159 protein-coding genes and 3 pseudogenes (1 of these 162 running past the window's edge) are annotated in these 168,938 nt (G+C 65.5%); 93 read left to right on the plus strand and 69 right to left on the minus strand.

Annotated elements, in window-relative coordinates:
- A protein-coding gene (gene thpD / locus C6W88_RS05685; protein WP_231498541.1) for an ectoine hydroxylase crosses the window boundary here: on the minus strand, window positions 1-435 show its 5' end (the start). Its footprint begins 513 nt before the window's first position; 435 of the gene's 948 nt are visible here — the first part of the coding sequence; the start codon lies at window positions 433-435; its stop codon lies beyond the left edge, outside the window.
- A 466-nt stretch (window positions 436-901) separates the two neighbouring features.
- Here thpD and C6W88_RS22035 point away from each other — a divergent pair, with 466 nt between their 5' ends.
- The 3 genes from C6W88_RS22035 to C6W88_RS05700 all read left to right on the plus strand — a co-directional run bounded on the left by C6W88_RS22035 (window position 902) and on the right by C6W88_RS05700 (window position 3,397).
- Window positions 902-1,216: a DUF3008 family protein gene (locus tag C6W88_RS22035; RefSeq protein ID WP_308812438.1), complete on the plus strand. Its 315-nt coding sequence runs from the start codon at window positions 902-904 to the stop codon at window positions 1,214-1,216.
- Window positions 1,217-1,325: 109 nt separating this feature from the next.
- Entirely contained in the window at window positions 1,326-2,000 is a 675-nt protein-coding gene (locus C6W88_RS05695; RefSeq protein WP_108131824.1) for a response regulator, read from the plus strand.
- Window positions 2,000-3,397: an ATP-binding protein gene (locus C6W88_RS05700; protein WP_308812439.1), complete on the plus strand. Its 1,398-nt coding sequence runs from the start codon at window positions 2,000-2,002 to the stop codon at window positions 3,395-3,397. The genes C6W88_RS05695 and C6W88_RS05700 overlap by 1 nt, the downstream gene beginning before the upstream one ends.
- A 42-nt stretch (window positions 3,398-3,439) precedes the next feature.
- Here the strand turns inward: C6W88_RS05700 and C6W88_RS05705 are convergent, their stop codons facing one another.
- Window positions 3,440-3,952 carry an HPP family protein gene (locus C6W88_RS05705; protein WP_249742746.1) on the minus strand — a complete coding sequence of 171 codons (513 nt, stop codon included), beginning with the start codon at window positions 3,950-3,952 and terminating at the stop codon, window positions 3,440-3,442.
- A 750-nt stretch (window positions 3,953-4,702) separates the two neighbouring features.
- Here C6W88_RS05705 and C6W88_RS05710 point away from each other — a divergent pair.
- The 6 genes from C6W88_RS05710 to C6W88_RS05735 all read left to right on the plus strand — a co-directional run bounded on the left by C6W88_RS05710 (window position 4,703) and on the right by C6W88_RS05735 (window position 12,273).
- A complete protein-coding gene (locus C6W88_RS05710; protein ID WP_108131826.1) occupies window positions 4,703-7,222 on the plus strand; it encodes a bifunctional diguanylate cyclase/phosphodiesterase in 2,520 nt (839 codons plus the stop codon).
- 155 nt (window positions 7,223-7,377) lie between these two features.
- Window positions 7,378-7,824, plus strand: a complete 447-nt coding sequence (mntR, locus tag C6W88_RS05715) for a manganese-binding transcriptional regulator MntR (RefSeq protein ID WP_108131827.1) — start codon at window positions 7,378-7,380, stop codon at window positions 7,822-7,824.
- A gap of 262 nt (window positions 7,825-8,086) precedes the next feature.
- On the plus strand, window positions 8,087-9,094 hold the full coding sequence (locus C6W88_RS05720) for a metal ABC transporter solute-binding protein, Zn/Mn family (protein WP_108131828.1): 1,008 nt from the start codon (window positions 8,087-8,089) through the stop codon (window positions 9,092-9,094).
- A 55-nt stretch (window positions 9,095-9,149) separates the two neighbouring features.
- The gene (locus C6W88_RS05725; RefSeq protein ID WP_108131829.1) at window positions 9,150-9,986 is read left to right on the plus strand and encodes a metal ABC transporter ATP-binding protein; all 837 of its coding nucleotides are present in this window, start codon (window positions 9,150-9,152) and stop codon (window positions 9,984-9,986) included.
- On the plus strand, window positions 9,983-11,131 hold the full coding sequence (locus C6W88_RS05730; RefSeq protein ID WP_045993171.1) for a metal ABC transporter permease: 1,149 nt from the start codon (window positions 9,983-9,985) through the stop codon (window positions 11,129-11,131). The genes C6W88_RS05725 and C6W88_RS05730 overlap by 4 nt, the downstream gene beginning before the upstream one ends.
- The gene (locus tag C6W88_RS05735) at window positions 11,128-12,273 is read left to right on the plus strand and encodes a metal ABC transporter permease (protein ID WP_045993170.1); all 1,146 of its coding nucleotides are present in this window, start codon (window positions 11,128-11,130) and stop codon (window positions 12,271-12,273) included. The genes C6W88_RS05730 and C6W88_RS05735 overlap by 4 nt, the downstream gene beginning before the upstream one ends.
- Before the next feature lie 148 nt (window positions 12,274-12,421).
- Here C6W88_RS05735 and C6W88_RS05740 read toward each other — a convergent pair whose 3' ends face one another.
- Window positions 12,422-13,210: a transporter substrate-binding domain-containing protein gene (locus tag C6W88_RS05740; protein WP_108131830.1), complete on the minus strand. Its 789-nt coding sequence runs from the start codon at window positions 13,208-13,210 to the stop codon at window positions 12,422-12,424.
- A 137-nt stretch (window positions 13,211-13,347) separates the two neighbouring features.
- Between C6W88_RS05740 and C6W88_RS05745 the strand changes: the two genes are divergently transcribed.
- The 5 genes from C6W88_RS05745 to C6W88_RS05765 all read left to right on the plus strand — a co-directional run bounded on the left by C6W88_RS05745 (window position 13,348) and on the right by C6W88_RS05765 (window position 18,236).
- Window positions 13,348-14,286, plus strand: a complete 939-nt coding sequence (locus C6W88_RS05745) for a LysR family transcriptional regulator (RefSeq protein WP_045993168.1) — start codon at window positions 13,348-13,350, stop codon at window positions 14,284-14,286.
- Between the two features lie 117 nt (window positions 14,287-14,403).
- Complete coding sequence (dctP, locus tag C6W88_RS05750) at window positions 14,404-15,438, plus strand: TRAP transporter substrate-binding protein DctP (protein WP_108131831.1); 1,035 nt, start codon at window positions 14,404-14,406, stop codon at window positions 15,436-15,438.
- 236 nt (window positions 15,439-15,674) lie between these two features.
- A complete protein-coding gene (locus tag C6W88_RS05755; protein WP_231498542.1) occupies window positions 15,675-16,178 on the plus strand; it encodes a TRAP transporter small permease in 504 nt (167 codons plus the stop codon).
- Entirely contained in the window at window positions 16,175-17,452 is a 1,278-nt protein-coding gene (locus C6W88_RS05760) for a TRAP transporter large permease (protein ID WP_108131832.1), read from the plus strand. The genes C6W88_RS05755 and C6W88_RS05760 overlap by 4 nt, the downstream gene beginning before the upstream one ends.
- Window positions 17,453-17,459: 7 nt before the next feature.
- Window positions 17,460-18,236, plus strand: coding sequence for a M15 family metallopeptidase (locus C6W88_RS05765; protein ID WP_181248649.1), 777 nt, complete (start codon window positions 17,460-17,462; stop codon window positions 18,234-18,236).
- A 26-nt stretch (window positions 18,237-18,262) separates the two neighbouring features.
- On the opposite strand, the gene C6W88_RS05770 is transcribed toward C6W88_RS05765, so the two are convergent.
- The 5 genes from C6W88_RS05770 to C6W88_RS05790 all read right to left on the minus strand — a co-directional run bounded on the left by C6W88_RS05770 (window position 18,263) and on the right by C6W88_RS05790 (window position 25,322).
- Window positions 18,263-18,622 carry an XRE family transcriptional regulator gene (locus C6W88_RS05770; RefSeq protein WP_108131833.1) on the minus strand — a complete coding sequence of 120 codons (360 nt, stop codon included), beginning with the start codon at window positions 18,620-18,622 and terminating at the stop codon, window positions 18,263-18,265.
- Between the two features lie 241 nt (window positions 18,623-18,863).
- Window positions 18,864-19,742: a DUF7281 domain-containing protein gene (locus C6W88_RS05775; protein WP_146164637.1), complete on the minus strand. Its 879-nt coding sequence runs from the start codon at window positions 19,740-19,742 to the stop codon at window positions 18,864-18,866.
- A 17-nt stretch (window positions 19,743-19,759) separates the two neighbouring features.
- The gene (locus C6W88_RS05780) at window positions 19,760-21,013 is read right to left on the minus strand and encodes a hypothetical protein (RefSeq protein ID WP_108131835.1); all 1,254 of its coding nucleotides are present in this window, start codon (window positions 21,011-21,013) and stop codon (window positions 19,760-19,762) included.
- On the minus strand, window positions 21,010-21,636 hold the full coding sequence (locus tag C6W88_RS05785) for a condensin complex protein MksE (RefSeq protein ID WP_045993163.1): 627 nt from the start codon (window positions 21,634-21,636) through the stop codon (window positions 21,010-21,012). Before C6W88_RS05785 ends, C6W88_RS05780 begins: the two co-directional genes overlap by 4 nt.
- Window positions 21,633-25,322: an ATP-binding protein gene (locus C6W88_RS05790; protein WP_108131836.1), complete on the minus strand. Its 3,690-nt coding sequence runs from the start codon at window positions 25,320-25,322 to the stop codon at window positions 21,633-21,635. The genes C6W88_RS05785 and C6W88_RS05790 overlap by 4 nt, the downstream gene beginning before the upstream one ends.
- A gap of 209 nt (window positions 25,323-25,531) precedes the next feature.
- On the opposite strand from C6W88_RS05790, the gene C6W88_RS05795 reads away from it, so the two are divergent.
- Window positions 25,532-26,161 (plus strand): hypothetical protein, encoded by a 630-nt coding sequence (locus tag C6W88_RS05795; RefSeq protein ID WP_071211124.1) that lies wholly within the window; start codon window positions 25,532-25,534, stop codon window positions 26,159-26,161.
- 36 nt (window positions 26,162-26,197) lie between these two features.
- On the opposite strand, the gene C6W88_RS05800 is transcribed toward C6W88_RS05795, so the two are convergent.
- The 10 genes from C6W88_RS05800 to C6W88_RS05845 all read right to left on the minus strand — a co-directional run bounded on the left by C6W88_RS05800 (window position 26,198) and on the right by C6W88_RS05845 (window position 41,295).
- A complete protein-coding gene (locus tag C6W88_RS05800; protein ID WP_108131837.1) occupies window positions 26,198-28,027 on the minus strand; it encodes a TRAP transporter permease in 1,830 nt (609 codons plus the stop codon).
- A 74-nt stretch (window positions 28,028-28,101) separates the two neighbouring features.
- Window positions 28,102-29,076: a TAXI family TRAP transporter solute-binding subunit gene (locus tag C6W88_RS05805; protein ID WP_108131838.1), complete on the minus strand. Its 975-nt coding sequence runs from the start codon at window positions 29,074-29,076 to the stop codon at window positions 28,102-28,104.
- Window positions 29,077-29,315: 239 nt separating this feature from the next.
- Window positions 29,316-30,320: a Gfo/Idh/MocA family oxidoreductase gene (locus tag C6W88_RS05810; protein WP_045993160.1), complete on the minus strand. Its 1,005-nt coding sequence runs from the start codon at window positions 30,318-30,320 to the stop codon at window positions 29,316-29,318.
- Between the two features lie 187 nt (window positions 30,321-30,507).
- Window positions 30,508-32,238 carry a purine-cytosine permease family protein gene (locus tag C6W88_RS05815; RefSeq protein WP_108131839.1) on the minus strand — a complete coding sequence of 577 codons (1,731 nt, stop codon included), beginning with the start codon at window positions 32,236-32,238 and terminating at the stop codon, window positions 30,508-30,510.
- Between the two features lie 490 nt (window positions 32,239-32,728).
- Window positions 32,729-34,231, minus strand: a complete 1,503-nt coding sequence (locus C6W88_RS05820) for a CoA-acylating methylmalonate-semialdehyde dehydrogenase (protein WP_108131840.1) — start codon at window positions 34,229-34,231, stop codon at window positions 32,729-32,731.
- A 64-nt stretch (window positions 34,232-34,295) separates the two neighbouring features.
- Complete coding sequence (gene iolE / locus C6W88_RS05825) at window positions 34,296-35,195, minus strand: myo-inosose-2 dehydratase (RefSeq protein ID WP_045993157.1); 900 nt, start codon at window positions 35,193-35,195, stop codon at window positions 34,296-34,298.
- Window positions 35,196-35,272: 77 nt separating this feature from the next.
- Window positions 35,273-37,135, minus strand: a complete 1,863-nt coding sequence (gene iolD / locus C6W88_RS05830) for a 3D-(3,5/4)-trihydroxycyclohexane-1,2-dione acylhydrolase (decyclizing) (protein ID WP_108131841.1) — start codon at window positions 37,133-37,135, stop codon at window positions 35,273-35,275.
- Window positions 37,136-37,244: 109 nt separating this feature from the next.
- Complete coding sequence (locus C6W88_RS05835) at window positions 37,245-39,161, minus strand: bifunctional 5-dehydro-2-deoxygluconokinase/5-dehydro-2-deoxyphosphogluconate aldolase (RefSeq protein ID WP_108131842.1); 1,917 nt, start codon at window positions 39,159-39,161, stop codon at window positions 37,245-37,247.
- Window positions 39,162-39,421: 260 nt separating this feature from the next.
- Entirely contained in the window at window positions 39,422-40,330 is a 909-nt protein-coding gene (locus tag C6W88_RS05840; RefSeq protein WP_108131843.1) for a sugar phosphate isomerase/epimerase family protein, read from the minus strand.
- Window positions 40,331-40,461: 131 nt separating this feature from the next.
- Entirely contained in the window at window positions 40,462-41,295 is an 834-nt protein-coding gene (locus C6W88_RS05845; protein WP_108131844.1) for a TIM barrel protein, read from the minus strand.
- 404 nt (window positions 41,296-41,699) lie between these two features.
- Between C6W88_RS05845 and C6W88_RS05850 the strand changes: the two genes are divergently transcribed.
- On the plus strand, window positions 41,700-42,563 hold the full coding sequence (locus tag C6W88_RS05850; protein WP_045993152.1) for a MurR/RpiR family transcriptional regulator: 864 nt from the start codon (window positions 41,700-41,702) through the stop codon (window positions 42,561-42,563).
- An 85-nt stretch (window positions 42,564-42,648) separates the two neighbouring features.
- Window positions 42,649-43,455, plus strand: coding sequence for a 5-deoxy-glucuronate isomerase (iolB, locus tag C6W88_RS05855; RefSeq protein ID WP_045993151.1), 807 nt, complete (start codon window positions 42,649-42,651; stop codon window positions 43,453-43,455).
- A 194-nt stretch (window positions 43,456-43,649) separates the two neighbouring features.
- Here the strand turns inward: iolB and C6W88_RS05860 are convergent, their stop codons facing one another.
- Entirely contained in the window at window positions 43,650-44,591 is a 942-nt protein-coding gene (locus tag C6W88_RS05860; RefSeq protein ID WP_108131845.1) for a sugar phosphate isomerase/epimerase family protein, read from the minus strand.
- A gap of 206 nt (window positions 44,592-44,797) precedes the next feature.
- Between C6W88_RS05860 and C6W88_RS05865 the strand changes: the two genes are divergently transcribed.
- Window positions 44,798-45,826 carry a LacI family DNA-binding transcriptional regulator gene (locus C6W88_RS05865; protein ID WP_045993149.1) on the plus strand — a complete coding sequence of 343 codons (1,029 nt, stop codon included), beginning with the start codon at window positions 44,798-44,800 and terminating at the stop codon, window positions 45,824-45,826.
- A gap of 24 nt (window positions 45,827-45,850) precedes the next feature.
- Here C6W88_RS05865 and iolG read toward each other — a convergent pair whose 3' ends face one another.
- A complete protein-coding gene (gene iolG / locus C6W88_RS05870; RefSeq protein ID WP_108131846.1) occupies window positions 45,851-46,837 on the minus strand; it encodes an inositol 2-dehydrogenase in 987 nt (328 codons plus the stop codon).
- 309 nt (window positions 46,838-47,146) lie between these two features.
- Between iolG and C6W88_RS05875 the strand changes: the two genes are divergently transcribed.
- The 8 genes from C6W88_RS05875 to C6W88_RS05910 all read left to right on the plus strand — a co-directional run bounded on the left by C6W88_RS05875 (window position 47,147) and on the right by C6W88_RS05910 (window position 55,589).
- On the plus strand, window positions 47,147-48,262 hold the full coding sequence (locus C6W88_RS05875) for an ABC transporter permease (protein WP_045993147.1): 1,116 nt from the start codon (window positions 47,147-47,149) through the stop codon (window positions 48,260-48,262).
- Window positions 48,262-49,086 carry an ATP-binding cassette domain-containing protein gene (locus C6W88_RS05880; protein WP_108131847.1) on the plus strand — a complete coding sequence of 275 codons (825 nt, stop codon included), beginning with the start codon at window positions 48,262-48,264 and terminating at the stop codon, window positions 49,084-49,086. The genes C6W88_RS05875 and C6W88_RS05880 overlap by 1 nt, the downstream gene beginning before the upstream one ends.
- Before the next feature lie 15 nt (window positions 49,087-49,101).
- Complete coding sequence (locus tag C6W88_RS05885) at window positions 49,102-49,932, plus strand: SDR family oxidoreductase (RefSeq protein ID WP_045993145.1); 831 nt, start codon at window positions 49,102-49,104, stop codon at window positions 49,930-49,932.
- 12 nt (window positions 49,933-49,944) lie between these two features.
- The gene (locus C6W88_RS05890) at window positions 49,945-51,096 is read left to right on the plus strand and encodes a phytanoyl-CoA dioxygenase family protein (protein ID WP_108131848.1); all 1,152 of its coding nucleotides are present in this window, start codon (window positions 49,945-49,947) and stop codon (window positions 51,094-51,096) included.
- Window positions 51,097-51,164: 68 nt separating this feature from the next.
- Complete coding sequence (locus C6W88_RS05895; protein WP_052704377.1) at window positions 51,165-52,169, plus strand: sugar ABC transporter substrate-binding protein; 1,005 nt, start codon at window positions 51,165-51,167, stop codon at window positions 52,167-52,169.
- A gap of 130 nt (window positions 52,170-52,299) precedes the next feature.
- On the plus strand, window positions 52,300-53,268 hold the full coding sequence (locus C6W88_RS05900) for a sugar phosphate isomerase/epimerase family protein (protein ID WP_108131849.1): 969 nt from the start codon (window positions 52,300-52,302) through the stop codon (window positions 53,266-53,268).
- A gap of 84 nt (window positions 53,269-53,352) precedes the next feature.
- Window positions 53,353-54,564, plus strand: coding sequence for a Gfo/Idh/MocA family protein (locus tag C6W88_RS05905; RefSeq protein WP_108131850.1), 1,212 nt, complete (start codon window positions 53,353-53,355; stop codon window positions 54,562-54,564).
- Between the two features lie 17 nt (window positions 54,565-54,581).
- A complete protein-coding gene (locus tag C6W88_RS05910; RefSeq protein ID WP_108131851.1) occupies window positions 54,582-55,589 on the plus strand; it encodes a Gfo/Idh/MocA family protein in 1,008 nt (335 codons plus the stop codon).
- A 113-nt stretch (window positions 55,590-55,702) separates the two neighbouring features.
- Here the strand turns inward: C6W88_RS05910 and C6W88_RS05915 are convergent, their stop codons facing one another.
- The 6 genes from C6W88_RS05915 to C6W88_RS05940 all read right to left on the minus strand — a co-directional run bounded on the left by C6W88_RS05915 (window position 55,703) and on the right by C6W88_RS05940 (window position 62,048).
- Window positions 55,703-56,491 (minus strand): hypothetical protein, encoded by a 789-nt coding sequence (locus C6W88_RS05915; protein ID WP_108131852.1) that lies wholly within the window; start codon window positions 56,489-56,491, stop codon window positions 55,703-55,705.
- Window positions 56,492-56,512: 21 nt separating this feature from the next.
- Window positions 56,513-57,253: an SDR family NAD(P)-dependent oxidoreductase gene (locus C6W88_RS05920; RefSeq protein WP_045993139.1), complete on the minus strand. Its 741-nt coding sequence runs from the start codon at window positions 57,251-57,253 to the stop codon at window positions 56,513-56,515.
- Between the two features lie 100 nt (window positions 57,254-57,353).
- Window positions 57,354-58,142: an SDR family NAD(P)-dependent oxidoreductase gene (locus C6W88_RS05925; protein ID WP_045993138.1), complete on the minus strand. Its 789-nt coding sequence runs from the start codon at window positions 58,140-58,142 to the stop codon at window positions 57,354-57,356.
- Window positions 58,139-59,497 (minus strand): MFS transporter, encoded by a 1,359-nt coding sequence (locus tag C6W88_RS05930; RefSeq protein WP_108131853.1) that lies wholly within the window; start codon window positions 59,495-59,497, stop codon window positions 58,139-58,141. Before C6W88_RS05930 ends, C6W88_RS05925 begins: the two co-directional genes overlap by 4 nt.
- Window positions 59,498-59,559: 62 nt before the next feature.
- Window positions 59,560-60,441, minus strand: a complete 882-nt coding sequence (locus tag C6W88_RS05935) for a polysaccharide deacetylase family protein (protein ID WP_045993136.1) — start codon at window positions 60,439-60,441, stop codon at window positions 59,560-59,562.
- Window positions 60,442-61,010: 569 nt separating this feature from the next.
- Entirely contained in the window at window positions 61,011-62,048 is a 1,038-nt protein-coding gene (locus C6W88_RS05940; RefSeq protein WP_197037078.1) for a GntR family transcriptional regulator, read from the minus strand.
- A 360-nt stretch (window positions 62,049-62,408) separates the two neighbouring features.
- Here C6W88_RS05940 and C6W88_RS05945 point away from each other — a divergent pair, with 360 nt between their 5' ends.
- From C6W88_RS05945 to C6W88_RS05965, 5 genes are read left to right on the plus strand one after another with little or no spacing between them, the layout of a single operon-like run.
- Complete coding sequence (locus tag C6W88_RS05945) at window positions 62,409-63,929, plus strand: NCS1 family transporter (protein ID WP_231498543.1); 1,521 nt, start codon at window positions 62,409-62,411, stop codon at window positions 63,927-63,929.
- 55 nt (window positions 63,930-63,984) lie between these two features.
- A complete protein-coding gene (locus C6W88_RS05950) occupies window positions 63,985-65,364 on the plus strand; it encodes an amidase family protein (protein WP_108131855.1) in 1,380 nt (459 codons plus the stop codon).
- A gap of 41 nt (window positions 65,365-65,405) precedes the next feature.
- Window positions 65,406-65,708 carry a hypothetical protein gene (locus C6W88_RS05955; RefSeq protein ID WP_045993133.1) on the plus strand — a complete coding sequence of 101 codons (303 nt, stop codon included), beginning with the start codon at window positions 65,406-65,408 and terminating at the stop codon, window positions 65,706-65,708.
- 29 nt (window positions 65,709-65,737) lie between these two features.
- Window positions 65,738-66,778 (plus strand): CobW family GTP-binding protein, encoded by a 1,041-nt coding sequence (locus C6W88_RS05960; protein WP_045993132.1) that lies wholly within the window; start codon window positions 65,738-65,740, stop codon window positions 66,776-66,778.
- Window positions 66,771-67,985, plus strand: a complete 1,215-nt coding sequence (locus C6W88_RS05965) for an ABC transporter substrate-binding protein (RefSeq protein ID WP_108131856.1) — start codon at window positions 66,771-66,773, stop codon at window positions 67,983-67,985. Before C6W88_RS05960 ends, C6W88_RS05965 begins: the two co-directional genes overlap by 8 nt.
- Before the next feature lie 68 nt (window positions 67,986-68,053).
- Here the strand turns inward: C6W88_RS05965 and C6W88_RS05970 are convergent, their stop codons facing one another.
- Window positions 68,054-68,797 carry a sulfite exporter TauE/SafE family protein gene (locus C6W88_RS05970; protein ID WP_108131857.1) on the minus strand — a complete coding sequence of 248 codons (744 nt, stop codon included), beginning with the start codon at window positions 68,795-68,797 and terminating at the stop codon, window positions 68,054-68,056.
- A gap of 134 nt (window positions 68,798-68,931) precedes the next feature.
- Window positions 68,932-69,933: a type I glyceraldehyde-3-phosphate dehydrogenase gene (gene gap, locus C6W88_RS05975; RefSeq protein WP_045993129.1), complete on the minus strand. Its 1,002-nt coding sequence runs from the start codon at window positions 69,931-69,933 to the stop codon at window positions 68,932-68,934.
- Window positions 69,934-70,293: 360 nt separating this feature from the next.
- Here gap and C6W88_RS05980 point away from each other — a divergent pair, with 360 nt between their 5' ends.
- Window positions 70,294-70,770, plus strand: coding sequence for a methylglyoxal synthase (locus tag C6W88_RS05980; RefSeq protein ID WP_108131858.1), 477 nt, complete (start codon window positions 70,294-70,296; stop codon window positions 70,768-70,770).
- Between the two features lie 20 nt (window positions 70,771-70,790).
- Window positions 70,791-72,461, plus strand: a complete 1,671-nt coding sequence (pgi, locus tag C6W88_RS05985; RefSeq protein WP_045993127.1) for a glucose-6-phosphate isomerase — start codon at window positions 70,791-70,793, stop codon at window positions 72,459-72,461.
- Window positions 72,462-72,761: 300 nt separating this feature from the next.
- Here the strand turns inward: pgi and C6W88_RS05990 are convergent, their stop codons facing one another.
- Together C6W88_RS05990 and C6W88_RS05995 are read right to left on the minus strand one after the other, a co-directional pair.
- A complete protein-coding gene (locus C6W88_RS05990; protein ID WP_108131859.1) occupies window positions 72,762-73,181 on the minus strand; it encodes a fluoride efflux transporter FluC in 420 nt (139 codons plus the stop codon).
- A gap of 22 nt (window positions 73,182-73,203) precedes the next feature.
- A complete protein-coding gene (locus C6W88_RS05995) occupies window positions 73,204-73,572 on the minus strand; it encodes a fluoride efflux transporter FluC (RefSeq protein ID WP_108131860.1) in 369 nt (122 codons plus the stop codon).
- 422 nt (window positions 73,573-73,994) lie between these two features.
- On the opposite strand from C6W88_RS05995, the gene ybiO reads away from it, so the two are divergent.
- Window positions 73,995-76,370 carry a mechanosensitive channel protein gene (gene ybiO, locus C6W88_RS06000; RefSeq protein WP_045993124.1) on the plus strand — a complete coding sequence of 792 codons (2,376 nt, stop codon included), beginning with the start codon at window positions 73,995-73,997 and terminating at the stop codon, window positions 76,368-76,370.
- 311 nt (window positions 76,371-76,681) lie between these two features.
- On the opposite strand, the gene C6W88_RS06005 is transcribed toward ybiO, so the two are convergent.
- Genes C6W88_RS06005 through hemC form a run of 4 tightly spaced genes read right to left on the minus strand, consistent with a single transcriptional unit; the run spans window position 76,682 to window position 81,207 of the window.
- On the minus strand, window positions 76,682-77,908 hold the full coding sequence (locus C6W88_RS06005) for a heme biosynthesis HemY N-terminal domain-containing protein (protein WP_045993949.1): 1,227 nt from the start codon (window positions 77,906-77,908) through the stop codon (window positions 76,682-76,684).
- Window positions 77,905-79,485 carry a uroporphyrinogen-III C-methyltransferase gene (locus tag C6W88_RS06010; RefSeq protein WP_108131861.1) on the minus strand — a complete coding sequence of 527 codons (1,581 nt, stop codon included), beginning with the start codon at window positions 79,483-79,485 and terminating at the stop codon, window positions 77,905-77,907. The genes C6W88_RS06005 and C6W88_RS06010 overlap by 4 nt, the downstream gene beginning before the upstream one ends.
- Window positions 79,486-79,510: 25 nt before the next feature.
- Entirely contained in the window at window positions 79,511-80,275 is a 765-nt protein-coding gene (locus C6W88_RS06015; RefSeq protein ID WP_045993947.1) for a uroporphyrinogen-III synthase, read from the minus strand.
- Window positions 80,275-81,207, minus strand: coding sequence for a hydroxymethylbilane synthase (hemC, locus tag C6W88_RS06020; RefSeq protein ID WP_045993946.1), 933 nt, complete (start codon window positions 81,205-81,207; stop codon window positions 80,275-80,277). Before hemC ends, C6W88_RS06015 begins: the two co-directional genes overlap by 1 nt.
- 330 nt (window positions 81,208-81,537) lie before the next feature.
- Here hemC and argH point away from each other — a divergent pair, with 330 nt between their 5' ends.
- The 8 genes and pseudogenes from argH to C6W88_RS06060 all read left to right on the plus strand — a co-directional run bounded on the left by argH (window position 81,538) and on the right by C6W88_RS06060 (window position 89,035).
- Window positions 81,538-82,953 carry an argininosuccinate lyase gene (gene argH, locus C6W88_RS06025; protein ID WP_108131863.1) on the plus strand — a complete coding sequence of 472 codons (1,416 nt, stop codon included), beginning with the start codon at window positions 81,538-81,540 and terminating at the stop codon, window positions 82,951-82,953.
- Window positions 82,950-83,084, plus strand: a pseudogene (lptM, locus tag C6W88_RS22055) (LPS translocon maturation chaperone LptM); the annotation flags it as partial. The gene argH and the pseudogene lptM, both read left to right, overlap by 4 nt.
- Before the next feature lie 92 nt (window positions 83,085-83,176).
- Window positions 83,177-84,484 carry a diaminopimelate decarboxylase gene (gene lysA / locus C6W88_RS06035; RefSeq protein WP_108131864.1) on the plus strand — a complete coding sequence of 436 codons (1,308 nt, stop codon included), beginning with the start codon at window positions 83,177-83,179 and terminating at the stop codon, window positions 84,482-84,484.
- Window positions 84,484-85,317 carry a diaminopimelate epimerase gene (dapF, locus tag C6W88_RS06040; RefSeq protein WP_045993942.1) on the plus strand — a complete coding sequence of 278 codons (834 nt, stop codon included), beginning with the start codon at window positions 84,484-84,486 and terminating at the stop codon, window positions 85,315-85,317. Before lysA ends, dapF begins: the two co-directional genes overlap by 1 nt.
- A gap of 115 nt (window positions 85,318-85,432) precedes the next feature.
- On the plus strand, window positions 85,433-86,152 hold the full coding sequence (locus tag C6W88_RS06045; RefSeq protein WP_045993941.1) for a DUF484 family protein: 720 nt from the start codon (window positions 85,433-85,435) through the stop codon (window positions 86,150-86,152).
- Window positions 86,145-87,125, plus strand: a complete 981-nt coding sequence (locus C6W88_RS06050; RefSeq protein ID WP_108131911.1) for a tyrosine recombinase XerC — start codon at window positions 86,145-86,147, stop codon at window positions 87,123-87,125. Before C6W88_RS06045 ends, C6W88_RS06050 begins: the two co-directional genes overlap by 8 nt.
- Window positions 87,122-87,880 (plus strand): HAD family hydrolase, encoded by a 759-nt coding sequence (locus C6W88_RS06055; protein WP_231498545.1) that lies wholly within the window; start codon window positions 87,122-87,124, stop codon window positions 87,878-87,880. Before C6W88_RS06050 ends, C6W88_RS06055 begins: the two co-directional genes overlap by 4 nt.
- A 75-nt stretch (window positions 87,881-87,955) precedes the next feature.
- Entirely contained in the window at window positions 87,956-89,035 is a 1,080-nt protein-coding gene (locus tag C6W88_RS06060) for a fimbrial protein (protein WP_108195020.1), read from the plus strand.
- A gap of 40 nt (window positions 89,036-89,075) precedes the next feature.
- On the opposite strand, the gene yihA is transcribed toward C6W88_RS06060, so the two are convergent.
- Window positions 89,076-89,684 (minus strand): ribosome biogenesis GTP-binding protein YihA/YsxC, encoded by a 609-nt coding sequence (gene yihA, locus C6W88_RS06065; protein ID WP_108131866.1) that lies wholly within the window; start codon window positions 89,682-89,684, stop codon window positions 89,076-89,078.
- 232 nt (window positions 89,685-89,916) lie between these two features.
- Here yihA and C6W88_RS06070 point away from each other — a divergent pair, with 232 nt between their 5' ends.
- The 6 genes from C6W88_RS06070 (at window position 89,917) to C6W88_RS06095 (ending at window position 95,785) form a co-directional block, all read left to right on the plus strand.
- Complete coding sequence (locus tag C6W88_RS06070) at window positions 89,917-90,537, plus strand: c-type cytochrome (protein ID WP_045993937.1); 621 nt, start codon at window positions 89,917-89,919, stop codon at window positions 90,535-90,537.
- Between the two features lie 202 nt (window positions 90,538-90,739).
- The gene (locus C6W88_RS06075) at window positions 90,740-91,381 is read left to right on the plus strand and encodes a thiol:disulfide interchange protein DsbA/DsbL (RefSeq protein WP_045993936.1); all 642 of its coding nucleotides are present in this window, start codon (window positions 90,740-90,742) and stop codon (window positions 91,379-91,381) included.
- Window positions 91,378-92,202 carry an endonuclease/exonuclease/phosphatase family protein gene (locus tag C6W88_RS06080; protein WP_108131867.1) on the plus strand — a complete coding sequence of 275 codons (825 nt, stop codon included), beginning with the start codon at window positions 91,378-91,380 and terminating at the stop codon, window positions 92,200-92,202. Before C6W88_RS06075 ends, C6W88_RS06080 begins: the two co-directional genes overlap by 4 nt.
- 328 nt (window positions 92,203-92,530) lie before the next feature.
- Window positions 92,531-93,091 (plus strand): TRAP transporter small permease subunit, encoded by a 561-nt coding sequence (locus C6W88_RS06085; RefSeq protein ID WP_108131868.1) that lies wholly within the window; start codon window positions 92,531-92,533, stop codon window positions 93,089-93,091.
- The gene (locus C6W88_RS06090; protein ID WP_108131869.1) at window positions 93,092-94,495 is read left to right on the plus strand and encodes a TRAP transporter large permease; all 1,404 of its coding nucleotides are present in this window, start codon (window positions 93,092-93,094) and stop codon (window positions 94,493-94,495) included.
- 186 nt (window positions 94,496-94,681) lie between these two features.
- Window positions 94,682-95,785, plus strand: coding sequence for a TRAP transporter substrate-binding protein (locus C6W88_RS06095; protein ID WP_045993932.1), 1,104 nt, complete (start codon window positions 94,682-94,684; stop codon window positions 95,783-95,785).
- Between the two features lie 138 nt (window positions 95,786-95,923).
- Here the strand turns inward: C6W88_RS06095 and C6W88_RS06100 are convergent, their stop codons facing one another.
- Window positions 95,924-96,349 carry a YqaA family protein gene (locus C6W88_RS06100; protein ID WP_045993931.1) on the minus strand — a complete coding sequence of 142 codons (426 nt, stop codon included), beginning with the start codon at window positions 96,347-96,349 and terminating at the stop codon, window positions 95,924-95,926.
- 74 nt (window positions 96,350-96,423) lie between these two features.
- Here C6W88_RS06100 and thiD point away from each other — a divergent pair, with 74 nt between their 5' ends.
- The 5 genes from thiD (at window position 96,424) to C6W88_RS06125 (ending at window position 101,200) form a co-directional block, all read left to right on the plus strand.
- Window positions 96,424-97,254: a bifunctional hydroxymethylpyrimidine kinase/phosphomethylpyrimidine kinase gene (gene thiD, locus C6W88_RS06105; RefSeq protein ID WP_108131870.1), complete on the plus strand. Its 831-nt coding sequence runs from the start codon at window positions 96,424-96,426 to the stop codon at window positions 97,252-97,254.
- 181 nt (window positions 97,255-97,435) lie between these two features.
- A complete protein-coding gene (locus C6W88_RS06110; protein WP_045993929.1) occupies window positions 97,436-98,281 on the plus strand; it encodes a universal stress protein in 846 nt (281 codons plus the stop codon).
- 86 nt (window positions 98,282-98,367) lie between these two features.
- The gene (locus C6W88_RS06115) at window positions 98,368-98,979 is read left to right on the plus strand and encodes a chalcone isomerase family protein (RefSeq protein ID WP_231498546.1); all 612 of its coding nucleotides are present in this window, start codon (window positions 98,368-98,370) and stop codon (window positions 98,977-98,979) included.
- A gap of 80 nt (window positions 98,980-99,059) precedes the next feature.
- Complete coding sequence (gene dtd, locus C6W88_RS06120; protein ID WP_045993928.1) at window positions 99,060-99,497, plus strand: D-aminoacyl-tRNA deacylase; 438 nt, start codon at window positions 99,060-99,062, stop codon at window positions 99,495-99,497.
- 290 nt (window positions 99,498-99,787) lie between these two features.
- Window positions 99,788-101,200: a uracil-xanthine permease family protein gene (locus C6W88_RS06125; protein WP_108131871.1), complete on the plus strand. Its 1,413-nt coding sequence runs from the start codon at window positions 99,788-99,790 to the stop codon at window positions 101,198-101,200.
- Window positions 101,201-101,273: 73 nt separating this feature from the next.
- Here C6W88_RS06125 and C6W88_RS06130 read toward each other — a convergent pair whose 3' ends face one another.
- On the minus strand, window positions 101,274-103,220 hold the full coding sequence (locus tag C6W88_RS06130) for an ATP-binding cassette domain-containing protein (protein ID WP_108131872.1): 1,947 nt from the start codon (window positions 103,218-103,220) through the stop codon (window positions 101,274-101,276).
- A gap of 71 nt (window positions 103,221-103,291) precedes the next feature.
- Between C6W88_RS06130 and C6W88_RS06135 the strand changes: the two genes are divergently transcribed.
- The 7 genes from C6W88_RS06135 to C6W88_RS06165 all read left to right on the plus strand — a co-directional run bounded on the left by C6W88_RS06135 (window position 103,292) and on the right by C6W88_RS06165 (window position 109,540).
- A complete protein-coding gene (locus C6W88_RS06135; RefSeq protein WP_045993926.1) occupies window positions 103,292-103,819 on the plus strand; it encodes a TIGR02444 family protein in 528 nt (175 codons plus the stop codon).
- Between the two features lie 158 nt (window positions 103,820-103,977).
- Entirely contained in the window at window positions 103,978-105,000 is a 1,023-nt protein-coding gene (locus tag C6W88_RS06140) for a TRAP transporter substrate-binding protein (protein WP_108131873.1), read from the plus strand.
- A gap of 217 nt (window positions 105,001-105,217) precedes the next feature.
- Window positions 105,218-105,796, plus strand: coding sequence for a TRAP transporter small permease (locus C6W88_RS06145; protein WP_045993924.1), 579 nt, complete (start codon window positions 105,218-105,220; stop codon window positions 105,794-105,796).
- A 34-nt stretch (window positions 105,797-105,830) separates the two neighbouring features.
- A complete protein-coding gene (locus C6W88_RS06150; RefSeq protein ID WP_045993923.1) occupies window positions 105,831-107,114 on the plus strand; it encodes a TRAP transporter large permease in 1,284 nt (427 codons plus the stop codon).
- A 45-nt stretch (window positions 107,115-107,159) separates the two neighbouring features.
- Window positions 107,160-107,603: a universal stress protein gene (locus tag C6W88_RS06155; protein ID WP_045993922.1), complete on the plus strand. Its 444-nt coding sequence runs from the start codon at window positions 107,160-107,162 to the stop codon at window positions 107,601-107,603.
- Window positions 107,604-107,772: 169 nt separating this feature from the next.
- A complete protein-coding gene (locus C6W88_RS06160; RefSeq protein ID WP_045993921.1) occupies window positions 107,773-108,489 on the plus strand; it encodes an FKBP-type peptidyl-prolyl cis-trans isomerase in 717 nt (238 codons plus the stop codon).
- Window positions 108,490-108,493: 4 nt separating this feature from the next.
- Window positions 108,494-109,540 carry an alpha/beta hydrolase family protein gene (locus C6W88_RS06165; protein WP_108131874.1) on the plus strand — a complete coding sequence of 349 codons (1,047 nt, stop codon included), beginning with the start codon at window positions 108,494-108,496 and terminating at the stop codon, window positions 109,538-109,540.
- A 109-nt stretch (window positions 109,541-109,649) separates the two neighbouring features.
- Here C6W88_RS06165 and C6W88_RS06170 read toward each other — a convergent pair whose 3' ends face one another.
- Together C6W88_RS06170 and C6W88_RS06175 are read right to left on the minus strand one after the other, a co-directional pair.
- On the minus strand, window positions 109,650-110,276 hold the full coding sequence (locus C6W88_RS06170; protein ID WP_231498547.1) for an SCO family protein: 627 nt from the start codon (window positions 110,274-110,276) through the stop codon (window positions 109,650-109,652).
- Window positions 110,273-110,713, minus strand: a complete 441-nt coding sequence (locus C6W88_RS06175; RefSeq protein WP_375038223.1) for a hypothetical protein — start codon at window positions 110,711-110,713, stop codon at window positions 110,273-110,275. Before C6W88_RS06175 ends, C6W88_RS06170 begins: the two co-directional genes overlap by 4 nt.
- 238 nt (window positions 110,714-110,951) lie before the next feature.
- Here C6W88_RS06175 and C6W88_RS06180 point away from each other — a divergent pair, with 238 nt between their 5' ends.
- Window positions 110,952-111,863 carry an AEC family transporter gene (locus C6W88_RS06180; RefSeq protein ID WP_108131876.1) on the plus strand — a complete coding sequence of 304 codons (912 nt, stop codon included), beginning with the start codon at window positions 110,952-110,954 and terminating at the stop codon, window positions 111,861-111,863.
- A 667-nt stretch (window positions 111,864-112,530) separates the two neighbouring features.
- Here the strand turns inward: C6W88_RS06180 and C6W88_RS06185 are convergent.
- Window positions 112,531-113,460 carry a LysR family transcriptional regulator gene (locus C6W88_RS06185; protein ID WP_045993916.1) on the minus strand — a complete coding sequence of 310 codons (930 nt, stop codon included), beginning with the start codon at window positions 113,458-113,460 and terminating at the stop codon, window positions 112,531-112,533.
- A 246-nt stretch (window positions 113,461-113,706) separates the two neighbouring features.
- Between C6W88_RS06185 and C6W88_RS06190 the strand changes: the two are divergent.
- Window positions 113,707-114,576, plus strand: a pseudogene (locus tag C6W88_RS06190) (DMT family transporter); the annotation flags it as partial.
- 58 nt (window positions 114,577-114,634) lie between these two features.
- On the opposite strand, the gene trmB reads toward C6W88_RS06190, so the two are convergent.
- The 3 genes from trmB to thiS all read right to left on the minus strand — a co-directional run bounded on the left by trmB (window position 114,635) and on the right by thiS (window position 116,548).
- A complete protein-coding gene (trmB, locus tag C6W88_RS06195; protein ID WP_045993958.1) occupies window positions 114,635-115,381 on the minus strand; it encodes a tRNA (guanosine(46)-N7)-methyltransferase TrmB in 747 nt (248 codons plus the stop codon).
- An 85-nt stretch (window positions 115,382-115,466) separates the two neighbouring features.
- Window positions 115,467-116,261 (minus strand): thiazole synthase, encoded by a 795-nt coding sequence (locus C6W88_RS06200; protein WP_045993915.1) that lies wholly within the window; start codon window positions 116,259-116,261, stop codon window positions 115,467-115,469.
- An 86-nt stretch (window positions 116,262-116,347) separates the two neighbouring features.
- Window positions 116,348-116,548 (minus strand): sulfur carrier protein ThiS, encoded by a 201-nt coding sequence (gene thiS / locus C6W88_RS06205; RefSeq protein ID WP_181248714.1) that lies wholly within the window; start codon window positions 116,546-116,548, stop codon window positions 116,348-116,350.
- Between the two features lie 106 nt (window positions 116,549-116,654).
- Here thiS and C6W88_RS06210 point away from each other — a divergent pair, with 106 nt between their 5' ends.
- Window positions 116,655-117,047, plus strand: a complete 393-nt coding sequence (locus C6W88_RS06210; protein WP_108131877.1) for a DUF423 domain-containing protein — start codon at window positions 116,655-116,657, stop codon at window positions 117,045-117,047.
- Window positions 117,048-117,056: 9 nt separating this feature from the next.
- Here C6W88_RS06210 and C6W88_RS06215 read toward each other — a convergent pair whose 3' ends face one another.
- Together C6W88_RS06215 and C6W88_RS06220 are read right to left on the minus strand one after the other, a co-directional pair.
- Window positions 117,057-117,470 carry a PaaI family thioesterase gene (locus tag C6W88_RS06215; protein ID WP_045993913.1) on the minus strand — a complete coding sequence of 138 codons (414 nt, stop codon included), beginning with the start codon at window positions 117,468-117,470 and terminating at the stop codon, window positions 117,057-117,059.
- Window positions 117,471-117,670: 200 nt separating this feature from the next.
- Window positions 117,671-119,857 carry a malate synthase G gene (locus C6W88_RS06220; RefSeq protein WP_108131878.1) on the minus strand — a complete coding sequence of 729 codons (2,187 nt, stop codon included), beginning with the start codon at window positions 119,855-119,857 and terminating at the stop codon, window positions 117,671-117,673.
- A gap of 473 nt (window positions 119,858-120,330) precedes the next feature.
- On the opposite strand from C6W88_RS06220, the gene C6W88_RS06225 reads away from it, so the two are divergent.
- Both C6W88_RS06225 and C6W88_RS06230 read left to right on the plus strand, forming a co-directional pair.
- Complete coding sequence (locus C6W88_RS06225; protein ID WP_052704447.1) at window positions 120,331-121,353, plus strand: alpha/beta hydrolase; 1,023 nt, start codon at window positions 120,331-120,333, stop codon at window positions 121,351-121,353.
- The gene (locus tag C6W88_RS06230) at window positions 121,338-121,874 is read left to right on the plus strand and encodes a hypothetical protein (RefSeq protein ID WP_231498548.1); all 537 of its coding nucleotides are present in this window, start codon (window positions 121,338-121,340) and stop codon (window positions 121,872-121,874) included. The genes C6W88_RS06225 and C6W88_RS06230 overlap by 16 nt, the downstream gene beginning before the upstream one ends.
- A 108-nt stretch (window positions 121,875-121,982) precedes the next feature.
- Here C6W88_RS06230 and C6W88_RS06235 read toward each other — a convergent pair whose 3' ends face one another.
- Window positions 121,983-123,488, minus strand: coding sequence for a YifB family Mg chelatase-like AAA ATPase (locus C6W88_RS06235; RefSeq protein ID WP_108131879.1), 1,506 nt, complete (start codon window positions 123,486-123,488; stop codon window positions 121,983-121,985).
- A gap of 119 nt (window positions 123,489-123,607) precedes the next feature.
- Complete coding sequence (locus tag C6W88_RS06240; protein WP_045993910.1) at window positions 123,608-123,988, minus strand: accessory factor UbiK family protein; 381 nt, start codon at window positions 123,986-123,988, stop codon at window positions 123,608-123,610.
- A 398-nt stretch (window positions 123,989-124,386) separates the two neighbouring features.
- Here C6W88_RS06240 and C6W88_RS06245 point away from each other — a divergent pair, with 398 nt between their 5' ends.
- The 3 genes from C6W88_RS06245 (at window position 124,387) to glnK (ending at window position 126,554) form a co-directional block, all read left to right on the plus strand.
- Window positions 124,387-124,725 (plus strand): P-II family nitrogen regulator, encoded by a 339-nt coding sequence (locus tag C6W88_RS06245; protein ID WP_045993909.1) that lies wholly within the window; start codon window positions 124,387-124,389, stop codon window positions 124,723-124,725.
- Window positions 124,726-124,774: 49 nt separating this feature from the next.
- Window positions 124,775-126,025: an ammonium transporter AmtB gene (locus C6W88_RS06250; protein ID WP_108131880.1), complete on the plus strand. Its 1,251-nt coding sequence runs from the start codon at window positions 124,775-124,777 to the stop codon at window positions 126,023-126,025.
- 190 nt (window positions 126,026-126,215) lie between these two features.
- Window positions 126,216-126,554 carry a P-II family nitrogen regulator gene (gene glnK, locus C6W88_RS06255; protein ID WP_045993907.1) on the plus strand — a complete coding sequence of 113 codons (339 nt, stop codon included), beginning with the start codon at window positions 126,216-126,218 and terminating at the stop codon, window positions 126,552-126,554.
- Window positions 126,555-126,779: 225 nt separating this feature from the next.
- Here the strand turns inward: glnK and C6W88_RS06260 are convergent, their stop codons facing one another.
- Window positions 126,780-126,995, minus strand: coding sequence for a DUF3820 family protein (locus C6W88_RS06260; protein WP_045993906.1), 216 nt, complete (start codon window positions 126,993-126,995; stop codon window positions 126,780-126,782).
- A 155-nt stretch (window positions 126,996-127,150) separates the two neighbouring features.
- On the opposite strand from C6W88_RS06260, the gene C6W88_RS06265 reads away from it, so the two are divergent.
- Window positions 127,151-127,786 carry an SDR family oxidoreductase gene (locus C6W88_RS06265; RefSeq protein WP_045993905.1) on the plus strand — a complete coding sequence of 212 codons (636 nt, stop codon included), beginning with the start codon at window positions 127,151-127,153 and terminating at the stop codon, window positions 127,784-127,786.
- 102 nt (window positions 127,787-127,888) lie between these two features.
- Here C6W88_RS06265 and C6W88_RS06270 read toward each other — a convergent pair whose 3' ends face one another.
- Window positions 127,889-128,665, minus strand: coding sequence for a ferredoxin--NADP reductase (locus C6W88_RS06270; RefSeq protein ID WP_045993904.1), 777 nt, complete (start codon window positions 128,663-128,665; stop codon window positions 127,889-127,891).
- 187 nt (window positions 128,666-128,852) lie between these two features.
- Here C6W88_RS06270 and C6W88_RS06275 point away from each other — a divergent pair, with 187 nt between their 5' ends.
- On the plus strand, window positions 128,853-129,779 hold the full coding sequence (locus C6W88_RS06275) for a LysR family transcriptional regulator (protein WP_045993903.1): 927 nt from the start codon (window positions 128,853-128,855) through the stop codon (window positions 129,777-129,779).
- Window positions 129,780-129,837: 58 nt separating this feature from the next.
- Here the strand turns inward: C6W88_RS06275 and C6W88_RS06280 are convergent, their stop codons facing one another.
- On the minus strand, window positions 129,838-130,269 hold the full coding sequence (locus C6W88_RS06280) for a host attachment protein (protein WP_045993902.1): 432 nt from the start codon (window positions 130,267-130,269) through the stop codon (window positions 129,838-129,840).
- Window positions 130,270-130,559: 290 nt separating this feature from the next.
- On the opposite strand from C6W88_RS06280, the gene C6W88_RS06285 reads away from it, so the two are divergent.
- Entirely contained in the window at window positions 130,560-131,078 is a 519-nt protein-coding gene (locus tag C6W88_RS06285) for a hypothetical protein (RefSeq protein ID WP_045993901.1), read from the plus strand.
- 165 nt (window positions 131,079-131,243) lie between these two features.
- Here C6W88_RS06285 and C6W88_RS06290 read toward each other — a convergent pair whose 3' ends face one another.
- Both C6W88_RS06290 and hemE read right to left on the minus strand, forming a co-directional pair.
- Window positions 131,244-131,633, minus strand: a complete 390-nt coding sequence (locus C6W88_RS06290) for a VanZ family protein (RefSeq protein WP_108131881.1) — start codon at window positions 131,631-131,633, stop codon at window positions 131,244-131,246.
- The gene (hemE, locus tag C6W88_RS06295; protein ID WP_108131917.1) at window positions 131,611-132,687 is read right to left on the minus strand and encodes a uroporphyrinogen decarboxylase; all 1,077 of its coding nucleotides are present in this window, start codon (window positions 132,685-132,687) and stop codon (window positions 131,611-131,613) included. Before hemE ends, C6W88_RS06290 begins: the two co-directional genes overlap by 23 nt.
- Before the next feature lie 171 nt (window positions 132,688-132,858).
- On the opposite strand from hemE, the gene ribA reads away from it, so the two are divergent.
- The 5 genes from ribA to C6W88_RS06320 all read left to right on the plus strand — a co-directional run bounded on the left by ribA (window position 132,859) and on the right by C6W88_RS06320 (window position 135,435).
- A complete protein-coding gene (gene ribA / locus C6W88_RS06300) occupies window positions 132,859-133,494 on the plus strand; it encodes a GTP cyclohydrolase II (RefSeq protein ID WP_045993900.1) in 636 nt (211 codons plus the stop codon).
- Window positions 133,495-133,578: 84 nt separating this feature from the next.
- Window positions 133,579-133,863 carry a hypothetical protein gene (locus C6W88_RS06305; protein WP_045993899.1) on the plus strand — a complete coding sequence of 95 codons (285 nt, stop codon included), beginning with the start codon at window positions 133,579-133,581 and terminating at the stop codon, window positions 133,861-133,863.
- Between the two features lie 174 nt (window positions 133,864-134,037).
- Window positions 134,038-134,355: a hypothetical protein gene (locus C6W88_RS06310; RefSeq protein WP_108131882.1), complete on the plus strand. Its 318-nt coding sequence runs from the start codon at window positions 134,038-134,040 to the stop codon at window positions 134,353-134,355.
- A 282-nt stretch (window positions 134,356-134,637) separates the two neighbouring features.
- Window positions 134,638-134,934, plus strand: a complete 297-nt coding sequence (locus tag C6W88_RS06315; protein WP_108131883.1) for a hypothetical protein — start codon at window positions 134,638-134,640, stop codon at window positions 134,932-134,934.
- A gap of 204 nt (window positions 134,935-135,138) precedes the next feature.
- A complete protein-coding gene (locus C6W88_RS06320) occupies window positions 135,139-135,435 on the plus strand; it encodes a hypothetical protein (protein WP_045993896.1) in 297 nt (98 codons plus the stop codon).
- A 209-nt stretch (window positions 135,436-135,644) separates the two neighbouring features.
- On the opposite strand, the gene C6W88_RS06325 is transcribed toward C6W88_RS06320, so the two are convergent.
- Window positions 135,645-137,195 (minus strand): Na+/H+ antiporter NhaC family protein, encoded by a 1,551-nt coding sequence (locus C6W88_RS06325; protein ID WP_108131884.1) that lies wholly within the window; start codon window positions 137,193-137,195, stop codon window positions 135,645-135,647.
- Between the two features lie 418 nt (window positions 137,196-137,613).
- A complete protein-coding gene (djlA, locus tag C6W88_RS06330; RefSeq protein ID WP_108131885.1) occupies window positions 137,614-138,393 on the minus strand; it encodes a co-chaperone DjlA in 780 nt (259 codons plus the stop codon).
- A gap of 228 nt (window positions 138,394-138,621) precedes the next feature.
- On the opposite strand from djlA, the gene C6W88_RS06335 reads away from it, so the two are divergent.
- On the plus strand, window positions 138,622-138,804 hold the full coding sequence (locus C6W88_RS06335) for a hypothetical protein (RefSeq protein ID WP_108131886.1): 183 nt from the start codon (window positions 138,622-138,624) through the stop codon (window positions 138,802-138,804).
- Window positions 138,805-138,893: 89 nt separating this feature from the next.
- Here C6W88_RS06335 and dxs read toward each other — a convergent pair whose 3' ends face one another.
- From dxs to C6W88_RS06350, 3 genes are read right to left on the minus strand one after another with little or no spacing between them, the layout of a single operon-like run.
- Window positions 138,894-140,807, minus strand: a complete 1,914-nt coding sequence (dxs, locus tag C6W88_RS06340; protein ID WP_108131887.1) for a 1-deoxy-D-xylulose-5-phosphate synthase — start codon at window positions 140,805-140,807, stop codon at window positions 138,894-138,896.
- Between the two features lie 16 nt (window positions 140,808-140,823).
- Window positions 140,824-141,693: a (2E,6E)-farnesyl diphosphate synthase gene (gene ispA / locus C6W88_RS06345; protein ID WP_045993952.1), complete on the minus strand. Its 870-nt coding sequence runs from the start codon at window positions 141,691-141,693 to the stop codon at window positions 140,824-140,826.
- A gap of 4 nt (window positions 141,694-141,697) precedes the next feature.
- A complete protein-coding gene (locus C6W88_RS06350; protein ID WP_045993891.1) occupies window positions 141,698-141,976 on the minus strand; it encodes an exodeoxyribonuclease VII small subunit in 279 nt (92 codons plus the stop codon).
- Between the two features lie 338 nt (window positions 141,977-142,314).
- Here C6W88_RS06350 and serA point away from each other — a divergent pair, with 338 nt between their 5' ends.
- From serA to C6W88_RS06370, 4 genes are all read left to right on the plus strand, one after another.
- Complete coding sequence (gene serA / locus C6W88_RS06355; protein WP_045993890.1) at window positions 142,315-143,565, plus strand: phosphoglycerate dehydrogenase; 1,251 nt, start codon at window positions 142,315-142,317, stop codon at window positions 143,563-143,565.
- A 242-nt stretch (window positions 143,566-143,807) separates the two neighbouring features.
- Complete coding sequence (locus tag C6W88_RS06360) at window positions 143,808-144,710, plus strand: DMT family transporter (protein ID WP_108131888.1); 903 nt, start codon at window positions 143,808-143,810, stop codon at window positions 144,708-144,710.
- 282 nt (window positions 144,711-144,992) lie between these two features.
- Window positions 144,993-146,348, plus strand: coding sequence for an 8-oxoguanine deaminase (locus C6W88_RS06365; RefSeq protein WP_108131889.1), 1,356 nt, complete (start codon window positions 144,993-144,995; stop codon window positions 146,346-146,348).
- A gap of 259 nt (window positions 146,349-146,607) precedes the next feature.
- Window positions 146,608-147,957: a uracil-xanthine permease family protein gene (locus C6W88_RS06370; protein WP_108131890.1), complete on the plus strand. Its 1,350-nt coding sequence runs from the start codon at window positions 146,608-146,610 to the stop codon at window positions 147,955-147,957.
- 96 nt (window positions 147,958-148,053) lie between these two features.
- Here the strand turns inward: C6W88_RS06370 and C6W88_RS06375 are convergent, their stop codons facing one another.
- Window positions 148,054-148,617, minus strand: a complete 564-nt coding sequence (locus C6W88_RS06375; RefSeq protein ID WP_181248712.1) for a GNAT family N-acetyltransferase — start codon at window positions 148,615-148,617, stop codon at window positions 148,054-148,056.
- Window positions 148,618-148,849: 232 nt separating this feature from the next.
- Between C6W88_RS06375 and C6W88_RS06380 the strand changes: the two genes are divergently transcribed.
- The 5 genes from C6W88_RS06380 (at window position 148,850) to C6W88_RS22060 (ending at window position 151,549) form a co-directional block, all read left to right on the plus strand.
- The gene (locus tag C6W88_RS06380; RefSeq protein ID WP_045993886.1) at window positions 148,850-149,659 is read left to right on the plus strand and encodes an enoyl-CoA hydratase; all 810 of its coding nucleotides are present in this window, start codon (window positions 148,850-148,852) and stop codon (window positions 149,657-149,659) included.
- 123 nt (window positions 149,660-149,782) lie between these two features.
- Window positions 149,783-150,619 (plus strand): IclR family transcriptional regulator, encoded by an 837-nt coding sequence (locus C6W88_RS06385; protein ID WP_108131892.1) that lies wholly within the window; start codon window positions 149,783-149,785, stop codon window positions 150,617-150,619.
- 36 nt (window positions 150,620-150,655) lie between these two features.
- On the plus strand, window positions 150,656-151,030 hold the full coding sequence (locus C6W88_RS06390) for a Rieske (2Fe-2S) protein (RefSeq protein ID WP_108131893.1): 375 nt from the start codon (window positions 150,656-150,658) through the stop codon (window positions 151,028-151,030).
- 89 nt (window positions 151,031-151,119) lie between these two features.
- Window positions 151,120-151,317 carry a BrnT family toxin gene (locus tag C6W88_RS22040; protein WP_375038537.1) on the plus strand — a complete coding sequence of 66 codons (198 nt, stop codon included), beginning with the start codon at window positions 151,120-151,122 and terminating at the stop codon, window positions 151,315-151,317.
- Between the two features lie 124 nt (window positions 151,318-151,441).
- Entirely contained in the window at window positions 151,442-151,549 is a 108-nt protein-coding gene (locus C6W88_RS22060; protein ID WP_375038531.1) for a hypothetical protein, read from the plus strand.
- Here C6W88_RS22060 and C6W88_RS06405 read toward each other — a convergent pair.
- Together C6W88_RS06405 and C6W88_RS06410 are read right to left on the minus strand one after the other, a co-directional pair.
- A complete protein-coding gene (locus C6W88_RS06405; RefSeq protein WP_108131894.1) occupies window positions 151,546-152,133 on the minus strand; it encodes a MarR family winged helix-turn-helix transcriptional regulator in 588 nt (195 codons plus the stop codon). The genes C6W88_RS22060 and C6W88_RS06405 overlap by 4 nt on opposite strands.
- A 111-nt stretch (window positions 152,134-152,244) precedes the next feature.
- Window positions 152,245-153,444: a GGDEF domain-containing protein gene (locus C6W88_RS06410; RefSeq protein WP_108131895.1), complete on the minus strand. Its 1,200-nt coding sequence runs from the start codon at window positions 153,442-153,444 to the stop codon at window positions 152,245-152,247.
- 700 nt (window positions 153,445-154,144) lie between these two features.
- On the opposite strand from C6W88_RS06410, the gene hmgA reads away from it, so the two are divergent.
- The 4 genes from hmgA (at window position 154,145) to C6W88_RS06430 (ending at window position 158,660) form a co-directional block, all read left to right on the plus strand.
- Entirely contained in the window at window positions 154,145-155,464 is a 1,320-nt protein-coding gene (gene hmgA, locus C6W88_RS06415; protein WP_108131896.1) for a homogentisate 1,2-dioxygenase, read from the plus strand.
- Between the two features lie 33 nt (window positions 155,465-155,497).
- The gene (locus C6W88_RS06420) at window positions 155,498-156,520 is read left to right on the plus strand and encodes a fumarylacetoacetate hydrolase family protein (RefSeq protein ID WP_045993881.1); all 1,023 of its coding nucleotides are present in this window, start codon (window positions 155,498-155,500) and stop codon (window positions 156,518-156,520) included.
- 145 nt (window positions 156,521-156,665) lie between these two features.
- Complete coding sequence (gene maiA, locus C6W88_RS06425) at window positions 156,666-157,301, plus strand: maleylacetoacetate isomerase (protein WP_045993880.1); 636 nt, start codon at window positions 156,666-156,668, stop codon at window positions 157,299-157,301.
- Between the two features lie 150 nt (window positions 157,302-157,451).
- A complete protein-coding gene (locus tag C6W88_RS06430; protein ID WP_108131897.1) occupies window positions 157,452-158,660 on the plus strand; it encodes a multidrug effflux MFS transporter in 1,209 nt (402 codons plus the stop codon).
- A gap of 88 nt (window positions 158,661-158,748) precedes the next feature.
- Here C6W88_RS06430 and C6W88_RS06435 read toward each other — a convergent pair whose 3' ends face one another.
- Window positions 158,749-159,153, minus strand: a complete 405-nt coding sequence (locus tag C6W88_RS06435; protein ID WP_108131898.1) for a hypothetical protein — start codon at window positions 159,151-159,153, stop codon at window positions 158,749-158,751.
- 78 nt (window positions 159,154-159,231) lie between these two features.
- Entirely contained in the window at window positions 159,232-160,128 is an 897-nt protein-coding gene (locus C6W88_RS06440; RefSeq protein WP_181248713.1) for a PhzF family protein, read from the minus strand.
- Between the two features lie 273 nt (window positions 160,129-160,401).
- On the opposite strand from C6W88_RS06440, the gene pyrB reads away from it, so the two are divergent.
- The gene (gene pyrB, locus C6W88_RS06445) at window positions 160,402-161,430 is read left to right on the plus strand and encodes an aspartate carbamoyltransferase (RefSeq protein ID WP_108131899.1); all 1,029 of its coding nucleotides are present in this window, start codon (window positions 160,402-160,404) and stop codon (window positions 161,428-161,430) included.
- A gap of 43 nt (window positions 161,431-161,473) precedes the next feature.
- On the opposite strand, the gene C6W88_RS06450 is transcribed toward pyrB, so the two are convergent.
- Window positions 161,474-162,280 (minus strand): helix-turn-helix transcriptional regulator, encoded by an 807-nt coding sequence (locus C6W88_RS06450; RefSeq protein WP_108131900.1) that lies wholly within the window; start codon window positions 162,278-162,280, stop codon window positions 161,474-161,476.
- A gap of 116 nt (window positions 162,281-162,396) precedes the next feature.
- On the opposite strand from C6W88_RS06450, the gene C6W88_RS06455 reads away from it, so the two are divergent.
- Window positions 162,397-163,209, plus strand: coding sequence for a carbon-nitrogen hydrolase family protein (locus C6W88_RS06455; protein WP_045993850.1), 813 nt, complete (start codon window positions 162,397-162,399; stop codon window positions 163,207-163,209).
- Window positions 163,210-163,306: 97 nt separating this feature from the next.
- Window positions 163,307-164,629, plus strand: coding sequence for an APC family permease (locus tag C6W88_RS06460; protein ID WP_108131901.1), 1,323 nt, complete (start codon window positions 163,307-163,309; stop codon window positions 164,627-164,629).
- A gap of 92 nt (window positions 164,630-164,721) precedes the next feature.
- Here the strand turns inward: C6W88_RS06460 and ruvX are convergent, their stop codons facing one another.
- From ruvX to C6W88_RS21615, 6 genes and pseudogenes are all read right to left on the minus strand, one after another.
- Window positions 164,722-165,177, minus strand: coding sequence for a Holliday junction resolvase RuvX (ruvX, locus tag C6W88_RS06465; RefSeq protein WP_045993848.1), 456 nt, complete (start codon window positions 165,175-165,177; stop codon window positions 164,722-164,724).
- Entirely contained in the window at window positions 165,177-165,734 is a 558-nt protein-coding gene (locus C6W88_RS06470; protein ID WP_045993847.1) for a YqgE/AlgH family protein, read from the minus strand. Before C6W88_RS06470 ends, ruvX begins: the two co-directional genes overlap by 1 nt.
- 151 nt (window positions 165,735-165,885) lie before the next feature.
- A complete protein-coding gene (gene gshB, locus C6W88_RS06475; protein ID WP_108131902.1) occupies window positions 165,886-166,851 on the minus strand; it encodes a glutathione synthase in 966 nt (321 codons plus the stop codon).
- A gap of 119 nt (window positions 166,852-166,970) precedes the next feature.
- On the minus strand, window positions 166,971-167,642 hold the full coding sequence (locus C6W88_RS06480) for a CvfB family protein (protein WP_231498552.1): 672 nt from the start codon (window positions 167,640-167,642) through the stop codon (window positions 166,971-166,973).
- Window positions 167,643-168,023: 381 nt separating this feature from the next.
- On the minus strand, window positions 168,024-168,368 hold the full coding sequence (locus tag C6W88_RS06485; RefSeq protein ID WP_083970522.1) for a hypothetical protein: 345 nt from the start codon (window positions 168,366-168,368) through the stop codon (window positions 168,024-168,026).
- A gap of 146 nt (window positions 168,369-168,514) precedes the next feature.
- A pseudogene (locus C6W88_RS21615) lies at window positions 168,515-168,938 on the minus strand (aldehyde dehydrogenase (NADP(+))); the annotation flags it as partial.

Consider the following 168,938-nt stretch of genomic DNA (forward strand, 5'->3'; position numbering starts at 1 on the left):
CTTGTAGTTGATACGAGACTGATGAATGTAGACGTCGCTACCGAGTATCTGCTGCACCATGGCCAATAGCCTCGGGTCCCGTGTCAGACGGCTGAAACGATCCGAGACCTGATGTATGCCGAAGATTGACCGGATCTCCTGTTTTCCGGGCTCCAGCACCGTCCCTTCGGACAATTTGAGGTCTTCGTCCTCTTCGTACTCCCGCAATTCCTGGATAAAGGCATCCATCTCTTCCTTGTCGAAGAAGTTCTCGAAAGAGAGAAAGCCTTTTCTATCAAACTCATCAAGCTCTTCTTCGCTGAGGGGGCCATTCGCTCGCTGCTGTTCATCGCAATGAACGACCGGGTCGATGCGCTCGAACATGCCCAGCTTGCGCTCCAGGCGTGTCGGAAAAAGATCCTGTGTATCTCGCATGGTGGCTTGCTCCCTTGTCATGGCAGAATCGCTGAACGAAAGACGAAGACGCTATGCCTGGCCGAGTCACCAATGAACCGTCGCGGACAAGACTCGATGGGCGCTTTATGTCAAAGCTGTTGCAATAGCGTCTGAACAACGTCAATTCGAAAGTCATCAAGGTAATCCTTTACGTCGCCATCAGACGCTGCCAGAGCAGGACGCTGTTTCGTACTTATTATTGAAAAGAGTTGTAACGCCGTGTGACTTCACTTCTTCACATTACTTCGAATCTCGACGGTCAGATTCGGCGGCGGCCAAGGTAGCACCGCTATGCCCAGGCAAAAGCGCAAAAACCTCCAGCGAAAGGATACCTCCACGAAAGAACACAGGCCGACACACTCCCTGGCGAACGTCGCTCTTCCTTCCATGTGATTTCGCCCACTCGCCTCTGGATACGTTTCGGTATTCAGGCAACTGGCGTTGAAGACGTTCATGGCAAGTGATTATGCTGGGACTGATCCGGGTCGAACCTGGCGGAGTCTGGCTTTTCGTCGTTGGATCTGTAGAGCCTGCCAGGCAGCAAACTATTTACGCCGGTACGACAATCTTCTTTCCCTTCAAGGAGGTAACCATGCCAGCGAAATCGAAAGCCCAGCAGATGGCGGCAGGAGCGGCCCTCGCTGCCAAGCGCGGAGAACAGAAGGTGAGCGAACTCGACGGTGCCGCCCGGTCGATGTACGACTCGATGAGCGAAGACGAACTGGAAAAGATGGCGTCGACCGAGCGTACCGGCAAGCCCAGGCACGATTCGCAGTCCTAGCCAGAGAACAGCGTCGGATCAAGGCTCCCGTCGATGCTTAAGCGTAGATTAAGGTTTTGCGCCCCATACTGCCTGAGAGACAGTTGGGTAGATCGACGGAGAAGACGCCATGCGGGCACTACTGGTGGAGGATGACCCTCTGTTGGGGGACGGTATCAAGGTCGCACTTGAACGAGAGGGCTATGCAGTCGACTGGTTCACCTGCGGCAAGCCGGCTCTCGAGGCTCTGGCCCTGGAGGCGTTCTCGGTGGTGATCCTCGACCTTGGCCTGCCCGACTGCGATGGACTGGAAATCCTGAGACGCCTGCGCCAGCAAACTGCCCTGCCGGTCCTGATCCTGACCGCCCGTGACGCCGTGGAAGAACGTATCCAGGGCTTGGACGCCGGGGCAGACGACTATGTACTGAAACCCTTTGACCTCCAGGAACTGCTGGCGCGCCTGCGCGTGGTGATTCGACGAGCGGCCGGTCGCGCCAGTTCCACCATCGACGTCGGCACGCTGTGCATCGATGAGGCTCGCCATTGTGTCGACTGGGAGGGACGCGGTATCGCCCTGAGTCGTCGCGAGTTCGCCCTGCTGATCGAGCTCGCCCGTCATCCCGGCCAGGTACTGTCGCGTCCCCGCCTGGAGAGCCTGCTTTACGGCTGGGGCGAAGAACTCGAGTCCAATGCGCTGGAAGTTCACGTTCATCATCTTCGCAAGAAGCTGCACAAGGAGATGATCACCACGGTGCGTGGCATCGGCTATCGCCTCAATACCGACTTCCTGGCCATCACCCCGTGATGTCGATCCATCGCTATCTTTTCCGCACCCTGGCTCTATCCCTGGCCATGGTGGCGCTATTGTCGGTGGTGGCCGCCTGGCTGATCTCGCAAAACGAGCTGGAGGAGATCCTCGATGCCCAGCTCGCCTTCACCGGCAGGGGGCTGATGAGCATGCTCCCCGAGGCACCCGAGACAGACGACTATCAACGTCTGGCCCGATGGATGGACCAGCGCAAGGCCAGCGCCCACCTGTACACCGACAGCGGCACGTCCGATGACCTGCCGGTGGCACCCGGCCAGACCTATCACCACGAAGAGCGCAAGATGGGCTTCGGACTGTGGACCGAGACCGGCCAGCCGGTGGTGATTGGCCCTGGATGGCAAGGCGTCGATCGCCAGCCCCAGATGCCGCCACCTGGTGAGCAGGGTTTCGAGTGGCGATCGCTGGGAGAGTCTCGCTGGCGAGTCTTTGCCCTGCATGACCCGGGTCGTGGTCTGTGGCTACAGATCGGTATCGAGCGGGACTTCTTCCTCGACATCATCGAGCGCATCGCACTCAATCACCTCTGGCCCATGCTACTGCTGATGCCGCTGTGCCTGTTGCTGGTGCTGCGCCATATCCGGCGCGGCTTGCGCCCCATCGAGCGACTATCGCAGCAGGTGGAGCATCGCGATTCCGCCGACCTCAGCCGCATAGCACTGGACGTACCGACGGAACTGGCTGGCCTCAGAGGGTCGCTCAATGACTTTATCGGGCGACTCAAGGCGACCCTGGAAAAGGAGAGACGTTTTACCGCCGATGCCGCCCACGAGCTGCGCACTCCGCTGGCGGCCCTCAAGATCCACCTGGACAACGCCCTGGCGGGCGAAGGCGACGCCCTGCCCAAGGCTCGTCAGGGGGTCGAACGACTCCAGCGCGTGGTAGAGCAGCTTCTGGTACTCGCACGGGTCGATCGCCACACCGCCGCTGCACCGGAAAGCGTAGACCTGCGCTCCCTGCTGCTGGACCTCGCGGCCGAGCTCTGGCCGCTGGCCGACGCCCGTAGCCAGCAACTCCGCCTGGAAGACGTCGACCCGACCACGGTCATGGGTAATGCCACGGAGCTCGGCATCATGATCCGCAATCTGCTGGACAACGCGCTGCGCTACACACCAGACGGTGGCACCATCGAAGCCATCCTTCACGAAGAGCCCCAGGGTGTGCGTCTAAGCATCCTCGATAGCGGCCCCGGCATTCCCGCTACGCACCTGGAGCGAGTCACCGAGCGCTTCCATCGCGCCAGCGACGCCACCACCACCGGTAGCGGTCTGGGCCTTTCCATCGTGCTTGCCCTGGCTCATCAGCAGGACGTCGAAGTCAGCCTGAACAACCGTGAGTCAGCAGGGTTTGACGCCACACTGCGCTGGCGACGCTGACATGCCACCCGGCCGTGCAGCACGCCGTCACGCATCGTCACCTCACCACCAATGGCGTGGGTATCGACGATGCCGGGCCAGATTGTTGATCAGGGTAGCGATCACCAACAGCAGCAGGCACCCCGCCGCCACCGGTACCAGCGCGTATCCCCACCCCAACGCGTGCAGCTCCGGTGAGCCAATGACCGCGATCAAGGCCGTTGCGCCGCCTGGGGGGTGCAGGGTGTGGGTCAACTGCATCACCAGAATCGAACTGGAGACCGCGACCGCGGCAGCCAGCCAGTCATCCCCCAGCCATAGCCAGCAGAGCACGCCGACCAGAGCTGACAGGACATTGCCGCCCAGAACATTACGGGGCTGCGCCAGAGGGCTGTCAGGGGTGGAATACAACAGCACAGAAGTCGCACCGAAGGAGCCGATCATCAACAGTGCCTGAGTCGATAGCCATTCGTGGCTCAACCAGCCGACGCCGGCCATGCCGACAAAGGCGCCAACCCACGACCACAAGGCATCCTTCCAGCACAGTTGCCCACGCTCAGCGTTCCCACCTTTCATCTTGCCCAGATACGTTTTCACCACCCGCCACCCCGGTTGTCCTGCCGACTCATTCAAAAGGGCCGCATACTCTTGCAAAGGTGACATCCCGAGGGAAATAGCCTTTTGGCATGCATCTATAGCAAAAGCGATAGTGTCAGGCAGCTCCCCGCCAACCTGGTCAGGCTGCGAATTGGCCTCGGGATGCTGGCTCGAGGCCTCTCCCGGACGACACCGCCGTCGAGGTTTCGCCGGTCTTGCAATGTATCCTTGTGGACGGCTTTCGCCCGGAAATTGTCGGTGGGTAGCGCCTGCGCCAAGCGACGGCTCGGCATAGGCATCGTTGGCGCACCCCATTGCCCGGTGAGGTCTGCACCGCACACGCCAGACAGCAGTAAAACAAGGTCGACGACCCGAGGCCGCACATATAGATGTTGACCAAAATCTTTGCCCGAATCGGCAACCAGGGTCGACTCGACTAAAGACAGCCGCACGCTTCGGCGCCGTCTCAGCGGCTGGCATCGCCTGCTTACGGTTAAATTTTTCTCCCGAGACAGACGCCGGCATTTACACTTTTTTCACCGCCAGGACAACAATATAGCGCCCTGTATCACGCAAGCATTGACCGACAATTCTATACTCAAACGCGGATCCATCACGCTGGCGTGGCGGCCCTTCAGCCCGGCAGGAGCCTTTGCTCTACGCGCCAGGTCATGCTAATCAATGAAGAGGTTGTCTTAAGGCCTTACTACAAGGGACCCACCCCGACCCATGCCGCCCATCTTTATTACCTACCCGCAGGTCGCCCAGGCCATACAGGGAGTACACACGCCCTGGCTCGTCGTCCTGTCGTGTCTGGTGGCACTGGTATCGGTGTATTCGGCCATGGCCGTCGGCGAACGCGTTCACTCTGCGCGATGGCAACATCGACGCAGGGCCTGGTGGCTGGCCGGTGGCACCATGATGGGGCTCGGCATCTGGAGCATGCACTTCACCGGCATGCTCGCCTATCGTCTGCCCTTTCCCGCCCATCATGGTCTGTGGCTGACCCTGGCTTCATTGCTGCCGGCGGTGGTCGCCGGCCTGATCGCCGTGGCGGCGATGGCTCGCAGGGGACTGTCCACCACGCGCAAGATCATCGCGGGATGCCTGCTGGGGCTGGGCATCGCCACCATGCACTACACCGGCATGGCAGCCATGGAGGCGCCTGCCAGCATGCGCTTCGCTCCCATTCCCTTGCTGCTGTCACTGGTGATCTCGCTGCCCTTTGGTATCGCCAGCATCTACAGCTTCCATGCGTCCAGACACTTGCCCCGCGTGCAGGGCATTCGCCTGGGCAGCCTGCTGGCAGCAGTATTCGCCGCCCTGGCCATCTGCAGCATGCACTATTCGGCCATGATGGCGGTGTACTTTCTGCCGGACCCAGGCTGGCAGGCGACAACACCAATGGCCCATCACGGCTCGCTACTGGCCACCGCCGTCGCCGTGCTGTCATTTCTGTTTGCGGTGGCCACCCTGATCACGGTGCTTGTCGACAGGCGGCTACAGGACAGCGCCATGCGCATGCAGGTCTCACGCCGCCAGTTGGTGGATGTCATCGAATCGATGCACGATGGCGTCGTACTGCTGGATCAGCGTGCCCGCATGATCATGTGCAACCACGCCTTCGAGACCCTGACCGGTGTGCCCCATACCGACCTCCAGGGCCACTCGATGCTCAAGCTCAATACCCTGCTGCGGCTCGATCAGCATCGCAGCCAGGTACTGCGCTCGCTGCGAGAAAATGGCGCCTGGATCGGCGATGTCGAGGTCCGACACCGCCAAGGTCGCCGCTTCCCTGCGCGCCTGAGCATCAATCGTGTACGCGCCGATGAAGACGGTAGCGGGCATTTTGTCGCCACCCTCAGCGATACCTCCGCCCACCATGACGCCCAGCAGCATATCCGTTACCAGGCCTATCACGACGGCCTGACCACCTTGCCCAATCGCAGCTCGCTGCAGGAACGCATCCACGCCCTGCAACTGGCCAGCGACATCAGTGGCCGGCACATCATGTTGCTGCTGGTGGATATCGACAACTTCAAGGGCATCAACGATGCCCTCGGTCAGGCCACCGGGGATCGCCTGCTCAAGGCGCTGGCGGCCCGTCTCAGGCCCTGGGCCAGGCAAGCCAACGATCTGGCGCGGCTGAGCAGCAATGAATTTGCGCTGCTCTACGACGGTCTCTCGGTCTCCCCGGAGAATGCCATGGGGCAGGCCAGGGAAAAGGCGCGCAGCGTACTGGAATCCTTGAACGGCGACTATTCGCTGGCCGGCGAGCGCCACAGCTGCCGCGTCAGCGGCGGCTACCTGTTGTTTCGTGGCGGTGACCTCGGCGTCAGCGAACTGCTCAAGCGCGCTGGCCTGGCCCTGCTCGAGAGCAAGAGCGAGGCCGCCCAGCGTCCTTGCGCCTTTGAAGCCAGCATGGTCGAGCGCCTGAATGCTCGACTCAGGCTCGAGCGACAGCTCAAGGACGCGGTCGTCGGCGAGCAATTGCGCCAGTACCTGCAGCCTCAGGTCGATCACCAGGGCACGATTACCGGCGCAGAGGTACTGCTGCGCTGGGAGCATCCGGAGCTGGGGCTGGTCTCGCCGAGTGCCTTCATCAGCCTGGCCGAGGACACCGGCCAGATCATCGAACTGGGCAACTGGGTGCTGCGCAAGACCTGTGAGCTGCTGGCCGACTGGCAACACGACCCCCACAGAAGCGCCTGGACCCTGTCGGTCAACGTCAGCGCCCGGGAATTCCAGCGCGCCGACTTCGTCACCGGCGTGGAGAGGGCCCTGACGGATACCGGGGCGCCTGCAAGCCAGCTGACCCTGGAGCTCACCGAGTCCTTGATGCTGGGTGAGGCCTATCCGGTCATCGATACCCTGACCCACCTGCGCACCCTCGGGGTGCGCTTCGCCATCGATGACTTCGGTACCGGCTATTCCTCTCTGGCCTACCTCAAGCGCCTCCCGCTGGACAGCCTGAAGATCGATGTGGCCTTCGTCCGCGATCTGACCGATGACCCCACTGCGGCTCCCATCGCCCAGACCATCATCGCCCTCGCCCAGACCCTGCAACTCGGTGTCATCGCCGAGGGTGTCGAAACCGTGGAGCAGCAAAAGCGGCTGCTGGAGCTGGGCTGTCGTTCATTCCAGGGTTATCTGTACTCGAAGCCCCTTCCCCTCCATCAATTCCTGGCCCTGTCGTCGCGCCGCCGACTGCCGGTAGGTGGATCGGCGATGCCACTGCTTCAGGGCTGACGATTTCTCTGACATGGGCATATGCGAGAAGGTCTCGACTCGGGTACGCCTCTTCCCGCGGAACACCTCTACGTGAGGTATCACCTTTGCTGAACTTGCATTACCGCCACCAATTGGCAAGATGGACACCCTGACCCGAGGCGACTCCATCCCCCATGAACGACCCCCTCAACCACGACGAACGCGCATCGCTGATTTCCCCGGAAAGCCACGTCGAGGGGTTTCGCAAGGCACGAGACGCACGCCGCACCGAACTGATCGAAGACTACGTCGAGCTGATCTCGGATCTGATCACCGACGGCGGTGAAGCGCGCCAGACCGATATCGCCCGCCGCCTGGGCGTCGCCCAGCCCACCGTCGCCAAGATGCTAAAGCGTCTCGATGACGAGGGTCTGATCATCAAGCGCCCCTATCGTGGCATCTTCCTGACCGACAAGGGCAAGGCCCTGGCCGATGCCAGCCGCGAACGACACCAGATCGTCGAAGCCTTCCTGATCAAGCTGGGCATCAATCCCGAAACCGCGCGGGTCGACGCCGAAGGCATCGAGCACCATGTCAGCGCCGAGACCCTGGCCGCCTTCGAACGCTTTCTGAAAGGCTGACGCCATCGCCGGGGCTTATCCGGCTCCGTGCCCCCCTCTGCCAACACTATGCCAGCCCTCTGCCAGCCCCGGTCCACCTCCAGGCGACAGGGCCTGCCGGTGCGCTCCAACGCGCGAATAGCCTGACTCGATCACCTCGATTAGCGCTCTACGCTTGACGCGAGGGGCCTTAGGCGCCAAAACTTAGCCACGTCTATAAATGATAGCCAAATAGCACTTCGGTGCTGCTTGCGCGTCGTTCTTGCCCCGAGGAGCCCTGTTCATGCGTCGTTCAGCCCCGGCTTCGGCCCTGCTGACCCTGGCCTCGCTGGCCGCTCTGACCACCCCCCAGGTTCACGCCCAATCCGACGCCGCAAAGACACAGGCACCGCTGGATGTGGTCGTCACTGTCGGCATGCTCGGTGATCTGGTCGAGCAGGTGGGCGGCGACTGCGTCGCGGTCAACACCATGATGGGGCCGGGGATCGATCCCCACCTGTACCAGGCCAGCGCCCGTGACGTGCACGATCTCGATCAGGCCGAGCTGATCCTTTACAGCGGCTTTTCACTGGAGGGCCAGCTCGGCAAGGTGTTCGATCGATTTTCCCGGATCAAGCCCACCGCTGCGGTAAGTGAGCAGGCCGTCGGCGACGACCAACTTATCCACACCCAGGACGCCTATGGCGTCGACCCCCACCTGTGGATGGATGCAGGACTCTGGGCCCGGAACGTTCCGGTCATCGCTGAACTGCTGGCAGAGCAGCGTCCGCACTGTGCCGAGGCCATGCAGCAGCGCGCCGAGGCCTACCAGGCGTCACTGGCCGAACTCGATGACTGGATTCAGGCCAGCATCGACAGCGTCCCCGCCGAGCAGCGCATCCTGGTGACCGCCCACGACGCCTTCGGCTACTACGGACGCGCCTACAGCATCGAGGTGGCCGGCATCCAGGGGCTATCCACCGCCACCGAGACCGGCGTGGCCGATATTCGCCGCATGGCCGAGCTGGTGGTCGAGCGTGGCGTTCCCGCCATGTTCGTCGAGAGCACCATCAATCCGCGCACCGTCCAGGCGGTGATCGACGCCGCCGCCGATCAGGACCACCGGGTCGAGATCGGCGGGCAGCTCTATTCCGACGCCATGGGCGCCAAGGGCACCCTGGAGGGCACCTACATCGGCATGCTCAAGAGCAACACCGAGCATATCGTCAGCGCCCTGGGCGGTCAGCCCGCCCCCTTGCCCGAGGCCCTCGCGGCGCAGATCGCCTCCGCCAGCCAGGACGCCGACCAGTGAACACCACCACCCCGCAGCGCTTGAACGCCACCGCGAGGTCGACAGGAGCCACACCATGAGCGAGCAGCTCCACGAACCCGACCTGGCCCTCCACGTGGAGGACCTGACGGTCAGCTACCATGGCAAGCCGGTGCTGTGGGACATCGATTTCGACGTACCGCCCGGTGTCATGGCCGCCATCGTCGGCCCCAACGGCGCCGGCAAGAGCACCTTGATCAAGAGCATCCTCGGCCTGGTGCCCAGCGTCGCCGGCCACGTCACCCTGCATGGACGCCCCTACCGCCAGGCGCGGCGGCGGGTCGGCTACGTGCCCCAGCGCTCCACGGTGGACTGGGATTTCCCCACCACCGCACAGGACGTGGTTGGCATGGGCCTCTACGGCCGGCTGGGCTGGCTCAGGCGTCCCGGTCGCCGCGAGCGACACGAGGCCATGCAGGCGCTGGAGATGGTCGGCATGGACGGCTTTGCCGATCGCCAGATCAGCCAGTTGTCCGGCGGCCAGCAGCAGCGGGTGTTCCTGGCCCGGGCGCTGGTCCAGAAGGCCGACGTCTACTTCCTCGATGAGCCCATGGCAGGCGTCGACGCCACCACCGAACGCGCCATCGTCGACATCCTGCGCAGGCTGCGGGACCAGGGCAAGACGGTGATCGTGGTCCACCACGACCTGCAGACGGTGCGCAGCTACTTCGACTGGATGCTGATGCTCAACGTGCGAGTGATCGCCCAGGGGCCGGTCAACGACGTCTATACCGCCGACAACCTGCGCCGCGCCTACGGCGGCCAGATCGCCCTGCTCGACGATGTCACCGGCGTCATTCCCGCCGAGCGCGAGCTCGCCGGCCAGCGACCCGAGACGCGCACGCAGGAAAGTCGTGAAGAGGTGCCGAGATGAGCCTGAACGCCCTGCTCGGCGACTACACCCTGCAGAACGTGGTGATGGGCGCGGCGATGCTGGGTCTGGTCAGCGGCGTGCTCGGCTGTTTCGCGGTGCTGCGCAAGCAGAGCCTGCTCGGCGATACCCTGTCCCACGCGGCGCTACCCGGTGTCTGCCTGGGCTTCATCATCGCCGGGGGGCGCGAGATGGGCAGCATCCTTGCCGGCGCGCTGTTCACAGGCTCCTTGGCGGCGCTGGTGATGCTGCTGCTGACCCGCATGAGCCGGCTCAAGACCGACGCCGCCCTTGGCATCTCGCTCAGCGTGTTCTTCGCCATAGGGGTGGTGCTGTTGACCTATATCCAGGGCACCGGCAACGCCTCCCAGGGGGGGCTCGACGCCTTCCTGTTCGGCCAGGCCGCCGCCACCCTGCGCAGCGACCTGTGGATCATGGCCGGCGTCAGCGGCGTGGCTCTGGTGCTGGTCGGCGGGCTGTGGAAGGAATTCAAGCTGGTGTCCTTCGACGCCGAATTCGCTGCCACCCAGGGCCTGCCGGTCACACTGCTCGAGGCCTTGATGACAGTGATGATCGCCCTGGCCGTGGTGGTCGGCCTGCAGATGGTCGGCGTGGTGCTAATGGCTGCCATGGTCATCGCCCCGGCGGTGGCGGCGCGTCAGTGGGCCAACAAACTGGAGACCATGGTCATGCTGTCGGCGCTGTTCGGTATCGTCGGTGGCGTCACCGGCGCCTTGATCAGTGCCCTCGGTCCGGGGCTCGCCACCGGGCCGCTGATCATCCTGAGCCTGTCCAGCGTGGTGCTGGTATCGCTGCTGTTTGCGCCTCACCGGGGCTTTGTGTGGGAAATCCTCAAGCTTCAGCGTGATCGGCGCCAGCTACGTCACCAGAGGGTGCTCACCACCCTCTACCAGCTCGCCAGCCACCACGCCGATCGCCAGTATCGCTCCGAGAAACGCATGGTGGACGCCTACCTGGGCACCGACAGCCGGCGCGCGCTGGAGCGCTTGACCGCCCGTGGCCTGATCACCCAGCAGACCCCGCCGTCCCACGAACCCGGTGACCACAAGCGCTGGGTACTGACGCCGGAAGGCTGTCGCGAGGCCGAACGCATCCTCGATGACCTGGGCCGGGGAGGCCGCGCATGATGGCATCGCTGTTCAACAATATTCCGCTGATGATCATGCTGGTCGGCGCCCTCGTCGGCATCGCCTCCAGCCTGGTCGGGACCTTTCTGGTACTGCGCGGCACCAGCATGCTGTCCGACGCCATCGGACACTCCATCGTCTTCGGCATCGTGGTGGTGTGGTTGCTGACCCACCAGGCCAGCGGCCCGCTGCAGATCATCGGTGCGGCGCTCACCGGCATCTTCACGGTGTTTCTTACCGAGCTGCTGGTGTCGACCCAGAAGGTCAAGAAGGACGCCGCCATCGGTCTGGTGTTCCCGGTGCTGTTTTCCCTCGGGGTCCTGCTGATCAACCTCTACGCCAGCGACGTGCACATCGATGCCCACACCGTGCTGCTCGGCGAGATCGGCTTCGTGTGGCTCGACACCCTGCCTATCGGCGGTGTCGAGGTGCCCCGGGCGCTGGTCTCCATGGGGGCCATGACGGCGCTGAACCTGGCCTTCGTGGCGGCCTTCTACAAGGAGCTGAAGCTCGCCACCTTCGACAGCGCCCTGGCCAAGGCGCTGGGCTTCGCTCCTACCGCGCTGTTCTATGCGCTGCTGCTGTTGACCAGCGGCACCGCGGTGGCCGCCTTCGACGCTGTGGGCGCGGTGCTGTTCGTGGCCTTTGTCATCGTGCCGCCCTCGGCGGCCTACCTGCTCACCGACCGGCTGTGGAAGATCTTCGTCTACGCCTCGCTGATCGCCGCCGCCTCCAGCGTCTCGGGCTACTATCTGGCGGTGGCCTGGGACGTCTCCATCGGCGGAATGATGGCGGTGATGACCGGCGTCTTCCTCGCCCTGGCCTTCCTCCTCGGCCCGCGCTACGGCGTCTTCGCTCAATGGCTCGAACGTCGCCGCCAGCGCGAGCTGAACGAGAGCCGTACCCTGATGGTGCACCTCTATCACCACGAGGACGGCCCGGAGAAGGCGGTGGAAAACGTCACCATGGCGCTGCGTGATCACTTGATGTGGGACCCCGCCCGTGCCGAGCGGGTGGTGGAGCGCTCGCGCCAGCGCCATCTGGTCGTCCAGGAGGGCGAGCGCCTGCATCTGACCCAGGCCGGACGCAACCTGGCCCGGGAGATACTCGAGCCCGGCGCCAAGGCCGAGACCGGGGCCTGAGCCAGAGCACCGCGCGGACCCGGATACGCCTCTGGCAGCGACATCACCCCAGCTAGCGCAACAAAAAGGGCGGCCAATGGCCGCCCTTTTCGTGTTCCAACTACCGGTAGCAAAATCGCTTACTGGGCCTGGCGAGGGTCCGGCCTCCTCAGATCTTGATGTCGTAGTCCACGTACTTGTGCATCAGCTCGTCGTAGGTGCCGTCTTCCTTGATCTCGGCCAGGGCCTGGTTGAACTGCTCGGCGAGCTCCTTGTCGCGGGGACGGAAGGCCACCGCCACACCATGGCCGAAGTACGACTTGGGCTCACGGATCAACTCGGAGCTGACCACCACCTCGCTGTCGGCCTCGTCCACCTGCAGATTGGCCAGCGCCAGCGGGTAGTACATGAAGGCGCTGTCCAGGCGTCCGGTCTTGACGTCCAGCGCCAGGTCCTCGGCGGTGGCGTAGCGACGAACCTCCATGATGTCGCCATAGGTGTCGGTGATGAAGCGATCGCGGATGGTGCCGCGCTGTACGCCCACCGTCAGGCCTTCGAGGCTGTCGCGATCATCGGGGTCGATCTGCTGATCACGCAGGGTCACCCACACGCTGGGGTTGGAGTAGTAGGGTTCGGAGAACAGCACCTGCTGTCTGCGCTCCTCGGTGATCGCCATCGATGACATGATGGCGTCGTACTTGCGCGCCATCAGCCCCGGGATGATGCCATCCCAGCTCTGCTCGACCCACTCGCACTGGCGCTGGATGCGCCGGCACACCTCTTCCCCGAGCTCCACCTCGAAACCGGCAAGGGTGCCATCGGGAAGACGATACTCGAAGGGCTCGAACGGGATATCCACCCCCAGCTTGAGTGGCTCATCCGCCTGAACGGTGGTGGTGGCAAGGGCGGAGAGCCCGATCAGGGCGCCAAGCAGCAGGGGGCGGGAAAACGATCGCATCCGTGAGATTCCTTTTTTGCGTTATGGTTATTGATCTATGCCTTTTGGGCCTGATGAGTCTGCCACTCTCCGCCTGCGCCGCCAAGCCACTTGCAGGACAATGACAGACACCGCCCCACCACGACCAAGGAATCCCGATGCTCAACGGCCGTGCCCTGGCCTATCTGTGTGAAGTGCAGCGCCGTGGCTCGCTGCGCGCCGCCGCCGTCCACCTCAATGTGGACGTTTCGGCCATCAGCCGACTGATCCGCCGACAGGAAGAAGAACTGGCAACGCCCCTGCTGACCCGCCACCCCGACGGCGTCTCGCTGACCGAAGCCGGGCGCCTGCTGGTCGACCACCATCGCGCCCAGTGCGACGCCGAAAGCGCCACCCTGTCACGGCTCAACGCCCTGCAGAGCCTGAACAGCGGGGAGGTTCGCCTGGCGGTGGGCGAAGGCTTCATCGCCGATCTGATCAACGCCCCACTGCAGACCTTCATGACCGCCCACCCGGGCATCGACATCGTGGTGGTGATGGCCGGCGTCAACGAGGCCATGGCCCTGATCCGCGATCGCGAGGTGGACCTGGCGCTGCTGTATGCCCCACCGGTGGACCCGACGCTGCACTGCCATGTCGAGCGCCGCCACCCGCTGGACCTGATCGTACCCGCCGACCACCCGCTGACGCGGCGCCAGACGCCGCTGACCCTCTACGAGATCAGCGACTGGCCGCTGGCGCTGATGGACAACCCCTTCGGCATGCGCCAGATGGTCGATCAGGTGGCCCACCAGGAGCGCCTGCATCTGACCTCACGGCTGCACACCAATTCGGTGGCGGTGCTGAAGAACTTCGTGCGCTCCGGGATCGGTGTCACCTTCATGCCGGAACTGACCGTTGCCGACGATATCGAGCAGGGGCTGATCCGGGTGTTGCCGCTGGCCCATCCGGTGCTCAATGGTGCCCGCGCCCAGATCGTCAGCCGCCAGGATCGCCCACTATCGGTGGCCGCCGAGGCGTGCCTGTCCCATCTCCGACGAGGCATGCGCTTCTTTCAGGATGACGCCCCTCGCGTCAAGGCAGCTTGCCGCTACTGAGGCGTTGCCTGAAGATCAACGCCATAGGGTTTGATTAGTCAACGCGACAACGCCTAGTCTCGATATCGACTTGCAACGATGCCGTTTTACAACAACACGACAACACCGGAGAGTCCCATGAGCCTGTTTCGCCCCCTTCCCCTGGTCGCCGCCCTGTCCACCGCCGCGGCGCTGAGCCTGTCGGCCGCTTCGGCGCTGGCCGCCACCACCGTCAACCTGAGCTACAACGGCGCCCCCGATCCGGACAAGAACGCCGTCCACGTCTTCGCCACCAACCTCAAGGAACTGGTGGAAGAAAAGACCGGCGGTGAGCTCGAGCTCAAGCTCTACCCCAACAGCATGCTGGGTGAAGAGCAGGAGCGCATGGAGCAGACCATGGCCTCGCCGAGCCTGAACATCGCCTCCTTCGCCGGCATGTCGCCGATCGTTCCCGAGGTATTCGTCAGCGCCATCCCCTTCCTGTTCAAGGATTTCGATGACGCCCGCAGCTTCTTCGACGAAGGCGCCTACTGGCAGGCGGTGAAGGACGATCTCGAGGGCCGCGCCGGGCTTGAGCTGCTGGCGGTGGTCGAGGAAGGCGGCTTCCTGGCCTTCACCAACGACAAGACACCGATCGCCGAGCCGGCCGACTTCGAGGGCCTGCGCTTCCGCGCCATGGACCCGAGTCAGGTGGCCCTGTACGAAGCCTTTGGCGCCTCCGGCACCCCGATCCCCTGGACCGAGGTCTACATGGCGCTGAAGACCGGCGTCGCCGACGGCCAGATGAACCCGCCGATGTACATCATCCTGGGCAGCCTGTACGAGGTGCAGGACTACCTGACGCTGGCCAACATTCAGTACTCCGATCAGTTCCTGGTGGGCAACGCCAGCATGATCAACGGCTGGGATGAAGAGACCCAGGCGGCCTTCCGCGAGGCGGTGGCCGAGGCCAACCAGCTGGCCCGTGAGCACAACCAGGCCAAGGTCGACGAGCGCATCGCCTACCTCGAGGAGCAGGGCATGGAGGTCATCCGTCCCAGCGCCGACCAGCTCGAGGCCTTCCGCCAGCAGGGCCAGCCGGCCTATCTGGAGTGGCTCAAGGACCAGAACATCGAGCAGCGCTACATCGACATGGCCCTGGATGACGCTGGCGTCGAGCTCAGCGGCGAATAACCGCTAGACCGCGCTCGGGCCCTGACGGGCCTGAGCCAGACAGCCCAAGCAAGCGCCTGGCGGCCATACCCGTCGACCAGGCGCTGCCCAGAGCGCGGCTGCCTTGAGCCCCTCTACACTGGGACTTTTCACTAAAGCCCAGTCGCTGGAAAGCCTCAATCTCCGGATAATCCTCGATTGGATGCTGCCCGAGGGCGCTCCGCCGATCTTCACCCCTGCCGTGGAAGCCTTTGCCCATGTCCTGGTCACTTGCCCACTCTCCGCCGCTGATGGCCCTGCGGCGACTATCGCTATGGGTCGCCAGCGCCCTGCTGGTGATCGACCTGCTCGCCATGCTCTGCGGCGTGCTCGCGCGCTACCTGGCCGGCGGCGCGCCGATCTGGACCGATGAGCTGGCCCGCTACCTGATCATCGGCGCGGTGATGCTGGCGCTTGGCAGCGTCTGGATCGAGGGCGGCCATATGCGCGTCGCCCTGATCGAGCGACTGATTCCGCGCCTGGCCAGCAGGCTGCTGTCCTGGTACCAGTGGCTGTTGACCCTGGTGCTGGCCATCGGCGGTGCCTGGTTCAGCTTCCAGTACGCCCAGTCGGTGGCCATCTTCCAGAGCCAGGGGCTTGGCATCAGCCGCGCGGTACCGGTGATGTCCGTGCCTATCGGGTTCGCCCTGCTGGCGCTGATGGCGCTGTGCCACGGGCCTCACCCGCTGCCCACCCTGGACATCGAGGAGCCACACTCATGACCCTCGCCATGCTGGCGGTGTTTATCGTCCATGTGCTGCTCGGCCTGCCACTGTTCATCTCGCTGCTGGCCACCGCGGTGGTCGGTTTTGCCTTCGTCGACCTGTCGATGATCCCGCGCATGATGCCCCAGCAGTTCTTCGGCGGCATCGACGCCTTCTCGCTGATGGCCATCCCGCTGTTTATCCTCGCCGGCAACCTGATGAACGCCTCGAAACTGACCGACCGGCTGATGGCCCTTGCGCGCCTGCTGGTGGGCCACCTGCGTGGCGGCATGGGCCACGTCAATGTGGTCTCCAGCGTGTTCTTCGCTGGCGTCAACGGCTCGGCGGTCGCCGACACCTCGGCGCTGGGCTCGCTGCTGGTACCGGCCATGCGCAAGGAAGGCTACTCCACCGCCTTTGCCGCCGGCCTCACCGCCGGCAGCTCGCTGATCGGGCCGATCATCCCTCCCAGCATCTTCATGATTCTGTACGCCTCTCTGACCAATACCTCGGTGGGTGACCTGTTTCTGGCAGGCGTCATCCCCGGGCTGCTGCTGGGCGCCGCCTTCATGGGCATGAACGCCGTCTACGCCAGGCGCAAGGGCCTGCCCAGGGGCGATGGCTGGCCCGGGGCGCGCCAGCTGGGCATCGCCGCCCTGGGGGCGCTGCCCGCGCTGATGGCGCCTTTCCTGATCGTCGCCGGCATCGTCATGGGATTGGTCACACCGACCGAATCGGGTGCGCTGACCGTCGCCTATGTGGCGCTCTACGGCGTGCTTGCCGGTAACCTGAGCCTGGCCGGGCTGTGGCGGGCCTGCGTGGACACCACCCGCCTGACCGCCGCCATCTTCGTGATCATGGCCGCTTCCAGTACGGTGAGCTGGCTGTTGTCCTACGCCCAGGTACCCAACCAGTTCGTCGAACTGCTGACCCCCTACGTCGACAACCCGGTGGTCATCCTGCTGCTGCTGAGCCTGATCACCTTCATCACCGGCATGTTCATGGAGGAAGTCTCGGCACTGATGCTGCTGACGCCGATCTTTGCCCCGGTGGCGATGATGGCGGGTATCGATCCAGTCCATCTGGGCATCATCATCACCCTCAATATCACCATCGCGCTGATCACGCCGCCCATGGGTGCCTGCGTCTTTGTCGCTGCCGCCGTCAGCCGGCTCGAGATCACCGCGCTGTTTCGCACCATCTGGCCCTTCGTGGTCATCGCCCTGCTGGTCCTGGTGGCACTGATCCTGGTGCCGTCACTGACCCTGTGGCTCCCGACCACCCTGGGATGAGGCAACCATGACCCAAGATCGCTCTTCTCGTGATGCCTGCCGCGATCCGCGCCACACACCGATCCCCCTCGCGTCGGAACCGGCCTGGTCGCAGCTACGCCAGATTGCCATCCAGGGGCTCGACGAGCCGCTGGTGCCGATGAGCCTGGCACCGGCGCCGGTAAAGGTATTTCCGGCCTACGCCCGCCTCGGCATTCCCGGGGCGATCAACGAGTGCTACGTGCGCGAGGGCGTCTACCGCCGGGTGCTCGCCGCGGCCCGCTCGCTGCCCCAGGGCGTCGGTTTGATCGTGCTCGACGGTTGGCGCCCCTGGCGGGTCCAGCAGTACCTGTTCGAGACCTTGATGGAGGCGATTCTCGGCAATCACCCCGACATCGCCGAGGATGAACTGCTCGAGCGCACCCGGGAATTCGTCGCCGAGCCGAGCACCAGCCCGACCGGCCCCAGTCCGCACTTGAGCGGTGGCGCGGTCGACGTGACCTTGTGCGACGAAGACGGCCTGCCGCTGCCCATGGGTACGCTGTTCGACGAGGCGATACCGGCCTCCCACACGGCCTTCTACGAAGCCAAGGAGGCCCCCAGCGCGACCGAACGCGAGGTCCGCGACAATCGCCGCCTGCTCTACCACACCATGGCCGCCCAGGGCTTCACCAACCTGCCCAGCGAGTGGTGGCACTTCGACTTCGGTGACCAGCTCTGGGCCCACTACGGCGGCCATCCCCAGGCGCTGTACGGCCCGGCGGAACTGGACACCATCGAGAATCGCTGGCGGCGCCAGCTTTAGGGAAAACCAGGCTCCAGGGAGGAAGCTTACGCATAGCCTCCCTCGCCAATCTGCGAAAGATAGAGCAGGGCATCTTCGGCGCGTCCACGACTGACCAGGGCTTCCGCTGTCAAATCGCCAAAAGGCGCGATCGGATAGCTGCGATACCACGACCACGCCGCACTGATCGAGCCGGCCCAGGGTTCGATGCGTTTCAGAATCTCGCACGTCTGGCGTAAGCGCCTTTGTGTCGAGGACGCATGTAGCGGGTCCTTGCCGTCGATAGCACCCGAGCCAAGCCCAACGGCCAAGGCCAACTCGCTCTTTGTAATACGAAGCGCCTTGGCCAAAGCCTCAACGCTGATATCGCCGTCGGCATCAACGACCGCAAGGGCTCCAAACTTCATCTGGCTTACCTGAGCCAGGAAGTGGCGGTTTGAAAACCGTCACAACCCGCTCGTTGAAATCGCATACGGCCCTCTTGGCGAGGGCCCTCCACCTCGAAACACCGCCCGCCCGGCCCTGCAAGACCGAACGAAGCAGCTCCCTCAGAGTGTGGTACCCATTGATGGGAACCGGTAAACCAAGCTGTGCTGAACACGTCTGATTACTGATGGATACCGAGAAGGAGATATCAGGAAGCTACGCTCAGCGCAGCGCCACGGCCTCAAGTGGGCCAGCGAACCACTGCTGGCGCAGGCCGCGCTGCTGATCGAGGATCAGCGCGAGGTAGTCGCGCAGGGGATGCGCGGCGGCCAGTCGCTCGCGATGGCGCCTGAGCGCCACCTGGTGAGGCATCTGCTCGGCGGGCTGGTGCAGCCCGCTGGCCTTGTGATTGAGGGTCGCAAGCGACGGCAGCAGCAGGTGGCTGGCGCCGCTCGCCAGGGCGATGGCGATACCGGCGGCGTCGAAGTCCCCGAGATACAGATGCGGGCGCTGGTCGTGGAAACACTCGCCCCAGGCCGCCGCCAGGGCATCAAACCCCTGGCGGTAGAGGGTGTCGCCACGATAGACCACCAGCGGGGCGACGACCTCGCCCAGCTCACCTTGGGCGCCATCCAGCTCATAGAAGCTGTCCAGGTTTTCGACCTGCACCAGGGCGTCGAAGGCGGCCAGGCTGAGGTCGCGCCAGTCCAGGTCGCGAATCTCTCGCGGGGTGGTGGCAAGCCAGGCCGGCGTTGCCGAGGCCGGGGCGCTGACCAGCACCCTGGCCTGGCGGGGTGTGGCGCGGTTGGCCTTGTCCTCGTCAAAGCCGTGCGCAGCCTGCTCTCGGGTGGAGCGCCCACGGGTGGTGGCGTCGATGGGCCTATGCCCCAGCTCCTGAAGCGTCGTGTCGATGGCTTCAAGCAAGCGCCGGTCAAAGCGCAGCGTGTCACCCCGGCGATAGTCATCGAGCCTGATGTCCTGCGCGTCGCAGAACGCCTCGATCGCCACAATCGCCTTCAGCGTGCGCTTGCGTTCCACCATCCGGGCAGCCTTTAGCTCCCGGGCGATACGCGAAAGCACCGCGTAGTCGGTCGGCTTCAATGCCCCTTCCGCCACGCCTAGACCACCAGCGCCAGGCTGACGTCGTGGATCAACTGGACGTCGTTGAAGGGCCCGGCCGGGCTCTCGTCGGGGATCAGCCGAAAGGCGCGCTGCTCCTCGCGGGGCAGGCCCTGGTACTCGGCGATGACCTGAAACAGCCAGATCTCCGGGTCCCACTCGAGCTCGCTCTCGCTCAGGTACGCCAGGGCGCTGGTGCCCGACGAGGCGCCAGCGGCGGGCGCCTGCTGGTCGACCACGTCCAGGTAGAAGCGCTCCACATCCTGCTTGAGCGCCTGCTGGCGGGCCTCTACCATGCTCTGCGCCTCGACCATGGCAGGGCCTGCCACCTCGGCCTGCTCCGGCCGGTGAACCGCCACCGGCAACTGGTGCAGCAGCCCCGTGAGCACCTCGGCGTCGCGGTGGTGATCCAGCGCCGGGGCGGCGGCGGCGTGCAGCGGACTTGCGTGGTTGAACAGCTCCGGCACCTCGCTGCGCCGGGTGTAGTTGCCCGGCACAAAGCCCGGATGCTCACGCAGGAAGGCGGCCATGCCGGCCACCAGCCGGCTCTGCTTCTGCTGCTGGCGAAAGCGCGCCATCAGCTCGATCAGTCTTCCCTGGACCTCGCGCAGGTTGGTGTAGTGCTGGCTCAACTGCTGCTGAAGCTGGCTGATCAGCAGCTTGCGCAGGGCGCCGTCGCTGCCGACCAGATCGATCAGCTCGTCGAAGTCGATCAGCGCCATGCCGTCGAGCAGGCGCACGATCTGCTTCTGGGCGCGGTCGTTCTCGCGGATCTTGTCGTTGAGTCGGCTGACGAAGCCGAAGTCACTGTTGAGCCGCTGCCACAGGCTGTCGATGGCGTCGGCGAAGCGGCCGTTGAGGTCGTCCACCTCCTGGCGCAGACGCAGCATCAGCGGCCCTTGCTGCCAGTGCTCGCCCAGGCTGACCGCCTCGCGGTAGCTCTGCACCAGGTTGCGGATCTGCTCCAGGGTCTCGCCGACGTCGGCGTTGACGTGACGGCGGGTCTCGTCGGCCAGCATCTCGGCGATCAGCTCGCGCACCTTGGGGGTCAGCTTGACCGCGCCGTGCTCGTCGGGCCGCCACACAATCCGCGCCGCCAACAGCTTGCGAAGGGCGCCTTCAGTGAGGGTCTCCAGCGGCACCTCGTCGCGGGTATAGCCCTGCATCAGCACGTCGGCGTAGCGCCCCAGCAGCGACAACCGCTCGGTGCCGGTGGCGACCAGCCGGCTCTCGAGCGAGTGTTCCTCGCTCATAGCAGCGTCTCCTGGCGGGCCGGTGCCTCGTCATCCACCGGCAGGTTCTCCTCGTCGCGGATAAAGCGCACCAGCTCCACCAGATAGTCGATCTTGGCGGTCACCAGAAAGACCTGGCGGTCGGCGTGGGGCTGCAGCAGGTAGCCGTGCTCCTTCAGACGCTTGAACACCTGCTTCATCTGGGCGTCGAGCTGCTCGCTCTGGGAGCCGAAGAAGGGATCGGTGGCCAGCCGCTCCAGGCGCTCGCGCAGGCTCTGGTTGTCCTCGCACTTGGCGCTGAACTCGGCGGGCTTGAGCACGTCGCCGGGGGCCGCCAGGGAGTCCTGGCCCAGCGCCTCCTGCACCAGCTGCAGCCATTCGAGCAGCGGCAGCAGGCTGTTGACGGTCTCGCCGAGCTGGCGCGACAGCTGCTCGCGGGCGTCTTCGTTGAGCTGACGCCAGGCCAGAAAGTGGACGCTGCGATCCTCGTTGGTGGCCAGGCGGCGGTTGAGCGGGCGCAGGTAGATGTCGATCTGCTCGCGCACCTCCTCGTCCTGGAGCTTGCGAAAGGCGCTCTCGTCGCTGACGGCGCAGATGAACTCGCCGGCCAGCAGCCGTTCGAGCAGGGGACCATGTTCGATCATTGGGTGACCTCCTCGGCGCTGCGCTGCTTGAGACGCTGAGCCAGCTTGCTCAACCGCGGTTCGATGCGCTTGAGCCGGCGCCGGCCCGGCTGGGCGGCGTCACGGTCGATCAGGTAGCGGTTGTGGAACAGCAGCAGCACGTCGGACTCCGGGTTGGGGAAGGCGCCGACGATGTGGATATGGTTGCTGTCGCAGGCCTCGAACAGCTTCTCGACGTTGTGATAGGCCAGGGTGCCGATCTCGTCGATGGGCCAGTGCACGCTGATCTCGGCCTGGCCGCGCAGCAATCGGGTAAAGGCCAGCAGGAACTTGCACAGGATCAGGTAGGCCATGCCATGGCTCGAGGATTCGAGCAGTTGGCGATCGTTCTTGATCACCAGGTCGGTGCCGCCCTCGTTAAGGTGCAATTCCAGGCGCAGCAGGCTCTCGAAGCTGTACTGCTGGTCGCTGCGCAGCAGGTCGACCACGTCGGCCAGGGCGTTGAGGTAGTCGTCCCCCGGCAGTCCGCCGGTCTCCTGCCAGTCGCGATAGTCCTGGGCGAAGCGCTTGAGCGGCTCCCAGAAGCCCAGCTCGTCGATGGTCGACTGAATGCGCACTTCGGCCTTGGTGATGCCCTCCAGGCGCAGGTCGTCGGCGACCTCTTCGGACAGCCGCCGACTCTGGGCACTGATGCGCCGATTGAGGTCACGAAAGACGGTAAAGAACTTGTCCAGATCGGCGCCGAGATTGCGCCCCTGCTGGACCAGCTGCTGCTGCTGGTCCTCGAGCAGCTTGAGCATCCCGCGCAGCAGCGGCAGCAGCCGGCGCGGGCTGGGCTCGGCACCGTCGGCGGCGTCATCCTCGCGCAGCTTGGCGCGCTCGGCGCTCATGGTATCGACAAAGCCGGTGCTGGCGCCCTTGATCAGCTCGCTTTCGACCTGCTCGCAGCCCTTGCGCAGGGCGTCCATCTCACGAGCACGCTCCGACAGCGCCTGGCGGGTGCGCTCGATGCGCTCGTGGACGTCGCCGGGGGCATCGTGCCGGGGCGCTGGAGAGGGGTCCAGCGGCAGTTGCTCGACCTGCACCAGCAGTGGCTTCAAGGCGTCGATCACCTCGGCCTCGGCGCTGCGTTGGGCCTTCAGTTCGCCCAGCGCCTGCTGGTGGGCGGCGCGGTCGGACTGGAATTCGGCCTTGCGCTGCTCTCGTTCGCGCTCGGCACCCTCCTTGTCGCGTACCAGCCGGGTTTCCTTGTCGACCAGCTCGGGCTTGCGCTGGCCCCAGTCCAGGCGCATGAAGCGGCGATAGTCTTCCAGCTGCTCCTGGCGCGAAGCGGTCAGCCGGATACGCTCGTCCAGCGAGGCCAGTCGCGCCTTGGTGTCCTTCAGCGAGGCCAGGTCCACGCCCTGCTCCTGCAGTTCACGGTCGAAGGCCGCCTCTAGCTCCTTGCGCTGGCGCTGATGCTCGCTCTTCTGGTCGCTCTGGTACTGCTTCAACTGGCGGATCTGGTCATCGACGCCGTCGAGGCGGCTCTGGCCGTCGGCCTTCACCTCCAGCATCTGCGCCTGGTGGGTCTTGGCCAGGGTATCCAGGGCGGCGCGCTTCTCCTCCTTCAGCCCATCGTGGCTGGCGCGCTGGGCGGCCAGCGCCTCCTCCAGGCCCTGACGCCGCGCCTTCTGCTGGCGGGCGTGACGCTCCTGCAGCTGGCTGCGCGCGTCGCGGGCGTAGTCGACCTCGGACTCGGCGCGCTTGAGCTCCATGCGCGCACGGCGCACCGCTTCCTCGGCGGACTGCACCCGCTCGTTGGCCGCCTTCATCTGGCGCTCGGCGGCCTGCACCGCGCTCTCGGCACGCACCTGGGCGGCCTCGGCCTGCTCGATGGCGGCCAGCAGGCTGGCCTCCTCCTGGGCGTACTCGGGCACCTCGACCGCGGCCAGATCCAGGCCCACCCCGAACAGCTCATCGTGGTCCTGCTCACCGACACGGGGCGACAGGTCGCGGCGCTCCAGCAGCTCCGGCGCGATCACCTTGCCCAGACGCTGCTCCCAGCCGGGACGATGGAAGCGCAGGAAATGACGCAGTGTGCCCTGGGCCGGATCACGTTGCTGGTGCAGGCCATAGGTGTGAGCTTCGGCCCTGGCGAGCTGATGACGGGCCTCGTCGAGTTCCTTTTCGGCCTGATCACGGGCGCGCTTGAGGGTGTCGAGCTCCTCGCGCAGCGCCCCCAGCGTCTCGCTCGCCGCCTCGCGGTCGGTCTGGGCCTGGTCGAGGCGAGCCTGGGCCAGCTCCGCCTCCTGGATTTCCTCGGCGCTGGCAGCGCTGGCGGCCAACTGGGCCTTGAGCTCGGCCAGCCGCTCGACGCCGCTTTCCAGGCGCTCACGGTAGCTCTCGTCGAGCTCCTGGCGCTGCTGCTGGTAGCGCTGTTCGAGCTCGCTTTCCTGACGCCACTGCTGGTCACGCAGCTCTTCGCGGGTCTCGCCCAGCTCGTCGATGCGCGCCTGGGTCTCCTCGGTCTGGCGGGCCAGCTCATCGCCCAACTCACGCAGGCGTCCTTCAAGGCGTGACTGGCTTTCCTGGAAGGCGTTCTGCATCACCGCCAGGTGCTCGCGCAGCTGCTGGCTCTGGTCGCGCCACTGGGGCAGCGCCTGGACGTCACGCTCCAGCGCCGGCATGTCGGCCTCCTCGTAGGCCTCGAAGGTCGCCTGCAGGTCAGAAAGCTCGCGCTGGGTCTGCTCCAGCTCGCTGGTCATCTCGCTCAAGCGGTCGTTGAGGGCATCGCGGGCCTGTTCGTAGGCGGCTTCACGCTCCTGGAACTCGCGCTGGCGGTTGCCGATCTCGGCCTCGGCGTCGGCCAGGGTGCGCTCGGCGCGGTGGCGGTCGGCCTCGAGCTGGGGCTTCAACTGCCACAGGGTCGTCTCGCGCTCGGCGATCTCCTGATCGAGCTCATCGAGCTTGCCAAGCGATCGCTCCAGCGGTTCCAGTCGCTTGGACTGGCGCATCTGGGCGATCCACTCCCGCGCCTTGGTATTGCGGATGCGGGTCACCGGCAGTTCGACGCCGTCCTCCTCGAAGATCGCCGCCAGCATGGTCTTGAGGGTATCCATCTTGCCCTCCTTGGCGTGCACCGCGCTGATCAGCTTCTCCATATGACGGATGCGATGCTCCGGCTTGACCAGGCTGAACTGGGCAGCCATCTGGCGAAGGCGCAGGCTTTCCTTGCGGTTGCCCTGCTGGTGGGTGAAGTCGTTCTGGATCACCGAACGAAACTCCGAGGTAGCGCCGAGCTTGGGCGACACCGGAATTCCCTCACGACGCAGCTGGCTGGCCCAGTCGCTGTAGTCCAGCGCCGCCACCCCGGCCTCGCTCTCCACCAGATAGTGCCCGGGCTGGTAGGGCGCACCGACAAAGCGATACTCGACGCCACCGTCGCTCTTGCGGGTCAGCACCGCCTGGCAGACGTTGCCCGCCTCGCGGCGGTACTCGTAGATCAGGTAGCTGTTGCGGTTGGGCAGATAAAAAGCGTCGAACTTCTTGCGGGTCTTGGGCACCACCTTGTTGGGCAGCTCACCGTAGAACACCGGGACCAGCCGCTGCAGCGTGGTCTTGCCCGAGGCGTTGGTGCCGCAGATGTTGGTATGGCCGTCGACGTCCAGCTCGACCACCCCCTCGAGGTGGCCGTGGATCATCACGATGCGCAACAGGTGAGCCATTGGGATTCCTTGATCGCTTGCCCGGTAGGAGGGCTATTCTGCCAGAGACGAAGCGCCCTGACAGTGCGACCAGAGTTGCCCGACAGCAAGCTTTCGCCTACAAGGTCCCTGCGACAGGGAGAGCCCGACGCCCCCCGTCACCCCGAACGACTCCTTGCTCCGCATCCATCAATGGCTATCCACGCACCACACCACAGGGGAAGACCGCCATGCACTTCGCCACCCTCGGCCCCGAGGACAGCAACCACGCCCTGGTGCTCGCCCGCTACCTCGACGATCGCAGGCTCAAGGAGCCTGACCTCACCGACATCGAGCCCCGGATCAGCCTGGTGGATGACTTCATCGGCGCCTTCGAGGAACTGGTCGCCGGGGGCTACGACTATGTGCTGCAGGTCAGCGCCCACCCCAGCCACGCCGACTGCGTCGGGCGCTTCATGCATCGCGCCTTTCCGGTGGACGCCTTCATCGCCCCCAGCCGCCCGCTGGCGCTGGTAGCCCGCGCTGACGTGGCCCAGCCGAAAAGCGTGCTGCGACAGCCCGCCACCCGCCACTACACCGACCTTTCGACCTTCGCGGAACACGACGCCCCCACCATCGTCGCCGCCCTCGAGCAACTGCTGGACGGCCAGGCCGACGCCGCCATCGTCGCCGAGGACGCCATCGAGCGTCATCCCGACCGGCTGCGGCTGATTCAGCCCCTGGGGCCCGCCCTGGATACCTGGATCCTTTACGCCAATCGGCCCCTGTTCCCGGACAGGGAGCAGGGGCCGATGCTGGGCGCCAACGACGCCATGGCAGAGCACTTCAGGGAGACGAGTCGTCGCGCGGATCGAGGCTAAACCTGACGGAGCGACGCGATACTTGCCACCACGCTTTTACACCGGCCAGGGTACGAAGATGACACCGAGCCCGAGTGCCACCAGGGCAGCCCTGAGCCACCAGGCGAAACGCCCGATCAGCCCGTAGGACACCAGGCCGAGGCCGATCAGCACGCCCAGGGTGGTGGCCAGGGCAGCGAAGACGCCGGAGCCAAGGTCGAGCAGCGCCGGGTGCGCGACCATCGCCAGCGGAATGACGTAGAGCCCGACCCCCAGCGCCATGGCCTTGCCCGCCACCTTCAGCCAGTTCTCGTCGGCCATGCCGGCGGCGATGAACACCGCACCACATACCGGTGGGGTGATGGTGGACAGCAGCGCGAACCAGAACACGAACAGGTGGGCGGTCAGCAGCGGCAGGCCCAGTTCGGTCAGCGCCGGCCCCGCCACCGAGACGCAGATGACGTAGGCGGCGGTAGTCGGCACCTCCATGCCCAGCACCAGGCAGGCCAGGGCGATAAGCAGCAGCGCCGGCCACAGCTGCCCACCGGACAGCGACAGTATCGCCGAGGTGACCTTGACCCCGAGCCCGGTCAGCGACAGCACCCCGATGACCAGGGAGGCGCACAGGATGATCGCGCCGATGACCGCGATCTGGCGCCCGGCGGTCAGCGCTGCCTGGGCCAGGCGGGCGCGGAACTCCGTCCCCGACACCTTCAGCTCGGTGTTCATGGCCAACAGCGCAAGGCCTGCGAAGATCGCCACGCTGGCGGCGTACTGGGGGGTATTGCCGGCGTGGAAGATGCGCTCGAGCAGGATCGCAAAGGGCACCGCGAAGAAAAGTGCGGTGGTGATCACCTCACGCGCTGCCGGGCGGTCCTCGGCGGCCACCGGCTTGAGATCGAAACGGGTGGCGAAGGCGTTGATGCCGAGCCACACCGTGGCGAAGTAGAGAAAGGCCGGCAGCAGCGCCGCGGCCATGATCTCGGTGTAGGGGGTGCCGGTCAGCTCGACCATGACGAAGGCCCCTGCGCCCATCAACGGCGGCATGATCTGGCCCCCGGACGAGGCCACCGCTTCCACCGCCGCCGCCAGCGAGCGTGGATAGCCGAGTCGCGCCATGGACGGGATGGTGATGGCTCCGGTGGAAGCTACGTTGGCCGACGCCGAGCCCGAGATCGAGCCCATCAGCGCACTAGAAATCACCGATACCTTGGCGCCGCCACCGGTCAGGCGGCCCGCCGCGGCGCCGGCCAGGTTCATGAAGCCACGCCCCGCCTCGCCCGCGTTGAGCACCGCACCAAAGATCACGAAGATCGCCACCACCGAGACACTGACCCCGGTCAGCTTGCCCCACAGCCCGCCCTCGGCGATGGTCAGCGAACCGACCAGGCTGGCCATGGGCAGGCCAGGATGACCAAACTCGCCGGGCACGTACTGGCCCAGGGCCGCATAGCCCAGCGCGATCGCGGTCACCAGCGGCAGCGGCCAGCCGATGGCACGCCGGGCGGCCTCCAGCGCCACCACAATCAGCAGTAGACCCACCGCCATCTGCAGGGGGGTGTCGATAAAGCCGTACTGGCCGCTCAGGGCGTCCTCGTTCAAGGCAATATAGCCGCAGGCGGCGATACCGAGGGCGGTCAGCCCCAGGCCGCTGATGCGCTGCCACGGCGTGCGGGCGGAAAACACCAGCACCCAGGGCAACACCAGCGCCATGTGCAGTGGCCGACTGATCAGTGCCGGCGTCAGGCCGTGGAAGATCAGTCCCAGGTGAAACACCACCGACAGGGCACCGAGCGCGATCCATAACGGGGCACCCGGCCACGGCGAACGAACAGGATCACGCGCGTCGGCCGCTGTGGCCGACGAAGAAGCGTCGCTTGAGTTCATGAAATCAGCACATCATCGATGAAACGGAGCGGGCCCACAGGGGCCCGCCGGGTCGAGATCTGGACAGGATCGTCTCAGCGCAGGGCCTCGGGCACCTTCACGTCGACCTCGTCGTAGTAGCGCAGGGCGCCGGGGTGCAGCGGCCCCTCGAGGTTGGTCAGCATCTGCGGCGAGATCGCCTGCCACCAGGGTGAGGTCTCGGCCATGGCCTCGCGGCGCTCCCAGAAGGTCCTGGTCAGGGTGTAGGCGGTGTCCTCGTCCATCGCGCTGGTGGTGTAGGCCACCACCGGCAGCGAGGTGGTCAGCACGTCCTCGTCGATACCCGCGTAGGTGCCGGCGGGGATGGTCTGGGGCGCGGCGCCAGTGGCCTCGACCTGTGCTTCGGTGAACGACACCAGGCCGACATCATGGCTCGCGGCGGTCTCGATCACGTTGGGTGCGGGAAAGGAACTGGCGGTGGCGAAGGCGTCGATCTGGCCGTTCTTGAGCGCGTCGGGGGCACTGCCCACGTCGGCGTCGTCGACCTCGACCTGGTCGGCGAGGTCGAATAGCTCGAGATAGCGTGCGGCCTCGCGGGCACCGAAGGAGCCCTGGCCGATCAGCAGGTGCTTGCCGGCCAGTTCATCGATGCCGAGGGTGTCCTGCTCGCCCGCCACCACGAAGTGCATGGTCAGCGAGGGAATCGGGAAGAGTGCACGAATGTCCTGCAAGCGCGGATGGTTGCGACTCTCGAAGGGGCCGGTACCCTCGCGGGCGCGGGTCACCAGGCCGGGCGGCGAGGTGAAGACGTAGTTGCCGGGACGCGCCATCACCTCCATGACGTTCTGCACCGAGCCCTGGCTCTCTTCCAGGGTCAGGGTCATGTCACCCTCGGTGCCGGCCTTGATCGCCTCGGACAGCTCCACTCCCATCTGGTAGTAGGCGGTACCGGCGGAGGCGGACTTGTAGGTCAGGCGGGTCTGGGCGTGGGCGCTTGCGGCGGTCAGCACCATGCTACCGGCGAGCACAGCCGTCAGGGCCTTGAGGCCACGGCTTCGAAGATGACGCATTGAGGGGGTCTCCAGTCGACAGCGGGCGTGGCCAGTGCCTCGTTTTGCTTATGCTCCCGCCAGGCTTCAGGATCTGGCGGGAATGGCCGGCCAACAGCATATTCGACTGGCGTGATTCGTGCCACGGCGCCAAGACACTCGTGGCCCCAAGAAAAAGTCGCGGGCGCCGAGCATAGCGACGCCCGTGGCCAATGATGTCAGACGCCCGCGCTATCAGGGCAGGCAGCGTGACACCAGTTTCAGCGGTAGAAGGCGGGACGCTCGGCCAACGCGATCGGCTCGACCTGCTGCGAATGCCGCGCCTTGACGCAGGCGTCACTGGTCACCGCCGCCACATAGCCATCCCAGGCGGTAGGGCCATGCCGCTCGCCCTTGGCGGTGGCATCGACCCACTCCTGAAACTCCACATCGAAGGCGTCGATAAAGCGGTCCTTCCAGTGGGTGATCACGCCCAGCGAATCCCGTGCGCTGTGACGCAGCGGCACGCTCGCCGGTTGCGGCAGATCGGCAACGCCGCTCTCCCCCACCAGTTCGCAGCGAATGTCATAGCCGTACTGGCAGTTGAGGAAGCTCTCGATGGTGATGACCATGCCCTTGCGGGTGCGCAGGATGATCAGCGAGGGGTCCTGCAGATCACCCTCCACCAGGCTGGAAACCCGCGGCTGGATGACCTGGGCGCTGACGTAGTCGTCCTCCAGCAGCCAGCGCATCACGTCGAACTCGTGGACGCAGGAATCGATCAGGCCCGCATCGCCGGAGAAGTTGGCCTGGGCATTGCGATGCGCGCACTTGGCGATCAGCGGCTGGCCGATGCCACCCTCGTCGAGCAGCGCCTTCAGCTGGCGGTATGCCCAGTCGAAACGGCGCATGAAGCCTACCTGGACCAGCGCACGACCCGAGGCAATCTCGGCCTCGACGATACGCAGGCAGCCCTCGGCGGTGGTGGCCAGTGGCTTTTCGCAGAATACCGGCTTGCCCGCCTCGATGGCGGCCAGTACGAATTCCTCGTGGGTCGGTCCCCAGGAGGTCACCACCACGGCGTCGACCTCGGCGGCGTTGATGACGTCGTGGCCGCTGGCATAGGCCCTGGCCTCGATGCCGACCTCGTCGATGGCGGCCTGTGCCTGCTCGAGGCCGACATCACTGGCGGCCACCACCCTCGCACCCTTGAGGGTATGGTTCAGCCGGCGCATATGTTCCTTGCCGATGGCTCCGGTACCGATGATGCCGATAGATAGCGTCATGTCTGGCTCCTTTCTGTTATTGACCACTTGTTGAAATCGCACCTGCTGCCCTCGCATGGGTCGAAAACGTCGTGTGGGCAGCGTCAAGGCTCTACCAGCGTCGCGGCGCTGGTGCCAGAGCCAGGTGGCGTGGCCGCCCGATCGCTCGGGCGGCCATGTCACTTAGCCTTGTTGAGGGTTGGGGTCATCACACATGGGGATCGTCTGCGGCAAGCGCCGCCGCCGGGCGACGACGATGAATCCAGATCGAAGCGCACACGAAGTACACCAGCGACAGCGGAATCACCAGCCACTTGAAGGTTTCCACGTAGTCGACGACAGCGGCGTTGTCACCGGTCCATGACCACAGTGCCGCCAGGATGATGATCACCAGGCAGGCAAACGAGATCAGGTACAGCGGATCACGACGATTGACCGCGGGCTGCGCCTGGGGCGACTCGCCGGGCAGTTCCGGCGGATCCACCGGGCCATAGGCCTCTTCGTAATAGTCGATACCGGACTCGGTGTTCGCGCCCATCCGGCGGCACAGCAGCGGGTAGAGCAGAAAGCTCAGGGTCCACACCGGGAGAAACACGACAAACAGATGCACCTGGGGCAGGGCAATGAGCACGACGCCGAGGATCACCCCGATGGCCCAGGTCAGCATGGCCGGACGATTGTCCTCGAGCCCCTGATGTTCGCGCCACAGCGGGCGGATCGACAGGCGCGGCAGCAGGAAATGCTCGGCGGCGATGATCGCGCCGATGGGGGCCATCATCATCACGAAGTAGGACAGGACGTTGAGCAGCGAACCGAAGACGAACGGGAAGCAGGCGACGACCGTGGTGGCAGCCCCCACCACCAGGGCAACGTTGAACGGCTTGTGACGATGGAACACCGCCTGAAACGCCAGCCCGGAGCGATAGAGGCTGGGGATCGAAGTGGTCCAGCCGGCGATCACTACCGCCACCAGCCCCATGGCGCCGAGCAGACGGAAGGCGATGGCGCCCGGATCAAGATCGACCATGGCTTCCTTGAGCAGCATCGCCGAGGTGGCGCCAAGGATGCCCGCACAGACCCAGGCCATGAAGTGGCCGATGTACATGCCAGAGGCTGAAAAGTAGCCGTAGGAGGACTTGCGCGCGAAGCGCAGGATGCTCATGTCGCTCATGCCGAGGTGCATCGGCAGGTTGATGCCCCAGGCCCAGGCGGCGATGACCCACATGTTGATGCCAGGCTCGCCTTCGGGAGTAACGCCGGTCCACACCAGTGCACCGAGCACGTTGCCCAGGCCATCGATGCCTTGCTCGGCGCCCAGGTGGGTGACGATGGGGATCGACAGGATACCGCTGACCAGGAACATGATCGCCATCCAGGGCGCGCATACGGTGGAAAAGTTGGCGATGCGCTTGAAGCCCTTGAGGGTCAGCCAGACGGTAAAGGCGCCGACCAGCAGCGCCAGGATCACGAAGCTGGCACTGGTGGGATAGAGTCCCACCTGGGGCGGAATATCGGTCAGCACCCGGAAGGCCGAGGCCGAGACCGTGATCATGGCGCCGGCGATGACGGCGTAGAAGACACCATTGAGGATGTTGTAGACGGTGGAGATCTTCTTGCCGGCAAGCCGGGCCAGGAACCAGTACACCGTCATGCGGGTGCGGGTAGCCACCGGACTGCAGATCCAGGCCCAGGACAGCACCGCCATGAAATTACCGAGAATCAGGCCCCAGATCAGATCACCGGTGGAAACACCTAAGGTGACCAGCGCTGCGCCGATGACGAATTCGGTGCCGGCCACGTGCTCACCGGAGTAGGCCCCGAGAAAGTACTTGCCGCTCAACTGCCGGCTGGGGGGAATGCGTTGATATTCGAGCTCTTCGCTCTGGGCGTTGTCGTCCGCTGTCGCGGTCGCCTGCGCCCCTGCCGCTTCTGTGCTCATAACGTTGTCCACTTGTTATTGGAGGATCGATGGCCCTTGTGACCGGTTGCAAACGGTCAGGGCTCCAACCTCGGCGGTCCATGTTTTTCCACGGCCCACACCAAATGAAACATACATTCCGAAATAAAAAACAACAAACCAAACGTTCTATACTTTAGTCGACTCGAACGCCTGATCCGACAAAATTGTAAATAACGTAATCCATGACGACATCTTTAACTGAATTGGCGCACACAAACATCGTCTATCCGCCATAACCACTCGCTCCAGTCCCACGATTCAACACCTGCCGCGATAGCCAAAAGGAAGGCGCCGGATTCGGCGCCTTGGCAAGCGTGAAGCGGCGCAACCGGATAGCCTCCGCCCCCGGTACGCTGCAGCATCGCCGACGGGACAGGGCACCAACGCCGAAGCGGGACGCTTGATGCACCGCCAAGGCGACACACGCACCGCTACGGCGTCATACGCAGTCACAGGACCACAGGTACAGCTACAGCGTCGGCATGGTGAAGTGACCGCCGCTATCACGTACCTCGCTGGGCCAGCGCTGGGTGATGGTCTTCATGCGGGTGTAGAAGCGCACGCCGTCGGGGCCATGCATATGCAGCGGGCCGAACAGCGAGCGCTTCCAGCCGCCAAAGCTGTGAAAGGCCATGGGCACCGGGATCGGCACGTTGACGCCGACCATGCCGACCTGGATGCGCTCGCAGTACTGGCGAGCGGCGGCGCCGTCACGGGTAAAGATGGCGGTACCATTGCCGTATTCGTGGTCGTTGACCATGGCCAGGGCGTCTTCGAAGCTGTCGACGCGGGCGATCGCCAGCACCGGGCCAAAGATTTCCTCGCGGTGGATGCGCATGCCCGGCGTGACGTGGTCGAACAGCGAACCACCGACGAAGAAGCCATTGCCGGCGTTGTCGATGGTCGCCTCACGTCCGTCCACCACCAGCTCGGCGCCCTCGTCGACGCCGGCCTGGATATAGCCGACCACCTTGTCCAGGTGAACGCGGGTGACCAGCGGCCCCATGTCGTGGTCGGGTCCATCCTTGATGCCGGGGCCGACGCTCAGCGTCTGCAGCCGTTCGACCAGCTTGGCACGCAGCCGCTCGGCGGTCTCCTCGCCCACCGGCACCGCCACCGAGATCGCCATGCAGCGCTCGCCGGCGCTGCCGTAGGCCGCGCCCATCAACGCATCCACCGCCTGGTCGAGGTCGGCATCGGGCATCACCACCATGTGGTTCTTGGCGCCGCCCAGCGCCTGAACCCGCTTACCGTGGGCAGACGCCGTGGCGTAGATGTATTCGGCGATGGGCGTCGAGCCGACGAAGCTGACCGCCTGCACCCGCTCATCGGTGAGCAGCACGTCCACGCTCTCCTTGTCGCCGTTGACCACGTTGAACACGCCATCCGGCAGGCCGGCTTGCTTGAGCAGCTCGGCCAGGCGCATCGGCGTGGACGGATCCTTCTCCGATGGCTTCATCACGAAGGTGTTGCCGCAGGCCAGCGCCACCGGGAACATCCACATCGGCACCATGGCCGGGAAGTTGAACGGCGAGATGCCGGCGCACACGCCCAGCGGCTGCATCAGCGAGAAGCTGTCGACACCGGTGCCGACGTTGAGGGAATGTTCGCCCTTCTGCAGGTGCGGTATGCCGCAGGCGAATTCCACCACCTCGAGCCCGCGTGTCAGCTCGCCCTTGGCGTCGGAGAACACCTTGCCGTGCTCGGAGGAAATCAGCCGCGCGATCTCGTCGGCGTGCTCTTCCACCAGCGCCTTGAACTTGAACAGAATGCGTGAACGCTTGAGCGGTGACATTTTGGCCCAGCCGGGGAAGGCTTCGTCGGCGACGCGGATGGCGTCACGGGTCTCGTCGGCGCTGGACAGTGCTACCTGACGTGTCACCTCGCCGCTGGCCGGGTCGAAGACCTCGGCAGTGCGGCCACTGTGGCTGGCCTGGGGCTGGCCGGCGATAAAGTTGCCCAGAATGGTCATGCGGTGCTCCTGATACAAAGAGTTATCGAACAGATGACTGAAGACATCGGCACGGGGGTCGCTGTCACGAGGCCAGGGCCAGCCCGGCCTCGTCGCAGCAGCGTGCAAGATGGTCATAGCCCTTGCGGGCATAGGTCAGTGGATGGGCCACGGCGGGATCCTGCTCGGCCTCCACCACCACCCAGCCCTGGTAGTCGTGCGCGACCAGCCCCTGGAACAACCGGCCATAGTCGATGAAGCCATCACCGGGCACGGTGAACATGCCGTCCAGTACCCCTTCCAGGAAGCTCCGGTTGCGGTTGCGCACATCGGCCAGCACCTCGGCACGGATATCCTTGCAGTGCACATGGTTGACGCGTGCAGCGTGACGCTCGAGCACGCCGAACGGATCGCCACCGGCAGCCACCAGGTGGCCGGTGTCCAGAAGCAGGCCCAGCGCCGGTCCGGTGGCCGCCATCAGCCGGTCGATGTCGGCCTCGGATTCCACCAGCGTTCCCAGATGGTGGTGATAGGCGATCTGCACGCCCTCGCGCTGGCAGTGTTCGGCCACCTGGTCAAGGCGCTCGGTAAACAGCGTCCATTCCTCGTCGCTCATGGTGGGGCGATGGCTCAGCGGTACCCCCATCTGTCCATGCACGCAGCGCGAGACCTCGCAGAACACCATGACCCTGGCGCCGAGCGCCTTGAGCAGTTCCAGATGGGGCGTCAGCGCTGCGATCTCCTCCTCGGCGCTGCGGGTCAAAAGCTCGGCGCTGTACCAGCCTGACACCAGCGACAGTTGGTGACGCTCGAGGATCGGCCCCAGGGTGGCGGCGTCGCGGGGAAACTTGTGGCCCAGCTCGAAGCCGTCGAAACCGGCCTCTCGTCCCTCGGCGAGGCAGGTCTCCAGCGGGGTGTCTCCGCCCAGCGAGGGCAGGTCATCATTGGTCCAGGTCAGGGGGTTGATGCCCAGTCTTATGCTCATGGCGTCCTCCGGCGTTCGGTGCTCCAGGCGCCGGCGCGCCTGGAATATTTGGTTGTTGTGGCAGAGCGGACTCGGGCCTAGAGATTTCTGGCCTGACGCGCCTTGTGGGACTGATAGCGCTCGCGGGCGTCCACCACTTCCTGACGCGGCGAGACTTCAGGCACCGCCACGTCCCACCAGGCACCACCTTCCTTGGTGTCGTTGAGGCCATCGGTGTCGATGGCGATCACATAGCTGATGTCGGACGCCTTGGCGCGCTCGAGGGCCTGCTCAAGCTCAGCGATATTGGCGACCTTCTCGCTATTGGCGCCCAGGGCGGCGGCGTGGGCGGCGAAGTCGGTCTTGGGCGCGCCGGCCTCGACGCTCAGGCAGTCCTCCAGCCGGTTGTTGAAGCCGGGGCCGCCGCAGAATTGCTGAAGTCGATGGATGCAGCCATAGCCGCGATTGTCGAGCACCACCGCGATGATCTTGTGCCCCAGCATTACCGAGGTGGCGATCTCCGAGTTCATCATCAGGTAGGAGCCGTCACCGACCATCACGAACACCTCTGAATCGGGCAGCGCCATCTTGGTGCCGAGGCCTCCGGCAAGTTCGTAGCCCATGCAGGAGTAGCCGTATTCCATGTGGTAGCCGCGATCGAAGCGAGTACGCCACAGTTTCTGCAGCTCGCCCGGCAGGCCCCCCGCGGCACACACCACGATGTCGCGTTCGCCGGCGGCGCGGTTGACCGCCCCCACCACCTCGGCGTCACAGGGCAGCCCGGTGCCGCGATCCTGGGTCACCCGTTCCACGGTGGCATTCCAGTCATCGCGCAGCGCGGCCGCCCGCTCGCTCCAGGACGAGGCCGGCCGCCACGGGGCGGTGCCCTGCTCGAGCCCGTCCTTCAGGCTGACAAGGCTCAGGCGGGCATCGCCCACCAGCGGCTGGGCGTAGTGCTTGACCGCATCGAAGGAGGCCACGTTGAGACACAGTATCTTCGCCTCGGGGTTGATCAGCGCCCGGGAGCCAGAGGCGAAATCGCCAAGCCGGGTGCCCACGGCGATGATCAGATCCGCTTCCTGGGCCAGGCTGTTGGCGGCGGCTGAACCGGTCACACCCAGGGTGCCGACGTTGCTGGCATGGTCCCAGGGCAACGCGCCCTTGCCCGCCTGGGTCTCGGTCACCGGCACCTGGTAGCGGCTGACGAAGGCGTCGAGCTCTGACAGCGCCTCGGCGTAGTGGACGCCGCCACCGGCCACCAGCAGCGGTCGCTCGGCCGAGCGGATCAAGGCGATGGCATCGTCGAGCTCGCGCGGATCGGCGGCCTGACGGCGCAGGTGGTGCACCTTCTCGACAAAGAAATGCTCGGGATAGTCGTAGGCCTCGGTCTGGATGTCCTGGGGCAGCGCCAGGGTCACCGGACCACACTCCACCGGGTCAGTCAGCACCCGCATCGCCTGGGGCAGCGACGTCAGCAGTTGCTCCGGCCGGGTGATGCGATCGAAGAAGCGACTCACCGGCTTGAAGCAGTCGTTGGAGGTCAGGGTGTGGTCGTGGAAGTTCTCGACCTGCTGCAGCACCGGATCGGGCTTGCGCGTGGCGAAGGTGTCGCCCGGCAGCAGCAGTAGCGGCAGTCGATTGACGTGGGCCACCGCCGCCGCGGTTACCATGTTCACCGAACCAGGACCGGCGGAGGCGGTACAGGCCATCACCTGGCGCCGATTGAGCGTCTTGGTGAAGGCAATGGCGGCGTGGCACATGGCCTGCTCGTTGTGGGCGCGGTAGGTCGGCAGCGTCTCACGGGCCTGATACAGCGCCTCGCCGAGGCCGGCCACGTTGCCGTGGCCGAAGATCGCCCAGACGCCGGGAAACAGCGGCTTGATCTGGCCGGCGACGTTCACCTTCTGGGCCTGCATGTAGCGGATCACCGCCTGGGACATGGTCAGTCGAATCGTGGACATGGCAATGCTCTCGGAGATGGCTGCCGGGTCCTGAGGGGACCCGGATTATCGTTATCTTGGTCATGGTCTGGGAGCGCTACCACGCGCACCCCATTTCGCTCATTCTCGTTCAGACGCTCTGGCGTTCTTTCCAGCAGTCCACCAGTTCGCGGTAATTGGCGACGACATCGTCGATCAGCGCCTGGTCGTCGGCCTCGCCGGCGAGCCAGCGACGGCTGGGCTCGGCAAAGATCGAGCGCCCCACCGCGAAGCCCTTGCACACGTCGAACCCGGCGCTGTCCATGAAGCCCTTCTTGAGCGTATCGAGGGGCGCATCGAGCCCCAGCATCACCACGCCGCGACAGTGGGGGGCGCGTCGCGCCAGCAGCACGCTGATGCGCTCCCAGGCCGCGGGGGTCTGCGGCGGCAGCTTCCACCAGTCGGGATAGACGCCGAGGTTGTAAAAGCGCTGCATGGCGTTGAGAAAGGTATCGTCATCGCTTTGCTGATCCTTGGGCGGAATGATCTCGAGCAGCAGCTCATGCCCGGTCCTGAGGCAGGCGTCATACAGCTCCACCACCTGGCGCTCCTGGGTGCGGCGCAGGTCGAGCTGGTCCTCCGGGTGGTAGAACACCAGGCACTTGACGATGTGCTCGCGAGGCCAGGCGGCCAGTCGGGCACCGATATTGCGCCCGCCTTCCAGCTCGATGGGACGCGAGCTCGGCAACTCCACCGGGCGGCCAATCCACCAGCCGCGCCCGGTCACGTCATTGAGTGCATCCTGACCGTAGGTGTCGTCGATCAGCACGCCCATCTGGCTGTCACCGATATGTCCGGCGCCCTGCTCCGCCGCCTGCACCAGCAGCCGTTTCAACGTCTTGATCCTTCCGGGGTCGGCGCCGACCTCCCGGGCCATGTCGTAGAATTGCTTGCGATGGTCGAAGGCCAGCACGCACAGATCCGACCACTGCGTCGGGCTACGCTGGGTGGTGACCCGGTGCAGGTGGTTGAGCCGCGTGTCCAGGTCGGGACGCGGGATATCCTCGGCGCGACTCAGGTAGTCGTCGAGTTCCTCGCTGCTGGGAATCGCCGGGGCACAGCCGTGGCGGGAGACCACCAGGGCCCCGCAGGCGTTGGCGTAGGCACAGCTTTGCTGATGACTTTCGCCGTTGAGCCAGCCGCGCAGGAAACCGCTGAGGAAGGCGTCACCGGCACCCAGCACATTGAGCACCTCGACACGCACCCCGGTGAATACCTCGAACTCGGACTCGCTGTCGGGAATCTCACCGTCGAGCACGGTGCAGCCCTGCGCGCCCAGCTTGAGCACGATGGAGGCATCGCTCAGCTCGCGAATGCGCTTGAGCGCGGTGATGGTGTCGGTGCTGCCACCGGCGATGTGGACCTCTTCCTCGGTGCCGACCACCAGGTCCAGGTCCGGCAGAATGGTCTGCAGGTGGGCGCTGACACCATCATCGGAGATAAAGCGGGTCTCGCCGTCACCCAGCGAGGTCAGGCCCCACAGCACCGGACGATAGTCGATATCGAGAATCACCTTGGTGCCGGCCGCCTTGGCGTATTCGATGGCGGTCTTGCTGGCCTGATAGGTGCCGTCGGTGGAGAAATGGGTACCGGTGATCAACAGCGCCCGACTGGAGGCGATGAACTCGGGATCCATGTCATCGGCACTGATCGCCATGTCGGCGCAATTGTCGCGATAGAAGATCAGCGGAAAGGTGTCCTGATCCTTGATGCCCAGGATCACCAGACCGGTGAGTCGTTCCTGGTCGGTGATGACCTGACTGACGTCCACGCCCACCCGGGCCAGTTCCTCGCGTACGAAGCGCCCCATGTGCTCGTCGCCGACCCGCGTCAGCATGGCAGACTTCAGCCCCATGCGAGCGGTACCGTAGGCGATATTGGCCGACGAGCCGCCGAGGTACTTGTTGAAGGACGACATGTCCTCGAGCCGGCTGCCGATCTGTTCGCCGTAGAAATCCACGGCCGCTCGGCCCAGGCAGATTAGGTCCAGCGTCTTGTTGGTGGTCATGGCGTCACCCTGGTGTGGTCACGATAAGCCGTGCTCTGCCCGTGACGGGCGTCCCGACGACTTTGGATTGTTCGTTCTATTTGAATCCATGATAGAACTGATATTCCACTCGTTCAATCTCTGGAACAGCCGATTCAGTTCATCTTTGGTCGTAGCAGTGTCCGGGAAGCACGAGAGCCTGCCGTCACGCTCCCGGGCGGCAAGTCGCCCCGCCCGGTGGCGCCGGACAGGGCGTGGAGGTAGCGCGGCCAGGACGAGCCTCAGCGTAGGTTGAAGTAGGTATCGACGTAGCGCTGGATTTCCTGGCGCATAAAGCGCGAGGAGTCTTCTGCGCGCTCTTCCCAGGCGAACACACAGGCGGTCATGATGCCGTCGAAGCCGACCTCGGCCAGCGTCTTGAAGAACAGATCCCAGTCGATCTCGCCCTGGCCGATATCCAGATGCTGGTGGATGCGGGCGGTGGAGCCCGGCGGATTGATGATGTAGCGCAGCCCCGACGATCCCTTGTGATTGAAGGTATCCGCCACGTGGACGTGGGCCAGCACCGGGGCGCTGTCACGGATCATCTGCGCCATGTCATCGCCAAAGTGGAAGGTATGGGGTGCGCAGTAGAGAAACTTCACGTTGTCCGAGTCGATGGTACGAATCATGTCCACCGCCGGGTGCAGCGTCTCGACAAAGTCATCCGGGTGTGGCTCGACGTTGAGCTGGATGCCCTCGCGCTCGAAGATCGGTACCAGCTCCTCCATCGAGCGCCACCAGGCGGCCTCGCTGGATTCGGTGGTGGCGCCGCCATGGCAGCAGGCTGAACAACTGCCACGCTCGGGATGCGGGCCACGACCGAACTCGGAGTTCATGGTGTCCACACCCATTTCCACCGCCACCTCGATGGCCTTCTTCCAGTACTTCACCGCCGCCTGGCGCTCGTCCTCGTGGGGACTGGCCCAGCGGAACATCGGCAGCAGCGAGGCGATCTCGACCTCGCTGTCCTTGAGCGCCTGCTTGAAGGAGCGCAGGCGGGACGGGAACACCCGGGGGTGGACGAACCAGTCGAAGAAGTCATCCCGGGGCGACAGCTCGAGATAGTCGTATCCCAGGTCCTTGGCCAGGCGCGGCAGCTTTTCCAGGGGCACGTGGCGATGCATGAAGGGGTCGAGGGCGATTTTCATGGAAGTCTCCTTATCATTGTTCACGCTCAGGTTCAGGACGTTGTCACTGAACCAGGTGGGTGGCGTTCAGCCCGACACGGGTGGATCGCCGCGTGGTCAACCGCGATGGATGTGGCGGTCACAGCGGCGATTCAGGCCACTCCATCGCGGATGACGTCAATGCTGCGCGCGAGGGCATCCGCCGGATCCTGCAGCGCGTGTACCGACTCGGCGAAGGGCTCGAAGGACAGGTAGCCGCGATAACCATCGGCGAGCAGGCGACGCACCTGTTCGACGTTGTCGAGACGATCGCCCTCACCCACCAGCACCCGGTTGCCGTCGAGCATGGCGTCGAAGGTCAGCGTCGGATCCTCGACGCCGGACAGGTGAACCAGGCCGGTGCGCGCGGCGAACAGTGCCGCTTCACCGGCCCCTCGATGGTGAAAGGTGTCGTGCACCAGCGAAAAGCGCGCCGGCTCCGATGGCCCCAGGATGGCGACGGCCTCGTCGATGGCGGCCAAAGCGTCAGCCTTGAGTCGCAACGACGAGTCAGGAAAGCCCAGTGGCTCGACGAACCCCACGAGCCCGTGACGATCCAGGGTTGCCCCCAGCTCCACCAGCGCCTTGACCACATCGGTGGCTGTTGGTGCCTCGTCGGGCGCGGCGACCAGCGGACACAGCACCAGACCCCGGGCGCCCGCCGCCGCTGCCCGTTCGGCCAGGTGCTCGGCCTGAACGGCGCGCTCCTTGTCCCACACATTGAACGGATACAGCGCATTGACGCTGAGCACGCTCAGACCCAGCTCCCGGGCCAGCTCTCCGGCGGCAACGGCCTGCTCGAGGGTCGCCAGGCTGTTGTCGCCGACATCGTTGCGCAGCTCCACCGCGTCGATGCCGAGCTCGACGGCCAGGCGCATCAGCTGCTCGATGGAGTAGCGAGGACAGACCATATGGTTAAGGGCAAAGTGCAGTGATCGAGATGGCATGGGGCGCTCCCTGAGCCGAGAAGAAGGTGCCGGAAACGTCACATCAGAACTGTTTGCAACCGGTTAGGTCGCACTTTAGAACAAAAATTCCCAAGATCAAATAGAGGGAATGTTTCCTCCTCTGGTGCCTTGGCATTCAGCTGATTGTGGCTTTTTCCCGCTAATCAATCATCTGGGCTCGGCTTCGAGCCCACGAAGACCGACGGCGTGGCCGCAACTTGTCGACCAAAGTACAAGGCGCCCCCCCCTCCTACAGGGGAACAATGATAGCCTTGGCACTGAATGAAACGTTCCATCCAAACGTTCTATACTAAAGCATAAATGGAATTTTTATTCCCAACCGACTAGGGTGATCCCAGACGACGGCCAACGCTGGGCAACACCCTGCAACCGAGTGAACCGCCATGGCAGAGCTACCTCAGGATTTCAGCGCGCTGGAAGCGCAGATCACCGAGCAGTACCCCGACCTCAGCCGTCGCCTGCAGCAGACGGCGCGTTTTCTGCTCGATCACCCGCAGGAAGTAGCCTTTTCCACCGTGGCGAGGCTGGCCGAGCAGGCGGGCGTCACGCCGTCCACGCTGATTCGCTTTGCCAACAGCCTTGGGTTCAAGGGCTTCTCGGACATGCAGAAGCTGTTTCGCTCACGCCTGGTGGATGAGTTGCCCAACTACTCAGAGCGCATCCACGCGGTGCGCTCCGCCACCGGCGAGACCCCCAGCGGCTCTCAACTGCTGTGGGAATTTGCCGACGCCAACCGGGAAATGCTCGAGCAACTCCCCGGGCGTACCGACCCGCGCCAGCTGGAGAGCGCGCTGGACCTTCTGGAAGGCGCCGAGGCGGTGCACCTGATGGGCATGCGCCGCACCTTCCCGGTGGCAAGCTACCTGCAGTACGCACTCAACCACGTCGACAAACGCTGCTTCTTGATCAATGCCCTGGGCGGTATGCATCAGGAACAGGCACGGGCCATCGGTCCCCGTGACGCCCTGCTGGCGGTGAGCTTCTCGCCCTACGCATCGGAAACCCGCGAAGTAGCCGAACAGACCCGTGATAAAGGCGTGCCGGTGGTTGCCATCACCGATTCCACCCTGAGCCCGCTGGCCCGCGTCGCCGACGTGACCCTGGTGGTACAGGAAGCGGAAGTGAAGAGCTTCCGCGGCCTCACCGCCACCCTGTGCCTGGCCCAGAGCATGGCCATCGCCCTGGGCGTGCGCCAGGACAGCGCCGCCGACAAGGGCTCGTCTCCCGAGGCCCCCGCCTCGGGCTAGCCGCCAGCTCGCCCCTCGACACTCTGGCCCGCCCACGCCCCGCGCCCTGCGCGACCGGGCAGGCCACCAACAGGAGATCCTGTCCATGACATCGCTTCTTGTACGCCCCCAGAGCCCCGACGCCGACGGCAAGGTGCTGGAAGTCACCCCGCAATCCGCTGGCTGGGACCACGTCGGCTTTCGTGTCCACCGGCTGCAAAAGGGCCAGCGTCTGAGCGGCGAGACCGGCTCTCGCGAACACTGCCTGGTGCTGTTGAGCGGACGTGCCACCGTCGCCGGCGCCGGCGAACGCTGGGAGGACATCGGCGAGCGCATGGACATCTTCGACAAGGTGCCACCCTACTCGGTCTACCTGCCCGATGGAGCGGACTTCGAGGTCGAGGCACTGACCGATCTCGAGATCGCGGTGTGCAGCGCACCGGGCCACGGCAACCACAAGGCCAGGCTGATCGCGCCACAGCAGGTCAAGTGCTCCACCCGCGGCGGCGGCACCAACACTCGGCATATCCACGACATCCTGCCGGAGACCGAACCCGCCGACGGCCTGCTGGTGGTCGAGGTCTACACACCGCCAGGCAACTGGTCGAGCTATCCGCCCCACAAGCACGACGTCGACAATCTGCCCGAGGAGTCGATCCTCGAGGAAACCTACTACCACCGGCTGAATCCGAGCCAGGGCTTCGCCTTTCAGCGGGTCTACACCGATGACCGCTCGCTGGACGAGACCATGGCGGTAGACAATGGCTGCTGCGTGATGGTGCCTCGGGGCTACCACCCGGTGGGTGCACCTCACGGCTACGAGCTTTACTACCTCAACGTGATGGCCGGTCCCAAGCGCGAATGGAAGTTCAAGAACGACCCTGAACACGAGTGGATCGTGCAGCAACAGTAACCGTACAAACTCCGCCGATTCCGGCAGCCCAGGTAAGGGCTGGCGTCATCGGCGGACCAAGGAACGTCTCTCTCTTTGCCCCGCCACCGGCGGGGCTTTTTTATGGTGCATCGCTTCCCTTTTCCGCCAGCCGCAGGCATGTCAGCCGCGGACAGGCCATCTTGGCAGCACCCTTGACCAGCATATTCATATCGCTAACGACTGATGGTCTGCTTCAGCGCATCGATCGACGACTGGATACCGGCCTCGGTGGACATGGTGAAGTCCTCCATCTCGAGGCTGACCCAGTCGTTGTAGCCCTGCATCCGCACCACCGAGAAGAACTCCTTCCACCACTGAAGGTCATGTCCCGCCCCCACCGCCACATAGTTCCAGGCGCGATTGGCGACGTCGGTGACCTCGGCGAGCTCGAGCAGACCGTTGACATCGGCCAGCCCCCGCTCGATGCGGGTATCCTTGCCGTGGCAGTGGTGGATGGCATCGCCCAGTGCCCTGGCCGCGGCGATCGGGCAGGCCCCCATCCAGAACAGGTGCGAAGGGTCCAGGTTCATGCCGACCTTGGGCCCGACCTCGTCACGCAGGCGAAACAGGGTCTGGGGGTTCCACACCAGCATCGCCGAAAAATTTTCCAGCGCGAATCGCTCGACACCGACCTCATCGGCCAGCCTCACCAGGCCGTGCCAGTAAGGAAAGGCGCAGTCTTCCCACTGGTACCGATCGCGCTCGGGCATCTCATCGGGCCAGCTCTTGGTGTAGACGAGCCAATTGGGCACGCTGTCCCCCGGCGCCGCCGCCGGCAGGCCCGACATGGTGACGATGCGCTTGACCCCGATCTCACCGGCGAGCCGGATGGTCTTTTCGATCTCACCTCGGTGGCGCTCGCCGAGTTCCCCCGGGTCGAGCGGATTGCCGGAACAGTTCAAGGTGGCGATCTTCAGTCCCCGGGCGTCGATCTCCTTCAGGCGTGAGGCCAGCAGGCTTCTATCGGCGAGCAGTTCGTCGGCACGAAAATGCGGCGCCGGCGACCAGCCACCACCGGTCATCTCGATACCTTCCACCCCGAGCGCCACGCACTTGTCGAGCATCTCGGTAAAGCTGAGGTCCGCCATCACATCGGTACAGATGGAGAGCTTCATGGCGTTGTCCTTGTCATATGGCTGTGTGGTTTCGCCGTTGCTCGGGTGGACGCATCGGCGGCGGCGCGGGCACAAAGGGCTCTTCCGACGGCGACCTATGCCAACACCTCAAGAGGGTCAACACCGTCATCCGACCCGATGCAACCGGTTGCAAACAGGCCAGCACGAGCCTAGTATGGAATGAAAAATTCCGTCAAGGATCATCGATGAATATTCGTTCCGATCGCGACCAAGGTCGCAAGGTGACCTCCGCCCAGGTGGCCGAACGGGCCGGTGTCTCCAAGTGGACGGTGTCGCGGGCCTTCACTCCCGGCGCCTCGATCTCAGAGAATGCCCGACAGCGCGTGATGGAGGCCGCCGAAGCCCTGGGCTATCGCCCCAACCTGCTGGCACGAAGCCTGACCACAAGACGCACTCAACTGATCGGCGTCGTCGTCGATCAATTCGCCAATCCGCATACCCAGGCGATGCTGAATGCCGCCACCCTGGCGCTGCAACAGCGGGGCCAGCTGTCGATACTCTTGAATATTTCGCCACCGGTGCGCTCCGGTGAGCTGCTCGATATCGCCGAGCGCTTCCAGGTCGACGGGCTGTTGTTTCTCGGCACGGTGCTGAGCGAGGACATCGTGCGCTTTGCCACCGAGCGCCAGCACGTGCCACTGGTGCAGCTGTTTCGCACCACCGAGGTGGACGGGGTGCAGATCGTGGCAATTCAGGAGCATGCGGCTGGCGCCGAAATCGCCCGGCTGCTGCTCGGCGAAGGTCATCGACGGCTGGGCTATCTGGCCGGCCCCGACAGCGGCAGATCACGACTGCCCCGTCTCGACGGCTATCGCCAGACGCTTGAGGATCACGGCCTGACCCTGGCAGCCACGCTGGCTGCCACGGATTATCGCCACGCCCTGGGGTATCAGGCGATGCACGACTACCTGCAAAGGACACCGGCGGCACAGCGCCTGGATGCGCTGTTCTGCGAAAACGACATCCTTGCCATCGGCGCCCTCGATGCCCTGCACCAGGCCGGCCTCGACGGACAGCTGGCGATCGTCGGCTTCGACGATATCGAGCTGGCCGCCTCACCGCGCTACCGTCTGACCAGCTACCAGCCGAACCTCGATGCGGTGGTGGACAGCGCCATCACACACCTGCTCGATCGACGTATCCCTGGTGACCCAACGCTGCTCCCAGGCCGGCTGGTGGTGCGTGACTCTCATCGCTTTGCTGGAAAAGATTGAGTCACAAGCCCAGAGCCCCGGGGCTCACACCTCCTCGACGTAGACCGTGCGCCCCTCGCGACGTGAGATATCCGCCGCCTCGGCCAACCGCAACGCTTCGACACCGTCCGTGATGCCGGCGCGGGGCGCGCGGCCTTCCCGCCAGCTCTGGTAGAAGTCGTCGAGCTCTCGGCGATAGGCCTCGGCGTAGCGCTCGAGAAAGAACCAGCGCGGCGCTTCCTCCAGTTGGCCCTGCTTGCCGACGAACTTGAGTCGGGTGTCGCACTCGTTCTGGGCCTGCAACATGCCTTCACTGCCGAAGGCCTCGATACGCTGGTCGTAGCCGTATACCGCGCGCCGAGAATTGCTGATGGTGCACAAGCGCCCTGAGGCCGTCTTCATCACCACCACCGCGCTGTCCACGTCGCCGGCCTCGCCGATGGCCGGGTCCACCAGACAACTGCCGCTGGCGTAGACGCTGACGATGGGCTCGTCGAGCAGCCAGCGGGCCATATCAAAGTCGTGGATCATCATGTCGCGGAACAGCCCACCTGACCCTTTGACGTACTCAAGGGGTGGCGGCTCGGGGTCACGGCTGGTGATCGCCAGCGTCTCCAGCTTGCCGATGCGGCCCTGCCCCAATTGATCCTTGAGCGCCGAGAACTGCGGGTCATGGCGACGATTGAAGGCCAAGGCGCAGAGGCTTTGCGCCACACGCTCGGCGGTCGCCCGTGAAGCCGCCAGGTCCAGGGCGATGGGCTTCTCGCACAGCATTGCCTTGCCCGCCGATGCGGCGCGCTCCAGGTAGTCGATATGGGTCGCGGTGCTGGAAGCGATCAGCACGGCGTCGATCTCAGGGTCCTCGAACACGTCATCGATGTCCCGAGCCCGGGAGCCGAAGTCCCGCGCCAGGGTCTCGGCGGCCTCGGGGTAGGCATCCACTACCGCCGCCAACGTGACCTCGGGATGGGCGGCGATGGACAGTGCGTGCACCCTGCCGATCCTTCCTGCTCCGATCAATGCCAGTTTCATCGTCTGCTCCTTGTATCCATGTGCATTGCCGCGAAGGGGTATGCCTTGGTGGCTTTCAGGCGAACGCCATTACCACGATCAATCGTCGATCGACAGCGAGACCCCAAGCCTGTTGCCCAGCCTACGCAAAAAGGAACAAACATTCCGCATAGACCAAAGTATAGAATTTTTGAATTGTTAATTTCTCCCTTGGAATCTACATTTCATAACACGACGAATCGAAACATCCGTCCGCGAGTTCGAAACACGTCCATCAACACTGCGGACGTCTCCGCCCCTACAACAAGACGACCCTCACAAGGAGTCACCATGAGCACCACCGCCTCTCCCACCAGCCAAGATAAGGACGAGCGTCTTGCCCACGTCAGTCCGCTGAAGAAAGCCCTGCACCGACCGGAGTTCGGCTCCGTCGCCGGCGCCCTGCTGGTCATCGTGTTCTTCGCCCTGGTGGCCTCGGGCACCGGCATGTTCTCCGGCGCCGGGGTGATCAACTTCCTCGAAGTCTCTGCCCAGCTCGGCATCCTGGCCGTGGCGGCGGCGCTGTTGATGATCGGTGGCGAGTTCGACCTGTCGATCGGTTCGATGATCGGCTTCGCCGGCATGTTGATCGCCATCCCCGCGGTGCAGTACGGCTGGCCCATCTGGGCGGCGCTGTCCTTCGCCTTCGGCTGCGCCCTGGCGATCGGCGCCCTGAACGGCTGGCTGGTGGTCAAGACCGGACTGCCATCCTTTATCGTCACCCTGGGCTTTCTGTTCATCCTGCGCGGGGTGGCTATCGGCATTCCCCGCCTGATGGCGGATCGCACCCAGATCGGCGGGGTCCATGACGTCATCGGCAACGACTGGTTCGCGGCGCTGTTCAGCGGAGAGGTCGGCGAGGGCTTCTTCCTCTGGCTGTCCGAGATCGGCGTAATCGGTACCAACTTCGCCGGCAATCCCACCGTCAGCGGCATCCCGGTCTCCATCGTGTGGTGGCTCGGCCTGACCGCGCTGGCCACCTGGGTGTTGCTGTTCACCCGCTTCGGCAACTGGATCTTCGCCTGCGGCGGCGACAAGGAAGCGGCACGCAACGTCGGTGTCCCGGTCAATCTGGTCAAGATCGTGCTGTTCATGTTCACCGCCTTCGCCGCCTGCGTGTTCGCCGCCCTGCAGGTGATGGACACCGGCTCGGCCGACTCCATCCGCGGCATCCTCAAGGAGCTCGAGGCGATCATCGCGGTGGTCATCGGCGGCGCCCTGCTCACCGGTGGCTATGGCTCCGCCATCGGCGCCAGCTTCGGTGCGCTGATCTTCGGCATGGTGCAGATGGGTATCTTCTATACCGGCGTCAACACCGACTGGTTCCAGGTATTCCTCGGCGCGATGCTGCTGATCGCGGTGCTGTTCAACAACTACGTGCGTCGCAAGGCGCTGGAGGCCAAGTAATGAACGCTCCCGTCCCGATGATCGAAATGCGCGACGTAGCCAAGCACTTCGGCAGCGTGATCGCCCTGAGCGGCATCTCCATGAAGGTTCACTCCGGCGAGGTCATGTGCCTGCTCGGTGACAACGGCGCCGGCAAGTCGACCCTGATCAAGACCCTCTCGGGGGTCCACGTACCGACCCACGGCGAGTTCCTGGTCGACGGCAAGGAGGCCCACTTCAGCTCGCCCTCGGATGCCCTCGACGCCGGCATCGCCACGGTCTTCCAGGATCTGGCGATGATCCCGCTGATGTCGATCACCCGAAACTTCTTCATGGGCCGCGAGCCCACCAGGGGCTGGGGACCGACCCGTCGGGTCGACTGGACGTTCGCCGATCGCGTCGCCAAGGAAGAGATGGCCAAGATCGGTATCGATGTGCGCGATCCGGCTCAGCCGGTCGGCACCCTTTCCGGCGGCGAGCGCCAGTGCGTAGCCATCGCCCGGGCGGTGTACTTCGGCGCCAAGGTGCTGATCCTCGACGAGCCCACCTCAGCGCTCGGGGTCAAGCAGGCCTCGGTGGTGCTGCGCTACATCGCCAAGGCCCGCGCCGATGGCCTGGCGGTCATCTTCATCACCCACAACGTGCACCACGCCTATCCGGTGGGTGACGCCTTCACCATCCTCAAGCGCGGCTCCAGCTTCGGCACCTTCCGCAAGGACGAGGTCAGCCGCGAGGAAGTGCTCAACATGATGGCCGGTGGCGCCGAGCTCGAGAGCCTGGACGCCGAGCTTGCCGAATTTCAGCGCGCCGACGGCAACGCGAGCGGCAACGGCCAGGCGGCCTGAACAGGGAGAGTCTCCATGCAAGATCGTTCATTCAAAGGTCAGGTGGCCATCGTCACCGGTTCCACCCAGGGACTGGGCGAGGCGGTGGCTCGCCACCTGCTGGGTCGTGGCCTGTCCGGCCTGGTCATCTGCGGGCGCCAGCGGGACAAGGGCGAAGCCCTGGCTCGCGAGCTCGAGGGTCTGGGTGAGGACGCCAAGGTGCTGTTCGTGCCCACCGACATGACCCGGGTCGACGACTGCCGCCGGCTGGTGGCCCAGGCCGACGAGGCCTTCGGGCGCATCGACATGCTGATCAACTGCGCCGGCAACACCGAGCGCGGCACCCTGCTCGACACCGACGAGGCCGCCTACGACAGACTGTTCGCGGTCAACACCAAGGCGCCCTTCTTCCTGATGCAGGAAGCTGCGCGGCGAATGATCCGCGATGGTATCGAAGGCCGCGTGGTCAATATCCTCAGCATGTCCGGCCACGGCGGCCAGCCCTTCATCTGCGCCTACAGCGGCAGCAAGGGGGCGCTGGCCACCCTGACCCGCAACGCCGCCTACTCGCTGCTGCGCAATCGCATCCGCGTCAACGGCCTCAACATCGGCTGGATGAACACCCCGGGCGAACACCGCATCCAGACGGATACCCACGGTGCCGAGGATAACTGGCTGGAAGCCGCCGCCCGTGCGCAGCCCATGGGGCGCCTGCTGGAACCTGAGGAGGTCGCCAGCGCGGTGGCCTTCCTGGCCAGCGACGCCTCGGGAATGATGACCGGGACCATCGTCGACATGGACCAGAGCGTGCTGGGCTGTCACGACAGCGCGCCGCAGCCGCCCGCCGCCATGCGCTGGCCTGACTGAGGAGGACAGACGATGGAGCATTTCATCGATCAAACCCAGCTTGATGTGGCCGCCTTCGAGGCCCTGGTCCAATCGACGACCAATGCCGAAGAACTGCCCCAGGCCGAGCGCATCGTCTCCGGCATCCCGCTCTACCGCGCAAGCCATGCCCTTGACTGTCTCGCCGACCCGCAGCGGCGGCGCACGCTGCTTGACGAGTGGCATCACTGCCTGCTGGACGGTCCCGGGGTGCTGGCGATCACCGAAATGATGGAGCGGACCACGGTGGACCGCGCCAGCGAGAGCTTTCTTGCGCTGATCGAAGCTGAACGGGGACACGGCCAGCAGGGCGACCATTTTGCTGCGCCGGGTGCCAATGATCGCCTGTGGAATGCCTTCCAGAAACATGGCGAGGCCGACCCGGACGGTTTCGTCGACTACTACGCCAACCCGGTGCTGGCGCTGGTGGCCGAGGCCTGGCTTGGCCCGGGCTACCAGATCACCTCCCAGGTCAATGTGGTCAAACCGGGCGGGCGCGCTCAGTTGCCTCATCGCGACTATCACCTGGGTTTTCTGAGCGAGGCACAGGCGCTGGGCTACCCGCTGTCATTGCAGGTCGCCTCACAACACCTGACGCTGCAGGGCGCCGTGGCCCACGACGACATGCCGCTGGAAAGCGGGCCAACCCAGTTGTTGCCTCACTCCCAGCGCTACCCCGAAGGCTATCTGGCCTACCGCGACCCGGCCTTCCAGCAGGTGTTCGCCCGCCATCGCGTTCAGCTTCCGCTGACCAGGGGCGACGGCCTGTTCTTCAACCCGGCGCTGTTTCACGCCGCTGGCGACAACGACAGCCAGGACCTGCGGCGCATGGCCAACCTGCTGCAGATCTCCTCGGCCTTTGGCCGTGCCATGGAGAGCGTCGACAACACACGCCTGGTGCGCGCCGGCTTTCCCGCGCTAAAGGCCCGCTTTCAGCGCGATGGCTGGACAGCGGCGATCCGTGCAGGTGTTACCGCCCTGGCCGAGGCCTACCCGTTCCCGGCCAATCTGGATCGCACCCCGCCCCAGGGCGGGATGGCCCCCCAGAGCCAATGCGAGTTGCTGACACTGGCCCTGGACGAAGACTGGGACGCCGACCGCCTGGACCGGGCACTCGACCGGATGGCGCAGGACCGACGCGCCTGAATCGCTGCATCAACGTGACACCCCTGAGCACGATCACCCGCAACACCAACAACAATCGGAGTACAGCCATGAGCAAGAGCACCGACAAGACCAGCGCAACACACACCGGGGTCAAGCGCCCCATCCCGTTCTCCAGGGCCATCACCGGCGCCCTGGTCGCTGGCGCCATGGCGCTGTCGGCGAGCCAGGCGGCCGTTGCCCAGGACGCCGACCCGCTGAAGTTCGTGGCGATCACCCATATCGTCGCGGCGGACCCCTTCGGCAACGTCCTCAAGCGCGGTTTCGAGGATGCCGCCGAGGAGATGGGAGTGGAGCTTCTCTACAACTCTCCGGCCCAGTACGACACCTCCCAGATGCTGAGGATGATCGAGCAGGCGATTGCCACCCAACCCGATGGCCTGGCGCTGACCATGCCCGATGCCAGCGCCTTCGCCGAGCCGGTGCGCGAGGCCATCGCCGCCGGTATCCCGGTGGTGGTGCTCAACACCGGCGAAGAGATCGCCGGTGAGATCGGCGCACTCAACTATGTCGGTCAGAGCGAGTACCGCGCGGGCAAGATGGCCGGTGAGCGCATGAAGGAAGCCGGCGTCGAGAGCCCCATCTGTATCAACTTCGCCCCCGGCCAGTCGCAGCTTGACGCCCGCTGCAAGGGCTTTACCGACGCCTTCGACGGCAGTGCCGAACAGATCTCCACCACCCAGGATCCCACCGCCATCACCAATGCCGTGCTCGCCCACCTCAACTCGAGCCCGGACACCGACGGCGTGCTGAGCCTGGGATCGCTGGCCACCGACCCGCTGATCAACGAATTCCGTAGCCAGGGCGCCATGGGCCAGATCGCCTTCGCCACCTTCGACCTGTCCGCCGAGACACTGGAAGCGGTTCGCGATGGCGAGATGCTGTTCGCCATGGATCAGCAGCAGTACCTTCAGGGCTACCTGCCGATCATCTCGCTGGCGCTGTACAACCGCTACGGCCTCAAGCCCACCAACAATATCCAGACCGGGCCAAACTTCATCACCCAGGAAAACGCCGAACAGGTCATCGAGCTGACTCAGCAGGGCTATCGCTAAGCGGCCACCTCATCCAATGGCCATCCGCCACCATGGCAAGGCCGGCGACTCACCGAGCAGGCCTTGTCAGTACTGATCATCGACACCTCACCCGCCCTTCATGGGCGGGTTCGCTTGACAGGAGCATCACATGAAAATCGGCCTCGTCACCGACAGCCTGGCCAATATGTCACTGGACGACCTGCTCGCCTTCTGCGCCGAACAGGGCATCGAGTGCGTGGAATTTTCCATCGGCAACTGGTCGGACTCGCCCCACCTCGATGCCGCTGCACTGCTCGACAGCGAAGCCGCGCGCAAGGACCTCAAGGCCAGGCTCGCCCACCATGGCGTCACGATTTCCGCCTTCAACGCCAACGGCAACTCGCTGCACCCCACCGATGGCGAGCGCCAGCACAGGGTGGTCGAGCAGGCCATCGCGCTGTCCCGTCACTTCGAGGTGCCCCGGGTCAATCTGATGTCGGGTCTGCCTGGCGGTGGCCCGGATGACCGTTTCCCCAACTGGGTGACCGCCGCCTGGCCACCGGAAACCGCCCAGATGCTCGACTACCAGTGGAACGAGGTCGCGCTGCCCTACTGGCGCAAGCTGGCCGACCACGCCCGCGGCGAAGGCATTCGTGAACTATGCCTGGAGATGCATGGCAACCAGCTGGTCTACAACCTGCCGGGCTTCCTGCGCCTGCATGGCGAGATCGGCGACATCGTCGGCCTCAACTTCGATCCCAGCCACCTTCTGTGGATGGGCGCCGATCCCATCGAGGTGGTCCAGCGCTACGCCCGCCACATCTACCATGTCCACGCCAAGGACACCGCGCTCAACCCGGCGGCGGTGGGCCTGACCTCCCGTCTGGATAACCAGCCCATGGGCGATTTCCGTGATCGCGGCTGGTCCTACGTGACCCTCGGCTACGGCCAGAAACTCGAGTGGTGGAAGGACTTCTGCTACTGGCTACAGGCCGGGGGCTACCAGGACGGCGTGCTGAGCATCGAGCACGAGGATATCAACCTGTCGCGCCGGGAGGGTGTGGTGCGCTCGGTGGAACTGCTGCGCGCCTGCATGCCCAGCGAAAAGCCCGACTACGAGCTGCCCAACGCCAACTAGGCCACGCCGGTGATCGCCCGGCTCGACCAGCCTCACCATCCCCGGCCGACGTGACCGACGTGGCCCACCAGCGGAGACAAGCGAATGCCCAAGGCGCTCAACATTGGCCTGATCGGTAGCGGCTTCATGGGTCAGGCCCACGCCGATGCCTACCGCCGTGCCCGCACGCTCTACCATGATCTGCCGCTGCGTCCTCGCCTGGTCGCCATCGCCGACCAGGGCGATCAGGCCGCCAGGGCCGCCGCCGAACGGCTGGACGTCGAGCGCGCCTACGGCGACTGGCGGGAGCTGGTCGCCGACCCGCAGGTGGAAGTGGTGGACATCACCTCGCCCAACGCCCTGCACTTCGACATGGCGATGGCCGCCATCGACCATGGCAAGCACGTCTACTGCGAAAAGCCCCTGGCCATGAACGATGACCAGGCGGCGAAGATGGCCGAGGCGGCCCGCGCCCGCGGGGTCAAGACCATGGTCGCCTTCAACAACATCAAGACGCCGGCGGCCCTGCTCGCCAGGCGACTGATCGACGAGGGTGCCATCGGCACACCGATACGCTTTCGCGGCACCTTCGACCAGGGCTTCTTCAACGATCCCGAGCTGCCCTGGTCCTGGCGCTGTTCGCGCCAGCAGGCCGGCACCGGGTCACTGGGCGACCTGGGCGCCCACACCATCAGCGTCGCCCAGTTCCTGATGGGCGATATCGAGGAGGTCTGCGCCCAGAGCCAGATCCTGTTTGCGACCCGGCCCGTGGTGGATGGAGCCGGCAAGGGTGCCGGCTACGCCAGCAAGGCGACCGCAGGCGCCGAGCGTCGCGAGGTCGAGAACGACGACCAGACCCAGGCGCTGGTGCGTTTCGCCAGTGGTGCCGGCGGCGTGATCGAAAGCTCTCGGGTGGCCGCCGGCAAGGTCTTCGGCATCGGCTGGGAGGTCAGCGGCAGCGAGGGCACCCTGGTGATGGACGGCGAGCGCTTCAACGAGCTCAAGCTCTTCCGCTACGCCGACCGGCGTGAGGATCGCGGCTTCAAGACCCTGCTGGCGGGCTCCCAGGTGCCGCAGTTCCGCGCCTTCTTTCCGTTCGACTACGGCGGTGGCGGCATCGGCTACTTCGACGTCAAGGTGATCGAGGTCCACGACCTGGTCCAGGGCATCGCCTCATCTGCCGGCTGCTTCCCCGACTTCGCCTTCGGCCGCCACAACCAGAATATCCTCACCGCCATCGACGTCTCCTGCCAGGAGCGTCGCTGGGTATCGGTGCCCGCCCCCCAGCAGCGCTCATCCGCACAACTCACACCCTGACCGCAAGGAACCCGACCATGATCGACGCACCGGTACGCTGGGGCATCCTCTCCACCGCCAATATTGCGCGCATCAAGCTGATACCGGCGATGCGGGCGAGCGCCCACGCCGAGGTTCTGGCGGTGGGCTCACGCAACCAGGAATCTGCCCAGGCGTTCGCCGACGAGATGGATATTCCGCGCGCCTACGCAAGCTACGAAGCGGTGATCGACGACCCGGAGGTGGAGGCGGTCTACATCCCGCTGCCCAACCATCTGCATATCGAGCTGGCCCAGAAGGCGCTGGACAAGGGCAAGCACGTTCTGTGCGAAAAGCCCCTGGCGCTTACCGCCGAACAGGCGGCGAGCCTCAGGGTGCCGCCGGGACTGTTGTTCTGCGAGGCCTTCATGGTGCGCCACCAGCCGCGCTGGCTGGCGGTCAAGGAGCGCATCAAGGCCGGCGACTATGGCGACATCCGCATGGTTCAGGCCATGCTCACCTTCGGTCTCGACGACCCCGGCAACTACCGCATGCGCCCGGAGTTCGGCGGTGGCGCGCTCTATGATGTCGGCTGCTACGCGGCCATGGCGACTCGCTTCGCCTTTGGCTGCGAACCCCGGCGGGTGATGGCCCACGCCAGCCGCGACCCGGAACATGGCGTGGACGTCGTCGCCAGCGTGCTGCTCGACTACGGCGAGGGGCGCCACGCCAGCCTGATGGTCTCCACCGCCACCAGTGCCGCCCAGCACCTGCACATCGTCGGCAGCCAAGGTGCCATCGATCTGCCAGAGCCCTTTATCGCTCCGGTCGAGCGCCCGACCCGGGTGGTTCACGACAACGTCTTCGACCTCTATCAGAGCGACCCCAGGACGGAAACCTTCCCGCCCATGGACCAGTACGAACAGGAGGTCAGTCGTTTCTGCCGCGCCCTGCGCGGTGAGGAGGTCGGGCTCTATGGGCTGGAGGATTCCATCGCCAATCTCAGGGTGATCGACGCCATCTTCGCCTCGGTCGACAGCGGCGGCTGGGCCGCAGTAGCGCAGTAGCGATATTCGTGAGGCATTTCCCCGCTACGGCGGGGCTTTTTTTGGTTCATCGCACCTTGCCTGGAGCAAGGCCCGACAAGAGCCCGGGCGGGGCGCGCGCCCCCCTTCCGGTCTCACGAGTGACGCGGGCTGTGCAGACGCCTCTGCCACGCCCACAGGGCGCTACTGGTGCCCAGCGAGGCAGCCAGGGCGAGGCCAAAGGACAGCACGGGGGAAAGATGGGCGGCGGTTGCCGCAAGGACGGCGCTGAAGGCCACCAGGCTGAGCATGCCAAGCTGGGTGTCGGCCAGGGTGGCCCGGGCGACCTCGGCGCCGTAGCGCTGGTGCAGGGTCAGGGCGATGGTCAGCATGCCGATGGGAAAGCTCAGGGCGACGCCGGACAGCGCCGGGGCGATATCCGCCAGCACCACGGTCGCCAGACATACGATGCCCCCGGCCAGGGTGCCGCGTATCAGCAGGTCGGCCCAGACTAGCGGCGCCGACACCGCCGTCCGCGACAAGCCCAGCGCGCGCATCAGCCGCATCGCCAGGGGCAGGCAAGCGATGAACAGTACCAGCGCGAGACCCGTGCCGCCTGGCAAGACGGCAGCCAGCGCCGCCACCGGCAGCCATAGCACGGCGGCCAGGGCGACAGCCGCCAGCGCGCCCTGTCGCCCCGCCAGCAGCACATACGCCAGACAGAACGCCAGGGTCGCGAACATCGCGTGCAGCGAGCCCAGCGCCGCCTCGGCAACGAAGGCACCGGGCTGCTCGCCCAGCATGAAGAAGTAGCCGGGGCCCAGCACGATCGGGGTGCCGGCCAGCACCCCGCCCAGGCGTGGCCCCAGGCGCACCACCGCCACCGACACGCCGATCACTACCAGGGCGGTGGACAGCCACTTGACCAGCAGAAGGGTGAGCATTCACGGACTCCTGTCTGGCCGCTACATCACGTCGCCGCTATTGGGACCAAGGGTCTGGCCCAGGTACAGGTCGCCATCCGGAGACGCCGCCAGCATCAGCGCCGAAGGCGCCACTTCCTCGGCCCTGCCGAAGCGTCCGAGCGGCAATTCCGCCTCCTTGTCGGCGATCCATTCCGGGCTCAGTCCCTCGAGCATCGGGGTCAGGATGGGGCCAGGCGCGATGGCATTGGTCAGCACGTTGAACGGGGCCAGCTCCCGCGCCATGGACTTGGTCAGCCCCAGCACACCGGCCTTGGCGGCGCAGTAGTGGGACAGCCCCATGCCGCCCTTGAGCGCCAGCTGCGAGGCAACATTGATGATCCGCCCGGCCTTGCGCTCGACCATATGCGGGGCCACCGCGCGGCTGACCAGAAAGACCCCGCGCAGGTTGATGCCGATCATGCGGTCGAAGGTCTCGCTGGTCATCTCGAGAAACGGCGTCTCGTCGAGGATGCCGGCGCTGTTGACCAGCACGTCGATCACCTGGTGGGTGCTGATCACCTCATCGACCATGGCCTTCACCGAGGCTTCGTCGGAAACATCGACCCGATGGGTGCTGACCCGGGCGCGCAGCGCGCGGGCCACCTGATCACAGGCATCGGCGTTGAGGTCGGCCACCGCAACGGTGGCACCTTCGGCGTGGAACAGGTTGGCGATGGCACGGCCGATACCGCTGGCGCCGCCCACCACCAGGGCAACCTTGCCCTGAAGTTTCTGTGACATGGGATTCTCTCCACTCGCTGGGGGCACGAGGCGAGGGCCGCCGCCCTCGCCTCGCGTCGCTGGCTTGGATGCGCCTTGGCCGGCGCCTTGACGGCTGGCCTCAGCTCGGCCAGCGCACGGTCAAGCCGCCGTCCACGATCAGTTGCTGGCCGGTCACGTAGGAGGCGTCGTCACTGGTCAGAAAACGTATCGTGCGAGCGACCTCGTCGGCGTGGCCGACCCGGCCGGCAGGGATCACCTTGCCTGCGGCGGCAAGGCCATCCGGGCCCAGGGAGTTGACCGGGTCCAGTGACTGCGGGGTCTCGATCAGCCCGGGGATCAAGGTATTGACGCGGATGCCCCGAGGGGCAAGCTCCACCGCCAGCGACCTGACCAGGCCCATCAGCCCGCTCTTGGCGGTGGCGTAGTGGGCGTGCTCGTCCCAGCCATAGACGCCGCCGGCGATGGACGACACCGCGACCATGGCGCCAGGCCCCGTCATCACCCGCGCCGCGCTGCGAAATATCCGCATCACGCCGGTCAGGTCCACCGACAGCATGTCGTTCCAGGCGTCGTCGGTCAGATCCTCGAGCGCGGCCTGACGCAGGATGCCGGCACCGGCCACCGCGATATCGAGCCTGCCGAAGCGGTCAATGGCGGCCTGGGCCAGGGCGTCGCACTGGGCGCCATCGCGCACGTCCAGCGCCACCGCCACACACTCGCCGCCGGCATCGGCCACCGCCGAGACGGTCGCCTCGACGTCATGGGGGTCACCGGGGTAGTAGCCGGCAACCACCTTGGCGCCTGCCCTGGCGTAGCTGACCGCCAGCGCCTGGCCGATGCCACTGGCGGCACCGGAGATGATGGCGACCTTGCCGGCCAGACCATCGTCGCGTGTCAGAGCACTCATGCCACCGCCTCCTCGAGGGTGTCGTGTTCACGATGGTCCACATGACGGGTGCCGAACATCAAAAGTCCACTGAGCACCAGCGGCAGCGAGCCCGCCAGGATCACCGACCAGGTCATGCTGACACCCGCGGTCAGCAGCACCGACACCAGACCGGAGCCGATGATAGCCCCCACCGGTGCCATGACGTGGGCCACGTTGGCCCCGGTGCCGCGTACATGGGGCGGGAAGGATTCACCCATGTAGAACAGGATGGCGGCGAACGGACCGAGCAGGAAGAACAGGGTGACGGCGTACATCAGGTAGACGAAACCGTCGCTGGCCGGGCCCAGCAGCATCAGGATGCTGGCGACGCCACCGAGCAGAAAGCCCATCAGCACGGTGTTGCGCCGACCGATGCGGTCGCCCAGCCAGCCGTGGCTGAGGTAACCGACAAAGCCCACCGCGTTGGCCAGGATCAGCACGTACAGCGAGCTCTCGAAGCTGACGCCCTTGGCCTCCACCAGCACCGTGGTGCCCAGCACCGCGAACACCTGGATCGCCATCCAGCTGAACAGCCAGACCAGCGACAGCGAGATGGTGTGACGACGCAGTTCCGGCGTGAACACGCCCTTGAGCCCCAGGTTGCTGCCGGTGTTGACCTCGACATCGTGCTCGGCGGCAAGCTGGGCCGCACCCTCGGCGTCACCCGCCTTGCGCCGCCGCTCGACCTCCTTGATCGCGGCGAAGACCGGCGACTCGGGCAGCCGGACCGCCATCACGATAACGATGATCGAGGCGCAGGCGGCGACGAAGAAGCTGCCGCGCCAGCCGACGATCGGCAGCAGCAGCGAGGTCATGCCGGCGGCCAGCAGGGCACCGACCGGCCAGCCACTCTGCACCAGGCTGTACATGAAGCCGCGGCCCTTGGCCTTCTTGTAGATCTCATTGAGATAGACGGCGTTGACCACCTCTTCGGAGACCGCAAAGCCGGAGAAGGCGCGAATGATCACCATGGAAGCGGCGCCGATGGCGATACCGGACAGGCCGGAACTGACGGCGCCGCCGATCACCAGCAGGATCAGGGTCTTCTTGCGACCGAAGCGATCGAGCATGGTGCCGACCACCAGCGACACCAGGAACACCCCGATGGTGGCCCAGGTGTTGACTGCGGTGGCCTTGGCGGTGGTCCAGCCGAAGTCCTCGGCGATGACCGGCAACAGGGTGCCGAACAGGGTGTAGTCGTAGACCGACGCCACCCAGGCGATAAAGCAGACCAGCGAGGCGTAGCCGATCTGTTTCTTGGTGATGACAGCGTTCCAGGGCTCGTCCGCGTCGGGACGGGCCCCGGAGGGCGTGGTTTGGGTTGGCTCGGTCATTGACGTCACCCTCTTTCGTTATTGTGGTGTGGTTGTCAGGGGAGGCGCGATGGAGGTCGCGCTCAGCCGCGTGGATGGCGGCTGGCGAAATCGTCGGCGATCTCGTCGAAGGTGCAGAAACGCACGCCTTCGTGGCTCTGCATGTGCTCGATCAGTCGCTCGAGCATCATCAGCACCTGGGGACGGCCGGAGACGTCGGGGTGGATGGTCATGGTGAACACCGCGTAGTCGTTCTCGCGGTAGACCCAGTCGAACTGGTCCTGCCACATCTCGCCCAGCTGGCGCGGGCTGACGAAGCCATGACTGTTGGGGGACTTCTTGATGAACATCATCGGCGGCAGGTCGTCGAGGTACCAGTTGGCCGGGATCTCGATCAGGTCGGTCTCTTCGCCGCGTACCAGCGGCTTCATCCACTCCTTGGCCGGCTTGGAGTAGTCGATCTTGGTCCAGGAGTCACCGACGCGCACATAGTAGGGGTGGAAGTCGTTGTGCATCAGGCTGTGGTCGTACTTGATGCCACGCTCGAGCAGCAGCTCGTTGGTCACCGGGCTGAATTCCCACCAGGGCGCCACATAGCCGGTCGGCCGCTTGCCCGACAGCTGGGTCACCAGCTCGATGTTGTAGTCGAGCACGTCGCGTTCCTGCTCGCGGGTCATGGCGATGGGGTTCTCGTGGCTGTAGCCGTGGACCCCGACCTCGTGACCGGCGTCGACCACCGCCTTCATCTGCTCGGGAAAGGTCTCGATGCTGTGGCCAGGAATGAACCAGGTAGTCTTCAGGTTGTAGCGCTCGAACAGCTTGAGCAGGCGCGGTGCACCGACCTCACCGGCGAACAGGCCGCGGGAGATATCGTCGGGGGAGTCCTCGCCACCGTAGGAACCGAGCCAGCCGGCCACGGCGTCCACGTCGACACCAAATGCACAGAGAATCTCTTTCTTCGCCATCTTGAACACCTCGTCTTGTTGCTTGGTCTTGTTGGGGCTTGCGGTGGCGCCGCTGGCCCTGGTGTCGGTCGTGCGCTTGCTGGACTACCGACGTGCCATCGGTCCTGCGGCGTCAGCGGTTGTGTCGACCGCCATCAATTGAAGACTGGATACAAAGGTCATTTTTGTCAAGACGGAGATTTCAGGCGTAGAGCAGCGCGTCGCGACGCTCGCCAATGACCAAAACCTGCGGCCAAAGCCCGGTTACAGGCAGGACTGGCGATACAAGGCCGACCATTCAGGCTTTCAGCAACAGCCAAAAGTGCAAACCTTCTTCGACCAATAGGTGAGAACAGACGAGCCCCAAAAATGCCGATCGAATAAAACGTCATTTTTTATGGACGCGGTATCCAACTGACATTTTTTATTTCCAGACCAGGGGGGGGGGACAGGACAGCACGCCGGCCTGGGGCAGGCCGACCGCTAGACTTGAGGAAAGGCCGCAAAAGGCAAGAGACCGGAAAGAAAGAAACATGCAGAGGACGGAGCGCAAGGCGGCACCGACGCTCGCCTTGCGCCCTGCGCTTGCGTCAGACGATACGCTGGAGGTAGGGGGGAAGGTCGGGTTCGGGGAACACCGACAGCACCTTGAGCCGACGGCGGGTGCGCTCGGCAGCCGCCTGAAGGTGGGACTGCAGACTCGAGGCGGCGGCGTCGAAGGCGCCAAACAGCAGGTGATCGATCACCAGCTTGTGCTCCATCAACAGGGGCTCGTCCCGAGGAACCCCCAGCGTCTGGAAGAACATGCGATTGACGATGACCGGCAACTGGCTCTGGGCAATCATCTCGCCGGCCTTGCGATTGCGGTAGTGACGCAGGCAACCCTGGTGCAGGTCACGTTCCAGTCGAGCGATGGTCGCGGCAGACTGCTGCTCGGGGTGGTCGATCAGTCGCTGCACCCGGTCGCGCATCAGCTCGAGCTCCTCACGTTCGATCAGCGGGCCAGAGGCCTTGAGCGCCGCCGGCTCCAGCAGCACTCGAATCTCGTAGTCCTCGGCCACCGCCTGGGCGGTCAGCGGCCCCGCCAGCCAATGGGAGTGGCGATCCTTTTCGATCAGCCGTTGGCTGCGCAGCCGCCCCAGCACCTCTCGCGCCACGGTGCGGCTGACGCCGTAGTAGTCGCTGAGGCTGGTCTCGACGATGCGGAAGTGACCAAACGCCAGACAGGTGGCCACCGCCTCCTCGACCTCGGCGTGGATGCGCTCGGCCGCCGGACGGGTATCCACCACCGGTGACTCATCGATGCCGAGACCAAGACGCTCAGGGGTCAGCGCCTCCCGCGCCGGCTCCACCGCTCCGGGATCGGGTGTCGCCAGAAAGCCGCGCCCTTCAAAGCGGCTGATCAGGCCCTGCTGGTGCAAAAGCTCCAGCGCCTTGCGTACCGGCCCACGACTGGTGCCGAACAGCCGTGCGATAGGCCCTTCCAGCAACACCTGATTGGGCGGCACCCGCCCCGACTCGATGGCTTCTCGCAGTGAATCCTGGATCAGCGCGTAGCGGGGGGCGCGACTGCCCTCCTGCCTCGACCTAGCTGGCGTACTCAGCACCCGTTCCTCCCTGACGTCCAATCACCTGACCTCTCGCTTACACGCCACCGATATCCGGCAGCCACGATCCAAGGCCCGGCAGCCGGGCAACAAGCGCCCATCTTGACACCTCTTCAGGACCCTTTCGAGCCACTCGGAAATGACGTTTGTTGCCAACTTCACAAGATCCATGCCCGTCTGCACGAACACAAAAAAGCCTTTTTACCGGAAAACAGCCTATTACAGATTGTCCTCGGCCCCTATGCGGCTTAAGGCGCAGGACGGCCCTTGCCAAAAAATGATTTTTGTATCCATACTGCATTTATGCGAAACGGAGATATCTCTTCGTCCGACGTCGCTATCGCCTCCAACAACAACCAACGACATTCAAGGAGCGCTCCCGTGGCCACACCACAAGACGCCCCCACCCCCGCCACTTCGGCGGCAGCCCGCGACAGCGGCGACCACCTGCTGGAAGCGGCGATCCTGCCGGTCTGGCTGAATCAACGCACCATCGGCTTTTTTGGCTTCATCTGGCTATGGATCGGCATGGCGGTGATCATCGCCACCTTCCAACTGGGTGCCGGCGGGGTCGCGGGCCTTCCGCTGATTCAGGTCGTCGCCATCATCTTCCTGGCTAACCTGGTGCTCGGCGTGGTGATGAGCCTGACCGCCGACATCGGCACCGAACACGGGCTCTCGTTCGCGGTCTACCTGCGCGCGCCCTTCGGGCTCAAGGGCACCCACCTGCCGGCGGTGTCTCGCGGGGTAGTGGCGGCCATCTGGTTCGGCGTACAGACCTATCTGGGTGCGCTGGCCCTGAACGGCATCGTCGAGTACCTGTGGGGCCTGGACAACTGGATCCTGTGGTATGTGCTGTTTGCCGTGGTCCAGATCGTCAACACCGCCCTGGGCATCCGCGCGGTGGAGTTGCTGGCGTCGATCGCCGCCCCCTGCATCGTGGCCATCTCGGTGTGGATGTACTTCACCCTCGACGTGCTCGCCGAGACCCAGGGCATCAATATCTGGACCTTCGTCGGCGACCAGAATGTGGCCGCCCTCGGCCTGTTCTTCGCCAACATGGCGTTCTGGTCGGCGCTGGCGGTGGATATCCCCAACCTGACCCGCTTCCTCAAGACAAAAGGTGGCGAGCGCAGTTTCTTTCAGCGCAACAAGAACGTCTTCGTCGCCCAGTTTCTGGCACTGCCGGCCACCCAGGCCTGGATCGCGCTGATCGGCGGCGTGTCCTTCATCGCCGCCGGTGACTGGAATCCGGTCACCGTCATTCAGGGACAGGGCGGCGGCCTCACCCTGATCGCACTGCTGGCGATGGTGATCCTGGCCCAGTGGTCGACCAACAACGCAGCCAACCTGATCCCGGCGGCGCTGACCTTCGTCAACGCCGGCGCGCCAAGGGTCAGCTACCCGGTCGCCCTGGTCATCGCCGGCATCATCGGCACCGCCTCGATGCCCTGGCTGATCCTCAACAACCTGTTCACCTTCCTCAGCTACTACGGCGCCGTGCTGTCGGCGGTGGGCGGCATCATGGTGGCCGACTACTACCTGCTGCGTCGGCGTCGCCTCAACGTTCCGGCGCTGTACGATCCCAACGGCCAGTTCCGCTTCAGCGGCGGCTTCAACCCCGCCGGCCTCATCGCCTGGATCATCGGCGGTGGCCTGGCGCTGATCTTCCTCGAGTACGCCTACGCGGTAGGCTTCGGCTCGGCCCTGGTGGTCTATATCGTACTGATGAAAGCCTGGGTGCTGCGGCGCTATCCTCAGGAGGAGATCACCTCCGGCTACGACGACCGATTCCTCGCCACCTCGGTGGGCCGCAACTGGGTCTACACCGAAAAGGGACGCTTCGAACGCCTGGAAACCGGTGACATCCCCGACTCCGCGCTCAAGCGCGAGGATCGCTGAGTCGTCGTCTGGCGCCGCCCGCGGCGGCGCCCACCACCCGCTACAGGAGACGTGCATGCCTGCACAACCCTTCACCGCCCTGGCCATCGGCGAGGCCATCCGACGCGGCGAACTCGATCCGGTCGCGTTGACCCGCCAATGCCTGACCCGGGCCGCCGACAGTGACGGCGTCTTTATCTCGCTGACCGAACAACGCGCCCTGGTCGAGGCCGAGGCCTGTGCCCAGCGTCAGCGCTCGGGCACCCTGCGCGGGCCGCTGGACGGCGTGCCGCTGGCCTGGAAGGATCTGTTCGACATCGCCGGTACCGCCACCACCGCCGGCGGCAAGGTGCTGGGCAAGACGCCGGCCGAGCGCGACGCCGAGGCGGTACGCCACACAGCCGGCGCAGGCATGGTCTGCATCGGCAAGACCAACCTCACCGAGATCGCCTACTCGGGGCTTGGCCTCAACCCCCACTACGGTACGCCGCACCATACCCCTCCCCCCACCTCGAGCGAGCACGAAAGCAGAAACGAGAACGAGCCCAGGGCCCCCGGCGGGTCCAGCTCCGGCTCCGCGGTGGCGGTCGCCCAAGGCATCGTGCCGGCCGCCATCGGCACCGACACCGCCGGCTCGCTGCGCGTCCCCGCGGCCTTCAATGGGCTGGTGTCCTATCGCCCCTCCCAGGCCCGCCACTCGCGCCAGGGAGTGACACCGCTGGCCGACAGCCTGGACACCATCGGCGTCATCGCCAGCACCCTCGAGGACTGCCTGACCATCGACGACACGATGCGCGGCAGCGCGCCGCCGGTTCGTGCCGCCGCCGTGCCCGAACAGTCGGTGATCGTGCTCGATGCAGGCTGCCTCGACGACCCGAGGGTATCCCGTGCCGTGGGCGACAATCTGGAGGCCTGCGCCAGCCGTCTCGAGGATGCCGGCTTCCACATCGTCCGTCGCCGTGTGGCGAGCGTCGCCGACACCCTGGAGGCCATCACCCGCCACGGCTGGCTGGGCGCGGCGGAGGCCTACACCGAGTACCGCGCTCTGCTGGAAGGCCCCGATGCCGAGGCCATGGACCCCAGGGTACGCAAGCGCCTGGAGGCCGCCCGCCAGATGCCCCCGGACAGCGTGGTCAGCCTGTATCGCCTGCGTCAGGCGCTCAAGACGCGGCTGCGCGAGGAGCTCGCGGGCGCGACCCTGCTGACGCCCACGGTGGCGCATGTGGCGCCCTTGCTCGCGCCGCTGGAAGCCGACCCCGAGCACTTTGCCGAGGTCAATCTGGCGACGCTGCGCCTGAGCATGGTGGCGAGCCTGCTCGACTCGCCGGCGGTGGCGCTGCCCAGCGGGCGCGACGACGACCGCCAGCACACCAGCCTGCAGCTGAGCGGCCCCTGCGGCGAGGACGAAGCGCTGCTGCGGGTGGCCCTTGGCGCCAGCTCGGCGCTGACGGCATAAATCACATTCATTCGGCGCCGACGGCGCCATCGGAGGTTGGCATGTGCGGACTGTGCGGCGCACTCGGCGGCGAAAGCCACTGGAGCACCAACATCGAGGACCCCGAGCAGGCCCACTTCGCGCGCAGGCGCGCCCGCGCCTACCGGGTCACCCTGATCAATCGCGTGCTGAGCCCCCGCCGGATCACCATCGAGGACTTCCAGGCAGCGAGCTTCGTGCTCGCCACCGCCACCGGCAAGCGCGAGATCGTGCAGGATCTGGGCGGCGTATGGCTGCAGGCAGAACGCATGGGCGGTCATGAACTCGACCCGCTCGATCCCGCCTTCCTGGCCTCGCTGCAATGACCCCAGACCACCACGACGAGGACACCACCATGAACGAGACGACACCGCTGGTGCCGGTGCACGTGATCTCGGGCTTTCTGGGCGCCGGCAAGACCACCCTGCTCAAGTCGGTGCTGGCCAGCGAAGCCTTCGGCGACAGTGCGGTACTGATCAATGAGTTCGGCGACGTCGGTCTCGACGACCGCCTGCTCGGCGAGATCGCCGAGGATGCCGTGCTGCTGTCCAGCGGCTGCGTCTGCTGCACCATCCGCGGCGAACTGTCAGAGGCGCTCAGACGCCTGCTGTCCCGACGCCAGGACGGCGAGATCCCGGCGTTCAAGCGCATCGTGCTGGAGACCACCGGACTCGCCGATCCGGGCCCGATCGCCTCGACCATCACCGCCGACCCGGTACTGCGCCACCACCTGCGCCCCGGCACCAACCTGACCCTGGTCGACGCGCTCAACGCCGTCGACAGTCGCGCCCAGCACCCCGTCTGGGAGGCCCAGGTGGCGGTGGCCGACAAGCTGGTGATCAGCAAGGCCGACCTGGTCGAGGAAGACACCCTGGCAGGGCTCGAGGCCATGCTGGATACGATCAACCCGGCGGCCCAGCGGCTGGGCGCCGAGGCGCTACGCCAGCCCAGTGATGAGCTGTTCGCCAGCGGACCGCACCTGCAGCGTTTCACCCCCGGCCAGGTGAAGTCCTGGCTCGGCCCCTGGCGCAAGCCACCTCAGCATGATCCGGAGCATCTCGGCGATATTCGCTCCTTCCGCCTCGGCCTCGAGGGCGAGGTCGACTGGACCTGCCTCGGCATCTGGCTGTCGATGCTGCTCAACCGCCATGGCAGCGATATCCTCAGGGTCAAGGGCGTGCTCCACGTCCAGGGCGACGATCGACCGGTGGTACTCCACGGTGTCCAGCACACCATCCACCCGCCGGAGCACGTGGAGGCCTGGCCTTCGGACGACCGCCGCTCGGAGCTGATCTTCATCACTCGGGACATCGACGCCGAGCGCGTGACACAATCGCTTGCGACCTTCATGGACAAGGTCAGCGACCATCCCAGCCCAAGGATCCTGCATGCCTGACACCGCCAAGCCCAGCGCCCCCTTTGTCCAGCGCAGTCCGGTCACCCTGCGGGTACTGGGCACCTCGGTGACACTGCTGGAGAGCATTCGCCAGCGCGCTCGCGAGGACCTGGGCCTGCGCCTGGAATTCACCGTCATGGACGGGGTGGCGGCACAGCGGGCGGGAGTGCTGGCACCGGACAGCTTCGACATCTACGACCAGTGGTTTCACAACGTCGATTTCGTGTGGCCAGCCGGGGCCATCCAGCCCATCGAGCTTTCCCGCATCCACCACTGGGGTGCGATCAACGACCTGCCGAAGACCGGCCGACTGACGCCCCACGCGCCGCTCGGTGCCGGCGGTAATCCGGTCGACCGGCTCTATATCCAGGCCGACGGCAGCTGCGGCGCACGTCCCAGCGAGCGCATCACCATGCTGCCGGTCAGCCACAACGTGGACAGCTTCGGCTACCGCCTGGACATGCTGCCCCACGGCCTCGACAGCGAGCAGGAAAGCTGGGGCTGGCTTTTGGACCCGCGCTGGCGCGGCATGGTCAGCCTGCAGAACGACAGCGCCATCGGCGCCATCGACGCGGCCCTGGCCGCCAAGGCCGCGGGCCTGGTGCAGTTCGAGGACCTGGGCAACCTGAGCGTCGCCGAGATCGACTGTCTGATCGATTGCCTGATCGAGCTCAAGCGGGCTCAGCACTTCCGCACCTTCTGGAGCAACCAGGACCAGGCCTCTTCGGACATGCTGCGCGGTCGCGTCGGCATCGAGAGCCTGTGGTCACCGGCGATGACCGACCTCAAGCAGCGCCAGCTCAAGGTGCGCATGGCGGCACCCAGGGAAGGCTATCGCGCCTGGTACGGCGGCATGTCGCTGTCACGCAGCATCGAAGGCCGCAGCCTGGACGCCGCCTATGAGTATCTCAACTGGTGGATCTCGGGCTGGCCCGGCGCCGTCATGGCACGACAGGGCTACTACATCTCGACCCCTGAATTGACCCGCCCTCACCTGTCTGCGGCGGAATGGGACTACTGGTACGCCGGCAAGCCCGCGGCGGAGGAACTCGCCGGACCGTCAGGCCCCTGCGGCATGATCCACAAGGGTGAGGTACGCGACGGCGGCGACTACATGACGCGCATGAGCCGCATCGCGGTGTGGAACACGGTGATGGACGAGCACAACTACCTGGTGCGGCGCTGGAACGACTTCATGTCGGCGTGAGCCCGCTACAGCCCGTCGCTCGGCTCTGTCCGAAAAGTCGACGAGCGCAGGCACTTTTCAGGCGAGCCCTAGGCGAGCGCCTTTATGATCAACTGTACCCCGACCACCGCCATGGCCAGTATCACCAGCCGGTAGAACAGCCGCTCGTTGACCCGGTGCTGCAGCCACAGGCCGGACCTGATGCCGAACCAGGCCACCGGCACCAGCGCCAGCGACGCCCAGATACTGGTCAGGTTGATCTCGCCAAGCCACAGGTAAGGCGGCAGCTTCATGGTATTGACCGCGGCGAACACCAATGTGGTGGTGGCGATGAAGGGGGTCTTGGGCAGGCGCCTGGGCACCAGGTAGAGGTTCATCGGCGGGGCGCCGGCGTGGGCGATAAAGCTGGTGATACCGGTGGCGATGCCCGCGGGCCAGGCCCAGAAAGAGGCGATCGGCCTGGAGGCCGCCGGCTTCACGATCATGTAGGCGACAAACAACAGCGAGATCACCCCCAGCAGCAGCCTGACGTGGTCCTCGTCGAGGCTGCCCGCCACCAGGGTAGCCACCACCACGCCGATCGCCATGCCGGGGATCAATCGCTTCACCTCAGCCATATCCTGGTGCCCCCACCAGGCCTTGACCGCCAGAACGTCCATCACCAGCAGCAAGGGCAATAACAGGCCAGCGGCGGCGATAGGATCTATCGCAAGCGCCATCAGCGGCACCGACAGGGTACCGAAGCCCCCGGCGAAGCCGCCCTTGGAGATGCCGGTCAGGTAGGTGGAGAGGATGATCAGGCCCCAGGCGAGCCAGGAGTATTCGGGCAGCATGGCATTCCTTGCGCGCAAAGACGCCGAAGCAGTGACTGCTTCGGCGTCTGTACCAATGATGGGGGCGGCGAATCGCCCCGACCATCAGAGTGCCACACCAGGCCCGCCGATGGCAGCGGGCGGGGGCTATTGGCTTACTTGGCGGCCTGCATGGCCAGGGCGGTATCCAGCATACGGTTGGAGAAGCCCCACTCGTTGTCGTACCAGGCCATGACCTTGACCAGGCGACCGTTGACGCGGGTGTGGTTGGCGTCGAAGGTCGAGGAGGCCGGATCGTGGTTGAAGTCAATGGACACCAGCGGCTGGGCGTTGACGTTGAGCACCGGAGAATTCTCCGCCGCCTTGGCCACGATCTCGTTGATCTCTTCCTTGGTGGTGTCGCGCGAGGCGTTGAACACCAGATCCACCAGCGAGACGTTGATCACCGGCACGCGCACGGCCAGGCCATCCAGCTTGCCGTTAAGCTCCGGCAGCACCTTGCCCACGGCAGCGGCAGCGCCGGTCTTGGTCGGGATCATGGAGTGGGTGGCGCTACGCGCGCGGTACGGGTCCTTGTGGTACACGTCGGACAGGTTCTGGTCGTTGGTGTAGGCATGGACCGTGGTCATCAGGCCATTCTCGATACCGACGGCGTCGTTGAGCGCCTTGGCCACCGGCGCCAGACAGTTGGTGGTGCAGGAACCGTTGGAGACGATGGTATCGCTGGCCTTGAGCACGCCGTCGTTGACGCCGAACACGATGGTGGCGTCGCCGTCGGGGCTAGGCGCGGAGACCAGCACCTTGGCGGCACCGGCCTCGACGTGCTTGCCGGCGTCGGCGCGCGTGGTGAACAGGCCCGTGCACTCCATCACGATGTCCACGCCGAGCTTGGCCCAGGGCAGGCTGGCCGGGTCACGCTCGGACAGAATAGCGATACGGTCGCCATCGACGCTCAGACTCTCCTCGTCATGTTCTACCTTGAAGGGAAAGTGACCGTGAGCGGTGTCATGGCGCAGCAGGTGGGCGTTGAGCGAAGGATCACCGAGATCGTTGATGGCAACGACCTCAATCCGGTCCCGGTAACCGTTCTCGTACAGTGCGCGCAGCACGTTGCGACCGATACGTCCGAAACCGTTGATGGCAACCTTGAGCGTCATAGCGAATATCCCCCTGAGCGGCGAAAGCGTTCTTGCGTGAAAGCTGGTGAGTCGACGGTAGGCGGATTCACTAAAGATGCAAATCCCCCGCAAGGACGTCGTCAGTGGGCACCAATGTGGTACAGACAGCGCCGGGACTCAAGCACTATTTTGTTAAACTTACAACATTTCTCCAAAAACATTGATGAAGGACACTCTAATAAGCACGAAATTTCGACAACTTACTGCCCGCGCCTTCTCTATGAAGGTCCGCGCTAGACCTTAGTCGCATCGCCAAGCCGTAGTAATATTACCTTCAACGCTCTAAGGTATCCCTCATCCCGGTGACACCATTCACCACGCCTTTATCCCGGAGGCCCCATGCCCCAACCCGCCAAGGAAGTCAGCCGCATTCTGCCGGCTCGCAAGCGCATCGCCCTGGTCGCCCACGACGGCAAGAAGCAGGAACTGATGGAGTGGGCCTCCCGCTGGAAGGACACCCTGATCGCTCACCAGCTGCTCGGCACCGGCACCACCGCCGCGCGGCTCAGCCGCACCCTGGGGCTGGAGGTGGAAGGCCTGATGAGCGGTCCACTGGGAGGCGACCAGCAGATCGGTGCTCGCATCACCGAGCAACGACTCGACCTGCTGATCTTCTTCTGGGACCCCTTCGCCCCCCAGCCCCACGACCCGGACGTCAAGGCGCTGCTGCGCCTGGCCGCCCTGTGGAATGTGCCGGTGGCCTGCAACCCCTCCAGCGCCGACTTCATGATGAGCTCGCCCTGGCTCGGCCAGGACTACGAGATGCAGATCCCGGATGCCAACGCCTGGATTTCCTCTCGCAGCGATAACAACTGACCAATATCGAGGATTCTCCCGTGTTCCAGCTGACCCGAAGCGTGACCTGGCAGTCGCTGTTGAAGCTTCGCGACGAGACCGCCGACGACCGGATTCGCGACTACTTTGCCAAGGATCCGAAGCGGTTCGACAAGATGAGTCTGCGCGTGGGCGGGCTTTTTCTGGACTACTCCAAACACCAGATCTCCGACGCGGTGCTGGAGAAGCTGGTCGAGCTGGCCGAACACTCGGCACTGGTCCAGCGTCGCGCCCAAATGTTCTCCGGCGACATCATCAACGTCACCGAGGACCGGCCGGTGCTGCACACGGCGCTGCGCAATCTGGGTGACAGCCCGGTCATCGCCGATGGCAAGGACGTGATGCCGGAGATCCACGCCACCCGCGAGCAGATCAAGCGCTTCTCCGAAGAGGTCCGCAGTGGCAACTGGAAGGGCTACAGCGGCGAGCGTATTCGCGACGTGGTCAACATCGGCATCGGCGGCTCCGACCTCGGCCCCAACATGGCCAGCCGCGCCCTGCTCAAGTACCGCCAGGCGGACCTGAACTTCCACTTCGTCTCCAACGTGGACGGCGCGCATATCCAGAAGGTGCTGAGCCGCCTCGACCCGGCCACCACCCTGTTTATCGTCTCGACCAAGACCTTTTCCACCCAGGAGACGCTGCTCAACGCCCGCACCGCACGGCGCTGGTTTGTCGAGAACGCCGGCGATGACGCCGACATCGGCGCTCACTTCATCGCCGCCTCGACCAACCGCAAGGCCGCCATGGAGTTCGGCATCCGCGAGGAGAACGTGTTCGAATTCTGGGCCTGGGTCGGCGGTCGCTATTCGATGTGGTCCTCGATCGGCCTGCCCATCGCCCTGGCGATCGGCTATGAAGGCTTCATCGAGATGCTCGAAGGCGCCTACGAGATGGACCAGCACTTCCAGAACGCCCCGCTCGGCGAGAACATGCCGGTGCTGATGGCGCTGATCGGTATCTGGTACATCAACTTCGTCGGTGCCGAGACCCAGGCCATCGTGCCCTACGACCAGGCCCTGCATCAGCTGCCGGCCTTCCTGCAGCAGCTCGACATGGAGTCCAATGGCAAGTCGGTCGACATCTTCGGTCGCCCGGTAGACTACAAGACCGGCCCCATCGTGTGGGGGCAGACCGGCTCCAACGGCCAGCACGCCTTCTTCCAGCTGTTGCACCAGGGCACCCGCTACGTGCCCATCGACTTCATCGCCTCGCTGAAGCCCGAGCCCGGCGTCGAGGACCACCACTTCGCCCTGCTCACCAACATGCTGGCCCAGGCCAACGCCTTTATGGAAGGCAGCAGCAAGGGCGGTGACCTGGACCCCTACAGCTGCCCCGGCAACCGCCCCTCCAGCGTGCTGCTGCTCGACGAACTGACACCGCGCAACCTGGGCGCGCTGATCGCGCTCTACGAGCACAAGGTGTTCGTCCAGGGGGTGATCTGGAACATCAACTCCTTCGATCAGTGGGGTGTCCAGCTGGGCAAGCGCATCGCCGGCGAGATCAGCGAGAAGATCGACGAGCGCAGCCAGGACTTCGACGCCTCGACCCAAGGACTGCTGGGCCTGGTGCGGGAGCACTTCCAGGCGCCCGGCAAGAGCGTGGAAAAGGCCGCCGAAAAGGCAGCGAAGAAGACCGCCAAGCCCGCCGGCAAGGACGCCAAGGCCAAGTAAGCAGGGCGGAGGCGGAAGGTGCCGAGCATCGAGTGCTCGGCACGGGCCCGCCATGGCGGGCACCCAGCGACGGGCAAGAAAAGATCGAGAATGACCAACGGGCCACCCCGGAGTCTGCGCTCCAGGGTGGCCCGCCTAGGTCTGGCTCGCGCTGTTCTGGCTCGCGCTGGTCTGGCCCTCCGTCCGCTGGCTCGCGGGGGCCGGAATAGCGGGATTGCGCCTGGTGTGAGCGCCTGGCTTGCCGAGACGAGGCCTGGGCTACTTAAACGACCGCCGGGGCTACTCTGACGAGCGTCAGGGCTACTCGGACGAGCCTCTGACCAGGGCCCGCCGTGCGCTGACGTCACCGGCCCAGGCCGCCGCCAGCCATAGCGGCACGCTCAGCACCACATAGGCCAGCGCCAGCCAGGGGCTGCCGCCGGTGGCCAGGCGGGCCGCTTCGAGGCTGAACAGCGAAAAGGTGGTGAAACCTCCACAGAAGCCCGCCACGACAAGCGGATGAAGGCTCGCCAGCCGAGGGCTGTCGCTCAGGGCCGCATGGGTAGCAAAGCGGGCAATCAACCAGGATCCCAGCACGTTGACCAGCAGGGTCGCCCAGGGAAAGGACGACGCCACCAGGCCCGAGACCGCGACGCCGGTCAAGAGGCGACACACCGATCCCAGGGCGCTGCCAAGGCCCACCGCCAGATAGAGCCGCCAGACGCTTGTTGCCTGACTCATGCTTCTCCCCTCTGCCGACACCTCACAGGCCACCCCCGAGGGCAAGCCCCGCCACCACGGCGCCCAGGCCGGCCAGCAGGGTCAAAGAGACGTTGAGCGCCGCCGCTGCATGACGACCTTCGCGCATCAGGTCCAGAGTCTGCAGACTGAAGGAGGACACCGTGGTGAAGCCGCCCATCACCCCGCTCAGCAGCATGAGTGCCGCGGTCGAGCCTGCCACCAGGCGACTGGCCAGCAGGCCGATCACTAAGGCTCCCAGCAGATTGACGATCAGGGTCCCCCAGGGGAAGCGCACTCCCCAGGCGGCCGCTGCCCGGCGACTGACGAACAGTCGCCCCATGCCTCCTGCGGCGCCCCCCAGCGCTACCGCTGCCAGCGTCCACCACTCCATCACCAATCGCCTCGGCCAAAACCGCCATGGTATGCAAATACCTGGGCGATGTCGTGACCGGTGGCAATACCGCTGGACCTCGCCCTCGGCGTGGCGAAACGGGCTGATCGCAGATGGCCCGTAAAGCGACAAGGCACAAACAATGCCGAGCCTCGGAAGGCGGGAGATCAAAGATGCTGAAGGTGCTGAAAATCTAAAAAAAACGCCGCCCGAGGGGGCGGCGAAGTTGTGCTTGCCTAGCAGGGATGAAGCGCATGGGATGCGTTCACGATCAATATGGCACAGAATTGGCAATCCGTACAACTTTTGTACATCCTTGATTGCGTACAAGCGGCAAACGGGCATGTTAGCCTGCGACAGATTCGTCCAAGGACGCCCCTCTGCCCCGACGGGCCCACCCATCAAAGGAGAAGGTTTGCGTGATGCGATCACGACTCTGCTCTCGACTCTTCAGCGTGCTGATGCTCGCGCTCGTGCTGCTCGCGGGACCTGCCATCGCCCAGCAGGGCGGTGACGCCAGCGGCTCTGGCGGTTCCTCCAGTGACGGTCCGGCCTACTCGACCCTGGCCGACCTGCTGGAAAACGAACAGGCCCGCAGCCAGCTGATCGAACAACTGCGACAGATGGCGGAAAACGCCCCCGAGCAGGCCCAGGCCGCCGGTGAACAGGCCGTCGACAGCGCCGCCGAGGCCACCCTGCCCAAGCAACTGGCGGACATGACCAGCCGAGTGGTCAGCGAGTTCGGCAATCAGTTCGAGAATCTCGCCGCCATCTTCGGTGGCATGATCGACGGCGCCCTGACCGAAGGCGAACTCAACTTCGATCTGTTCACCCAGGCGGCGATCAACCTCGGCCTGGTGATTCTGGCGACCTTTGTGCTGTTCGTGATCATCAGGCGTCTGGTCAGGCCACTGTTCACGCGGTTGAGCCAATATTCGCAGAACGGTCAGAACCTCAACCCCACCATCCGCCTGGTGCTGTGCGTGGTGCTGGCGGTGATCGTGGACGCCGCCGTGGTGGGTCTTGCCTACGTCGGCGGCAACCTGGCCGCCACCTTCGCCATCGGTGAGACGGGCAGCCTGTCGACCCGGGCGTCGCTGTTCCTCAATGCCTTCCTGGTCATCGAGCTGTTGAAGGCGGCCGTGCGCATGCTGTTCGCCTCACGCTACGAGGGCCTGCGACTGCTGCCCATCACCGCTCCCAGCGCGTCCTACTGGAATCGCTGGATCGCCCGGCTGATTGGCCTTACCGGCTACGGCCTGATGGTGGTGGTCCCGTTGATCAACACCTACCTGTCTTACCGTGTCGGTGAGGGCATCGGCGCTCTGATCATGATCGGCGCCTACCTGTACGCCATCACCGTGGTGCTGATCAATCGCAGCCGCCTGCGCGATGGGCTGTTCGATGCTGCCGTCAGGTCCAGCCTGTCGGCCTCCCGTGTCGCGCTGCGCCTGCTCGGCCGCATCTGGCATCTGCTGGCGATCACCTACTTCACCGTGGTACTGGTGCTGACCCTGACACGCCCCGAGGACGCCCTGCCGTTCGTGCTGATCGCGACCCTCAAGACCCTCGGTATCGTGCTGGCTGCCATGCTGGTGTCGCGCCTGCTGGCCCAGGCCATCGGTCGTCGCATCACCCTGTCCGGTGAGCTGCGCAAGAAGCTGCCGTTGCTCGAGGCACGCCTCAACTCCTATGTCCCGACGATGCTGCGCGCCTTCAACGTGCTGATCCTGATCGTCGCCGCCATGGCCCTGCTCAACGCCTGGGGCGTGTTCGACATGGCCACCTGGTACGCCTCCGAAGCGGGTCGTGTGCTGGTCAGCCAGGTGATCAACGTGGCCATCATCCTGATCGTCGCCGCGGCGGTCTGGATCGGCCTTGCCAGCCTGATCGAACACAAGCTGAACCCGACCACCGGCCGCGGCATGCCCTCGGCCCGGGCCCAGACGCTGCTGTCGCTGTTCCGCAATGCTCTGGCCATCGCCATCGTCACCATGACGGCGATGATCGTGCTGTCGGAAATCGGCATCAACATCGGACCGCTGATCGCCGGTGCCGGTGTGCTCGGTCTGGCCATCGGTTTCGGCGCCCAGAAGCTGGTGCAGGACATCATCACCGGTATCTTCATCCAGGTGGAAAACGCCATGAATACCGGCGACGTGGTGACCCTGGGCGGCATCACCGGCACCGCCGAGAAGCTCAGCATCCGCTCGGTGGGTATCCGTGACCTGCACGGCACCTACCATCTGGTGCCGTTCTCCAGCGTCGATGTGGTCTCCAACTACATGCGTGGCTTCGGCTACCATGTGGGCGAATACGGCGTCGCCTACCGCGAGAACGTGGACGAGGCGATCGTCGCCCTGCGCAACGCCTTCGACGAACTGTCCTCCGACGAGGACCTCAAGTCCGAGATCCTCGAACCCCTCGAGGTGGCCGGTGTCATCGCCCTGGCCGACAGCTCGGTCAACATCAGGGTGCGCATCAAGACCACCCCGGGCAACCAGTGGGCGGTGGGCCGTGCCTACAACCGTCTGGTCAAGCTGCACCTGGACGAGGCGGGCATCGAGATCCCCTTCCCGCACACCACGATCTTCTTTGGCGAAGACAAGCAGGGCCAGGCGCCCGCCGCCAACCTGCGCCTGGTCGAGAAGGATGTGGTGGCCACCGGCGAAGCCAGGGATACCGCACCGCTGCCCGGCGAGGACGGCAGTATCGACTCGCCCCGCGAGCACGAGACCCGCGAGGATGCCGAGACCAACGCCAAGTTCAGGGGCGACTACGACCCCGACGGCAACTGACAGACCTTACCTGCAACGCTTCTGGGGCGGCCTACGGGCCGCCCCTTTTTATTGATCGAATCGCCAGGGTGCCGAGCCCTGACGCCACAGCCCGGACGACACAGGCGTGGCGCCACAACTCTGACAACACAGGCGTGGCGGCAGCTGCACGCCGGGCCTGTTCTCGCCTTCAGTACGGTGACGCCACGCCGCCGCCCCCTTGACTGGCGCGGCGCACGAGACCCACCCACCAGGACCACAAACGCCACGGGCGGGGCCGAAGCCCCGCCCGTGGCGTTTGTGGGTACTGCGTAGTAGATCGAACGCCTGGCTCAGGCCTGCTGAGCGTCGCTCGGCTGCGGCAACGAGGGCAACGACTTGTCGAGCAGCTCGACGCTCTGGCGATAGTAGAGCTGGCTCTTGTTGTGCTCGCCCAGGTTGGCATAGAGCCGCGCCAGCTCGGCACAGACCACTCCGCTGGGACGTTGACGCTGGCTCGCCTCGAAGTACTCCTGGGCCTTGCCCCAGTAAGCGTTGCGCAGCGCCAGGCGACCCAGGGTCAACAGCAGGTCGGGATCGTTGGGACGCTCCTGCAGCCACTTCTCGGCGGTCACCAGCTGACGCGAAGCGTCCACCCCAAGCAGGCCATAGCGCAGCACCAGACGGCTGTCCCAGTTGGTCTTGAGCGAGTGGCGCAGCAGTTTCTCGGCGATCACCTGTTCGTCGCAGCGCACCAGCGTCTCGACGTAGAGCACCAGCAGGTCGATGTTGGTACGCAGGTACTCGGGCATGTCGGACCACAGGTTGCGCACCCGCTCGATATCCTCGGGATTGCGCGTCTCCTGCAGGATCAGCTCGCGGTAGGCCTGCAGCTCGAGCTGTTCACGCTCTTCCCGGGCGATCAGCTGCTGGTCGGCCAGACGCGGCAGCAGGCGACGCAGGCCATCCCAGTCGCTGACGCTGATATAGGCGGCCTTGAGCTGCTTGAGCACCTGGGGATGGCGCGGCAGATGACGGTCCAGGCGGGTCAGGATCGCCAGTGCTTCCTCGTACTGCTGGCGGTCCAGCATCAGCTGGGCCTGCATCATGCCCACCGCGGGATCGGCGCCGTCGGTGGAGATGTGGGCCCGCTTCAGCAGGGTGTCGGCCTGGTCATAGCGGCCCTGGTAGTGGGCCGCCAGGGCGGCAGACAGGTAGTTGACCAGCGGGGTGCTGGAGTCATCGGCGGCCTTGACCAGGGCCTTCTCGGCGCGCTTCCAGCGGCCTTCGGCCAATGCCACCAGGCCGCGCACGGTGCGCTTCATCGCGGTGCGATTGCGTGCCCGCGAGTTCCACACCTTGAAGCGGCTGACCGGACGGCTCAGGCGGAACAGCACGCGCAGGGCAAAGTGCAGCACCATGAACAGGGCCAGCAGGATCACCAGGCCAAACCAGAACGAAGTCTGGAAGGAGGTGTCGCCCACCCGCACCAGCCAGTAGCCGGGCACCGACATCATCAGCTGACCGAACAGCGCCCCGAGCGCGAGGCCAACGACAATGAGCAGGATCAGCTTTCTCATGCGTTATCTCCCTGGCCGGAAGCGCCCGCTTCGAAGCGCTGCTCGATGAACCGGGCCAGCGCCTGCTGGGAAGCGCTGATATCGGGAAGCTCCGGGCGGATGGACTTGCCCTTGAGCTCGCCCAGACGAGCGATCACCGACTGCACCGACTCGTCGTCGACGTCGTAGTAGCCTTCGAGCAGGGTGATGGCCTTGTCGAGGCTGGCCTCGTACAGGCCGGTCTCTTCCTTGAGCAGGGCCAGCTGGGACTGCTCCAGCACCAGACGCAGGCTCTGGCGCAGGTAGGACTCCTGCTCCGGGGTGATCAGGGCTTCCAGCGCCTGGTCGTGGTGACGCACCGTCACCAGCTCCTTGAGCTCTTCACCGACCCGTGCCAGCTGCTCCTGCCAGGCACCGGAAGGAGCCTCCTCGATGGTGGTATCGGCGGTGAACTGCTCGATGTCCTGGGCCAGCGGCAGGCCGGCGATCTGCTCCTGCTGGGCGTTCAGGGCCAGGTAGAGGCCAGTCCGGTCAACCTTGGGCACCGTCTGCAGGGCGGCAAGCTCCTCGGCGATGGCGCGGCGCACCGGGACCAGTGCCGGATTGTTGGCCTCTTCCAGGCGAGCGTCGGCGGTGCGCAGCAGCGCCGCAGCACCTTCGACATCACGCTCGAGCTGCAGGCGCTGATTGGCCAGACGCAGCAGGTAGGCGGCCTCGGCGTGCAGCCAGTCACGCTCGTCGGCGTTCTGTTCCTTGGACAGCTCGGCCAGTACCCGATCCAGGGTCTGGTTGACGTCGGACTTGTAGGCGTCGAAGTCGCTCTTGATGCCGTCCACCGCCTGGCCCATGGTCTCGCGACGCTCGGCAAGGCCGCTTTCCAGCTGGGACGACAGCTCCTGGACCTCGGCCACGCTGGGGCTGTTCTGCTTGAGCTGGTCGATGCGCGCGGACATCGCCTGCTGCAGCTGCCAGCCCTTCCAGCCGACAAAGGCCACACCGGCGATCAGGATCAGCACCAGCACCAGGGCCACGACGCCGGCCTTGCCGCCACCAGAGCTGCTACCAGAGCCACCGGAAGACGAGGTCGCAGCGCCGGCGGAAGCCCCACCGTTACCACCCTTGCCTGCCGCTGGGCTGGGCTTGTTGTCACTGGGCTTGTTGTCACTAGCTTTGGCGCCACTGGCCTTGGTGTCACTGGACTTGCCATCGCCGGGCTTGCCGGCACTGGCCTTGCCGCTGTTGTCGGGCTTGCTGGCACTTGGCTTGCTGGCACTGTCCCCGGCGGCGCCCTTCGCTGCAACCGGAGCGGCGTCACTCGGCGTGGCCTTGGCGGTGCCTGCGCTCGACGATGTGGCGCCGGCAGGCGATGAGCCGCCCGTCGCCGCAGCGGGTGTGGAGGATGCCGCGCTGGCACTGGACGAAGTGGATCCGGTCGAGCTGCTGCCACTCTTGTCGCGACGCCGCGACCGCCGCTGGGAGCCCCCCTTGCCCGCGCCGCCCTTCGAGGCGTCCGTGCCTGAGGTCGCGCTTCCTGTGCCCTGCTGGCCGGAAGCGGACGGGGTCTGCTGCTCGTCCTGATCGTGCTGTTGGTTGCTCATCTGTCGCTAGCCCTTTTAGAGATCTTCATTCGCCATCCTCTGGGTCGCAGGTCCTTGCCACCGCGGCCGCCAGCGCCGCAGGAGACGCGCCAGACGCCACGACCGGGATGCGAAATCCCAGCGTTTTCGCCAGTGTAGCCAACCGCTGGCTGGATACGACAAGCGGTTGTTGAAAGGCGGCCTCTGAACACCATCTTGCCAGATGTTCAAGGATTTCTCCGCTACTGACCACCAACGCCTGATAGCCCCCTTGTTCGAGCCATGTTCTGGCCCCGGCGTCGGGAGTGATCAGGCGACGTCGATACACCTCGAGACGCGTGACACGCGCGCCCCTCTGCCCCAGGGTGTCGCCCAGCAGCGGGCGGCCACCTTCGCCCGCCACCAGCAACACTCGCTGGTGCTCCAGGCGCTGCAGCGAGGCCAGCGCCAGCAAGGCCTCGCTGGTCTCTTCTCCGGCGGCGGGGGCAGGCACCCTCACCTTTAGCCCCAGCGCCTGGTGCAAGACCATCGCCGTGGCCTGCCCGACGGCGTACAGTTCAAGCCCCTGGGGCAGCTGTGGCCAGTAGCGATCCAGCGCCTCGACCAACCGCTCGGCGGCGGCGGGACTGATGACTACCACCTTATGAAAGTGGTCGATGTCGAGCCAGGCCGAGCGCACATCTGCCGTCTCTGGCACAGTTTCCTGCCGCATCACCTCGAGCCGCTCGGTGCTGAACCCCTTGCTTTCGATGGCCTCGGCCAGCGCTTGGGCGCGTTCGCCGGGCCGGGTGATCAGTACCGGAGTGCCCATCAACGCGGTCCGTAGACCTCGGCCAGGATATCCCCGGCGCCCTGCTCCAGCAGCTGCTCGGCGACGCGGATCCCCAGCGCCTCGGGTTCGTCCACCGAACCACGCCCTTCGGCACGCAGCACGCGGGAACCGTCGGGCGTGCCGACAAGGGCTCTCAACCACAGGGTTCTGCCATCGTCCTGATAGATGGCGTGCCCACCGATGGGCACCTGGCAGCCGCCTTCCAGACGTGTATTCATGGCCCGTTCGGCACGCACTCTGGTCGCCGTCTCGATATCGTCGAGCGGTGCCAGCAGCGACACCAGCTCGGTGTCGTGCATGCGGCATTCGATGCCAAGCGCGCCCTGACCACAGGCCGGCAGGCAGATCTCCGGCGGCAGCTCCTGGGCGATACGTTCACCCAGCCCCAGCCGCTTGAGCCCGGAAGTGGCCAGCAGGATGGCATCGAATTCGCCAGCGTCGAGCTTGGCCAGGCGTGTCTGGACATTGCCACGCAGACTGATGACCTCGAGATCCGGACGGGCCTCGCGCATCTGCAGTCCGCGGCGCAGGCTGGAGGTACCCAGACGGGCGCCCTCGGGCAGGTCCTCGAAGCGAGCATAGTCATTGGAGACGAAGGCGTCGGTGGGCTCGGCGCCTTCCAGGATCACCGAAAGCCCCAGGCTCTCGGGAAACTGCATCGGCACATCCTTCATGGAGTGCACCGCGATATCGGCGCGGCCGTCGAGCATCGCCTCCTCGAGTTCCTTGACGAACAGCCCCTTGCCGCCAACCTTGGCCAAGGGCGTGTCGAGAATCTTGTCACCGCGGGTCGACATCGGTACCAGCTCGACCTCGAGCCCGGGGTGAATCGCCATCAGACGATCGCGAACATGTTCGGCCTGCCATAGGGCCAACTGGCTCTTGCGCGTCGCGATACGCAGCCTGGACATCTGTTGCACGTTGCTCTCCCTGGTCGGGCTTGCGACCAAATCGCCGCGTCCGCCATGTTAAATGAATGGCGTCATCATAAAGCACGGTCTCCGTCAGTAAAATCGACGGCGACGGGACCCGTTGCCGCGCCTGCCAGAAGCGCCCGCTGCCACCCTCGCTTCAGGGGCTGATGCCGCACCTTCCTTGCCGGCCCGCTGCACCCTCGCCTCAAGGGCCGACTCTGGTACACTTTGGGCATACCAACGACAACGGCTGCCGGCTCCGTCAGCGCCCTCGGCGCCGGCCACCGATCACGTCGCCATCGCATCGTCATTCAGGAAGTCCATTCAATGAGCCAGACCACCAACCAGTCCTGGGGCGGCCGCTTCAGCGAACCCACCGACGCCTTCGTCGCTCGTTTCACCGCCTCGGTCGATTTCGACCAGCGCCTGGCCCGCCATGACATCCAGGGCTCCATCGCGCATGCCACCATGCTCGCCCAGGTTGGCGTGCTGAGCGAAGAGGAACGTGACGCCATCCTGACCGGGCTCAAGGAGATCGAGACGGAGATCGCCGAAGGGCGCTTCGAGTGGTCGGTGGCGCTGGAAGACGTGCACATGAACATCGAGGCACGGCTGACCCAGAAGATCGGCATCACCGGCAAGAAGCTGCACACCGGGCGCTCGCGCAACGACCAGGTGGCCACCGATATTCGCCTCTACCTGCGCGAGGAGATCGACCTGGTCGCCAGCGAGCTGGCGCGGCTGCGTGCCGGGCTGATCGAGCTGGCCGAGGGCGAGGCCGACACCATCATGCCGGGCTTCACCCACCTGCAGACCGCTCAACCGGTGACCTTCGGCCACCACCTGCTAGCCTGGCAGGAGATGCTGGCCCGCGACCACGAACGCCTGCTGGACTGCCGCAAGCGGGTCAACGTGCTGCCGCTGGGCGCCGCCGCCCTGGCCGGCACCACCTACCCCATCGATCGTCACCTGACCGCCGAGCTGCTCGGCTTCGAGCGCCCCGCCGAGAACAGCCTCGACGCGGTCAGCGATCGGGACTTCGCGATCGAGTTCACCGCCTTCGCGAGCCTGCTGCTGATGCACCTGTCGCGGATGAGCGAGGAGCTGGTGCTGTGGACCAGCGCCCAGTTCGACTTCATCGACCTGCCCGACCGCTTCTGCACCGGCTCCTCGATCATGCCGCAGAAGAAGAACCCGGACGTGCCCGAGCTGGTGCGCGGCAAGACCGGCCGCGTCTACGGTCACCTGATGGGCCTGCTGACGCTGATGAAGTCGCAGCCGCTGGCCTACAACAAGGACAACCAGGAAGACAAGGAACCGCTGCTCGACACCCTGGATACCGTCAAGGGTTGCCTGCGCGCCTTCGCCGACATGGTGCCGGCCATCGTCTCCAAGGGCGATTCCATGCGTGAGGCCGCTCGCAAGGGCTTCTCCACCGCCACCGACCTTGCCGACTATCTGGTACGCAAGGGCGTGGCCTTCCGTGACGCCCACGAAATCGTCGGTCAGTCCGTGGCCTACGGCATCGAGAGCGGCAAGGATCTGTCGGACATGAGCCTCGACGAACTGCGCCAGTTCTCCGACGTCATCGGCGAGGACGTGTTCGAGGTGCTGACCCTGGAAGGCTCGGTGGCCGCCCGCAACCATATCGGTGGCACCGCACCCGACCAGGTGCGCGCCGCTGCCCAGCGCGCCCGTGAGGCCCTCAAAACCCTTGCGTCCGGCCAGGGAGGCGCCCAATGAACCGCCTCGTCAAGGTGCTGCGACCCGCCCTGTTGCCGGCCCTGCTGCTGGCCCTGATGGCCCTGGCGGGCTGCGGCCAGAAAGGCCCCCTGTACCTGCCCGGTGACGAAGAAGCGGCGGAGCGCTACGGCCCCCGCGAAACCGTCGAGGACGAACAGGGCGAAGAGGGCGAAGAGGACAGCCAGGAAAGCGACCAGAGCGCGACCGAGGACGAGAGCTGAGCATGGATCACTTCAACTACCGAGACGGCGAGCTGTACGCCGAAGAAGTGCCTCTGGCCCGCATCGCCGAGGCGGTGGGCACCCCCTGCTACGTCTATTCACGTGCCACCCTGGAGCGTCACTTCCAGGCCTACCGCGAGGCGCTGGGTAGCCACCCGCATCTGATCTGCTACGCGGTCAAGGCCAACAGCAACCTGGCGGTGCTCAACGTGCTGGCGCGCCAGGGGGCCGGTTTCGACATCGTCTCTCAGGGCGAGCTCGAGCGGGTGCTGGCCGCCGGTGGTGACCCGGCCAAGGTGGTGTTCTCCGGCGTCGCCAAGCGCCCCGACGAGATGGCGCGCGCGCTCGAGGTCGGCATCAAGTGCTTCAACGTGGAGTCGCGCCCAGAGCTTGAAGTGCTCAATGAAGTGGCCGGCCGCCTGGGCAAGGTGGCGCCGGTGTCATTGCGGGTCAATCCCGACGTCGACGCGGGCACCCATCCGTATATCTCCACCGGGCTCAAAGACAACAAGTTCGGTATCCCGGTGGACGAGGCGCTGGAGGTCTACCGCCTGGCCGCCGAACTGCCGCACCTCAAGGTCACCGGGCTCGACTGCCATATCGGCTCGCAGCTCACCGAGATCGCTCCCTTCCTCGACGCCCTGGAGCGTCTGCTGCTGCTGCTCGACCGCCTGCGAGAGGAGAACATCGAGGTCTCGCACCTCGACCTGGGCGGCGGCCTCGGCGTGCCCTACAGGGACGAGACGCCGCCGGCCCCGTTCGACTACGCCTCGAAGCTGCTCGAGCGCCTGTCGCGCTGGGACGGCGGCGAGCGCCTGACGCTGCTGTTCGAGCCGGGCCGCTCGATCGCCGCCAACGCCGGCGTCATGCTGACCCGGCTGACCTACGTGAAGCCCGGCGAAACCAAGAACTTCGCCATCGTCGACGCGGCCATGAACGACCTGATTCGGCCCTCGCTGTACCAGGCCTGGCAGGCGATCATCGAAGTCGACTCTCGCCTGGACCGCGCAAGCGACGTCTACGACGTGGTCGGCCCGGTGTGCGAGACCGGCGACTTCCTCGGCAAGGAGCGTCAACTGGCGGTGGCGCCGGGCGACCTGCTGGCGGTGCGCTCGGCCGGCGCCTACGGCTTCGTGATGGCCTCCAACTACAACAGCCGCCCGCGTCCGGCGGAGGTACTGGTGGACGGCGACAGCTATCAGGTGGTGCGCCGACGCGAGACCCTCGAGGACCTCTGGGCCGGCGAGTCGCTGCCCGGCGAATCGCAACCGGGATCGGCATCGGGATCGACGTCAGGAGCAGCGCGCTGATGCTTCTGCACTTCACCAAGATGCATGGCCTGGGCAACGACTTCATGGTGGTCGATCTGGTCACCCAGCGGGCCCGCATCGAGGCCGAGGAAATCCGCCGTCTGGCCGACCGGCGCTTCGGCATCGGTTTCGATCAGCTACTGGTGGTGGAACCGCCGCGGGACCCGGACATGGACTTTCGCTACCGGATCTACAACGCCGACGGCAGCGAGGTCGAGAATTGCGGCAATGGTGCGCGCTGCTTTGCCCGCTTCGTGCGTGACAAGCGGCTGACCCACAAGCGCCAGATCCGGGTCGAGACCGCCGGCGGCCCGCTGGTGCTGGATGTGCATGACGACGAGCAGGTCAGCGTCGACATGGGTGCCCCGCGCTTCGCCCCGCCGAGCCTGCCCTTCGAGGCCGACGAGGACCGCCTGCGTCACACCCTCGAGGTCGACGGCGAGACCCTCGAGATCGCCGTCGCCTCCATGGGCAACCCCCACGCGGTGATCAAGGTCGACAGCGTCGACCAGGCGCCGGTGGAGCGCCTGGGACCGCTGGTCGAACACCACCCGCGCTTTCCCAAGCGGGTCAACGTGGGCTTCATGCAGGTGGTCTCCAGCCACGAGATTCGCCTGCGGGTGTTCGAGCGCGGCAGCGGCGAGACCCTGGCCTGTGGTACCGGCGCCTGCGCTGCGGTGGCCTGCGGCATTCGCCAGGGCCTGCTCGAAAGCCCGGTGACCGTCCACCTGCCCGGCGGCAGCCTGACGATCCGCTGGGAAGGTGGCGAGCGCCCCTTGATCATGACCGGCCCCGCCGAGCGGGTGTTCGATGGACGAATTCCGCTGCGTTGACCCCAGGCGCACAGGACTCGACGGGACTGGGCTAAGCTGCCAGCAAGGTACCGGTCCCTCGCTTTCCCGGAAACTCGATCCAGCCTAGACATTGAACTCCAACAGGAAGACGCGCATGCCTCAAGCCGCCCCAGAGCCCCGCAAGACGCTCGACCCGGACCGCGTCGCCGAATGGCTGGCACGCCACCCGGACTTCTTCGTCGGTCGCGAAGGCCTGCTGCAGAGCCTCACGATTCCCCACCCGGAGACCCAGGGCGCCACCTCGCTGCTGGAACGGCTGGTCCATGACCTGCGCAAGCGCGCCGAAGGCGCGGAACTGCGGCTCGAGCAACTGCTCGACTCGGCCCGCCACAACGAGGCGCAGTATCGGCGCACCCGCGAGCTGGTGCTGGCACTGCTGGAAGCCCAGGACAACGACGCCCTGGGCCAGGCCCTGGCCACCCAGCTAAGCGAGCGCTTCCAGACGCCAGCGGTGTCGCTGTGGTGCCCCGCCAGCCTGACCGATCGCGACCCCAGACCGCCCCAGGCCCCGCGTCACGTGCTCGACGACCACACCGGCCAGCGCCTGACCGCGCTGCTCGATGGGCGCGCCAGCCGCTGTACCCGTCTTACCCCCACCGACTGGAAGCGCCTGCTGCCCCACGCCAAGGCGCCGACCAAGTCGGGCTCCTGCGCCATCGCCCGCATGACCCTGGGCGAGCCCCAGGGCTTTGTGGTGCTGGCAAGCCCTGATCCCGACCACTTCCGTGCCAGCATGGACACCCTGTTTACCGAGTACCTGGCCGAGGTGCTGGTGCGCCTCAGCGTGCGCCTGTGCGAGCGTGATGATGGCTGAAAAGGCGGCTGAGACGACGGCTGAGACGACGCCCAAGTGGCAGCTTGCCGGCGCGGTAGCGGACTTTCTCGATGAGCTGGGACGCACCGCCAGTGCTGCCACCGTCGACGCCTACCGGCGTGACCTGGCCACCTTCGAGAACTGGTGGCACGCCCAGGCCAATGACACCGACGCCAGGCCGCCGGATGATCAGGCCCTGACGTCCCACACGCTCAGGCGTTTTCTGGCCGCCGAACGCAGCCGAGGCATGGCACCACGCAGCCTGAAGCGCCGCCGCGCCGCCCTGTCGCGACTGTGTGAACACCTGGTGGCGGCTGGCCGACTCGACTACAACCCGGTCGGCCTGAGCCGCGGCCCCCGGGCGCCGAAGGATCTACCGCGGCCGGTGGACGTGGACCTGCTGGCGCGCTTTCTCGACACCCCCCACGATGGCTCGCCGCTGTCGGTACGCGACCAGGCGATGCTGGAGCTGCTCTATTCCAGCGGGCTACGGCTGGCGGAGCTGGCGGCGCTGGATCTCCCCGACCTTCACGGCGGCCGGGTGCGGGTCCTCGGCAAGGGCAACAAGCCGCGCCAGGTGCCGGTGGGCTCGCGTGCGCGCCAGGCCATCGACCAGTGGCTCAGCGTGCGCTCGGTGCTGGCCGCCGACGACGAGACGGCACTGTTCGTCGGCCAGCAGGGCCACCGGCTCGGCCATCGTGCCATCCAGGCACGCCTGGTCACCCAGGCCCGCCGGCGCGGCCTGCCGGAGCACCTGCATCCCCACCGCCTGCGCCACTCCTTCGCCAGCCACCTGCTGGAATCGAGCCAGGACCTGCGCGCCGTCCAGGAGCTGCTGGGCCACGCCAACCTGTCCACCACCCAGGTCTATACCCGGCTGGACTGGCAGCACCTGGCGGAGAGCTACGACAAGGCCCACCCCCGCGCGCGGCGCAGCCGGAGCGACGACAGCCATCCCGGAGACACCCCTTGATCGACCACGCGGCAGCGGACGACTTCAGCCGACTCAAGGCCATCACCTTCGATCTGGACGACACCCTGTGGGACAACAGCGGCGTCATGCAGCGCACCGAGCAGGGCCACGTCGACTGGCTGACCGAACAGCTCGGCGCCTGGCAGCGCGGCCGCGAGGAGCCGTTGACGCCCCCCATCGCGCTTTCGGACTACCTGCGTGAACGCCAGGCCCTGGCCAGGCGCAGCTGGTCGCGGCGCGGCGACTTCAGCTGGCTGCGTGAGCGCACCCTGATCCAGCTGCTGGAGGAAAGCGGCGTGAACCGGGCGGCGGCTCACTGGTGGGCGGCGCTGGCGATGCAGCGTTTTCACTCGCTGCGCATCCTGGTCACGCCCTTCCCCGACACCGACGCCATGCTGGAAAGACTGAAGGGCCGCTATCGTCTCGGCAGCATCACCAACGGCAACGTGGCCTTCCACCGTCTGCCGCTGGCCCGCCACTTCCAGGCGCGTATCGCTGCCGGCGAGATGTTCGCACCCAAGCCCGATCCACGGCCCTTTCTGGCGATGCTGGCACGGCTTCAGGTCAAGGCCTGCGAGACCCTGCACGTGGGCGATTCCTGGGAGGAAGACGTGCTGCCGGCGATTCGCCTGGGCTTGCGGGCGATCTGGATCGCGCCGCCAGAGGCCGAGACGGCTCCCTTGCCACGCGGCGTGACCCGACTGTCTCGGGTCACCGAGCTGCCAGCCCTGCTCGGTGAGCATCAGGATCAATAAAGCGAGAAAAACCCCGGCGACCGCCGGCGCCACGTGGTAAACCGGCAGGCACCTGTTCCCTGAGTGCCTGCCGCCATGCCCCGCCCGCTCTATCGCCCCCTCGCTTCATCACCGCCGACCCGGCGTCACCTGCGACGAGTGCTCAAGCTCGGGCTGGCGTTTGCCCTGGTTTCGGGACTGGGGCCCGCTCTCTCCCTGCCCCTGGGCATCGCGCCAGCCCTGGCGGCACGCCCTACCTGCGACACCGTACGCCCGCCCGGTACCTGCGGCCTCTACAGCACCGGCATGTCCTACCCCTCGACCTTGTCCGGCACCACGCCGGAAGGCAACACCGCGGGGATATCCTCCTTCCACACCACCTACGCCTGCCAGACCGGCAGCGACGGCCGCGTCTATATCCTGCTCGATACCCAGGGTTCCTACGACAGCGCCACCGGTGACGCCGAAAGCTCAGTGCAAGGCTTCTACTTCGACAAGGCCGACACCAGCATGGGCGGCCATCACCACCAGACCCTGGTCGCTTCCCTGCGCACCGCCAACCATGCATCTGGCTGTGTCTCCGGCAGCGTCACGAAGGAGATACCGATCGTGCGCCATGGCGACACCGAACCGGGCAACTACAAACAGTTTACCTACTGGCCTCATACCCACGTAGCGACCAGCACCGGCGCCAGCGACAACTATACCGGTACGGTAGTCGGAGTTGGCGGCGCTTACGTCACCGTGATCGAGAGCACCTGCAAGATGTGGACCCCCTACATCATCCTGCCCGATATCGACCTCAGCGAGCTGCCGGGAGCAGGATCTCGGGGCGGTACCACCACCGCCTACCTGAGCTTCAACGACTGCGATGAGGTCAACATGGCGGATCTGTCCATACGCTCGAGCGGCGCCAGCGTCATCAACGCCCGCCAAGGCATCCTCGGCAACGCCGACACCTCGGGTGACGGCGCCAAGGGCATCGGGCTGGCGCTGGAAATCGACGCTTTTTCAGCCCACGACTTCGACCCCGTGGACCTGTCTGGCTCGCGAGCGATTGGCCTGATGGGGGAGGCGCCCAAGGTTCCGTTACGCGTCAGCTACTACCGCTATGCCGAGCAGGCATCCGGTGGGCGCGTCAAGGGACTGCTGGAGGTCACCGCCACGTACAAGTAGCCGGCGGGCTCGTCAGGCTGGCTAGGGCTCGTCAGGCTGGCTAGCCTTCGTGCGCAAGCCAGCCGTCCAGGCGCCGATGGGCCTCGTCGACGCCCTGGCGCTTGAGCGCCGAGAAAAGCTGCACGCTGACCAGGTCCTCCCACTCACGCAGCCGCGAGCGCACCTGCTGCAGGGCATTCTTGGCCGCGCCCTGCTTCAGCTTGTCGGCCTTGGTCAGCAGGATATGCACCGGCAGGTCGCGCTCATCGGCCACATCCAGCAGCGCCAGGTCGAACTCGGTCAATGGGTGACGCACGTCCATCACCAGCACCAGCCCCTTGAGCGAAGCTCGCTTCTGGAGGTATTCGGCCAGGTGGCGCTGCCACTCCAATTTGACCTTTTCGGGCACCTTGGCGTAGCCGTAGCCGGGCAGGTCCACCAGCCGGCGCTCGCTGTCCTCGCCCAGCGAAAAGACGTTGATGAGCTGGGTGCGACCCGGCGTCTTGGAGGTACGCGCGAGCGCCTTCTGTTGGGTGATGGTGTTGATCGCGCTGGACTTTCCGGCATTGGAACGTCCGGCAAAGGCGACCTCGACACCACTGTCTTCGGGGCATCGGGCCAGCGTCGGCGCACTGGTGAGGAATCGGGCCAAGGAGTAGTTGAAAGCCATGAGATGGAAGAAATCCTGACGGTGATCAAAGGTAGGGTCGAGGGCCCTGGCATTCCCGCCCCCGGGGTGTTTGGTTATAGTAAGCTTTGAGGCGGCTGCGACCCGGGGAATCATCATAACATTGTGCCGCTGTCGCCAGCGACCGGCCTCAGCGCGGGCGCTTCCCCCTGCAGTGAAGGCCACGCCTTCCGCGGGACCGTGAAAACATTAAAACGGCATAAGTGAACTAGCGATGAGACAGTTACTGGCAAGCCTGGCAATCTCCATCGGCGTCGTCGGCGCCGCCCATGCCGACCTCCAGAGTGACGCAGACGCCGCCGCAGGACGCGACAAGGCCACCGCCTGCGCCGCCTGTCACGGCCAGACCGGCGCCAGTATCGCGCCGACCTTCCCCAACCTGGCCGGCCAGCAGGCCTCCTACCTGGCCAAGCAGATCATCGACATCCGTGACGGCACCCGTCCGGTGCCGCAGATGGCGGGGCAGGTGGACAACTTCAGCGACCAGGACGCCTGGGACGTGGCCGCCTTCTTCGCCGGCCAGGACCCGGTGGTGGGGCAGGCCAAGGATGACGAGGCGTTGCTCGAGCGCGGCGAGGCGCTCTACCGCGCTGGCGACCTGGCCAAGGGCATCCCGGCCTGCAGCGCCTGCCATGGCCCGACCGGCAGCGGCATTGGCTCGGCGGTCTATCCGGGGCTTTCCGGCCAGCACGCCGGCTATGTGGTCAGCACCCTCCAGGCATTCGCCTCCGGCGCCCGCGCCAACAGCCCCGGCGGCGTGATGGCCGACATCGCCGCCAAGATGAGCGATGCCGACATGGAAGCCGTGGCCAACTACGTCCAGGGACTGCACTGATCGATTCACCTTTCGATGCGTCCCGCGGGGCGGCCCCGTTGCGTTTACAAGCAAAGATAGACATGCGACGCCTGCCCAATCGGGATATTCGGGAACCCTTCGAACGTTGTAGACTCAAAACAGCGTTCGCTTTGCGGCTCCAGGTTCGTCGCGCCCTCGCGCCGCCATGGCATGCCCGCCTCAATCAAGGAGAAAACATTCTATGCTGAAGTCACTGATGATGGGCCTCGCTGGCCTTAGCCTGTCGACCATGGCGGTCGCCGCCTCGATCACCGAGGGCGAGGACTACACCGTCGCCCCCAATCAGGTCGAGCTGGGCAGCGACGATGGCAAGATCAACGTGACCGAAGTGTTCTGGTATGGCTGCCCGCACTGCTACTCGCTGGAAGATCCGCTCAACGCCTGGGTCGCCGAGCTGCCCGATGACGTCGAGTTCGAACGCATGCCGGCCACCCTGGGCGAGACCTGGGTCAAGCACGCCAAGGCCTTCTATGCCGCCCAGCAGCTCGAGATCCTCGACGAGGTGCACGAGGACTTCTTCGACGCCATCCACCAGGAAGGCGAGCAGCTTACCGAGCCAGCAGACATCGCCGCCTTCTTCAGCGACTACGGTGTCAGCGAAGAGCAGGCGCTCAAGGCGCTGGACGGCTTCGGCGTGAAGTCCCAGATCAATCGCGCCAGCGCCACCATGCGCAACCTCGAACTGATGGGCGTCCCCGCGCTGATCGTCGATGGTCGCTACATCGTCTCGCCGAGCACCGCCGGCAGCCTCGACAACATGCCGCGCATCGCCGAGGCGCTGGTGGAGCAGATCCGCAGCGAACAGGAGTCTGGAGCCCAATGACGTCACTGGCCGAGGAACGCCACCCCACGCTGGACAGAGGTCACCTGAGGCTGGTGACCTTCAACCTGCAGGTGGGTATCCAGACCTCGGCCTACCACCACTACCTCACTCGTAGCTGGCAGCACCTGTTGCCTCACCCGCGTCGGCAACGACGTCTGGACATGATCGCCGAGGTGCTGTCGCACTTCGACATGGTGGGGCTACAGGAGGTGGACGGCGGCAGCTTTCGCTCGAACCAGGTCAATCAGCTCGAGTACCTGGCGGGGCAAGGCGGTTTCCCCCATCACTATCAGCAGCTCAACCGCAACCTCGGTCGACTTGCCCAGCACAGCAATGGCCTGCTCTCCCGGCTGGCACCCAGCCGCATCGAGGAGCACCGCCTGCCGGGGACCCTGCCCGGCCGGGGCGCCATCCATGCGCGCTTCGGCCAGGGCCCCGAGGCCCTGCACCTGTTCGTCGCCCACCTGGCCCTGGGCCAGCGCACCCAGAACCTGCAGCTCGACTACCTCAGCGAGTTGATCCAGCCACTCAAGCACGTGGTGGTGATGGGAGACCTGAACTGCACCCCGGATCGCCTGCACGCCCACGACCGCTTCTGTGCCTCGTTGCCGCTGCATCCGGTGCGACCGGCACTGAGCTACCCTTCCTGGCGCCCCAGCCGAGCGCTGGACCATATCCTGCTGTCGTCGTCGCTGGAGGCCGATGAGGCCGAAGTCCTCGACCGACTGTTTTCGGACCACCTGCCGGTGGCCGTCGATATTCGCCTGCCCCAGCCCTGCCTCGCCGCCATCCAGGCCGATCAGCCCGAGCAACCAGCCTGAACCGCTCGCCTGAATTTCCCACCTGAACTTCCCACCTGAACTTCCCACCTGAGCTACCCGCCTGAGCCGCACGCCCGAGCAACCTGCCTGAGTCATCCTGTCGGCGGCGGACGCCACGCCAGCGGACCTCGACTTTTGGTGTCATGACAGTGCTACCTCGACTGCCGTATAGTCAGCGTTGACGTGCACCGAGATTCGCTAATGTCTCCGCGTGCCACACTATCCATGACGCCAGGTCCCCCCGGCAAGCCGACGTCCTGCCCTGGCGACGGCGTGCCCGGGCGCCAGCCTGGACAATGATCGCCCTGACACCACCAGCGAGTTCCTAATGTCTACATCTTCCGGCTTGCCGGGGCCACTGGCGGCCCTGGACGCCTTCTCCGAACGCCTTGGCAGGGGCCTTTCCTGGCTGATCCTGGCGATGATGATCATCCAGTTCCTGATCGTGGTGCTGCGCTATGCCTTCAGCGTCAACAGCATCCCCATGCAGGAATCGGTGATGTACATGCACGCCGCCGTGTTCATGCTGGCGGCGGCCTACACCCTGAAGCACGGCGGACACGTGCGCGTCGACATCTTCTATCGAGCGATGTCGCCCAGGCGCAAGGCGCTGGTCGACCTGCTCGGCACCCTGCTGCTGCTGCTGCCGGTGATGGGCTTCGTGATCGCCACCAGCCTCGGCTACGTCGGCAAGTCCTGGGCCATCTTCGAGGGCTCGCCCGACGCCGGCGGCATCCCCGGGGTGTTCCTGCTGAAGACGCTGATACCGGCCTTCGCCGTGCTGATGATTGTCCAGGGCATCGTCGAGATCTACCGCAACATCCTGATTTTAAAGGGACGTCTCGACCCCAACGCCCTTCCCCATGACGCCGACGAGGAGCACCTGTAAATGCTGGAGTTCATGCCCCTGGTGCTGTTCGGTGTCATCTGTACGGTCTTGATGTTCGGTTTTCCGGTCGCGCTGTCGCTGGCCGGTACCGCCCTGGCCTTTGCCGGGCTCGGCTACGGCCTGGAGTCCCTAGGCATCGATGCCAACTTCGACGGCAGCTACCTCAACGCCTTCCCCAATCGCCTCTACGGCATCATGACCAACACCACCCTGCTGGCGGTGCCCTTGTTCGTGCTGATGGGCGTGCTGCTCGAGAAGTCCAAGGTCGCCGAAACCCTGCTCGACGCCATGGCCCTGCTGTTCGGCTCGCTGCGCGGCGGACTCGGCATCTCGGTGACCCTGGTCGGCATGATGCTGGCCGCTTCCACCGGCATCGTCGGCGCCACCGTGGTCACCATGGGCCTGATGTCGCTGCCGACCATGCTCAAGCGCGGCTATAGCCAGTCGCTGGCCACCGGCACCATCTGCGCCACCGGCACCCTGGGTCAGATCATCCCGCCGTCCATCGCTCTGGTGCTGCTCGGTGACGTGCTGTCCAGCGCCTACCAGCAGGCCCAGCTGTCCATGGGCATCTTCAGCCCCAAGACGGTGTCGGTGGGTGATCTGTTCATGGGGGCGCTGGTCCCGGGCCTGATCCTGGTGCTGGTGTATATCGTCTACGTCAGCCTGGTGGCGCTGTTCAAGCCCAGCGCCGCCCCTGCCGCCGATCGCCAGGAACTGATGGCCGAGCTGGGCCACACCTCGGGCATCGGCCTGTTGCTGCTCAAGGGCCTGGTGCCGCCCATCGTGCTGATCGTCGCGGTGCTCGGCTCGATCCTGGCCGGACTGGCCACCCCCACCGAGGCTTCCGCGGTGGGTGCCTTCGGCGCCCTGGTGCTGGCCCTGGCCTATCGTCGCCTCGATCTGGCCACGCTCAAGGACGTGCTGCGCTCCACCACCCACGTCACCACCATGGTGTTCCTGATCCTGATCGGCGCGGCGTTGTTTTCACTGGTGTTCCGCGCCTACGGCGGTGAAGAGCTGGTCACCCATCTGTTCGAGAACATGCCTGGCGGGGTAGTCGGCGCCACCATCATCGTGATGCTGGTGATCTTCCTGCTCGGCTTTATTCTCGACTTCATCGAGATCACCTTCGTGGTGGTGCCGATCGTCGGTCCGATTCTGCTGGCCATGGGCCTGGATCCGATCTGGCTGGGCATCATGATCGCGATCAACCTGCAGACGTCCTTCCTGACGCCTCCCTTCGGCTTCGCCCTGTTCTACCTGCGCGGGGTGGCCCCGGAGTCGGTACCGACGTCCGCGATCTACCGAGGCGTCATTCCGTTCATCGTGCTTCAGCTCGGCATGCTGCTGGCCCTGTCATTCTTCCCAGAACTCGCCACCTGGCTGCCGGAGCAGTTCTGACCCGGCGCGTTGGCGATGCGTGGACGGCAGCCCACGCCGGGGGGTGCCCCCGGCGTCTATAGTTGCCCGACGAGCCATCGCCCGCTTCACGGCGTCTCGGGCCATCCCGCGAGACGCCAACTACCCGCCGGCCCTACCCTGGCCGGCAGGTCCCGACAACGCCAATACCATACAAAGGGGACTTACATGCAACGCAGCTCAATCGCCAAGGCCATTACCCTCGCCGGTGCCTCCGGTCTACTGCTGGTCGGAGCCCAGGCCCAGGCCCAGGACACCTTCGAGTGGAAGCTGGTCACCTCCTGGCCGAAGAACTTCCCCGGTGTCGGCCAGGGTCCCGAGCGTCTGGCCAAGCTGGTCGAGGAAATGTCCGACGGCCGCCTGACGATCGAGGTGTTCGGTGCCGGCCAGCTGGTACCGGGCTTCGAGGTCTTCGACGCCGTCGCCGAAGGCACCGCCCAGATGGGCCACTCTGCCTCCTACTACTGGAAGGGCAAGGCGCCCGCCGCCCAGTTCTTCGCCGCCGTGCCCTTCGGCATGAACGCCCAGGAAATGAACGCCTGGCTGCACTATGGTGGCGGCCTGGAGCTGTGGAACGAGCTCTACGATGACTTCGGCGTCGAGGTCATGACCGCCGGCGCCTCCGGCGTACAGATGGGCGGCTGGTACAACCAGGAAATCAATTCGGTCGACGACCTGGACGGCCTCAAGATGCGCATGCCGGGCCTCGGTGGTGAGGTCATGAATCGCATGGGCGTGGCCATCGTCAATATGCCCGGCGGCGAGATCTTCACCTCGCTGCAGTCCGGCGCCATCGATGCCACCGAGTGGATCGGCCCGTACAACGACCTGGCCTTCGGCCTGCATCAGGCCGCCGAGTACTACTACTACCCGGGCTGGCATGAGCCGACGGTGATGTTCGAGGCCATCGTCAACGATGAGGCCCTGGCCGAGCTGCCCGCCGACCTTCAGGCGATCCTGCGCACCGCGGTGCGCGACGTGAACCAGGACGTGCTGGACGAGTACACCGCGCGCAACAACGATGCCCTGGCCACCCTGATCAACGAACACGACGTCCAGCTGCGCAAGCTGCCCGACGACGTGCTCGCCCAGGCTCAGGAGATCTCCGCCGAGGTGGTGCAGGAACTGGCTGACTCCAGCGATATCGCCGGTCGCATCTACGAGTCGTACCGCGACTTCCAGGACAAGGTGGTGAACTACCACGCCATCTCCGAGCAGGCCTACTACAACGCCCGCAACCCGGACGGCGGCACCGACTTCGGCCAGGAGTAACCCATCCAGAAGGTGTCGAGCATTGCCGACACAAGCACCCAGGGGCCGCCTCGCGCGGCCCCTGTCCGTTTTCGGGGCACGGGCGGACATCGTGTCGACTCTCGAGCCTTGCTCAAAGCGCTCGCTCTTGAGCAGTGATCAGCCGCAGCTGAAATAGCGTTCGGCAAACCACAGCAGCACCGCGTAGCGCCCGCCCTTGCTGACGACGATCCACAGCGTGGCACGCCACCACGGCAGCCGGGCGATTCCCGCGAGCACCGTCAGCGGATCCCCCACCACCGGCAGCCAGGCCAGCAGCAGACTCGCTTCTCCGCCCTTGCGATACCAGCGCTGGGCTCGTGCCAGTCCCGCCCGGGAGGCGGGAAACCAGCGACGATCGACATACTGGGTGGCGTAGCGGCCCAGGGCGACATTGACCAGACTGCCCAGGGTATTGCCCAGGGTGGCCACCAGCCACAGCGCCAGCGGCGCTTCGCCCCGGCACCACAGCCCGGCCAGCCATAGCTCGGACCCTCCGGGCAGCAGGGTGGCGCTGGCGAACGCCATGACAAACAGACTCAGCATGATGCGCTCGACATTGGCTCTCTCAGCGCCGCCTCTTGTATTCTGTGTTTTCTGCTGACTTTCGGGTGTCTTTCATGTCCCACGCCGTATCCATCCCTCACACGCTGACCATCGCCGGCTCCGACCCTTCTGGCGGCGCCGGCCTCCAGGGCGACCTCAAGACGCTGTCGGCCCTGGGCACCTATGCCACCAACGTCATCACCGCGGTGATCGCGCAGAATACCTGTGGGGTACGCGAGGTGCACCCGGTGGCTGCAGAGAGCATCCGGGTGCAGCTCGATCACCTGCTCGACGACGTGCCCATCGACGCGGTGAAGATCGGCATGGTCGCCAGCCGCGAGGTCGCCGAGACCCTGCGAGAAGCGCTCGAGGCCAGGCGTCCCCGCTGGATCGTGCTCGATCCGGTGATGGTAGCCAAGAGCGGCGACATCCTGGTGGATGAGGCCGGGATCAGTGCGGTACGCGATGTGCTGGTGCCGCTGGCCGACGTGATCACCCCCAACCTGCCCGAGGCGGCGGTACTGCTGGGGGTCGAGCCGCCCACCAGCGCCGATGCCATGGAGGCGATGCTGCCCGCGCTCAAGCAACTGTCCGCCCCCTATGTGCTACTCAAGGGTGGCCATCTCGATGGTGACAGCTGTCCCGACCTGCTGGCCTCGCCCGGTGGCGATCGCTGGCTGCCGGCGCCGCGCATCGATACCCAGAACCTGCATGGTACCGGTTGTGCCCTGTCCTCGGCGATCGCCGCCAAGCTGGCCCATCTGCCACAGGACGCCGACGAGGCGCAGGTCATCGACGCCATCGGCGACGCCAAGCGCTGGCTGCACCAGGCGCTCGACGCCAGCCGGCGGCTGTCGGTGGGCCAGGGGCGCGGCCCGGTGCATCACTTCCACGCCTGGTGGTAGCGGCAGGAGCCGTGGCGGGCGATGGCAGGCCGTGGAAGCCACGATGCGCCCGGTCTGATCTGATCCGAGCGCAGGACGGCGCTATCGTGCACTGACAGGGACTGACGACACCGTCGCTTGCGCGAATCGGCACGTCCGCCCATGCTGAAGGTTCACCCACTGGCGTCGTGAGGGCAGAGCCATGACTCGCACCCTGCTGTTTGCCTGTGACCTGTCGGCAGAAAACCGTTCCGCCTTCGGCCGCGCCATCCGCCTGGCCAACGAGATGGGCGCCCGTCTCGACGTACTGCACGTGCTGGATCCCTACCTGCCCCACCGGGTGCTGCGCGACCTGGAAGGTGCGGTAGTAGATGACATCCACGCCATCGCCACCGACCTGCGCGAGGACTACGCACTGGCCGAACCGCCGCTGCTGGTGCAGACGGTGACCGGCGCCCCCTACGCCGAGATCATCCGTGAGGCCCACGATCGCAACGCCGAGATGATCATCCTCGGCACCCATCGCAAGCGCGGACACCCTGACCTGATCGGCGGCACCACCCTGGCCCGGGTGCTGTTGAGCGCCCCCTGTCCGGTGCTGACTGTCAGCCAGCCCCCCGCAGAGCCGTGGAACGACATTCTGGTCCCGGTGGACTTCTCCCTGACCTGCCGTCGCACCCTGCGCGAGACCCTGCGACACTTTCCGGAATCCCGCCTCGAGTTGCTCCACGCCTGGGACGTGCCGGGCGAGCGCGAACTCGGCTCCGATACTGACTTCGCGCAGTGGCGCGATCGTGAGGTCATCCGACTTAGACAGCAGCTCGAACAGGAGATCGACCACCTGATGGCGGAATTCGATCGGGTGCCGGAGCTGGAACTGGTGCTGGAACAGGGCGACCCCCTGGACGTGTTGATCGCCCATCTGCGCCGTCAGCCTCCCGATCTGCTGGCACTGGGCAACCGCAGTCAGGCGGGCCGACGCAGTCAGATTACCAAGCGTCTTCTGGCGGAGCCCCGTTGCGACATCATGCTGTGCCGCGCCTGGTAGTCACGGGAAGAACGCTCTACAAAAACTGTACATAAGTCATATCTCGCGCCATGATGTGTACAACATCATGTCACGGGAGTTTCATCATGCCTTCGCGACAACCCCGACAGCACCCGCTGGTTCGGCTGCTTGCCGCCGTCAGCCTGATCACCTGTCTGACCCTGACCATGGCCGCGCCCCCCGAGGCCAACGCCCAGACGTCGACGCAGCAGGTCAGCGTCAAGAGCGCTAGCTTTGCCACCCAGATCGACGACGGCCGGCGCTACGAGATGATCGGCCACGGGCTCTTCACCTATCTGGTGTGGGACGCCTACGCCGGCGCCTACTACCAGGCCGCGGGGTACCCCCGCCCCGCTCCCGAGTCCGACGTCCCGCGCCGGCTGGTGCTGCACTACTTCCATGCCATCGAGGCCGACGACTTCGCCAGCACCACCCTCGAGACCGTGCGCGCGCAGGTCGGCGCCGTGGACTTTCCGTCGATTCGCCGCCCGCTGACCGCGCTGGTCGACAGCTATCGCTCCGTCACGCCGGGCGACCGCTATTCGCTGACCTGGGATGGCGAGAGCCTGATCCTGGCGCTCAATGGCGCCCCGCTGTACCGCTCCAACGACAAGGCGCTTGCCAACGCCATGTTCGCCATCTGGCTCGGTGAAGATCCCCTGGACCGCGACTTCCGCGACGCTCTGCTGGGGCGCTGACGCCTGGCCAGGCAGGCCCGTGCTAGGCTAGCGGGCCCTGCTGTGTGTAATCCCCCACCTATTGCCAGAGGAAGCCCTGCATGAAAGCCCTGATCCAACGTGTCCGCCGTGCCAGTGTCGAGGTCGAAGATCGCACCGTCGGCGCCATCGACCACGGCCTGCTGGCCCTGGTCGGGGTGGAAAAAGGCGATGACGAGGCCTCGGCCGACCGCCTGTTGCACAAGCTGCTGCACTATCGCGTGTTCGCCGACGACCAGGACAAGATGAATCTCAATGTGCAGCAGGCCGGCGGTGGCCTCTTGCTGGTATCCCAGTTCACCCTGGCCGCGGATACCCGCAAGGGGCTGCGTCCCAGCTTCTCCAGCGCGGCGCCGCCGGCCGAAGGCGATCGTCTGTTTCACTACCTGCTCGATCAGGCCCGCCAGCGCCATGCGCCGGTGGCCAGCGGCGAGTTCGGCGCCAATATGCAGGTGGCACTAATCAACGACGGGCCGGTGACCTTTCTGCTGGAGAGCTGAGAGCCCCCTCCTGGCGCCGAGCGCCAACATGCAGCTCACCTTCAGGACGATTAATCAACGACGAGCCGGTGACCTTTCTCCTGGAGAGCTGAGAGCCCCCTCCTGGCGCCGAGCGCCAACATGCAGCGCACGCGGCGTCCTGCCGCCTGTCTGATCTTCAAAAGCCCGATGCAACGCGATGTCGGCGGGGCGGTAAACCAGGCTGTCTCGTCTCGCCCCGTCTCGCCTTGATGTTTATGGAAACATTTACCACAATCACCTGTATACAAAAACAACCGGTGATCGTATCCATGAACAACGCCCGCTACCCCGTCAGCGTCTCGGTCTTCGACTTCCACGGCCGGCCACCACTGAGCCGTGCCCTGCCACTGTCGCTGCAACACATCCTCGCCATGATCATGGGTACCATCACGGTGCCGATCATCGTCTCCGGTGCCATCGGCGCCTCCACCGCCGAAACCCTGCTGCTGATCCAGATTTCGCTGGTGGCCTCGGCGCTGTCGACGCTGATCCAGCTGTTCGGTGTCTGGCGCTTCGGTGCCCGCCTGCCGACCATCTTCGGTGTCGGCTTTGCCTACGTGCCCACCCTGACCGCCGTGGGCGCCCAGTATGGCCTCGGCGGCATCCTCGGCGCCCAGTTGATCGGCGGCATGGCGATGCTGCTGGTCGGGTTCGGTATCCGCCCGCTGCGTCATCTGTTTCCACCGGTGGTGGCGGGGGTGGTGGTGCTGGTGATCGGCCTGTCGCTCTACGACATCGCCATCCACTACATGGCCGGGGGCAAGGGGAGCGCCGACTACGGTGGCGGCAGGCAGTGGCTGGTGGCGCTGGTCACTCTGGCCGTGGTGCTGGCGATTTCCCAGTTCGGGCGGGGCTTCATCAAGCTCGCCGCGATCATCTGCGGCATCGTGGTGGGCTACGCGCTGGCACTCGCGCTGGGCATGGTGGACTTCACTGCGGTGCATCAGGCTGCCTGGTTCAGTGCGCCGCGCCCGCTCCCCGTGACGCTCGAATTCGCGCCGGTGGCGATCCTGTCCATGGTGATCATCTGCGTGGTCAATTCGGTGCAGACCATCGGTGATCTATCCGCTACCACCATCGGTGGCATGAATCGCGAGCTGGGCCATCGGGAGCTGTCCGGGGGCTTGCTGGGCAACGGCCTGTGCACTCTGGTCGGTGCCCTGTTCGCGGCTCTGCCGACGGCGTCGTTCAGCCAGAACGTCGGTATCGTCGCCATGACCAAGGTCATCAGTCGTTCGGTGCTGGCACTGGCGGCGCTGTTTCTGCTGGCGGCGGGGCTGATGCCGAAGTTCGGCGCGCTGATGACCACCATCCCCTATCCGGTGCTCGGTGGCGCCACCATCACGGTGTTCGGCATGATCACCATGACCGGTATCCAGCTGCTGACCCGCGACGAGCTGTCCGGGCGCAACATGACCATCGCCAGCCTGGCGCTGGCGCTGGGCCTCGGGCTCGCCGCGGCGCCGCAGGCCATCGCCGCGCTGCCGGACACGATCGAGATGGCGATCGGTGGATCACCCGTGGTGGCGGCGGCGCTCACCGCCGTGCTGCTCAATCTGCTGCTGCCTCACAAGAGCCTGGCCGACGAGCAGGCCGAGCGCGAGCGGCTGGCCGCGCGCATGGAAGCCAGCGACACGGCTCCCGCTAGCGTGCCCGCCTCATCCCGGTGCGACTCGCAATAGCCGTTCGCCACACCCACTCGCCCCGGCTATCGAGCGATCCGGCGACCCGAGGCGCTATCGAACCGAGCGTGGCTCAGCCCGATAGCGCCTCGTTCATTTCCTCGAGCGCCTCTTCGGCGGCGAGCCAGTCGGCCTCCAGCTCCTCGAGGCGCGCCTTGAGCTCGCCCTGGCGCGCCAGACAGTCGGTCAGTTCCTGCTTGCGCGCCGCGTCGGTGTAGAGCTCGGCGTCGCCGAGCTGCGCTTCCACCTCGCCGAGCTCAGCCTGGACCTTCTCCATGGCCTTTTCGGCCTTGTCCCGCTCGCGCTTCAAGGGCCTGAGCTTCTCGCGCAGCTCGGCGGCGGCGCGGCGCGAGGCCTTGCGATCCTCCCGCGGGGCGGCCTGGCCAGCCTCGGCCCTGTCGGCCTTGTCTTCCCTGGCCGCGCGACGATCGCTTTCCAGGCGTGACTTGAGCCAGGCCCGGTAATCCTCCAGATCGCCATCGAAGGGTTCGACCCGATGGTCGGCGACCTTCCAGAACTCGTCGACGGTGGCCTTGAGCAGGTGGCGGTCGTGGGATACCACGATCACCGTCCCTTCGAACGACGCCAACGCCTCGGTCAGCGCCTCGCGCATCTCCAGGTCCAGGTGGTTGGTCGGCTCGTCGAGCAGCAGCAGGTTGGGCTTCTGCCAGGCAATCAGGGCCAGCGCCAGGCGTGCCTTCTCGCCGCCGGAGAACAGCTCGACCCGGGCAAACACGTCGTCTCCTGGAAAGCCGAAGCCACCCAGGAAGTTGCGGATATCGCTGTCGGCGGCCTGGGGCGACAGGCGTTGAACATGGGTGAAGGGGGTCGCCTTGAGATCGAGCCCTTCGAGCTGGTGCTGGGCGAAGTAGCCCACCGCCAGGTGCTCGCCGGGCACCCGACGGCCAGAGAGCAGCGGCAGATCGCCGGTCAGCGACTTGATCAGGGTCGACTTGCCCGCGCCATTGGGACCGAGCAGTCCGATGCGCTGCCCCGGCAGCAGGGTCAGCTTCACGTCGGACAGCTGGGTGCGCTCGCTGCCGTCCTCACGACGATAGCCCAGGCTGGCGTCATCGATCACCAGCAGCGGATGGGACGTCTTGTCCGCCGCCGGCAGGGTAAAGTGAAAGGGGGAATCGACGTGGGCCAGGGCGATGTCGCCCATGCGCTCGAGCATCTTCAGTCGGCTCTGGGCCTGGCGCGCCTTGGTCGCCTTGTAGCGAAAGCGGGCGACAAACTTCTCGATTTCCTCGCGACGCGCCTGCTGCTTCTCGGCCTGGGCCTGCTGCAGCGCCAGCTTCTCGGCCCGGGTCCGCTCGAAGGTGGTGTAGTTGCCCCGATAGAGCACCAGGCTGCGACGATCGAAGTGCACGATGTGGTCACACACCGCATCGAGAAAGTCGCGGTCGTGGGAGATCAGCAACAGGGTGCCGGGATAGCGCGTCAGCCACTGCTCTAGCCACAGCAGGGCGTCCAGGTCCAGGTGGTTGGTCGGCTCGTCGAGCAGCAGCACGTCGGAGGGCATGAACAGGGTACGCGCCAGGTTGGCTCGCATGCGCCAACCGCCGGAGAACGCCGACAGCGGCTTGTCCAGATCGTGCTGGGCGAAGCCCAGCCCGACCAGCAGCTGGGCTGCGCGGGCTGGCGCGCTGTAGCCGTCCAGCGCCTCGATGGCGCCGTGAAGTTCGGCCTCACGGTGGTGGTCACCGTCGGCCTGGGCAGAGGCGAGGGCAGCCTCGGTACGCCTTAGTTCCGCATCCCCGTCGAGCACGTACTCGATGATGGGGCGAGACAGCGCCTCGACTTCCTGCGCCATATGGGCAATGCGCTGGCCGCCACTCATCTCGACCGCGCCCTTGTCGGCGCCGATCTCGCCGAGGATCAGGCCAAACAGACTGGACTTGCCGGCGCCATTGGGGCCCACGATACCGGCCTTGTGGCCGGCGTGCAGGGTCAGGTCGGCACCCTCGAACAACGGCTCGGCGCCGCGTTGCAGGGTTACTTGGCGCAGTGCAATCATCACGGCTCCATCGGGATGAGCCCGCCGGGCCGGGCACCCGCGAGCTTCTCTAATAAAAGAAGGATATCGTCTTGGACCCCGATTCTACCGAATTCACCGCTCGCCTGCGCCCTCGCCTGGCGACTTCGCCGCTATGGGACTTCGCCCTGGCAATCTATGCCCGGCCAGGCGTCGAGCAAGCCTGCCTGACGCTGCAGGATGAGCACGGCTGGGACGTGTGTGAACTGTTGTGGCGATGCTGGCTGTATCAACAGGGCGCCCAGGCAGGTGCACTGCCGTCAGAGGTCGCCGCCTGGCAGCGCGAGGTCACCCAACCGCTGCGCCGACTGCGCAGGGATCTGAAGTCCCAGGCGCAAGCCGACCCGCAGGTGGCGAGCGTTCGCTCGCGGATCAAGCAAGCGGAGCTCGAAGCCGAGCAACAATGCCTGCAGATGCTCATGAAAATTAGCCTGAACGAACTGGCTTTCTCGCCGATACCCGCCAGACTCCAAGGTCTAGAAAATGTGCTGCTTTCTAGCCAACAACGGCAGAAAAAAACGCAACTTATGGCCATAAGAAGCGTGGAAAGCCAGCTTGACCCTCTTCCGGCAGCGCGCTAGCCTGACGTTAACTGCATGAGAATTCCTGCATTTTTTGCATGATCGATCTTGTTCGCGCCAATAGCACAAGGTCCGAGATTCCGAAGCGAGACACGAAGCAATACAACAGGCGAACGCGATCCGCCCATAGCTCCAACACCTGCAGAGGAACCACAAGAATGAAGGCAACACAGCTGCTGACCACCGCCAGCATCGGCGCCCTGATGCTGGGTCTTTCCTCCACCGCCATGGCCGACAACTGGCGCTACGCCCACGAAGAGTACGAGGGCGATGTCCAGGACGTCTTTGCCCAGGCGTTCAAGCAGTACGTCGAGGAGAATTCCGACCATTCCGTCCAGGTCTACCGCTTCGGCGAACTGGGCGAATCCGACGACATCATGGAGCAGACCCAGAACGGCATCCTGCAGTTCGTCAACCAGTCTCCCGGCTTCACCGGCGCGCTGATTCCCGAAGCCCAGATCTTCTTCATTCCCTACCTGCTGCCCACCGACGAAGAAACCGTGCTGAAGTTCTTCGACGAGAGCAAGGCGATCAACGAGATGTTCCCCGAGCTCTACGCCGAGCACGGGCTGAAGCTGATGCAGATGTACCCGGAAGGGGAAATGGTGGTCACCGCCGACGAGCCGATCACCTCGCCGGAGGACTTCGACAACAAGAAGATCCGCACCATGACCAACCCGCTGCTGGCGGAGACCTACGACGCCTTCGGCGCGACCCCCACGCCGCTGCCCTGGGGTGAGGTCTACGGCGGTCTGCAGACCGGCATCATCGACGGTCAGGAAAACCCGATCTTCTGGATCGAGTCCGGCGGTCTGTACGAGGTCTCCCCGAACCTGACCTTCACCGGCCACGGCTGGTTCACCACCGCCATGATGGCCAACCAGGACTTCTATGACGGCCTGTCCGACGAGGACAAGCAACTCGTCCAGGACGCCACCGACTCCGCCTACGACACCACCATCGAGCACATCCAGGGCCTCGCCGAAGAAGCACTCGGCAAGATCCAGGAAGCGTCTGACGAGGTCACCGTGACTCGCCTGGACGACGAACAGATCCAGGCCTTCAAGGATCGCGCTCCGCAGGTCGAGGAGAAGTTCATCGAGATGACCGGTGAAGGCGGTCAGGAACTGCTCGACCAGTTCAAGGCTGACCTGGAAGCGGTTCAGTCCGGCGAGGAGTAATCCTCGTCTGAGCCATCGCTCCCGAAAGGGGCAGCCCTACCCGGCTGCCCCTTTTGTGTTTCCAGAGCCCTGAATAGCGACCCGACAGTCGCCGCCACGCCAGGCGCGCTGCGTGCATCCAGCGTTGACCAGATGGCTGCGAACCGCGACCCAGAGGGCGTACGCTGCGATACAGGTACGTGCGTTTCTCCCGGAATTCCCGACCAAGGATCCCATCATGACCGAAGAAGAATCCGAACAGCACTACCACTCGGGGTTGCCTGGTTTTCTGGGCACCATCGATACGTGGATCAGCAAGCTGGAAGCCATCATTCTTGCAGTGGGTGTGCTGCTGATGGCGGCCAATACCATCGCCAACGTCGTTGGCCGCTTCGTGCTCGGCGAGAGCATCTTCTTCAGCGGCGAGATCAACCGCATTCTGATCATCATGATCACCTTTGCCGGTATCGGCTATGCGGCGCGCCACGGGCGCCATATTCGCATGTCGGCGATCTACGATGCCCTGCCGGTAGGTGGCCGCAAGGCATTGATGATCTTCATCTCCCTGTTTACCTCTCTGGTGATGTTCTTCCTGCTGTACTACTCGGTGATCTACATCGTCGACCTGTATGACAAGGGGCGCATTCTGCCCGCCCTTGGCATCCCGATCTTCTGGATCTACCTGTGGGTACCGCTGGGCTTTCTGATCACCGGTATCCAGTACCTGCTCACCGCCATCAAGAACCTGACCTCCCGCGACGTCTACCTGTCGACCGGCGTGCTGGATGGCTACAAGGATACGGAGACCGAAGTATGAGTGACGCGACGGTGGCAGCAGGAGGACAGCCCCAATGACAACCATAATGGTCACCACCATGATCGCCCTGCTGTTGCTGGGCTTCCCCATGATGATCCCGTTGATCACCGCGGCGGTCATCGGTTTCTTCATGATGTTCAACGGCCTGGACCAGATGGACACGTTGATCCAGCAGATGATGGCGGGCATCCGGCCGGCCTCGCTGATCGCCGTGCCGATGTTCATCCTCGCCGCCGACATCATGACCCGCGGCCAGTCGGCAGAGCGCCTGATCAACATGGTCATGGCCTTCATCGGCCACGTGAAGGGCGGCCTGGCGGTATCCACCGCGGCCTCCTGCACCCTGTTCGGCGCCGTGTCCGGCTCGACCCAGGCCACCGTGGTGGCGGTGGGCTCGCCGCTACGCCCGCGCATGCTCAAGGCCGGCTACTCCGACTCCTTCACCCTGGCGTTGATCATCAACTCGAGTGACATCGCCTTTCTGATCCCGCCCAGCATCGGCATGATCATCTATGGCGTGATCTCGGGCACCTCCATCGGCGAGCTGTTCATCGCCGGCATCGGGCCAGGCCTGCTGATCCTGCTGATGTTCTCCATCTACTGCGTGCTCTACGCGGTGATCCGCGACGTCCCCACCGAGCCCAAGGCGTCCTGGAGCGAGCGTCTCTCCGCGGTGCGTCAGGCGCTGTGGCCGCTGGGCTTCCCGGTGATCATCGTCGGCGGCATCTACGGCGGCATCTTCAGCCCCACCGAGGCCGCCGCGGCCTGCGTGCTGTACGCGGTGCTGCTGGAGTTCGTGGTGTTCCGATCGCTGAAGATGAACGACATCTACGCCATCGCCAAGTCCACCGGCCTGATCACCGCGGTGGTGTTCATCCTGGTCGCCGTGGGCAACGGCTTCTCGTGGATCATCTCCTTCGCCCAGATTCCGCAGGCCATGCTCGAGGCGGCCGGGATCAACGAAGCGGGTCCCACGGGCGTGCTGATCGCCATCTGCATCGCCTTCTTCGTGGCCTGCATGTTCGTCGACCCGATCGTGGTCATCCTGGTGCTGACGCCGATCTTCGCGCCGGCCATCGAGGCCACCGGACTCGACCCGGTGCTGGTGGGTATCCTGATCACCCTGCAAGTGGCCATCGGCTCGGCGACGCCACCCTTCGGCTGCGACATCTTTACCGCCATCGCGATCTTCAAGCGGCCCTACCTGGACGTGATCAAGGGCACACCTCCGTTCGTGTTCCTGCTGATCCTGGCCGCGGCCCTGCTGATCATGTTCCCGCAGATTGCGTTGTTCCTGCGCGACGTCGCCTTCCGCTAGGCGGCGTCTGTCAGCTGCGCGGAGACCAAGCTTGAGGAGAGACCGATGTTCAATCGAATCCTGGTGGCGGTGGACGGCTCCAAGGGCGCCCTCAAGGCGCTGGAGAAGGCCGTGGGGCTGCAGTACCTGACCGGCGCCGAGCTCTACATCCTGTGCGTGTTCAAGCACCACAGTCTGCTCGAGGCCTCCCTGTCGATGGTTCGCCCGGACAAGCTGGACCTGCCCGACGATGCCCTCAAGGAGTACGCCTCGGAGATCGCCGTGCATGCCAAGAACCACGCGGTGGAACTGGGGGTACCGCTGGAAAAGGTGCGCGCCTTCGTCAAGGGAGGCCGCCCCTCGCGCACCATCGTGCGCTTCGCCCGCAAGCGCGAGTGCGATCTGATCGTGATCGGCGCCCAGGGCACCAACGGCGACGCCAGCCTGATCCTGGGCAGTGTCGCCCAGCGGGTGTCTGGGTCGGCGCAGTGTCCGACCCTGGTGGTCTAGCGCCACACTCATCACGGCTACCACAGACGTAGCCGCAACCACAGGCCCGGGTCATGCCCGGGCCTGCCTCGTAGGGGGTAACGCACGGCGGGTGCGGAACCCTTTTGCCCCTGTTACAGTCACAACAACGACATTCACACTACGGCCAACGCGCCAGCCAAGGATTTCCATGAAGACACTGCTGACTTCCGCCTCCCTGATCGCCCTGCTGGGCGCCGCTCCCATGGCCTTTTCCGCCCCCGAGAGCGACCAGGAAAAGCTTAGCTACAGCCTGGGTGTGACCCTGGGCCAGAGCATCAAGCAAGACGTGGAAGACCTCGACACGGATGCCTTCAGCGAGGCGATCAAGGACGTGTTCGCCGACGACGGCCTCGACATGACCGACGAGGAGATCGCCGCCGCCCTGACCAAGTTCCAGGAAGAGGCCATGGCCAAGCGTGCTGAAGAACAGCAGCAACGTGCCGAAGAGATGGCCCAGCAGGCGGACGCCAACAAGCAGGAAGGCGAGGCCTACATGGCCGAGAACGCCGACAAGGACGGCGTTACCACTACCGACTCCGGGCTGCAGTACAAGGAGCTCGAGGAAGGTGACGGCGCCTCCCCCGAGGCCGGCGACACCGTGCAGGTCAACTACGAAGGCAAGCTGATCGATGGTACCGTGTTCGACAGCTCCTACGAGCGCGGCGAGCCGGTATCCTTCCAGGTGGGCCAGGTCATCGAGGGCTGGCAGGAAGCCCTGAAGATGATGAACGTGGGCGACACCTGGGAAGTCGTGATTCCGCCGGAGCTGGGCTACGGCGCGCGTGGCCAGGGCCCCATCGGCCCCAACGAGACCCTGATCTTCAAGGTCGAGCTGCTTGACGTGAACCCCAGCGACGAAGGCTGAGTCGATGACTCACCTTAGTCGTGCCAACGCCAGCCTCCTCGCGGGGCTGGCGTTTTTCGTGCTGGCACCTCAGGCCACGGCCGACTCCCCCGACGCCCTGCCCGCGCTGGGTCTCTCGAAGGACCGTCTGGCCACCATCGGCGTCTCGTCCGGCGGCTACATGGCCGCGCAGCTGGCGGTGGCCTGGCCCGAGCGCTTCGATGCGCTCGGGCTGGTCGCCGCCGGCCCCTGGGGCTGTGCCCGGGGCGAGCTGGGAGTGGCGCTGGGTCAGTGCATGTTCACTCGCCTTGGCGACCCCGACCTGGCGGCGATCGACAGCCGCCTTGCGGACTACCGCGAGCTCGATCGCGCGGGTAGCGCTGAATCGCTCGACGACCTCAAGGTGTATCTCTGGCACGGTGAGGACGATGGCACCATCGATCCCGACGTCGGACACGCCGCCGCTCGACAATGGCGTGACTGGCTCGCCGACGATGATCAACTGAAGACGGTGTTTCAGGACGGCGCGGGGCACGGCTGGCCGGCGCTGGACGCCGCTGGCGAGGCGGGCCTGGCCGACTGCGAAGAGGGCGGTGCGCCTTTCCTGCTCGACTGCGGCCTGGACCTGGCCGGCGAGGCGCTGGGCTGGTGGTGGGACGATCTGGCGCCTGCCGGCGAGGCCGACGATGTGCGCCTGCTGGCCTTCGACCAGAGCGAGTTCGACGCCAAGGGACTCGCCGACACCGGCTTTGTCTATCTGCCGAAGCAGTGCGAAAGCGGCGACTGCGCACTGGTGGTGGCGCTACATGGCTGCCAGATGGGCGTGGACGACGATGAAGGCGCAGCGACGCCATTCACCCGGGCAAGCGGCCTGAACCGTTACGCCAAGAGCAACGACCTGGTGGTGCTCTACCCCCAGGCCGAGGCCAGCCTGGCCAATCCCAAGGGATGCTGGGACTGGTGGGGGTTCAGCGAGAGCACCTGGCAGCGCGACCCTTTGCACGACAGCCGGGACGGCCGTCAGGTCAGCGCCCTGATGCAAATGGTCGATAGACTGCAGGAAGCGCCCTGAGGCGTGGCAAGGGATTTGCCAAGCGCGTGGGCAGGTTGAGCGCCCTCGACAGGCTACAGCAGGCGCCCTGAGGCGCCTGCTTGGCTAGAGGCCTAGGCTTGGCAGGAAGTTAGTTCAACGCCCGATCCAGCGCCGCCGAGAGCGGCCCCGGGGTCGGGGCGTGCAATACCCGCTCGATGATTTCGCCGCTGGCGTCCACCAGATAGAGCGAGGCCGAGTGATCCACCAGATACTCCACGGCGGATTCCGGCGTCTCGACCTTGCGCCAGACGACGCCGTAGCGCTCGCCGATATCGGCAAGCTCGGCCTGGCTACCGGTGGCGCCGATGAAGTCGTCGCCGAAGGCCTCAAGGTACTCCGACAACCGCTCCAGGGTGTCACGCTCGGGGTCCACCGAAATCATCAACGGCACCACCCGCCGACGCTGCTCTTCGGGCAGTGCCTGGCGCGCCTGGCGCACCACCGCCAGGCTCATGGGGCAGACGTCGGGACACCAGGTGTAGCCGAAGAAGATCACCGCCAGCTGGTCATCATCGAGATCGCTCAGCGCAAAGTCGCCCACGGTCGACGCCAGGCGTATCTCACCAGCGACCAGCCCGTCCTGCTCGGCGGGCTGCCAGGGCTTGAAGGTCCACAACAGGGCCGCCGCCAGCATCACCACCGCCGCCAGGACCAGCCCCAGGGTCCGTCGATCGAAGCCGTGTCGACGTTGCTGCTGTCGTTGCGGTCGGGTCATGGCAGGCTTCGCTCCACGTCCAGATCGAAGGTACTTCCGAGACGCCCACGCGGCGCATCGAAGCTGACCCGGGCACGCCAGGTCATGCGCTCACGGGTGCAGATGCCGAGCTGTCCCATTCCCTGAAAGCGGCCCGGTTCGCCGCCTTGCACGGCGTCGAGATGGAAACGATGCTCGCCCATGTCCATGCCGACCCCTTCGAACACCACCCGTACGTTCTGCGCTTCCACGCCGTCGAGGCGCACTTCGAGGGGCAACGACTCCAGCGGGCGAATGTCACCCTCCACCGGGATCGCCAGGGTCAGCCGCTCACCCTCCTCGAGACCGACGCCGCAGGGCCCCTGGTGCAGATCGCAGCCGGGCGCGGCCGGATACCAGGTCGTCTCCTGGTGATCGCCAAGCTCGTAGCGCAGCAGGTACCATAGGGCAATCAGCAAGGTGACCACGGTTACTGTGATCAGCAGGCGAAGCCGAGGACGACGGGCGCCGCGCGAGGCTGGGGACTGGCGCGAATGCATGTCGGAGGGCTGCCTCCAAAGGGAATGGGCGTAGGGTAAGCTTATCAGCAAAACTCCGACGCCCCCTGCGCGACAATGTCGCAGCCGTCAACGCGCGCTTACTCACGCTCGACGGCGCACTATTCTGCCACCGGCCTCGCCCGGACAAGGAACGTACATGGCCTCCATCACTGCGGCCCTGGGCCCGCTTTTTCTGCTTATCCTGCTTGGCGCCGTGCTGGGTGTCGGACGCATCCCAGGCGGGGACTTCTGGGCGCGCATGGAGCGCCTGATCTACTTTCTGCTGTTTCCCGCCATGCTGGTGGCGACCCTGGCCAGGGCGGACATCAGCCAGGTACCGGTGGCCAGGCTCGCCCTGGTGCTGCTGGGCACCATGCTGGTGCTCTCCGCCCTGCTGTGGTGGCTCAAGCCCCGCCTGAATCTCGACGCCGCCGCCTTTACCTCTGTCTTCCAGGGCGCGGTGCGCTTCAACACCTATGTCGGCGTCGCCGGCGCCGCTGCGCTGCACGGTCCCCAGGGCGCCACGGTGGCAGCGGTGGCCCTGGCGCTGATGATTCCCACGGTCAATGTGCTGTGCGTGCTGACCTTTATCGCCGCGGGCACCCTCGGCCGCTCAGGTCTATGGCGCTCACTGCTCGCCCTGGCCCAGAACCCGCTGATCCTCGCCTGCCTGATCGGTATCGGGCTCAATCTCTCGGGTATCGGCCTGCCGGGCTGGTCGGCGGGAACCCTGGAGCTACTGGGACGAGCGGCGCTGCCGCTGGGGCTGGTGGCCGTAGGGGTGGCACTGCGACCCCAGGCCCTGCTGAGGCGCGATCTTGGCCTGTGGGTCTCGAGCCTGGTCAAGCTGGTGCTGATGCCGGCGCTGGTGCTGGTGCTGGCGTGGCTGCTGGGCCTCGACCCTGTCAGCCAGGATGTGGCGCTGCTGTACGCCGCCCTGCCCACCGCCACCTCCGCCTATATTCTGGCACGCCAGCTGGGGGGGGACGCTGAGCTGATGGCCGGACTGATCACCGCCCAGACCCTGGCGGCGATGATCAGCCTGCCGCTGTGGATGCAGCTGACCTGAGGGCAAGTCGAGACCAGGCCAGGCGAGACCAGCCCCCGGCTTTATTAAAAAAGATTCTCGTTTGTGTTGACGAAACAAATGAGAATGATTTACGCTGAGGTTGTCGGCGTTGATGAGTCGCCGGCGCCAGATACCAGACATTGCCAGTCGCTATCTGGTTTCTCCTCCTCATTGCTAGTCACGGTCCTTGCGCCGCTTCCCCCTGGAAGCGGCTTTTTCATGGCCGCTTGGTTCAGTCCCGCGGCCAGCACTCCTTCGCCTCGTTGCTCAAGACGTCCTGCCACCGCTTGATTCCGCCATCCCGAGCCTCTGCCCGGTTTCGCCTGCTGTCTTGGCGCCGCCCCTCGCATGCGTCTCCCTTGGCAGAAAGCCAGCGAGTGTGAGCGGACACACTGCCTTAATAAAAAATATTCTCGTTACGCTTGACGAAGAAAATGAGAATGATTTACGCTGAGGTTGTCGGCGTTGATGAGTCGCCGGCGCCAGATACCAGACATTGCCAGTCGCTATCTGGTTTCTCCTCCTCATTGCTAGTCACGGTCCTTTCACCGCTCCCCCGGGAGCGGTTTTCTTTTTTCTGGCCATCGAGGCTTCTGGTCAGCCTCGCCCCAGGGCCTTGGCTCCTGTTCGTCGCACCGCTCCCTGCGTCTCACCGCTCTCGTTCATCTCACCCCAGTGCCAGCGGCCTGGCCTCGCGGCTATTCGCAGCCCAGGGGCCTGCACCGCTCAGACGCTGGCGCAAGAGCCCCGCCAGGGCTTCCACCGCCGGCCATGAGGCTGCGGCGATGCGCCGGCTGAAGTACAGGCAGGCGTCACTGGTACCCAGGTGGGGCAGGCCCTCGGCCTCATCCAGCACGCGCATGCGCGGCGTCAGCCGCTGGCGATCGAGGATGCTCACGGCCAGGCCGACCTCCACGGCCTTTTCCACCGCATGGATGCTGGTACTGGTGAAGACCGCGTACCAGTCGCGCCCCTGACTCTCCAGGGCCTCGACCCCGAGCGAGCGGAATGGGCAGTCCAGCGGATGCAGCGCCAGCGGTAACGGCGCCTCGTCGGCGACGCGAAACTCACGGGACGCCGCCCACACCGGCGAGGTCTGCCACAGCGTTTCGCCATTGGTCAGCTGATGCGGACGGTCCAGCGCCACCGCCAGCGACAGCTCACCGCGCTCCAGGCGCCGGGCCAGCTCTCCACTGGGCGCCGTGACCGCCTCGAGCAGCACATTGGGGTGGCTGGCCAGAAAATCAGGCAGCACCTGCTCGACCAGATGCGGGGCGTAGCCCTCCGGCATGCCGAAGCGCACCCGCCCGCTGAGTCCCTGTCCGGTCAGTCGCGCCACCAGGCCGTCGTGCTGGCGCAGCAGCTCACGCGCCTCCTGCAGCAAGGCCTCGCCGGCCGGCGACGGCGACACTCCGCGCGGCCCGCGGATCAGCAGGCGCGCATCGAGACGCTGCTCGAGGCGCTTGATCTGCATGCTCAAGGCACTGACGGTGCGGTGTCGCAACTCCGCCGCCGCCGCCAGACTGCCCTGCTGGGCCACCGTCACAAAGCTGCGCAGCGCCTCCAGATCCAGCGCCGCTCCCGTGTTCTCGGTCATCGTTGCTCCCCCTATGGCGCCAGACCACCCTACCCGAAGACTTCAATATTATTGAAGTCAGCGTGAAAAACGTTTCGCTACTCGAAAGGCTAGCACCACGGCAGACTGCTCATCCAGCGCTTCGTCTATCCAGCGCTGCCGTCATCCACCCGTGCTCAAGGAGGCCCCATGCAGACGCTGCTACCCCGCCTGATCCCCCTGCTCCACCAGCTTCCCCGGCAGCTGGGCAAGCACTCGGGTGCCTTGATGGTCGCCACGGGCTTCGTGGTCTGCTGGAGCAGCGGTTTCGTCGGCAGTCGCATGGCGGTGGACCTGGACGTGCCGGTGATGGGGCTCTATGCCTGGCGCTTTGCCCTGGCAACCCTGCTGGCCTGGATGCTGGTGGTCTGTCGTCTGGGCCATCCGGGGCATCGCCCGAGCTGGCGCCAGGCAGGCCACGAGTTGCTGACCGGTGGTCTGACGGTGGGCGTCTACCTGCTGACGATGCTGGTGGCGGTGGCCGAAGGTGTGAGCGCCTCGGTGGCGGCGCTGATCGGCGCGCTGCAGCCGCTGGCGGCGGCACTGCTGGCACGGCACCTGCTCAAGGAGCGCAGCGACAGCGCACAATGGTGGGGCATGGGGGTAGCGACGCTCGGCGCCATGGCGATGATCGCTGGCGACATGCGCAGCGTCGGCGGCGCCCCCTGGTGGGCCTACCTGCTGCCGCTGGTCGCGGTCGCCGCGGTATCGATCGGCAGCATCCTGACGCCGCCGGCGACCGCCAGGCCCGGCGAGGAGAATGGCGGTGTGGTGCCGCTGTCACTGATCACCCGCCTGGCGCTGCAGCTGAGCGCGGCAACGCTGGTGTTCATGCTGGCGGCGGTGATGCTCGAACCAGGCCTGCCGGCGCTGCCTCCGGCGACGCTGGACGCCTGGCTGACCATTGGCTGGCTGGTGGTGCTGGCCACCTTCGGTGGCTACGGCTTCTTCGTGGCGTGCCTGGGGCGCTTCGGGGTGACCCCGACCTCGGCGCTGATCGCGCTGACCCCGGCGGTGACGCTGTTGATGACGCTTTCGCTGTTCGGCGAGCGCCCGGATGGGCTGGGCCTGGCGGGACTGGTGCTGTCGCTGGGTGGCGCCCTGTGGGCGCTGGCGGCCGGGCGACGCGGCCAGGGCCGCGCCGCCGATGCCGGCGTCAGTCGACGCGGCGGAAGATCAGGTCCCAGACACCGTGACCGAGCCGTTCGCCCCGCGCCTCGAACTTGGTCAGCGGACGAAAGTCGGGACGCGGCACATAGGGCGCCGTCTCCGGGGTCGCGGTATTGAGGTAGCCCGGGGCTGCCTCCATCACCTCGGCCATCCATTCGGCGTAGGCTTCCCAGTCGGTGGCCATGTGCAGGGTTCCACCGCTGGCCAGGCGAGTCCGCACCAGCTCGACGAACGCCGGCTGGACGATGCGCCGCTTGTGATGCTTCTTCTTCGGCCAGGGGTCGGGAAAGAACAGCTGCAGGGTGGTCAGGCTGCCCTCGGGCAGGCACTGCTCCAGCACCGCCAGGGCATCCTCGCGGTAGACCCGCAGGTTGGTCAGCCCACGCTTGTCGGCTTCGTCGAGCAACTTGCCGACGCCCGGGGCGTGTACCTCGATCCCGATGAAGTCGGTGTCCGGGTGGGTCTCGGCCTGCTCGATCAGCGAGGCTCCCATGCCGAAGCCGATCTCGACCACCCTGGGCGCCTGGCGGCCGAACAGCGCATCGAGGTCCTGGCGCCCCTGGGCGAGGGTCAGTCCCAGCCGCGGCCAGACTTCCTCAAGCCCACGGGTCTGCGCCTGGGTCATGCGCCCGGCCCGCAGCACATAGCTCTTGATACCACGGCGATGCAGCGGTGCGTCCGGTCCTTCAGGGCCGGTGGTCTTGCCCTCGTCGGGGCGGTCTTGGTCGGTCATGATGATGTCTGGGGGCGTGGTGAAAGTGTCAGGGCGAGGAAGCTGAGCAGGAGCGGCAGGCCGGGCCTTGCCGCTCCTGCGGGCTTCAGGCGTTGATGCGGCCGGCGAACGGCGATGACGCCTCGGCGCCGCGACGCGGCATGCGACCGGCGAGAAACGCCTGGCGCCCCGCCTGCACGGCATGCTTCATGGCCTCGGCCATCAGCACCGGCTGGCGCGCGTGGGCGATGGCGGAGTTCATCAGCACGCCGTCACAACCGAGCTCCATGGCCAGGGCTGCCTCGGAGGCGGTGCCGATCCCGGCATCGATCAGCACCGGGACCTTGGCCTGCTCGATGATCAGGCGCACATTGTGCGGATTCTGGATGCCGTGGCCGGAGCCGATCAGCGAGCCCAGCGGCATTACCGCGCAGCAGCCGATGGCCTCAAGCTCCCTGGCGACGATGGGGTCGTCACTGGTGTAGACCATCACGTCGAAGCCATCGGCGACCAGCGTCTCGGCGGCCTTGAGGGTCTCCACCACATTGGGATAGAGGGTGTTGTCGTCCCCCAGCACCTCGAGCTTGACCAGCTTGTGGCCGTCGAGCAGTTCCCGCGCCAGCCGACAGGTGCGCACGGCATCCTTGGCGTTGTAGCAACCGGCGGTATTGGGCAGCAGGGTATAGCGCTCCGGCGGCACCACGTCGAGCAGGTTGGGCTCACCGGCCTCCTGACCCAGGTTGGTGCGACGCACCGCGAAGGTCACGACATCGGCGCCGCTGGCGGCGATCGCCTCGCCGGTCTCGTCGAAGTCCTTGTACTTGCCGGTGCCCACCAAGAGACGCGAGGAAAAGGCGTGGTCGGCGACCCGCAGCGGGCTGTCCTGAAAGATGTCGGTCATGCTCAAGTCCTTCTCACGAAACGGAACCAGGCCGCCTTCGAGCGGCACCTCTATAGTCGTCGGTATCTGCTGGCGGGTGGTTCGCCTCAGCCGCCGCCGATGGCATGGACGATCTCGATGCGATCGCCATCCGCCAGGCGGGTCTCGCCGTGCTGGCTGCGCGGCAGGATGTCCTCGTTGAGCTCGACGGCGATGCGGCGCCCGCCCAGACCCAGGGCGTCGATCAACTCCGCCACGGTCTGCTCGCGGTCGAGGGCGTGGGGCTCACCATTTAGCTGAATCTGCATGGCCACCTCATTATCAAGATGTCGCGGGGGCAACATTGTAGCGGCTCGGGCCGCCGCGGGGTACGGTTGAGGGCAGATTCCTCTCTCTCGTCGTCAAGGAGCCTCGATGCCGGATCGTCACTGGTGGATCACCCTCGCCCTGTCCGGCGCCCTGATGGTGGCGCTCGGCGCCTTCGCCGCCCATGGCCTCGACGGTCGCCTGCCTGAGCGTCTGACCGCCGCCTTTACCACCGGGGTGCGCTACCAGGCCTGGCACACCCTGGCTGGCCTGGCGCTGCTGGCCTGGCGGGCCCAGCAGCCGCTGGCCGCCCAGCTGACGGCACTGAGGCTGTGGTCGGCAGGTATCCTGCTGTTCTCGGGGTCGCTGTACGCCATGGCCCTGGTCGGGCTCTACGGCGTCGGGCTCGGCCCACTGGGGCTGATCACACCGCTCGGCGGCGTGCTGTTGCTGCTTGGCTGGCTGGCGCTGGCCTGGGGACTATGGCGAGCCCGCGTGTGAGATAGCCTCTCAGTCGTTATCGGGCAGTACGTAGGTCGCCGTCACGTGCGCCACCGGCGCCTCGTCTCCGTCAGAGAACAGCTCCACCTCACCCACCGCCAGGCGGCGTCCCAACTTGATCAAGCGGGCGTTGGCGATCAGATCGCGATCACCCCGGGCGCGCCGTAGAAAGTGGCAGTTGAGGTTGCTGGTGACCGCCATGGGCTCCGGCCCGATCTGGGCCAGGATGGCCACGTACAGGCAGACGTCCGCCAGTCCCATCATGGTCGGGCCGGAGACGCTGGCGCCGGGCCGCAAGTGTTCATCCTCGATGGCCAGGCTCATGGTGGCCCGCATCTCCGAGACGGCTTCGATGGTGCCCATGCGCTGGGGAAAGACGTCGTCCAGAAAATCCTCGATGGCGGCGGCGGTCATCACGGTCATGGTTCTCTCCCTGAAGGCAATCCGGCTCGTGATAGCTTCACCATAACTCAAGCCCGGATACGACGCCTCAACGCCCTCGCTGCTGTGCGCTTTCCCCTCGACACAACGACACACCCCCGGGGAGGCCCGGGGGTGTGTCCAGGGAACCGCCGTCTGGATCGCGGCGTTTGCTTGGCGTACTCGGTGGCGTCCCGAGTGTGTTACTTCGCCTTGTGGACCTGACGCCAGTGGTGCAGCAGCGGTTCGGTGTAGCCGGCCGGCTGCTCACGCCCCTTGAAGATCAGGTCGCTGGCCGCCTGGAAGGCGGTGGACTTGTCGAAGTCAGGGCTCATCGGGGTGTAGGCCGGGTCGCCTTCGTTCTGACCGTCCACCACCTTGGCCATGCGCTTGAGGGTCTCTTCCACACGCGCCGCGTCGACTACGCCGTGGTACAGCCAGTTGGCAATGTGCTGGCTGGAGATCCGCAGGGTAGCGCGATCTTCCATCAGGCCCACGTCGTGGATGTCAGGCACCTTGGAGGCGCCGACGCCCTGCTCGACCCAGCGCACCACGTAGCCGAGGATGCCCTGACAGTTGTTGTCGAGCTCCTGCTGGATCTCGTCGTCGCTCCAGTCGGCGGAGGCGACCACCGGCACGGTCAGCAGCGCCTTGAGCAGATCGTCGCGCTGCTCGCTTTCGTCCAGTTCCTCGAGTTCGCGCTGGACCTGGGCCACGTCGACCTGGTGGTAGTGCAGGGCATGCAGCGCTGCAGCGGTGGGAGACGGCACCCAGGCGGTGTTGGCGCCCGACTTGGGGTGGCCGATCTTCTGCTCGATCATCGCCGCCATCAGGTCCGGCATGGCCCACATGCCCTTGCCGATCTGGGCGCGTCCGCGCAGGCCGCAGGCCAGTCCGACCAGCACGTTGCTGCGCTCGTAGGCCTGAATCCAGTCGGCGCCCTTCATGTCGCCCTTGCGCAGCATGGGGCCCGCCTCCATGGCGGTGTGCATCTCGTCACCGGTGCGATCGAGGAAGCCGGTGTTGATGAACACCACCCTGCTGGTGGCCTCGTTGATGCAGGCCTTGAGGTTGACCGAGGTGCGGCGCTCCTCGTCCATGATGCCCATCTTGAGGGTATTGCGGGCCATGCCCAGCAGGTCTTCGACACGCCCGAACAGGGTGTTGGCGAAGGCCACTTCCTTGGGACCGTGCATCTTCGGCTTGACGATATAGACGGAGCCGGTGCGCGAGTTGCGCGGCTGATCGTCACCCTTGTTGAGGTCATGCAGGGCGATCAGCGACGTCATGATGGCGTCGAGAATGCCCTCGGGCATTTCGTTGCCGTCGGCGTCGAGCACCGCCGGGTTGGTCATCAGGTGACCCACGTTGCGCACGAACAGCAGCGAGCGTCCCGGCAGGGTCAGCTCGGAACCATCCGGCGTGACGTAGTCGCGATCCGGATTCAGGCGACGGGTGAAGGAACTGCCGCCCTTGGCCACCTCGGCGGTGAGGTCACCCTTCATCAGACCCAGCCAGCTGGCGTAGACGCCCACCTTGTCCTCGGCATCCACCGCCGCCACGGAGTCTTCGCAGTCCATGATGGAGGTCAGCGCGGCTTCCACCACCACGTCCTTGACGTGGGCCGGGTCGGTCTTGCCGATGGGGTGGCTGTCATCGACCTGGATTTCCAGATGCAGGCCATGGTGGGACAGCAGCACGGCACTCGGCGCGGAGGCGTCGCCCTGGTAGCCCACCAGCTTGCCCGGCTCCTTCAGGCCGGTCTCGCGGCCGCCGTCCAGAGACACCACCAGGTGGCCATCGCGCAGGAAGTACTTGACCGCGTCACGGTGGGAGCCGGTCGCCAGCGGTGCCGCCTGGTCCAGCACATTGCGGGCGTAGGCCACGACCTTCTCGCCGCGCTTGGGGTTGAAGCTCGAGCCCTTCTCGCAGCCATCCTCTTCGCTGATCACGTCGGTGCCGTACAGCGCGTCGTAGAGGCTACCCCAACGCGCGTTGGCGGCGTTCAGCGAGTAGCGTGCGTTGTTCACCGGCACCACCAGCTGGGGGCCCGCCTGGGAAGCGATCTCGCGATCCACGTTTTCGGTGGTCACCTCGACCTTGGCCGGCGGATCGACCAGATAGCCGATTTCCTTGAGGAAGGCCTGGTAGGCGGCCATGTCGTTGACCGGCCCCGGGTGCTCACTGTGCCAGGCCGAGAGTTTCTGCTGCAGCGCGTCGCGCTCGGCCAGCAGGGCCTGGTTGGTCGGCGTCAGGTCGTGGAAGATGGCATCGACGCCCTTCCAGAAGGCATCGGCATCGATCCCCGTGCCAGGCAGCGCCTGTTCGGTGATGAACTGGTCCAGCTCGGCGGCCACCTGCAGGCGATGGCGAGAAATGCGTTGCGTCATTGGGTCTAGCTCCTCGTTGGGCCTTGGGTGCCCCCCTGGCACCTTCCAGCCGGACAGGGGAAAAGGTGACTGCTCCAGAATGATTTTGTGGAAAATCATTCCATTTGTAAACCGAAAACCCCGCTCTACCGCTCAAGGCTAGACCAAATGATGAGCTGTCGAGGGCCTTGTCGATTGGGAAACAGTGGTGCCGAACTCGCTGGGTCGCTAGCATGGAACAGGCAAGGAAGCCCAGACAGGAAGGTGTTGACGTGTGCTGGCGACTCCCTCATCTGACGCCGAAGGCCATACCTCCATGGCACAGGTGAGCAACGACGGCCTCCGGACGGTGTCAGAAGAAGCAGGTGGCCAACGATTGGTCAGGGTGCAACCAGGCGCAGGGTGATGGCGCTACCCTCCACGCCATCTGACCGTCCCAGCACAACCGAGTGCCGAGCAACGCACGCCACCGCCCCTTCCCAGCGGAGGACGCTATGACCGACTACACGCCCCTTGAGACCATCGAACGGCTGACCCCGGTGGCAAGACAAGGCGAAGGCTTGGTGGCGACAGCCGCCCCGGCCATGGCAACGACCCTTGAACGCTATCTGGCGCACTATCGGCTCGATGTCCTGCTCACCGAAGGGGTAACGCTGCACGCGGGTAATATCGAGACGCCACGCTTCCGCCTGTGGACTCAGGTATGGCGCCCACCCCGCCCTCGGGGCACCGCGGTGGTGGTTCACGGCTACTACGACCACCTGGGCCTGTACCGCCACCTGCTCGAGCTGCTGCTGGAACTCGAGCTCACGGTGGTGCTGTGGGATCTGCCGGGACACGGGCTGTCCAGTGGGGATCGTGCCGACATCGACGACTTTGCCGACTACGGCGACTGCCTGCGTACGCTTCAACAGCACCTGAGCGAAGCCGGCCTGGCCCAGGGACCTTGGGTCGGCGTCGGTCAGAGCACCGGCGGCGCCATCCTGGCCACCGATGCCCTGAGCCGGGGCGATGACGGCCACTGGTCGGCGCTGGTGCTGCTGGCGCCCCTGGTCAGACCCTGGGGCTGGACCCGAGCAGCCTGGGTCCATCGCCTGGTCAGCCCCTTTGTCTCCAGCGTGCCGCGCAAGTTTAGGGCGAACACCAATGATGACGACTTCGCCACCTTTCTGCGCGAACAGGACCCGCTCCAGCCCGTGCGCCTGCCCACCGGCTGGGTCAGCGCCATGCGCCGCTGGATGCCCCGCCTGATGCAGCTGCCCCCGTGCCAGCTACCGACCCTGATCCTGCAAGGCGAGAAGGACCTGACGGTGGACGGGCCCTGGAATCTGGCGGTACTCGGCAAGAAGTTTCCCGGCGCGCACATCTGCTGTCACCCGCAAGCCCGCCACCATCTGGTCAACGAGGCCGAGGCCATCCGCCTGGACCTTTTCGCCGAAGTGCGCCAATTTCTGGAACAACAGCTCAGTGAAGGGCCTCTACCGAAAAGGATGTCATCTCAATGCCCAGACGCGTGACCCGACAGACGGTACACCGCGCCGGCAGCCACGCCTCCTTGCTGCCCTGGCTGGCGCTGGTGCTGCTGGTCTGGCTGGCCGGCTGTGCCAGCGCCCCCGAGCGCCCCGAGACGCTGCGCCAGGCGCTGCTGGGCCTTGGCCAACAGGCGGCCGAGCGGGTCGCCGAGGCGCCGGCCCTGGCAGGGGAAACCCTGGCCGATCAGGTGCTGCTGCTGTCCCCGCCCAAGGTCGACGAAAGGCTGGAGCTCGGCGTCGGCCGTGTCCAGGAGAGCCTGACCCGTGGCCTGCTGGCGATCGACGACGGCCCCCAGGTGCTGGACTGGCAGCCCGGTGATACCCCCGCCGCCGATACCAATCAATGGCTGGTCGATAGCCGACTGATCGCCGATGGCCCACGCCTGACGCTGTCTGACCGCGAGCTTTTGCCCTACCGCTTCGAACTCCGCCTGCGCCGCCCCGGCGACGGTGCCGCGCTGTGGTCCACGGTCATCAGCGGCGCCTTCGACGCCGACGCGCTCTAGGGCTTGCTGAAAAGTGCCTGCGCTCGTCAACTTCTCGGGCGAAGCCTGGACCCGGGCAGGCGCTATGCCTGGCGATAACGGGTGCATGGAGCGACCGTGCGGCGCCCGTCAGCCCTTGCGCAACAGCCGATCCAGCTGTCGATAGCCGATGGCCTCGATCAGGTCGTCACGGCACGGACGCTCGCGCCCGGCCAGGTCGGCCAGGGTCAGCGCCACCCGCAGTACCCGGTGGTAGGCCCGGGCGGACAGCCGCAGGCGCTCAAGCGACTGCGCCAGCCAGGTGCGCTCGGCCACCTCCAGGGCGCAGGCTCGCTCCAGCGCGGCCCCGGCGAGCTGGGCGTTGAGCACTCCCCTCTGCTGCTGACGCTGACGCGCCGCCATCACGCGTCGGCGCACCATCTCGGTGCTTTCCCCCGGCTGATGCGACGTCAACTGTTCCACCGGCAGCGCCGGCACCTCCACCTGCAGGTCGATGCGATCGAGCAAAGGGCCGGACAGGCGCGCCTGATAGCGCTGGATCTGGGACGCGGTGCATACACAGTCCTGGCGCGGATCCCCCAGATGGCCGCAGGGGCAAGGATTCATTGCGGCAACGAGTTGAAATCGGGCGGGAAAGCGCCGCTCGTGGCTGGCCCTGGCGATATGGATCTCGCCGCTTTCCAGCGGCTCGCGCAATACCTCCAGCACCTGGCGACTGAACTCCGGCAGCTCGTCGAGAAACAGCACGCCGCGATGGGCCAGCGAGATCTCGCCGGGCCGCGGACGCGAGCCGCCACCGACCAGCGAGACCGCGCTGGCGGTGTGGTGGGGCGAACGAAACGGACGACGGCCAAAGCCATCGGACAGGGGAAGCGCGCACACCGAGCGAATCGCCGCTACCTCCAGCGCCTCGTCATCGCCAAGCGGTGGCAAGAGCCCGGGCAGTCGGCTGGCCAATAACGTCTTGCCGGTGCCGGGCGGCCCGGCAAACAGCAGGTTGTGCCCACCCGCCGCCGCCACCTCCAGCGCTCGTCGGGCCTGATACTGGCCACGCACATCGCACAGATCCAGCGCCGCAGGCCCGTCTTGCGGCGGTGCGGCGGGTGGGTGGGCAACGAGGGGAATGCGCCCGACCAGGTGGGCGACGACGTCGAGCAGGTGCGCCGCCGGCAGCACCTCCAGTCCATTGACCAGGGCCGCCTCATCGGCGTTGGCCTCGGGCAGGATCAGGCGCCGCCCGGCCTGACGGGTGGCCATGGCGAAGGGCAGCATGCCGGCTACCGGCCGCAACCGGCCATCGAGGGCCAGTTCGCCGGCGCACTCGACACCCTCCAGTGCGGCGGCGGGCAACTGGCCGGAAGCCACCAGCAGACCCAGCGCGATGGGCAAATCGAAGCGTCCACCCTCCTTGGGCAGATCGGCGGGAGCAAGATTCAGGGTAATACGGCGTAGCGGGTAGTCGAGGCCGCAGGTGGCGAGGGCGCTGCGCACCCGTTCGCGGCTTTCGCGCACTGCGGTCTCGGGCAGGCCGACCAGGGTCATGCCCGGCAGGCCGTTGGCCAGGTGTACCTCGACCTGCACCTCGGGGGCGTCCAGCCCCAGTCCCGCACGGGTGGCAATGATGGCAAGCGTCATGGGCTCCCTGCCTGACGGAAGGCTCATGACCAGTAGAGCACGCCCACCTCACCGGCGCCCCATGCCGGCCCCCCGCCAGGGCGGGCCGGCATATCTTGTGACGTTCTGCGTCTGAAGCCTCAGGCGGAGGGCTTGTCGGCTGAACCGCTCGATGCCTCGTCCTGCTTGCCCTGTTCCGGCACCGGCGGCACCGGTACCTCGGCGGCTTCCTCGGCCACGGCAGGCGCCGCGGTCGCTTCGCCAGCGGGCGCTGCACGTTCCTCGACCAGGCTCTCCAGCGCCGCTACCTGCTTTTCCAGCGCCTCGACCCGGGAGCGGGTGCGCTGCAACACGTCCATGAGGATGTCGAAATCCTCGCGTGACACCAGTTCGAGACGATCGAAGGCGCCACGCACCACCTGCTGGACCCCCTTCTGGATGTCTTCCGGGGCCTGGGAGGCGCCCTGCAAGCGCTCGCCGATCTGCTGTGCCAAACGGCTGATGCGATCCTGACTGACCATGATGGCTCTCCTTGAAACGTCGATGGGAACTCCGTTGCCGACAGGATACGCAAGCCGGGCGCCCAACGCATGCTTCGTGGCCCTTGCCCAGCGACGCCCGGCGCATTGGCGACTCCCTGATACCTATCACGCGCCCCGGCACGCGACGCAGCACGCGGCCCGGCACAGCATGCTCGCCAATGACGCACCACCAATACGCGCCAGCACCAAAACAGTGCATTAACTTTGATGCAGTGCCGCAAACTCGCGGGTGTTTTTCGTCTCTCGCTTTCCAAAACAACCACAAGCCATTGTAAACAAAGCTTTTGCCAAATTTATGGCACGTATATCGCTATGCATAGATATCCATGCACCGAGCGGAAACAAGCCGCCACCTTATGCACGTAGGGAGCCATGCCATGAAACTGATCACCGCCATCATCAAGCCCTTCAAGCTGGACGACGTCCGCGAGGCGCTGGCCGACAACGGCGTCCAGGGCATCACCGTGACCGAGGTCAAGGGCTTCGGCCGCCAGAAGGGCCACACCGAGCTATACCGCGGCGCCGAGTATGTCGTCGACTTTCTGCCCAAGGTGAAGGTCGAGGTTGCAATCGACGAGGCCCGACTGGACAGCGTGCTGGAAGCCATCTGCAACGCGGCCAACAGCGGCAAGATCGGTGACGGCAAGGTGTTCGTCACGCCGCTGGAAGACGTCATCCGCATTCGCACCGGCGAGCGCGGCTCCGACGCGGTCTGATCCCCGTCCCCTGACCCGACTTCCGATAAAAATATAGCGAGACACTTCCATGGTCGATATCAGTGAACTCAGCTACGCGCTGGACACCTTCTACTTCCTTATCTGCGGCGCCCTGGTCATGTGGATGGCCGCCGGTTTTGCAATGCTCGAGGCCGGCCTGGTCCGGGCCAAGAACACCGCCGAGATTCTGACCAAGAACATCGTGCTGTTCGCGGTCGCCTGCACCATGTATCTGCTGGTGGGCTACGCCCTGATGTACTCCTCCGACGCCGGCGGCTTCATCCCCAACCTCGGCTTCTTGATCGGCGCCGAAAACAGCGTCGATGCGGTGCTGGCAGGTGGTGAAGACGCGCCCTACTACTCGGCCCGCGCCGACTTCTTCTTCCAGGTCGTGTTCGTGGCCACCGCCATGTCGATCGTCTCCGGCGCTGTCGCCGAGCGCATGAAACTGTGGGCCTTCCTGGCCTTCGCCGTGGTCATGACCGCCGTGATCTATCCGGTCTCCGGCTACTGGACCTGGGGCGGCGGCTGGTTGTCCGAAGCAGGCTTCTCCGACTACGCAGGTTCCGGCATTGTCCACATGGCGGGTGCCGCTGCAGCCCTGGCCGGTGTGCTGGTGCTCGGTCCGCGCAAGGGCAAGTACGGCAAGAACGGCGCCATCTACGCCATCCCCGGTGCCAACATGCCGCTGGCGACCCTGGGTACCTTCGTCCTGTGGCTGGGCTGGTTCGGCTTCAACGGCGGCTCCGAGCTCAAGCTCTCCGACGTGTCTTCCGCCAACAACATGGCCCAGGTGCTGGTAAACACCAACGCTGCCGCCGCCGGGGGTGTCATCGCCGCGCTGATCCTGGCAAAGATCTGGTTCCGCAAGGCCGACCTGACCATGGCCCTGAACGGCGCCATCGCTGGCCTGGTCTCCATTACCGCCGACCCGCTGTCCTCCACGGCCCTCGGCGCCACCCTGATCGGTGCAGTCGGCGGTGTCCTGGTGGTGGTCGCCATCGTGGTCCTCGACAAGCTGCGCCTGGACGATCCGGTCGGTGCCATCTCCGCCCACGGTGTGGCCGGTATCTGGGGTGTCCTGGCGGTCCCGCTGAACAACGCCGACGCCACCTTCGGCGCACAGATGCTCGGCATCATCGGCATCTTCGCCTGGGTCTTCACCGCTAGCCTGGTCGTGTGGCTGATCATCAAGGCAATCATGGGTGTGCGTGTCAGCGAAGAAGAAGAATACGAAGGCGTCGACCTGGCCGAATGTGGTCTCGAAGCCTACCCCGAGTTTAACGTCGCCAAGAAGTAAGCCTGAGCTTACCCGCGACACCAGTGAGCTGGCGTGCTCCTCCTGGCCCCTTCGGGGGCCTTTTTTATTGCTGTTCGCCAGGGGTATGCTTTGTCACACTAGTCAGGACAGGCGCAACGGCGCGCCGCCAACGGGTTGGCGCCAGGCACGACCGACGCCGCCCCCACACGGACAGGATGAGGAACCCGCCATGAAACTGGTGACCGCGATTATCAAGCCATTCAAGCTCGACGACGTCCGCGAGTCGCTCTCCGAGATCGGTGTTCAGGGCATCACCGTCACTGAAGTGAAGGGCTTTGGCCGTCAGAAGGGCCACACCGAGCTGTACCGGGGAGCCGAGTACGTGGTCGACTTTCTGCCCAAGGTGAAGCTTGAGGTGGCGGTCGACGACGGTATGACCGAGCAGGTCATCGAAGCCATCGTCCAGGTCGCCAACACCGGCAAGATCGGTGATGGCAAGATCTTCGTCACTCCCCTTGAACAAGTCATTCGTATCCGTACCGGCGAGACCGACAAGGATGCTGTCTGACCTCGACCGACAAGGACGCTGTCTGAGCTAGACCGACAAGGGCGCGGGCTGACCGGTGATGGCAGCTGTCTTTAGCCACCCCCCTCGAGCAGGTCATTCGTATCCGACGCGGCGAGACCGACAAGGATACTGTCTGAGCTCGACTGACAAGGACGCTGTCTGAGCTAGACCGACAAGGACGCTGTCTGACGACGGCGACCGGTTCTCCCCGCCAGGTGGCGCCGCTCAGCCGCGGCGTCGCAACGGCTCCAGCAGGTCGCTCAGGCCGTTGTGGTCGATCTCGTGCATCAGCGCCAGCAGGCGTCCGATCTCTCCGGGGGGAAACCCGACCCGGGCAAACCACGCCAGGTAAGGCCCGGGCAGATCGGCGATCAAGGTACCTTGATGCTTGCCGAAAGGCATCGGCAAGGTAACCAGGCGTTCCAGGTCCTGAGGATTCATCGCTGCTCCTGAGCGGGTGGGTGAGGGAAAGACGCACAGGGTACTGGCCTGCGGGCGGCGTCGCCATCGATTCGCCTCCCCATTGAAAGTCTCCCCGTTGAAAGTCTTCCCCATCGACGCCATGGTTATTTCCAGGTATCGACAAGGAGGCCGACATGACCACACTCGTGATAGGGGCCAACGGCCAGATCGGCCGCCAGGTCTGCGCCATCGCCCACCGCCAGGGACATCCGATTCGCGCCATGATCCGTAGCGCCGAGCAACGCGACTGGTTCGAGCAACAAGGTATCGAGACGGTCGTCGCCGACCTGGAGGACGACTTCGCCTCCGCCTTCGAAGGTTGCGATCAGGTGCTGTTCACCGCCGGCTCCGGCCCGAACACCGGGCCCGACAAGACGCTGTTGATCGACCTCTACGCCGCTACGCGGGTGGCGGACGAGGCCAGCCGCCAGGGGCTGGATCGCATGCTGATGGTCAGCGCCATGCGTGCCGAGCAGCCGCTGCAGGCGCCGGAGAAGCTCAGGCCCTACATGGCCGCCAAGTTCGCTGCCGATGCTTACCTGCGCAGCAGCAAGGTGGACCATGTCATCGTCAAGCCAGGCCGGCTCACCGACGACGACGCCACCGGCCGCGTGGCCACGTCGCTGGACGAGACCGGGGGCAACAACCAGATATCCCGAGCCAACGTGGCCCAGGCCCTGGTCTATCTATTGGGGCAACGAAAGATCCGTAATCACGAGACGGTGCTCCTGGACGGCGAACGCGAGATCGCCGAGGCTCTCGGCGACTGACCACCGCCACACCGGCAGGCGATTCAATCCGCCAGCACCAACGACGACGCCGATGGCAAGTGGCCATCGGCGTCGTCGTTTGCGGCGTCCTGTCGTGGGGTCTTACTTCTCCACGAAGGCACGCTCGATGACGTAGTCGCCGGGCTCGCCCATGCGCGGAGAAATATTGAAGCCGAGCTCGTCGAGCAGTGCGCTGGTGTCGTCGAGCATGGCCGGGCTGCCGCAGATCATGGCCCGGTCCTGCTTGGGATCGATGGGCGGCAGGCCCTTGTCGTCGGTCAGCTTGCCGGTGCGGATGTGATCGGTCAGGCGGCCCATGGTGTGGAAGTCTTCACGGGTCACGGTGGGGTAGTAGACCAGCTTCTCGCTGATCTCCTCGCCCAGGTACTCGTGCGCCGGCAACTCCTTGGTGATGAAGTCGGCGTAGGCCAATTCGTTGACGTGGCGCACGCCGTGCACCAGCACTACCTTTTCGAAGCGCTCGTAGACCTCGGGGTCCTGGATCAGGCTGAGGAAGGGCGCCAGACCAGTGCCGGTGGACAGCATGTAGAGATTGCGCCCAGGCAGCAGGTCGTCACATACCAGGGTACCGGTAGGCTTGCGGCTGACCATGATCTGATCGCCTACCTGCAGGTGCTGCAGGCGAGAGGTCAGGGGACCATCGGGTACCTTGATGCTGAAGAACTCGAGGTGGTCCTCGTAGTTGGGACTGGCCACGGAGTAGGCACGCATCAGCGGCTTGCCGTTGACCTCGAGACCGATCATCACGAACTGGCCGTTCTTGAAACGCAGGCTACGCTCACGGGTCGTGCGGAAGGTGAACAGGGAGTCGTTCCAGTGATGAACGCTCAGCACTTCTTCCAGGGCAAACTTGCTCATGCCAACTCCTTAAAATGCGTGGGCTTATTCCTGAAGTGAATAAAGCCCGATATCAAGTCTTGCGGATAATTCTAAGACCGGCCATATTATCTGTTAAATGGATTGTATGGATAACGCTTATCCAATTCATTGATATAGATGCCCATCGCCGACGTCTTTACCCCTATCGCGCCGGAGAGCCCGTGCCATGCGCTACACCCTTCGACAGCTGGAAGTCTTTGTTGCGGTCGCCCAGCACGAGAGCGTGTCCAAGGCGGCGCGCGCCCTGGCCCTGTCGCAGTCGGCGGCCAGTACCGCGCTGTCCGAACTCGAGCGCCAGTTCGACTGCCAGCTGCTCGATCGCATCGGCAAGCGCCTCAAGCTCAATGCACTGGGCTTCCAGCTGCTGCCCAAGGCGGTCGCCCTGCTCGATCGGGCCGAAGAAGTGGAAGAACTGCTCAGAGGCCAGCAGGGCATCGGCAATCTGGATGTCGGCGCCACCCTGACCATCGGCAACTATCTGGCGACGCTGTTGATCAGCGACTTCATGCAGCGCCACCCCGGCAGCCGGGTAAGGCTGCAGGTCCGCAACACTCGCTCGATCATCGATGCGGTTCGCCATCACCAGCTCGACCTGGGGCTGATCGAGGGGCAGTGCGAGGAGGACGAGGTCATCACCCAGCCCTGGGTCGAAGACGACCTGGTGGTGTTCTGTTCGCCCCGTCATCCGCTGGCCAACCGCGGGCCGGTGGAGCTCGACCGCCTGCTGCGTGAAGACTGGATCATGCGAGAGGAGGGCTCAGGCACGCGCCTGACCCTCGAACAGGCAGCCCGCCATCGACGTGGTCGCTTCAATATCCTGCTCGAACTGGAGCATACCGAGGGCATCAAGCGTGCGGTGGAGTCGGGGCTGGGAATCGGCTGTGTCTCACGTCTGGCGCTGCGCGACGCCTTTCGGCGTGGCAGCCTGACCCCACTGCCCACGCCGGAACTGGACCTGAGTCGACAGTTCACCTTTATCTGGCACCGTCACAAGTACCTCACCGCAGGCATGCGCGAATTTCTACGCCAGTGCCGGCAGATGACGGAGGGGATCCAGCGCAGCGACGAGATCGATCTGCCGCAGGTGCCCTGAACGGAAACGACTAGCGCTATGCAGGAGAGAGCCCGCCGCGGACGGCGGGCGGCACAGATCAGCGCAGATCGTCGACGGCGTCGGTGATCTTGTCGCAGTCGGCCTTGGTCAGATCCTTGGAGAGGGAGTGGATGACCAGTTTGGCGGTGGGAGCATCGAGCTTGTCGCGCAGGTGGCCAAGAAAGCGCGGCGGCGCCACCATGATCAGCTTTTCCATGCTGTTGTCGACACGGGCACGATACAGTCGATCGGCTACCTCTCGGGCAAAGATGACTTCATGGTGCTGGGTCGCCACCTCCTCGCCGCCAGCCTGACGCGAGGCGGTAGCACTGGATTCATGTACGTCACCGCCCTTGTCGGTCACCAGATCGCCTTCGTGGAGCCGCCCTTCGGCGTGCACCAGGCTCTCGACTTCATTCAGCTTGCGTCCTGTCCGAGTGAAGATTCGCGCACGCGACGCATCGGCTACCACGATATAAGTCGTCGTCATGGTCGGTCCTCGCCTCCCTGTGTTCAGACTTCCCGGCACAATGACCGGTACAAAGTCACCATGGCAACGGACCCCGGCAGCGTCAACTGGTGGTTATTGGCGACACCGGCGTCGCCCTCCACGGACACTGACGAGCCCTGCCTCCTTTGGGGTAGCATGCAGGCATCTGTTACACGCCCCGGCGGCCTGCGGCCCTGTCCGGTTATCGCCTTTGCCTGCGCCGCACCGCTGATACTCGCGGGCCGCCCATCCTGGCGCCCTGCGAGTTCCCCTGCTGGAGGACCTCAACCATGCGCCAGTTCTTCTTTCCCCGCGCCCCACTGGCCCGGCGCACCCTGCTGAGCTGTCATTTCATTGCACAGCTCGGCGTTCTCGCCGCCGGTCTGTGGTGGCTGATCCCCCGCACCCCCTGGGTCGCCATGACCACCTGGAGTGAGAGCTGGCCTCCCCTGGCGCTGGGCGCCGGCCTCACCCTGCTGACCATGGTCGCACTACGCCTGCTGGCCGAGCTGTGGTTGCTGCCCCATCACCTGGGCAGTCAACGGCCCGGCTTCGCCCCCGGCGCGGTGGTCACCCGCTCCTACGATCGTCGTCCGGCGGTGCATGATGACGACAAGGCCTGGACCTCCCAGGCCCGGCCGCTGGAGGACGACGACGCGGTGGTCGGCGATGCTCGGGTGACGCGCAAGGCCGAACCGCTGAGCAAACGCGGACATCGCGAGCCCGGCCTCGACCTGAACCGTTCGTCTACCGGCGAGCCCGAATCACAAAGGGTCCAGAAGCCGAGTCGCCAGGAGCCAAGTCTCTGACGCGGTCGACGCTTTGATCGAGATGACGCCGCGGCTCGGTGTCCCGGCATGGCCGACATTGTGCGCCTGGACGCTTTCAGGGCGTTTTCCAGGCGTCATTGAGGCTCAAGGGAGCTAGCCGAAAGTCAGCCGACTTCCAGCACAGAGCTTTTTCAGGACAGAGCTTCAGCGGCGAGCGCGCTGGCGCCCTCGATGCCACAACCAGACCGCCCCGACACCGAGCCCCGCACCCAGGGTATTGGCGACGATGTCCCAGACATCGCCGCCAAGACGCCCGGGTACCGGGATCTGGGCGAACTCGATGGCGACGCCGTAGGCCACCGCCAGTGCCATGGACAGCCCGCTGCGCCCGCTCGCCAACGCCAGCAGTGTTGCCAGGCCGGCGTAGGCGATCAGATGGTTGGCCTTGTCCCAGGGCAGGTCTTCCGGCAATTCGCTGGCAGGCATCAGACTGCCCCAGGCGATGACCAGGGCGGCGGCGGCGGCCAGCCCCCACCACCACCGCCCGAATACAGACCGCCTGCCCGAGACTTCAGCCTGAGGCGATCTGGGCATGATAGGCCGGGCTCAACTCGTGCAGCGCCTCCATGAAGGCGGTGACGTTGTCGGGGTCGGTGAACTGGCTGATGCCGTGGCCGAGATTGAAGATGTGGCCCGGGCCGTGACCGTAGCTGTCGAGGATACGGCCGACCTCGGCACGAATCGCCGAAGGGTTGGCGAACAGCACATTGGGGTCCATGTTGCCCTGCAGTGCCACCTTGCGGCCCACCCGGCTGCGCGCGCTGGACAGTTCAGTGGTCCAGTCCAGCCCCAGGGCGTCGGCGCCGGTGTCGGCCAGATCCTCGAGCCACTGGCCGCCGTTCTTGGTGAACAGGATCACCGGTACCCGGCGCCCATCCTGTTCGCGAATCAGCCCCGCCACGATCTGTTCCATGTAGCGCAGCGAGAACTCGCGATAGGCCGGCGTGGACAGCGTCCCTCCCCAGGTATCGAAGATCTGTACCGCCTGTGCGCCAGCTCGGATCTGCGCATTGAGGTAGTCGGTCACCGCGGTGGCCAGGGTATCGAGCAGCTGATGCATCACGTCGGGGCTTGAGTAGAGCATGCCCTTGACGTGGCGAAAGTCCTTGCTGGAGGCGCCTTCGACCATATAGGTCGCCAGGGTCCAGGGGCTGCCGGAGAAACCGATCAGCGGCACCCGACCGTTGAGCTCGCGACGGATGGTCGAGACCGCGCGCATCACGTAGTCGAGGTCGCGTTCGGCGTCGGGCGCCGTCAGCGCGGCCACGTCTTCTGCGCTGCGCACTGGCTTGCGGAACTTGGGACCCTCGCCGGTCTCGAAGTACAAGCCCAGCCCCATGGCATCGGGGATGGTCAGAATATCGGAGAACAGGATGGCGGCGTCCAGCGGATAGCGTTCCAGCGGCTGCAGGGTGACCTCACAGGCGCGGGCGGTATCACGACACAGGTCCATGAAGCTTCCCGCCTGGGCGCGCACTTCCTTGTACTCCGGCAGGTAGCGACCGGCCTGGCGCATCATCCAGACCGGAGTGCGATCCACCGGTTGACGCGCGAGAGCGCGCAGAAATCGATCGTTCTTCAGTTCCATGCAGGCGTCATCCAGGGAAAATGTGCGACTCATTGTACCGCAATGACTCCCGAACGCGTGGCCTCCTGCGACCCTGTGTCGTCGGCAAGGTGTCGTGAGCCTTGCACGACTTCCTGATAAACTGGGCGCCCCCTTGACGGCGCTGCCGTTGTTTCGACTCCGAGGTACCCCGTGACGATTCGCTTTATCGCCGCCTCTCGCCTGCCCACCCCCTGGGCGACCTTCACCATGCACGGCTTCGAAGACGAGGCCACGGGCAAGGATCATATCGCCCTGACCCTGGGGGAGATCGACGATGGCGCTCCTGTGCTGGGACGGGTGCACTCTGAATGCCTGACCGGCGACGCCCTGTTCTCGATGCGCTGCGACTGCGGCTATCAGCTTCAGGAAGCGCTCAAGCGTATCGCCAGCGAAGGCCGCGGTGTCATCCTCTACCTGCGTCAGGAAGGCCGCGGCATCGGCCTGCTCAACAAGATTCGCGCCTACCACCTGCAGGACCAGGGGGCCGACACCGTCGAGGCCAACGAACGCCTGGGCTTCGCCGCCGACCTGCGCCGCTATGACCTGTGCGTGCCGATGCTCGAACACCTGGGTGTCGAGGGGCTCAAGCTGATGACCAACAACCCGCGCAAGGTCGACGCCCTGACCCAGGCCGGCGTTCAGGTGGTGGAACGCGTCGCCCTGACCACCGGGCTCAATCCCCACAACGAGCACTACCTGTCCACCAAGGCAGGCAAGCTCGGCCACATGATGGCGCTGGGTGACTTTACCCAGGCTGACGACGTGGATATCGAAAAAAAGTCATAGGCCGCGTAAGGAATCCGGCCCACCCTCGACTCAAGATCAAACGCAACATTACGCTCCATTGATCTTGACCTTCGAGGTGCCGACATGAAACTCAAGCTGCTTTCGATTGCCGCCATTGCCGCCGTGACCACACTTCCGCTGACGGCCCAGGCCGACGCCCGTGCCACCGACCTGGCCCGCGCGCTGAACAGCCAACCCCTGTCCATGCGCGACGCCATGCCCCAGCAGGGCCATGAAGTGATCAATGCCCACATCGCCAGCGACAGCACCGAAGCCCTGCGCAAGGCTCGCCTGCGGCTGCAGTCTCGCCATGTGGAAATGACCGACTTCATGCTCAATCTCGACCTCGGTCGCGCCGCCACCAAGTAACAGCAAGAAAAAAATGCCTTTGTTTTTGCACCGCTACAGGCATACGACCGTTTTAATAGAGCCGCATTATCGAAGCCATAAAAGCGATTACCTGGCGCTTTCGATAGAACGCTAACAAAATACACACATCGACAGCGGGTGACGCCACCCGCTGAAACCGGAAGGAGCTTCGACATGAAACCCACCTTGATCCTCGCTGCCCTGATCGTCGCCTCTCTGCCCGCTCTGGCCCAGGCTGCACCACCCAAGTACGCCCTGGCCCTGAACGAATCGCCCTTGACCGACCAGGCCCCGTTGGTCGATGACGTGTTGGGGCAGCAAGTTGCCGATGTCGAGGCTCTGACCATCGGTGGTCAGCGTATCGGCAACACCGCCGCCTCGACCCATGATGGCAAGACGCTGGCAAACGCCAGGCTGCAACTGCATCGCGACCATGCCCAGGGCACTCGCTTTCTGCAGCTGGACGGACGGCGTGTCGCGGTGACCATCTAGGCTGCGCTGTGTAAAGGCGACTTAGACCAAGGTCGCATCGGTATTTGACATTCCGTTAGCCTGTTAATATTATTGCCGCAAGTTTTCATGCAGTACCCGTTAGATACATCCTTCGAACGCAGGACAGAGTCAGCAAGGTCCAGGCAGACAAGGATGACAAGCTGCAGAAAAGGCAGGCCCTGAGGGGCCAAAAAATGCCACCAAAATTAAAACGACCGTTTTATTTTGAATCGGTCGAATTCAAGAGAGACAAGGGCCACGAGGCCCAATAGGAGAGACACCATGAAAGCCACTACCAAGATCGCCGCTACTGCCCTGCTCGCCGCTGCCCTGCCGCTGACCGCCCAGGCCGACCGCGCCAGCGACCGTGCCCAGGCGCTCAACGCCGAGCCGCTGTCCAGCCTCAGCGTCGCCGCCCTCGACGCCGCCCATCAGGTCGGCAACGCCCATATCGCCGACAACGGCAGCAATGCGATGGCCAACGCCCGCCTGGAGCTGCTGCGCGAACAGGCCAAGCGTACCGACTTCGCCATGAGCGAGCATGACCTGGACCTGGCCCGTCAGGCCACCACCGGCTAATTTTTGCCGACCAGATTAAAACGACCGTTTGACTTGGTGATGACCGGCAACGTCCAAATGACGCCCGGCGTCATCTCCAACAGACGATCGCGAAGGCCAGCAACAAAGGCCCTTCGACAAAGACTGCAAGACGACCGCTGAAACCGACATACGCGATGGCCAAGGGCTCACCCAGAAGCCCATCAGGCCTACAGGAGAGACACCATGAAAGCCACTACCAAGATCGCCGCTACTGCCCTGCTCGCCGCTGCCCTGCCGCTGACCGCCCAGGCCGACCGTGCCACTGACCGCGCCCAAGCGCTCAACGCCGAGCCGTTGGCTCAGGTCAGCGCCAGCGCGCTGGAGGCCGCCCATCAGGTCGGCAACGCCCATATCGCCGACAACGGCAGCAACGCCATGGCCAATGCCCGGCTGGAGCTGCTGCGGGTTCAGGCCAAGCGCACCGACTTCGCCATGAGCGAGCACGACCTGGACCTGGCCCGTCAGGCCACCACCGGCTAAGCGCACCGATCCGATGGGTGTCCGCGGGTAAGGACCCCGGGTACCAACGCAGAGGCCCCGCCGACGTGATGTCGGCGGGGCCTTTTTATGTGCCGGGTCTTTTTGTGCTCGGCCTTTTTGTGCTGGGCCTGGGGGAGGGTCTACCGGACACGGGGCCAGGTGCGGGACCAGGCACTCAGCGATCCGGCGACCCGGCCGTCGAGCCTGCGTCAGCGTGTCTGAGGCGCGGAATCGACCTGCCGTGGCTGCCACAGCGCCTTCATCACCAGCGCGATGGTCAACATCACTGCGACGCCACTGATCGCCCCGATCCAGGTGGTACCGGTGACGCCGGCCACAAAGAAGGCCACCAGTCCTGCGACACCGGCTGTCACCGCATAGGGCAGCTGGGTGCGCACATGGTCGATATGGTCACAGCTCGACCCCGCCGACGACAGAATGGTGGTATCGGAAATCGGCGAGCAATGATCGCCGAAGATGCCGCCGCTGAGCACCGAGGCGATGGCCAGCGCCATGGGCAGGTCCATGGCCGCCGCCACCGGCATGGCGATCGGAATCATGATGGCGAAGGTGCCGTAGGAGGTGCCGGTGGTGAAGGCCACCACGGCGCCGATCAGGAACAGCAGCACCGGTACCAGGCTGGGCGGAATGCTGGCCTCGGTCAGGCTGACCAGGTAGTCGGCGGTGCCAAGCTCGGAGGTGACGCTGCCGATGGACCAGGCCAGCGCCAGGATGATGTAGACCAGGGTCATGCTCTTGATGCCCTCGACCACGATATCCATGGCCTCGCGGAAGTCGAACAGCCGCTGACTCATGCCCATGGCCAGCCCCGTCATCACCGCCACCAGGGTGGCGATCAGGATCGACTGACCGCCGTCGGCGTTGCCCACCGCAGTCACCAGGTCATTTTCCGGGAAGTTGCCGGTCCACAGAAACAGCGGCGGAATCATCGCCAGCAACACCCCGATCGGCACCAGCATGTTGCGCTTGCGAGCGGTGTCTTCCGGCGCCTTGAGCTCCATGGCGTCGGTCTCGGAAGGCGGCTTGGCGGTGTCTTCCATCAGCTTGCCGGTCTCCCGGGCGCGACGTTCTGCCCGCGCCATGGGACCGAAGTCCCACTGGGTGACGACGATATAGAAGATCATCCCCAGCGCCAGCCAGGCGTAGAAGTTCAGCGGAATCGAGGACAGGTAGATCAGGTACTCCGAGCCGCTCACCTCCATCTCGCCCAGCTGAGTGCCGATCAGCCCCATGACGAAGACCACCCAGGTGGACACCGGGCCCAGCAGGCACATGGGGGCCGAGGTGGAATCGACGATGTAGGCGAGCTTCTCGCGGGAGACCTTCATGCGATCGGTGATCGGACGCATCACGCTGCCCACGGTGAGGGCGTTGAAATAGTCCTCGAAGAAGATCAGCATGCCAAGGCCAAGCGTGCTGCCCTGGGCGCCACGGGCGCTGGCGACCTTGCGCGAGATGGCGCGGGCGATGGCGTGGGCGCCACCGGTACGCTGCAGCACGCTGATCAAGACCCCGAACAGGCCACAGTAGATCAGCACGGTGGCGTTCCACTCGTCGCCGATGCTCGGCACGATAAAGTCAGAAAAACTGTTGTAGAGGCCGGCGGCAGGATTGTAGCCGGCGAGCATGGTCGCCCCGAGCCAGACGCCGCAGAACAGCGCGGGAATGACGTTGCGCGTCGCCAATGCCAGCAGGATGGCCAGCAGCGGCGGCAACAGGGATAAGAGTCCGAAGGACATCGGGAGTCTCCTGGGTTCTTGTCGGTCTTGGCCCGAGGGGATGACGCCGGACGGCGTCGTGCGGGCAGCGGGGCATCCTAGGCGCTTGCGGCACAAACGGCAACCGCGCTGTCACATCCCCGCAACCGCCGTTCCAGAAGTACAAGCCAGTGCCGGCCTGCAGCTAGCTGACCACCCTGAAAATTCCCCTCGGACATCGGGTGACGGCGCCGACAGATACCTCCATCACCCCGCGCCCCGCCTCCCCAACACCGACAGCCGATACCCTCTCTGGAGATGCACCAGGCAACGTCCCGACGGCCCTCGCCTCAGTCAGGACGCCGGGTCTCCACCTCCACCCCCTTCATGCCCTGTGCCGTGTAGCGCTCGCCGGCAACGACGTCAGGCGCCAGGCCAGTGCCACTTGGCCCTGGGGTCGTCAGGCCTGACCGCGGGCCTGGCGAATACGCTGGTAGGCGTTGCCGATCTCCACGGTGCGGGCCTCGGCGACCTCGCGCATGCTGTCGGGCAGGCCACGACTGGCCAGCTTGTCCGGGTGGTTCTCGCTCATCAGCTTGCGGTAGGCGCGCTTGACCTCGGCGTCACTGGCCTCGTCGCTGACACCGAGCACCTTGTAGGCATCTTCCAGCGGGCTCTGGCTCTCCTGGGTCGCGCCGGCACCGTGGGAGGCGCCGCCCCGCAGCATGGCCTCGATCTGGGCGATCTCGGCCTCGCTGCAGCCAAGCCCGCGAGCCACCCGCATCAGCATGCTGTGCTCGGCCGGGTGCAGCACCCCATCGGCGGCGATGGCGGAAAGCTGCACCTGCAGGAAGATCTGGCGCAGCGCACTGCGCCCGCGCGTCAGCCGGGCCACCCGTGCGATCTCGCCGTCGAGGTCGAAGTCACTGGCGCGCCCGCGCTCGAAGGCGGCGCGGGCGCTGGCACGGGTGTTTTCCGGCAGACGCAGACGCACCAGCAATTGCTCCAGGACCTGGCGTTCCTCGCCGCTGACCTGACCATCGGCCTGGCACACCGCCCCCATCACCGCAAAGGTGGAGTCCATGAACTGACGCTGCATCTCTGCCAGGCCCTTGCTGAGCATCAGACCGCCGCGCAGGCGCCCGCCCAGCCACCAGCCGATACCGCCGCCGATCAGCATGCCCAGCGGCCCACCGGCCAGGAAGCCCACTACCGCGCCAATCACGATGATGGTCAGCATAAAATCCTCTCTTGTGCGCTACGTCGCCAAGCGGCGGCGCCACGTCTTTTTCTGTTTCGGCCCTGGCCAACCGTTGCGGCTATGCCAGGTCCCGCCAAAGGGGTATGAGCAGGCAGCATACCATCGCCGTCGAGCCGGCGGCGAAGGTCCAGCCTTCGCTGTTTCATCGAATGGTCATCTGCAAGCGCGACACTGCACGCCATTTCAAGCCGCTCGGTTCACACTCCCATGCGACTCTCGATCACGCGCCTTGCCATCGTCGGCGCCATCGCTTCCGCCAGCATCAGCGTCAGCCTGGCCTCCAATGCTTCGGTATTCCCCTGGCAGGGTTTGCTGGGGGTGGACACGCCGCCATCTGACACCGCCAGGTCCGTCATCGAGCGCCTGGTCGAAAGCGCCAGCCATCGCTGAGCCTGCTCCCAGACGCCATCGGCCCCCTGGAGCGGGGGCCGATGGCATGACGAACATACTTGCGCCGTGCGCGACGCAGGCACCCTCGCTCAGCGCTTTCGGTGCTTGTCCAGACGGCGACGAATCGCCGCCTCGATACCGTCGGCATCGAGGCCACAGTCACGCAGCAGCTCCGCTGGCTTGCCGTGTTCGGCAAAGACATCGGGCAGGCCCAGGTTGAGCACCGGCACGGCGACACCCTCGGCCAGCAGCAGTTCGTTGACGCCACTGCCGGCGCCTCCGGCCACCACGTTTTCTTCCAGGGTGACCAGCAGGTCGTGGTTGCGGGCGGCCTCTAGCACGGCGTCACGATCCAGCGGTTTGACGCTGCGCATATTGATGTGAGTGGCGTCTAGCCGCTCGGCCACCACCCCGGCGGGGTCATTGAGGCTACCGAAGGCCAGCAGCGCCACGCCCTTGCCCTGACGCCGCGGCTCGGCCACGCCGATGGGCAGCGGCTCGAGGTCGGCGGGAATGGGCACACCGGGACCGGTACCGCGGGGATAGCGCACCGCCGCTGGCCCCGGATGATGGTAGGCGGCGCTGAGCATGGCGCGACACTCGGCCTCGTCCGCCGGCGCCAGCACCACCATGCCCGGTACGCAGCGCAGGTAGGTCAAATCCAGGGCGCCATGGTGGGTCGGGCCATCCTCACCGACCAGGCCGGCACGATCGATGGCGAAGGTCACATCCAGCTCCTGCACCGCCACGTCATGGATCAACTGGTCATAGCCGCGTTGCAGGAAGGTCGAGTAGATCGCCACCACCGGCTTCATTGCCTCGCAGGCCATACCGGCGGCCAGGGTCACCGAGTGCTGTTCGGCGATGGCCACGTCGTAGTAGCGCTCGGGGTACTCCTTGGAGAAACGGATTAAATCCGACCCCTCGCGCATGGCCGGGGTAATACCGATCAGACGTTCGTCGGCGGCGGCCATGTCACAGATCCAGTCGCCGAACACGCTGCAGTACTTCTTCTTCGGCGGCGCATTCGACGCGGTCGCCGGGGGCTTGGCCTTGGCGGCCTCCGGCGTCTCCAGCTTGGTGATGGCGTGGTAGCCGATGGGATCGGACTCCGCCGGCAGGAAGCCCCGGCCCTTGCACGTCTTCACGTGCAGAAACTGAGGTCCGTCCAGCTCACGCATGCTGGTGAGGGCATCGGTCAGGGCGTCGATATCGTGGCCGTCGATGGGCCCGACATAATTGAAGCCCATCTCCTCGAACAGGGTGGCCGGACTGACCATGCCCTTGACGTGCTCCTCGGTGCGCCGCGCCAGCTCCAGCGCACCCGGCAGGTGGGACAGCACCCGCTTGCCGTTCTCACGCATGCTCAGATAGGGCTTGCTGACCAGAATCCGTGCCAGGTAGCTGGCCACGCCCCCGACGTTCTCGGAGATCGACATCTCGTTGTCGTTGAGCACGACCAGCAGGTTGGCGTTGACGTGGCCGGCGTGGGCCAGGGCCTCGAAGGCCATGCCCGCGGTCAGGGCGCCGTCGCCGATGACGGCACACACGCGGCGCTCCTGCTTCTGCGTGCGCGCCGCCAGGGCCATGCCCAGAGCCGCCGAGATGGAGGTGCTGGAATGGCCGACGCCAAAGGTGTCGTACTCCGACTCGGCACGCCGGGGAAAGGCGGCCAGACCACCGTAGCGACGAATGCTGGTCATGGCCTCGCGGCGGCCGGTCAGAATCTTGTGGGGATAGGCCTGGTGGCCCACGTCCCACACCAGGCGATCGTGGGGCGTGCGGAAGGCGTGGTGCAGCGCCACGGTCAGCTCGACCACACCAAGACCGGCGCCGAAGTGGCCGCCGGAAACGCCGACGCTATACAGCAGGTAGGCGCGCAGCTCATCGGCCACGCGCTTGAGCTGCTCTGCGCTCATGGCACGCAGCGCAGCCGGGGTATCCAGAGTATCGAGCAGCGGTGTCGCCGGCCGCTCGGTGGGAATCGTGTCGAACAGCTTCATGTTAGCCCTGTGGTCGTCAGTGATCGCGCTCGATCATGTAGCGGGCAAGCCCGGCCAGAGGCGCCGCCGCCTCGCCCAGCGGGGCGATGGCGTCGAGTGCCTCGTCGATCAGCGCACCGGCCTTGGCTCGGGCGCCGTCAAGCCCGAGCAGGGCGGGATAGGTCGGCTTGTCGCGGGCCGCGTCGGCCCCCGAGGTCTTGCCGAGGGTATCGGTGTCGCCGGTGACGTCCAGCACGTCGTCATGCACCTGAAACGCCAGGCCCATGGCCGCAGCATAGGTGTCCAACGCCCCCAGACGCGAATCGTCCTCGGCCACCGCCACCAGCCCACCGAGGCGAACCGCGGCGCGAATCAGCGCACCGGTCTTGTGGCGGTGCATGGTTTCCAGCATCGCCAGGTCGGGACGTTCGCCCACCACCGCCAGATCCAGCGCCTGGCCGGCGGCCATGCCGTCGCGACCAGACGCCTTGGCCAGGGTCGCCACCAGGGCACCCAGGCGGGGCGAGCGAGAGCTCGCCAGCAGCTCGAATGCCAGCGTCTGCAGGGCGTCACCGGCGAGAATCGCCGAGGCCTCGTCGAAGGCCTTGTGCACCGTGGGCTGGCCACGTCGCAGGTCGTCGTCGTCCATCGCCGGCAGGTCATCGTGGACCAGCGAGTAGGCGTGGATCAGCTCGATCGCGGCGGCGGGGATATCGAGCTCGTCGTCGTCGGCTCCCAGCGCACGCCCTGCGGCGTAGACCAGGATGGGACGCAGGCGCTTTCCTCCGACCAGCAGGCCGTGGCGCATCGCCGCCTCGAGCCGGGGTTCGACGACGTGGCGCTGTTCGAACAGCCCCTCGAGGCAGCGGTCTACCCGCGCCCGGTCTGCGGCCAAGCGGGCCAGCATGGTGTCAGCGTTCACCCGGTTCCTCCCCGATATCAAAAGGCGACAGCTGCATGCCACCGTCGGCGTTCTCCGTCAGGCTGCGCACCTTGAGTTCGGCCTCGTCGAGCCGCTTCTGGGCATCTCGCGTCAAGGCCACGCCCTGCTCGAAGGCCTTGAGCGACTCCTCCAGCGTCAGCTCGCCGGACTCCAGGCGCTCGACCAGTGTCTCCAGCTGGGTCATGGCCGAGGCGAAGTCGAGCGACTCGTCATCTTTCTGTGTTGGCTGGCGGTCCTGCGTTGCCATGCGCCCCTCCAGGCGGCGGGTCAAAGGCTGACCCGAGATTGCGAGTTCACGGCCGACGATGGGCCACCCGGGAAACGCAGGCTCGCTGACGACGTCCGGCCTTTCCCCAAAGGGCGACAGTATACACGCTCTCCCCCCGGGGTCGTCTGCCCTGGCCCTTATCCGCGGCCCGCGAAGCGCCCCTCGAAAGGACGGCGGTACATGCAGATGGCTCATGCTGCGGTGCAAGGATTTTCAACGTGAAAATGCCGCCCTGTGGTACTCTATGGACCCTGATTTTTCGCCTGCCCCACCACACAGCCGCTGGCTGCCGCCAACTCCAAGAGGTTGATTCGACCATGGCCAAAACGTCCCTGGACAAGAGCAAGATCAAGATCCTGCTGCTCGAGGGCGTCCACCAGAGTGCAGTGGACAATTTTCTCAACGCCGGATACACCAATATCGAGCATATGCCGACCTCGCTCGACGAGGAGTCGCTGATCGAGAAGATCCGTGATGTTCACTTCATCGGCATTCGCTCCCGCACCCAGCTCACCGAGCGGGTGTTCGCGGCGGCCGAGAAGCTGGTGGCGGTCGGTTGCTTCTGCATCGGTACCAATCAGGTCGATCTCACGGCGGCGCTGGTGCGCGGCATTCCGGTGTTCAACGCCCCCTACTCCAACACCCGCTCGGTGGCGGAGCTGGTGCTGGCCGAGGCCATCATGCTGCTGCGCGGGATTCCCGAGAAGAACGCCCGTGCCCACCAGGGCGGCTGGCTGAAGAGCGCCAAGAACAGCCACGAGGCCCGCGGCAAGACCCTCGGCATCGTCGGCTACGGCAGCATCGGCTCGCAATTGTCGGTGCTGGCCGAGGCGCTTGGCTTCGACGTCATCTACTACGACGTCATCACCAAGCTGGCCATGGGCAACTCGCGCCAGGTCGCCAGCCTCGAGGAGCTGCTCGCCCGCTCCGACGTGGTCAGCCTGCACGTGCCCGACCTGCCGTCCACCCGCTGGATGATCGGCGAGGAGCAGATCAGCCTGATGAAGCCCGGCGCCATCCTGATCAACGCCGCCCGTGGCAGCGTGGTAGTGATCGAGGCCCTGGCCGAGGCGATCAAGGAAGGCCGACTCAACGGCGCCGCCATCGACGTCTTCCCGGTGGAGCCCAAGGGCAACGCCGACGAGTTCGAAAGCCCGCTGCGTGGCCTCGAGAATGTCATCCTCACCCCGCACATCGGTGGTTCTACCCTGGAAGCCCAGGAGAACATCGGCGTCGAGGTGTCCGAGAAGCTGGTGACCTTCTCCGACAACGGCACCAGCATCACCTCGGTCAACTTCCCCGAGGTGGCACTGCCGGCCCACCCGGACAAGCACCGCCTGCTGCACATCCACGAGAACGTGCCCGGCGTGATGTCCGAGATCAACCGGGTGCTGTCGGAAAACGACATCAACATCTCCGGCCAGTACCTGCAGACCAATGAAAAGGTCGGCTACGTGGTCATCGACGTCGACAAGGCCTACGGTCCCCAGGCGCTCGAAGCCCTGCGCGAGGTGAACCACACCCTGCGCACCCGGGTGCTGTACTCCGAGACCAACTACGCCGACTGAGCGGCGGACGTAGCGCCTGCATGCGGCGAGCTATCCCGCACGCAGCTATCGCGTTCGGGATGACGATGAGGCGCCGCTCTCCTTCGGGAGGGCGGCGCCTTTTTACTCGCAGGCCTTTTTACTCGCTGCACGCTCACGGCCCCCGTTCCCGACCATCACAAGCCGACGCCCAAAAGCCTGTGGTGCAGCGAGAAAACGCCTATCCTGAGCGTCTTCCCGATGACCTCTTCAAAGGATGCACGATGCCAACCGGACTGGCCTATCTGATCGTGGTGCTGGTGTGGGCCTCCACCCCGCTGGCCATCAAGTGGAGCGCCGAGGCCGGCGCCCCCATCGGCAGCGTGATGCTGCGCATGGGCCTGGCGCTGGTCGCCGGCGCTCTGATCCTGCTGGTGCTGAGGCGCGGCGTCCGCCTCGATCGCCGCGCCCTTGCCAGCTACGCCGCCGCGGTGCCGGGGGTGTTCGGCGCCATGGCGCTGAGCTACCACGCCTCCCAGTTTCTGCCCTCGGGCCTGCTGTCGGTGATGTTCGGCATGGCGCCGTTGATCTCCGGCTTCATCCTGCAGGCCCTGCCCGGCAGCACCCGGCTCAGGCGTTGGCACTGGATCGGCTGCGGCCTGGGGGTGGCGGGGCTGGCGGTGGTGTTCGCCGACAGCCTGACGCTCGGCGGCGGCGCCCAGGTGCTGGCACTGGCCATGATGCTGTCGGCGGTGACCCTGTTCAGCGCCAGCGGCATCGCCGTGCAGCGGGTGGCCGCCGGGCTCGACCCCTTGCAGCAGACCGTGGGGGCGCTGGCCGGCTCCATGCCCTGCTTTCTGGTGTTATGGCTCGCCAGCGGTGAACCGCTGATGATTCCTCTCAGCCCCCGCGGGCTGTGGGCGGTGCTATACCTGGCGCTGTTCGGCTCGCTGATCGGCTTTCTCTGCTACTACCTGATCCTGTCTCGGCTGCACGCCGCCAGCGTCGCCCTGGTGACCCTGATCACCCCGGTGCTGGCGCTGACCCTCGGCATGCTGCTCAATCAGGAAACCCCTTCGCCTTCGATGCTGCTGGGCGCGCTACTGATTCTGGTGGCGCTGGGTGCCTACCTGTTCGGGGATCGTCTGAGCCGGCGCCGGGCCGCCCGCGAGGCCGCCAGGCCGTGAAGCAGAGGGGCACTTGACAAGCCCTGACGTCACGGCCATTTTGTACACAATAACGGTCATATATTGCGCACCACAATGGTACACAGGCCGCTCGATATCGGTGCAGCGTGAACCGTGAAATTGATGACGCTCACCGCCCTCGGCGGCTGTTTCTGAAGGCACCTGAACCAGGTATCCGCTACGCGACGAGCCCTCGCCCTCCTTGACCAAGGGACGGCGTCGGGAGCAGGGCACGATGCTTGGGTAACCCTTCGCTCGGCGAAGCCAACCCAGGAGAACTGCATGAGCTCACATCCCCCCGTCACTTGGATCAAGCATCCACTGGCCGCCAGCGACCCTGACGCGGCCGGTGGTGTCGTCGTTCAGGACGGCCGGATCATCGAAGCCGTGGCTGCCGGCCAGACGCCCCGAACCCGCGTCGAGCAGACCTTCGATGCCTCCCGCCACGTGCTGCTGCCGGGCCTGGTCAACACCCACCACCACTTCTACCAGACCCTGACCCGGGCGTACTCGCCGGCGCTCAACAAGGAGCTGTTTCCCTGGCTCACCACCCTTTACGACGTCTGGGCCAACCTCGACGAGGCCCAGCTGGCGCTGGCCAGTGAGCTGGCGATGGTGGAGCTGCTGATGAGCGGCTGTACCACCGTCGCCGACCATCACTACGTGTTCTCCGGCGCGCTCGAGCACGCCATCGACGTCCAGGTGGAGACCGCGCGTCGGCTCGGTGTGCGCGCCGCCCTGACCCGCGGTTCGATGAGCGTGGGGCGCGAGCAGGGCGGGCTACCGCCCCAGTCGGTGGTGCAGGATGAGGCGACCATCCTCGACGAGAGCACCCGTCTGATCGACGCCTACCATCAGCGCGGCGAGGGCGCCATGGTGACCCTGGCGCTGGCGCCCTGCTCGCCCTTCTCGGTCAGCCGTGAGCTGATGGTCGACAGCGCTCGCCTGGCCGAGCAGAAGGACGTGCGCCTGCACACCCACCTGGCAGAAACCGAGGACGAGACGCAGTACTGTCAGAAGCTGTTCGGGATGCGACCGCTGGACTACCTCGAGGCCACCGGTTGGCTCAGCGATCGCACCTGGCTGGCCCACGGCATCCACTTCAACGACGACGAGGTCGCCCGCCTCGGCCAAGCCGGCACCGGCATCGCCCACTGCCCCTCATCCAACATGGTGCTGGGCTCTGGCATGTGCCGCACCCTGGAACTCGAGGCCGCAGGTTGCCCGGTAGGCCTGGCGGTGGACGGCTCGGCCTCGGCGGATCACTCCAACCTGGCCGAGGAGATGCGCCAGGCGATGCTGATCGGCCGCCTGCGCTACTCACCCAGCCAGGTACGTCACCAGGACGTCATCCGCTGGGCCACCGAAGGCTCCGCGCGTTGTCTGGGGCGCAGCGACATCGGCGGACTGAAGGTTGGCCAGCAGGCCGATCTGGCGCTGTTCCGGCTGGACGAGCCGCGCTTCTCGGGCGCCGAGAACCCGCTGGCCGCGCTGCTGCTGTGCGGTGCCCACCGTGCCGACCGAGTGATGGTGGCCGGCCAGTGGCGGGTGGCCGACGGCCAGCCGCTCGACGTCGATCTGGGCGAGCTGATGGCTCGCCACAACGCGGCGGCGATGCGGCTAAGGCGCGCGGTCTAGGAGGCTCGGGGCGAACCTGGACGCACATCTTCGAACAGGACGACGGGAAGACAAAAGGCAACAACAGCGAACGACGAACGGATCTCGAGCGCAGCGCGGCACCACGGGCCAGGGCCGACGCTGCCGCCCCCTGACAACGGTCGCCGTGCCACGGCAGTCAGCACAGACGGTCTGACACCTGTCACGGTCTCCGGGGTTTCGCCGCCGACGCTCCGACAAGGACGCCGGTGCTACAACGACAACAGGAGAAAACCCTGCCATGCCCACCCACGACTCCTCCGGGAACACCCTGGAAAGCGCATCTGTGCGCTCGACCCATGACGTCAACGCCATGCCACCCCTGGGGCGCGCCATTCCGCTGGGCCTGCAGCACGTGCTGGCGATGTTCGTCGGCAACGTCACGGTGCCGATCATCATCGCCGGCGCCGCCGACCTGCCGGCGGACCAGACCGCCTTCATGATCCAGGCGGCGATGTTCGTGGCCGGTGTCGCCACCCTAGTGCAGTCGCTGGGGATAGGCCCCATCGGCGCCCGCCTGCCCATCGTCATGGGCACCAGCTTCGGCTTCGTCCCGGTGCTGATTCCCATTGCCGTGGGCATGGGGCTACCGGCGGCCCTTGGCGCGGCCCTGTGTGGCGGGGTCGCCATGGCCCTGGTGGGCATGTTTCTGCCGGTGTTCCGGTTTCTGTTCCCGCCGGTGGTCACCGGCACCTTCGTGGTCATGCTCGGCACCCTGCTGATGCCGGTAGGCTTCGCCTACTGGGGCGGAGGCTTCGGCGCCGCCGACTTCGGCGCCACCCACCACCTGCTGCTGGGGGCTCTGGTACTGGTGGTGACCCTGGGCCTGCACCAGTACGGCCGCGGTATCTGGTCCGAAGCGGCGCCGCTGATCGGCCTGATCACCGGTTACGTAGTGGCCACCATGTTCGGCTATATCGACTTCTCCACCATCGGTGACGCCGACTGGCTGTCACTGCCGGTGCCGCTGACCATCGGGCTTGAATTCCATCTGGCGGCGATCCTGCCGGTGGTGCTGCTGGCCGTGGTCACCTGCGCCGAGTCCATCGGCGACATCGTCGGCACCACCGCCGGCGGCATGGACCGCGAGCCGACCCACAAGGAGCTCTCCGGTGGGGTCATGGCCGACGGCCTGTCCAGCGTGTTCGCCGCGATCTTCAACGCCTTCCCCCAGATCAGCTTCAGCCAGAACGTGGGCATGGTGGCGCTGACCGGTGTGGTCAGCCGCTATGTGGTGGCCATCGGCGGCGCCTTCCTGCTGCTGGCGGGCCTGATCCCCAAGCTGGGTGCCATCGTTTCCAGCATCCCCAATTCGGTGCTGGGCGGGGCGGTACTGATCATGTTCGGCATGATCGCCAGCGCCGGCATCAAGATGCTTTCCCATATCGACTTCAACAAGCGCAACATGGTGATCATCGGGGTCTCGCTGTCCGCCGCGGTGGGCCTGCCGGCCCAGGAAGGGCTCTACGCCAACCTGAGCGACAACCTCCAGGCCATCATCGAGTCAGGGCTGATCCCCGGCGCGCTGTTTGCCATCGTGCTCAATCTGGTGCTGCCCAAGGCCGATCGGGTCTTCCGCGACAGCGTCTGAGACGCCACACCGTCCCCTCGAGGACACCATGACGCCACTTTCGGGCCCGCCACGCGGGCCCGCTTCGTTTCCCCAGGACAGGGATGCAGCCAAGGCTCAGCAGCTTCTGACTTCGCGGTAGCGGTGACGCCTGTAGACCTTCACTCGCTGGCCCTCGAGCGTGGTCATGCTTTCCCACACGAAGCCCGCGTTTTGTGCCACTCGGCTCGACGGCACATTGGTGGGATCGACCACCGCCACCAGCGACTCGCAGTCGGTGATGGCAAAGGCGTGGGCCACCACCGCCAGGGCCACCTCGGTGGCAAGCCCTCTACCCCAATGATGCACGGCGTAACGATAGCCGATGGCCAACTCCCGCTCGCCGTCGAGGATCTCGTGATCGAAGCCGCAGAAGCCCATCAACGCTCGCGATACCGGGTGCACCACCGCCCAGTAGCCAAAGCCCTTGTCGGCGTAGCTCGCGCGACAGGCATCGAGAAAGCGACGGCTACCCGCCATGTCCTGCACACCGTGGAGCGAGTGACGCATCACCCGGGGATCGGCCAGCAGTCGGCTCAAGCCAGGCAGATCATAGCGCTCGAACGGGCGCAGCCGGCTACGCGGCGTGGCCAGCACGTCGCCCTGCATCGGCCTGGGCCTCAGCCTGTCGTCCTGCATCATGCGCCTCTCGCGTCGTGGATCGCTTGTGCGAATGTACGCCATCCTCCACGGCCATGACCACGGACGCTGACCGCCAGCAAGCCGCCCCTGTCGTCGTCCTGTCGACGCTCTGGCGCCGCCCTGGCATCAACCAGGGAGGCCAGGCCACTCTTCCCCTTTGGTCGAAGCAGGCCCCGAAAAGGCGTCATCACGCGCTAGGCTTGCGAAGTTTTCCCTCGTTGGAGCCATGACGATGCCCGCCTCACCTTCCGCCCAGCCTGACACCGGTGACCTCGCCGTGGTGCGTCACGATGATCGTGGGGTCGTCCATCTGACCCTCAACCGCCCGGCAAGCTTCAACGCCCTGTCCCGGGACATGCTCACCGCACTGGATGATGCCTTTGCCGCAATCGACCCCGATCCTTCGTTGCGGGCGGTGGTGATCGCCGCCGAGGGCCGCGCCTTCTGCGCCGGCCATGACCTCAAGGAGATGCGCGAGCTCGGCGACGAGGACGCCTATCGACAGCTCTTCGCCCAGTGCTCCCGGGTCATGCAGCGCCTGCAGGACTGCCCGGTGCCGGTGATCGCTCGAATTCAGGGGCTTGCCACCGCCGCCGGCTGCCAGCTGGCAGCCAGTTGTGACATGGCGGTGGCCGCCCGCTCGGCGCGCTTCGCCGTCTCCGGTATCAAGGTCGGGCTTTTCTGTTCCACCCCGGCGGTGGCGCTGACCCGCAATATCGGTCCCAAGCAGGCCGCCGAGATGCTGTTTACCGGCGAGTTCATCGACGCCGACCAGGCGCTGGAGTGGGGCCTGGTCAACCGGGTCGCCGAGGATGACGCCCTCGACGACAGTCTCGAGGTGCTGCTCGACAGCCTGCGCGCCAAGAGTCAGGTGGCGCTGTTCACCGGCAAGGCCATGCTGGCCCGCCAGCGAGCCCTGCCGCTGGGCCAGGCCTACGCCTACGCAGGCGAGGTGATGGCCGCCAACATGATGGCCGAAGACGTAGCCGAAGGCATCGACGCCTTCGTCGCCAAGCGCGCCCCCCACTGGCGCCATCGCTGAGCGCCGGACCAGGCTCAGCCAAGGCAGAGCCGCCTGTGGAAGCCTTTTCCGCAAACGCGACAAGCGGCCGCGCCAACAGGTATGCTAAGGACTGTGCCAAACGGTTGACCCAGGAGATGCAAGGTGACGGAAAGCAAGCGCAGAACGGCCGGCCGACCGGCCAGCGGCAAGGCCAGCGGAGGCCACAGCCAGTCGCTGGTGCGGGGACTCAACCTGCTGGAATTGCTGGCGATGCACCCGGGCGGCCTGGCGCTGTCCGACATCGCCGAGCAGGCCGATCTGGCACCGTCCACGACCCATCGCCTGCTGCAGGCCCTGCTGAGCCAGGGCTTCATCACCCAGGACGAGGAACTCGGCGTCTGGCGCATCGACGTCAAGACCTTTCGCATCGGCAACAGCTTTCTCGAGGCACGCGACTTCGTTGCCACCAGCCGTCCTTACCTGCGCCGACTGACCCGTGAGACCGGCGAGACCGCCAATCTGGGCGTGCGTGAAGGCACCACGGCGGTGTTCCTGGCGCAGAGCGAATCTCCTCAGATGATGCGCATGATCACCCGCCTGGGCTCACGTGCCCCGCTGCACGCCTCGGGCGTGGGCAAGGCGCTGATGGCCTGGCTGCCAGACGATGACCTGGAGCGGGTACTGGCCGAACGCGGTCTGGACCGCGTCACCGTCAACACCCTGTCGAGTCCATCCGAGCTGCGTCGCGCCATGGCCGAGATCCGTGAACGCGGCTACGCCTGCGACCGCGAAGAGCATGCCATCGGCCTGCACTGCGTCGCCGCCTGCATCCACGATGAACTGGGCACGCCGCTGGCGGCCATCTCGGTCTCCGGGCCGGTGGCGCGCATCCCCGACGAACGCCTGTCCCAGCTCGGCGAGCTGGTGCGCGCCACCGCCGCAGAAATTACCGCCCAGCTAGGCGGACGCATTCCCGCCGCCGAGGACTTCAAGCCCTGACACCCGGGCTCACCGGCTCCCCCAAGAGATCCCCCGATGACCGACGCCTGGCGCAAGTACAAGAGCGCACCGCCACCCGGGACCACCGTGCTGGAATCGACCAGCCTGGCCCCGGGCGAGAGCCGCTGCCTCAATATCGAGAGCGACAACGGCCGCTTCCCGCTGATCCTCGCCCGCCACGCCGATGGCCGGGTGCACGCCTACGTCAACGCCTGCCCCCATCAGTACCTGCCGCTGGACGGCCGCGGCAGCAACATCCTCAGCCGCGACGGCGAGCTGTTGATCTGTACCCACCACCAGGCCTGCTTCCGTCTCGACAGCGGCGAAGGCATCTCCGGCCCCGCCCAGGGCGAGGCACTGGACCCGGTCCCGGTGCAGGAAGTCGATGGCTGGTGGGTGATCGGGGAGTGAGGGGGCGAATCTGCCCGTCGCAGTGGCGACTTGACCCTTATCCGCAGTGAGGACCTGCCCTCGATCCCGGCCCCAAGGCCAAGCATGGGATTGACGCCCTTGATGCACAACGACGCTGGTTTGACCCTCTCCTTATCGAGATCCCCGCCAAGACGCGCGACGAACCTGGATTGCTGGTTATCGGCTCGATCGAAGGCAAGCACTGTTCTGCCGTTGTAACGCCGCGCGACCGGGCTACGCATCATCTCTGTAAGGCGCTCGCGGAAGGAAGAGGTGGAGCTCCATGAAAGCCAGGACGCTTGATCAAAAAATTCGATGATGGCGAAGACGTCTCGGAAGCCCTCGGCCTGTCCAGGGCTCGGCGCCCCAATCAGACACAAGGACGGGGGCAACGTCGACTTTCCTGTGTGGATGATCGTGTCTCTCGACGAGGAAGCCAGCCGCCTGGGAGTGACTCGCCAATCGATCATCGAGGTGTGGCTGGCCGAGCGCCTGGAGCAGTGCGCGAACAGGCCCTAGCGATCCTGGTCGAGCTCGGGAGAACCCGGCGTCTCCATGGGATCGCCGGAGCGGTCCTGGGACCAGGGGCCACTGCCCTGCTCCAGCCGATCGAGCTGGCGCTCGAGCTTGCCGATCACGCTTATCAGTTGATGACACTCGCCCTGAGAGAGAGCGGCCACCACATCGGCCTCCCATTGCAAGGCATCGGGGATCAAGTCGGCCAGTAAGGCCTGCCCCGCCTCGGTCAGTCGCAGGTGCTGTACACGCTGGTCACTGGGCGAAGGCGTTCTTCGGATCAGACCGCGCTCCTCCAGGGCCTGTACGGCCCGAGAAATACGCACCTTATCCATGCGAGTAGCTTGGGCGATCTGCTTGGCCGATAGCTCATCGAGGTGCGACAACCACGCCAGCACTCGCCACTGGGCAATGGTCAACTGGTAACGTTCGGCGTACATCTGCGAAAGCGCCTGACTCAAACGGTCCGCCAGACTGTTCAGCCGGTAAGGAAGGAACTGCAAAAGATCCAGATGCGGTACCCCGCTGCTGGTCGGTGTTTCTCGCTTACGCGAGCCCATGGCCTCGCCCCCGTGGTCAGCGTCCATCGCGACAGCGCCACGCCAGCGTGGCACGCCACCATCCGCCACTGACGATAACCGGGAACGCCAGAACCGGCAACGTAGCTCGCGACCTTACCATCAGCATCGCTTTTGCACTCACGCCTGGCTCTCGCGACAGGCTACTACCTGGTCTCTGCCGTCACGCTTGCCGACGTAAAGCGCCTTGTCGGCGCGATGAATCAGCACTTCCAGATTGTCCTCATCGGGCCGGGCTTCGACAATGCCGATGGTAACGGTGACCGCCGCCCCCCTCTCACCCCCCTCAAACGGCAGCGCCAGGTCGGCGACCGCTCGATGCAGACGTTGTGCGACCGGCAAAGCGTCACTCAAGGAGGTATCAGGCAATGCGACCACGAACTCTTCGCCGCCGAAACGCGCGATCAGATCATGGGAACGCAGTGACTCGGCACACACTCGGGCGATCTCCATCAGCACTCGGTCTCCATGACTGTGGCCCCAGGTGTCATTGATGGTCTTGAAGTGATCGACATCCAGCATAAACAGGCTGAAGGGCGCCTGTACTTCCCGGGCAGACTCAAACATGCTCTGGGCCCGCTTCATGAAGTGCCGACGATTGGCGAGACCGGTCAAGGCATCGCGCTCGGCCAGCCGTCTCAACTGACCTTCAAGGGACTGACGATGCGCCATCTCACGAAGCAATTGTCGGTTTTGGTCGCGCTCTTCGCTCAATATCGCGAACTGCTTGCGCTGCAGGCGCTCTACCCGCAGCAAGGTGCAGAACCCGACCGCATTGGCCATGATCAACAACAGCGCCATGCGCAACACATCGACGGACGAACTGTCGGCAAAGATGGCAGAGGCGCACAGAAAACCGATACCCAGATACAGGCTCGCCATCGCCACCACGGTGAGCAGGTTGGGAATCAGCAGATAAAAGGCCATGGTAGCAACGATGACAGCCATCATCTGCGTCGAAAGGGAGTCTGGACGCAGCGGAACAATCAGGATGATGCCCGTCGCCATAACCCACAACGGCAAAGCATGCAGCCAGAGGCGCTGCGAATAGCTTCCCCATCGACCAATCGCCCAAGCCAGAAAAAGACAGCTACCGACGACGACCACGCGCATGGCCAGCAACAGGTAGAGCTCGCGGCTCTGGCCGACATAAAAGTAATCGGAAATCGAGAACATGCCGAATATCAATGCGGCAAGCATCCAGGCCAGTCGTGACTCGCAGCGCACCCTCGGCTTGATCGCGCGGCGATACCAGGCTTCTCGCTCAGTTTCACGAAACTGTCCAGTTAACCAATGCACCAGATGGGGCATCTTTGCCATCGACACTTGCTGTTCTCCCTGTGCATAGGCTCGACGTCTGATGACCGATGCCCACTACCTTCGTCATGTCGAGATCGAAGGGACTTTTGTCCACTTCACGTTGACGGCGTCTTATTATTTTTTAAACAAACGCTTATATGACTTTAAGATAACTCAATAACACGATGATAACGTTACTTTTCGTGGCAGCACTGCCCAATTCTATGCTTTTCGCGGCAATGGCACAGCGTCTGTCATGCTCTCTCGAAGTCCACTTCACTTGCAGGGAAGTAGCCCCCATCTCGTATTGCGGCCTTCACACCCCGCTGGCTATCACGACGCCGATCCACACTTGCCCAAAGTGGGTGGGCGCAGTCTAGGCGACCTTTCCCCTGCGCTCATACTGTCGCCTGACGCCTTGGGGATAGTGTCTACACCGCACCCAACCGCCAAGTGAAGTTTCGCACCACGGTATTGCTATAGACGTATGTCTTATCCCATCAATCTCATGTTTTTAAAGGGTAAATCAGATACCGGTGGGGTTGGCACCGTCTCTCTAGCGATAAGGCCTGGAATATAGTTTCAAATGAAACTATATTCCAGGCATGCCATAGCGATGATGTGACCGCCTCGACCCGAGCTTTATCACAGGACTCAGTATGCAGTGGGGCGGCGAGCATCCCGACACGACACCTCATCATCCTGAGCGGAGGATTTCCCGATGTCCCGACGTCTCGACCAGACGCCGCTTGCGTATCAAAGCGGTTTTCGTAATCACTTCGCCAGCGAAGCGCTACCCAGCGCCCTGCCTCAGGGGCAGAACTCGCCCCAGCGCTGCGCCTACGGGCTCTACGCCGAGCAGCTCACCGGCTCGGCCTTCACCGCGCCGCGCAGCCATAACCTGAGAAGCTGGCTCTACCGCATCCGCCCCTCGGTGGCCCAGAGCGCCTACCGCCCGCTGGAGCACGGCGGTCTCGCCACCGCACCGCTGTCGCGTCCCGCCGCGGACCCCAACCAGATGCGCTGGGACCCGGCTCCCCTGCCCGAGGCGGCCACCGACTTCATCGATGGTCTTGCCACCATCGCGGTCAATGGCGACGCCGGCACCCAGGCCGGCTGCGGTGTCCATGTCTATGCCTGCAACCAGGACATGACCGAACGCTTCTTCTACAACGCCGACGGCGAACTGTTGATCGTGCCTCAGCTGGGCACCCTGCGCCTGGGCACAGAGTTCGGCGCGCTCGAGGTGGGCAACGGCGAGATCGCGGTGATCCCGCGCGGGGTCAAGTTCCAGGTCCGCATCAGTGAGGGCGACCAGGCCCGGGGCTATGTCTGCGAAAACTACGGCAGTCCCCTGGAGCTGCCGGGGCTCGGCCCCATCGGCGCCAACGGCCTGGCCAACCCGCGCGACTTCCAGTCGCCGGTGGCCGCCTACGAGGACCTCGAGGGCGACTTCGAACTGGTGGCCAAGTTCTCCGGGGCTCTGTGGGCGACCCGGCTGGACCACTCGCCGCTGGACGTGGTCGCCTGGCACGGCAACGTGGCGCCCTACAAGTACGACCTGGCCAACTTCAACACCATCAATACGGTCAGCTTCGACCATCCGGATCCTTCGATCTTCACCGTGCTGACGTCGGCGTCGGACACCGAGGGCATGGCCAACATCGACTTCGTGATCTTCCCGCCGCGCTGGATGGTGGCCGACAACACCTTCCGCCCGCCCTACTTCCATCGCAACCTGATGAGCGAATTCATGGGCCTGATTCACGGCGAGTACGACGCCAAGGCCGAAGGTTTCCTGCCCGGCGGCGCCAGCCTGCACAACTGCATGTCGCCCCACGGCCCCGACGCCGAGACCTTCGAGAAGGCCTCCGACGCCAGCCTCGAGCCTCAGTATCAGGGGGCGACCCTGGCCTTCATGTTCGAGAGCCGCTACGTCTTCCAGCCTACCGAAAAGGCGCTGGCCGCCGATTTCCGCCAGCGCGACTACGTGGATGTGTGGAAGGGACTCAAGTCCCACTTCGATCCGACGCGGCCCTGACCGACCTCTGCTTTGACCACAAGGAACCCTCTGATGAAACTGGCCACCCTCAAGAGCGGACGCGACGGCGAGCTGATCGTCGTCTCCCGCGACCTGACCCACGCCGTACGCGTGCCGCAGATTGCCACCACCCTGCAACAGCTCGTCGAAGACTGGGACGAGCTGGCCCCGCGCCTTGAAGATATCTACCAGCGCCTCAACGACGGCGCCGCCGAGGAGGCCTTCGAGCTCGATCTTCAAGCGCTGCACTCGCCGCTGCCGCGTACCTATCACTGGGCCGACGGCTCGGCCTATCTCAACCATGTGCAACTGGTGCGCCAGGCGCGCAACGCCGAGATGCCAGAGACCTTCTGGACCGACCCGCTGATGTACCAGGGCGGCGGCGACAGCTTCATCGGTCCCTACGACGATATCGAGGCGGTCAGCGAAGACCACGGCATCGACTTCGAGGGCGAGATCGCGGTGATCACCGACGACGTGCCGATGGCGGTGAGCCCCGAACAGGCAGCCGGCCACATCAAGCTGCTGATGCTGGTCAACGACGTCAGTCTGCGCGGCCTGATCCCCGGGGAGCTGGCCAAGGGCTTCGGCTTCTTCCAGGCCAAGCCGGCCTCGAGCTTCTCGCCGATCTGCGTCACCCCGGACGAACTGGGCGAGGCGTGGAAGGATGGCCGCGTGCACCTGCCGCTGACGGTCCATCTTAACGGCGACAAGTTCGGCGAGCCCGAGTCCGGCCCGGACATGATCTTCAACTTCCCGCAACTGGTGGCCCACGCCGCCCGCACCCGCTACCTGGGCGCCGGCGCGGTGGTCGGCTCCGGCACCGTGTCCAATCCGGATCCGAATGGCGGTCCCGGAAAGCCGGTGGCCGACGGCGGCGTCGGCTACAGCTGCCTGGCCGAGGTACGAATGGTCGAGAAGATCCTGCACGGCGACAGCAAGACGCCCTTCCTGCGCTTTGGTGACCGGGTGCGCATCGAGATGTTCGACAAGGCCGGCCAGAGCATCTTCGGCGCCATCGACCAGCGGGTGGTGAAGTACCAACCCAAGGACTGAGCCAGCCCCCTTAAGTCCTGGGGCGGACGTCCACCACCGTCGACACCTCGGCCCTCGACGCCCGCCGTCCCCGGCGGGCGTCCCGCCACCGCTCGGGCCGCCACACGAGCATCGCGCCCGCCCCCGCCAATTTCTGGAACCTGCCATGCAACTCTACGGTTACTTTCGCTCTTCGGCGGCCTATCGCGTGCGCATCGTCGCCAATCTAAAGGGCATCACCCTCGACCATCACCCGGTCAATCTGGTCAAGGGCGAGCAGCGTGATGCCGACAATCTGGCGCGCAATCCCCAGGGCCTGGTGCCGACCCTGGTCACCGACCAGGGACAGGCGCTGACCCAATCCCTGGCGCTGTGCGAATACCTCGACGAGCGCTACCCCGAACCGCCGCTGCTGCCCGGCTCCGCCGAGCATCGGGCGAAGATCCGGGCGCTGGCCCAGGCCGTCGCCTGCGAGATCCACCCGCTGAACAATCTGCGGGTGCTCAAGCACCTGACCGGCGAACTCGGACTATCGGATGACGCCAGGCTCGCCTGGTACCGCCACTGGGTAGCAACGGGGCTGACCGCCGTCGAGGCGATGCTTGAGCACACCATGGGCGACTTCTGCGTCGGCAATGAGCCGACCCTGGCCGACGTCTGCCTGATACCCCAGGTGTTCAACGCCGAGCGCTTCGAGTGCGACCTCGTGCCCTTTGCGCGAGTGCGCGCGGTATCGGAGCGAGCGCGAGCGCTGCCGGCCTTCGACAAGGCGGCACCGGGTGTTCAGCCAGACGCTGTGTGAGATCGGCTACAATAAGCCGACTAAGGAAACACTGACGGAACGATGTTTGCCTCCAAGCAGCAGCATCGACACCGCGAAGGGAGCGCGAAAAGCGCTCCCTTCGCTTTCCCTGACCCGACCGTCACCGTACCTGACACCAAGGAGTTGCGTGTGCTGAACCCGACCTCCCGCGCCACCGTGGCCCTGCTGGCGGCGCTGACCGCCCTGGGCCCGCTGGCCACCGACATGTACCTGCCGGCCATGCCAGCCATGCGCGAGGCGCTGGGCACCGGAGCCGATCAGATCCAGCTGACCCTGTCGCTGTATCTGATCGGCTTCGCCATGGCGCAGCTACTGTGCGGTCCGCTGTCCGATCGCTTCGGTCGCAAGCCGGTGCTGGCACTCGGGATGGGGGTGTTTCTGCTGGCGAGCCTGGTCTGCGCCTTCGCGCCGAATATCGAGACGCTGCTGGTGGCGCGCTTCTTCCAGGCCCTGGGTGGCTCGGCGGGGCCGGTGCTGGGCCGCGCCGCGGTGCGCGACATCCACGGCCCCTTCGAGGCCAGCCGCATCCTCTCCTACATGGCCAGCGTCATGGCACTGGCCCCGGCGCTGGCCCCGGTGGTCGGTGCGGGGCTACTGGTGTGGTTCGGCTGGGACGCCATCTTCCTGCTGCTGGCGCTCTACGCCGCCGCCATGCTGGGGCTGATCGCGATGATGCCCGAGCCGCTGCCGCTGGACCGACGCCAGTCGATCAAGCCCTCGGCTCTCGCCGTCACCTTCAGGTCGCTGCTCGGCCAGCGCGACTTCGTCGGTTATACCCTGGCCAACGCCGCTGCGTTCTCCGGCCTGTTCGCCTTTCTGTCGGGTTCGTCGTTCGTGCTGATCGACTATATGGGGGTCAGCCCCGACGTCTACGGCTACCTGTTCGCCGCCATCGTGCTCGGTTTCTTCATCGGCTCGCTGACCAGCGCCAAGCTCAGCCGTCGCCGCAGCCGTCACCAGCTGCTGGTCGCCGCCAGCCTGATCGCCGCCCTCGGCGGCTCTGCCATGGCACTGCTCGCGCTGGCCGGGGTGCATACTCCCTGGGCAGTCATCGGCCCCCACATGGCCTACATGATCGGCTTCGGCATCATCATGCCGCAGACCATGGGCGGCGCCCTGGCGCCCAACCCCCACTGCGCCGGCTCGGCCTCGGCGCTGTTCGGCTTTATCCAGATGAGCATCGCCGCCGGTGTCGGTGCCCTGGTCGGACAGTTCCACGACGGCACCTCCCACAGCATGGCCATCGCCATCGGCCTGTCCGGCGTGCTGGCGCTGATCTGCTACCACTTTATCGTCACCGACAAGGGCGCCCTGGAAGCGCAGACGGCGTCGGCCTGACGACCAAGCGCTACGGGACCCGCGAACCTTAACGACAGCGGCCCCGCCTGTTTTCAGACGGGGCCGCTGTCGCTTCAGCAGGGCGTATCTACTGACGCCAGGCGCGCACGAACATCCAGGTGCCGATGCCCCAGGCGCCGTTGACCATAAAGCCGATGGGGAAGATCGCCGGGTCGATGCCGCGCCCCTTGAGCGGGAACACCACCAGCATGGCCACCAGGGTCAGGGCGATGCCGCCGAACAACCCTGCCTTCCACCAGCCCCCCTGATCGATCCGCCTGAGCGCGAACACCAGCATCATCACAAGCCCCCAGACGCCGCCCCAGAAACTCGCCGAAAACCAGGCCGGCACGCCCAGGGGGGCGGCGGGTGAGGTGGAATAGGGGGCAAAGGGGATCACCCCGTAGGCGTGCAACAGCCCCACTACCGGCTGGTGGAAACACAATACAGCGAGAAAGCCGGCGACAAAGGCCAGAACAAGATGACGGGTCATGCAAGACTCCAGAAAGTGCAGTGACAGGGTGGTAAAGGCACGGGCTTCGGTGACGCCTCGATCACCAAGGACGATGCCTCAGTCACGAGGATAGAGACCACCCTCGCCCATCAGCACCGCCTGCCCGGCGATCTCGACGGTGACCTTGTCCTTGTCGTCGCGGGTGGCGCGGGCGTGGATCTGGCTTGGGCGGTGCATCGCCTCGCCCTGGTGGATGCGCCAGTTGTTGCCCTGGCTCTTCGACTGCTGTCCCAGAAATCCCGCCAGCGCCGCCGCCGCGCTGCCGGTGGCGGGGTCCTCGACAAAGCTGCCGGCGTGGCGCGAGAACATGCGTGCGTGAATCTCGCCGGATTCCTTGGCCTCGCGCACATAGAAGTAGACCTGCTCCACGGCGCTGGGTGACACGTGGCGCTGCCAGGCTTCGCCATCGAGCGCCAGCCGCGCCAGCGCCTGGACGTTGACCAGTTCGACCAGGTGAAACGGCAATCCGCAGGAGGCCTGGACCGGGTCCGCGGCGACGTCATCGAGCTCGAGCCCGGCCAGCTCCGCTGCGCTGGACTGGCCCAGCGTGCTGGTGCCGACCTCCGGCGTGCGCGCCATCTTGAAGCGTGCCAGGTCGCCCTCGTAGGTCACCTTGAGCGGCCCGCCAGCCAGATCCAGGATGACCGGGCTATCGGCGCTGACCTCGCCAGCATGCACCAGCCCCTGGGCGGCGATCAGATGGGCCACGCCAATGCTCGGATGGCCGGCAAACGGCAGCTCGCGGTGAGGAGTGAAGATACGTACCGGAAAATGCCGGCTCGCCTGGGCCCGCCCGACGAAGGCCGTCTCGGCCAGGTTCAGCTCGTTGGCGATGGCCTGCATGCGCTCCCCCGCGATACCGTCGGCGTCGAGAAACACCGCCAGTGGATTCCCGGCGAACGGTTGGTCGGTGAACACATCGAGCAGGTAGTAGCGGGTCAGGGACGGCAGCATAGGCGGCTCCACTTGGACTTGGTAGACCAGGGCCAGGCTACATGCGCCCGACACCGGTGGCGCCTTCCAGCATAGAGGCCCCGGCGTCCACCTTGCCAGCGCGCGAACGAGCAAACCCCTCTACGGCAAAGTCAACGCTAGAGCGTTGGCAAGCATCCGTCACTGCCTTGACGGCCTCCCTAATCTGATGAGGGGCACGGCAAGCGCTCTTCGAGGCTGAACTCAGTGTGCACCAGCGGTACACTAGCGCCCGTTCCCACTGCCGAGGCCGCCGTGATGTCCCACCTGCTCTCCATCGACTCCCTGTCCCGCGACGATATCGATCACCTGATGCGGGTGGCGGCCACCATGGAACCCGTCGCCCAGCGACGCAAGGTCACCCGGGTGCTGGAAGGCGCGGTGCTCGGCAACCTGTTCTTCGAGGCCAGCACCCGTACCCGCGTCAGCTTCCACACCGCCTTCTCGCGGCTCGGCGGCAGCGTCTGCGACACCACCGGCTTCACCTTCTCGTCGATGGCCAAGGGCGAATCGCTCTACGACACCAGCCGCGTGATGGCAGGCTACTGCGACGCCATCGTCATGCGCCACCCGGACCAGGGCTCGGTGGCCGAGTTCGCCGGCGCCACCCATGTGCCGGTGATCAACGCCGGTGACGGCCCCGGCGAGCACCCGAGCCAGGCGCTGCTGGACTTCTACACCATCGACAAGGAATTCAGCCGCCAGGGCAAGACCCTCAAGGGTGCCCATGTGCTGATGACCGGCGATCTGAAGTACGGCCGTACGGTGCACTCGTTGATCAAGCTGCTGGCGCTCTACGCGCCCATGCGCGTGACCCTGGTGGCGCCGCCGGGGCTCGAGATGCCCAACCACCTGATCGAGCGGGTCAGCCGCCAGGGCCTGGACGTGGAGGTACGCGAGAGCCTGGCCGGGGACTTCTCCGATGTCGACGTGGTCTACACCACCCGCATCCAGAAGGAGCGCTTCACCGCCGAGATGAGCGAAGGCTTCAACCTGTCGCGGGACTTCACCGTCCACCGCGCCTTCATGGACAGCCGCTGCAACCCGTCCACCATCATCATGCACCCGCTGCCCCGGGACAGCCGTCCGGAGGCCAATGATCTGGACGTCGACCTCAACGGCGACCCGCGCCTGGCGATCTTCCGCCAGACCGACAACGGCATTCCGGTGCGCATGGCGATCTTCGCCACCCTGCTCAAGGTCGAGCACCTGATCGAACGCGACCTGCGCGACGTGCCCTGGTTTGTGCCGGGTAGCGTCGGTGTCGACGACGCCAAGTTCTAGCTGCGGCGGTGCCGGGCGGGAGCCTGGCGCCGGCGCCACAGGCTCAGGGGCGCTCCTGCCAGAAGCGCGAGAACAGCTCGGCCTGGGTGTTGATCCCGAGCTTGGCGTACAGGTGCTTCTTGTGGACCCTGACGGTCTCCACCGAGATGGACAGGCGTCGGGCGATCTCCTTGGTCGACCCGCCGCCCAGCATCAACTGGCTCACCTCGCGCTCGCGATCGGTCAGCCCGAAGCGGGTCGCCGTCTCTTCGACGCCACCTCGGTGCGGATGCCAGGGGTGTGGGCCGGGCGTCTCGCCGCAGCGCTCGAAGTGCATGCGCAGTCGCATCAGCTCACCGAGCCAGGGCTCGACCAGATGCAGCAGGCCGATTTCGCTGTGCAGGAAGGTTCGGGTGGAACCCAGCGACAGGCACAGGGTACGACCAGCGCCCAGTGACCGATTGATCTGCACCTCGTCACTGACGATATTGCGCCGGAAGTAACGCCGGTAGTACTCGGTCGTGGTGAACCGTGCCGGGGCCACGTCATCCAGCGTTACCAGGCCATCGAGGCCATTGTCACGGGCGGCGACGTAGAAGGGATCCAGCAGATACAGGCCGCGCTGGTAGTCCTCGAACAGGCCTTCATCGGCGCCGTCGTCCTCGTCGCTTTCGGCCAGGATGGTCGGCGGCTGGTCGGCGTGGAAGACCAGCGCCACCCAGGTGTTGTAGACGATGTGGCGCGCCAGGGTGCGGCTGACGGCCTCCCAGAAGTCTTCACTTTCCAGGCGTGCCAGCAGGCGCGCGAAGTCGCGATGCCAGCCCATCGCCTCGAGCATTCCCGTGGTTCCTTCCTCACTTTTCTGCGACATCTGACGGCGCCTCACCCTATGGGGGTAACCCTGCCATGGAATAGGCAGCCTCGGTGAATAGAGGATACTGACATTCTATAAAACGCCAACCGACAACAACGGCTGTGGAGTCTTCCATGCAGATAGCCCTGGCACAACTTCCCGGCATCGAGGGAAACATCGAGGCCAACCTGGACGCCGCCCTGAGCACCCTGGAACGCCACGGCGACCAGGTGTCGCTGGTGGTCTTTCCCGAAACGCATCTCAGCGGCTTTGCCGAACAAGACCACGTCGACGATCGTGCCCTGGCGCTCGATGGCCCGGAGGTGGCGCGTCTGATCCAGGCCAGCCGTGACCACGACTGTGCCCTGGCCATCGGCCTGCTCGAGCGGGCCGCCGATGGTGTCTACAACACCACGCTACTGATCACCCCGGAAGATGGCATCGCCCTCACCTATCGCAAGACCCACCTGTGGCCCGATGAGCGGGAGCTGGTCGGCCTGGGCCAGCGCATCGGTGTCACCCGCTGGCGCGGGCTGACCCTGGGGCTGATGATCTGCTACGACATCGAATTCCCCGAGACCGCACGGGCCCTGGGTGCGCTGGGAACCGACCTGATGCTGGTGACCAACGGCAACATGGACCCCTACGGCCCGGTACACGCCCGCGCCGCCCAGGCCCGCGCCCAGGACAACCAGTGCTTTGTCGCCATGGCCAACCGCTGCGGTGAGGGCGCCGGCCTGACCTTCGCCGGCCACAGCGCGGCGTATTCGCCGCTTGGCGAGACCCTGTTCGAGGCCGATCGCGACGCGGGGGTCCACCTGGTATCGCTCGACCTCGAGCTATTGAATCGTGCCCGGCGGGACTATGACTACCTGGCCGATCGACGCGTCTCGCTGGACCTTCAGCGCGACGACGACTCACGAGGCCCCGGCTTCCGCCTCATCTGACCCGGCTTTCCTGACCATGTTTGCCTGACCATGTTTGCCTGGCCATGGTTGCCTGACCCGACTGTCCATCACCAACAACCATAACGCGAGCCCCAAGATGTCTCACTCCAAGCCCCAACTCGGCCTGTGGCAGGTCGTTCTATTCGGCCTTGCCTACATGACACCGATCATCGTCCTCGGCACCTTCGGCGTGCTGGCGGTGGTCTCCGAAGGCGCGGTATCCGGCGCCTACGCGGCGGCACTGATCGCCATGCTGTTCACCGCCCACAGCTATGGCCGCATGGCCAGCGCCTACCCGGTGGCCGGCTCCGCCTACGCCTATGTGCGCCACGCCATCAACGATCGACTGGGTTTCATGGCCGGCTGGGCCATCCTGCTGGACTACCTGTTTTTGCCCATGGTGATCTGGCTGATCGGTGCCGCCTATCTGCACTCGGCCTTTCCGTCCGTGCCGGTGCCGGTGTGGCTGATCGCCTTTATCGCGGTCACCACCTTCATCAACATCATCGGCCTCAAACTAGCAAGCCTGGTCAACAGCGTGCTGATGCTGGTTCAGGTGCTGGTGATCGCCGCCTTCGTCGCCCTGGCGGTGCACTACGTGCTCGGCGACCCCAGCCAGCCGCTGTGGAGCCTGACGCCCTTCCTCGGCAGCGCCGACAGCCCCCAGATGCCACTGCTGATGGCGGGCGCCGCCGTCGCCTGTTACTCCTTTCTCGGCTTTGACGCGGTGACCACCCTGACCGAGGAGACCCGCGACGCCGAGCGGACCCTGCCCCGCGCCATCCTGCTGATCACCCTGCTGGGCGGCCTGATCTTCATCCTGGTGTCCTACTTTGTGCAGCTCGCCGCGCCGGGCTACCAGTTCGCCAATGCCGACGCCGCCGCCTACGAGATCGCCCGCAATATCGGCGGAGACGTCTTCGTCTCGATCTTTCTGATCGGCCTGGTCGTCGGCCAGTTTGCCTCCGGCATCGCGGCCCAGGCCAGCGGCTCGCGACTGCTTTACGCCATGGGCCGCGACGGCGTCCTGTCGACCCGCCTGCTTGGGCGCCTGGGACGCTTCGGCACGCCTACCGGTGGCCTGATACTCAGCGGCGTGGTGGCGCTGCTGGCGTTGACCATGGACGTGCTCTCGGCGGCTTCCTTCATCAACTTCGGGGCCTTCCTGGCCTTCGCCCTGGTCAACCTGTCGGTGATCGCCCACTACTACATCAAGCAGGGCCGACGCGGCCTGGCCGACAGCCTGTACTTCCTCGTCGCGCCGACCATCGGTCTGCTGGCGATCCTGTGGCTGATGGCCAGCCTGGACCGCTCCGCGCTGATGCTGGGCGGGATCTGGCTGGCCTGCGGCCTGGCGTGGCTGGCCTGGCTGACCCGCGGCTTCCGCCAGGCGACACCGGAGCTAAGCCTGGAGGGTTGAACCTGCCTGGGTCGATTGCCCCGAAAAAAGCCCGAGGCCATGGCCTCGGGCTTTTTTTGGTGCTTCACATGTTCGGCGCAACAGTGGCGACCTCAGCGGCTCGGCAACCCTTCCTCCCGGGCAAAGAAGCCCTCCAGAATCAGCACCGCAGCGATGCCATCGACGCTTTCCTTGCGGTAATTTCCCCCGTGTCCCTGCTCCCGGGCGATGGCCTTGGCCTCCCGGGTGGTGCCGCGCTCGTCGAACATCTCGCACTCGACCCCGTAGCGGCCAAACAGCCGCTTGCCGAACTTGCGCGCGCGGGTGCTCATCTCGCTCTCGCTGCCGTCCATGTTGAGCGGCAGGCCGACCACAAAACGGTCGGGCTGCCACTCCTCGACCAGCGCGCTCACCCGTTGCCAATCGGGAATGCCATCCCGGGCCGGCAGCGGCTCGAGCTCCCTGGCGCTGCGCAACAGCTCGTTGCCCACCGATACGCCGATGCGCCGAGTGCCGAAGTCGAAGGCCAGGATCAGGCGCTCTCCCGGTTCACGCTTGCGACTGGCCATCAGCCGTGCCCGGCCTCGCGGGTCATCAGGTTGAGATCGATGCCGAGGATCCCGGCGCTGGCCGACAGGCGCTGCTCCGGCGGCGTCTCGAACAGCACGTTGGCGCGGCCTTCCACGGTCAGCCAGGCGTTGTCCATCAGCTCATTCTCGAGCTGACCGGACTCCCAGCCGGCGCAGCCCAGGCACACCAGAAAGCGCTCGGGGCCCTCTCCCTTTGCCAGCGCCTGGAGCATGTCCATGGAGGTGGTCAAGGCGATATCGTCGGTGACCTGGATGCTCGAGTCCCAGGGTTCGGCGGAGCCCGAGTGCAGGATAAAGCCGCGGTCCTTGTGCACCGGGCCACCGTAGTACACCGGGGCCTGGGCGTTGGCCGCTTCTTCCACGCTGATCTCGAGCTGCTCGAACAGGGCGTCGAGGGTCAGGTCGGTGGGCTTGTTGACGATCACGCCCATGGTGCCGTTCTCGTCGTGGTCGCACAGGTAGCTGAGCGTCCCGGCGAAGTTCGGGTCTTCCAGATGGGGCATGGCCATCAGGAAATGGTTCTTCAAGCTTTGCATGTGACTCCCAGGCGGTCTTGCGCGCCGTCCAGATGCGTGGCCAGGCCTCGGGGCGAGTCGTCGCCCCGACGGCCCGGCAGGATGCCCCCAGTGTACCATCCGGGGGCATGGCGCTCAGTGACTGTGGGGAAAACTCGACGTGATCGACGGTCTAGCCGCGCGCCGCCAGGCGGCGCTCGATGGCGTCCATCAGCAGGCCGGCGATGTCTGTGCCGCGCTGGTCATCGATCTCGCGCACGCAGGTCGGGCTGGTGACATTGATCTCGGTGATGTAGTCACCGATCACGTCGAGCCCGACGAACATCAGGCCCTTCTCCTTGATCACCGGCTTGACCTGCTCGACCAGCCAGTAGTCGCGATCGGTCAGCTCGCGGCTGACGCCACGACCGCCGGCGGCGAGGTTGCCGCGGGTCTCGCCGGCGGACGGGATCCGCGCCAGACCAAAGGGCACCGGTTCGCCGTCCACCAGCAGGATGCGGGTGTCGCCGTCCTTGATCTCGGGAAGGAAACGCTGAGCCATGATCTGGCGACGGCCGCGTTCGGTCAGGGTCTCGATCACCGCCCCCAGGTTCCGCCCCTCGGGGCCGATGTGGAAGATGCCGCTGCCGCCCATGCCGTCCAGCGGCTTCAAGATGACGTCGCCGTGCTCGGCCTGGAAGGCGCGGATCTCGCTGTCGCGACAGGACACCAGGGTCGGTGTGCAGCACTGCGGGAACTGCTGGGCGAACAGCTTTTCGTTGCACTCGAACAGCGGCCGGGTCGGGTTGACCACCAGCACACCCTCGCGCTCGGCGAAGGCCAGCAGATGCACGGCGTTGAGGAAGTGGCCATCCACCGGCGGGTCCTTGCGCATCAGGATGACGTCGAGCTCCGCCAGCGGCCGCGACTCGACCTCGCCCAGGTCGAACCAGTGCTGCGGGTCACGGTGGACCTGCAGCGGGCGCTGGTGGGCATAGGCGCGGCCTTCCTTGAGGAACAGGTCTTCCTGTTCCATGTAGCAAAGCGACCAGCCGCGATCCTGAGCGGACCACAGCATGGCGAGACTGGTGTCTTTCTTGTAGGTCAGCTGGTCGATGGGGTCCATCACCACGCCGACACGAAGGGGGCGATTGGTCATTCGGGGGTCGTCCGCTAGCGGTAGATGCCGTCAAGTATGCCCGACACCCCAGGCACCACCAAGGTCAGTCGCTGTCGGCCGCTTGCCTACACCCGGCGACACGCCGATTCAGACTCACTTCAGTCGCCGTCGCCGTCGCCGTCGCTGGTCGCGGTGGCGCCTGAGTCCCTGGGCGCCAGGCGCACCCCGCTGTCCTCGATGATGATCAGACGTCGCTTGTAGAGCCTACCGATGGCCTGCTTGTAGGCATTCTTGCTGACGCCCAGGCGCGCCTTGATCTCGGCGGCCTGACTCTTGTCCGACAGCGGCAGGTAGCCGCCAGCGTCGCGCAGTGCCTTGAGCACCTGTTCGCCGACCACGTCCAGACGGGCCGAGCCCGGCGGCAGCAGCGACAGGTCCAGCCGGCCATCCTCGCGCACCCGCTTGACGTAGCCGGTCAGGCGCTGGCCGCGGCGCAGCGGGCGGCTGATCTCATCGTGATAGATCAGCCCCCAGCAGCGGTGATCGACCACCGCCTTGACCCCCAGGTCGGTGGTGTCGGCGATGACCAGGGCGACCTCATCGCCGGCACGATGGTCATCGCTGTGATCGGTGATGTAGCGCTCGAGACGCTGGGAAGCCACCGGCCGTCCACTGCGGTCCTCGCTGACCTTGACCAGTACACGCCGGCCCACGGCCGGCGTCAGGCGCTGTTCGCTGAGTGGCAGCAGCAGGTCACGCTCGTGGCCCCAGTCGAGAAAGGCGCCGAAGTCGGTGACCTGCACCACCCGCAGATCCGCCACCTCACCCATGGCGACCTTGGGTGAGCCGTGGCCCTGACGAGATCGTCCCGACGAGGTCGACCGCGAGGACTTGCTGGCAGCACTTCGAGAGCGGCTGTTCGCAGCGTCGTTCGAGGCGCTGTTCGAAGAGCGATGCGTAGACGGCTTGTCATTGCTGGAGCGCGGCGGTGTACCACGACGGCGGGAATCTGACATGGGGAGGGGTTCCGCAAGAATGTGCAGCCCCATTATGGCGACTGCCGCGGGCATATGATACCGCCCGCGGCACTTGCCTTGCTGACGCCTGCAAGCTGACGCCTGCAAGCTCATACCCGCAAGCTCGCACCTACAAGGTCAGGTCCACAGACGGCCTGTACCCTGCCTTTGAGACGAACGCCTGTGAAACGACGCTCAGGTCGGCCAGCTGGGCCCTCGCTTGCTCAACCGCCGGGTGTTGGAGGATGTCTTGCGCCCCAAGGGTTTGATCGCCGCCGTCAGCACCTGGTCGGGGCTGCGGCCGCTGATCGCCGCCCGCTGGGCGGCCATGGCGGCCTGGGTAAAGGCCGTCATCTTCTCGGTGACCATGCGCAGGTCCTCGCCGGGAGCCACCGACCAGAACCCTTTCATCCCCATCAGTCGCATGCCGATCACCATCTGGGCCTCGACCAGCATCTGGGTCATCTTCATCCCCATCATCCAGTAGCCAAGGGGCGTACCCCATTGAGCCATCGGGGAGGCTGCACGACGTCTCGCCATCATCCTTCTCCTTCAGCAGCGGGCAGGAATACCCATTTCAGAGTAGTTGGGTAGACGCTATCCCTTACAAGCTACTCGATCCGGGCGCCCAGCGCTCACCTCAATGACGGTGATTTTCTTCATCGACAGCGACTGATGGGAAAGGCTCAGCTCTCGCGCTTGCCATCCACCAGGCGGCTGACGTTCAGCGGGTTGCCGTCCTTGAGCGCCTGCGGCAGCAGGGCGTCCGGCAGGTTCTGATAGCACACCGGGCGCAGGAAGCGGTAGATGGCGGCACTGCCGACCGAGGTGGTGCGCGAGTCAGAGGTGGCCGGATAGGGGCCACCATGGACCATGGCGTGGCACACCTCGACCCCGGTGGGCCAGCCGTTGGCCATCACCCGACCGGCACGCCGCTCGAGGATCGGCAGCAGGCCACGGGCCGCGTCGATGTCGCCGTCGTCCATCTGCAGGGTTGCGGTCAGCTGCCCCTCGAGACCCTCGGCCAGTGCCTTGACCTCGTCCAGGTCGGCACACTCGACCACCAGCGAGGTCGAACCGAACACTTCGGCCTGCAGCGCCTCATCATTG

This window comes from Halomonas litopenaei (assembly GCF_003045775.1).
Lineage (GTDB): Bacteria > Pseudomonadota > Gammaproteobacteria > Pseudomonadales > Halomonadaceae > Halomonas > Halomonas litopenaei.

Excerpts from the sequence above, each read along its gene's own strand:
- C6W88_RS05850 (WP_045993152.1), top strand. The coding sequence starts at position 41,700 with ATGGCAGAGCTACCTCAGGATTTCAGCGCGCTGGAAGCGCAGATCACC.
- C6W88_RS05800 (WP_108131837.1), bottom strand. The coding sequence starts at position 28,027 with ATGAACTCAAGCGACGCTTCTTCGTCGGCCACAGCGGCCGACGCGCGT.
- iolD (WP_108131841.1), bottom strand. The coding sequence starts at position 37,135 with ATGTCCACGATTCGACTGACCATGTCCCAGGCGGTGATCCGCTACATG.
- C6W88_RS06480 (WP_231498552.1), bottom strand. The coding sequence starts at position 167,642 with ATGGGTGAGGTGGCGGATCTGCGGGTGGTGCAGGTCACCGACTTCGGC.
- C6W88_RS05895 (WP_052704377.1), top strand. The coding sequence starts at position 51,165 with ATGAGCAAGAGCACCGACAAGACCAGCGCAACACACACCGGGGTCAAG.
- C6W88_RS06050 (WP_108131911.1), top strand. The coding sequence starts at position 86,145 with ATGGCTGAAAAGGCGGCTGAGACGACGGCTGAGACGACGCCCAAGTGG.
- C6W88_RS06015 (WP_045993947.1), bottom strand. The coding sequence starts at position 80,275 with ATGGGCACTCCGGTACTGATCACCCGGCCCGGCGAACGCGCCCAAGCG.
- C6W88_RS05720 (WP_108131828.1), top strand. The coding sequence starts at position 8,087 with ATGCGTCGTTCAGCCCCGGCTTCGGCCCTGCTGACCCTGGCCTCGCTG.
- C6W88_RS05755 (WP_231498542.1), top strand. The coding sequence starts at position 15,675 with ATGTCCTGGTCACTTGCCCACTCTCCGCCGCTGATGGCCCTGCGGCGA.
- C6W88_RS05950 (WP_108131855.1), top strand. The coding sequence starts at position 63,985 with ATGCCTGCACAACCCTTCACCGCCCTGGCCATCGGCGAGGCCATCCGA.
- C6W88_RS06045 (WP_045993941.1), top strand. The coding sequence starts at position 85,433 with ATGCCTCAAGCCGCCCCAGAGCCCCGCAAGACGCTCGACCCGGACCGC.
- C6W88_RS05820 (WP_108131840.1), bottom strand. The coding sequence starts at position 34,231 with ATGACCATTCTGGGCAACTTTATCGCCGGCCAGCCCCAGGCCAGCCAC.
- C6W88_RS06315 (WP_108131883.1), top strand. The coding sequence starts at position 134,638 with ATGAAAGCCACTACCAAGATCGCCGCTACTGCCCTGCTCGCCGCTGCC.
- C6W88_RS06405 (WP_108131894.1), bottom strand. The coding sequence starts at position 152,133 with ATGGACGCTGACCACGGGGGCGAGGCCATGGGCTCGCGTAAGCGAGAA.
- iolB (WP_045993151.1), top strand. The coding sequence starts at position 42,649 with ATGACATCGCTTCTTGTACGCCCCCAGAGCCCCGACGCCGACGGCAAG.
- C6W88_RS06275 (WP_045993903.1), top strand. The coding sequence starts at position 128,853 with ATGCGCTACACCCTTCGACAGCTGGAAGTCTTTGTTGCGGTCGCCCAG.
- C6W88_RS06335 (WP_108131886.1), top strand. The coding sequence starts at position 138,622 with ATGCGACTCTCGATCACGCGCCTTGCCATCGTCGGCGCCATCGCTTCC.
- dapF (WP_045993942.1), top strand. The coding sequence starts at position 84,484 with ATGCTTCTGCACTTCACCAAGATGCATGGCCTGGGCAACGACTTCATG.
- C6W88_RS06150 (WP_045993923.1), top strand. The coding sequence starts at position 105,831 with ATGACAACCATAATGGTCACCACCATGATCGCCCTGCTGTTGCTGGGC.
- C6W88_RS06305 (WP_045993899.1), top strand. The coding sequence starts at position 133,579 with ATGAAACTCAAGCTGCTTTCGATTGCCGCCATTGCCGCCGTGACCACA.
- C6W88_RS22035 (WP_308812438.1), top strand. The coding sequence starts at position 902 with ATGCTGGGACTGATCCGGGTCGAACCTGGCGGAGTCTGGCTTTTCGTC.
- gshB (WP_108131902.1), bottom strand. The coding sequence starts at position 166,851 with ATGACCAATCGCCCCCTTCGTGTCGGCGTGGTGATGGACCCCATCGAC.
- C6W88_RS06265 (WP_045993905.1), top strand. The coding sequence starts at position 127,151 with ATGACCACACTCGTGATAGGGGCCAACGGCCAGATCGGCCGCCAGGTC.
- iolG (WP_108131846.1), bottom strand. The coding sequence starts at position 46,837 with ATGAAACTGGCATTGATCGGAGCAGGAAGGATCGGCAGGGTGCACGCA.
- C6W88_RS05935 (WP_045993136.1), bottom strand. The coding sequence starts at position 60,441 with ATGGCGAAGAAAGAGATTCTCTGTGCATTTGGTGTCGACGTGGACGCC.
- C6W88_RS06165 (WP_108131874.1), top strand. The coding sequence starts at position 108,494 with ATGACTCACCTTAGTCGTGCCAACGCCAGCCTCCTCGCGGGGCTGGCG.
- yihA (WP_108131866.1), bottom strand. The coding sequence starts at position 89,684 with ATGGCTTTCAACTACTCCTTGGCCCGATTCCTCACCAGTGCGCCGACG.
- C6W88_RS06450 (WP_108131900.1), bottom strand. The coding sequence starts at position 162,280 with ATGTCGCAGAAAAGTGAGGAAGGAACCACGGGAATGCTCGAGGCGATG.
- C6W88_RS06110 (WP_045993929.1), top strand. The coding sequence starts at position 97,436 with ATGACTCGCACCCTGCTGTTTGCCTGTGACCTGTCGGCAGAAAACCGT.
- lysA (WP_108131864.1), top strand. The coding sequence starts at position 83,177 with ATGGATCACTTCAACTACCGAGACGGCGAGCTGTACGCCGAAGAAGTG.
- C6W88_RS06225 (WP_052704447.1), top strand. The coding sequence starts at position 120,331 with ATGACCGACTACACGCCCCTTGAGACCATCGAACGGCTGACCCCGGTG.
- dtd (WP_045993928.1), top strand. The coding sequence starts at position 99,060 with ATGAAAGCCCTGATCCAACGTGTCCGCCGTGCCAGTGTCGAGGTCGAA.
- C6W88_RS05730 (WP_045993171.1), top strand. The coding sequence starts at position 9,983 with ATGAGCCTGAACGCCCTGCTCGGCGACTACACCCTGCAGAACGTGGTG.
- serA (WP_045993890.1), top strand. The coding sequence starts at position 142,315 with ATGGCCAAAACGTCCCTGGACAAGAGCAAGATCAAGATCCTGCTGCTC.
- C6W88_RS05780 (WP_108131835.1), bottom strand. The coding sequence starts at position 21,013 with ATGAGCGAGGAACACTCGCTCGAGAGCCGGCTGGTCGCCACCGGCACC.
- argH (WP_108131863.1), top strand. The coding sequence starts at position 81,538 with ATGAGCCAGACCACCAACCAGTCCTGGGGCGGCCGCTTCAGCGAACCC.
- C6W88_RS06350 (WP_045993891.1), bottom strand. The coding sequence starts at position 141,976 with ATGGCAACGCAGGACCGCCAGCCAACACAGAAAGATGACGAGTCGCTC.
- C6W88_RS06270 (WP_045993904.1), bottom strand. The coding sequence starts at position 128,665 with ATGAGCAAGTTTGCCCTGGAAGAAGTGCTGAGCGTTCATCACTGGAAC.
- C6W88_RS05710 (WP_108131826.1), top strand. The coding sequence starts at position 4,703 with ATGCCGCCCATCTTTATTACCTACCCGCAGGTCGCCCAGGCCATACAG.
- C6W88_RS05910 (WP_108131851.1), top strand. The coding sequence starts at position 54,582 with ATGATCGACGCACCGGTACGCTGGGGCATCCTCTCCACCGCCAATATT.
- C6W88_RS06455 (WP_045993850.1), top strand. The coding sequence starts at position 162,397 with ATGCAGATAGCCCTGGCACAACTTCCCGGCATCGAGGGAAACATCGAG.
- C6W88_RS05705 (WP_249742746.1), bottom strand. The coding sequence starts at position 3,952 with ATGAAAGGTGGGAACGCTGAGCGTGGGCAACTGTGCTGGAAGGATGCC.
- C6W88_RS05865 (WP_045993149.1), top strand. The coding sequence starts at position 44,798 with ATGAATATTCGTTCCGATCGCGACCAAGGTCGCAAGGTGACCTCCGCC.
- C6W88_RS05845 (WP_108131844.1), bottom strand. The coding sequence starts at position 41,295 with ATGCCATCTCGATCACTGCACTTTGCCCTTAACCATATGGTCTGTCCT.
- C6W88_RS06440 (WP_181248713.1), bottom strand. The coding sequence starts at position 160,128 with ATGCTGCCGTCCCTGACCCGCTACTACCTGCTCGATGTGTTCACCGAC.
- thiD (WP_108131870.1), top strand. The coding sequence starts at position 96,424 with ATGTCCCACGCCGTATCCATCCCTCACACGCTGACCATCGCCGGCTCC.
- C6W88_RS06095 (WP_045993932.1), top strand. The coding sequence starts at position 94,682 with ATGCAACGCAGCTCAATCGCCAAGGCCATTACCCTCGCCGGTGCCTCC.
- C6W88_RS06230 (WP_231498548.1), top strand. The coding sequence starts at position 121,338 with ATGCCCAGACGCGTGACCCGACAGACGGTACACCGCGCCGGCAGCCAC.
- C6W88_RS06375 (WP_181248712.1), bottom strand. The coding sequence starts at position 148,617 with ATGATGCAGGACGACAGGCTGAGGCCCAGGCCGATGCAGGGCGACGTG.
- C6W88_RS05930 (WP_108131853.1), bottom strand. The coding sequence starts at position 59,497 with ATGACCGAGCCAACCCAAACCACGCCCTCCGGGGCCCGTCCCGACGCG.
- C6W88_RS06370 (WP_108131890.1), top strand. The coding sequence starts at position 146,608 with ATGCCCACCCACGACTCCTCCGGGAACACCCTGGAAAGCGCATCTGTG.
- C6W88_RS06210 (WP_108131877.1), top strand. The coding sequence starts at position 116,655 with ATGCCGGATCGTCACTGGTGGATCACCCTCGCCCTGTCCGGCGCCCTG.
- C6W88_RS06290 (WP_108131881.1), bottom strand. The coding sequence starts at position 131,633 with ATGCCCAGATCGCCTCAGGCTGAAGTCTCGGGCAGGCGGTCTGTATTC.
- C6W88_RS05875 (WP_045993147.1), top strand. The coding sequence starts at position 47,147 with ATGAGCACCACCGCCTCTCCCACCAGCCAAGATAAGGACGAGCGTCTT.
- C6W88_RS06140 (WP_108131873.1), top strand. The coding sequence starts at position 103,978 with ATGAAGGCAACACAGCTGCTGACCACCGCCAGCATCGGCGCCCTGATG.
- C6W88_RS06410 (WP_108131895.1), bottom strand. The coding sequence starts at position 153,444 with ATGGCAAAGATGCCCCATCTGGTGCATTGGTTAACTGGACAGTTTCGT.
- dxs (WP_108131887.1), bottom strand. The coding sequence starts at position 140,807 with ATGAAGCTGTTCGACACGATTCCCACCGAGCGGCCGGCGACACCGCTG.
- hemC (WP_045993946.1), bottom strand. The coding sequence starts at position 81,207 with ATGTCCAGGCTGCGTATCGCGACGCGCAAGAGCCAGTTGGCCCTATGG.
- C6W88_RS06180 (WP_108131876.1), top strand. The coding sequence starts at position 110,952 with ATGGCCTCCATCACTGCGGCCCTGGGCCCGCTTTTTCTGCTTATCCTG.
- C6W88_RS06240 (WP_045993910.1), bottom strand. The coding sequence starts at position 123,988 with ATGGTCAGTCAGGATCGCATCAGCCGTTTGGCACAGCAGATCGGCGAG.
- C6W88_RS05815 (WP_108131839.1), bottom strand. The coding sequence starts at position 32,238 with ATGAGCACAGAAGCGGCAGGGGCGCAGGCGACCGCGACAGCGGACGAC.
- C6W88_RS05860 (WP_108131845.1), bottom strand. The coding sequence starts at position 44,591 with ATGAAGCTCTCCATCTGTACCGATGTGATGGCGGACCTCAGCTTTACC.
- C6W88_RS06390 (WP_108131893.1), top strand. The coding sequence starts at position 150,656 with ATGACCGACGCCTGGCGCAAGTACAAGAGCGCACCGCCACCCGGGACC.
- C6W88_RS06080 (WP_108131867.1), top strand. The coding sequence starts at position 91,378 with ATGACGTCACTGGCCGAGGAACGCCACCCCACGCTGGACAGAGGTCAC.
- djlA (WP_108131885.1), bottom strand. The coding sequence starts at position 138,393 with ATGCTGACCATCATCGTGATTGGCGCGGTAGTGGGCTTCCTGGCCGGT.
- thiS (WP_181248714.1), bottom strand. The coding sequence starts at position 116,548 with ATGCAGATTCAGCTAAATGGTGAGCCCCACGCCCTCGACCGCGAGCAG.
- C6W88_RS06005 (WP_045993949.1), bottom strand. The coding sequence starts at position 77,908 with ATGAGAAAGCTGATCCTGCTCATTGTCGTTGGCCTCGCGCTCGGGGCG.
- C6W88_RS05725 (WP_108131829.1), top strand. The coding sequence starts at position 9,150 with ATGAGCGAGCAGCTCCACGAACCCGACCTGGCCCTCCACGTGGAGGAC.
- C6W88_RS06125 (WP_108131871.1), top strand. The coding sequence starts at position 99,788 with ATGAACAACGCCCGCTACCCCGTCAGCGTCTCGGTCTTCGACTTCCAC.
- C6W88_RS05905 (WP_108131850.1), top strand. The coding sequence starts at position 53,353 with ATGCCCAAGGCGCTCAACATTGGCCTGATCGGTAGCGGCTTCATGGGT.
- C6W88_RS06365 (WP_108131889.1), top strand. The coding sequence starts at position 144,993 with ATGAGCTCACATCCCCCCGTCACTTGGATCAAGCATCCACTGGCCGCC.
- C6W88_RS05840 (WP_108131843.1), bottom strand. The coding sequence starts at position 40,330 with ATGAAAATCGCCCTCGACCCCTTCATGCATCGCCACGTGCCCCTGGAA.
- C6W88_RS05965 (WP_108131856.1), top strand. The coding sequence starts at position 66,771 with ATGCCTGACACCGCCAAGCCCAGCGCCCCCTTTGTCCAGCGCAGTCCG.
- C6W88_RS06245 (WP_045993909.1), top strand. The coding sequence starts at position 124,387 with ATGAAACTGATCACCGCCATCATCAAGCCCTTCAAGCTGGACGACGTC.
- ispA (WP_045993952.1), bottom strand. The coding sequence starts at position 141,693 with ATGCTGGCCCGCTTGGCCGCAGACCGGGCGCGGGTAGACCGCTGCCTC.
- C6W88_RS05765 (WP_181248649.1), top strand. The coding sequence starts at position 17,460 with ATGACCCAAGATCGCTCTTCTCGTGATGCCTGCCGCGATCCGCGCCAC.
- C6W88_RS05700 (WP_308812439.1), top strand. The coding sequence starts at position 2,000 with ATGTCGATCCATCGCTATCTTTTCCGCACCCTGGCTCTATCCCTGGCC.
- C6W88_RS05915 (WP_108131852.1), bottom strand. The coding sequence starts at position 56,491 with ATGCTCACCCTTCTGCTGGTCAAGTGGCTGTCCACCGCCCTGGTAGTG.
- C6W88_RS06220 (WP_108131878.1), bottom strand. The coding sequence starts at position 119,857 with ATGACGCAACGCATTTCTCGCCATCGCCTGCAGGTGGCCGCCGAGCTG.
- C6W88_RS06485 (WP_083970522.1), bottom strand. The coding sequence starts at position 168,368 with ATGGCGAGACGTCGTGCAGCCTCCCCGATGGCTCAATGGGGTACGCCC.
- C6W88_RS06100 (WP_045993931.1), bottom strand. The coding sequence starts at position 96,349 with ATGCTGAGTCTGTTTGTCATGGCGTTCGCCAGCGCCACCCTGCTGCCC.
- gap (WP_045993129.1), bottom strand. The coding sequence starts at position 69,933 with ATGACGCTCAAGGTTGCCATCAACGGTTTCGGACGTATCGGTCGCAAC.
- C6W88_RS06070 (WP_045993937.1), top strand. The coding sequence starts at position 89,917 with ATGAGACAGTTACTGGCAAGCCTGGCAATCTCCATCGGCGTCGTCGGC.
- C6W88_RS05740 (WP_108131830.1), bottom strand. The coding sequence starts at position 13,210 with ATGCGATCGTTTTCCCGCCCCCTGCTGCTTGGCGCCCTGATCGGGCTC.
- C6W88_RS06160 (WP_045993921.1), top strand. The coding sequence starts at position 107,773 with ATGAAGACACTGCTGACTTCCGCCTCCCTGATCGCCCTGCTGGGCGCC.
- C6W88_RS05925 (WP_045993138.1), bottom strand. The coding sequence starts at position 58,142 with ATGAGTGCTCTGACACGCGACGATGGTCTGGCCGGCAAGGTCGCCATC.
- C6W88_RS05770 (WP_108131833.1), bottom strand. The coding sequence starts at position 18,622 with ATGAAGTTTGGAGCCCTTGCGGTCGTTGATGCCGACGGCGATATCAGC.
- C6W88_RS06460 (WP_108131901.1), top strand. The coding sequence starts at position 163,307 with ATGTCTCACTCCAAGCCCCAACTCGGCCTGTGGCAGGTCGTTCTATTC.
- C6W88_RS06260 (WP_045993906.1), bottom strand. The coding sequence starts at position 126,995 with ATGAATCCTCAGGACCTGGAACGCCTGGTTACCTTGCCGATGCCTTTC.
- C6W88_RS06085 (WP_108131868.1), top strand. The coding sequence starts at position 92,531 with ATGTCTACATCTTCCGGCTTGCCGGGGCCACTGGCGGCCCTGGACGCC.
- C6W88_RS06145 (WP_045993924.1), top strand. The coding sequence starts at position 105,218 with ATGACCGAAGAAGAATCCGAACAGCACTACCACTCGGGGTTGCCTGGT.
- C6W88_RS06170 (WP_231498547.1), bottom strand. The coding sequence starts at position 110,276 with ATGACCCGACCGCAACGACAGCAGCAACGTCGACACGGCTTCGATCGA.
- C6W88_RS05995 (WP_108131860.1), bottom strand. The coding sequence starts at position 73,572 with ATGGAGTGGTGGACGCTGGCAGCGGTAGCGCTGGGGGGCGCCGCAGGA.
- C6W88_RS05760 (WP_108131832.1), top strand. The coding sequence starts at position 16,175 with ATGACCCTCGCCATGCTGGCGGTGTTTATCGTCCATGTGCTGCTCGGC.
- C6W88_RS05890 (WP_108131848.1), top strand. The coding sequence starts at position 49,945 with ATGGAGCATTTCATCGATCAAACCCAGCTTGATGTGGCCGCCTTCGAG.
- C6W88_RS05785 (WP_045993163.1), bottom strand. The coding sequence starts at position 21,636 with ATGATCGAACATGGTCCCCTGCTCGAACGGCTGCTGGCCGGCGAGTTC.
- C6W88_RS06470 (WP_045993847.1), bottom strand. The coding sequence starts at position 165,734 with ATGCAAAGCTTGAAGAACCATTTCCTGATGGCCATGCCCCATCTGGAA.
- C6W88_RS06250 (WP_108131880.1), top strand. The coding sequence starts at position 124,775 with ATGGTCGATATCAGTGAACTCAGCTACGCGCTGGACACCTTCTACTTC.
- C6W88_RS06380 (WP_045993886.1), top strand. The coding sequence starts at position 148,850 with ATGCCCGCCTCACCTTCCGCCCAGCCTGACACCGGTGACCTCGCCGTG.
- C6W88_RS05920 (WP_045993139.1), bottom strand. The coding sequence starts at position 57,253 with ATGTCACAGAAACTTCAGGGCAAGGTTGCCCTGGTGGTGGGCGGCGCC.
- ybiO (WP_045993124.1), top strand. The coding sequence starts at position 73,995 with ATGCGATCACGACTCTGCTCTCGACTCTTCAGCGTGCTGATGCTCGCG.
- C6W88_RS06010 (WP_108131861.1), bottom strand. The coding sequence starts at position 79,485 with ATGAGCAACCAACAGCACGATCAGGACGAGCAGCAGACCCCGTCCGCT.
- C6W88_RS06115 (WP_231498546.1), top strand. The coding sequence starts at position 98,368 with ATGCCTTCGCGACAACCCCGACAGCACCCGCTGGTTCGGCTGCTTGCC.
- iolE (WP_045993157.1), bottom strand. The coding sequence starts at position 35,195 with ATGAGCATAAGACTGGGCATCAACCCCCTGACCTGGACCAATGATGAC.
- C6W88_RS05960 (WP_045993132.1), top strand. The coding sequence starts at position 65,738 with ATGAACGAGACGACACCGCTGGTGCCGGTGCACGTGATCTCGGGCTTT.
- C6W88_RS05900 (WP_108131849.1), top strand. The coding sequence starts at position 52,300 with ATGAAAATCGGCCTCGTCACCGACAGCCTGGCCAATATGTCACTGGAC.
- C6W88_RS05735 (WP_045993170.1), top strand. The coding sequence starts at position 11,128 with ATGATGGCATCGCTGTTCAACAATATTCCGCTGATGATCATGCTGGTC.
- hemE (WP_108131917.1), bottom strand. The coding sequence starts at position 132,687 with ATGGAACTGAAGAACGATCGATTTCTGCGCGCTCTCGCGCGTCAACCG.
- C6W88_RS05990 (WP_108131859.1), bottom strand. The coding sequence starts at position 73,181 with ATGAGTCAGGCAACAAGCGTCTGGCGGCTCTATCTGGCGGTGGGCCTT.
- C6W88_RS06075 (WP_045993936.1), top strand. The coding sequence starts at position 90,740 with ATGCTGAAGTCACTGATGATGGGCCTCGCTGGCCTTAGCCTGTCGACC.
- C6W88_RS05805 (WP_108131838.1), bottom strand. The coding sequence starts at position 29,076 with ATGCGTCATCTTCGAAGCCGTGGCCTCAAGGCCCTGACGGCTGTGCTC.
- C6W88_RS06215 (WP_045993913.1), bottom strand. The coding sequence starts at position 117,470 with ATGACCGTGATGACCGCCGCCGCCATCGAGGATTTTCTGGACGACGTC.
- C6W88_RS05695 (WP_108131824.1), top strand. The coding sequence starts at position 1,326 with ATGCGGGCACTACTGGTGGAGGATGACCCTCTGTTGGGGGACGGTATC.
- C6W88_RS06155 (WP_045993922.1), top strand. The coding sequence starts at position 107,160 with ATGTTCAATCGAATCCTGGTGGCGGTGGACGGCTCCAAGGGCGCCCTC.
- C6W88_RS06200 (WP_045993915.1), bottom strand. The coding sequence starts at position 116,261 with ATGACCGACATCTTTCAGGACAGCCCGCTGCGGGTCGCCGACCACGCC.
- C6W88_RS05880 (WP_108131847.1), top strand. The coding sequence starts at position 48,262 with ATGAACGCTCCCGTCCCGATGATCGAAATGCGCGACGTAGCCAAGCAC.
- C6W88_RS05980 (WP_108131858.1), top strand. The coding sequence starts at position 70,294 with ATGCCCCAACCCGCCAAGGAAGTCAGCCGCATTCTGCCGGCTCGCAAG.
- C6W88_RS06130 (WP_108131872.1), bottom strand. The coding sequence starts at position 103,220 with ATGATTGCACTGCGCCAAGTAACCCTGCAACGCGGCGCCGAGCCGTTG.
- maiA (WP_045993880.1), top strand. The coding sequence starts at position 156,666 with ATGCAACTCTACGGTTACTTTCGCTCTTCGGCGGCCTATCGCGTGCGC.
- C6W88_RS06060 (WP_108195020.1), top strand. The coding sequence starts at position 87,956 with ATGCCCCGCCCGCTCTATCGCCCCCTCGCTTCATCACCGCCGACCCGG.
- C6W88_RS22060 (WP_375038531.1), top strand. The coding sequence starts at position 151,442 with ATGATCGTGTCTCTCGACGAGGAAGCCAGCCGCCTGGGAGTGACTCGC.
- C6W88_RS06090 (WP_108131869.1), top strand. The coding sequence starts at position 93,092 with ATGCTGGAGTTCATGCCCCTGGTGCTGTTCGGTGTCATCTGTACGGTC.
- C6W88_RS06435 (WP_108131898.1), bottom strand. The coding sequence starts at position 159,153 with ATGACCCGTCATCTTGTTCTGGCCTTTGTCGCCGGCTTTCTCGCTGTA.
- C6W88_RS06310 (WP_108131882.1), top strand. The coding sequence starts at position 134,038 with ATGAAACCCACCTTGATCCTCGCTGCCCTGATCGTCGCCTCTCTGCCC.
- C6W88_RS06185 (WP_045993916.1), bottom strand. The coding sequence starts at position 113,460 with ATGACCGAGAACACGGGAGCGGCGCTGGATCTGGAGGCGCTGCGCAGC.
- glnK (WP_045993907.1), top strand. The coding sequence starts at position 126,216 with ATGAAACTGGTGACCGCGATTATCAAGCCATTCAAGCTCGACGACGTC.
- ruvX (WP_045993848.1), bottom strand. The coding sequence starts at position 165,177 with ATGGCCAGTCGCAAGCGTGAACCGGGAGAGCGCCTGATCCTGGCCTTC.
- dctP (WP_108131831.1), top strand. The coding sequence starts at position 14,404 with ATGAGCCTGTTTCGCCCCCTTCCCCTGGTCGCCGCCCTGTCCACCGCC.
- C6W88_RS06280 (WP_045993902.1), bottom strand. The coding sequence starts at position 130,269 with ATGACGACGACTTATATCGTGGTAGCCGATGCGTCGCGTGCGCGAATC.
- C6W88_RS06235 (WP_108131879.1), bottom strand. The coding sequence starts at position 123,488 with ATGACGCTTGCCATCATTGCCACCCGTGCGGGACTGGGGCTGGACGCC.
- C6W88_RS05810 (WP_045993160.1), bottom strand. The coding sequence starts at position 30,320 with ATGACGCTATCTATCGGCATCATCGGTACCGGAGCCATCGGCAAGGAA.
- C6W88_RS06325 (WP_108131884.1), bottom strand. The coding sequence starts at position 137,195 with ATGTCCTTCGGACTCTTATCCCTGTTGCCGCCGCTGCTGGCCATCCTG.
- C6W88_RS05955 (WP_045993133.1), top strand. The coding sequence starts at position 65,406 with ATGTGCGGACTGTGCGGCGCACTCGGCGGCGAAAGCCACTGGAGCACC.
- C6W88_RS05790 (WP_108131836.1), bottom strand. The coding sequence starts at position 25,322 with ATGGCTCACCTGTTGCGCATCGTGATGATCCACGGCCACCTCGAGGGG.
- C6W88_RS05885 (WP_045993145.1), top strand. The coding sequence starts at position 49,102 with ATGCAAGATCGTTCATTCAAAGGTCAGGTGGCCATCGTCACCGGTTCC.
- C6W88_RS05745 (WP_045993168.1), top strand. The coding sequence starts at position 13,348 with ATGCTCAACGGCCGTGCCCTGGCCTATCTGTGTGAAGTGCAGCGCCGT.
- C6W88_RS06360 (WP_108131888.1), top strand. The coding sequence starts at position 143,808 with ATGCCAACCGGACTGGCCTATCTGATCGTGGTGCTGGTGTGGGCCTCC.
- mntR (WP_108131827.1), top strand. The coding sequence starts at position 7,378 with ATGAACGACCCCCTCAACCACGACGAACGCGCATCGCTGATTTCCCCG.
- C6W88_RS05835 (WP_108131842.1), bottom strand. The coding sequence starts at position 39,161 with ATGACCACCAACAAGACGCTGGACCTAATCTGCCTGGGCCGAGCGGCC.
- trmB (WP_045993958.1), bottom strand. The coding sequence starts at position 115,381 with ATGACCGACCAAGACCGCCCCGACGAGGGCAAGACCACCGGCCCTGAA.
- C6W88_RS06320 (WP_045993896.1), top strand. The coding sequence starts at position 135,139 with ATGAAAGCCACTACCAAGATCGCCGCTACTGCCCTGCTCGCCGCTGCC.
- hmgA (WP_108131896.1), top strand. The coding sequence starts at position 154,145 with ATGTCCCGACGTCTCGACCAGACGCCGCTTGCGTATCAAAGCGGTTTT.
- C6W88_RS06285 (WP_045993901.1), top strand. The coding sequence starts at position 130,560 with ATGCGCCAGTTCTTCTTTCCCCGCGCCCCACTGGCCCGGCGCACCCTG.
- C6W88_RS05970 (WP_108131857.1), bottom strand. The coding sequence starts at position 68,797 with ATGCTGCCCGAATACTCCTGGCTCGCCTGGGGCCTGATCATCCTCTCC.
- C6W88_RS06420 (WP_045993881.1), top strand. The coding sequence starts at position 155,498 with ATGAAACTGGCCACCCTCAAGAGCGGACGCGACGGCGAGCTGATCGTC.
- C6W88_RS05795 (WP_071211124.1), top strand. The coding sequence starts at position 25,532 with ATGCACTTCGCCACCCTCGGCCCCGAGGACAGCAACCACGCCCTGGTG.